This is a genomic window from Novosphingobium sp. BL-S-19, assembly GCF_055521675.1.
The window spans coordinates 1762517-1993202 of the sequence record NZ_CM145498.1 but is presented as its reverse complement, the minus strand read 5'-3'; the positions used below and the strand labels follow the sequence as shown (position 1 = coordinate 1993202).

The window sequence follows — 230686 nt, the reverse complement described above, 5'->3', positions numbered from 1 at the left end:
CGCGCCAAGGGATCGAAGCGCGGCACCGCCCGCTTTCCCTCGGGACAGGAAGCGCTGGTGGATGGCCTTCCGGCCGACGCCAGCGAAGGCGCGCCGATCCGCCTGATCGTCACCCGTGCCGCCGTGGCCGAAACCGGCCGCCTGAAACGCGCACAGGCAAAACCCAGCACCAAGCCCGTGCGCCCTGCCCCCTCACTTGCCGAATCGCTTCAGGCCACCGGAATGCCGACACGCCGGATTCGCGCTTTTCCGGACGATCCCTGGCCCGACATTTTTGCCGAAGCCTTTTCCGGCGAGATTGCGTTCGAGAGCGGTGCGATTCTCGTCATCCCCACCCCGGCGATGACGTTGATCGATATCGACGGCACGCTGCCACCCGCCGCGCTGGCCCGCGCCGCCGTACCCGCCATTGCCCGCGCCATCGAACAGTTCGACCTTGGCGGCTCGATCGGCATCGATTTCCCGACGCTGGAGCGCAAGGAGGATCGCCGCGCCGTTGACGAGGCGCTTGCCGCCGCGCTCGATCACTGGCCGCACCAGTCCACGGCGATGAACGGATTCGGCTTCGTGCAGATCGTCGCCCGACTGGAACGCCCGTCGATTCTCCACCGCCTGCACCACGATCCTGCCGGCGCCTGCGCACGCCTGCTGCTGCGCCGGGCCGAACGCGTGGCGGAACCCGGCACCCTACTCCTCACCGCCCATCCCCGCGTGCGTGCGAAGATACTGCCCGAGTGGGAGGCAGACCTTGCCCGTCGCACCGGCCGCATCCTGCGCTGGCACGAAGACGCGACGCTTGCACTGACCGGAGGATTCGCGCAGGCGATCACATCATGACCACCAAAACCCGCAAGTGCCCGATCTGCGGCAAGCCGCGCAGCGAAGAACACACTCCGTTCTGCTCCAAGGGCTGCCGCGATCGCGATCTCCTGAAGTGGCTGGACGATGGCTATGCCCTGCCCGGCCAGCCCGCCGACCCCGATCTCCCGGAATTATCGCGACCGAATATTTTTCCACAGGACGATTGAAGCGGACATGTCATTTTAGGGTTGCCAAGGTTCGCTGCCTTCGCCATAGGCCCGCCACCGACACGGTACGGAAGCTTCGGCACCGCACCGAACCAGGGATGCCCGGGTAGCTCAGTTGGTAGAGCACATGACTGAAAATCATGGTGTCGGCGGTTCGATTCCGTCCCCGGGCACCACTTCCTTAAGCGGAAGTGGTGCCTTTTCCTTTTCTCCCGATCAGAACGATACGCGCCGGCTGACGCAGCGGAAAGTCGGTCAGGCCGATCTCCGCTTTCGCGTGACGATCCACGCCACGGCAAACGTTCCCGCCAGCGGCCCGATCCAGTCCACCCATTGATCGAGCGTGGTCCAGACGCGCAAATCGAACGGCCCCCACCACGGCATGTTCGCACGCAAGCCGGAGCCGAAGTGTTCGATCCAGCGATACTCGGCCTGGGCGATCTCCCGCCCGACGAAATAGGCGGACGGTATCGCCGCACCCGCCCACCAATTCGAAAATGCGCGGCCGATGCAGAACTGGACCAGCAGAGCGGCGACAAGGTGCTGTAGATAGATCATAGCCCGGCACGCTACGCCGACCGCCGCGCTGCTGCAAAGCACCCGAAGGCCCAGGCGTCCGCACAGAGCTTGGCGCGCTCCGGCCCAGGATCGGAATTGCGCCTTCCCGCGCCATAAAATTGCAAAAAACTGCAATTGGTCACAAATTGTCGCATCCGCGAAATGGCAGCTTGCGCAGTTTCACGAATGCATCGATAGCTCGCGCACCCTTCGTCACGCGGTGCGCACCTTGAAATCGATCATGCTTTCGACGCTACCGGCCCTTCCGATGCGCCGGACCATCCTTACGCTGACTCTCGCCTCGATCCTCGCCGGCTGTTCGGGCCATGGCGCCAAGGATCAGTCGAAGCCGCCCGCGCAAGTCGGCTATATCGTGGCCGAACAGTCGACCGTGCCGGTGGCGGTAACGCTCAGCGGCCGTACCGTGGCCTACGAGACTTCCGAAGTGCGCCCGCAGGTTACCGGCGTGATCGCCAAGCGGCTGTTCACCGAGGGTAGCTACGTCAAGGCGGGGCAGCCGCTCTACCAGATCGATCCCAGCCTCTACCGCGCCGCTGTCAATCAGGCGCAGGCAGACCTCACCAGCGCGCGGGCCACGGCCGAAGCTGCCGGTGCCAAGGCTGAACGCTACAAGCCGCTCGCCGACATGGAAGCGGTCGCCAAGCAGGACTATGCCGATGCGCTGGCCACGGCCCGTTCGGCCCGCGCCTCGATCGCGCAGAACGCCGCCTCGCTGGATACGGCCAAGACCAACTTGCGCTTCACCACCGTGCCCGCACCGATCAGCGGACGCATCGGCCGTTCGCTGATCACCGTCGGCGCGCTGGCTAGCGCCAGCCAGACCGATCCGCTGGCCGTGATCCAGCGGATGGACCCGATCTATGTCGACATGCAGCAGTCGGCCGCCGAAATCACCGCGCTGCGCCGCCGACTGGCGGCAGGCGGCGTGATTCAGGGCAGCACCACGGTGCACCTGAATTTCGATGACGGCTCCCGCTATGCCTATGCCGGCACCGTGCAGTTTTCCGAAGTCACCGTGGACGAAGGCACTGGTACGGTGACCCTGCGCGCCAAGTTCCCGAACCCCGATGGCCTGCTGTTGCCGGGCCTGTTCGTTTCGGCGGTGTTCGATCAGGCCAACGATCCCAACGCTTTCCTGGTGCCGCAGAACGCCGTGCAGCGCGATTTCGACGGTTCCGCCTATGTCATGATCGTGGGGCAAGACGGCAAGGCGGCTCGCCGCAAGGTCGTGGCAGACCGCACCAGCGGCGCCAGCGCGGTCGTCACTTCCGGACTGCAGCATGGGGACAAGGTCATCGTCCAGGGCCTGAACGGCCTGAAGCAGGGCACCGAGATCAAGGCCGTGCCCTCCACGACGCCGCAAGAAGTGAAGCCGAAGTCGGGCAAGCCCGGCGAAGCCGGCGGTGCCGGCGCGAAGGGCCACTGATCCTCCTATGTCGCGCATCTTCATCGACAGGCCGATCTTCGCCTGGGTTCTCGCCATCATCGTCATGCTGGCCGGCGCCGGTGCGCTGGCCTTCCTGCCCAACGAGCAGTACCCGGACATCGCGCCCGCGCAGGTCAACATTCGTGCGACCTACAACGGCGCCTCGGCCGAAACGATCGAGAACAGCGTCACGCAGATTCTGGAGCAGCAGCTGACCGGCATCGACGGGTTGCTCTACTTCTCGTCGCAGTCGTCGAACCGCGGCCAGGCCACGATCAGCGCGGTCTTCGCCAAGGGCACCGATCCAGACATCGCGCAGGTCCAGGTCCAGAACAAGGTCCAGTCCGCGCTCTCCCGCCTGCCGCAGGCGGTGCAGAACCAGGGCGTTACCGTCACCAAGTCCAACCCCGACCAGCTGCTGCTGGTGGCGGTCTACGACGCGACGGACGGCCGTTCGAACCAGGACGTTTCGGACTATCTCGCCTCGAACATCCAGGATCCGCTCTCGCGCCTGGAAGGCGTGGGCGACGTGAACGTGTTCGGCGCGCCGCACGCGATGCGCATCTGGCTGGATCCCAACAAGCTTGCCGCCGTCGCGTTGATGCCCAGCGACGTAACTTCGGCGATCACCGCGCAGAACACCGAAGTCGCGGCCGGCGAGATCGGCGGCTTGCCCGCGCCGCAGGATCAGGCGATCGATGCCATTGTCACTGCCGGATCGCGCCTGCAGACGGCCGACCAGTTCCGCAATATCGTCCTGAAGACCAATCCGGACGGTTCATCCGTCACCATCGGCGATGTCGCCCGCGTCGAAATCGGTGCGGACAATTACAGCACGGTCAGCCGCATCAACGGCCACCCCGGCGCCGGCATCTCGATCTCGCTCTCCCCCGGCGCCGACGCGCTGGCCACGGCGGAGCGGGTGAAGGCCTCGATGGAGCAGCTGTCGAAGGGCATGCCCGACGGGCTTGAGTATACTTACGGCAACGATTCCACCTCGTTCATCAAGCTCTCGGTTTCCGAAGTCGAAAAGGCGCTGTTCGAGGCGATCGTGCTGGTCGTCATCGTCATGTTCGTGTTCCTGCAGAGCTGGCGCGCCACGCTGATCCCGGCCATCGCCGTGCCGGTGGTGCTCCTGGGCACTTTCGCGGTATTCTACATCGCCGGGTTCACGATCAACACGCTGACGCTGTTCGGCCTCGTCCTCGCGATCGGCCTGCTGGTCGACGACGCCATCGTCGTGGTCGAGAACGTAGAGCGATTGCTCGAAGAAAATCCGGGCATGTCGGCCCGGCAGGCCACCATCAAGTCGATGGAGGAAATCCAGGTCGCGCTGGTGGCCATCGCGCTGGTGCTGTCGGCCGTGTTCCTGCCGATGGCCTTCTTCGGCGGATCGACCGGCGTAATCTATCGCCAGTTCTCGCTGACGATCGTCGTTGCCATGGTGCTATCGGTGCTGGTCGCGCTGATCCTCAGCCCGGCGCTTACGGCCACGCTGCTGAAGGCGAAAGTCCACGGTGAGGAGCAACCCACCTGGCTCGATCGCCACGTCCCGTGGCTGGCCCGCCTGTGGCATCGCTTCCACACATGGTTCAACCGCAGCTTCGAACGCATGACCGATGCCTACGGCCGCCGCGTGGAGCGCGTGGTGCAGCACAAGTGGCGCTGGCTGGTGCTGTTCCTGATCGCCTGCGCCGGCACGTTCATGCTGTTCAAGCGCCTGCCCACCGGCTTCCTGCCGAACGAGGATCAGGGTTCGATCATGGTCCAGTGGCGCCTGCCCGCCGGATCGCCGCGCACGCGCACCGAAGCGGTGCAGCGCCAGATCGAACAGTACTTCGCGAAGTACGAGAAGGACAACGTCGCCAGCATGTTCACCGTTTCCGGCGGTGGCCAGGGCGCGGCCGGCCAGAACACCGGCCAGGCCTTCGTCACGCTGGTGGACTGGGATGACCGTCCCGGTTCGAAAAATACCGCAGACGCCATCGTCCAGCGCGCCAACGGAGCTTTCCGCGGCCTGCGCGACGCGCAGGTCTTTACGCTCGTCCCCGGCGCGATCCGCGGTCTTGGCTCCTCGGCCGGTTTCACCATGGAACTGCAGAACCGTTCGGGCATGACCCGCGCCCAGTTCCAGCAGGCGCGCGACCAGTTGCTGGCCAAGGCCGCTGCCGACAGCCGCCTGACCAACGTGCGCCTGAGCGACCTTCCCGAAGTCTCCACGCTGAAGATCGCGACGAACACCCGCGCGCTGACGGCCTATGGCCTGACTGCCGCCAATGTTAACTCCACGCTGCAGACCGCGTGGGGCGGCACTTACGTCAACGACTTCCTCGACAAGGGCCGCGTAAAGAAGGTCTATGTCCAGGGCGATGCGCAGTTCCGTTCGCGCCCGGAAGACCTCTCCCGCTGGTTCGTGCGCGGCACGAGCGGCCAGATGGCGCCCTTCTCCGCGTTCTCTACGCTGAGCTGGTCGTCCGCGCCCAGTTCCACCTCGCGCTTCAACGGTCTGCAGGCCTACGAATTCTCGGGCACCCCTTCCTCCGGCGTCAGCTCGGGCACGGCAATGCAAATCATGGAAGATCTGGCCAGCCAGATTCCGGGCACCGCCGTCGCATGGTCGGGCTCATCCTATCAGGAGCGGCTCTCCTCGGGCCAGGCGCCGATCCTCTATGCGCTGTCGCTGCTGGTGGTGTTCCTGTGCCTTGCCGCACTCTACGAAAGCTGGTCGATCCCGATTGCGGTGATCCTGATCATTCCGCTCGGCCTGCTGGGCGCAATCCTGGCGGTGACGCTGCGCGGGCTTGAGAACGACGTCTATCTGCAGATCGGCCTGCTTACGACGATGGGCCTTGCCGCCAAGAACGCGATCCTGATGATCGAATTCGCCGAACAGGCGGAAAAGCAGGGCAAGCGCGTGATCGAGGCTGCCCTCGAAGCCGCCCGCATCCGCCTGCGCCCGATCCTGATGACCAGCTTCGCCTTCATCTTCGGCGTGCTGCCGCTGGCCGTCGCCAGCGGTGCCGGCGCCAACAGCCGCATCGCCATCGGCACCGCCGTGGTCGGCGGCATGTTGACCGCAACGCTGCTGGCGATCTTCTTCATCCCGCTGTTCTTCGTGCTCGTACGCCGCGGGGTCCGCGATGGTCTTGCCGCCGTCCGCGCCCGGATCCAGAACCGCCGCGCAGCGAAGGGAGACGCCGCATGATCCGCTCCCGCATTCTCAAGCAGGCGGCGCTCACCCTGCCCGCCATGGCGCTCGCCGCCTGTTCGATGGCGCCGAAATATGTCCAGCCCGCGCTGCCGGCTCCGGCATCGTGGCCGGTGGGCGATGCCTATCTGGCGCAGAGCGAGGCCAACCTACCGCTGGTTTCCTACACGGAAATCTTCCGCGATCCGCGCCTGCAAAAGCTGATCGAACAGGCCTTAGTCAACAACCGCGACTTGCGCACGGCTGCCGCCAACGTGGCCGCCGCCCGCGCGCAAGTGCGCGTCACCCGCGCGGACCAGATTCCGGCTTTGGGCGTCACCGCATCTGGCACGCGTACCGTGGTGAACGGGCCGGGCGACAGCACCGCACTGTCTCTGCGGGGCGGCATTTCCAGCTTTGAAATCGACTTCTTCGGCAAATACGCCAGCGCCACGCAGGCACAGCGCGATACCGCCGTCGCCACCGAGGCGGACGCGCGCACCGTGCGTCTTGGCCTTGTTGCCGATCTGGCGCAGGCTTGGGCCAACTACGCGGCCGACAATGACCTGCTGAAGATCGCAGAGGCCACCGCAGCCAATGCCGAGCGCTCGGTCACGCTGACCGGCGCCCGCCTCAAGGGCGGCGTTTCGCCACGCACCGATCTGCGGCAGGCCGAACAGGTTCTGGAAACCGCCAAGGGCGATCTCGCCGCGCAGAAGACCGCGCTGGCGCAAGACGTCAACGCAATCCGCCTGCTGGTCGGCGCCGATTTCGACGAAAGCCTGCTCCCCAGCGGCGTGGACGAGGTCAATGCCCAGCTGGCGGTGCTGCCCGCCGGCACCAGTTCGCAAGTGCTGCTGCGCCGCCCCGATGTGGTGGAGGCCGAGTACCAGCTGCGTGCCGCCAATGCCGATATCGGCGTGGCGCGGGCCGAACTGTTCCCGTCGATCTCGCTCACCACCCTGCTGGGATTTGCCAGCGGCTCACTCTCTTCGCTATTCGACAAGGGCGCCTTTTCGGCCAGCGCCGGCGGCGACGCCAGTTGGTCGATCTTCAACGCCGGCGGCAAGGTGGCCAATGTCGATGTCTCCAAGGCCAAGCGCGATGCCGCGCTGGCGACTTACGAGAAATCGATCCAGACCGCCTTCAGCGAAGTGGCCGATGCGCTTGCCGATCAGGGCACGCTGGACGAGCGCCTGCGCGCAGCCAGCGCCTATACCAATGCCGCGGCCGATACCGCCAAGCTGACCGAAGCCAGCTACAAGCAGGGCATCAGCAGTTCGCTGGACAACCTGGACGCGCAGCGCAGCCTCTACACCGCGCGCAAGCAGGAAATCGCCGTGCGTCTGGCCGTCGCCAGCAACCGCGTCACGCTCTACCGCGTGCTCGGGGGCGATCAGGCGACCGCCCCCGAGCAGCCGTAATTACGAGAAGATCGGGATGATCTGGGGCAAATCCACAGTCGTCCTGATCCCCGGCGCTGCCGCGCACACGGCGGGGATCGCGTTGACGGGGCGATGGGCGGTAAGGCCCGGCGTAAAGGCGGCATAGTCCTCGGGCGCGACCGGGAACATGATGTCCATCCGCACCGGTGCATCGCCGCTGGTGGTTACCCGCCAGCCCGATTCGCGCAGATCCCAGTCGTGCTCGATATCGGTCGTCACGTACCAGTTGGCCCGGAACCGCATGACCGGCTCGCCCTTGTGCAGGCAGGTGATCGTCGTGCGCATCGCGCCCACCGTGCCTGCCGGCACCGTGCCGGCTGCGATGGTCAGGTCCTGTTTCGTCGCCGAAAGCTCCCCGAAAGCCTCGATCGCATCGATCTCCAGCCCCATCGCATCCGCCACTTGCGAGAGCGAGCTACCGAAATCGCCCTTGAGATGTTCTGCCCGGCGCTGGTCGAACGGGGCCATTTCCGCGCCGAAACCCATGATGTGAAACAGAATGTCCGGCGAATCGCGGCTGGAAACGTCGGCGAATTCGTCGATCGTCAGCACACCGTGTCGCCGCTCCAGCGATAGCAGCGGGATCGCCAGCGCCTCGGTCACGAAGCCGGGGCTCGATCCGGTGGAGTAGATCGAAACGCCGCCCTTGGCGCAGGCCGCCTCGATCCGCGCGCGCAAATCCTTGTCCATCAGGCGCGGGTTGTGGAAGTCGCCGCGCGTGGTGACGACGTTCTTGCCCGATTCCAGCAGGGCGCAAAGCTCGTCCCAGTCGGTGCCCTGTCGCATGTAAAGCACGCAGTCGGCATCCAGCTTGACGATGTCCTCCAGCGAATTGGTCGCCTTCACCCCGGTTGCGGGCAGCCCGCAAAGCTCGCCCGCATCCTTGCCCACTTTCTCGGGCGAGGAGACCCAGAGGCCGACCAGTTCCATGCGCGGATGCTCGATCACGGTGCGCAGCGCGCGGCTGCCAATATTGCCCGTGGCCCATTGCACCACGCGCCAGGTCTTGTCCTGCATTCACTCTCTCCCGGAAGTCTTTGCACCACCACGCCAGCGCGCATCGGCCCCGGCAATTCCCGTATGGGGACAAGTCGCAGACTCACGCCCTAGGGCGCTATCCAGCCCATCGTATCCTGCTTCGGATCGTAGGATTCCGCCTTCCAGCGCACCGAACCGAACGGCCGCTCCAACTGCCGCCGCACACGCGTGCCCGCACCGCGGCGATGGAAGGCATCGGCGGCCCGCTGAATGTCCAGATCGGCCTCCGTGAAGCGATCGCGCAGGCGCAGGTAATCACCCCAGGTCGGGCAATGATAGCGCTCGGTCCAGAGCGAGGGATTGGCGATGTCGCGCGCGATGGACCAGGCGAAGCCGCCGTTGCGCTTGCGCATGGACTGCATCTTCATCATCGCCGCGTAGAACTCGCGCGCCTGTTCGGGATCGACGTCGTAATCGACCTCGATCACCACCGGGCCAGATCGCAAGGTCAGCGCCATGCCGACTTCGGGCTCATGCCCCAGCGGCATTTCGGACGTGCCGCTCGTCCCGTCGCGAGCGATCGGCAGAATGAAGCCAAGCAGCGCCGTCGCCGCCACCGCAATGCCTGACGCCAACAAGGCGTGCGCCACCCCGGTCTGCTGCGCCACCTGCCCCCATACCCACGCACCGATGCCGATCCCCGCCGTGATCGCGGAAGAAAACAGCGAAAGCGCCCGCGCCGTCACCCAGCGCGGGGCCGAAAGCTGCACGGTGACGTTGAGCATGGCAATGGTCAGGATGTTGCAGGCGCCGACCACCAGGAAGGCCGCGCAAGTCAGCACCAGTTCGTTGCTGAAGCCGATCACCGCCAGCGCCACGCCGGTGCCGATCGCGAAGATCCGCACGGCCAGTTCGGTGGAAATCGCCTCGCGAATGCGGCTGACGAACAATGCGCCGGCCACCGCGCCCACGCCCTGCGCGCCCAGCAACAGGCCATACGTCGCCGCATTGCCGTGCAGCAGGTCACGCGCGATCAGCGGAGCAAGCGCCGAAGCGGTCGCCGTGGAAAGCCCGAAGGTCAGCACCCGCAGCAAAGCGGTGCGGATCGCCGGAGCATGGAGCGCATAGCGTGCCCCGCCCAGCATGGCCCGGTCCATCCGCTCCGGCGGCAGGCGCGAAGGCACATGACGCCGCTGCCACAGGAAAAAGGCGAACAGCAGCGGCAGATAGAGCAGCGCCGTCATCCCGAAGACCACGCGCACTCCATAAAGCACGACGATCAGGCCGCCCAATGCCGGCCCGAAACTGCGCGCGACGTTATAGCTGATCGTGCCCAGCGCCACGGCGGCAGGCAAATGCTCGCGCGATACCTGCTCGGGGATCGAAGCCTGCCATGACGGCGAATAGAGCGCCACACCCGCACCGATCAGCGCGCAGAACAGCAACAGCAGCCACGGCGTGATCAGGCCGAGGAAAGCGATCGTCGCCAGCGTCGCCGCGCAGACCGCGCTGAAGGCAAGCCCGGTCATGGCGATGCGGCGGCGGTCGAACATGTCGGCAATGGCACCGGCGGGCAGCGTCACCACCATCAGCGGCAGCATCATCGCGCTCTGCACCAGCGCGACCATTTCGGCCGAATTGGTCAGCCGCGTCATTTCCCATGCGGCGCCAACGCCCAGGAAAAGCTGGCCGAAGTTGGAAAACAGGCTTGCCGTCCAGATCCGGCGGAATGTTCCTTCCCGCAAAGGCGCGAAGGCGCCGCCCCCGGTTGTCGCCTGTTGCGACGCTTCTTCGTGGCCGCTGGCCGGCACGCATTTCCCCTTCGTCCTGTCCCTCTCCCTTGATGTGTCTCCCGCGCTGCCAGCGTCAAGCACGGGCTGCGCCGCCGTCACGATCTATTGTTTCACCTGCAAAGATTGACGGGGTGAACATAAGCCACCATATACTTTCAAATGAAAGCAATCGCCGCTGCGATAGGACACCCCCCTCCAATTGCAATTCCCCCGACCTGCCAGCATGACCTCGGCAAACGGCGCCACATATCGCGCGCCCGTCTGGGAAATTGAGGAGATCCGATCGTGACCGAAGCCTGGATCATCGACACTGTCCGCACGCCGCGCAGCATCGGCAAGATGGGCAAGGGCGCGCTCTCGCAGATGCACCCCGAGCATTTGTCCGCCACCGTGCTGGCCGCGATCAAGGAGCGCAATGCACTTGATACCGCGGATGTAGACGATGTGATCTGGGGTGTTTCGGCGGCACTGGGCCTGCAAGGCGGCGACATCGGCCGCATGGCCGCGCTGGATGCCGGTTACGATGCGAAGGCGGGCGGCGTCACGCTCAACCGTTTCTGCGGGTCGAGCATCACCGCCACCAATCTTGCCGCCGCCATGATCATGTCCGGCATGTCCGACCTGATGGTCGCGGGCGGCATGGACATGCTCTCCTACGCCAATGCCTATGGCATGAAGATGCGTGAGGCCGGGCTCGGCAGCGCCGGCATGGGCGCGGGCAACCCCCGCCTTCAGGCAAAGCACCCGCAGACCAACCAGGGCGTTGCCGCCGACGCGATTGCCGCGATGGAAGGCATCACGCGCGAGGAACTGGAAGCCTTCGGCGTCGAAAGCCAGCGCCGCGCCGCCGTCGCCATGGCGGAAGGCCGTTTCGACAAGTCCACCATCGTCGTGAAGGACGATGCGGGCAACGTGATCCTCGATCACGAGGAATACCCCCGTCCGGACACCACCGCCGAAGGCCTTGCGCAACTGAAGCCCGCTTTCGAGATGTTCTACAACATGCCCTCCGCCCCCGGCGGCAAGACTTACGTGGAACTGATCAATCAGGTCTATCCGGATCTGGACGTGAAGCCGATCCACCACGTGGGCATTTCCTCGGGCGTGGTCGACGGCGCTTCGGCGATCCTGCTCGCGTCCAAGGACTATGCCGAAAAGCACGGTCTGAAGCCGCGCGCGCGCATCGTCGCCATGGCCGAAACCGGCGACTGCCCGACACTGATGCTGAACGGCCCCGTCCCGGCGGCGAAGAAAGTGCTCGCCAAGGCTGGCCTCACCAAGGACCAGATCGACGTCTGGGAAGTGAACGAGGCTTTCGCCGTCGTCGTCGAAAAGCTGATCCGCGATCTCGATCTTGACCGCGCGAAGGTGAACCCCAATGGAGGCTCGATCGCGCTGGGCCATCCGATCGGCGCGACCGGCGCGATCCTGATCGGCACCGCGCTGGACGAACTGGAACGCACCGGCGGGCGCTATGGCCTGATCACCATGTGCGCGGCGGGCGGCATGGCCCCTGCCGTGATCATCGAACGAATTTGAAGCATTAGAAGGAGATATGTGTTGGCCACCGAGGCGGAAGAGAAACTGAGCGGGAAATTCGGCGACGTCCTCAATGACAAGGACGAAAGCCCCCGCCGCCAGGTGAGCCTGCGCATGACGGTGATCGCGCGCCTTCAGCGCAACAATTTCGATCGCCTCGTCTCCGAACTCAACGTCACGCGCTCGCAATGGGCGATGATCGCGGTGGTGGCGCGCTATCCGGGTTCGACCCAGCGCACCATCGCCGAATACCTCGAAATGTCGGAAGCCTCGGCAGGCCGACTGATCGACCGGCTCTGCGCCGACAATCTGCTCGAACGCCGCGATCGGCGCGACGACCGGCGTGCACGGTCGGTCTTCCTCACCGACGCCGCGCGCCCCCTGCTCGACAAGCTGGGCCACATCGCCGGCGAAGCGGAAGCCCGCATGTTCCACGGCTTCTCGGACGCAGAAGTGGAGCAGATGCGCGACTATCTCAGCCGCATCTACGACAACGTCAGTCGGGGGTAATAAGGGCGGGGCTGAAAAGGGCGGGCTTCGGCCCCGCACTTTTGCCTCCCCTACCCTTTCGTCACTGGAACGGTCAGCGCGGCACAAACGAAGAAGGGCGGCACCGAAGTGCCGCCCTTTTCTTGTTTCCAGAACTGGCCGGAAGCTTACTTCGCCGAAGCGAGGTCCTTCTTGGTCAGCGAAGTGGTCAGCTTGCCCTGCGCGTCGGTCAGGCTGGTGGCCGGAACGGTGATCAGGCGGCCGTTAAGGATCACCTGCGGGTTGCCGTCGGCAGCAACGCGGTAGATCGGGGCAATGCGGGTGCCGTTGGCGGCATAGAGCATCTTGCCGGCGGTCAGGTCGACGGGAGCGGCAGCTTCCTCGGTGACGGCGCGAACCGACTGGTTGGTTTCGGCGAAGGCAGCCGGAACGACGGCGAAAGAGGCGATCGAAGCGACGGCGGCAAGGGCAACAAACTTCTTCATGGGTAACTCTCCGAGTGCTTGAGGCGGGTCCATCCCCGCTATTTACTCACCTAGGTTAGTAATTACCTGCCTAGGTGTCAATTGCGATTGCCGCAACTGCACAAACTTTTTTCGCAACCATCGCTCCCGCGCGGTTTCACGGCCCGCCATGCCTATCGCAGCGCAGCATGCAAAGATCGCACCAGCGAATCCGGCTGATGATCGTCGCCACGATGGCGGTGGTGTTGCTCCCAAACACCTTTGCGCGCACATCGAAGGCAACCGGTGCGATCGGCGAAAACCCGCCTCTCGTGCCCCGAACCGATACGATAAAACGCAAGAATAATTGGGGACTGTCAGATGCCGACAAAGGTCATGCAGGGCGTGCGCGTCCTCGAAGTGGCACAGTTCACGTTCACGCCCGCAGCCGGTGCAATTCTGGCCGACTGGGGCGCGGACGTTATCAAGATCGAACACCCCGTGCGCGGCGATACGCAGCGCGGCTTCCTCAACATGGGCGGCGTGAAGCTGGATCCGCTGCGCCAGACCCTGTTCGAACACCCCAACCGCGGCAAGCGCAGCGTGGGCATCGACCTTTCGACCACCGAAGGGCAGGAACTGCTCTACGAACTGGCCAAGCAGTGCGACGTGTTCCTCACCAACTACCTGCCGCAAGTGCGCCAGAAGAACCGTTTCGACGTGGAGCACATCCGCGCCGCCAATCCGAACATCATCTATGCACGCGGCAGCGCTTGGGGCAACAAGGGCCCCGAACGTGAAAAGGGCGGTTTCGACGGCACCGCGTTCTGGTCACGCAGCGGCATCGCCGATTGCATGACCCCGCCCGAACTGCCCGGCCCGCTCTCGCAGGGCATGCCCGCCTTCGGCGATTCGATCGGCGGCATGTTCATCGCCGGCGGCATTTCCGCCGCCCTCTTCCACCGTGAGAAGACCGGCGAAGCGGCCGAACTCGACGTCTCGCTGATGAGCACGGCCGCCTGGGCCTCCGGCGCCAACATCGCGCAGGCCGTGGAAACCGGGGTGATCACCAAGAACTCGATGCCCAGCTCCGGCGGCGGCGCCAAGAACCCGTTCATGGGCAATTTCTGGACCTCTGACGGGCGAACCATCAATCTCTGCATGGTCAGCCCCACCGGCCTGATTCGCGACACTTTCGAACATGTCGGCCGCCCCGAAGCCGCGGACGATCCGCGTTTCCAGGATGTGCTGAGCCTTATCGAGCATTCGCAGGCCGCCAGCGAGATCCTGGTCGAAGCCTTCGCCGAAAAGCCCTTCGCCTACTGGCGGGAGCACTTGAAGACTCTGAAGGGCCAGTGGGCGCCGATCCTCAACCTGCTGGAACTGGCCGAAGACGAACAGGCGCTGGCGAACGACATGCTGATCGAAGTGGAAGCGGCCGATGGTGGCGCTCCGCTCAAGCTGGTGCGCGGCCCGGTGCAGTTCAACGGCGAACCGCTGGAAACCACCCGCTCGCCGCAAGCGTCCGAGCATACCGAGATCGTCCTGATGGAACTCGGCGTGGAGTGGGACAAGATCGAAGAACTCAAGGCCAAGGGCGCAATCGCCTGAACAGCTTGCCGAAATCAGAATACGAGGAATTGGGAAAATGAAGCCTGGAACCCGTCTCAAGAGCGCCGCCTGCGACACCGAAGTCATGGTGATCCGCTGCGCCGACGGCACGATCGAATGCGGCGGCGCCCCGATGGGCGAGGCCAAGCCTGCCGAAGCCGCCCCGCTCGCCGCCGACTTCTCGGCCGGTACGCTGATGGGCAAGCGCTATGTCGACAGCGACGGCAAGTACGAACTGCTTTGCGTGAAGCCCGGCAAGGGTTCGCTTTCGGTCGATGGCGTCGCGCTCGTCATCAAGGACGCCAAGCCCCTGCCCGCTTCGGACTGAACGCACATGAACATCGCGCTTCTTCTCGAAATGGCGGCCGAGGCCGCGCCCGATCGCGTGGCGCTGGTCTGCGACGGGCGCCGCTGGACGTATGGTGACCTGCTCGACGCCGCGCGCGGCGCATTCGGATTGATCCGCCAGAGCGAGGTCGACTACGTCGCGCTGCTCGACGAGAGCAGCGAGGCAGCGGTGATCGCAGTATTCGGCGCAGCGCTGGCGGGCGTGCCCTATTGCCCGCTCAACTACCGCCTGCCCGATGCCGATCTGGCCGCCCTGCTCGGCCGCGTCGCACCGGCGCTGGTGATCGGCGACGAGGAGCGCATCGTCAGGCTCGCGGCCGACCAGGGCCACACGGTGTTCTCGCGCGAGGAATTTGTGCTGAAGGCGCAGGAAACCGTGCCCGAAGATGATGCGCGGGAATACGATCCGGGTGAAGGCGTCGCCATCCAGCTCTTCACCAGCGGCACCACCGCCGCGCCGAAGGCGGCGATCCTGCGCCATTCCAACCTGCTGGGCTACATTCTCGGCACCGTGGAGTTCGGTTCGGCCGATGAGGCGGACGCCGCGCTGGTCGTGGTGCCGCCCTATCATATCGCCGGCATCTCGGCCCTGCTCTCCTCGATCTATTCGCTGCGCAAGATCGTCATGCTGCCCAGCTTCTCGCCCGAGGGCTGGTTGACGCTGGTGCAGAGCGAAACGGTCACCAATGCTTTCGTGGTGCCGACCATGCTGGCGCGCATCATCGATGCCATGGAAAAAGGCGCAAGCGGAGACGTTTCCTCGCTGCGCGCCGTGGCCTATGGCGGCGGCAAGATGCCGATCGAGGTGATTCAGAAAGCGCTTGAACGCTTCCCCCTCGCGGGCTTCACCAATGCCTACGGGCTTACCGAAACCAGTTCGACCGTGGCCCTGCTCGGCCCCGAGGATCACCGCGAGGCACTGGCCTCGTCCGATCCGAAGGTCCGCGCCCGCCTCACCTCGCTCGGCAAGCCGATCCCGACGGTGGAGATCGAGATTCGCGGCGAAAATGGCGAAGTTCTGCCGCTTGGCGAACCCGGCGAGATCTACGTGCGCGGCGAGCAGGTCTCGGGCGAGTACAAGGAAAAGAGCGCGCTCGACGCCGAGGGCTGGTTCCCGACCCGCGATGCCGGTTTCATGGACGAAGACGGCTATCTGTTCCTTTCCGGCCGTGCGGACGATGTGATCGTGCGCGGGGGTGAGAACATGTCGCCCGGTGAGATCGAGGACGTGCTGCTCACCCACCCAGCCATCGCCGATGCCTGCGCTTGCGCGATCCCCTCGATCGAATGGGGCGAGACGGTCGGCGTCGCCATCGTCACCCGCGAAGGGCACGATCATCCGTGCGAAACCGAGTTGAAGGACCTTGTCCGCACCCGCCTGCGCTCCTCGCGCGTGCCGGAGAAAGTCGTGTTCGTCGCCGAACTGCCCTACAACGAAATGGGCAAGCTGCTGCGGCGCAAGGTCAAGGAAGTCCTTGCGGACTAATGCCGAATCCCACGGCCCGGCGATCCCTCTGGCGCGCTGGGCCGACCGGCAACTGGAAGCGCTTGCCCGCGATTTCGGGTTGCCGCGCCTTTCCGGCGCCACCCTGCTGGGCGAGCGCGCCGCGCATGGCGCATACCGGATTGCCGGGCGCGTCTCGGCCGGTCTGGGCGGCAGTCGCCTTATGCCGACGCGCGATGGCAACTGGTTCGCCCTTACGCTGATCCGTGAGATCGACCGGGAATTGCTGCCGGCGCTGTTCGGTGATGCCGATCTCGACATCCATAGCACAGACGCCATCGCCGCAGCCGTGCTGCGCAGCGACGGCGCCTCCTTGCTGGCAACGGGCCGCCTGCTGGGCCTTCCCGTCGCCGTGCTGGACGAAGTGCCGGCCTCTCCGCCGATCGAGGTAATCGCGCGCGGGCCGCACCGTGAACGGGCCTCAACGCACCGTTCCCTGGTGGTGGACATGTCCGCCATCTGGGCCGGACCACTGGCCGGACACCTTCTCTGGCAGGCCGGGATTGAAGTGGTGAAAGTCGAAAGTCGCACACGGCCCGACCTGATCCGGCGCGACGATCCGGCGACCTTCGACCTGATCAACGAGGGCAAGGCCAACGTGCTGGTGGACTTCGCCAGCGACAGCGAAAAGGCTCGTCTGCTGGACCTGATCCGCCGCGCCGATGTCGTCATCGAAAGCTCACGCCCGCGCGCGCTGCGCCATCTGGGCATCGATGCGCAGGCGCTGGTGCGGGAGGTTCCCGGCCTAGTCTGGCTTTCCGTCACCGGGCACGGTGCGCGGGGCGACGCGGCGAACTGGGTGGGCATCGGCAACGATTGCGGCGTGGCGGGCGGCCTTTCCCGCGCGCTGGCGGACGTGACCGGGGAGCCGGGCTATGTCGGCGATGCCATTGCCGATCCGCTCACCGGGATAACCGGCGCGCGCGAAGTCCTGAAAGCCTTGCGCAGCGGCGAAGCCCAGCGCATCGGTCTATCCATGAGCGCAATCACCGCCATGGCCCTGCACGAAGAACGCACTTTCGACGCGGCCTTGCTCGAAGCCGAACTGCGCGACTGGGGCGCCGCAATCGGCCGCCGCTTTCCGGCACTGGAACGCCGCCGGATGACCGCGCCCGTCAGCCCCATCGGCGCGGATACCGCGCGCTATCTGCCGGAACTTGCCCGGTGCTGATCCGCGCGGCGGAGATTTACGGCCATGGTCTGGCTGACCTGCGCATCGCCGGCCCGCGCATTGCCGCCATCGGCCAGCTCACCTCGCTTCCTGACGAGACCGTTATCGATGCCGGAGGCGGTGCATTGCTGCCCGGCCTGCACGATCATCACATCCATCTCGCCGCGCTGGCGGTGCGCGCGGCCTCGATCGATTGCGGGCCGCCTGCCATCAGCAGTGGCCACGATCTGGCGCTCGCCCTCTCCCGTCCGGGTCAGGGCTGGTTGCGCGGTTTCGGCCTCTGCGAAAGCGTGCTCGACGGGGACTTGCCCAGCCTCGCCACGCTTGACCGGATGGCGCCGCATCGCCCCATCCGGTTGCAACATCGCACCGGCCGCATGTGGCTGTTCAACAGCGCGGCGCTGGACGAACTGCTGGCCGAAAATACGCCTCCGCCCGGGCTCGAACGCGTCAGCGGGCGGCTCACCGGCCGCCTTTTCGATGAAGACGCGTGGTTGCAGGCCGCGCTTGCCAGCACGCCGCCCGACTTTGCGGCGGTGAGCGACGCACTCGCCCGCCACGGCATCACCGGCGTAACGGACGTGTCGCCGCGCAACGATGCCGTCATCGCGCGGCATTTCGCCTCGCAATCCGATCGCGGGCATCTTCGCCAGAATGCGATTCTGGCGGGACAGCTTTCGCTGGCCGATGCCGCGCAACAGGGTTGGCGACTGGGCCCGGCGAAACTGCATCTGCATGAAGCCGCCCTGCCCGATTTCGACACGACCTGCGAATGGATCGCCAAGGCCCATGCGCAGGGCCGCGGGGTCGCGGTCCATTGCGTGACCGAGGTCGAACTGGTGTTTACGCTCGCGCTCTTCGAATCGGCCGGAGCGCTCACGGGCGACCGCATCGAACATGCATCGATAGTGCCGCGGGAACTCGCCGCGCGCATGGCATCGCTGGGCCTGTGGGCATGCGTTCAACCGCATTTCGTCCAGGAAAGCGGCGATCGCTATCTTCGCGATGTCGATCCGCATCACCACCGCGACCTCTACCGGCTGCGTACCCTGCAGGATGCCGGCATCCCCCTCGCCGGCGGCAGCGACGCGCCGTATGGCGGGACCGATCCGTGGCGAGCGATGAAGGCCGCCGTGCTGCGCAGCACCGGCAGTGGGGTGTCGTTCAACCCCGGGGAAGCGCTTTCGCCCGAACAGGCGCTTGCCCTGTTCCTTGCCGATCCGCTCGATCTGTCCCACCAGCGTCGGATCGCAGTGGGCGATGCCGCCGATCTCTGCCTGCTCGATCGGCCATGGGCAGAAGCGCGTACCCGGCTGAACTCCGCCGACGTGCGCGCCACGCTCGTCTCAGGGCAATGCGTCCACCAGCGCATCGACGAGGCCCCAATCGAGCGCCTCCCGCGCGCCAAGGCGACGGCCTGACAGCACCATCAGCAGGGTTCGCTGGCGCCCGATCCGGCGACTCAGTGAGATGCAACCGCCTGCGCCCGGCAGTATTCCCATGGCCAGTTCGGGCAGCTGAAACCACGTGCGCGGTGTGGCGATCGTTCGCGCGGCGAAGGCCGCCAGTTCCAACCCCGCGCCGATGCAGGCGCCGTCTATCCACGCTTCCAGACGATCACGGCACAATGCCGCCTCGCGCGCGGGCAGCGTAAGACAGCGGATGCGATGGGCTTCGGCCGGATCGACAGTGGTGCCGAATTCCGACAGTTCCGCCCCCAGACTGAACGCCTTGCCCTCTGCCCGCAGCACCACGCGCCGGATGCTCGTATCGATATTGGCGAGTGCGAATGCCTCGTGCAGCGCGTCCCGCATGGGCCGGTCTATCGCATTACCGGCGGAGGGCCTGTCCAATGTGACCGTCAGACACGCCTCGTCACGAAACAATCTGACATGGCCGGGCGACTCACCAGGTCCGGTTTTGCGCGCGGCAATCCAACGGCGGTGCGACTCGCTGCCCTGCAGCGCCGCATAGGCCAGCGACTCGACCGTCAGCGCATGGTCGATCGGCAGGGTCGGGACCGTGCGCAGCACATGCGTCACCACGGCAGCGGCGTGCGGTTGCGCAATCGCTGCCTGTGCCACCTGCGCAGCATCGAAGCGTGGCTCCAGAACGGCATCGAGTAGCGTTGCCAGCGGGTGATCGCGAGGGCCAATCCCGATCACCGGACAGACCGGCAGCCGCAAATGCGGCGGATCGTCCGACTCGCGCGCAAGGTCCACGAAGGCGATCGGCGCGAGTCTCGCAGCTTCGGCCAGATCGGCTGCGGGAAAGGTCAGGTCTTCCGGCCGCATCTTCCTGTAATTCTCTCCAGATCAGCCACTTGGCCCCTTTCCCGAAGCATGGCCGGGCGACGCCGGATTGACCAGCCCGACCCGCGAAAATCACATTTTATCGCTGAACACCTGGTCAAAAATCGCGGAATTTCGCGATATTTCCGCCTGCGGCAAAACAACGCAACTTATCGTCAGTGCGAAGCCTATTGCAGGCCACCAAAAGCAATGATAACCAAGCTTAGCAAAAAACGAGTCAGGCTCAGTTTTTAAGAGACCCGACTCGGGAGAGAAGTGAGTTCATCACACCACACTTGAGGGAGGAGAGACCTCATGCCTGGAAAGACCACGTCATCGAACAAGGCCAAGATCGCACGCCGCGTGATCGAAGTGCTCGAATATTTCGACGATGCGCACCGCGAAGCGACGGTCATGGACATCGTTCGCCGCTATAACCGCCCGCAGTCGAGCACATCCGAACTGCTGTCGAGCCTCGTCGAACTCGGCCTGCTCCACAAGGATCCCTATTCGCGTGCTTACAGCCTCACCCCGCGGGCCGCACTGATCGGCACCTCAGGCCAGCCCGAGCTGGTGCGCGACGGCCGCGTCGTGCGCCTGATGGACCGCCTTGTCGCCCAGACCGGGCTTTCGGTTGCGCTTCATGCGATGGTCGGGCTGGACGTCCAGATCGTCAACTGGCGCCATGGCCCCCGCGCCCTTGCCGCCACGCGTGAGCTTTCGGGCGGCATCAAGGAGCCCCTGGCACAAAGCGCCGCCGGCTGGCTGATGCTCTCGACCGTTGCCCGCCAGCGCTGCGAAGGCATGGTGCGCCGCCTCAATGCCGAAGCCGATGAACTGAACAAGTTCACCTTCGGCGACATGATGGCCCGCGTCGATGCCTGCCGCGATCCGCGCTATGTATTCGGCCCCGCCGGTTTCGGCAGCGGCGCCGAGGCGCTCTGCGGTCTCGTCCCCCGTCAGCCCGAAGGCCACCCGCTCGTCATCAGCCTGATCTACGGCAAGGACGACAAGGTGAACCCCGAAGCGCTGCTCCAGTCGCTCAGCGACGCGATGCGCAAGTGCCTGCCCGATCCGGCCCAGTTCGCCGAACCGGAACAGCTGCCGCACGCCGCCTGATCCGCTGGAGCGGTTGATCCGATTGCATCGGATCAACCGCTCCAGATCTTTAATTTTACGCGTTTTCCTAGTCATCAAGTGATCCCACCTGATTTGAAAACGCTCGGTATCCTGAACGGGTCGCACACCGTTACGGTAAGGGCCCCGCGAGAACACTCGCGGGGCCCTTTTCGTTTGGAGCGAAAACCGGTCAGGCTTCCTGCTTCCGCATCCGCGCCGTGCGATCGGTATCTTCGTGGCGCATGAACATCTTCATGATGTCCCCCGAAGTGACGGGGCGGGTTTCGTGCTCTTCCACCGGGCGTTCGCCGGCCGAGGACTTGGGGCTGGTATCGACACCTTCCGCCTTCGCCCGCTCCCGCAGCGCGCCAACGGTAAGCTGCTCGCGCGTGTAGTGCTGGAACGGATCGAAGCGGAACCAACGCATCGCATTCCGATGCGTGATCTTGTCGATCTGCTCCTCGGTCAGGTGGTTGATCGAGGGCCAGAGATGCTCAGGCACTTCCGGCCAGAGCGTGTCGGAATGCGGATAATCGCATTCATAGGCGATATTGTCCTCACCGATGAACTGGATGTTCTGAAGGCCGAAGGCATCGTCGATGAAGCAGTTGAGGAAGTGCCGCTTGAACATCTCGCTGGGCTTCATCTTCTGGAAGCGCGAGTTGGTCCAGGCCTTGTGCCGCCAGTTCGAGAAGTCCGCCCGCTCCGTGAAGTAGGGCACCCAACCGATCGAACCTTCCGAAAGCGCGATGCGCATGTCCGGATACTGGTGCAGCGCCTCAAGCTGAAGCCAGTCCGACGCGGCATAGGCGATCGACATCGGCATCGTCGAAATCCACGCCTCGATCGGCGTTTCCATCGATGCATGGGGCGCCGGATTGCCGCCACCAATGTGGATGCAGATCGTCATGTCGAGATCGTTGATCGCCTTGTAGAACGGATCCCAGTAGGCGTTGTGGATGCTCGGCAGGCCCTGGCAGGTGGGGTTCTCGCTGATCGAGACGGTGTGGCAGCCTTTGGCCGAGACTCGCTTCAGCTCAGCAATCGTCGCGTCCATGTCCCACGTCGGCAGGATCGCGCAGGGGATGAAACGGCCCGGATAGGCGCCGCACCACTCATCGATATGCCAATCGTTATAGGCGCTTACGTGCACTTTCGCGAGTTCGCGATCGGGCACGCGGTGAAGGCGGCCACCGGCGAAATCGAACACCGAACCGAAGTTCAGCGACGACGCGATGCCATTGACGTCCATGTCCTTGATACGCTCATGCACATCGTAGCAACCGGCGCGCAGCTGATCGAGCGAGGTCGGCTCCATGCCGTATTCCTCGAAAGGCCGGCCGACCACGGCGTTGAGCCCTACCGAGGGGAACTTCTGCCCCTGATAGACCCACAGATCCTTGCCATTCTCATCCTGAATCAGCTTCGGCGCGGATTCCAGAGCCGCGCCGGAAAGGTGGTTCTTGAACAGATCGGGCGGCTCGCTGATGTGATCGTCCACGCTGATCAGCACCATGTCGTTCATCTGCATAACGGCACTCCCAAAGTTGCCGGGCCGGATCGGTCCCCGGCGGGCGCATCTTTCCGGCGCCTTGGGAGGGGAAGCTACGCCCACCCTCCCCCACCGGCCAGCGCGAACGATCCGGGCATGGAGCTATCGCGCCCGCGATTGCGTGCCCGCACCGATTGAATGGGGCGGCGAGGTATGATGAGGACAGGGAAACGTCACAAGAAAAAGCCCCGGGGATAGCCTGAAACATGAACTTCGACCTCACCGATGAGCAGTCCATGATGCGCGACACTTTCGCGCGCTTCCTCGATGAAAATTCGAGCATGGCCCGCGTGCGCAAGGCGCAGGAAACCGGCGGTTTCGACCCCGCCCTGTGGACCGGCCTTGCCGAACTGGGCGCCTTTTCGATGCGCGTGCCAGAGGACGCAGACGGCATGGGCCTTGGCCTGTTCGATGCCGGCCTGCTGATGGAAGAAGCCGGCCGCACGCTCGCCTCCGGCCCGCTGGCCGAAGCACTAGTGGCAACGCGCCTGCTCGGCCTGCTGGGCGGTCAGGATGACCTGCTGGCAAATGCCATTGGTGGCGAGGCAGTCGTCACGATCGCCATGCAGGACATTGCCGAATTCCCCAGGCAGTGGGTCGCCGGCGGTCTGTTTGCCGAAGCCGTGGTCGCGCGCAAGGGCGGCGATGTCGTGCTGATCACTGTTCCCGCCGAAGCGCGGATTGCGGAACCGACCCTTGCCACCACGGCTATCGCGGAACTCGATCTCTCCGCCCTGCCGACGACCGTTCTGGGCAGCGGCGAAGACGCGCTTGCTGCTTTTGCCGCCGGACTTGAGGAATGGAAGATCCTGATGGCGCTGGCGCTGTCCGGCCTCAGCCGCGCGGCGCTGACGATGGCAGCGGAATATGCGGGTGAGCGCAAGGCGTTCGGCGTGTTCATCGGCACGTTCCAGGCACTTTCGCACCCCATGGCAGACCTGATCTGCGAGATCGATTCCGCTAAGTTCCTGGCATGGCAGGCCATGCGCTCGATCGCCGATGGCGAAGCGGCGGCCGGTGCGCAGGTTTCGCTTTCGGCATGGTACGCCGCCGGCGCTGCGGGCCGCACCGTGCGCCACGCCGTGCAGACCTTCGGCGGCATCGGCCTCACCACCGAGCATGACGTTCACCTCTATAACCTGCGCGCCAAGGCTTGGCCGCTGGTCGCGGGCGATCCCGAGGATTGGCTGGCCGAGGCAGGCCGTCGCCTTTACGCGGGCGAGAAGGCCAGCCTTCCCGATGTGGGCGAAGTTCCGGTCGAGTTCGATCTGGGCGAGGATGCGCGCGCCATCCAGCAGGAAATCCGCAAATTCTTCGCCAAGAACGTCACCGACGAACAGCGCGAGAAGTTCCATTTCTCGTGGGAAGGCCACAACCCTGTCATTCACAAGCAGCTGGTCGAGGCGAACCTTGCCTATCTCCAGCTTCCCAAGGATGTCGGCGGGCGCGGCCTCAGCCCCTACGCCGTCACCGGCGCACGCTATGCTTTCGAGGAAGAAGGCTGGAGCAATCCGGTCGCCGGTGTTTCGCAGATGGTCGCCCTGATCATGCACCGCTTCGGCACCGAGGAACTGAAGCGCGACGTGCTCTCCAAGGTAATGGCGGGTGAGGCGATCTGCTCACTCGGCTATTCGGAACCCGGATGCGGATCGGATGTCTTCGCCGCGCAGTGCAAGGCCACCCAGCTTGAGGACGGGTCCTGGCGGATCGACGGCACCAAGATGTGGACCAGCGGCGCCAACCTTACCGACTATGTGCTGATGCTCTGCCGTACCGATCCGGATGCGCCCAAGCACAAGGGCCTGACGATGTTCATCGTGCCGCTGAAGGCCGAAGGCGTCACCGTGCAGGGCGTCCACACGTTCATGGACGAGCGCACCAACATCACCTTCTACGACAATGTGCGCATCCCCGACACCTGGCGCCTGGGTGAGATCAACGCCGGCGGCCGGACCATGGCGGCCAGCCTCGAACTGGAACACGGCGGCGGCTTTGCGAAAGTGCAGCGCGCGATGCTGGAGAACGCGGTCGAACTCTGCGAGGAAATCCCCGTGGCCGGCGGCGGCAAGCTGATCGAAACGGCCAAGGCTCAGGCGCGGCTGGCGCGTACTTACGCCAATGTGCTCGCCTCCGAACTGATTGCCTATCGCGCCAACTGGACACAGGTCCACGGCAAGGGCAACGGCGCTTATGGCCCGATGGCGAAGATGTTCTCCTCCGAACTGTTCATCACCGATTCCCGCGATCTTCTGGACCTGACGGCGCCCTACTCGCTGGCCAAGCGCAAGGGGGCGGCCGACGCCATCAACCTCGCCTATCGCCATGCGCACGGGACGACCATTTACGGCGGCACCAGCCAGGTGCACCGTTCGATGATCGCCGAAAAGGGCCTCGGCCTGCCGCGTTCACGCAATTGATTCTGGGGGATACAATGACCGAAGAAGCACCCCACCTGCTCACCGAAGACGTGGACGGCATCCTGATCGCCACGCTCAACCGGCCCGACAAGCTCAACGCGATCAGCCGGCAGATGATGGATCTGCTGACGCAGGCCGTGCTACGCTTTCGCGAGACGCCCGAACTGAAGGTCATGCTGATCCGATCGGCCGGGCGTTACTTCAGCTCCGGCGCGGACCTGCGCGGCGGGAACCAGAACATCATCTCGCCCACCGCCACCAGCGGCAGCGCACGCGGCATTCGCGAGAACCACCGCCTCAATCTCAACAACATGCAGCAGCTGTGGGACGAGATCGAACATATCGAGAAGCCGTTCGTCGTCGCCCACCATGCCATGTGCGTGGGCGGCGGACTGGAGATGAGCCTCTCCTGCGATTTCCGCCTGGCCGCCAAGAGCGCGTCCTACGCCTTCCCCGAAGGTCTGTTCGGCGTGCTGCCGGCATCGGGCGGCGTCTCGCGCCTGACGCGCATCTGCGGGCCGCACTGGGCGCGCTGGCTGATCATGGCGAACAAGCCTGCCCCGGCCGACATGGCATTCACCATGGGTCTGGTCCATCAGGTCTATGAGGACGAGACGTTCGAGGCGGATGTCATGGAATTCTGCCGCCATCTGACCAGGCAGAACCCGGAGCAGATGGGCGCGGCCAAAGTCGCCATCGAACTCAGCGCCGAAGTGGGCCGCGACAGCGCCCGCCACATCGAGCGCATGGCCAACAGCGCGCTGATGCTCAACCCGGACTACATCCGCGGCATGGAAGAGTATCTGAAGGGCGTGGGCGGCAAGAAGAAGTAGGGGCGGGCCGGGGGGTCCCTCCGCTCAGTTCAGCCGCCACAACAATCAACACTCGTCGCCCCCGCGAAGGCGGGGGCCCCGCTTCCTTCGCGCCACGCCAGAAGAACAAGCGGGATCCCCGCCTTCGCGGGGATGACGGGGTGTTTTGATTTGATGAGAGATGTGAACGCGAACTAGCGCCCCCGTTACACGCACCGCCTCACCCCGCCGCGCGCTCCCGCGTATCGCGGATCGCCAGTTCCATCAGCCGCGCATTGATCTCCAGCAGGCTCTCCTCGCGGCGCCCCGGCAGCGTGCCGAGTATCCGCCGCAAACGCCTGTCGGTCGCCAGCGTGATCGAGCGTTCGATACCCGTCATCAACGTCGTCGCCATCAGCACCGCCGTATCGCCCAGCACCCCGCGCGGATCCATTTGCGCGACGAACAGGCCGATCAGCGGCCGGGTGGAATTCACGCGCTGGTGCATGATCCGCACGTCGAACTGATCCGCCAGTGAGTTGCGCAAGTGCAGCAGGCCGGTGTGGCTGGCCCAGAACGCGTGATAGGCGCGCACGAACGCCATGGCCCGGGCATTGAGTTCCTCATCCGGCCAATATTCGCGGGCCAGCACGAAATACTCGTCTTGCGCCGATCCCATCACCGGCTCCAGCACCGCCAGCAGCAGTTCGGTGAAATCGGTGAAGTAGTTGTAGATCGACGTCATGCCGAGCCCGACCGTGCGGGCAACGGCACCCAGCGTCACCGGCTCGTCAGTCTTTTCGACAAGCTCGATCGCTGCCGCAAGGATCCGTTCACGCGTGACGCGGCCCTTGCGACCCAGTCTCTGGCCATGAAGGTTGTGGCTGATCGCCGCCGATGCGTCGGTGACGGCGGCAGCGAGGTGCGGCGGGACAGCCGGGATTCCGGTGTCCTCGCCGCCGTTCTCTTCTCCGGTGTCGCTTCCCAGAAAAGCCTCGGTCGTACCGTTTACGTCAGGCCGCGGCCTGGCCGACCGGCCAGGCGAGGATCTTGACGTCGGTGAACTCTTCGATGCCTTCGACACCCCATTCGCGTCCCATGCCGCTCGCCTTGTAGCCGCCGAAGGGAATGTCGCCGGCAATGCACATGCCGTTGTTGACGCTCATCGATCCGGTGCGCACGCGCTTGGCGATATTGATGGCCCGGTTCAGATCGCCCGAGCTGACGCCGCCCGATAGGCCATAGGAGCTCTGGTTGGCAATGCGCACGGCATCCTCGTCGTCCTCATAGGGGATGACGACCAGCACGGGGCCGAAGATTTCTTCCTGGGCGATGCGCATGTCGTTGGTAACGTCCACGAAGCAGGTCGGCTCCACGAAGTAGCCGCCGCCCTTGTCCGGACGGATATTGCCGCCGGCGATCAGTGTGGCGCCCTCTTCCTGGCCCAGATCGATGTAGCTCTTCACGCGCTCCATCTGACGCTTGGAGATCACCGGGCCCATGATGTGCGCCGGGTTCTGGATATCGCCCCAGTTGTCGCCGAAGTTGCCATAGGCGCCCTTGAGGATGGCCTTAGCTTCTTCATAACGGCTCTTGGGCACCAGCAGGCGCGACTGCACGGCGCAGCCCTGACCGGCGTGGAACACCAACATCGCCATGCCCACTTCCATCGCGAAGTTCGGCGCATCGTCGAGCACGATCTTCGCCGACTTGCCGCCGAGTTCGAGGAACACGCGCTTCAGCGTGGGGGCGCCCTGCTCCATGATGCGCTTGCCGACGCCGGTGGAGCCGGTGAACGAGATCAGGTCCACGCGCGGATCGGTGACGAGCATTTCGCCCGCCAGCGCCGGATCGGCGCCGAACACCACGTTGATCACGCCATCGGGGAAGCCGGCTTCCTTGGCCAGTTCACCGAAGATCGCGCCCATGCCCGGGGTATCCGGCGCGGGCTTCAGGATCACCGTGCAACCGGCCAGCAGCGCGGCGACGATCTTGCCGATGTTGACGTAGAGCGGCACGTTCCAAGGCGTGATCGCGCCGACCACGCCGATTGCCTCACGCACGCCCACGCGCTTGTGGATCATGCCGAAGGCCGGCTTTTCGCCGTAGTCCTTTTCCCACTCCAGCTTGTCGAAGACGGCCATGTAGTCGTCCCAACCGTCCAGAGCCATGTCGACATGCGCGCGGTTGACCGCACCCTGCGCCGCGCCGGCTTCGTGCATGGCGAGTTCGCCAAGACGCGGACGGGCCGCTTCGAACAGTTCGCGGTACTTCTTCACCAGCGCCACGCGCTTTTCGGTGTTGGTGGACCAGTCGGTATCGTCGAAAGCGCGGCGGGCGGCAGCGATGGCGGCGTTCACGTCATCGGCGGTGGCATCGGCGGCCTTGCCGATCGCCTCGCCGGTCCAGGGGCTGATCACGTCGAACGTGCCGCCATTGCTGGCGCCGCGCAACTGGCCGTCGATATAGAGCTTGGCTTCGGGAAGAGTGGTCATCGTCTGATCCTTGGCGGGAATAGGGTCTTGCAGGATTTGGGCGTCGCTCATGGGTGGCGCGCTCCCACTGAAACGTGGAGCACGCGCACATCAGGCGGCAGATCGATGACCGAGCGGAACACGCCGGTCACATTCTCGGTGTTCGAGATCGGCCGAGAGCGCAGGTCGATACCGTTGGCGGCACAGCCCTGGTGGAAGCGCATGGCGGCATCGGGGTTCCAGCCCGGAGCGGTCTTGCCCGCTTCGTACATTGGCCCGGCGCGCACGGTGGTGACGCGGATGCCTGCAGGCTCCAGTTCCTCCACCAGCGCTTCGGTGAAGCGTTCGAGCCCGGCCTTGGTGCACTGGTAGAGCGAGAGCATGACGAAAGGCACAGCGATGGATTCGCTGCCCACGTTGATGATCTGGCCGCCCTTTTCCATCATCGGGATGGCCGCACGGCAGCAATAGATCGGGCCGTTGAGATTGGTGGCGATGATGCCGTCGATCTGCGCGTCGGTCGCCTCGGCCACCGTGAACGGTTCGTAAATCGCGGCATTGTTGATCAGCACGTCAATCTTCGGGTGCTTTTCGGCAATCGCCTGGAAAGCCTTGCGCACGGAATCGGCGGAGGCCACGTCGCACTCCACCGCCATGGCCGTGCCACCGATCTCGTCGGCCAGTTCCTGCACCTTGGACAGCGTGCGGCCCAGCAGGATCACGGTTTCCCCTTCACTGGCGAAACGCCTTGCAAGCGCGCGGCCGAGGCCCGCACCGGCGCCAGTGATCACGATCGTCTTACCCACGCATCCTCCCGCTATTACGGCTTTCGAGTGCCGATCCTTGGCCGGCACGATTTCCCAAACTCTAGCTTCTCTGCAAGGCGCTGCCTATCGCGGCCACGATGGTTCGACAGGACCGTCCCCGCGATACATTACGGCACACGATCACCCCTGGGCCGTGGCATCCGAAGCCCGATGGCGCGTCAAGTTGAGGCGCATCGTGTCCAGCACGTCCAACAGGCGTTCCTTGTCCGCATCGGGCACGCCTTCCAGCGCCAGATCGGCTGTTTCCTCGGCCAGAGGCTGCAACTGTTCCAGCAATTCGCGGCCGCGCGGCGTCAGATAGAGCCGCCAGGCGCGCCGGTCTGCCGGATCGGCGCGGCGTTCGACCAGCCCGCCATCCTGCATCCGGTCGATCATGCGACCGGCCGTAATCGGCTCCACCTCCAGAATTTCGGCAAGACCACCCTGGTTGATCCCCTCCATGCGGTGAAGCACGCTGAGGACCTGCCATTGCGGCCGGGTTACGCCGATCGCCCGTGCCCGCTCGTCGAAAGACCGGCGCATCAAGCGCGCCACTTGCGACAGAACGGTGCCGATCTTGCGTTCCATTGCCCGTTAAATACTAGGCTTGCTTAGTATTTGCGAATGAAATCGCAATCGCTTCGCAGGGAACGCCCCGGCGGTGGCACCTCAGGGTTTGGCCATGTCCACGATCAGGCGAGAAAGCGTCTGTTTCGCGATCTTCCAGCCGTCGGCGGAGCGCACGTACGTCTCGTGATAATGGCCGTAACCGGTCAGCGCGAACGAGTCCTTGATCACACGATCCTGCATGGCCCAGATCACTTCGGCGCTGTCGCCGCGGAACGTTACTTCCGGCGAGTGGATCTGGTGCGCGGTCTTCGCATCGGCCAGCGAGTGCCGGACCATCGCAACGAAAGTGTCGCGCCCCTTTTCCAGCGTACCGCCTGCCGGGCGGGTATCGATCTCGCAATCCTCGGTGAACAGCGCAGCCCAGCCATCCCAGTCCTTGGTATCGAGTAGGCGGCAATAGCGGGCCTTGAGATTGCAGATCTCCAGCCAGTCTTCGAAACTCGGCGTCTGTGCCATGCTGTCCTCCCCTTAACCGGGCGTAGATTCCGTCTCCAGCCGCTCGGCGGCCAGCTTGCGGAGATCCGCCGTCTTGATCTTGGCGCTGCCGGTGGTCTTCAGATCGCTCTCCGCCACGAACAGCACCTTGCGCGGCACCTTGTAGCTGGCGAGCTTTTCCTTGGCGAAATCGCGGATCGATCCGGCATCGGGACGTGCGCCTTCGACCGGGACCACGCAGGAAACCACCAGTTCGCCCAGCAGATCGTCGGGCACGCCCACGGTCTGCACCATCTTCACTTCGGGATGGGCACGGATCACTTCGTCGATCTCCAGAGGAGAGACGTTGGCACCGCCGGTCTTGATGATGTCGTTCAGGCGGCCTTCCCAGAACAGGCGGCCCTGATCGTCGATGTAGCCTCCGTCCGCGGTGCGCAGAAAGCCTTCGCCATCCAGCGATTCGTCCAGCGGCACGCCGAGGTAGCCCAGCATCAGCGTCGGCCCCTTCACCGCGATCTCGCCGCGTTCGCCCAGCGGCATGGTCGCCCCGCTCATCGGATCGACGATCTTGATCGTGGAGCCGGCGGTCGGAATGCCGTGCGACTTGCCGGCAACTTCCTCAGACGTGCCCGAAGCGAAGACCGAGATCAGCGTGAATGTCTCGGTATTGCCGAAGGCTTGCGCCGGTTCGCGCCAGTCTGTCTCGATCGTCGGATGCTGCGCGCAGGGCGTCAGCGCATCGATGTAGTGCATCGGCGAGAGGTCGACGCTCTCGTAATTGGGCGCGGCCATGAGCTGCGCCCACTGGTGCGGCCAGGCGAGCATCATCGTCGCCTTTTCCGCTTCCATCAGCGACAGCGCTTCTTCGGCATCGAACCAGCGCTGCAAGACCAGCGATCCGCCCGAACCGAGCGTGCCGCCCAGCGCCATCGAGAAATTGCCCGACCAGAAGAACCCATTCGCCGACCACGTGCGCGGCGGCTCTTTCACGTCGTACCACTGCGGCCAGCGCCAGAGTTGCAGGCAGACGCCGCGATGGGCGGAAAGGATGCCCTTGGCCTTGCCGGTGGAGCCGGAGGAGAAGAACAGCACGCCGGGATCGCTCGGCTGCACTGAGGCGGCAGCGGCATCTACCAGCGCGGGATCGACGCTGTTTCCGCGCGCGAGGAACGCATTCCAGCCCTCGATCGCGCCGAGGCCTTCATCGCTGTCGATCACAGCGAGGTGGCGCAGGAATGGGAACTTGGTGGAAGCGACTTCGCCGGGCTTGGCCGAGCCGATCTGCGGCTCCAGATCGACGAGGATTTCGGCGAAATTCTTCTTGAGCACCTGCCGTTCGAGCAACAGCACCGAACATCCGCCCATCTGCAGCACGATTTCGAGTTCGGCGGGGGTGAAGAACGTGCTCACCGTCATGGCGACGCCGCCCGCAAGCGCGGTGCCGAAGACGCTGGAGAGGAATTCGAGGCGGTTGGTCGCGAGCACGCCGACGCGGGTGCCCTTGCCAACCCCGCAGGCGACGAGCGCGCGGGCGACTTCCATCGAGCGGGCCCAGAGGTCGTCGTAAGTCCAGCGTTCGACCCGGTCGCCAAGGTGGATGACCGCCGCCTCGGAAGGACCATGGCGGCGCGATACCTCGTGAACGAATCCACCCAGCGTCAGCGGACCGATGCCCTGCTCTTCCGCCAGCGGAATGCCCCGCGCGATGGACAGGCCCTGCGTGACTTCTACCATGCGTTCCTCATCGTTTTTGCGGGGCCTCTGGTGGCCCCTTCTCCCATCGAAGCTCTGGCGCGGCAGGCGGCTCCCTCAAACCGCCCGCCGCGCCGGCTGCATCAGGCGTTCACGTCAACGATGTAACGGCCAGTGACCTCACCGGACATGAACTTGCGAGCAGCCTCGATGGCGTCGCCAAGGCCGATGGTCTGGCCGATGGTTTCCAGCGCTGCCGGGTCGAGATCCTTGGCCAGACGGTCCCAGGCCTTCAGGCGCTTGGCCTTGGGGGCCATGACGCTGTCGATGCCCAGCAGCGAAACGCCGCGCAGGATGAAGGGCATGACGGTCGAGGGCAGGTCGAAGCCCTGCGCCAGACCGCAAGCGGCAACCGCGCCGCCGTACTTGGTCTGCGCAATGGCATTGGCCAGCGTGTGGCTGCCGGCGGTGTCGACCACGCCCGCCCAGCGCTCCTTCTGGAGCGGCTTGCCCTTTTCGGCGAGTTCGGCGCGATCGATGATCGTTTCCGCGCCCAGCGACTTCAGATAGTCCGCCTCACCCGGCTTGCCGGTGAGCGCGGCGACCGAGTAGCCCAGCTTCTTGAGAATGGCGATGGCGACCGAGCCGACGCCGCCGGTGGCGCCGGTGACCAGGATTTCGCCCTGATCCGGGGTCACGCCCCAGTCCACCAGCGCATCGACGCAAAGCGCAGCGGTATAGCCGGCCGTGCCGATCGCCATGGCCTGCTTCGGCGTGAAGGCCGACGGCAGCGGCACCAGCCAGTCACCCTTCAGCTTGGCCTTTTGCGACAGGCCGCCCCAGTGGCCCTCACCCACGCCCCAGCCGTTGAGCACGACGGTATCGCCGGCTTTCCAGTCGGCATGGCTGCTTTCGGTAACGGTGCCGACCAGGTCGATCCCCGGAACCATCGGGAACTTGCGCACGACGGGCGACGCGCCGGTAACGGCAAGGCCGTCCTTGAAATTGAGCGTGGAGAACGCGACGTCGATAGCGACATCGCCTTCGGGCAGCGCGCTTTCGTCAAGCTGCTGGAGAGTGACCGTCTGGCCCTCATCGGTCTTGTCGATCACGATAGCGGAAAACATGGCATACTCCCTCAAGGGCTGCTTTGGAGCCCGACGATGCAGACCCTAGCTGAAAGGGAATATGCACGGCTCCGTCAATGCCGCCGCCCCACGCCATCGCGGAGGCGAAGCGGCATCACCGATGGGGTATCGGTTAAGGCCGCAATGGCCCCTGCTTGGCCTCATTCCCCCCCTTCTCGTCATTGCGAGCGTAGCGAAGCAATCCAGAGCGGAGTGGGCCCGGCTCTGGATTGCTTCGCTACGCTCGCAATGACGAAGGGTGGTGGGTATCGCATGCGGCCTAACCCGGCGACCCCGACAGCCTCAGCCGCCGGGCGAAACCCCGTGCGCCGCCAGCAGATCCGCCACCCTCGGGAAGGCCTTGGCCCGCATCGTGCCGTACATGGAAAGCCGCAGAATCTCGCGCGAATAGCGGCGCGACAGTTCGCGCCGCTCGCCTTCGTCGGCAGCGTGAGCACGGGCGAGGATCGGCCAGAAGAACACCCCTGCCAGGTTCATCACCGAATAGACCTCGAAATCGATGCCCGGTTCGGCCAGATCGGTGCCCGCAAAGCGGCCCAGCGAACCGCAATATTCCCGCCAGAACGGGTCCTGCGACGGGTCCGGAGAGGCCAGCACCTGCTGCAGCCAGACGCGGCAGATGTCCGGATTTTCCATCGCGAAATCAGCCAGCCGGTCGGTAAGCGACACGACATCCACTTCCTCGACCCGCCGCTCCCCGACAGTCTCCGGATCACCAAAAACGGCATGAAACAGCTTGTCCGAAACCCACTGGATCGTCGCCTCGATCAGCTTTTCGCGCGTTTCGAAATGCTGATAGGCCGTGCCGCGATTGACGGCGGCGAGATGGGCGACGGCAGAGAGGCTGACGCCCTCTGGCCCGTCCTTGGCCAAAAGGTTGGCCGCCGCATCCAGAATGACGGCGCGCGTCGCGACCGGATCGCGCGTCCTGCGCCGTGTTTTCGCCTCCATGCCCGCCCCTTTTCCTGTATCAAAGGGCGAGCATAGCGGCGTGCTTACTAATCGACAATGTTGATCAGCTTGTCCTCAGAGGAAGGCTTTGACCTTTTCAAGGACCAGTTCGGCGTGTTCCTTCCGGCAGATCAGCAGGTCCGGCATATAGACGTCCTCCCGATTGTAGACCAGCGGGCTGCCGTCGATACGCGAGACGTGGAGGCCCCAGCCCTGCGCGACGGCGGCAGGAGCGCAGCTATCCCACTCGTACTGGCCGCCGGAGTGGAGATAGATGTCCGCCTCTCCGCGCAGGATCGCCATGGCCTTGGCCCCAGCCGATCCCATCGGCACCAGTTCGGCCCCGATGGCTTCGGCCACGCCGGTCGCTTCCTTGGCGGGACGCGTGCGGCTGACGACCATGCGCAGCTTTTCAGGCGCGGGGGGAACCTCGCCCGGCTGGTCGGAGCGCAGGACAATGCCTGCGCCCGGCAGCGCCACGGCGCCCAGCACCGGAGCCCCATCCACTGCCATGCCGATGTGAACGGCCCAGTCGGCCCGTTCCTCGCCATATTCACGGGTGCCGTCGACCGGATCGACGATCCACACGCGATCCTTGGCCAGACGCTCGGCATTGTCCTTTTCCTCTTCGGAGAGCAGCCCGTCCTCGGGCCGCTGCTCGCGAAGGGCGTGGCAGAGGAACTGGTTGGCGGTCTGGTCCCCCGCCTTGCCCAGCGACTTGCCCGAGAACAGGCCGGAAGCCCGCACGTCGAGCAGGATCTTGCCTGCCACTTCGGCCAGATGCGCGGCGAGATCGCCGTCGTTTAGGCTCATCAGGCGTCTCCCAGCAGCGTGTCGACGATGAGGTTCGCAGCCTCTTCCGGCGAGATCGCCGTGGTGTCGATGCGGATTTCCGGGTTGCGCGGCGCTTCGTAGGGGCTGTCGATGCCCGTGAAGTTCTTCAGCTCGCCCGAACGCGCCTTCTTGTAGAGGCCCTTGACGTCGCGCGCCTCGGCCACCTTCAGCGGCGTGTCGATGAACACTTCGAAGAACTCGCCTTCCGGCAGCATCGTGCGCACCATCTCGCGATCTGCCTGGAACGGCGAGATGAAGGCGGTGATCACGATCAGGCCGGCATCGGTCATCAGCTTCGAGACTTCGCCCACGCGGCGGATATTCTCGATGCGGTCCGCCTCGGTGAAGCCCAGATCCTTGTTGAGACCGTGGCGCACGTTGTCGCCATCGAGCAGGAAGGTGTGCCGGTTCATCCGGTGCAGCTTCTTCTCGACAAGGTTGGCGATGGTCGACTTGCCGGAACCCGAAAGGCCGGTGAACCACAGCACCGCCGGGCGCTGGTTCTTCAGGCCCGCGTGCTGCTTGCGATCGATGTCCACGGCCTGCCAGTGCACGTTCTGCGAACGGCGCAGCGAGAAGTGGATCATGCCCGCCGCCACCGTGGCATTGGTCATCTTGTCGATCAGGATGAAGCCGCCCAGCGTACGGTTGTCGGCATAGGCCTCGAACACGATCTGCTTGTCGGTGGTCAGTTCCGCCACGCCGATCGAGTTCAGCTCCAGCGTCTTGGCCGCCAGATGCTCCATCGTGTTGACGTTGACTTCGTACTTCGGCTCCTGAACCGTCGCCGACACCACCTGCGTGCCGATCTTCAGCCAGTAGGCACGGCCGGGCACCATGGCCTCGTCCGCCATCCACACGAAAGTCGCCTCGAACTGGTCGGCGGTCTGCGGCGGGCTGTCGGCGACCGAGATCACCGAACCGCGCGAGCAATCGATCTCGTCCGCGAAGCATACGGTGACCGACTGACCGGCAACCGCTTCTTCCAGATCGCCATCATAAGTGACGACGCGGGTGATCGTGCTGGTCTTGCCCGAGGGCAGGACGCGGATCTTGTCGCCCGCCTTCACCGAACCGGTGGCGATCAGGCCCGAGAAACCGCGGAAGTCCAGGTTCGGACGGTTCACCCACTGCACCGGCATGCGGAACGGCTTGTCGGCATCGACCGAGGAGAGAACCTCCACCGTTTCCAGATGCTCGACCAGCGGAATACCGGCGTATTGCGGCGCCTTGTACCACGGGGTCTTGTCCGAGAGCGTGGTGATGTTGTCGCCCTTGAAGCCCGAGATCGGCAGCGCGGTGAAGCTTTCGATCCCGATCGAAGTGGCGAACTCGGTATAGTCCGCGAGGATCTTGTCGAAGACCTCCTGGCTGTAGTCCACGAGGTCCATCTTGTTGACCGCAAGGACGATGTTCTTGATGCCGATCAGGTGGCACAGGTACGAGTGGCGGCGCGTCTGCACCAGCACGCCCTTGCGCGCATCGATCAGGATCACCGCAAGGTCGGCGGTGGAGGCACCGGTGACCATGTTGCGGGTGTACTGTTCGTGGCCCGGGCAGTCGGCAACGATGAACTTGCGCTTCTCGGTGTTGAAGAAGCGGTAGGCCACGTCGATGGTGATGCCCTGCTCGCGCTCTGCGGCAAGACCGTCGACCAGCAGCGCGAAGTCGATCTCCTGCCCCTGCGTGCCGACCTTCTTGGAGTCCGACTGGAGCGCATCCAGCTGATCTTCGAAGATCATCTTCGAATCGTAGAGCAGGCGCCCGATCAGGGTGGACTTGCCATCGTCGACGCTGCCGCAGGTGATGAAGCGCAGCATCGTCTTGTGCTCGTGCTGGACGAGGTATGCGTCGATATCGTCCGCGATCAGCTGGTCGGTGACGTAGACTGCTTCTTTGGTTTCGGTGTCGGTCTGGGCCATTTTACGTCATCCCAGCGAAAGCTGGGATCTCCCTCGATAAGTTCCGATTGGCGGCACGAGACCCCAGCATTCGCTGGGGTGACGAACAAAGTTCGTCAGAAGTACCCCTGCTGCTTCTTGACTTCCATGCCGGCACCGCCGGCGTCCTTGTCGATGGCGCGGCCCTGCCGCTCGGATGTGGTGGTGAGGAGCGTTTCCTGGATCACTTCGGGAAGCGTCTTCGCCTCGCTCTCCACCGCGCCGGTCAGCGGGTAGCAGCCGAGCGTGCGGAAACGGATCGAGCGTTCGACGGGAACTTCGCCTTCCTTCAGCGGGAAGCGTTCGTCGTCCACCATCAGCAGCATGCCGTCACGCTCCACGGTCGGGCGCTTTTCGGCGAAGTAGAGCGGCACGATGGGGATGTCGTTCAGGTGGATGTACTGCCAGATGTCTAGCTCGGTCCAGTTGGAGATCGGGAAGACGCGGATCGATTCACCGCGCGCCTTCTTGGCGTTGTAGAGATTCCACAGTTCCGGGCGCTGGTTCTTCGGGTCCCAGCCGTGCGAGGACGTGCGGAAGGAGAAGATGCGCTCCTTGGCGCGGCTCTTTTCCTCGTCGCGGCGGGCGCCGCCGAAGGCCGCATCGAAACCGTACTTGTCCAGCGCCTGCTTCAGGCCCTCGGTCTTCCACATGTCGGTGTGGAGCGCGCCGTGATCGAAGGGGTTGATGCCCTTCTCGATGGCTTCGGGGTTCTGGTAGACCAGCAGCTCCATGCCGCTCTCACGCGCCATCTTGTCGCGCAGCTCGTACATCGCCTTGAACTTCCACGTCGTATCGACATGGAGCAGCGGGAACGGCGGCGGCGAGGGATAGAACGCCTTGCGGGCAAGGTGCAGCATCACGGCGCTGTCCTTGCCGACCGAATAGAGCATCACGGGCTTTTCAGCCTCGGCGACGACTTCGCGGATGATGTGGATGCTCTCGGCTTCGAGACGCTCCAGATGCGTGAGTGTTTTCATCAGGTCTTCCTCTGCCCAGGGCTCATGCCCGTTGGCTGGGTTTCAAACTGTCCCGATTCCGAATCGCAGGGATGACATTCGCGCGAACCTCCCATATGGGAGGATATGGCTCTTACCAGCAACGACGAGACCGATCTCCTGATCCCACTCTTTCAGGGAAATGCCGAAAATCCGCGATTTTCGACATTTCTGGAAAGGTTGCGTCGTCGCACCCAAGCCGATTACGTCAGCCTGATCCTTCGCATGGGCGATGGCCCGCACGCCGCAATCGTCGAAAGCTACGCCGGAATCGACTTGCGGACGCGGGCCCGCGAGTCGGAACAGCAGGGACCGTTCGACCTCGATCGCTACCTCTACGACGGGTTGCGGCCGGGGCGGGTCTATTCGATCGGGGAGATGATCGATCACGACCCGGTGGCGCGCGCGGATCGCAACCGGCGGATGGCGAAACTCGGCATCGGTGACGAGCGTGTGGTGCGGATCGCCGGCGGAGAACGCTACAGCGCATGGCTGCTGATGGCCCGCGCACGTGAGTGCACCGCCGCCGACAGCGCCCTGCTCTCCAGCCTGGCGCCTTACGTCGCCATCGCGGTCGAAAACCTCGTGGCGATGGACCGCGACCGGCTTGCGGCGCGGATCAATGCCATGGGGCTGGAACGTACCGGCAAGGGCTGGATGCTGCTCGACGCCGAAGCGCGCGTGGTGGCGGCCGATCCGGCGCTGGCGGAATTCTGGCAGACGCATTGCGGCGCGGCCCTGCGCCCGGGCGAGCGCGTGCTGGGCCTGGATCTCGCCGCCGAGCGCAAGTTGGCAGCCATCGCGGCGGAAATGACGCAGGATCGCACCCTGTCAGCGCGGCCGCTACTGCTGCGGGACAATCCGCATATCGACGCGCTGCTGATGCCCGCCGAAAATGCGGAGGCTCTCGCGGCACCGGCAATCCTGGCGCTCTGCACCCTGCCCCGGCCGCATTCGGACCACAGCGCCGAGCGACTGGCGGAAGTCTTCGACCTCCCCCGGCGCGAGGCGGAACTGGCGATGGCGCTAGCGGACGGCCACTCCATCGCCGAAGCGGCGGAGCGCATGGGTCTGACGCTGGAAACGGCGCGCAACTATTCCAAGCGGCTCTACGCCAAGCTGGGTGTGCGCGGGCAGGCGGAACTGGTGCGACTGGTTTACGAGAGCAGTGCGGTGATGGCGTAAAGCGCGCGCCTGCCCGAGGCCGCGACCCCAAACCAAGCCTAACCTCAAAAACTTCGTCGCCCCCGCGCAGGCGGGGGCCCCGCTTCCTTTTTGCGTCCCAGCGCGAGACCAGAAGAACAAGCGGGGTCCCCGCCTTCGCGGGGACGACGAAGTTTTATCAGATCAATCCCCGAGCTTGGCCTCCATCGCCCCGATTTCCGAACGCAGCCACATCGTCTCGGACAGGTTCTTGCCGCCCGAAGCCGCCAGCAAAGCCTCATGCGCCGCCTTGCGCACGGTCAGCACCGCCGCATTGTCCGGCTCAGCGCTGAGAGCGATGTCGGTCAGGTGCACGGCCTCCAGCGAAGCGCCTGCATCCAGCTTCGCCTGCGCCCGTTCCGCCAGCTTGGCCGCACCGCCAGCCAGCTCGACCAGATCAACATCCACGCTAGAACGCGGCACGCCGTAGAGCGCAGTGGTGCCATCCTCATAGTGCAGCCAGCCCGAATACTCGCGCCAGATCGACTTGACCGCCCAGGCGGCCTTGCCATGGAATTCGCCGATCTCCAGCCCCTCGGGCCAGGCGAATTCGCGCATCAGCCTGTGCACGTCCTTGCCCGCCTTCATGCCTTCCAGCGTATAGTCGCGCACGTAGCTGACCGCCGCGTGCATCCTGTCGAGATCGGCGCGGATGCGTTCCGCGCCGCGAATGGCCTCGCCGTGCCCGGTGACGATGATCTCGGCCCCAAGCTCGCGGATCGCCTCGAGCGACTTCAGGTAATTGCGCACCAGACGCGGCTTGTCCCCGCGCAGGGTGTTGAGGAACGGCATCGACAGCCAGACCGGCCCGAAGACATTGCCGGTGAAGGCGATCTTCTCCTTGGGCATCCAGACCGTGAGCGAGTCGATGGTCTCACCCTCGGGCGTGGAGATCAGTTCGAACGTCCGCCCGCCAAGGTCGATAGTCAGACGGCGGTCGACGAGGATGTCCGGAACCACGTTCGGCGCCGGCGTGGGCGAACCGCCGCGCTTCAGCGTCGATCCCCAGAGCTTGCCGCTCCTCGGCCCGAAGAAGGGCTGAAGGGCCATCATGTCCGAAAGCGCTTCGTTGAAGCCCGGCCCGCCGACGACTTGCGTGCCCTCTTCCAGAAATTCCGGCACGCCGCCGAAGTGATCGGCATGGCTCTGCGTAAGGATGATGAAGGCAAGCGGGCCGGTGCGCGGCGGGGTCAGCAGGCGCTTGGTGCGCTCTGCATTGTCCATGAAGCCGGTGTTGATCATGACGTCGCCCTCGGCGGTCGTCACGAGGTAGGCGTTCGAGATATCGTTCGCCTGAAACACGAAATCGGTGATCGCGATAGCCTCGGCCTGCTCGTCGCCCGAGCGGACCAGACCTGCCAGCTTCGGCCCGGCGTCCTTCACACTGTCAGCACTTGGCATTTCAAGCCTCCTCGATACCGATCATGACTTTGGCGGATTGCGGCGTGGCCGCGATTTCCAGGCCCTTCATGATCTCGCTGAATGGCAGCTTGTGGCTGATCATCGGCGCGATCTTGTCCTTCAGACGGGGCATGGCGGCCACCACTTCGGGCATTTCGGTCGGGTAACCGACCGCCGTGGTGATCGTCATCTCGCTGGTCAGCATGCGGCCAACCGGAAACTCGATGGGCCGCATATAGGCGGCGGTGATGACCAGCTTGGCATGCAGCTTGGCCATCATGATTACATCGGTCAGGATGTTGGGGGCGCCCGCCGCGTCGATGAAGGCATCGGTGCCCACGCCCACGCGGCCATAGCTCGGCACTTCGCCGTGCAGCTTCGCCAGTTCGGCGCGCAGATCGATCTTGGTGGGATCGAGCGCGGCCCGAACACCCAGCGCCCGCGCGCGCTCCAGACGCTCTTCGGACAGATCAAGCGCCACCACATCGGTCACGCCGCGATCGACCAGCCAGAGCAGCATGCCAAGGCCGATCGGTCCGCAGCCGAACACGACAACCTTGTCGCCCGGCTTCACATCGGCGCGATTGACGCCGTGCATGGCGACGGCCAGCGGCTCGCACATGGCGGCAACGTCGTAGGAGATGCCTTCGGGAATCGGCAGGATGGAATCGCCCAGCCGGGCCTCGCGCACCAGCAATTCCTGCGTGAATGCGCCTTCCGGCCCGCCCGAACCGATGTTGCTGGGCGTCATCATCGGATTGACGATGACGGCATCGCCCACGGAAATCCCGGCGACTTCGGCGCCGACTTCCATCACCTCGCCCGCGCCTTCATGGCCCAGCGCGGTCTCCACACCCGGCGGAATGCCGCCCATCTTGATGTAGGACAGGTCCGATCCGCAGATGCCGACCGACTTCATCTTGACGACGACGTCCTTCGGCCCCGCCGCCGGACGTTCGTAAGCATCGACGCGGACATCGCCTTGCCCATGGATCTTGAGCAGTTCCATCGCTTCTCTCCCTCCGTCGCTTACGGACGAACCATGTAGCCGCCGTCGATCGTGACCGTCTCACCGGTCATGAACGAACTGGCATCCGAGCAAAGATAGGCACCGATGCCCTCGAAGTCCGCCGGATAACCGGTGCGCTTTATCGGAATCGTCGGGGCGAAATGCGCGGCCACGGCATCGGCGCGTGCGCCCTCACCCATCATCGGCGTGATGACCAGACCCGGCGCCACGACGTTGGCGCGAATGCCCAGCGGGGCCAGTTCGATGGCAAGGCAGCGGATCGCCGCCGCCACCGCCGCCTTCGACGCGGCATATTCCATCTTGCCCGGCAGGCCCTGAAACAGCGAGAGCGAACCGCAGGCCACAAGGCTGCCGCCGCTCTGGTCACCCGCCTCGACGCGCTCCTTCATCAGCCGCGCGCCTTCGCGCAGGGTGAAGAAGGCACCGTCCAGCGCAGTCTTCTGGAATTCGTACCAATGCTCGGTCGGCATCTCGAAAGCCGAGTTGTAACGCGGCGACGCGCCCGAGTTGGCGAACACGCAGTCCACCCGGCCGAAATCGGCAATCACCTGCTCGTAACCGGCCTTGATGTTCGCCTCTTCCGAAACGTCCACCTGATAGGCGATCACCTTGCCCGCGCCGGCCGCTTCCAATTCAGCCTTGGCCTTCGCGCTCTTTTCCGCGTTGCGCGCCCAGATCGCCAGATCGCCGCCCATCTTGGCCACGCCCATGGCAAAGCCGAAACCGATGCCGCCGTTACCACCGGTCACCACCGTCACCTTGCCCGTGCAGTCAAAAAGGCCCTTGGCCATCATTCTCTCCTCGATCCCGTTACCGGCCTTCTTGCCGGCACTTTCGTTGGCGCGATGTTTCCCGTGGGCGGCTTGTCCCGCAAGCTTGGCAATCATAGAATTCAGGCCCTATCCAAGCGTCAGGGACACGAATTCGGGCCATGGACCCGACAAGTCCGGGAGAGCCTGCAATGCCCGATAACCGCTCCGCCCATACGCCGACGATGATCGTCGATGCGGAGCTTTGCGCCGCCGGAATCACCGCACAGATCGTGCGTTTCGACATTCCCGAACCCACCGACACGCGCCACGCCGTCGGCGCCGGCTATCACGTCAACATGTGCCTGACCCCTCGCCCGCTGGAATCGCGCGGCGGCTATCGCGAACGCTGGGGCCCACATCGATTCGAGCGACTGGGAGACGTTTTCGCGATCCCGCCCGGCGAATCGCTCTTCATTCGCGGCGGCAGCGGCCGACAGGCCTCGCTGGTCTGCACCATCGACGCCGCGCTCGTGCATGACCTGCTGGGCCGCGACCTGCCGTGGGACGATGCGCATCTGGCCGCCGCGCTCGACATCGGCAGCGCGCAAGTGCGCGCCCTGCTGTTCCGCATCACCGCCGAAGTGCGCCACCCCGGCCTCGCCTCGCAACGGATGCTGGAACTGCTGGGCAGCGAACTCGCCATCGAGCTTGGCCGCTATGGCCTGGAAGTCTCGGAAAGACCGATGACCGGGGGGCTCTCCGGCTGGCGGCTAAGACTGATCGAGGAGCGGCTGGCAAACGACCTCACCGCCCCCCCGCTGAAGGAACTGGCCGATTCTTGCGGACTTTCGGTGCGCCAACTCACGCGCGGCTTTCGTGTCAGCCGCGCCTGCTCGATCGGCGACTACATCGAACAGCGCCGGATGGAAGCCGCCAAGCGCCTGCTGATGGAGGGTGAAAGCGTGAAGACCATCGCCTTCTCCATGGGCTTCTCCTCGCCTTCCAGCTTCACTTTCGCGTTCCGCCGCGCGGTCGGCGCCAGCCCCAGCACCTTCCGCCAGCGGCAGGGCCGCGCGTTGGCGTCGATGCCCTCCGTCGCCGCCTAGCGCGGGTCTTGGCCCGGATTCGATATATCGACCCGATCTGACGCGCCAGCCGCATTGCCAATCGGCCCCGCGCACAGGCTAACTCATGCTCATGAGGTCGCCGCAGCGGCCCGGACCGAGACACGGGAAAGAGGATTACGAAATGGCCGAGCAACTCACGGCGAACAAGCTCGTCGGCGACGCTCTCGTCGAACAGGCGATGAAGGACACCGGCATCCGGGACTTCGACAATGACACATGGCGCGAAGGATTCGACGTCTTCGTGGACGATTTCAACGCCGGCATCGCGCGCGGTCAGTACACCGAAGGCGGCATCGCCCGCGCCGCCGCCGACACGCTGCACTATCTGCGCGGCCGCCTGAAGATTTCGGACTATCTGCGCCAGAACCCCGAACTGCTCAGCCGCCCGGTCGAAAAGCCGGTCTTCGTGATGGGCGTGCCGCGCACCGGCACCACCCTGCTGTCAAACCTGCTGGCCGCCGATCCGGCGCGCCGCTCGCCGCTGACATGGGAAATCGACGATCCGGTGCCGCCGGTCGCCTCCCGCGACCTGCTGACCACCGATCCGCGCGCGCAGGCCCGTCTGGCGCAGGAAAAGGCCATGCTCGAAGCCAATCCGGCCATGGGCAAATACTATCGCGGCTCGGCCGTCTATCCGAACGAGTGCGTGTTCTTTATGGCGCACGACTTCAAGACGCTGATGATCGATTCCAAGGGCACGCTGCCGGGCTACAAGGAGTTCATCTTCTCCTGCGACATGACCAGCGCCTACGAATACCACAAGAAGTTCCTGCAGGTTCTCCAGCAGAATGCCGGCGGCGTGTGGAACGTGAAGAAGCCCAGCCACGCGCTGTGGCTGGAAACGATCTTCAAGGTCTATCCCGACGCCCGCGTGCTCTGGGCGCACCGCGATCCGTTCACCGCCACCGGTTCGCTCTGCTCGATCATCTCGCTCAGCCACATGGCGCACATGGGCAAGCCGGATACGGCCTGGCTCAAGGAAAACTACACCTGGCAGGCGGCCGAGCACGCCAACCGGATCATGGATTTCCGCGACAAACACGGCGAGGACAAGATTATCGACGTCCACTATGCCGACATGACCGCCGATCCGATCGGCACCATGAAGAAGGTCTACCAGCAACTGGGCGACGAATGGACCGCCGAGGCAGAGGCCGGCATCCAGCAGTGGGTGAAGGACAACCCGCAGGACAAGTTCGGCAAGCACGAATACAAGCTGGCGCAGTACGGCATCGAAAAGGCGGAGCTTGAGCCGCTCTTCGAACGCTATCTCTCGCGCTACGACGTCGCACGCGAAGGCTGATCGCGGGACGCCCCCAATGTTTCTCGTCGCCCCCGCGAAGGCGGGGGCCCCGCTTGCCTTTGGCCGAGACGCAAGGAAGCGGGATCCCCGCCTTCGCGGGGATGACGCGGGTGGTTGGCAAGGATTTTAGGAGAGACTGATGCTCGAAGGCCGCCATTACCAGAACGCCTACGTTTGCGACAATCTGGAAGCCGGGATCGACCTATTCCGCGGGCGTGGGCTTACCCGCGAACCGATGATCATCCCGGTGGACCAGCAGGTGCTCACGCCGCAGGGCCTGAAGCGCCAGAAGGGCCGGATCTGCTTCATCTGGATCGGCGAACTCCAGATCGAACTGATCGAGAACGAGATCGACGAAGTGGGCATCTATGCCAATTGCCTGTCGAATGGAGGCCCGCTGCGCTTTCACCACATCTGCTTCGGGGTGGACGACTGGGCAGACTTCCGCAAACGGGTCGACAGCCAGGAGTTCCCGATCGCCATGGAGCGTCCGGAAGGCGACGATCCGAACGCGCTAAAGTTCCTCTACCTCGATGCCCGCAAGGTCTTCGGGCACTACATCGAATATACCTGGATGCCCGAAGCCATGTGGCAGCAGATCAAGAAAATGTGATCGGCATCGTGCCGTCGGCTCGTACGGCGGCACGGCCCACAGCCTCCCGCGCGATGCGGTAGGCGGTGGGTTCGGCAATGTTCAGCCGGGCACGCGCCGTATCGAGCGGCTCGGCGAGGATGCGTTCGTAGTCCTCACCGGGTAGCCAAGCGGCGTTCTTGCCCCGGCGATAGCCTTCGCGGATCGCCCGCAGCACCAGCTTGCCGCCGCGCGCGCGCAGCGCCTTCAGCGCTCCGCCCAGCGCGATGAACGCCCAGCCCAGCCCGCGCGTCTGCGCATAGGAGAAGGCCACGAGGCAAAGCTCACCCAGCGGCTCATCGGCGCGGTAGCCGGTAAGGATGTGCCAAATGTCATGGGTATCGCGCATCCGGCGGCCGAACCACGCATAGGGATGGCGGATATTGCGGTTGATGCCGTCGACCTCACTCGCTTCGGCAAGGCCCTTGGCCGAATAGCCGGTCGCCCGCAGGAATTCCGCATAGGCGGCACCAACGGTGCCCTCGCCAAATTGCGCGACGAAGGCCGGGTCCGAAAAGCGTTCGGCCAGTTCGACCCTCTCATAGGCAAGCCGGCCGCCCTCCGCCGTGCGCATCAGCCGCAGATAACCCGCCTTCGCCGTGCCGGCATTGAGTGCGCGCATGATGCGGAAGACCTGGCCCGTGTCATTGGCGTCGGCCAACAGGCGGCGCAGCGCCTTTAAGGCCGTGCCCCAGTCGCGGCGGTCCGGAATGGCGGCGGAAAGTTCTGATCTCATCATCCGTTCCCTGGAAAGATGCCGATGACGTCATTAATATGAGCAATGCTCATGTTCTGAAACTCGCGTTACCGGGCCCCTTCGATGACCGAAAAACCGCACGAAAATCCGCCAGTTAAGACGCGAAAGCCGCGCCAGGGCCGCGCCGTGCACAAAGTGGAACTCATGTTGGAGGCGGCCATGCGGCTGCTCGACGCGAAGGGCTATGACGGCTTCACCACCAATGCCGTCGCCGAAACGGCGGGCGTCAGCATCGGCACGCTTTACCAGTACTTCCCCAACAAGGAATCGATCCTCGACAGTCTGGCCGATCGCGAGATGGCCGCGCTGTCGGAGCGGATTCTCACCGTTCTGGCCGATCAGGCGACGGTGTCGGTGCGCGAGCGTGTAGGGCTGATCGTGCGCGCCGTCGCGGCGGCCTATGGCGACCGGCGCCGCGTGCACCGGCTGCTAATGGAGCGATCACTGGCAAGAGGCACGCACCGGATGGCTCCGCTGCTGGAACATCTGACCACCCTGCTCTCCTCGCCCACTGGCCCGAATCCGCCGGGCAGCGATCGCCGGCTGACGCGGGGAGAGGCTTTCGTGCTGACCAATGCCTTCGTCGGCGTGCTGCGCGCGATGATCATGCGCCCGGAAACCGCGCCGGGCGATACCGAAATCGAGGACGGCTTGGTCCGACTGGTGATGGGCTATGCCGATCTCGCCAGACCAGTTCAGGAGGGGCCGGTTCAGGCCGGTTCGGACACCACTTCGCCGTAAAGCGTGGTGCGCTGCTTCAGCGTGCGGCCAACGCTTTCCGCCGCGTCCCGCAGTTCCGCGATAGTCACGCCCTGCCCGTGCGCAGCCCCTGCGGCACGGCTGATGCTCTCGTCCATCAGCACGCCGCCAAGGTCGTTGGCGCCCGCCGCCAGCACGGCCGCCGCGCCGTCCATGCCCAGTTTCACCCATGAGCATTGGATCGAGTTGATCGCCCCGTTCAGCGCCAGACGCGCCACTGCATGCATCATCACCGCCTCACGCCAGGTCGGCCCCTTGCGGCATTGCCCGCGCCGGTAGAACGGCGCCTCCATATGGACGAGCGGCAGCGGCACGAACTCGGTGATCCCGCCGGTATCGAGTTGGAGATTGCGCAGCGCCAACAAGTGCCGCGCCCAGTGCTCAATGCCTTCGAGGTGCCCGAACATCACCGTCGAAGTCGTCGGCAGGCCGACACGGTGCGCCGTGCCGACGACATCCAGCCATTCCTGCGTGGTCAGCTTGCCCGGGCAGATCTGCTCGCGAATGTCGTCGCAGAGGATCTCGGCCGCCGTGCCGGGGAGCGAGCCCAGCCCCGCATCCTTCAGCATCGCCAGATAGTCCCGCACCGGCATGCCTAGCGTGCGCGCGCCTTGGCTCACTTCCAGCGGGGAGAAGGCGTGGACATGAAGGTCCGGACACGCTGCTTTCACTTCGCGCAGGATCGAAAGGTAGGTTTCGCCGGTGTAGCTCGGGTGGATGCCGCCTTGCAGGCAAACCTCGGTCGCGCCCCGTTCCACCGCCTCACGCGCGCGACCGGCAACTTCGGACAAGTCGAGATTGTAGGGCTTGTCGCGGAAACCCGCCTTGCTGCTGGTCTTCGAAAAGGCGCAGAATGAGCAAGTGTGGGTGCAGATATTGGTGTAGTTGATGTTGCGATTGACGACGTAAGTCACGGTATCGCCGCTGACTTCGGCGCGCAGGCCATCGGCCGCCTCCACCACCGCCTGCGCCGCCGCGCCGCGCGTGGCGAAAAGCGCGACGATCTCGTCCTCGCTCAGCGTCGTCCCGCTCGCCGCGCGGTCGAGGATACGATGGAGCGATGCTGCCACCGGCCCGGCATGGTGCTGCCCCAGCGGAGCGCGAACACTGCCTGGTGCATGCTGATCGGCCAGACCCGGGCTCCAGACGCTGTCTCGCGCCAGCCCCTCGGCATCGGCATGGCGCAGCACTGCCGGGCGGATCGCCGGATCGAGCCATGAGCGGTCCTCGCTCATCACGAAGCGCGGATAGATCGTCAGGCGCTCGACCAGCGGCAGGCCCTTGCCCGCACAGATCGCGCGCAGCCGCTCCACTTCGGGCCAGGGCGCTTCCGGGTTCACATGATCGAGCGTGACTGGAGAGATGCCGCCCCAATCGTCGATCCCGGCGTCGATCAGTTCGACAAGCCGCTCGTCATTCAGATTGGGCGGCGCCTGTACCGAGACTTCGTCCGGCAGCAGAATGCGCGCGGCGGCGACCACGCGCAGAAAATCCGCCTCGCTCGCTTCCGGCGCGCGGGCCATCTTCGTGCCCGGCTTGGGGCAGAAGTTCTGGACGATGACTTCCTGCAAGTGGCCATGGTCGCAGTGCAGATCACGCAGAGCGATCAGCGCGTCGATCCGTTCGTCCGCCGTCTCGCCGATGCCGATCAGCACGCCGCTGGTCATCGGCACCCGCGCACGACCGGCCGCCGCCAGCGAGGCAAGGCGCAGCGCCGGCACCTTGTCGGGCGAGCCATGGTGGCACATGCCCTTTTCCAGCAGCCGTTCCGACGTGCTTTCCAGCATGAGCCCCGCCGAAGCCGCGACCGGGCGGAGCATCCGGTAGTCCTCTTCCTCCAGCACGCCGGCGTTGACGTGCGGCAGCAGGCCGGTTTCCTTCAACACCAGTTCGGCGCAGTGGCGCACGTAATCCACGGTGCGCGCAAAGCCCCGCTCCGCCAGCCAGTCGCGCGCGGCGGCATAACGGCGCTCCGGGGCATCGCCCAGCGTGAACAGCGCCTCCCGGCAACCCGCAGCGGCCCCGGCGCGGGCGATGTCCAGCACTTCCTCAGGCGTTAGGTAAGGCGCTTCGAGCCGGGAGGGCGTCGTCGCGAAGGTGCAATAGTGGCAGACGTCAGTGCAAAGGCGCGTCAGCGGGATGAAGACCTTGGGCGAATAGGTCATCCGCGCCGGCCCGTTCGCGTCGCGTCTGGTACGCGCGCGGGCGGTTACCTCCTTCAACGGCGCGGCCAGCAACCATGCCTTCAACTGGCGGGTCTCATCCTGCATCTGCTCACCCTTCAGATGCCTGCGAGGGCAAGCACCTCCTTCGCGAGCCTTTCCCTGTCGGCGGCTTCGCGCATCATTGTCGTCGTCACGGTGACCGTGAGGCCCCGTGCCTGCAAGCCAGAGACATCGGCCTCATCGGCATGATCGATCAAGAGGTGGTCGAGAAGATCGCTGTAGTGATGAGCGATGGCCGCATTGCTCACCGCTTGCCCGCGCTCGGCCAGCATCTTGGCTAGCGGGCCTTTGACCGAGGTTCCGCCGACAATCGGCGAGACTGCGATCAGCGGCACCCGCCGCGCCGCCAAGGCCGCCCGCACGCCATCGACGGACAGGATCGGATCGACACTGAGGAAAGGATTGGAAGGGCAGACGACGATGGCGGCGAGGTCTTCCCGTGCCAGCGCGTCAGCAAATCCGGACGAGGGTTTGGCCCCCGCCACACCCTCGAAACGCACCTCGGAAACCGCCGGAACGCATTGATCCCCCACGAACCAGCGCTGAAAATCGCTCCAGCCTGCCTCGGTAAGGACCTGCGTGCGCACCAGATCGTCGGTCATCGGCACGACCGCGTGGGCGATCCCAAGTTCGCGCGTCAACCGTGCCGTCACTTCAGAAAGCGTCTCACCTGCGCGCAGCCGCCATGACCGCGCGATGTGCATCGCCATGTCGCGGTCGCCGAGGTTGAACCACCCCTCCTCGCCCAGCCCGCGAAGCATGGCCATGGTCTGCCACGTCTCGCCCTTCACGCCCCAACCGCGCTGCGTGTCATTGAGACCGGCCAGCGCATAAGTCACAGAATCTATGTCAGGACAGATGGTTAGGCCGAGATGCTCGAAATCATCGCCGGTATTGACGACGATCGTGAGGTCGTCCGGCGCCATGACCGCAGCGAGTCCGGCCGCCAGCTTCGCCCCGCCGACGCCGCCTGAAAGCGCGAGGATATGTTCGCGTCTCATCGGAACATGTCCTGCTCGATAGGCCGAAGCCCGCTCACTGCGCCCGGCCCGTCTTGCTCGGTCACCCAGCGCTCGCAACCGCGCACCAGCGCGACCGGCGTGCCTTCCGCGCCCTCGCCCATTGCCAGTGCCGCCATGGCGGCAACCGAGTCCGCAATGCCGATAACGGTGGCCTGAAGCGTGCGGCCGTAAAGATCCTGCGCACGGCCACGGCGATCCTCCAGCACGGTCAGCCCCGCGCAGCCGATGGCGTTGCCCATAGTGCCGATCCGCCAGGCCCGGCCCATCGAATCCGCGATCACCACGCCGATCCGAACTTCACACTCTTTCTGAAGTTCACCCCGGAGCGCCCGTGCCGAGGCATCGGGATCGAGCGGCCAGAGCAGCACACGGCCAGCCTCTCCGCCTTCCACGTTCGATGCGTCGATCCCGGCATTGGCCAGCACGTGCCCGGTGCGATGCACCGCAATCACGGCCGCCGGGGTGCGGCGCAGGATCTGAGAACTTTCCTCAAGTATCGCCTGCATCATCTCCGGATCGCGGCCGGTTGCGCCGGCTAGTTCATGCGCTTCCTCAGAAGGCACGAACGCCGCAAGATCGCGCGTGCGGCCCTCCACCTTGGAGACGATCTTCTGCGCCACCACCAAGATATCGCCATCGCGTAACCGGTCGTCTTCACCCTCAAGGCTCGCGCATATCGCTTGCGCAATCGACATTCCGGTAGCGAACATAGGCAACCCGGTCAGCGGTCGCACGGTCAGTTCTGGATTTCGCTTCATCGGCCCTCCCGAACCACCGTATCTAAAGCCGCCGCACCGGGAACGACAATGACAACGACCAAGAATTCGCGGGAGAGATAATCTGATGGCAGCGATCGCGGTGATCGGCGGAACCGGTGCGCTAGGCAAGGGGATCGCCCGAAGGCTCGTCAAGGCGGGGCATCAGGTGACTATCGGTTCCCGCACGGCGGACAAGGCCCGTGCGACGGCCGAGGAACTGGGCGCGGCCGGCTATGCCGAAAATGGCGAGGCCGCACAGGGCAAGGACGTGGTGATCGTCACCGTGCCCCACGCCTCTCAGGGCGATACGCTGCGCCAGATCGCGGGCGTGGTCGGCTCTGCGGTGGTCGTGGACACCACCGTGCCGCTGGTGCCGCCCAAGGTCATGCGCGTGCAGCTTCCCGCAGAGGGCAGCGCCGCCATGCAGGCCCGCGAACATCTGGGGCCGGACGCCCGCCTCGTCACCGCGTTCCACAACGTCTCTGCCCACCACCTCGACAGCGATCACGCCATCGACTGCGACGTGCTGGTCTTCTCGGACGATGTCGAGGCACGCCAGACCGTGGTGGACTTGTGCCCCGGCATGGGCCTGCGCGGGCTTTCTGGCGGCGCTCTGGCCAATTCGGCGGCGGCCGAGGCGCTGACCTCGATCCTCATCTACATGAACAAGACCTACAAGGCCGACGGGGCAGGAATACGCTTCACCAAGCTCACCGCAGCGCCCGAGGTGCCGTGAGCTGCTGGGCGCTCATCCCGGTCAAGGCGCCGGGCATGGGAAAGACCCGGCTGGCCTCCGCGCTCGATCCCGATGAGAGGGAGGCGCTGGTTTCAGGCATGCTGCGCCATGTGCTCGATACGGTGAGCGGCTGTCGGGCCATCCAGCGCGTCTGCGTGCTGGGCCCGGCGCGGCCCAATCTTGGCAGCAAAGTGCTGCGCTTCGACGATCCCGGGCCGGACCTGAACGGGGCGCTGGAAAGCACGATGTCTGCCATCACTGCGGCCGGGCCGGAACGCATCGTGGTGCTGCCGGCGGACCTGCCGTGCCTCAGCCTGGATGATGTCGAGCGCCTCGCCAATCTGGGGCCCGAGACGGTGGGCATCGCGCCGGATCGCCATCGCACCGGTACCAATGCGCTGTCGCTGCCATTGCCGGAAGGGGTCTGGTTTCCTTTCTCCTTCGGTCAAGACAGCTTCTCAACCCATTGCGAAAACGCGAAAAATCGCGGCCTTACCGTGGAGACGATCCTCTCCTGTGGGCTGGAGAAAGATATAGACGATCCTCTCGATCTCGCTGATGCTGTTCGCGTTTTAAGGCGCGTCTACAACCCGGCAATCGACGGTTGGCCACGCTCCGGAAGCCGAAAACGGCCCACTTGAAGGGAGAACGGGTGTGGATGGCTCGGTCATCGACCTGACGGGAAAAGTCGTGTTCGTCACCGGCGGCGGCGGCGGGATCGGGCGATCGATCGCGCTCTGCATGGCCGACATGGGCGCGGACGTCGCGATCCTGGAAGTGATCCCCGAACGCTGCGATCAAGTCGCCGAACTGATCGAGGCGCGCGGACGCAAGGCGCTGTGCATCGCCGGAAATGCAATGGACGTCGATATCGTGCAGAATGCCGTTGCCGACGCGGCACGCCATTTCGGACGGCTCGATGTGCTGGCGAACAACGCCGGCGGCGTAACCCGGCGACCCTTCGCGGATCTGGCCGAGAAGAACTGGCGCCGCCATATCGACCTCAACCTCGTCTCCAACCTCGCCGCCACACAGGCCGCGCTGCCGATCATGATCGAGAGCGGAAACGGCGGATCGATCATCAATGTCACCAGCATCGAAGCCTCCCGCGCGGCGCCGGGCTATGCGGTCTATGCCGCGTGCAAGGCCGGGATCAACAACCTCACCCGCACGCTGGCGGTGGAGCTTGCCCACCACGGCATTCGCGTGAACGCCATCGCACCGGACTATACGGTGACGCCGGGCACGCGCGGCCAGTTCGGCGGGCCGGTCGATCCGGAGCTTTGGTATCGGCCCACGCCCGCTCAGGAGGAATCTATCCGCCGCCGCATTCCGCTGGGCCGAGCCGGAATCGACGAAGAATGCGGGCGTGTCGCCGTGTTCCTCGCCTCAGAGCTTGCCAGCTACGTCACCGGCACGATCATCCCCGTCGACGGCGGCACCTGGGCCTCCGGTGGATGGGTCCGCAACGATCACGACGACTGGGTGCTGCCACCCGAAGCGTCCGCCTGAAAGAACGAGAGAGCCAAGCATGACCTTCACGCTCAGCACCAGCCTGCCCTTCGACCGGATCGACAAGCCGGAGGAATACGGCACCATGGAAGCCGTGCACGAGATTGCGCGCACCGTGGAAAAGGCGGGCTTCTACGCCGGCACCGTCACCGACCATCCGGCGCCTTCGGCCCGCTGGCTGGATGCGGGCGGGCACTACGCGCAGGATCCCTTCGTGATGCTGTCGATGCTGGGCGCGGTGACCACCAAGCTGCGGCTGCAGACCAACATTCTGGTACTGCCCTATCGCAATCCGTTCGTGGTGGCGCGCGGGGTTTCGACGCTGGACCACTTTACCAATGGCCGCGTGATCCTGGGCCTAGGCGCCGGGTACATGAAGGCGGAATACAAGGCGCTGGGCGTCGATTTCGACAGCCGCAACGACCTGATGGACGAATACATCACCGCCATGAAGCTGGCCTGGACGGGCGAGGATTTCACTTTCGAGGGCACCGGATACACCGCGCTGGGCAACCGGATGCTGCCGACGCCGGCTCAGAAGCCGAACCCGCCGCTGCTGGTCGGCGGCAATTCCAAGCGCGCCCTGCGCCGGGCGGCCGAAATGGGCGACGCATGGCATCCGTTCTTCGTGCCCAAGTCCGTGACCGACACCGCCCGCACCGCCAATCTGGAGGGCGACGAGGACATCAGCGAGGCCATCGCTTACATGCACGCCCATGCCGAAAAGATCGGCCGTGCGGAGCCGCCGAAGGTCATCGCCTCGTCCACTTACTCGATCAAGCAGGGCTGGAGCGCGCAGGAAGCGCTGGATCACTTCGCGCATCTGAAGTCGCTGGGCATTCATGGTGCCGGCGCGACGGTCTATGCCGATACGCGCGCGGAATACTGCGATCTGGCGCTGAAGTTCGGCGAGGACGTGATCGCGAAGATCGATTTTTGACGCTGAGGCTGGGGCCAACCAACTAGCCCACCAACCAACTACATCCCTGCAACACATCGTCGCCCCCGCGAAGGCGGGGGCCCCGCTTCCTTCGCGCTACTTGGCAAGAACAAGCGGGATCCCCGCCTTCGCGGGGATGACGGAATTGTGTTGGGTTCGCCCGGTTTAGTTGCACCAGAGCGATTTAGTCGAGTTGGCCGGACGGCCGCCTTGGCCTCAGGCCATCGCGCCGGTCACGGCCTCGTGAAATGCCTTCACCGCAGCCTCTTCATCGCCGTTCCATACCGCGCCGGACACCGCGAGGAAATCGGCACCGGCCTTCACCAGCGGCGCGCAGTTTTCGGGCGTGATACCACCAATCGCAACGCAGGGAATTTCGAAGATCGACTGCCACCATTCCAGCAGATCGAGCCCTGCCATGTGCTTCACGTCCTTGGTGGTCGTGGGGAAGTACGCGCCGAACGCCACGTAATCCGCCCCCTCTTCGCCCGCGTCCATCGCCAGATGGCGGCTGTTGTTGCAGGTCACGCCGATCTGCGCATCGCGGCCAAGCGCCTTGCGCGCTTCCTCTACCGAGCCGTCTTCCTGCCCCAGATGCACGCCGTCCGCGCCAAGGCGCTTGGCGAGGCTGGTGGAATCGTTGACGATGAAGGCGACGTCGCGATCGCCGCAGATCTTCTGCAGCGGCTCGGCAAGGCGCGCCGCCTCGTGCTGGTCCACGTCCTTGACGCGAAACTGGAACGCCGCCACCGGCGCGGCATCGAGCGCGCGGGCAAGGCGGTCGGGGAAAGCGCCGGTCACATCGAGCGGCGAAATCAGGTAAAGCTGCGTCGGTTCGCGTTCAATCTCTTCCATGTGCGCGCACCTAGCCTTTCGTGAGGCTCAGGAAAAGAGTTCGTCTTCGAAGCAAGCGTCTTCGCGCTCGCGATTGACGGTGCGCAGCGCTGCCACGGCGAAAAGCAGAATGGTGAGCCGCATCACCGCATGAAGCGCCTCCGCCCCTGTGTTGAGATCCCAACCCGGCGCGGCAAATGCAAGGTAGATCGCCGCTGCGGCGGCCAGCGCCACACCACCGATCAGCGCGCGTAAGAGAACGCGCGAGGGCCGCCAGACCAGCAGCGCCGCCAAGGCAAACCCTACGAGAATGTCCACCGTCATGCCCATCGGAATCGCACCCGCACGCAGGGCATCGGCCATCAGCCAGACCGTTTCCCCAACCAGCAGCGCAATCGCGCGCCGCAGAAACGGATCGAGCGAGGGACGCAGCAAGGCGATCAGCTTCGTCGCCACCAGCGAGCCAAGAAACGGCGGCAGCACCAGACCGACCACCGTTTCCGAAAGGAAAAACGGCGCCACCTTCACCGATGCGACGACCGCCATCGAAAGGAAGAGCGACGATCCGAACTCGCCAGTCCTTGCTGTATACTTCATGGTTTCCCCATAGGTAAGGATAGACCCTAACCATCCGAAAGGCCGACGCAAAGCGACTTTCGTTCTGGAGCGGTTCAGCCCCCGCCGATACCCTGCCCGCAGCACTCGGAACCATAAGTCCGCTCAAACACTGTGGGAGGAACATGAAACGACGCGCACCGACGCCCGCCCTTTCGCCCATTCCTGCGCTGGCCCTGCTGGCGTTCGCCTTGGCCGGATGCCGCATCATTCCCGAAGGGGGTGGCCCGCCGCCCTCTGCTTCGGCGCAAGTGCCGGCTCCGCCTTATCAGGCCCCTCCTCCGCCACCCGAAGCGCCCCTTCCGCCCGAGCCTGAATATACGCGTCCGGTCGAGATGCCCGCCGCCACTCCAACGCCGCCCCACAAGGGGCCACCACTGGCCTATACGCGGATCGGTGAGACGGTTTACGTCGATGGCCCCAAGGTCACGCCGCTCTCGCTGATCGAGGACAGCCGCTGCCCGCAGGGCGTGCAATGCATCCAGGCCGGACGCGTCAGGCTGCGCGTGCGGGTCGATCTCGGGTCGGGCCCGCAGAAGATCGACCTGACCTTGGGGCAACCGGTGCAGGTGGCCGACGGCACGCTAACCTTGCTGGATGCGAGCCCAACTCCGGTAGCCGGGGTCAAGCCCGCCCCGCTCGCCTATCAGTTCGGCTTCCGCTTCTTGGGCGGTATCTGAAACGCAAAAGGGCGGCGCCTTGCGGCACCGCCCTTTCCTGTTGCGTGATCCGAAAGATCAGGCAGCCGCCGCAGCGTCCACCTTCTGGGTCGAGCCCTTGTAGATCTCGTCGATCGCTTCGCCGAGGGCGGCATCGAATTCGGCATCGCTCATCTGCGAACGCAGGTCCTGCAGCAGCGCGCGGCTGAAGCTGGCGATGATGCCCTTGTTCTTGGCCAGCTCAACGCAAGCCTCGGGACGCTCGTAACCGCCCGAAAGCGCCACGACGCGCAGCACCTTGGGGTGCGAAACGAGCGGATCGAAGGTGCCCGGCACGATCGGCAGCGAAAGCTTGAGCATGACCTGCTGGCCTTCCGGCAGCGCGTCCAGGTTCTTGAGCAGCTCGGCCAGCAGGATCTGGTCGCACTCGGCGCGGGTGGCGCTCTTGATGTTCACCTCGGGTTCTACGATCGGCATCATGCCGTGCGAGAGCACCTGCTTGCCGATTTCGAACTGCTGCTTAACGACGGCGGCGATGCCCTCGGCATTGGCCGAATTGATCACCGAACGCTCCTTGGTGCCGAACACACCCAGCGCTTTCGAGCGTTCCAGCAGCGCGTCCAGCGTCGGCATCGGCTTCATCAGCTGTACGCCGTTCGCTTCGTCCTCAAGGCCCTTGTCTACCTTGATGAACGGCACCACGCCCTTGGCGATCAGCGCCTGCGGGGTGGGAACGCCGTTCACCTGGCCGTCCATCGTGCGTTCGAACAGGATCGCGCCGAGAACCTTGTCACCCGTGAACACCGGCGACGAGATGATGCGCGCGCGCATCTGGTGGATCAGGCCGAACATCTCTTCTTCGGTCGACCAGGCGCCTTCTTCGATGCCGTAGCCCTTCAGCGCCTTCGGCGTCGAACCGCCGCTCTGGTCAAGCGCGGCGATAAAGCCGTTTCCGCCGGCTATCTTGGCCGTCATCTCAGAAAATTCCATGGGTTTCTCCTCCTAGATTTGCCCCGGCGAACCGGGACGAAACGGTTTGTCCGCGCCATCAAGGCAGCGGATGGGCGGCCGCGTGGCGCATCACGCGCGCCATCGCGCGGCGGCGCAGCAGGCCGTTCAACAAAGTGCGGGCCGGAACGTCGATCCAGCGCACGCAAAGCCATGCGATCGCAAGGCACAGGCCAAGAAACACGAAGGCCATCAGCACGGCATCGTAATGCAGATCGTCCTTGAAGTAACGCATCGGCTCGATCACCGCCCAATGCACGGCATAGAGCGCGAAGGAAACTTCCCCCACGAACCAGGCCATGCGGGCAAACCGGCGCGAAGGCTCCACGCGCGAACCGCACCAGACCAGCAGCGGCGAAAGCACCAGCGCGCAGGCAAGATCGTATTCGGTCGTGGACAGGAACTGCGGATCGGCCATCAACATTGCCGCTATGGCGACAAGGCAGGCGACGCCAGCCCATGTCGCCGGGCGGTGTTCGGGCTGCGGCAGCTTCGCGATCAACATGCCGATACCGAACGAATAAAGCGTGCGGGCCAGCGCCACCGGCCATTCGTGCCAGACCGCGCCGATATTGCCCGATCCGTTCTCCAGCACCGCCGGCACGAACCATGCCGCAGACAAGGCGCAGACCGCCGCAACGCCAAGGCGCGGCAGGCGGAACAGCAGCGCGATCATCGCGAAATTGGCGACCAGTTCGTAGAACAGCGACCATGCCGGCACGTTCAGCGGAAACAACGTGTTGGTCAGCGGAGACGGCAGCATCACGGCATTGATGCCGGTGCTGATCAGGATGGTCTTGAGGCTCAGCGAGGTATCGCCGCCACTGTGCAGCCGGGCCAGCCCCACCGCCGTCGTCAGCGCCACGCCGACGAGGAACAGCGGGTAGAGCCGCACCAGACGCTTCAGCATGAACTCGCCGGTGCCCATGCCCGCCTGCCAGCGCGGCAGGTAGCTGGTCGCGAGCACGAAGCCCGAAAGCGCAAAGAAGAAGTCCACCGCCACGTAGCCGTGCGGGGCCTGCGAGATATTGAAGTGGAACAGCGCGACGGCAAGCGCGGCGATCCCGCGCATGCCGTCGAGCGTTACATAGCGGCCGTGCCAAGGCTGGCGCGGGGCTTTCCAGCCCTGAGCATCAACGGGGTTCGATGTGCCCATGTGCGCCGCCCCAGCCCCCGCGCGATCAGGCTTCGAGAGCCGCCACGCCGGGCAGTTCCTTGCCTTCCATCCATTCCAGGAAAGCACCGCCTGCGGTCGAGATATACGAGAAGTCATTCGCCACGCCCGCATGGTTGAGCGCGGCCACGGTATCGCCGCCACCGGCGACCGAGGTCAGCGAACCTTCGCGGGTCAGCGCGGCAGCGGTCTTGGCCAGCGCCACGGTCGCCGCGTCGAAAGGCACCGTCTCGAACGCGCCGAGCGGACCGTTCCACACCAGCGTGCGGCAGGTCTTGAGCACATCGCCCAGCGCCTCCACCGCCAGCGGGCCGACATCGAGGATCATCTCGTCCGCGGCCACTTCATGCACGTTGCAGGTGCGCAGCGAAGGCGGATTGGCGGCGAATTCCTTCGACACCACCACTTCGTAGGGCAAGTGCACGGTGCAGCCCGAAGCATCGGCGGTTTCGAGGATCTCGTTCGCGGTGCCGGTCAGGTCATGCTCGCAGAGCGACTTGCCCACGTCCACGCCCTTGGCGGCGAGGAAAGTGTTGGCCATGCCGCCACCGATGATCAGGTGATCGACCTGGGTGACGAGGTGCTTGAGCACGTCCAGCTTCGAGGAAACCTTGGCGCCGCCGACAACGGCCGCGACCGGCTTTTCCGGAGCGCCCAGCGCCTTTTCCAGCGCTTCCAGCTCTGCCTGCATCGAACGGCCGGCGTAAGCGGGCAGCACGCGGGCAAGGCCTTCGGTGCTGGCATGGGCGCGGTGCGCGGCGGAGAACGCATCGTTGACGTAGAGATCGCCGTTGGCGGCAATCGCCTGCACGAGTTCGGCGTCGTTCTTTTCCTCACCCTTCCAGAAGCGGGTGTTTTCGAGGATCGCGATGTCACCGGCGCGCAGGATGCCGACGGCCTGCTTGACCACGTCGCCCGCCACTTCCGGCACGAACATCACTTCCTTGCCGAGCACCTTCTCGACCGCGCCGACCACCATCGACAGCGACATGCTGGGCACGCGCTCGCCCTTGGGGCGGCCGAAGTGGGCGAGCAGCAGGACCTTGGCGCCCTTTTCGGAGAGTTCCAGGATCGTCGGCGCGGCGGCGCGGATGCGGGTATCGTCGGTGACGACGCCATCGTTCATCGGCACGTTGAAATCGACGCGAACCAGCGCGACCTTTCCGGCCACGTCACCAAGGTCATCAAGGGTCTTGAAAGCGCTCATCGTTCGATCCTTATCTCGTCACCCACGGCGGCGCGCGCCGTTACAGGCACGCCGTCAGAAAATCTTTTTCGCAGTTTATACGGCCCGGACCGCCAAGACGATGCCCCGAGGGCAATGCCGCCACGAACCGGCCCGATGCACTGCGCCGCGAAAGCCCCTTAAGGACTTCCGCGGCGACAGTGGTGGGGCAGACCGCCCGCCATCGGCATCCACACGGCTCCTCCTCCGCGTGGCGCCGACGGGGCGATCCGCCGCCATCAAGACCTCAGAGCAGAAGCATCAGAGGAACTTGGCCATCACGCCGGCCGTGTCGACCATGCGGTTGGAGAAGCCCCACTCGTTGTCGTACCACGACAGAACGCGGACCAGCTTGCCCTCGAGCACGTGCGTCTCAAGGCTGTCGATGGTCGACGAGTGCGCATCATGGTTGAAGTCGATCGAAACCAGCGGCTCGGTGGTGTAGCCCAGCACGCCCTTGAGTTCGCCCTCGGCCGCTTCCTTCAGCAGCGCGTTGACTTCTTCCTTGGTGGTTTCGCGCTTCGGCACGAAGGTCAGGTCGACGACCGAGACGTTCGGGGTCGGCACGCGGATCGACGAACCATCCAGCTTGCCCTTCAGGTCCGGAAGAACGAGGCCCACGGCAACGGCGGCGCCGGTGCTGGTGGGGATCATGTTCATCGCGGCGGCGCGGGCGCGGCGCGGATCGCTGTGGATCTGGTCGAGGATCTTCTGGTCGTTGGTGTACGAGTGGATCGTGGTCATCAGACCGCGCTCGATACCGATCTTCTCGTGCAGAACCTTGGCGAAAGGCGCCAGGCAGTTGGTGGTGCACGACGCGTTCGACACGATCACGTGCTCTGCCGTCAGTTCCTTGTCGTTCACGCCGTAAACGACCGTCAGGTCCACGCCCTTGGCCGGAGCCGAGACGAGAACGCGCTTGGCGCCCGCGTCGATGTGCTTGGAGGCCGATTCCTTGTTGGTGAAGAAACCGGTGCATTCGAGCACGATGTCGATGCCCTGGGCGGCGTGCGGCAGGTTCGCCGGGTCACGCTCGGCCGTCACATGAATGCGCTTGCCGTTGATGACCAGGTCGGTGCCGTCCACTTCCACGGTGCCTTCGAAGGTGCCGTGGACGCTGTCACGCTTGAACAGGAGAGCATTGGCCTTGGCATCGGCCAGGTCGTTGATCGACACCAGTTCGAGGTCATGGTCCGTGCGTTCGAGAATGGCGCGAGCGACATTGCGCCCGATACGTCCGAAACCGTTGATCGCAACCTTGGTCGCCATTGGTAAATTCTCCTGTTTACACGCTAAGCTTGTTGAGGATCTTCGGAACGATCGCTTCGACGGTGAAGCCGAAACGAGCGAACAGGTCCTTGGCCGGAGCCGAGGCACCGAAGCGGTCGAGACCGATGTTCAGGCCGCCATTGCGGCTCTGTGCGGTATAGCGTTCCCAGCCCATGGTGACGCCGGCTTCGATCGAAACCTTCAGGATCGACGCATCATTGGGCAGGATTTCGTGCTGGTAGGCTTCGTCCTGGGCGGCGAAGAGTTCCATGCACGGCATGGATACGACATCGGTACCGATGCCCTGCGATTCAAGCTCCGCACGGACCTTGACCGCCAGTTCGACTTCCGAGCCGGTAGCCACGATGATGACCTTGCGGTCTGCTTCGGCGTGGCGGAGCGTGTAGGCGCCGCGAGCCGAGAGCATGTCGCCGGTCTTGCGCAGCTGCGGCAGGTTCTGGCGGGTAAGTGCCAGCACCGAAGGCGTGTCCTGCGATTCCAGGGCCACGTTCCAGCATTCCGCCGTCTCGATGACGTCGGCCGGGCGGAACACGTAGAGGTTCGGGATCATGCGCATGGACATGACATGTTCGACCGGCTGGTGGGTCGGGCCGTCTTCGCCAAGGCCGATCGAATCGTGGGTCAGCACGTAGATCGCGCGGGTCTGCTGCAGCGCCGAGAGGCGGATCGCATTGCGGCAGTAGTCCGAGAAGATCAGGAAGGTGCCGCCGTAGGGGATCACGCCGCCGTGCAGCGCCATGCCGTTGAGCGCGGCAGCCATGCCGAATTCACGGATGCCGTAATAGACGTAACGGCCGCCATAGTTGTCCGGGGTGAACGGATCCTGGCACTTGGCCTTGGTGTTGTTCGAACCGGTAAGGTCCGCCGAACCGCCGATCATCTCGGGGATCGCGGGGGCCAGCACGTTCAGCCAGTTTTCCGAGGCCTTGCGGGTGGCGACGGTGGATTCGCCTTCCAGCCATTCGGCCAGCTTGGCGCGGATCGCATCGGTTTCCGGCAGTTCGCCGGCCATGCGGCGGGTGAACTCGTCAGCCTTGTCCGAAGCGGCAAGACGGCCGAACCAATCGGCATGGGCCTTGGCACCGGCTTCGCCCAGCGAACGCCAGTCGGCCAGGATTTCCGCCGGCACTTCGAAGGGTGCCGAGGTCCAGCCCAGATATTCGCGGGCGGCGGCCACTTCGGCCTCGCCCAGCGCGGCGCCGTGAACGTCGTGGCCGCCCTGCTTGTTGGGGGCGCCCTTGCCGATCACGGTCTTGCAGGCGACCAGCGTCGGCTTGTCCGAAGCGGCAGCCTGACCCAGCGCGCGTTCGATGTCGGCGAAGTCATGGCCATCGCACTCGAACACGTCCCAGCCCGAAGCGCGGTAGCGCGCCGGGATGTCTTCGCTGGTCGAAAGCGAGGTGTCGCCATCGATGGTGATCTTGTTGTCGTCCCACAGAACCTTCAGGCGGCCCAGCTTGAGCGTGCCGGCAAGGCCGATGGCTTCGTGGTTGATGCCTTCCATCAGGCAGCCGTCACCGGCAATGACCCAGGTCTTGTGGTCGACCAGATCGTCGCCGAACGTGGCGTTCAGCTGACGCTCCGCCATCGCCATGCCGACCGCCATGGCCAGGCCCTGGCCCAGCGGGCCGGTGGTGCATTCCACGCCTTCGATCAGGAAGTTTTCCGGGTGACCGGCGCAGACCGAGCCCAGCTGACGGAAATTGCGGATGTCGTCCATCGTCGGGCTGGCATAGCCGGTCAGGTGGAGCAGCGAATAGATCAGCATCGAACCGTGACCGGCGGACAGCACGAAGCGGTCGCGATCGGCCCACTTGGGGGCGGCGGGATCGAACTTCAGGAACTTCGAGAACAGGACGGTGGCAACGTCGGCCATGCCCATCGGCATACCGGGGTGGCCGCTGTTGGCGGCCTGAACCGCGTCCATGGAAAGCGCGCGAATGGCGTTGGCCATCGGCGCGAGACGGTCGGCTGCAAGGGTCATCGGGTGGCTCCGGTAAACGGAAAAAGGAATGATTCGGCTTGCCGACCCCCTTTAGGGAGAGGCCAGCGGGCGTCAAGTTCACCCGGGCCGCAATCAAGCGCGGCCCTTGCGCAATCGCGTGGTGGCACAAACTCTTCGTTTCGTCGAAGCCAATGTCGGCAACCGTGCCGATTTCTTGCCTTTTTGCGGTTTCGCAGTAACCGGTGGGTTATGAATGAAGTATCGATCGGCCAGGTCGTCGAACGGATCGAGGCGGCATTGGCCCGGCTCGACAAGGCGATCCCCGAAACAGTGGAGCAGCGGGCGCGCGATGCACGCCTGAGGATTTCTGTCGAACACGCCCTCGGCGAGCTCGACGAACTGCTGGCGCGGCCCGAGGCCGGGAACCAGCCAGAAAAGCCGGGCCGGCCATGAGCAACGTCAATCTCACCATCGGTGGACGCGGCTTCACGCTGGCCTGCGCGGACGGGCAGGAAAGCCATGTCGAGTATCTCGGCCGCCTGATCGACGAGAAGGTGGCCGCGGCCGGCGCCGTGGGCCAGACCGAGACTCGCATGCTGCTGTTCGCCGCAATCATGCTGGCGGATGAAGTGCATAACTTGCGCAACCAGCCCGCCGAACCGGCCGCGGCAGCCGCTCCCCCGCCTGCTCCCGCCCCCGCATTTCCGCCCGAATTGGCCGAACGCCTTGTGGCGATCGCGCAGCGCGTCGAAAATCTTGCCGACCTCCTTGAGGGATCGGTCGATAATCCCTAACTAGGGCAGCGACGGGATCTGCCCGGCACGAGCCGTTCGAACATCCCTGAGGCTATAAGCAAATCCAAGGGGGCTGTCCCTGCCCGGACCCTGGTCCGGAGTACATGGTCCCCACCTGACGTTGAGGCGTCAGAGGATTTCTAGGCAAACGACCCTATGGTGGGCCCGTCACCCCCTTTCAGAAATCAAACCCTCGCCCTTCCAACATATCACATGTTGGAAATCCAACATGCCGATCGAGGCCGCAGGTGTTAGTGTGCGGCTCCGAATGCCAGGAATGGGATCACCGGTGGATTCGTCACGCCCCCTCTCCCCCGCCACCGAAAAGGCGGCGCTCCGCAAGGCGCATCGCGTCGCCCGTGCAGAGCATGTCGCATCGCTTCCGCAAGGATTGCGGGCGCTGGTGCTCAATCGCCCCCCCGCCCCCGTCGCCGAAATGATGCCGGAGGGGCTGACCATCGGCCTCTACGCACCAGTGGGGGATGAAGCCCCGGCCTTCGGCTGGGCGCGCTGGCTTTCCGAAAACGGGCGGCGCGTCGCCCTGCCGTGGTTCGAATCGCGCGAATCGCCGATGCAGTTCCGCCGCTGGGACAATCCTTTCGATGAGGAACAGCTGACCATCGGCCCCTGGGGCGCGCTGCAACCGCTTCCCGAAAGCGATCCGGTGATTCCCGCCATTGTGATTGTGCCGCTGCTGGCTTTCACCGCCGAAGGGCATCGCCTGGGCCAGGGCGGCGGCCATTACGATCGCTGGCTCGATGCCAATCCCGACGTGCCTGCAATCGGCCTTGCATGGGACTGCCAACTCGCCGACACCCTGCCGATAGAAGCGCACGACCGCATCCTGGATGCCGTGGTGACGCCGACACGGATCTACGAGGGGGAAATCTGAACTTGCGCGAGACACCGACTCTGCGAATCCCGCTGGGCGTATTGGGGCTGTTCGCCGTCCTGATCGCCTATGGCCTGCTGATCGCGCATTATCTGGCCCCGCTGATCGGCGGATGGCACCCGCTGCTCCAGACGCCAATCTATGTCGTCCTGGGCGTCGTCTGGATATTGCCGCTGAAGCGATTCCTGATCTGGATGGAGACCGGGCGCTGGGGGTGATTCCCCGGCGCTTTTATTTTCCGGGAAGCGTCTTCGCTGTGACATGAGTCGCGCGGACAAAAGAAAAGGCCGGGGGTGAACCCGGCCTTTTTCATTTCATTGCCTTACCACTTCCCGTGAAGGAAATGGCGCGAGTGACGGGGCTCGAACCCGCGACCTCCGGCGTGACAGGCCGGCACTCTAACCAACTGAGCTACACCCGCGCAGCAATGTATGTGAGGTTTTTAGACTACCTCAAGTCGCTGGATTACCAGCATTTTTCCCAAGTGGCGCGAGTGACGGGGCTCGAACCCGCGACCTCCGGCGTGACAGGCCGGCACTCTAACCAACTGAGCTACACCCGCGTTCTTGCGGTTGCGTCCGCTTGGGAGCCGCGCCTCTATGGCAGGGCACCCACCCTGTCAACGGGAATGACCCGAACAATGAAAAGTTTTTATCCACACCCCCGAAAATTCCTAGCCCATACCGCCCCTGCCCCACCGATCGGGAACGTGGTCAATCAGCGTTAACTATATGTTGGTGACTGGTATCGCAGAAAATCCCCATCCGCGCGGAAACGGCGCGGACGACATGCAGGGGGTATTCGGGTGAAAGCATTCCATCTCGCCATGACGCTCGCGCTCGCGGCCGGTACGCTGGCCGCCACGGAAGCACAGGCAGAACTGCGCACAGGGCCCGCCGTGGCCACCGACAGCGCCGTCTATGTGGAACGCACCGGATCGACCGCCTCACGCCGGCTGGAGCCTGCCAGCCGCCTTGTTCGCGGCGACAGGGTGGTAACGATCGTCACCTGGGTACGCGCGGCCGGAACCGGCGGCTTCGTCATCACCAATCCGGTGCCCACCGCCCTCACCTATCAGCAGAGCGCGGAAGACATGCAGGAGGTCTCTGTAGACGGGGGCCGCTCGTGGGGCCGCATCGGCACGCTAAGAATCGGTAGCCGGCTGGCCACCCCCGAAGACGTCACGCATGTCCGCTGGCGCATCCCGCCGCAGAGCGCGGCGCGCGGACGCGGGCAGATCACCTACAGCGGCATCGTGCGCTGATTCAGCAGCGCTCGTACTTCCAGTTGCGGCGCTTGCCCTCTGAAATCCACTCGACCGCCTGAGCCATGCGCTTGGCACGCGTGGCCTCTGTCTTGGCCTCGGTGATCCATTCCAGATATTCGCGCCGCTGTGATGGCGAGAAGGCATCGTAATGCCCCTGCGCGACCGGAGCAGCCGCCAACGCGGCCGCGAAGTCCTCCGGCATCGGAATCTCAGCCTTGGGCGCACGCGGCGCGGCAGACTTCAGCGCCGTGCCCTTTTCGAGCACCCGAGCCTCAGCCGCCTGCAATTTTTCGATGAGTTCGCCTTCAGGCGGCAGATCGCCGATGGCGGTGATGCGCCCGAACTGGCCCATGGCATCGCCTTGCCGCCCGTCTCCATGAATGACGAACGTGCAGTGTGCCTTGAACGCCGCCATCCCGGCGACGTTCTTACCCTTCACCAGAAAGTGCGGCATGCCCCATTTGATGGCCTCTTCAGCCTCGGGCAGCGCGCGATGGGCGAGATCGCGCAAATGGGTGAGGATCGGGCGGGCAAAGTCCGCGGCCTTTTCGATATAGTCGTCGACGCGCGGATCTTTGCCCATGGATGCCCTCTCTATCTTATCCCGCGAGAATCAGCGCCGGAGCCTCGATCAGTTTCTTGAGGTCCTGCGCGAAGCTCGCCGCGTCCCAACCGTCTACCACACGGTGATCGCACGACATCGAGATATTCATGATCTTGCGCTTCTCGATGCGCTCCACGCCATCGGCGCCCTTCACGAACATCGGCCGTTCGACGATGCGATTCGGGCCGATGATGGCGACTTCGGGACGATTGATGACCGGCGTGGTCGCCACGCCGCCCATCGGCCCGAGCGAAGTGACCGTGATCGTCGAGCCCGAAAGCTCCGACGACTTCGCCGAACCGTCGCGCGCCGCATTGGCAAGACGGCCGATCTCGGTGGCGAGCTGCCACAGGTTACGGTCCTGCGCATCGCGAATCACCGGCACCATCAGGCCCGCCGGGGTCTGCGCAGCCATGCCCAGATGGACAGAGCCGTAACGCGTCACCACGCCCGCCTCGTCATCGTAATGCGCGTTGAGCATCGGATACTTCGGCAGCAGCTTGCAGATCGCCGCGATCAGGAACGGCAGCATCGTCAGCTTCGGACGGTCACCGCGCCCTGCATTCAGTTGCGCACGGGTTTCCTCCAGCGCCGTCACGTCGAATTCCTCGACATAGGCGAAGTGGGGAATCTGGCGTTTGGACGCCGCCATGTTCTCGGCAATGCGGCGGCGCAGGCCGATCACGCGGACCTGTTCGTCCTTGCCCTTGTTGCCGGCGGGCTGGAAACCGCCCGCAGCGTTGTAGGACAGGAAGGCGTCGAGATCGCCGTGGCGCACGCGGCCATCCTCGGCCGGACGGACTTCGGCAAGATTGATGCCGAGGTCCGACGCGCGCTTGCGGACGGCCGGGCTGGCCATGACCTTGGCGTGCGTGGCAGGCGTCGGCGCGCGGGCTTCGACAGGCTCAGCCTGAGCGGGCTTGGAGGCCGGTGCGGGAGCCGGTGCAGGTTCGGCCGCAGCAACGGGCGCGGGCGCTGCGGCCAATTCCGCAACCTCCGCTCGTGCCGAGCTTGTCGAAGCACTGGCCACCTCGGGCTCGACCTTGGGCGCACTGGCACCGTCGACCTCGTTGCCCGCGCCTTCGACCTCAATCACCACCAGCGGCGATCCGATGGCGATGACATCGCCCGCCTCACCGGCGACTGCGACCACCACGCCCGAAACCGGGCTTTCCATCTCGACCGTCGCCTTGTCGGTCATCATGTCCGCAACGCGGTCGTCTTCCTCGATCCGATCGCCGATCTTGACGTGCCAGGCGACGATCTCTGCCTCGGCAATGCCCTCACCGATGTCGGGCAGCCTGAAAGTATAGCGTCCCATCAAATCAATCCTTCAACAGACGATCGACCGCCTCGCCAATGCGGACGGGACCGGGGAAATAGGCCCACTCAAGGCTGTGCGGGTACGGCGTATCAAAGCCGGTCACGCGCTCGACGGGCGCTTCGAGGTGGTAGAAGCAGCGTTCCTGAACCAGCGTCACCAGTTCCGCGCCAAAGCCGGAGGTGCGGGTCGCCTCATGTATCACCAGGCAACGCCCAGTCTTTTCCACGGACTTTTCCACAGTCTCCAGGTCGAGCGGAACCAGGCTGCGCAAGTCGATGATCTCGGCATCGACGCCCTTTTCGGCCAGCACCGCCTCGGCCACGTGGACCATGGTGCCGTACGTCACCACGGTCAGTGCCGAACCTTCCTGCACGATCCGCGCCTTGCCGAGCGGGATCGAATAGTACCCCTCCGGCACCATGCCGAGCGGGTGGCCCTTCCACGTCTTCGACGGGCGATCGTAATAGCCGTCGAACGGGCCGTTATAGATGCGCTTGGGCTCGAAGAAGATCACCGGATCGTTGTCTTCGATGGCGGAAATCAGCAGGCCCTTGGCGTCATAGGGGCTGGCCGGGATCACCGTCTTCAGGCCGGAAACGTGCGTGAACAGCGCTTCCGGGCTCTGGCTGTGGGTCTGGCCGCCGAAAATGCCGCCGCCGAAAGGCGAACGCACCGTGATCGGCGCGATGAACTCCGCCGCCGAACGATAGCGCAGACGCGCCGCTTCGGAGACGAGCTGGTCCATGCCCGGATAGATATAGTCCGCGAACTGGATCTCCGGCACCGGGCGCAGGCCATATGCGGCCATGCCCACGGCAGCACCGATGATACCGCATTCGTTGATCGGCGTATCGAACACCCGGTTGCGGCCGTACTTCTTCTGAAGGTTGGCCGTCGCGCGGAACACGCCGCCGAAATAGCCGACGTCCTCGCCGAAGGTCACCACATCGGGATCGCGCGCCATCATGATGTCGAGCGCATCGTTGATCGCCTCGATCATGTTCATCTGGCGGGTCGGCGCGTCGTGGAGGCTGACCGAATCTTCTTCAATCATCATGATCAGTCCTTCCAATCCGGGAACTTGCTCTGCCGCTCACGGATCGCCTGATCCGCCTGCTCTTCAAGGTGCCAGGGCAGTTCCTCGAAGACGTCCTCGAACATGGTGTGGAACGGATGATGCAGGCCGTGGCCCAGGATGCCATTCTTTTCGGCTTCCTTGGTGGCGGTCTTCACTTGCTCGGCAGCGTCGCGGTCCATCTCGGCGTGCTGTTCCTCGGACCATTCGCCAAGCGCGATCAGATGCTTCTTCAGGCGCATGATCGGATCGCCCAGCGGCCATTCCTCACGCTCATGCGCAGAGCGGTAGGCCGTGGGATCGTCCGAGGTGGAGTGACCCTCGGCGCGATAGGTGAAGTGCTCGATCAGCGTCGGCCCCTGGTTGGAGCGGGCGCGGTTGGCGGCCCATTCCATCGCGGCATAGACGGCCAGGATATCGTTGCCATCCACGCGCAGGCCGGCGATGCCGTAGCCCGTGGCACGCGCGGCAAAGGTGGTGCGCTCCGCCCCGGCAAAGCCCGAGAAGCTGGAAATCGCCCACTGATTGTTGACGACATTGAGCACGACCGGCGCGTTGTAGACCGCCGCGAACGTCATCGCCGCGTGGAAATCGCCTTCCGCGCTGGAGCCTTCGCCCACGAAGCTGGTGGCGATGCGGGTATCGCCCTTGATCGCGCTGGCCATCGCCCAGCCCACCGCCTGCGGGAACTGCGTGGCCAGATTGCCGGAAATCGAGAAGAAGCCGTAGTCCTTGGCCGAATACATGATCGGCAGCTGGCGCCCCTTCAGCGGGTCAGCACGGTTGGAGTAGATCTGGTTGACCATCTCCTCCAGCGGATAGCCGCGCGCGATCAGGATGCCCTGCTGGCGGTAGCTGGGGAACACCATGTCGTCGAAGGCAAGCGCATGGGCGCAGGCGATCGAGACCGCCTCCTCACCCGTGGACTTCATGTAGAAGCTGGTCTTGCCCTGGCGCTGGCCGCGGTACATGCGATCGTCGAAAGCGCGGGTGAGCGCCATCGATGCCAGCATGCGGCGCATCGTCTCGGGATCGAGATTGGGGTTCCACGCGCCCACCGCCGCATCGTTCTCGTCCAGAACGCGGATCAGGTCGAGCGTCAGCGGCCATGTTTCGCTGGCGGCACAGCCCTCATCGGGGCGCGCCAGCTTGCCGGCCGCGGGGATTTCCAGATGCGAATAATCGACCGGATCACCGGGCCGGAACTTCGGCTCGGGGACATAGAGATCGAGTGGCGGCAGATTGCCGCGCGACTTTCCTGTACGTGTCGGGCCTAGGGCCATCTTGCTTCCTCTCCCGCCTTGAATCGGGCCGCGAAGAGAGAAACTACGCCGAAACCAAAGGTTAACGGCACGTTTCAAAATTCCACGGTCAGGTCACAATATTTCAACCAAGGGTAATGTCAATACAGACTCGATTGGCCGCCCCGATGGGCCGTCACACCGCGACGGGCGCGGCGATATGGGCCTGCGGCGCGTAGCCGGAAACCGCGAAATCCTCGATCCGGTAGTCGAAGATCGAATCGGGCTTGCGCACGATATCCAGCCGCGCCTCGCCGGAGGGCTGACGCGAAAGCTGCTCTTCGACGAGGCTGGCGTGGTTGAGATAGAGATGGACATCACCACCCATCCAAACGGCCTCACCCGGCTCAAGGTTGCACTGCTGCGCGAACATGCGCGTCAGCAGCGCCAGTGACCACATGTTGAACGCGAAGCCGAGGCCAAGATCGCAGCTGCGTTGATAGAGGATGCAGGACAGCCGGCCGTCAGCGACGTGGAACTGATAGGTCTTGTGGCACGGCGGCAGCGCCATCGCGTCCAGCTCGGCGACATTCCACCCCTCGATGATATGGCGGCGGCTGCCGGGATTGCTCTTCAGGCTCTCGATCACTTGCACGACCTGATTCACGCCCTGCTCACGCTTCTTATAGAGTCCGTCGCCGGTGGGCTCATAGACCGGCCAGTCGACCCACTGCTTGCCGTAGACCGGGCCGAGATCGCCCCACTTCGCCGCGAAGGCCTCATCCTCGACGATACGGCGGGAGAAATCGGCGCGGACGATCTCCTCGCCGGTCGCCTTGCGGTAGCGGTCGAGCGGCCAGTCGGTCCAGATTTCGACGCCTTGGGCACAGAGCGGGCGGATATTGGTCTCGCCCGTCAGGAACCACAGCATCTCGCGGCTCGCGGTCTTCCAGTAGACGCGCTTGGTGGTGAGCAGCGGCATCAGCCCGCCCGAAAGATCGAAGCGGATGGTCGCGCCGAAGACGGATCGGGTGCCGACGCCGGTGCGGTCCACCCGCTCGTCGCCATGCTCCCAGATGCGCCGCATCAGGTCGAGGTATTGCCATTCCCAATGGCGCTCCCAATGACCCTCCTGGCCGGAGGATGCGGGAACGGCGGCTTCGAGCAGGCTTTCGGTCATGCACCAGACCTAACCCTGCAAGCCGCGAAGGGGAAGAGCACGAGCGCATACCTCCCCGATCGATGCCTTCCCGACCACCCCGCGGACCGGGCAACCTTACGTAATGGTCATCGCCGCCGCCCGCCCACGCGGCAATCTATAATAGGGGCATGGATCCTGCCCCCGAACGCAAGACAGGCTTACGCGGCGCACTGGCCCTTCACGGCCTGATCGCGCTTGCCGTAATGGCCTTTGCGCTCACCCCGGCACGCGGCGGAGCGGCACTTTATATGCCGCTCCACGGTGATACCGGCGAAACGCTCGCCTGGGTGCATGCGGAACATGCGGGATTTCTGGCCACCGGCCCTTACGCGGGTGCGGCTTTCGTGCGCGTGCCCTCGCCCGCCGCGACGCTGTCCGCCCTGCGCCAGGGCGCCCTTCTGTTCGCCGTACCGGAATCGCTGTGCGGCGCTCCCCCCACTCACAACCCGGCAACGCAATCATGAACCAACTCGAAGACTTGCGAAGCAAGGGAGCCCGCGGGCTCCTGATCGTCTGCTGGCTCAGCGTGCTCGTCACGCTGGGCGGCCTGCCTTTCGCCCAGACCGGAATGCCCCCCGTCATCGCCGCCGTGCTGATCACGATCGTTCCCAGCCTGCTGGTCCTGAGCGGCAGCAACGGCGCGCAAGCTCGCATGGTGCTGGGCATCACGCTACCGCTCTATCCGGCCATCCTGCTCTGGCAGTGGTCGGGCCGCGAATGGATGCTCGACCTGCACATGATCTTCTTCGCCGCGATCGCCATGCTGGCGATTCTGGCGGACTGGCGCCCCATCCTTGCCGCCGCCACGATCACCGCCGTCCACCACCTTCTGACCAACTTCGTCGCGCCGACGCTGGTGTTCCCCAACGGCGGCGAACTGGGCCGCGTGATTCTCCACGCCGTGGTCGTCGTGCTTGAGACGGCGGTACTGGTCATGATCGCCGCCCGGCTCGAAAAACTGATTCTCGAACAGGCCGCCGCCCATGCCGAGCGAGAGCGCGTACAGGAAGCCGCCGCACGCGAACGCGCCCGCGCCGCCGACGAACAGCGCGTGGTGATCGAACAGATCGGCGACGGCCTGCGCTCGCTGGCCAGCGGAGACCTCTCGCTGCGGCTCGCGCGCGAATTTCCTGAAAGCTACGAAGACCTGCGCCGGTTCTTCAACGCCGCCGCGAACGATCTGGACGGCATCGTCCAAAGCGTCAGCGAAGCGGCCCGCCAGATCGAGACCGGGTCCCGAGAGATCAGCATCGCCACCGACGATCTGGCCCAGCGCACCGAGCAGCAGGCCTCCACGCTGGAAGACATCGCCAGCACCCTGCGCCAGCTCAACCTTACCGTTCAGGAAAACGCCACCAGTGCCCGCACCCTGCAAGATAACGCGGCCCGTGCGCGCGACGACGCGCAGGCGGGCAGCACCGTGGTGGACAGCGCCATTTCCGCCATGGGCGAGATCGAACAGTCCGCACACGAAATCGCGCAGATCGTCGCCCTGATCGACGGGATCGCCTTCCAGACCAACCTGCTGGCCCTCAATGCCGCGATCGAGGCCGGGCGCGCCGGGGAAGCCGGCAAGGGATTCGCCGTCGTCGCATCGCAAGTGCGCGCACTGGCCCAACGCTCCGGCGACGCCGCCAACCGCATCAAGGCGCTGATCGACACATCATCGCGTCAGGTCTCTCAAGGCGTGACGCTGGTGGGACGTTCGGGCGAAACGCTGGACACGATCGTGACCGACATTTCCGAAATCGACGGCGCCGTCGCCCGCATCGTGCAGGTCTGCGAGGAGCAGGCCAGCGAGATCGGACGAATCAGCGAAAGGGTCGGAAACCTCGATTCCGCGACCCAACACAACGCCGCAATGGTGGAAGAAGGCACCGCCGCAGCCCGTCATCTTTCCGAAGAAGCGCAGACGATGGCCCGAATAGTGGCGCATTTCCGCGTTTCCGGAGGGATGCCCGAAAAAAGCGGCGACTTGTCCACAGGACGAAATCGCCGCGTCGCATGAAAAGCGATTTTGGCCCCTTGCCACCCCGAGAGTCGCCCTATATAGGCGCGCTCCTGCCCCGGGCGCTCTTCGGAACGCCCACCGGTCGGGGAATAGCTCAGCCTGGTAGAGCACTGTCTTCGGGAGGCAGGGGCCGGAGGTTCGAATCCTCTTTCCCCGACCATTTTCACCTTCGGGTGAGCAGAACAACCCGGCGGAAACGCCGGGTTTTTTGTTGCCTATCGCACGCGCAAGAAAAAAGGCGAAGGTTCCACCCGAACCTCCGCCTGCCGATAGAGCTGCCTGAGCGGATCAGCCCGGCTTGTGGTTTTCCGGGCGGCCGTCAGGCAGCGTAAGCCCTTCCAACTGCTTCTCGGTCATGTTCTCGACAAAGGCGGGCGACAGCTTGCGCTCAAGCCGGCGGCACATGTCGGCCTGCTTGATCAGCCCTTGCGAGGCGGAGCGCAGCGCATTGCGATCCAGCGGAACATCGCCGGCCAGAAAATCGCGCACTTCCTTCTCGGAAACGCCCATGTAGCGCGCCATCACGCGCTGTCCGCCGACCGCGTCGACTGCCTGGGCAAAAATGGCGAGCTGGATATCCGGTTTCTGGGGCATGCCTCAGGCCATCACAGGGCGGCGCGGCCAAGTCAATTGCAGCGTCCCCCGCTTTCTGGGGCCCGGCTTTCTGGTCCCCGCCTATCCGCCGCGCAGAAGCTGCACGCCCCAATCCCGCTCGAACAGATAGAGCAGCAACCGCGCCGCCTCTCCGCGCGGGCCGGTAAGGCCACCGTCGCGCTCGATCAGCAACCGCGCATCATCATGGGCGAGCGGCAACAGCTTGGTGATCTGCTCAAGGCTGGCAATGCGGAACGGCGTATCGCCGGACTGCCGCGTACCCAGCAGTTCGCCGCCGCCGCGCAGTTGCAGATCCTCTTCCGCCAGCCGGAAACCGTCCTGCGTCTCGCGCATCAGGGCAAGGCGCTGGCGGGCGGTTTCGCTGAGTTGCTGGCCGCGCAGCAGCAGGCAGGTCGATTTCTCGCTGCCGCGCCCCACGCGCCCGCGCAATTGGTGAAGCTGGGCAAGGCCGAAACGCTCGGCCTGTTCGATAACCATCAGCGTTGCGTTCGGCACGTCCACGCCGACCTCGATCACCGTGGTCGCCACCAGCACCGAAGCCTCGCCGCTGGCGAAGCGCTCCATGCCCGCGTCCTTGGCCTCCGGCTTCAACTGCCCGTGAACGAGCACCACGGTATCGCCGAACCGCTCCTTCAACGTCGCATAGCGCGCTTCTGCCGCGGCCAGATCGTCGTTCTCGCTCTCGCTGACCATCGGGCAGACCCAATAGGCCTGCTGTCCGGTCTCGATATGCCGGGCGATCGCGCCGACGACATCGCCCATCCGCTCTACCGAAACGACGCGCGTATCGATCGCCTGGCGACCCGGCGGCAGTTCGTCGAGCTTGGAAACTTCCATCTCGCCATATTGCGCCAAAGTCAGCGTGCGCGGGATCGGCGTGGCGGTCATCGCCAAGGTATGCGGCGTCCGCCGCCCCTTGCGCGCCAGCATCAGCCGCTGGCCAACGCCGAAGCGGTGCTGCTCGTCGATCACCACCAGCGCCAGATTGCGGTAAGACACGGTATCCTGAAAGATCGCATGCGTGCCGACGACGATATTGATGGAGCCATCGATCAGCCCCATCAGAATCGCCTCCCGCGCCTTGCCCTTGTCGCGCCCGGTCAGCAGCGCAATTTGCACGCCCGTGCCCTGAAGCATTCGCGCCAGCGTCTCGTAGTGCTGGCGGGCAAGAATTTCGGTCGGCGCCAGCAAGGCCGCCTGCGAGCCCGCCTCCACCGCGATCAGCATGGCATTGAGCGCCACCACCGTCTTGCCCGCGCCCACATCGCCCTGAAGCAGCCGCAGCATCGGCGCCTGCTGCGCCACATCGCCCTCGATCTCGTCGATGGAGCGCTTCTGCGCGCCGGTCAGCGCGAAGGGCAGCTTCAGCTTAGCTCGCAGCGAGCCGTCGCCCTTCAGCGGCGTGCCCGACTGGCGGCGATTGCTCTCACGCACCAGCATCAGCGCCAGCGCGTTGGCCAGCAGTTCGTCATAGGCCAATCGGTCGCGCGCCGGGGCATTGGCGCCACGATGCGCCTCGATCACCGCCTCGCGCCACACGGGCCACTTCATCTTTGCGTAGAGGCCGGGCTCGACCCACTCCTCCAGTTCGGGCAGCACCTTCAGCGCCTGCTGGACCAGCCCCGCCACGCGCCCCTGCGTCAGCCCTTCGGACAGCGGATAGACCGCCTCACAAAGCCGCCCTACCGGCGCGGCACTGTCTTCGGAGACATGTTCCGGATGCACCATCTGGAGCATCTGGCCATACTGGTCGAGCCGACCTGCCACCCAACGCGTCTCGCCCACCGGCAATTGCTTCTTCGCGGTATAGGATGCGCGGCCGAAATAAGTGATCGTGCAAATATTGCCGATCGAGTCCTCGGCCACAACCCGGAACGGGCCCCGGCCGGACGGCGAGCGATGCTCACGCACGGTGAGCTGGACGATCACGTTCTCGCCCACGCTCGCCTCATCCAGATTGGTCACCGCGCGCCGTTCCACGAAACGGTCGGGCAGATGATAGGCAAGATCGCGGATGCGGGTGAGGCCAAGCTTTTCCAACGGACGCTTGAGCTTGGGGCCCACGCCGTCGAGGGAATCGGTTTCTACAAACAGGCAATTCAACGCTTCGGGCCGCATGGTCAGCCTCTTAGCGTGACTATGGCGCGTTTCGCCAGACCATTGGGGAACGGATTTGCGGACAGCCTCGTTGGCGAAAGTGAACCCACCAGCAAAGGAGAGACTTCCATGCTTCTACCGCACGGAACCGTTTTCGCGATCGTCGATGGCGAGAATTTCGAACTCTACCGCAATTCGGGCGCGGAAGCCGTCCCCAAGCTCACCGCGATCGATCCTCCCGCGCTGGAGGCCACCAATTTCAGCGCCGGCGCCCGCCGCAACGATGCGCCGAAGCGTCATCAGGCGCGTACCGGCGATGGCAGCAACGATTCGCTGGATGAAAGCGCCCATGCCGCCGCCGTGGCCGGATGGCTCAACCAGCAGGTGCTGGAAGGCGAAATCGCGGAACTGGTCATCGTCGCCGACCCGCGTTCGCTGGGGGAGATGCGGCGGCATTATCATAAGGAACTGAAAGCCACGCTGCGCGCCGAAGTGCCCAAGACGCTGACCGGCAGGCCCGCCAGCGAGATCATCAAGGTGATCCAGCGCTAATACCCAAAACTTGCTCATGACCGCGCCGTATCGTAACGGCGCGGTCATGACCGAACTCACCCCCGAGAGGCAGGGCCGGCTCGCCCGCCTCAAGTTCCGCGCCTGGCATCGCGGCACGCGCGAGGCCGACTACATGATCGGCTGCTACTTCGACAAATTCCACGCCGAATGGACCGAAGCCGAGATCACCCTCTTCGAAACGATGATCGAGGAAGAGGATGTCGACATCATGGCCTGGGCGCTGGGCACCCAAAGCATTCCCGAGGAATATCGCGGCCCCTTGATGGACCGCATGATGAAGCTCGATTACGTCGATATCCCGCGCTGATGCTTCGCCGCATCGACAAGCCGGGAACTCAGCAGGAGCGGCGGATGAGCCCATCTTTCAAACCCGCTCAGCCTGAGCTTGTCGAAGGCCTCGCAACAGCCAGATGACCGACTTCAATCGCATTCTCTCGGCGACCTCGCCCCTTACCCTCGCTTCGGTAACGCGCGGTGCCCAGCCGCTGGTCATGGCGGACCTTGCCCGCGCCGCGAAAGGCCGGGCGGTGTTCATCGCCGACAACGAAAGCGCCATGCGCGCCGTTGCCGAGGCCGCGCAGTTCTTTGCGCCGGAACTGGACGTCATCGAATTCCCCGCGTGGGATTGCCTTCCCTACGACCGCGCCAGCCCTGCCCTTTCGGTCAGCGCGCGTCGTCTGGCCGCCCTGCACCGGCTCCAGCTGAAGCGCACCGGTCCGCAGCTTCTCGTCACCACCGCCAATGCCGTGCTCCAGCGCGTGCTGACGCCGTTCCGCATTCGCGAATCGGTGCGCCTGCTCAAGCCCGGCGCGGAAATCGGCCATGAAAGCCTGATCGCGCTGCTGCGCCGTCAGGGCTACCAGCGCAGCGACACCGCGATCGACGCGGGCGAGTTCGCGGTGCGCGGCTCCATCTTCGACATCGTGCCCTCTGGCGTTGAGGGCGGCCTGCGGCTCGATTTCTTTGGCGACGAGCTGGAAACGCTGCGCCTGTTCGATACCGGCACCCAGCGCTCCACCGGCACCGTCCCCGATCACCTGCTGCTGCCCGCCAGCGAAGCGCTGGTGGACGAGGACAGCGTCAAGCGCTTCCGCAGCAGATACCGGGAGATGTTCGGCGCCAATGCCACGGCGGACCCGCTCTATCAGGCGGTCAGCGACGGCCGCCGGCTTGCCGGCATGGAACACTGGCTGCCGCTGTTCGAAGACCGTCTGGTCACGCTGTTCGATCATCTTTCAGACGACGATCTGCTGGTGATCGACAGCCCCGCGCTGGGCGCCGCGGACGAGCGCTTCACCGACATTGCGGACTATCACAAGGCCCGCCTTGAAACCTCCGGCCAGAAGGCGGGATCGTACCGCCCCCTGGCGACCGATGCGCTCTATCTGGGGCGCGAGGAGTTCGAACAGGCCGTTGCCGCCTTCCCGGTCCACCGCGCCGATCCTTTCGCGCAGCCCGAATCGAAGACGGTGATCGATTTCGGCTTCGGCAATGCCCGCGACTTCACGCCCGAGCGCGCGCGCGGCGACAATGCCTATGAGGCTGCGGCCAAACACCTTCACGCCGTCGCGAAATCAGGCAGCAAGGCGATCCTTGCTGCCTACTCCACCGGCAGCCGCGCCCGCCTTGTCTCGATCCTCGGTGAAGCACAAGGCCCGGAACCCAAGCTGGCCGACACCTGGCAGGAAGCGCTGGGCCTGGCCGTTCAGGGTCGCTCCGCCGCGCTGGTGCTGCCGCTGGAAACCGGCTTCACCAACGAATCCGTCGAAGTCGTCACCGAGCAGGACATTCTGGGCGACCGCCTTGTCCGCCGGAAGAAAAAGAAGAAGGATTCGGACGCCTTCCTCGCCGAACTGGCGGCACTGACGCCCGGCGACCTGATCGTCCACATGGACCACGGCATCGGTCGCTACGAAGGCCTGCAGTCGATCCCGGTCGGCAAGAGCCCGCACGACTGCGTGATGCTGACTTATGCGGGCGGCGACAAGCTCTACATCCCGGTCGAAAATCTCGACGTGCTCTCGCGCTACGGTAGCGAGGCGGAAGGCGTTCCGCTGGACAAGCTCGGCGGCGAGGCATGGCAGAAGCGCCGCGCCAAGCTGAAGGAACGCATCCGCGAGATCGCGGGCGAACTGATGAAGACCGCCGCCGCGCGCGCCCTGCGCGTCGCGCCGGCGCTGCTGCCCGAAAAGTCTTCCTACGATCAGTTCGTCGACAGGTTCCCCTGGCAGGAAACCGAGGATCAGGAACACGCGATAGACGACGTGCTCGGCGATCTGGCCGAAGGCAAGCCGATGGACCGCCTCGTCTGCGGCGACGTAGGCTTCGGCAAGACCGAAGTCGCCCTGCGCGCCGCCTTCGTCGCCGCCATGGCGGGCCAGCAGGTCGCCGTCGTCGCGCCGACCACCCTGCTCGCGCGCCAGCACTATTCGAGCTTTGCCGAACGCTTCAACGGCTTCCCGCTGGAAGTGGGCCGCCTCTCGCGCCTTGTGCCCGAAAAGGAAGCCAAGGCCACGCGCGAAGGCCTGACCGCCGGCACCATGGACGTGGTCTGCGGCACCCACGCGATCCTCTCGAAAACGGTCAATTTCAAGCGCCTCGGCCTCGTCATCGTCGACGAGGAACAGCGTTTCGGCGTCAATCACAAGGAGCGCCTGAAGCAGCTGCGCACCGACGTACACGTGCTGACGCTCACTGCCACGCCGATCCCACGCACGCTGCAGATGGCGATGTCGGGCCTGCGCGAACTCTCCACCATCCAGACCCCGCCGGTCGACCGCCTCGCCGTGCGTACTTACGTGATGGAGTGGGACGAGATGGTGATGCGTGAGGCTCTGCTGCGCGAACATCATCGCGGCGGCCAGAGCTTCATCGTCGTGCCGCGCATTACCGACATGGCCGAAGTCGAGGAATGGCTCGCCAAGAGTGTACCCGAAGTGAAGGTCATCTCCGCCCACGGCCAGATGAGCGCCGGCGAAGTGGAAGAGCGCATGAGCGCCTTCTATGAGGGCAAGTACGAGGTGCTGCTGTCGACCACGATCGTCGAGAGCGGCATCGACATTCCGCGCGCCAACACGATCATCATCCACCGCGCCGACCGTTTCGGCCTTGCCCAGCTCTATCAGCTGCGCGGGCGCGTGGGCCGATCCAAGCTGCGCGCCTATGCCTATCTGACCACGCCTGCGGGCCGGGCTCTGTCTGAGGTGGCCGAAAAGCGCCTCAAGGTCTTGAGCGACCTCGATTCGCTGGGTGCGGGCTTCCAGCTTGCCAGCCACGACCTCGACATTCGCGGCGCGGGCAACCTGCTGGGTGATGAGCAGTCCGGTCATATCCGCGAAGTCGGCTTCGAACTCTACCAGTCGATGCTGGAGGACGCGATCCTCGAAGCCCGCGCGGGCGGCGTCGGGCTGGAGAAGGACACTTCGGGCCTGTCTCCGCAGATCACGGTGGAAGCGCCGATCATGATCCCGGAGGACTACGTTCCCGATCTGGCCGTGCGCATGGCGCTCTATCGCCGCCTCAACGATGCCGACAGCAAGGACGAGATCGAATCGCTCTCGGCCGAAATGATCGACCGCTTCGGGCCCTTGCCGCAGGCCACGGCGAACCTGGTCCAGCTTATCCAGATCAAGCGCCAGGCGATCGAGGCGCATATCGCCAAGATCGACGTGGGACCGCGCGGCACGCTGGTCAGCTTCCACAACGACAGCTTCCCGAACCCGGTGGGCCTTATCGCTTATGCCGAGCGGCTTCAGGGCGCGGTCAAGCTGCGGCCGGACAACAAGCTGGTGCTGCAACGCGCCTGGGGCGATCCCAAGAGCCGCCTCAACGGCTTGCTGCAACTGACCAAGGGCCTCGCAGCGGTGGCGCGGAAGGGCTGACTTTATCCCGAGGAGCGCGCCAGCTTGGCGAACATTGCCACGCTCATCGGCTGCGCGCGCAGGAAGCCCTGATAATACGTGCAGCCCTCTCGCGCGGCGACCTTGCGCTGGGCTTCTTCCTCGATGCCTTCCGCAATCACCTCAAGGTCCAGCGCTTTGGCCATGGCGACGATGGCGCGCAGCACGGCCACGTCGCGCTTGTCGCTCGTGATGCCGTCGATCATCGAACGATCGAGCTTGAGGTAGTGAATCGGCAGGACCTTGAGGTAGCGGAAGTTGCAGAACCCCGCGCCGAAATCGTCCAGCGCGATGCGGATACCCTGCGCGGAGAACTCCGCCATGATCTGCGCGGCCTGGGTAATATCGCCGATCAGGGCCTGCTCGGTCACTTCAAGCGTAAGCCGGCGCGGTGCGAAGCCGCTGGCCCGCACCAGATCGAGCATCTGGCGCGTATAGTTGCCGAAGGCGAGGTCCGCCGGGGTGACGTTGATCGAAAGGCGCAGGTTCTTCGGCCAGCTTCCCGCCGCCGAAAGCGCCTTGGTGGCGATATGGCGGGAAAGCGGGGCCATATGGTCCGCCCTCTCGGCAATCGCGAAAAGCGCGCCGGCGCCGATTCGGCCCAGTTGCGGATGCTTCCAGCGCGCCAGCGCCTCGGCCCCGGTCAATCGGTCGTCGGCAAGGCTGAACTGGGGCTGGAACAGAATCTCAATCTCGTCGCGATCGATCGCGCCCAGCAGGTCCGCTTCCAGTTGCGCGGCGGAATGGCCGGGCGGGCTGGCCTCTCCATCGGCCCAGGCCAGCATCGTTCCCTGCTGGTCGCGCAGCGAATCCAGCGCGTGACTTAGGCGATCCAACATAGAATCCACGCTTTCATCAGCCAGAGTTCGCACCAGCGCGATGCGCGGCGACAGGCGAAGGACGCCCGAAGGCACGGTGACCGGGCGCGAGACCGCCTCGGCAAGCTGATCGGCGATCAGTTGCCAGCGTTCGCGGCTGCACGCCTCGTTGGCGACCAACATGAAGGAGCCGCCGCCGGCACGCGCCAGCAGCCAGTACCCGTCCAGTTCCTCACCGGCAAAATGCGCGATGCGGCTGGCGACTTCGGCAAGCGCGCCGTCACCCGCGTCGGCACCATAGGCCATGTTGATCGCGTCGAGCCGACGCAGGCCCAGCAGCATCGCGTGGATGTGTGCCGAGCCCGATTCGTCGCCCAGACGCCATCCCGCAACGCGCTCTCGCACGGCATCCAGTCCGGGAATCCCGGTCAACCTGTCTTCAAGCGCCCGGGCCTTGCCCTGTGGCGCCCCATCCCTTCTTGAGCCCATGGCCGCCTCCTTAGCGCAACGCCCTTGCCAAAGCCTTCAAAATTCGAAAGGTCCGCCGGAAGGATGACGGAGGCGCAATCGCCGCGCCTTTGAGGAATATGAAAATGACTGAAGAACCCCGGCTGGCCCTAATCGTCTCTGACAGCGCGAAGGCGCAGGAAGGCGCAGAGGCCCTGCGCGATGCCCACAAGTGGGTCAGCCCAGAAGAAGCGGACGTGCTGGTCGTCATGGGCGGCGACGGCTTTCTGCTGCACGTCCTGCACGAAATGCTGGATCGCGACAGTATCAAGCCGGTTTACGGCATGAACCTAGGCACCGTGGGCTTCCTGATGAACGGCCCGCACGATCACATCCCGATCATCCACCGGGTGATGGAGGCCCACCGCGTGCCGGTGACGCCGCTGCGCATGTACGCAGTCAGCAACGACGGGCGCGAGTACAAATACTACGCGATCAACGAAGTCTCCCTGCTTCGCGAAACGCGCCAGACCGCCAAGCTGGAAGTGCGCATCAACGGCCGCGTTCGGATGGAGGAACTGGTGGGCGACGGCGTGCTGGTGGCAACGCCGGTGGGCTCCACCGCCTATAACCTTTCCGCCGACGGCCCGATCCTGCCGCTGGGCGCGCCGATGCTGGCGCTAACGCCGCTCAGCCCCTTCCGTCCCCGCCGCTGGAAAGGCGCTATCCTGCCCGAAAGCGCCGAAGTGGAATTCCACGTCCGCGAATCCGAAAAGCGCCCCGTCGCCGCCGTGGCCGACCAGAAGGAAGTCCGCGATGTGAAGTCGGTGCGAATCCGTGCCACTTATGAAAAGGAACTGACCCTTCTGTTCGACCCCGGTTTCACGCTGGAGGAACGCATTTTCGCCGAACAGTTCCAGGTCTGAAACCCCACGCAAAACGGCGAATTCCCGGGCGCTTGCGTATAAAATCGCAGGCTGTGGAAAAATTTTCGCAGCATTTTGGTCGTGATCAGGGTTGCCAATCCCGATGGCACTGTTATAGGCGCACCCCTGCCCGCCGGTGGAGACACTGATAGGCCGGTCCCCGATAGCTCAGCGGTAGAGCATTCGACTGTTAATCGAATGGCCGTAGGTTCGAATCCTACTCGGGGAGCCACTTCTTTCTGAAGGGTTCGAAGCGGTGCCTAGGCACCGGAAGCAACTCTTCCGCCCAGCGGTGGAAACACCGACAGGCCGGTCCCCGATAGCTCAGTGGTAGAGCATTCGACTGTTAATCGAATGGCCGTAGGTTCGAATCCTACTCGGGGAGCCATACCTCCTGCCCGGCGCCTTCCTGCGCGCCTCCTCCACATTAACCGACGGCCTTCCACCATCTGTGGCGGGGAAACCACGCCTGCGCGTTGAAAGCCCCTTGGCGTTGACATGCAGCAATGTGCCTCTATGCACACTGCTATTGCAAGTCACTCGCATTATCGAAGGAGGATTTAAGTGCCCATCAAGCAGGGGGTCGCACAGGGGGCCTGGTCGGCAAGCCGTCATCATCGCAAGGTTTTTCGCGCCGCAACATCGCGGATTGCAATGGCGGCGCCCCTGATGGCAGCCGCTGCCATCGCCTTTGCGCCGGCCGCATGGGCGGCTGAAGCAGACGAAAACGCCCGTGACCGTGAGATTCTGGTGACCGGCACGGCAACGGACTACGGCGTCGACACGCAGAACAGCACGACGCGCCTCAACATCTCGCTGCGCGAAACCCCGCAGGCGGTGAGTGTGATCACTCGTGCCCAGATCGATGATTTCGGCCTCAACACCGTGGACAGCCTGCTCCGCCGCGCCACCGGCGTGAACGTGGACAGCGCCGAGACCGACCGCACCTATTACAATGCGCGCGGGTTCGACATCGTCAACTTCCAGTTCGACGGGATCGGCCAGCCGCTCAGCTACGGCCTCCAGAACGGCCAGATCGATACCTCGATCTTCGAGCGCGTGGATATCGTGCGCGGCGCCACCGGCCTGCTCTCACAGACCGGCAACCCCTCCGCCGCGATCAACTTCGTGCGCAAGCGCCCGACCAAGGATCTGGGCGGCACTGCCAGCCTCAGCTACGGTTCGTACAACGAGATCCGGGGCGACGTGGACGTCAACACCCCGCTGAACGAGGATGGGTCCATCCGCACGCGCTTCGTCGCTTCCTATCAGGACGGCGATTCCTATCTCGATTACTACCACACCTCGCGCCTGACGCTTTACGGCGTCGCCGCCGCCGATCTCGGCCCGAACACCGTCGCCACGGTCGGCTACTCCTGGCAGGAAAGCGATCCGCGCGGCGTCAGCTGGGGCGCCCTGCCCTTCACCAATCTGGACGGAACGCCCGCGAACTATCCGCGCTCGACCAACTCCGCGCAGCCCTGGTCGACCTGGTACTCGCTGGACCGCAACCTGTTCGGCGACGTGACCCACGATTTCGGCAATGGCTGGGTCGGCAAGGTTTCCGTGCTGCGCCGCGCGCGCAATCAGGATTCCAAGCTGTTCTACGTCTATTACGGTGCGGATTCGCTGGTCGCCTATCCCGGCGCCTATCTCGACAAGCTGCGCGAGACGACGGTCGATGCCAACATCACCGGCAAGATCAATGTCGCCGGGCGTGAGCATGACGTGGTTCTGGGCGTGAACTACGGCCAGTCGCGACTGGTGGAGCAGGAATCGGTCGACGCCGATGCCATCGGCACCCCGCTGCCCGGCAACACCGCCTTCGAAGGCAGCTTCCCCTATCCGAACTGGGGCGACTACAGCGTCACGGCCGATTACACCACCAAGATCGCCAGCGCTTACGGCCTTGTCCGCCTGTCACTCGCCGATCCGCTGAAGCTGATGGTGGGCGCCAACGTCACCAATGCGAAGCGCAGCGGCACCAGCTACGACGCGCCGTTCGATTTCGACAAGACGAAGTTCCTGCCCTTCGCCGGCCTGACTTTCGACCTCACCCACAACCTCACCGCCTATGCCAGCTATGCGACGATCTTCAGCCCGCAGGTCTACCTGACGGCCGATCATTCGAACATCGCGCCGCTGGAGGGCAAGACGTACGAGGCCGGCATCAAGGGCGAATGGAACGGCGGCAAGCTGACCGCCGCCGTCGCCGTGTTCAAGACGCAGCAGGACAATGTCGCCCAATCGATCGGCTTCGATCCCGACATTCTCCAGACGATCTACGAAGCCGTCGATGCCAAATCGCACGGCGTCGAGGTGGACGTCTCCGGCGAAGTCTTCGCCGGCATGCAAGTCTCAGGCGGCTATGCCTGGACCGATATCGAGGATGACGCAGGCAACAACGCACGCGCCTTCATCCCGCGCCATACGGTGCGCCTGAACGCCAGCTACACCCCGCAGTTCTTCAACGACCTGCGCCTGGGTGCCTCGGCCCGGTATCAGAGCAAGATCCACAACGACTACATTTCGCAGTCCGAATACGTGATCGTCGACCTGATGGCGCGCTATCAGGTGACGAAGAACGTCTCGCTCGCAGTCAACCTCGATAACCTGACCAACGTGAAGTACTGGACCAGCCTCCAGTGGGATCAGGCCTATTACGGCGCGCCGCGTACCGTGCGCGGCACGCTGGGCGTCAGCTTCTGACATAGAGAAAGGGGCCGCGACATCATGCCGCAGCCCCTTGAAGATCTCTCCAGGGAACGGCGGTCGCTGCAGATGCAACGGCCGCCGTTTTCCGTTTCGCCTTACGCCAGAGCGCCGTGGCAGTGCTTGTACTTCTGGCCCGAACCGCACGGGCACAGGGCGTTGCGGCTGATCGGCAGGTCCGCATAGGGATTCTCACCCGCGGCGCCCGCACCGACGCCGGCCTGCGGGCTGCCCGCCAGCGAACCGAACAGTTCAGGCATCAGCGCCGAACCGTCGCCGTCGTTCGAGTTGTCGATGCCGGTCAGCGGATCGATGTGGCCGGTCAGGAAGTCCGGCAGTTCCGGAAGCTGCACCGGCTCCGGAATCTGCAGCTGGCTGACCGAGAGAATGCGCGTCACGTCCTCACGGATCGTTTCCAGCATACGTTCGAACAGGCCGAAGGCTTCGGTCTTGTACTCGTTGATCGGCGTCTTCTGGGCATAGGCGCGCAGGAACACCACCTGACGCAGTGCATCCAGCGTGGCGAGGTGCTCCTTCCAGTAGTGGTCGATACGGTCGAGCAGGATCGACTTTTCGACCTGACGCCAGATCGCCGGATCGTCGTTCGCCATCTTCTCGGCCATGTGCGCTTCGGCCATGGCGGCAATGCGCTCCTCGACGAGTTCGGGATCGATGCCGTCCTCGTCGATCCACGCTTCAAGCGGCACCTCCAGGGAGAGCAGTTCGGCCGCCTTGGCCTTGAGGCCCTCGACATTCCAGTGCTCCGGGTACGAACCCTGCGGGCAGGCATCTGCAACAATGGTGTTGACGGTGTCAGTGCGCATGTCGACCACGACATCGTCCACGGTCTCGGCATCCATGATGTCCGAACGCTGCTCGTAGATCACCTTGCGCTGGTCGTTCATCACGTCGTCGTATTCGACGACCTGCTTGCGCACTTCATAGTTGCGCGCCTCAACCTTCTTCTGCGCGGTCTCGATCGCCTTCGACAGCCACTTGGACCCGATCGCCTCGCCATCGGCCAGGTTGCTGTTCATCATCTTGGCGAACAGCGTGTCCGGACCGAAGATGCGCAGCAGATCGTCCTCAAGGCAGAGGTAGAACTTCGAAAGGCCCGGATCGCCCTGACGGCCCGAACGGCCGCGCAGCTGGTTGTCGATGCGGCGGCTTTCGTGACGCTCGGTACCGATCACGCAGAGACCGCCGGCGGCCAGCACCAGACGCTTCTGCTCGCCGACTTCCGCCTTGATCTTGGCAATGGCTTCGTCGCGCTCAGGCCCTTCGGGCATGTCGCGCAGCTCGTCCTCGACGCGGAACTCGACGTTGCCGCCGAGCTGGATGTCGGTACCGCGACCGGCCATGTTGGTGGCGATCGTCACGGCGCCAAGGCTGCCTGCCTGCGCGACGATATGCGCTTCCATCTCGTGGAAACGGGCATTCAGCACCGAGTGCTTGACGCCTTCCTTGGTCAGGAAGTCCGACAGCAGTTCCGACTTCTCGATCGACACCGTGCCGACGAGGACGGGCTGGCCGATCTCGTGCTTTTCGCGGATCAGCTTGGCGATGGCGCCGAACTTGTCGAGCGTGTTCTTGTAGAACTCGTCCTCCTCATCGATGCGCTGGATCGGCACATTGGTCGGGATGGTGACGACGTTCATCTTGTAGATGTCGTAGAACTCGGCCGCCTCGGTGGCGGCCGTGCCGGTCATGCCCGAAAGCTTCGGGTACATGCGGAAATAGTTCTGGAACGTGATCGAGGCGAGCGTCTGGTTCTCCGGCTCGATCCGCACGCCTTCCTTGGCCTCCACCGCCTGATGCAGGCCGTTCGACCAGCGGCGGCCGTCCATCATGCGTCCGGTGAACTCGTCGATGATGACGACCTTGTCGTCCTTCACGATATAGTCCGTATCGCGCTTGAACATGACCACGGCCTTCAGGCTCTGGTCGAGGTGGTGAACCACCTGCGTGTTCTCGACGTCGTAGAGGTTCGAACCGACCAGCAGGCCGGCGGCTTCGAGCATACGCTCCGCCTTTTCCACGCCGTCTTCGGTCAGGCTGATGTTCTTGGTCTTCTCGTCGGTCTCGTAGTCCTCCGGAAGGAACTGCTTAACGACGGCATCGACCTGGATGTAGAGTTCCGATTTGTCGTCGGTGGGGCCGGAGATGATCAGCGGCGTGCGCGCTTCGTCGATCAGGATTGAGTCGACTTCGTCGACGATCGCGAAGTTGAAGGGGCGCTGCACCATCTGGCTGCGCTCATGCTTCATGTTGTCGCGCAGGTAGTCGAAACCGAATTCGTTGTTGGTGCCGTAAGTGATGTCGGCGCCATAGGCTTCGCGGCGTTCGTACTCGTTGAGGTTGGGCACGATCACGCCGACGGTGAGGCCCAGGAAACCGTGCAGCTTGCCCATCTGCTCCGCGTCGCGGCGGGCGAGGTAGTCGTTGACGGTGACGACGTGAACGCCCTTGCCTTCCAGCGCGTTCAGGTAGGTCGCGGTGGTGGCGACCAGCGTCTTGCCTTCACCCGTGCGCATTTCCGCGATTTCGCCGCGGTGGAGCACGATGCCGCCGATCAGCTGCACGTCGAAGTGACGCATGCCGAACACGCGCTTCGAAGCTTCGCGCACCGTGGCGAACGCTTCCGGCATGATCTGGTCAAGCGTGCTGCCTTCGGACAGCTGGTGACGGAACTTGGCGGTCTGCGCGGCCAGTTCGTCGTCGCTCATCGCCTCAAGGACGGATTCGAAAGCGTTGATCTGGGCGACGATCTTGTCGAGCGACTTGACGTAGCGGTCGTTGGACGAGCCGAAAATGGACTTGGCGAGTGCGCCGAACATGGCGGGAATCCCTGTTTTTCGTTTTAAGTCATGAAAGTCGGATATGCGCGCAGCCGCCCTTGGCGGAGCGCGTGAATAGGTTTCGCGAAGGTGCGAATGAAGCCGGCGCGCTTATTCGCGCGCGCGGTCTATCCCGGTCAGAACCGAAGGCACCGCCGGCGAATCCGGCACCGCGACAAGCGGCGGCGCGTGGCGGCGGGTGTTGCGCAGGCCCGGTTCGGGCAATTGCGCCAGGGCAACCGGCGCGCGCGGCGCCTTGGCGGCCACGGCAGCTTCGGTAAGTACCACCTGCAGGCTGGCCACCTGTGACGCACGCGCCTCTGCAGGGCCGATCTGCGCGGCAAGGCCCGTCAGCAGGGCCAGCAGGGTGAGTAGCAGGCGGTTTGCCATGGCGGATCAGATAGGGGCCGCTTTCCGCCCTGTCCACACAAGAGAGCGCCGTAGCCCGATTTACGCACGGAAGATCGCCGCGATACTTGCGAGGCGCTCGGTAATTACAGCGTCTCTTGACCTGTCATGGCCATGCGCTACGCACCCGCCATGGCCTATCCCACCTCCCCGCTCGCCTCGCCCTTCCCCGCCATGCCGCCGATCGCCGGCGTTACCCCGCACGTCGTGCGTGCCGGGTACAAGGACTGGGGGCGATGCGACCTGACTTACGTGGAACTGGACGAAGGCACCGCCGTCGCCGGCGTGTTCACCAAGAACCTGTGCTGCTCCAGCGAAGTCGAACTGGGCCGTGACAATGTGAAGCAAGGCCATGCCCGCGCGCTGGTCGTCAACGCGGGCAATTCCAACGCCTTCACCGGCTATCGCGGGCGCGAGGCAGTGGAGCAGATCATGGATCAGGTCGCCGCCCATGTCGCCTGCCCGCGCGAGCAGGTCTTCGTCTCCTCCACCGGCGTGATCGGCGTGCCGCTGCCCAAGGACAAGGCCCGCGAAGGCGTGGAGAAGGCGCTCACCGCAGAGCCCTGCTCGTGGGAGGACGTGGCGAACACCATCTCCACCACCGACACTTTCGCCAAGGGCGCCACGGCCACCGCGATGATCGGCGACACTAAGGTCACTCTCGCCGCCGTCATCAAGGGATCGGGCATGATCGCGCCGGACATGGCGACGATGCTCGGCTACATTTTCACCGATGCCGCCGTGGAGCCTGCCTTCCTGCAGGAATGCCTCTCCGCCGCGAACTTCCGCACGTTCTCATGCATCACCGTCGATTCGGACACCTCGACCAGCGACACCGTGCTCGCCTTCGCCACCGGCAAGGCCGGCAACGCGCCGCTCTCCTCGATCGCCTCGCCCGGCGCCCATGCCTTTGCCGCCGCGATCCATGACGTTTGCCGCCAGCTCGCCCACCTCGTCGTACGCGATGGTGAAGGTGCGCAGAAGTTCATCGAAGTGGCCGTTTCCGGCGCGGTTTCCGACGAGAGCGCCCGCAAGGTCGGCATGGCCATCGCCAACTCGCCGCTGGTGAAGACCGCCATCGCAGGGGAAGATGCCAACTGGGGCCGCGTCGTCATGGCCGTGGGCAAGGCGGGCGAACCCGCCGACCGCGACAAGCTCTCCATCGGCTTCGGCGGCACCTGGGCCGCGCGTGAGGGCCTGCCGCTCGCCGACTATGACGAAGCCCCCGTCGCCGCCCACCTCAAGGGGCAGGACGTGACCATCGAGGTCGACCTTGGCCTTGGCGAAGGCGCCGCCACCGTGTGGACCTGCGATCTGACGCACGGCTACATCTCGATCAACGCCGACTATCGGAGCTGAGCGTGCCCGCACCCGTGTTCACGATCTGGGGTCGCCTGAACTCCCACAACGTCAAGAAAGTCGCCTGGTTCGCCGAGGAACTGGGCCTGAACTACGTCCGCCACGATATCGGCGGCCAGTTCGGCTACACCGAGGAGTACCTCGCCAAGAACCCGAACCGGCTGGTGCCGATGATCGAGGACGGCAAGCTCTCGCTTTGGGAATCGAATGCAATCCTGCGCTACATGGCGGCCGAGTACGGCGGTGAGCGCTGGTTCCAGGGCGATCCCATCGACCGGGCGCTGGCCGACCGCTGGATGGACTGGCAGATCACTTACGCCGACGCCCAGCGCCTGCCCTTCCTCTCGATGGCCCGCATCCCGCAAAGCGAGTGGGACATGCCCGCCATCGAACGCGACGTGAAGGCCTGCGCCGTCCAACTCACTGTTCTGGAGCGCTACCTCTCCGAAAAGCAGTGGCTCTCCGGCGGGCAATTCGGCATCGGCGACATTCCCATGGGCGTCTATGCCTACACGTGGTTCTCGCTTCCGTTCGAGAAGCCCGAGTTCCCGGCCTTGGCCGAATGGTACGCCCGCATCCGTGAGCGCAAGGGTTATGCCCAGCAGGTCATGATCCCGCTGACCTGATTCCGTTCGCCTGATCCTCCCGCTTCAAAGGCCTCCCGCATGATCACCCCTTCGCTCAACGCCGCAGTCGAAACCATCATGCGCGAGGTCACTCGGGATGTGATCCTGCCGCACTACCAGTCGCTGTCGAGCGAGCAGATCATCAGCAAGGCGGTGAACGACGTCGTTACCGTGGCCGACCGCGAGAGCGAGGCGATCCTGGCCGAGCGCCTCACCGCCCTGCTCCCCGAAGCCGCTGTCGTGGGCGAGGAAGCCACCTTCGCGGACGAGGACGAACTGCTGAAGCTCAAGGACCGGCTCTGCTGGATCGTCGATCCGCTGGACGGCACCAACAACTTCGCATCCGGCAAGGCCCCGTTCGGCATGCTAATCGCGCTGGCAGACAAGGGCGAGACGCTGAGCGGCTGGATTCTCGACTGCCTGACCGGCCGCTTCTGCCGCGCCTCCGTCAATGGCGGCGCCTGGGTGAACGAGGAACGCCTGACTGCCCGCGCCACCGGAGAGCAGCCGCCCGTCGCCGCGATCTCGCTGATCTTCACGCAGGAATCGCGCCGCGAGCAAATGCGCAGCGAAATCGCCCCGCATTACCGCATGGTCGACATCCCCCGCTGCGCCGCAGAGCAATACCCGCGCCTCGCGCTCGGCCAGAACGACGTGGCGATCTTCGAACGCACCCTGCCGTGGGACCACGCCGCTGGTGCGCTGTTCCTGAACGAAGCCGGCGGCAAGTGCGCCCGCCCGGACGGCAGCCCCTATCGCGTGGACGAGATCGGCCGCAAAGGCCTGATCGGCGCCGCCAGCACAGCACTGTTCGAAGACCTTGCCACCCGGCTCGCCGCACTGGATGAGTGAGTCTCACAAAGTGACACTTCGGTTGACACAGTTGACACGGTCCAGAGGAGAAAGTGTCACCTTCTGCCGAAGTGTCACCTTGCAGTGCCTAAATCACTGAATTACGACGATTTCAAAGAGATCGCTCGCCGTAGGATATGGCAAATTCGGCCCCTGTAGGAAAATCGTTTCTCCTTCAGCGCACACTCTCGTCCAAAGCTACCGGGCCTTCTCCAGCGAGCAAGCCCCGGTTCTCTCGCCTCTTACCGACCAGCGCATGATGTCTGGCGGCGTCCTTTGCTGGCCTATTCCCGGTGCATCCAGCAGGTTCATCAGCGGCTCCCTGCGGTTCTCGAAATCGAGCTTCAGCGCCGAACCGCCGTAATTTCCCGAAACGTACATCATCAACAGCGTCTGGAAGCGAGTCACGCTGCCCGTGCTCTCATCCTTCGAACTGGCGTATCCGCCCTGGCAGGTCTGCGTCGCCCGCAATTGCCCTTCGCCCAGACGCATCTTCAACGGACGGCACTCGGTCGTTCCGGCAGCCTGCGAACGCCCCTCGCCCACCAGCAGGCGTACGAAATCCTCCACTTGCGTATCGGCAAGGCAGAAGTGCCACTCGCGGTCCTTGCCAACGGCCATGGCCGTGTCGCCCCCGTCGAGACTTTTACCGATGCGATAGGACCGCGAAATCGTGACGAGCCAATCGCCGCCCTGCATCGTCCTTTGCTCACGGCTGCCTTCCACGACGATATCCTGCGGATCGGAACCACCCTGCGCCTGCGTGGACCAGACCGAGGCCGCCATCAGGAAAACCGGAACCGCACGGAACCAATGCATGGCAAGTCCTCTGCTCGTTATCATCCGCAATGGCATGTCCCTGCGGGTGAAGAGCTTAGAATTATGGAAGAAATACCAACAAACGCAATGTCCTGGCTTTTCCTGTAATAACCGCGAAGGGCAAAGAAAAACCCCCTCCACCTCGCGGCGGAAGGGGTTTTTGATCCAGTGGAGACGATAGTGTCCCCGGCGAACTCTTAGAGTTCGCCTTCGAGCCAGCCCTTGAGCGCGCTCTTGGGTGCGGCGCCCAGCTTCTGAGCGACGGGCTTGCCGTCCTTGAACAGCACCATCAACGGGATCGACTTCACGCCGATTTCGGCGGGAATGCCGGTGTTGGCCATGATGTCCATCTTGGCGATGGTCACCTTCTCGCCCAGTTCGTCGCTGATCTCTTCGAGAGCGGGGCCGATCATCTTGCAGGGACCGCACCAGTCGGCCCAGAAATCGACGAGAACGGGCTTGTCCGACTTCAGAACGTCGGTTTCGAAGCTGGCATCGGTAACGGCAATGGTCGCCATGAACTTGAACTCCTCGGGGGTATCTCGGGTTGAACGCAATCTAGGGACGAATTGTTTCGTGGCAACGGCCCGACGCACATAGCTTTACTCAGCCTGTGCAAAGTCGGGCTTGTTCGCCTCCAGTGCCGCATGCGGCACTTCGATCAGGCGCGGGACGGAAGTGTAGAGCAACGCAACCTCCACCGTTCGGCCGGGAAAGGCCACTTCCAGCGCGGCAGCATAGGCCGCCATCTGGCGCAGCACGCCCTTGGGCACCTGTTCCAGACGTTCGGGCGGGCGGCGCGCGGTCTTGTAGTCTACCAGACGCACGCGGCCGGGCTCGACGATCAGGCGATCGATCGTGCCCGCCACCACTTGCCCGCCGACAACGGCGGCCACCGGCACTTCGGCAAGGCTCTGCGGGCCGAACAGATCGGCCCACGCGGGATTGCCCAGCACCGCCAGCGCGCTGTCCAGCATGGCCTGACGCGCCGCCTCGTCAAGATCGGCGGCGTTGCGGGCGAGCCATTGCCAGCCCGCTTCCTCACGCATGTCGGCGGAAACTTGCGGCAGGCGTTCGAGCAGCTTGTGCACCAGCGTACCACGCCGCAGGGCATCGCGGCCGGCGCCCGGCGGGAACGGCGGATCGGGCGCGTCCTCCTCGCCCAGTGCGGAGGGCGCAAGCGGGCGCGGCGGGCGCGGTTCGGCGGGGGCGACACGCTCCAGCCAGCGCGGCAGCGGCTCGCGAAGCGGCAACTGCACCGAGCGGACTTCCGGCGGCAGCGGTGCGGGCGGCGTGCCGTAATCGCAGCGCGTGCCCCAGATCGCGTCCTCCACGTCGGCCCCATCCTCGAACAGAGTGCGCAGGCGGGCGAACCAGCTCTTTTCGGCCGGGCCGTCCTTGTCGCGCTTGCCCAGCGCACCGCCGACGAACAGCGCTTCCTCGGCGCGGGTCATGGCGACGTAGAGCAGGCGCCAGTGTTCCTGCTCGTCCCCTTCGCGGTTTTCGGCGATCTGCGCGGCGATGCGGCCGGCCTTCTCGTCCTTCGACAGCGGCGGCAGCGGCACCTTGCGGCGCGCCTCGCGCGGGTCGGCGAGTTCGAAACCGCGCTCCCGCGCCGCTTCGGGATTGCCGGTGGCGTCGGCAAGGATGACGATCGGCGCCTGCAGGCCCTTCGATCCATGCGCGGTCATCACGCGGACAAGCCCCTGCGCGGCATCGGCCTCTCGCTTCAGCTCACCGTCGCCCGCGTCGAACCACGCGAGGAAGCCGGCAAGGCTGGGCGTGTCGGTCATGACGTAGGCTTGCGCGGCGTTGACCAGTTCGTCGATCGGGTCGTTGGCCTCGCTGCCCAGTCGCGCGATCAGCTTGCGCCGCGCCTGCCACGGGCCGACCAGCAGCCAGTGCAGCATGGCCTGCGGCGGCGCATAATCGGCCCGTGCCAGCAGTTCGCCCAGTTGCTCCATGGCCACGCCGATTTCAGGGCCGGATTGCGTGCGCAAATGATCCCACAGGCGCACGCCCTTCGCACGGTGCCCGAAGCGCAGCAATTGCTCCTGACTCCAGCCCACCAGCGGCGAGACGAGCAGGCTGGCGAGCGTCAGGTCGTCGAGCGGCTGCACCGCAAAGCGCAGCGCGGCGATCAGGTCCTTCACCGCCAGCGGCGCGCCCAGACGCAGGCGGTCGACGCCCGCCACCGGAACGCCCGCCGCATGGAGGCGCGCGACGATCAGCCCGGCCAGTTCCTTGCGCTGGCGCACCAGCACCATGATGTCGCCCGCTCCGGCGCGGCGCGGTTTGCCCTTGTGGAGCGCGAAGCCGGGGCCGCTTTCGTCCAGCCATTCGCGCACCTGACGGGCGATGCGCTCCGCCATCTGGCGGTCCGGGCGGGAGAGCCAGTTGGGCTGCGCTCCATCGGCGTCGTCGGTGTCGAGGGGCTCTTCCTCCTCCACTTCCTCGGCCACCGGTTGCCACAGCGCAACGTAGCCGGGGCGTTCCTGCCCAACGTGGCGCTCGGCCGGACGGTCGAGACCGAAGTTGCCATGGCCGATGCCGCCAATGGCCTCGTCCACGAAATCGAGCACTTTCTGTGCGGTGCGGAAGCTGCGATCGAGCCCGAGTTCGACGAGGCGGCGCGGCATGATCGCGCTCCGCAGCATGTCGGCATTGTCCGCCGCATCGTCCATCATGCCGCGCACGCGTTCCGCCGCGCGGCGGAAGTTTTCCGGGCTGGTACCCTGAAAGCGGAAGATCGCCTGCTTGTAATCGCCCACCACGAAGAGCGTGCGCATCAGATCAGAGCGCTGCCCTTCTCCGGCCCAGAACTCCTCCGCCATGGCGAAGACGATGTCCCACTGCGCAGCATTGGTATCCTGCGCTTCGTCGACCAAGATATGATCGAAACGACGGTCCAGCTTGTAACGGATCCAGTCGGCCGAAGCCTGCCCGCGCAGCAGATCGGCGGCGCGGCGGATCTGGTCGTCGAAGTCGATCAGGCCTTCGCGCTGCTTCGCCTCGTCCCAGGCGATGGCGAAGGCGCGGCCAAGACGCAGCGCGGGCACCAGCCGGTCGGCCAGCCCCAGCATCGCCTTCACTTCACGGATGCGGACCAGACACTCGCCCACGCGCGATGCATAGCCTTCGTAATCGGGCTCGAATTTTGCAAGGTTCTTGGCGTTGCGGACCGCATCGTCCTTGGTGAACAGCGCGGCGTAAAGGTCCTCCACCTGCTCCGCGCGCTTGGCGGGCGAATGCATGAGCCAGGGCACCAGCACGTCGGTCGCCTTGTGCGCGGTGGCGGTGTTCCACTCGGCCAGCACCTCGCAGCAGCGGCGCAGCGAACGGACGTCGAACTGATCGTCCGCGCACATGGCCGCCAGCATGTCCTCACCGGCATCGGCGGGCAGCCCCAGCAAGCGCAGCACATGATCGCGCATGTCGCCCGCCTGCCATGATCCCGGCCCGAACCACGCCTCCCGCGCCGAAGCGCAGCGTAGCAGGAAGTCCATCACCGAGTCCGGGCCATGCCGCAGCGAAAGCTGGGCGATGGCGCGCAGCAAGTGCGTGTCGCCCAGCGCGGCGTGTTCCGCCTCCACCAGCAGATCGGCCAGCACCTGCCGCGCCAGCAAAGTGCGCTCGCGGTCCTCCATCGGGCGGGTGCCGGGAACCAGTCCGGCCTCCAGCGGGAACGTCGCCAGCAGCCACTGCGAGAACGCGTGGATGGTATCGATCCGCAGCCCCCCGCCGGGGCAATCGAGCACGGCGGCAAACAACGTGCGCGCCCGCGCCATCGTTTCGGGATCGGTGGGCGCACCGATGGCATCAAGGCGCAGGAACAGCTGCGTCTCTTCCAGACGCACCCATTCGGCCAGCGTCCCGTTGATACGCGCGGCCATTTCGGTGGCGCCGGCCTTGGTGAAGGTGAGGCACAGGACCTGCGAAGGCGAAACGCCCTCCTGCAGCAAAAGCCGCAGCACGCGCGAGGACAGAACCTGCGTCTTGCCGGTGCCCGCCGATGCGGAAAGCCACACGCTGTCACGCGGATCGACTGCGCGCATCTGGTTGCCGTGCAGCGGATGGACGGTTGCCGGGCCGCTCATGCGCCCTCTCCCGTCTTGAGTTCAGATCTGCCTCCCAGCGAGGTGATCCACTCATCCAGCCGCATCAGCTGATCGTAGTCGGCATAGGAACCCAGTTCCGGATTGAGCCTTGCCGTGAACGGCTCGGTGCCGAGGATCCAGCGGTCCAGCGCGTCGTTCAAATAGTCCTCGGTATGCGGCATGAACTCATCGGGCAGCACGCCGGTGCGCTTGCTGCCTTCCTTGATCGGCGTGGTGGTGTAGCCGATGGTGTCCTTGTTCTTGGCCATCGACCAATATTCGAACGCCTCCGCCTCGCCGTGGATCACCTTGTCATCCAGATCCTTGAACCCGCCCGCCTCGGCAATCATCGCGACAAGGCCAAGCTGCAGCGCAAAGCCCTCTTCCACGCGGCGCGTCGTCGGCGGGGAGCCGGTCTTGTAGTCCACCACCCCCAGCTTTGCGTCCGCCAGACGGTCGATGCGGTCGGCCCGGCCGTGAACCTTGATGCCGCGATACTCCATGCCGCCCTTCGCCTCCGTGGCGATGACGCGGCGGCCATGGGTCTTGTGCGCCAGCACGAGATCGCGGAACGTATCGAGCGCCGCGGACAGACGCGGCCACCAGAGCGCGCGCATCAGCGGATGGGCGTTCTTCTCCACCAAGACTTGCTGCGCGATTGTGTGCAGCCCGTCGACAGGCTCACCCGCGCGGTGCCAGCGCTCCATGACGAGGTGCGCAACTTCGCCCTTCCACGCCGCGCTCGGCTCCGCATCCAGTGCATCGAGGCGCGAGAGGCCGAGAATGGCATTGGCATAGAATTCGTAAGGATCGCCGCGCAAACGGTCGAGCCCGGTGACCGAAAGATCTACCCGGCGCTGTTCCGCGCTGGGCATCGGCTGCGGGCGCGGATGCGCGGGAACCGGGGTGGCATCGTCGATCATGCGCGCAAGGTGCAGCGCCTCGGTCTCAACATGGCGCTCCGCCTGTTCGCCCAACAGCGCCTTGACACGCAGCACGAAGCGCGAGGGGATGACCGGGCCCCCCGCATCGCGCAAAGCCCAGCTGAGCACCACTTCGGGCGCGCCCAATGCTGCGGCAAGGTCATGTGCAGCAAGGCCGATGCGGAAGTCCGCCCCCGGCACACCCAGCGCGCGCAGCACGGCGGGCGGCAGCAGCGCGTCCTGCGAGGGAGAGGCAGGCCAGGTGCCCTCCACCAGCCCGCCGCAGATGACCAGATCGGCGCGGCTCATGCGCGCTTCCAGCAAGCCGTAGATCGATACGCGCGGGTGGCCGCCCCACGGCGGACGCACCGCCGCACGGTCCATCACATCGCGCAGCGTGGCGTGAAGTTCACGCGGATCGAACAGCGTGCCGGCCGAGGCGGCGGCGGCGCGCAGTTCCTCCACCATGGCACTGAGCGAGCGCCCGTCCGCGCCGGACCAGATCGCCTCTCCGCAAAGCAATTCGGCGGCATCGGCCAGCTTGCCCAGCATCAACTCAAGCGGATCGCCCTCTTCCAAAGCGAAGAGCGGCGCCAGCACGGCCTCGACCTCGGCCCACCATTCGCCGAGTTTGCGCGCTTCCGCGATCTCCGCCAGCGCGGCGAGGCCGCCACCGGGGCGCGGCCCGCGCAAGTCCCGGTCCAGCTTGCGGGCCGATTCCAGCCAGCGCGCGCGGCCTTCGCCCGCGCCGGCAAGCGGATGAACCAGCAGCGCGATCAGCGGCACCGGCGCTGCCTGATCGGCCATGACTTCGGCCAGCAGCAGCATCAGACGACCTGCAGCAGTCTGAGACAGCGGCAAACCGGCAGTGTCGTCGGCGGCAATGCCCCAGCGCGTGAGGTGCGCGACGACGCGCGCGGCAAGGCCGCGATCCGGGGTGATGACCGCCACCCGCCGCTCGGGCACTTCCAGCGCCTGACGCACGAGAATGGCGATGGCCTGCGCTTCCTGTTCGGGATGCGCGCTTTCCATCAGCCGCACGCCGGGCAGGCGGCGCTGCTCCGCCTCCAGCGCCACCCACGTCGTGGAGGCCTGCGGCGGCAGGAACAGGTTGGAGATCACCGTGCTGCGCGAAGGCGGCGAAGCGCCGGGGCCGGAGCGGTGCCACGCCGCCACTTCATCGCGACCGATTCCCATGCGGTTCAGCAGCAGCTTCAGGTGATATTGCGGGTGCGTCACCGCGTCATGCGCGCCGAACGGCGGGTCCTCGGGCTCTGCCGGATTGCCGGCCGTGCCAAGTTCCTCCCACACATCCTGCGGCAGCGAGAGGTCGAAGTCCGGCAGCACTACGCTGCCTTCGGGCAGTTCGCTCACCACGCGCAGCAATTTCGCCAGCGCGGGGGACGCACTGGTAACGCCGGCCGCAACGATCGGGAAGGCGGGCGGGGCGGCGCGCCATTCGCGGGCGGCGTGCTCGAACAGCTGGTTGCGGCGTTCGGGCGCGTCGATCTCTCCGCGCGTCGCGAGTTCCGCCAGCCAGTATTGCTGCACTTTCAGGAAGGTACGGGTGTTGTCGGTCCAGTGGCTGGCCAGTTCGCCGACCACGCCGATCACGCGTTCGCTCATCAGGTCGAGCGGGGCAATGCCCTCGACCAGCAGGCGGTCCATCGTCCGGCCCAGTTCCCAGGCGCGGCGCAACAAGGCGGCACCCTTCCCTGCAGCATCGCCATCGACTTCGCGCAAGTAATGGGCGAGCCGCAGCCAGCGGCGGGTGGGATCGGCAGCAGGCGCGATGTCGGCCGCACCCAGCGGATCGAGCAGCGGGCCCAGCGTCTCGTCGAGATCCAGATCGCCCACTACGACCATGCGCGGCAGCAGCAGGCCAGGCGTTTCGACAGTGCCGGCATGGCGCACGAACGCCTCCGTCACCGTGCGAACGGCACGGCGGCTGGGCAGCAGCAGTGTCAGCCGGGCAAGGCCAAGCTCCCCCTGCCCGTAACGCGGGGCAAGCCCGGCCACGAGGGCATCGGCGAACCCGCGATGAGCAGCAATCGAGTAGACTTTCGGCCCGCCCCTATCAGGCACGGGTCAGCCATTCCTCAGTGGGTTTGATCATGTCCGGCGAGCCGACTTCGAACCACAACCCGGTATGGACGATGCCGAACAGTCGGCCCTCCTCGATCGCGCGGGTCCACAGGAGGTTCGTGGAGAACGGGCCTTCCGGCGCGTCGCGGAGCAGACGCTTGGATACGAGCTGGATGCCCGAATAGATGAACGGGGCGACATAGCCGCGTTTGCGGCGGATGACGCGGCCCATGGTATCGACGTGGAAGTCGCCCTCCCCCCGGTAATTCATCGCGCGCGGATGCGGCACCAGCAGCAGCAGCGCGTCCATCGCGTCCTCATCCCACGCCAGCGAGAGTTCGTGGAACACGTCCTCCGGCCCGTCGAGCCAGATGTTGTCGCTGTTGAGGCAGAAGAAGGTGTCCGGCAGCAGCGGCGCGGCCTTGACCATGCCGCCCCCGGTTTCGAGCAGCTGCTCGCGCTCGTCGGAAACGGTGATTTCCGGCCCCTTGCGGCGAACCTTCAGGTGGCCCTCCAGCGCATCGGCAAGGTAGTGGACGTTGACCACGGCCTTGGTGACACCGGTCGTTTCCAGCTTGTCCAGCGTATGGTCGATCAGCGACTTGCCCGCCACGCGCACCAGCGGCTTGGGCTGGGTGGCCGTCAGCGGGCGCATCCGCTTGCCGATGCCGGCGGAAAGCACCATCGCCGTATCGCTGGCGAGCGGGTTCTGGTTCATGCCGTGAAGCTCCCGCCATTGGCCGCGCGCAGTTCGTCGGGCACGTTGGCATCGAACCAGCGCGCCACCGGCTCCAGCGCCGGGTGGGCGAGATCGCGCTCCAGCTGGGCCCAGACGCGCGGGATCAGGTCGAGGTAGCGCGGCTTACCGTCACGCTTGAACAGGCGCACGAAAATGCCGACGATCTTGGTGTTCCGCTGCGCGCCAAGGCGGGCGTAATCGGCCAGGAAGGTTTCCGCATCGACGCCGGTCGCGCGCAGATAGTGGTCGAACATCTCCGCCTCAAGCTCGGGCGAAACGTCGCGGCGGGCGTCCTGCAGCAGCGAGACGAGGTCATAGGCGGGGTGGCCGACCAGCGCGTCCTGAAAGTCCAGCAGGCCCTGCTTTTCCAGCGCGCCGAGCAGCATGATATTTTCGGCATGATAGTCGCGCAGCACGGTGACGCCGGGGCGCTGGCGGGGCAGCATCTCACCCAGCACGCTTTCCCATGCGGCCGTGAAACCGGCGGCGTCGACGTAGAGGTTCTGCGCGGGCGCATACCATTCGAGGAACAGGCGCACCTCGCGCTGATACTCGCTCATCGAATAGTCGAGGAACGGCCCGGGCGGCAGCTTGTGAAGCTGCACCAGCGCATCGACGGCGCCGCGATAGATCGCGCGCTCGTCGTCCGGCCACTGGTCGATATAGTCGCGCATGCGCGCATCGCCGAAATCTTCCATCAGCACCAGCCCGCGATCGGCGCGTTCGGCCAGAATGCGCGGCGGGCGCATGCCGTTCGCGTCGAGCCAGCGCGCGGCGCGCAGGAAGGGCTGCGGATCCTCGGTCGGCGGCGGCGCGTCCATCAGCATCGCGCATTCGCCGTGCGATCCGCGCACCCGAAAATAGCGACGGAAGGATGCGTCACCGACCAGCGGTTCGACAGTGGCGCCGTGCCAGCCGGCATCGGCAAGGAAAGGCTCAAGGCCCTCGGGGAGGTTAGCGGGAATCGTGCTCATTTCGGGATTCGCCCTACCCAATCCGTCCCCGCTTCGACAATGGCGATCCGCCCCTCTTCCGCAACTTCCAACGTAATCGAGAGGCAGCCCGGCTCATGCGTGAAACCGCCGGCGTGATCGGGCCACTCCGCGATCAGCGCGGCGCCCTGCCGATAGTCGTCCAGCCCGATCTCGTCCGCCTCCGACGGATGGGCAAGGCGATAGAAATCGGCATGGACCAGCGGCAAGCGCACAGCAGGCGGGTCGTAGACTTCGACGATGGCGAAACTGGGCGACGGCACTTCGCCCTCATGCCCCAGCCCGGCGATGATCGCGCGGGCCAGCGTGGTCTTTCCCGCGCCCAGCCCCCCTTCCAGCGCCACCACGTCATCGGCACGCAAAACATCGGCAATGGCGCGGCCGAAACGGTCCATCGCCGCCAGGTCCGGAAGCGCGATCTTCATTCGGGCAACTCCACCACGGCACTGGTCCCCTTGCCGCGCTCCGAAACGAGGCGCAGCGCGCCGCCGTGCGCCTCCACCAATTGGCGCGCGAGCGGCAGACCAAGGCCTTGGCTGCGCTCCACGCTCTTGCCGTCAGCGCTTTGCTTCATGCCGTCCAGCGCCAGCGCGAGGCTGCGGCTGTCCATGCCCTGCCCGCGATCCTGCACGAGTATCTGCACCACATCCTCACCTTCGGACGACTTGCGCCGCGCCATCTGCACGAGGACGCGCTGCCCCCGCGGCGAGGCGGCGATGGCATTGTCGACAAGGTGGCCGACCGCGCGGGCAAGGCGGCGACGGTCCCCCTGGAACGGCCGCAACAATCCGTCCGCACGCAGATCGAGCACCAGCCCGGCGCGTTCGAGGCGGGCTGAGCGCTCCTCCACCACGGCCCGGATGAAGGGCATCGGGTCAATCTCTTCCTTCTTGAGCGGCAGCAGGCCGGCCTCGCTCTGCGAAAGGTCGAGCAGGCTGTCGATATGCTCACCAAGCTGGTCGACCGAGGCGAGGATGGCGGCGACATATTCGTGCCCGCCGGGGTTGAGATCACCGCCCACGCCCGCTTCCAGCAGTTCGGCGAAACCGCCGATGGAGGTGAGCGGGGTGCGCAGTTCGTAGCTGATCTTGGCCAGGAAGCGCGTCTTGATCGCGTCCGCCTCGATCAGCGCCTCGTTGCTTTCGCGCAGCGCGGCTTCGGCCTTCTGCGAATCCGTGATGTCCAGCACCGCCAGCAGGCCATTGCCGTCCGGCAGCGGTACGCCCGCATATTCCAGCATCCGCCCGTCCGCCAAGGCGATGCGACCGCCCTTGTGCGAACGGTCGAGCGCGGCAGCGCGCACGGCGCCGCCGACCACCTCGGCCTCCGCCGGGCGCTTGAGGCGCGGGGCGATCTTCTTGAGCAGCGCCTCGACATGCGGGTGGGTGTCCAGGAAGTCGCTCTCCAGGCCCCAGTCGGCGGCGAACCGGCGATTCCAGAGCTGCACGCGGCCATCGGGCGCGAAGACGGCCACCGATTCGTAAAGACTGTCGAACATCGCCGTCCGCGTGCGCAGCAGCGTGTCGCGCACGGCCGAGAGACGCAATTGCTCGGTGCGATCCTCGGCAATCAGCAGCAAGCCGGCATCGGGCAGCGGCTGGGCGACGATGCGCAAGTGGGTACCATCGGACAGCGTCCAGGCTTCCTCATGGCTTTCGCTGGAGGCGAACCAGGCGCCCTTCTCGCGCCGCCATGCGGGGAAGTCGCGCACTTCGGGAACCCGCTGGGCGTCACGCGCGGCATCGAGCAGGCGTTCGAACACCGGCGGATCCTGCAGTGCCTTCTGGTCCAGCTTGAACAGGCGCTGGAACGGCTGGTTGGCGAAGCTGAGCCGCTTGCGACCATCGAACTGCGCAACCCCGGCCGAAAGCTGATCGAGCAAGGCGCGCTGCGCATCGCGAAACGCGCGGAACGAGCGCGACATTTCCTCAAGGTCTTCGATGTCCACCGCGTAACCGGCAACGCCATCCTCGCCCAGCGGCAGATCGCTGACGCGCATGGCGCGGCGCTGGCCGTCGATCGTGGTGGAGACGATGCGCTGGATCGGCGCGCCCTTCTGCGCGGCAATGCGCGCCACTTGCGAGGGGCTGACGCCGTCGACGATCTCCACCAGTTCGGTGCCGGCCGCCACAACGCCCTGCGCGCTTTCGCCCCCGACAGCCGTGACATAGGCGGAATTCACCAGCTGAAGTTCGCCGTCCGGGCGGCGGAACCACATCGGCATCGGCGCGGCCTCGATCAGCGAGACCAGCGCGGTGAAATCGCCCCGAGCGCGGGCGGCTTCGTCACGCAGGCGAACGAGTTCGCCTTCGCTGTCCGAAAAGTCGAAGAGCCAGACCAGCGCCGCCCCGCCGGGCGAGACCTGCGGATCGGCCAGATGTCCGCGCAGCGCCAGCGAACGGGCGGAATTGCGCGGAGTGACCACCATGCGGAACGGCGCGGCGCTCTTCTGCACGCGGCGCACTGCCTCGGTCAGTTCGGCCAGCTTGTCGGCAGGCAAACCGCGATCGCCGCCGTCCAGTTCGGAAAGAAACTGCGGCACCGTCTCGAAACCCAGCCACTGCGCGACGCGCGGCGGGCCTTCGATGCGGCCGTCGGAGCGGACCAGCAGCGGAATCGCCGGCGATTCCTCCACCATGCGGGCAAGGCGCCGGGCGGAGCGAAGCTGCGCTTCCGCGCGCTTCTGGCGGCCTCTTGCGGATAGCACCGCCCAGGCTGCCGCCAGCATCCATGCGGCGAGGAGCAGCCCGATGATAAGGGGTACGAAGCGTTCGTGATCCATTAGCCTCTGGCTATGCTGTCCCGGGGCCACAAAGACAATGGGGAGAGTACCGCAGTGCCGGTACTCTCCCCATGTTGTTCGCGGGTTAGATGCAGTCTTCCGCGTTTCTTTTCTTCGTCATCCCCGCGAAGGCGGGGATCCCGCTTGTTGTGCGGGCCGAGAGAAGAAAAGCGGGGTCCCCGCTTTCGCGGGGACGACGGGGTTCGAGGATGAGACTCCAGAGCCGCACCCCAAACCCCAGACCAAATCAGTAGCGGTAGTGGTCCGGCTTGAACGGACCGGCTTCTGGCACACCGATGTAGTCGGCCTGCTTCTTCGAAAGCTTGGTGAGCTTCACGCCCAGCTTTTCGAGGTGCAGCGCGGCGACCTTTTCGTCGAGGTGCTTGGGCAGCACGTAGACCTTGTTCTCGTACTCGTCGTTCTTGGTGAAGAGTTCGATCTGCGCGAGCGTCTGGTTGGTGAAGCTGGACGACATGACGAAGCTGGGGTGGCCGGTGGCGCAGCCCAGGTTCACCAGACGACCCTTGGCCAGCACGATGATCTGCTTTCCGTCCGGGAAGGTGACGAGGTCCGTACCGGCCTTCACTTCCTTCCAGTCGTAGTTGTCGAGCGCCGAGATCTGGATCTCGCTGTCGAAGTGGCCGATATTGCAGACGATCGCCTTGTCGCGCATGGCTTCCATGTGCTCGCCGGTGATCACGGCTTCGTTGCCGGTGGCGGTGACGAAGATGTCGCAACGCTTCACGGCGTCTTCCATGGTGACGACTTCATAGCCTTCCATGGCGGCCTGCAGGGCGCAGATCGGGTCGATTTCGGTGACCATCACGCGGGCGCCGCCGTTGCGGAGCGAAGCGGCCGAACCCTTGCCGACGTCGCCGAAGCCGGCAACGCAGGCAACCTTGCCGGCCAGCATCACGTCGGTGGCGCGACGGATCGCGTCGACCAGCGATTCCTTGCAGCCATAGAGGTTGTCGAACTTCGACTTGGTGACCGAATCGTTCACGTTGATCGCGGGGAACGGCAGCTTGCCATCCTTGGCGAGGTGATAGAGACGGTGCACGCCAGTGGTGGTCTCTTCCGAGACACCCTTGATGGCATTGACGGTGCGCGAGAGGTAGCCCGGCTTCGCCTTGAGGAAGGCATTGAGCGCGCGGACGAATTCGATTTCCTCGGCGTTCGAGGGTTCGAACAGCGGCTCGCCGGCTTCGACGCGGGCGCCCCAGAGCGCGAACATGGTGGCGTCGCCACCGTCGTCCAGGATCATGTTGCAGGTGAGGTCGGGGTTACCCTCGCTCGACCAGTCGAAGATGCGGCCCACATAGTCCCAGTACTCGGCCAGGCTCTCGCCCTTGATGGCGTAGACGGGGATGTCGCGCGCGGCGATGGCGGCGGCGGCGTGGTCCTGCGTGGAGAAGATGTTGCAGGTGGCCCAGCGCACTTCGGCGCCGAGAGCGACCAGCGTCTCGATCAGCACGGCGGTCTGGATCGTCATGTGCAGCGAACCGGTGATGCGCGCGCCCTTGAGCGGCTGCGATGCGCCGAATTCCTCGCGCAGCGCCATCAGGCCGGGCATTTCGGTTTCAGCGATGGCGATCTCGGTACGGCCGAAATCGGCGAGCGAGATGTCTGCAATGGCGTAGTCGGGGGCGGTGGTCGTGGCCACGGGCGCGAACTCCTGGAAGTGTTGCCTCTGCGGCCCCCGCGCCGGAATGGCGAAGGGTGCCGCAATGGTGCGTTCCCTACCCGCTCGATCCGCCCGACGCAAATATAAAGATATCTTTATATCCGATTTTCAGAAGCGGTCGGCGCACCAATAGCGGGCACGAGAAAGGGGCGGGAGATCGCATTCCCCCGCCCCTTCCCTGCTTCAACCCAAAGCTATTTACGCGAGATCGAAGCGATCGGCGTTCATCACCTTCACCCAGGCTGCCACGAAGTCGCGCACGAACTTCTGGCCTGCATCGGCGGCGGCATAGACTTCGCTGAGTGCGCGAAGCTGCGAGTTGGAACCGAACACAAGGTCCGTCCGCGTCGCCGTCCACTTCTGCTGGTTGCTGGCACGGTCGGTGCCGACGAAGGTTTCGTCCGCTTCCTCATCCACCTGCTTCCACGCCGTCTTCATGTCGAGCAGGTTGACGAAGAAGTCGTTGGTCAACTGCCCCTCGCGGGTCGTGAATACGCCGTCCTTCGAACCGCCGAAGTTGGCGCCCAGCACGCGCAGGCCGCCCACCAGCACGGTCATCTGCGGGGCGCTGAGGCCCATCAGTTGCGCGCGGTCCACCAGCAGTTCCTCGGTGGGAACATTGTAGGGCACCTGGATGTAGTTGCGGAAGCCATCCACGCGCGGTTCGAGAACGGCGAAACCGTGCACGTCGGTCTGTTCCTGCGTGGCGTCGACGCGGCCCGGCGTGAACGGCACTTCGATGGACGTACCGGCATCGGCGGCCGCCTTCTCGATCCCGACACTGCCGCCCAGCACGATCAGGTCGGCGATGGAGACTGACTTGCCGAACCCGGCCTTGATGCCTTCATAAACGCCAAGAACCTTGGCCAGCTTGGCCGGTTCGTTGACTTCCCAGTCCTTCTGCGGGGCCAGACGGATGCGCGCACCATTGGCGCCGCCGCGATGGTCCGACTGGCGGTAGGTCACGGCGGAGGCCCAGGCGGTAGACACCAGTTCGGCCACCGAAAGACCCGAAGCGGCGATCTTCTCCTTCAGCGCGGAGACATCCGCGGCGCCGATTGCGGGACCGTCCGCCTTGGGCAGCGGGTCCTGCCAGATGAAGTCCTCCGCCGGCACATCGGCGCCGAGGTAGCGGGCCTTCGGGCCCATGTCGCGGTGGCAGAGCTTGAACCAGGCCTTCGCGAACTGATCCTCCAGCCACGCCGGTTCGGCGCGAAAGCGTTCCAGGATCTTGCGGTATTCGGGGTCCGCCTTGAACGCCATGTCGGCCGTGGTCATCAGGGTAGGCAGGCGCCGTTCGGGACTGTGCGCGCCGGGCGCCATGTCTTCCGGCTTCTGGTTCACCGGCTGCCATTGCTGCGCGCCGGCGGGGCTGTGCACGAGTTCGTACTCGTAATCGAGCAGCATGTGCAGAAAGCTCATGTCCCACTGGGTGGGCGTGGGCGTCCAGGCGCCTTCAAGGCCGGAGGTGATCGTGTGATCGCCGAATCCGCTTTCGTGCCCGCTCAGCCAGCCAAGCCCTTGCTGCGCAATATCGGCGCCCTCCGGCTCAAGGCCGACCTTGGCGGCATCGCCCGCACCGTGGCACTTGCCGAAGGTGTGGCCACCGACAGTGAGCGCCGCCGTCTCGACATCGTCCATGCCCATGCGGGCGAACGTCTCGCGCACATCGCGCGCCGAGCCGAGCGGATCGGCATTGCCGCCGGGACCTTCGGGATTGACGTAGATCAGGCCCATCTGGATCGCCGCCAGCGGGTTTTCCAGGACCATTTCCTTGTCCGGCTGGATGCGCGTTTCGGCGCCCTGGCCCACCCATTGCTCTTCGGTGCCCCAATAGACGGCGATCTCCGGCTCGTAGACGTCCTCGCGTCCGCCGCCGAAGCCCAGCACCGGCGCGCCCATCGATTCGAAGGCGACATTGCCGGCCAGGATCATCAGGTCCGCCCAGGAAAGCTTGGCGCCGTACTTCTGCTTCACCGGCCAGAGCAGGCGGCGCGCCTTGTCCAGATTAGCATTGTCCGGCCAGGAATTGAGCGGAGCGAAGCGCTGATCGCCCTGCCCGGCGCCCCCGCGCCCGTCACCGATGCGATAAGTGCCGGCGCTGTGCCAGGCCATGCGGATCAGGAACGGGCCATAGTGCCCGTAATCCGCCGGCCACCACGGCTGGCTGTCGGTCATCAGCGCAGTAAGATCTGCCTTTACCGCAGCAAGATCGAGCGACTTGAAGGCGGTGGCATAATCGAAATCCGGATCCATCGGGCTGGGATTGGTGCCGCCCTGCTGCAGGATGTCGAGGCTTAGCTGGTTGGGCCACCAGTCACGATTGGTACGTCCGAGGAGCGATCGCACGGGTTCGCCGTGCATCGGGCAGCCACTGGTCTTCGCGTCCATGGATTTTCTCCTTGTTGGTTCCTCTTCCCGGCTGCCTTTTTTGATCCTCTTTCGGGCTTCTGGGGGGCTCACGTCATGGAATAGCCGGAGGCACGCAGACGTTTACGGATGCCGTGGAGACTTGTCGGAACAATGGCCGGAGCAAGAGACCGAAGCCGCCGGAATCGCCTGTCGATTGCGGGACATTGCCAGAATCCGCGATGCGATCAAAGGCCGCATTGTACTGAGCTTCATGCAAAATTCCGATCATCAATCGAGACGGATCAGATGAAGGAAACTATTGCAGACGATCGCGACTTGCGGATGACACAATGCCCATCAACTCGACTTGCGCAAAACACATTCCATCGCCGCAACAACAACACGCAAAAGGAAAAGGCGGGGTATTTTCCGCCTCCTGTCGCACTCGGTGGTAACTTGAGACAGGAGGCGGAAAATGACGTCCTCATGATCGGATCACTTCCGGATCTGAGGACGCACTCCCTTGCGGGCAGGCGTTCAGGGGCCTGCCGCGAAACTTTCGGAAGAGACCGCCAGCGCCCTGAGCACCCTGTCGCCGCCAATTATTACGCGGATAAGACAATCATCGCCACGATCAAGTCAAGCGCATTTAAAAACTGTTGAATAAAGTGGATGCGATTTCGCAAGAACGTGGTTTACGTCACGTAAAGTAAAACAAGCCAAGTGGGCTCTGAAAATCGCTGTCGGAAAGTTCCGCGAGAAGTAAGGGGCTGTTTGAAAAATGCCCGAAAGGGCATTTTGAGGCGGCACCGGCCCTCTAAGGCAGCACGACCTGCAGCAGCAGCAACAGGGCGCCTGCAGCCGCCGCGTAAGCAAGGCAGATCGGCACCGTGCGCGAGAGCGTTTCCCCCTCCCGCCCCACCAGTCCCACCGTCGCGGTACCGGCCACGATGTTGTGCGGCGCCATGATGTTGCCGATCGCGGAACCCACGCTTTGCCCCGCCAGCGCCAGCCCATGCGGCAGGCGAACCGCATCGGCGGCGGCAACCTGGAAGTTCGCGAAGATGATGTTCGATGCCGTTCCCGACCCGGTGACGAACGATCCCAACGCGCCCACCAACGGCACCGCCAGTGGCCATAGCCGCCCGAACAGCGTGGTCGCCCCCAGCGCGAGGGCTTCGATCAGCCCCCCATGCACCATGAAGCGCGCCAACGTCAGCACCGCCAGGAGCGCGATGGCCACCTGCGGCAACCGGCGCGCCGCCGCTACCATCGATGCCCCCACCACGCGCGGCGGGCTGCGGTGTACCGCCACCGTCACCACGAAGGCGGCGAACAGCATGGTGCCGGGGTGATAGAACGGCAGCATCACGTCACCAAAGCCGGTTCCGTACGTCCATTCCAGCCGATGCGCGCGCAAGGCGGTTCGCAGCGGATCGATCAGCCGGCTGGCGAGGATCAGTAGCACCAGCACGACATAAGGCAGACCGGCAAGCAGGATCGCCTTCCCGCCGGGGCCGGGCCGGGTCGAGGCGGACGGACCCCGCCGCAGCCAGGCTGCGAACAGCGCCCCGCCCAGCAACGCTCCGCCCAGCGTCGGCAATTCCGCCCCGGTCAGCGCCGCAATCAAGGCCGCCGCGCCGAAAAAGCAAACCGCCGCCGCCAGTGCGAGACGGCGCGCCCGGGTGGGTACGGCGGCACCGCCGGCCACACCAACCGTTGCATAGCGGACGACGAACAGCGTCATCGTCCAGCCCAGGCATGCGTGCAGCAGCAGGATTTCCAGAGACAGGCGCCGCTCATCCATGATCGCCGCTTCCAGCAGCGGCACCATCGGCGCGCCCACGGCCCCGAACGATACCCCTACCACATGCCCCAGCAGCGCCATCAACACGGCGCGCGAGGCCGGAATGCCCAGCGCCACCAGCATCGGCGCCACTATCGCGATCGGCGTACCGAAGCCTGAAGCGCCCTCCAGGAACATCGTGAAGAACCACGCCAGTAGCAGCGCCGTCGCCGCCGGATCTTCGGAGATCGAGGAAAGCCACTCCCCGATCACCACGGTTGCGCCAACGCGCGTCTGGAATTCGTGGATCGAAAGTGCAGGGAAGATGATCCAGAGGATGGTCGCCGCAGTGAATGCAGCCTCCAGGATCGGCCCGGCCAGGTCTGCCGGCGTCTCTCCGAACTGGAAGATCACCACGGCTACCACGGCGGCCGTCACTGCCGAAAACGTGCCGGCCGTTGCTGCCGACCAACGCAGCCCGATCATCAGGACCACAAGCACCAGGATGGGGAGAAGCGCGAACCCCGCCACGGGTCAGCCCCGGCGTTCGACCTGAACCGGGTAGAGCGGTACGCCGTCATCCTCGAAAGCGCTGATGTTGGCGATGGTGGTGCCGGCGATGGCGGACATCGCCTCCCGTGTGAAGAAGCCCTGATGGCCGGTTATGAGCACATTGGGAAAAGTCATCAGGCGCACGAAGACGTCGTCGCGGATCACCTGTTCGGACAAGTCCTCGAAGAACAGGTCCTCCTCTTCCTCATAGACGTCCAGCCCGACGTAACCGATCCGCCCGCTCTTCAGGCCGGAGATCACCGCGCGAGCATCCATCACCGCGCCGCGGCTGGTGTTGATCAGCATCACCCCGTGCTTCATCCGGGCGATCGCGGCGCGATCGATCAGGTGCCGCGTTTCGGGGGTGAGCGGGCAGTGCAAGGTGATGATGTCGCACGAAGCCATCAGATCCTCCACTGAAACGTAGCGACCGCCGATCGCCGTCAGCTCCGGGGTTTCGAACGGATCGCTGGCCAGCACCTCGCACCCGAAGCCTTTGAGGATGCGCGCCACGTTGATCCCGATCTTGCCGGTGCCGATCACGCCCGCGACCTTGCCCTTCAGATCGAAGCCCAGCAGACCTTCCAATGCGAAATTGCCTTCGCGCACGCGGGCATAGGCCTTGTGGATCTTGCGGTTGAGGCAGAGGATCAGGGCCACCGCATGTTCGGCGATTGCATCAGGCGAATAGGCCGGCACGCGGCCGATCTGCAGCCCAAGATCACGCGCGGCTTCCAGATCGACGTTGTTGAAACCCGCGCTGCGCAGCGCGATCAGGCGCGTGCCCTGCCCGGCCAGGATTTCCAGTTCCTCCCGCCCCAGATGGTCGTTCACGAAGGCACAGACGCAATCGTGATCGCGCGCGAGATTGGCGGTGGTGGCGTTCAGGCGGGATTCGTACCACGAAAAGCGATGCCGTCCGCCGGCCTGCTCATTGGCCAGATCCAGGAATTCACGATCGTAGGGGCGCGTGCTGAAAACGGCGATCTTCAAGCAAGTTCTCCTGAAGTCATGGGGGTTTCCAAAGGAGGCAATCCGTCACCTGACAAACCGCAGCCCCCCTGTCGGCCCCCATCTGGGTTGCCGTCGACGATATGTGCTGCGGGTGGGACGATCAGAGAGTGGGCTGCACCGCGTCGATCACCGTCAAGTGTTCCAATGGACCGGAACCGACGCGCGAATCGGTGACGAGGATCGTCGCCCCGGGCTGAATGGCCGCCTTCACCTTGTCATAGAACCCGCGCGGCAGGCGCAGGCGATTGAGCACGGCTTCGTCCACCGCATGCCCATCGTCCTCCGCGTGGCCCGGCAGGCCGACATAGACCCATTCCGGCTTCCCGTTGCGGCTGACCAAAGTGATGACGTGGCTGCCATGATCCTTGTCGTCGATGTCGGCAATGCTGCGGCCGATTTCGGTGCCGCCGCGTAGCACCACCACGCGCTGGTCAAGCTTGGAAACGATGATCGACAATGGGCCCTGCGGCTGCAGTTCGGGCTGCCAGCGATATTGCTGGCCGTCCGACAGCGGCTTGTGCTCCGTAGGGCGGCCGCGATTGTCGAAAGGGGTCAGCAGGCTGTTTTCGCTGGTGCGCATGTGGGTGGCGGCATCGCCCTCCACCACCACGGTGACGCCCAGCTTGGTGATCGTGAACAGTTCGCGCGCAAAGCCATAAGGCAGGTGCACGCAGCCATGGCTTTCGGGATAGCCCGGCAGGCCGCCAGCATGAAGCGCGACGCCATCCCACGTTAACCGCTGCTGATAGGGCATGGCGGCATTGTTGTATTTGCTGGACCGGTGCTGCGCATCCTTCTGGAGGATAGTGAACACGCCGGTGGGTGTTTCATGCCCGTCCTTGCCGCTGGACACGGTGGTGGCCGCGATCCGCACGCCATTGCGATAGACCAGTGCGATCTGCTTCGAAAGATCGACGTAGACCAGCACCGGCCCGCTGGGCGAGACAGTGGGCGCCCAGACCCATTCACCGGGCTTCAGGCCATCGATCCGCCGCGCGAATTCCGCGGGCGAGGTTGCCTTTGCGCCTTGCGCGAAGCCAGTATTCGTCCAGCACGTTGCGGCCAACACCATTGACGCGCCCAGCGCCCAACCCATTCCTGACTTCATCCGGTCCTCTGCAAATTGCCCCAGGTACTGGCCGCGCGTTTAGTCAGCGTACGTTGCCGCGCTGGATCAGATTGACGATGCCCAGCAGCACGACCGCGCCGATGAAGGCGATGATCAGTCCGGTTATCGAGAACCGCTGAACCGTACCGCCCATACCGAAGAAGCCGGCGATGAAATTGCCGATCACCGAACCCACGCAGCCGACGACGATGTTCCAGATGATGCCCATCGAAGCGTCACGGTTCATGACAAGGCTGGCAAGCCAGCCGGCAACGCCGCCCACGATCAACGCGATAATCCAGCCCATGCCTACCTCCTGACATCATCCGGCCGACCAAGACCACCCCGGGCGCACCGAAAGTCCTGAAATACGAAAGAACATCGAACTGAGAGAGTATATGCGGCGGGCAGACTGCGCTTTGAACTTGCAATCGTCAATCGATACTGCGCATTTTTACCTGCCCACCCTCCAACTTGTCTGGGGCGCTACAACCGATTGATCGCATTTCAATTCCGCGGACGGCGCTGGGTCCGTCCCCGCCGCTCTGCCTTGCGGGCGAACGCGGCCTTATCTTGCCTTCCTCGCAGTCCGATGCCAGAAAATTCATGCGATTAGGCCTGACTGACAGGCGTTCGGCTACCGCTTCCGCCCCCGGGGAGGTTCGATGCAGACTGACACGCTTCGCGACTGGCATTCCCTCGATACCGGCGACGTGCTCGCCGCGCTGGACACCGGCACGGATGGCCTGAGCGAGGCGGAGGCCGCCAGCCGCCTTGCCACCTTCGGCGCCAATTCGCTGCCCCCTTCGCGCGGGCGAAATCCGGTGCTGCGCTTCCTTTCGCAGTTCAACAATGCGCTGATCTATTTTCTGCTGGCCGCCGCGATAGCAGCCTTGCTGTTGCAGCACGCGGTAGATGCGCTGGTGATCGTGGCCGTGGTGGTGGTCAACGCGGCCGTCGGCTTCGTTCAGGAGGGCCGCGCCGAAAAGGCGCTCAGCGGCATGGAAAGCCTGATCTCCGACAATGCCCATGTGGTGCGCGAAGGCATCCGCGAAAACGTGGACGCGGCAACGCTGGTGCCCGGCGATCTGGTCATGCTCGATGCGGGGGACCGCGTGCCGGCGGACCTCCGCCTGATCCGCGTGCGCGGGCTGGCTGTGGAGGAAGCGGCGCTGACCGGCGAATCCGTGGCTGCCGAAAAAAGCGAAGCCCCCGTCGAGGCCGCAGCCCCGCTCGCCGATCGTACGGCGATGGCCTATTCAGGCACTCTGGTCGCGCGGGGGCAGGCAACAGGGGCGGTGGTCGCCACTGGATCGCGCACGGAAATCGGGCGTATCAGCAGCCTGCTGCGGGCGGTGCCCGAACTGGTCACGCCGCTGCTGCACCAGATCGACCGGTTCGGCAACCGGCTGACACTGGCGATCCTTCTGGCCAGCATCGCCCTGTTCGCCTTCGCCGTGCAGATCCGCGAATTCGATTGGGTGGATGCGCTGATCGCGGTCGTCGCACTGGCTGTCGGCGCGATTCCGGAAGGCTTGCCGGCGGTCATCACCATCACGCTGGCCATCGGCGTGCAGCGCATGGCGGCCCGCAAGGCGGTGATCCGCAAGCTGCCCGCCGTGGAGACGCTGGGCGCCACTTCGGTGATCTGTACCGACAAGACCGGCACGCTGACCCGCAACGAGATGATGGTGACGCGTATCTTCGCGGGACGGCACGAACTGAGGGTGGAGGGCAGCGGCTATCTTCCCGAAGGCGCTATCTCCTCACCCGATGGAAATGCCGATGTCGCCGCCGACATCGTGCAATGCGGCGCGCTTTGCAACGATGCGCACTTGCGGCTCGTCGATGGCAGCTGGACTGTCACCGGCGATCCCATGGAAGGCGCGCTGATCGCGCTCGCCCGCAAGGCGGGGATCGACGATGACGGACTGCGCCGCGAATGGCGCCGGATCGACGAGATTCCCTTTGATGCCAGCTATCGGCTAATGGCCACGCTGTGCCGGGACGGCGCCGGGCGCACTTGCGCCTTCGTGAAAGGCGCGCCGGAAGCGGTGCTGGCATTGGGCGGCAGCGCGCAGGAAGCCGAGGCGTGGGACATTGCCATCACCCGCGCGGCCAATGAGGGGGAGCGGGTTCTGGGCTTCGCCATGCGCGAATTGCCCGAAGGCACCGAGCGGCTGGACTTCCCGCTGCTGCAGGAGGCGAGGATGCTGGGCCTGATGGGCTTCATCGATCCCCCGCGTGAGGAAGCGCGGCTGGCCATCGCGGAATGCCGCAGCGCCGGCATCGCGGTGAAGATGATCACCGGCGACCATGTGGGAACCGCGCTGGCCATCGCGCGCCAACTCGAACTGGCGGACGATCCGCAGGCCCTGACCGGCGCGCAAGTGGAGAGCATGAGCGACGAGGACCTGGCGGACGCCGTACCCCACATCGCCGTCTTCGCCCGCGCCAGCCCCGAACACAAGCTGCGCATCGTCCGCGCCCAGCAATCGCGCGGCGCTATCGTCGCCATGACCGGAGACGGCGTGAACGATGCGCCTTCGCTGAAGCAGGCCGACGTGGGCACCGCCATGGGCCTCACCGGCACGCAGGCCGCGCGGGAAGCGGCGGAGATGGTGCTGCTGGACGACAACTTCGCCTCCATCGTCGCCGCCGTGCGCGAAGGGCGCACCGTCTATGACAACATTCGCAAGGTGATCGCCTGGACCCTGCCCACCAACGGCGGCGTCGCCATCGCGGTGGTGCTGGGCATTCTGGCCGGCTTCACCCTGCCGATGACGGCCACGCAGATCCTGTGGATCAATCTGGTCACCACCGTGACGCTGGGGCTGGTGCTAGCTTTCGAACCGGCCGAGCCGGGGATCATGGAGCGCCCGCCCCGCAGCCGCGACGCATCGCTGCTTTCCAGCTTCCTGCTCTGGCGCGTGCTGGTGGTATCGACCGTCTTCGCCGCTGCCGTGCTTTGCGTGTTCTTCGGCGCACAGCGGCTGGGCGATTCCGTCCAGACCGCCCGGACCACGGTGGTGAACATGCTGGTGATCGCCCAGATCGCCTACCTGTTCAACGTGCGCTACATGCACATGCGCTCGCTCTCGCTGGAAGGCATCCACGGAACGCGCGTGGTGCTGATCGCCATCGCTTGCGCCGTGCTTGCACAACTGGCCTTCACGTACGCACCGCCGATGCAGGAGATATTCGATACCACGCCGGTCTCGATCCGCGACGGCGCGGCCCTGATTGCCATGGGCGTCGCGCTGTTCTTCCTGCTGGAGGGCGAGAAGGCGCTGATGCGCAAGCTCGGCTGGTTCGAGGAATTGAATTAGGCGATTAGATTCATAAATCGACGTGTGCCGGGAATTGGGCGGTTCATCGATTGTCCGCTCGACGCTGGACGAAACCGATTGCACCGCGTCCTTCCACATAGTGAACCATGCCGGCTTCGACTGTTTCGATCATAACACCTGACGATAAAGTGCCGCCACCAAGCAGTTCGGTGGCCGGCATGTCCCAAGTTTCGTAGCCTTCAAAAAATGCGCGATTATCAAAATCGCAGACAACCACGCCATTCATCCCGTCGACGACGACTTTATCACCAACCTCGATCTGCTCGCCCGTCGCGTATCGCATCTGTTGCCCTTCGACGCATTTATCCAGATATCGGGTAATGCAGCTATGGTTGCATGTTTATGAGACTACAGCCGAGCCTCAATCCGGCAGGCGCACCATCAGCGTGTCCGGCCCGATCCACGAGAGCAGCGAGGATGCCCGGCTGCCTCCGGTGACCCGGCGCAAGCCGCCGCCGCCCTGCGTGCCCAGTACGACAAGATCGGCATCCCAATCGTCTATCGCCTGCCCCACCGCGCTTTCCGGCTCGCCGCTGGCGAGTGTGCTTTCGATGCGGCCCGGCGCCACTTCGGCGAATTCGGAAGCGGCCAGAAATTCCGCCATGGCGCCCTCGGCCCGTGCCAGCGTTTCCTCGCGCACATGATCGGCCACGCCCCAGCCTTCGAAACCGACATGGAAGACGTGCACCACGCGGATCGCGGCCTCGGGAAACAGCCGCGCCGCCGCCACGATCGCGGCTTTCGAGGCGGGCGAGAAGTCGGTCGGCACCAGAATGCGGCGATAGAGCTGGCGCGGACGCTGCTTGACCACCAGTACCGGCACTTCGGCATGGCGGATCAGGTAATCGACGGCGGTGCCCAGAAAATAGTCCGAAATCTGGTTGAACCGCGCCACTCCGGCAACGATCAGCGCCGCGCCGCGATCTTTGGCGACAGCGGCGATCGTGCCCGGCGGCGAGCCTTCGGGGATCAGCACTTCGGCCCCTTCGCTGCCTTCCGGCAATGTCTCGCGCACGCGGTTCTTGAGTGCCAGTTCGGGCATGCCATCGTGCCCTTCGGCCTTGCGGACGTGGATGACCTCCACCGCCATGCCCAGATCGCGGCCCAGTTCGAAAGCGCGATCCACAGCACGGTCGCTGCGGGCGCTCAGATCTGTGGCGACCAGTATCGAGGATTTCATCGCACCAATTCTCCCGCCGAAACAGCCTACCCGCCGACTGCGTTATAACCGCTGTCCACGTAGATGGTCTGCCCGGTGACGAACCGGGCCTTGGGGCCGAGCAGGAAGGCCGCCATGTGGCCGATCTGCTCAATCGTCACCAACTGGTGCAGCGGCGCCTTGTCCGAGGCAAGTCGGATCAGTTCGTCCAGATGCGACAGGCCGGAGGCGGCGCGGGTGCGCACCGGACCCGTAGAAACCGCATTCACACGGATGTCCTGAGCCCCCAATTCCTCCGCCAGATAGCGCACGCTTGATTCCAGCGCAGCCTTGACCGGCCCCATCAGCCCGTAACCCGGCACGACTTTTTCGGAGCCGTAGAAGCTCATCGTCAGGATCGAGCCGCCCTCCCGCATCAGCGGCTCCGCATGGCGCGCAAGGCGGATCAGCGAGTGGCAGGACACGTCCATGGCCATGCAGAAGCCTTCCACCGAACTGTCCACCACGCGGCCGTGCAGGTCCTCCTTGGGCGCGAAAGCGATAGAGTGGAGCAGGAAGTCCAGCCCGCCCCAGCGCTGCGCGATGTCCGCGAAGAGCGCGGCGGTCTGCTCCGGGTCGGTAACGTCGAGCGGGAGGAAGATCGGTGCCTCCAGTTCCTGCGCCAGCGGCTCTACGAAGCGGCGCGCCTTCTCGTTCTGGTAGGTGATCGCCAGTTCGGCCCCGGCCGCGCGCAACGCCTCTGCGCAGCCCCATGCCAGCGACTGGTCGTTCGCCATGCCCACGATCAGTCCGCGCATATACCGCCTCCTTCGCTAGGCCTATTCGTGACGAAGCGCATCGATGGGGTTGAGGCTCGCCGCGCGGCGGGCCGGGAAATAGCCGAAGATCACGCCGATCGCCGCCGAAACCAGGAAAGCGCCGATGTTGACGCCGGGATCGAATATCCACGGCACGCTCATCAATGGCACCGCCACCGCCACCACCAGTTGCGCCAGCACCAGCCCGATCAGCCCGCCAAGGCAGGACAGTACGATGGCTTCTACAAGGAATTGCAGCAACACCTCGCTCGCCACCGCGCCGATGGCGAGGCGGATGCCGATCTCGCGCGTGCGCTCCGTCACTGAGACGAGCATGATGTTCATGATGCCGATCCCGCCCACCACCAGGCTGATCGCCGCCACCGCCGCAACGATGCTGGTCAGCATCGAGGTGGTTTGCGTCAGCGTGTCGGAAATCTGCTTGGTATCGAAGATGTTGAAATCGTCTTCCTTGCCGGCCGTGATCCGGCGGCGTTCGCGCAGCAGGTTGGTCAGCGTGGACTGCACCTGCTCGCTGGAATAATCGTCGTCCACGCCGACCAGGATGGTGCGGATCGTGGTCGTGCCCAGAAAACGCCGCTGCACCGTCTTCAGCGGCATGATCACGGTATCGTCCTGATCGCCGCCGAAACCGGCCTGACCCTTGGTGCTGAGCAGCGCGATGACATCGCAGCTGACGTCGCCCATGCGGAACCGCTTGCCCACCGGATCGGCATTGCCGAACAGGTTCTTCGACACGGTGGAACCGATGATGCAGACGGCCTTGCCGGCGGTTTCCTCATCCTCCGAGAACAGGCGTCCTTCCTTGAGCGGCCAGGGCTGGATCTTGAAGTAGTCCGACGTAGTGCCGTTGATCGTGGTGGACCAGTTCGCGCCCTCGTAAATGGCCGTTGCGCTGGAGGATACCGATGGCGCCACCGCGGTCACCCCGCCCACCTGCTGGCGGATGGCGATAATGTCGGAAAGTTCGAAATCGCGCGGCGTGGCCCCGCCGCCGCCGCGGCCGAAGCCCTGCCCGGGGCGTACCTGCAGGATATTGGTGCCCAGCGCCGCGATCTGCTGTGTCACGGCAGCCGTCGTCGCCTTGCCCAGCGTCACCATCGAGACCACGGCCGCCACGCCGATGACGATGCCCAGCATCGTCAGCAACGAACGCAGCACGTGACGGCGGATTGAACGCAGGGCGAGAAGGAAGATCGTGCCCAGCATCAGCCCGTCACTCCGCTCTCGGCCCCGTTTGCCGCGGCATTGCCCTGATCGATCCGGTCGATCAGCCCGTCCTTGAAGTGGACGATCCGCCGCGCATACTCGGCCATGTCCGGCTCGTGCGTCACCATCAGGACGGTGATCGCGGAATCGCGGTTGAGCTTGGTGAGGAACTCCATGATCTCCACCGAGCGCTGGCTGTCCAGGTTGCCGGTCGGCTCGTCCGCCAGCAGCACCTCGGGATTGGTGACGATGGCACGCGCAATCGCCACGCGCTGCTGCTGTCCGCCCGAAAGCTCGCCCGGCGTGTGGCCTGCCCAATCGGCAAGGCCAACTCGGTCCAGCGCTTCCAGCGCCATGCGGCGGCGGTCGTGCTTGGCATCGCCGCGATAGAGCAGCGGCAGTTCCACGTTCTCCAGCGCGGACGTGCGCGCCAGCAGGTTGAAGCCCTGAAACACGAAGCCCAGATGCTTGCGCCGCAGCAATGCGCGCTGATCGCGATCCAGCGTTTCCACATGGTGGCCGTGGAACAGATATTGCCCGCCGCTGGCGACATCCAGACAGCCGAGGATGTTCATCATCGTCGACTTGCCGGAGCCGGAAGGCCCCATGATGGCCACGAAATCGCCGCCCGCAATGTCCAGATCCACGCCCTTCAGCGCGCGGAACGCGGTCTCTCCGGTGCCGAACACCTTGGTGATCCCGCGCAGGGAGATGATCGGCCCGATTTCGGCCATCGTTCCGGCCTCAGCTTCCGGCCGAGGCGAGCTGGCCGGTGATGACCTGCATTCCCGGCTTCAGGTCGCCGCCGGTCACTTCGGTCTGCTGGCCATTGGTCGATCCGGTCACGATCTCGATCGCCTGCGGCTTGCCATCCGCGCCCAGCACGTAGATCGTGCGGCGCGATCCGCGTTCCAGCGTCGCGCTCTTGGTCGTCGCCTGACCGCCGCGCCGGGGCGGACGGAACCCGATCGCGGACGTAACGCCGCCTCCGGACTTCTTGGCCGTGCCGCCGGAATCAGGCGCATAGGACAGCGCCGCGTTGGGGATCAGCAACACATCACTCTTGTCCGAAGTCACGATCTCCGCCGTCGCGGTCATGCCGGGACGCAGACGCAAGTCCTCGTTGGCGACCGAAAGGTCGGCCGCGTAGGACACCACTTGTCCGCTGGTGCTGGTCGTCGTCGATGAACTGGAAGACGTCGCCGAAGACACCGTCTGGTTCGAACCGATCTCCACGCGGGTGATCTTCGCCGGGAAGGTCTGGCCGGGGAAGGCATCGACCGTGAAGTTCGCGCCCTGCCCTTCCCGCACCGTGCCCACGTCCGCCTCGTCGATGGCGACTTCCAGCTTCATCTTGCTGAGATCCTCGGCAATCACGAAGAGCGTCGGCGTGTTGAACGAAGATGCGACGGTCTGGCCGGGATCGACCTCACGCGCGAGCACCACGCCGGACACGGGCGAGACGATCAGCGCGCGGGAACGCTGGGTCTGGCTCTGCGCGAGGGTGGCGCGGGCGGCCTCGACATTGGCCTCCGCCGTCTTCACCGCCGCCTGCGCACGCTGCACGTCGGCGCGGCCGGTCTGCAGTTCGGTCTTCGACGGAACCTTGCCGCCCGAAAGCCGCGCCACTTCCTCAAGCCGGGCCAATTGCGCCTGCGATTCCGCCAGCGTCGCCTTTGCCTGCGCAACTTGCGCCTGATTGGCGTTCATCTGCGCGGTGTACTGGCGGATCTGGTCCTCGATCTGCTCGGGATCGATTTCGGCCAGAACCTGCCCTTTCTCCACCCGGTCGTTCACATCGACCAGCACTTTGACCACAAGGCCCGAAAGCTGGGAGCCCACCGTCACCTGATTGGTCGGCGCCAGCTTGCCCGTGGCGGAAACCGTGGTGACAAGTTTGCCCTTTTCCGCCTTGGTGGTGGCATAGCTGGCCTTCTCACCGCCGCCGAAGCATTGCGAGATCACCAGCGTCAGCACGATCACCAGCGCCAGCGCGGCCCAGGCAACCCATTTGCGCTGCCAGATCGGGCGCTTGTCCGCGCCGAGGAATTCGTCGAGGGTCTGGTCGGCCATGCTCAGTTCGTTCCCTCTGGCTTTTTGGCAAGCGCGGTATAGTCGGCAGTCGGATCCCAGCCGCCGCCCAGCGCGTTGTAGAGCGAGATCACGGCGGTCGCCCGGTCGGCATGGGCCTGAACCAGCCCGTTGCGCGCGGAAACCAGCGCCGCTTCCTGCGTATTCAGCGTCGTAAAGTCGGTAAGGCCGGATCGGTACTGCATCCGCGCCAGCAGCGCGGAGTTGTTCGACGCGTCCAGCGCTTCGGCGAATTGCGTCTCCCGCGCTTCGGCGGACTGGAGCGCGACGACGGCGTTCTCCACATCCTCAAGAGCGGTCAGCACGGAGGATTTGTAGGCCGCGAACGCCCCGTCAGCCGCCGCGCGGCTGGACCGGACTTGTGCGTTGAGACGCCCGGCGTTGAAGATCGCCTGACTGATCCCGCCGAACAGGCCGCCGGTGATCGTTTCGAACAAGCCGCCGACGCTGGCGGCATTGGTGTCGATCGAGGCCGAGATGTTGAACTGCGGGTAGAGCTGCGCCTTGGCGACGCCGATCTGCGCGGTGGTGGCGGCAAGGTTCCGCTCTGCCGAGCGCACATCGGGCCGCTGGCGCAAGACATTGGCGGGAATGCCCGCGCTGAGATCGCGCGGGCCTTCGGGGATCGGCTGCGGTGCCTCAAGCAGCGAGCGCAGCGCGCCGGGCGCCTGCCCGGTCAAGACGCCGATCCGCGCGACGGCGGCGGCATATTGCTGCTCGTACTGCGGGATCGTCGCCGCCGTCTGCGCGCGGCTGGCGCGGGCCTGCTGCTCATCGAGCGAAGAGACGAGGCCCGCCATCACGCGCCAGCGCGCGATCTGCAGGTTCTCGTCCTGAATGGACAGGCTGGCGCGCGCATTGTCCAGCTGGGCCTGATAGCCGCGCACCAGAATGTAGTTGCGCGCCACTTCGCTCTCCACCGAGAGCAACGTGGTGGCGTAATCGAAGCCGGAACCTTCGAACTGCGCCTTGCTGGCTTCAACCTGCCGGCGATTGCCGCCGAAAATGTCGAGCTGGTAACTGGCGTCCGCCCCCATGGAGAAGCTGGTGCTGCCGCCGCTGCCCGCCACGACCACGGTGCCGTCCGGCTGCGTCAGCGTCGTACCGCCACCTTTCAGCGGCTCCGTCCGGTTGATGCTGCCCGATGCGGAGACGGAGGGGAACAGCGCCGCGCGGCTGATCACCAGCGATTCACGCGCCTGCCGCAATCGGGCCAACGCCTGCACCAGATCGAGATTGGACGCCGCCGCCTGATCGACAAGCTGGGTCAGCACCGGATCGTCGAACGTCTGCCACCAGCGCGTCAGGTCCGCCGTTGCCGGGGCAGCGGTGACCGACCATTGATCGGGCACGCCCAGTTCGGCCGCGCTCTTGGGGGCATAGTTCGGCCCCACCGTACATCCGGCGAGAAAACAGAAGGCCAGCGGAAGCGGAAGGCTTCGGACGATTGCGGCTCGCAAGTTCGCGGGACTCCATCAGTCCTTTGGGGGAGGCGCGAAGATGTCCCTGTTTTACCTTTCAGGTCAAGGCGAAAGGCCGGGAATAATTGTTGCAACGTGTATCAGTTGCCCCAACGAAAAAATGGCCGGCGCATCGCTGCGCCGGCCATTCGCGATCATCGCTAAAGAACGCTCAGAGCGTGCTCATGTCGATCACGAAGCGGTAATGCACGTCGGACTTTTCCATGCGTTCGTAGGCATGGTTGATCTCGTCCATGCGGATCATCTCCACTTCCGGCAGGATGTTCTTTTCCGCACAGAAATCGAGCATCTCCTGCGTCTCGGCAACGCCGCCGATCAGCGAACCGGCGATGCGGCGGCGACCGAAGACCAGCGGCGTGGTGATCGGCTCATCCACCGGGCCGATCTGGCCGACCAGCACCAGGCTGCCGTCCACGTCCAGCAGCGGCAGGTAGGGGTTCAGGTCGTGCTTCACCGGCACCGTATCGATGATGAAGTCGAAGCTGCTGGCAGCCGCCTTCATCGCCTCTTCATCGCTGGAGATCAGCACGCGTGCGGCGCCGAGTTCCAAAGCGTCCTTCTCCTTGCCGGGCGAGCGGCTGAACACGGTAACGTCCGCGCCCATGGCTGCGGCCAGCTTCACCGCCATGTGGCCAAGCCCGCCAAGGCCGATCACGCCGACGCGGCTGCCTTCGCCCACATTCCATTCGCGCAGCGGCGAATAGGTGGTGATGCCGGCGCAGAGCAGCGGCGCGGCCTTGGCCACGTCCAGCCCCTTGGGCATGGTCAGCACGAATTCCTCACGCACGACGATATCGCGCGAGTAACCGCCCTGGGTGATGTCGCCGGTCACCTTGTCGCGGCCGTTGTAGGTGCCCACCCAGCCGTTGCGGCAGTAGTTTTCGTGATCGCGCTCGCACTGGTCGCAGTGGCCGCAGCTGTCCACCAGGCAACCGATGGCGACGGTATCGCCTACCGCGTGGCGGCTGACTTCGGGGCCGACGGCGGTAACGCGGCCGACGATCTCATGGCCGGGAACGATCGGATAGACGCTGCCGCCCCAATCGTTGCGGGCGGTATGCAGGTCCGAATGGCAGACGCCGCAGTAGAGGATTTCGATGGCGACATCGTTCGCGCGCAGGTCGCGGCGATCGAATTCGTAGGGGGCAAGCGGAGTCTCGGGAGACTGGGCGGCATAGCCGATTGTCTTCATGGAATTTCCTTGGAGGGAGATAACGCGGGGGAGAGAAGTGCCGCAATGCAGCATTGTCTTTATAGGGTCGCGCAGGCCAAACGAAAACGGGAGGAAATCTCAATGCAATCATGATAGGGCTTCATGAATGCAACGCGAACACATGGCCGACCTGATCGCCTTCATCGCCGTGGCCGACGAAGGCAGCTTCACGCGCGCCGCCGCGAAACTGGGCACTTCGCAGTCTGCGCTGAGCCACACGATCCGCCGGCTGGAGGCGCGCCTTGGCGTGCGCCTTCTGGCCCGCACCACGCGCAGCGTCGCACCTACCGAGGCGGGCGAACGCCTGCTGGCCAGCCTGCGCCCCGCGTTCCAGGAAATCGACCAGAGCCTGACCACGATCAGCGAATTGCGTGAGCGGCCTGCCGGCACGATCCGGCTGACCACCACCGAGCATGCAGCGCACGAGCTGCTCTGGCCTTCGCTCAAACCCTTTCTGGAGCGCTATCCCGAGATTAACGTGGAAGTCAGCGTCGATTCCGGACTGGCGGATATCGTTGCCGACCGGTTCGACGCCGGCATCCGCCTTGGCGAGTCCGTCGCGCGGGACATGATCGCCGTGTGCATCGGGCCGGAGATGCGACTGGTGCCCTATGCCGCGCCCGAATATATCGCCCAGCGCGGGATGCCGGAAACCCCGCACGACCTTTCCGGTCATCAGTGCATCAACCTGCGTTTCCGCACACGCGGCAATCTCTACGCCTGGGAGTTCGAACGGGACGGCCGCGCGCTTAACGTGCGGGTGGATGGGCAACTGACCTTCAATTCGATGCCGATGATCATGAAGGCCGCGCTGGACGGTGTAGGCATCGCCTTCATGATGGAATCCTATGCCCGGCCCTATGTGGACGCCGGGCAACTGGTGCCGATGCTGGAAGACTGGTGCCAGCCCTTCCCCGGCTATCACCTCTACTATCCCAGCCGCCGCCAATCCTCCGCAGCGTTCCGCCTGCTGGTGGACGCGCTGCGCTATCGCGGCGGCTGAGAAAGCGGGGCGGATCAGCGGCCGACGGTGGCCATCAGTGCGGGCGGATAGCGATCGCCTTCGACGACGATGGCATCGGCGGCGATCTGAAGCTCTGCCAGTTCATCCGCCGAAAGCTCCACATCGGCAGCACCGACGTTCTCTTCCATCCGGTGCAGTTTGGTGGTGCCGGGGATCGGCACGATCCAGGGCCTCTGCGAAAGCAGCCATGCCAGCGCGATCTGCGCCGGCGTGGCGCCTTTGGCTTCGCCCACTTGCTTCAGCAGGTCCACCAGCGCCTGGTTCTTCGCCATCGCTTCGGGCGTGAAGCGCGGCAGGCGGGAACGGAAATCGCCTTCGGCCAGTTCGGTGGAGGCATTCATCGCCCCGGTCAGGAAGCCCTTGCCCAGCGGCGAATAAGGGACGAGGCCGATACCCAGTTCCTCGCACGTAGCGAGGATACCGTTGGTTTCCGGCCCGCGCGTCCACATCGAATATTCGTTCTGCAGCATCGCCACCGGCTGCACCGCATGGGCGCGGCGCACCGTTTCGGCGCCCGGTTCGGACATGCCGAACCAGCGTACTTTGCCAGCATCGATCAGGTCCTTCACGGTTCCCGCCACATCTTCGATCGGCACGTCGGGATCGACACGGTGCTGGTAGAACACGTCGATCACATCGATGCCCAGCCGCTTGAGCGAGGCATCGGCAACCGCGCGGATCTGCTCCGGCCGGCTGTTCAGCCCCTGCATCCCGCCGTCGACGATGTTGAAGCCGAACTTGGTGGCGATCACCACCCGGTCGCGCAGCGGGCGCAACGCCTCGCCCACCATTTCCTCGTTGGTGTAGGGGCCGTAGACTTCGGCAGTGTCGAAGAAGGTGACGCCGCGATCGACGGCGGCGCGGATCAGCGCCACGCCGTCTTCCTTGCGAACCTTGGTCCCGTATCCGAAATCCAGCCCCATACAGCCGAAGCCGATAGCCGAGACTTCCGGCCCGATGCTGCCGAGTTTGCGCGTCTTCATGCGAAATCCTTTCACGTGATGCGCCCGGGGCAAGCCCCGGGAACGCCGCAAATCTAAGCGCTATGGCTCATGGCGATAAGTCGGGACAATCGGCAAGCAGCCATGAGCGCCGCTCATCAATGATACATGCCGTCAGGACGCGGTGCGCAGAACCTCGCCCGCGAATTCGCGCAGCACGCCGGCCAGTGCCTCCAGTTGCAGCGGCTTGGTGAGGTGCGCCTGCATCCCGGCGGCCAGTGCGGCCACGGTATCCTCCGGAAAGGCATTCGCCGAAAGGCCCACGATCGGCAGCTCGTCCGCGCCGATGCCTGCCTCCCGCAAGGCGCGCGCCGCTTCGTGCCCGCCCATGCGCGGCATCTGGATGTCCATGAAGACCAGCGCATAGGGATCGTCCTCCCCACGCGCGGCCATGATCCGGGCGACCGCCTCCTCGCCGTCCTCGGCAAAATCGTGGGGGACGCCCAACCGGTCCAGCATGGCGGCCGCGACCATGCGGTTGACCTGATTGTCCTCCGCCACCAGCACGCGTCCGGCCAGTTCCAGTTCCTCGCCCTCCGCCTCTTCCGTGCCGGATTCGCCGAAGCCCATCCGCAGCGGCAGGCGCAGGGCGAAAGTAGCGCCCTCCCCCGAAACAGATTCCACCGTTACCGCGCCGCCCATCAAAGCCGCCAGCCGCGCGCAGATCGCAAGGCCCAGGCCGGTACCGCCGAAGCGCTCGTGGATAGTGGAATCGGCCTGCGTGAAACCGTCGAAGATGCGCTGCTGCCGGTCGGACGCGATGCCGATGCCGGTATCGCTGACCGCCATCAGCAGTCGCCGCGCGCCGCTTTCCCGCTCCACCCGCACCGCCAGCGTGACCGTGCCGGCTTCGGTGAATTTCAGCGCATTGCTCAGCAGATTGTCCAGAATCTGGCGCAGGCGCAGCTTGTCCCCCCGGATCCATTGCGGCACCGCCGGATCCAGCGTGAGTTGCAGCGCGATGCCCTTGTCCGCAGCCGTCTGGCGGAACAGCTCGACAGATCCGGCCAGCAGATCGCGAACATCGAAATTGCGCTCCACCAGTTCCAGACGGCCGGCATCAATCTTCGACAGGTCCAGGATGTCGTTCAGCAGGCTCATCATGTTGCGCCCGGAATCCAGGATCACTTCCACCTGCCGGTGCTGCTCCACCGGCAGTTCCGCGCGGTGAAGCAGTTCGGCGAAGCCCAGCACCGCGTTCATCGGCGTGCGGATGTCATGGCTCATATTGGCCAGAAACGCCGTCTTCGCATCGGCGGCAGCGCGCGCCTCGTCCCGGGTGCGCAGCAATTCGTTGCGCAGCACGGATTCCTCGGTCCGATCCGCCAGCACGCCGAACAGCCCGGCGGGACGGCCCATATCGTCCGGTTCGACATGCGCCACCACTTCCACATGGCGCAGCGACCCGTCGGCGCGGTGCATGCGGGCGGCGAAGCGGCACGGGGTGCCATGCTCACGCGCGGCAGCGATCGCACCGGCAACGATCGGGCGATCCTCCTCCACATAATAGCCCAGAACCTCCTGAGCCGAAGGAGTCTCGCCCGGTTCCACCCCGTGGATGCGGAACAATTCTTCCGACCACAGCAGCTTGTTCGATGCGAAATCCAGCCGCCAATGACCGACATGGAATGTCGCTTCCGCAAGCATCAGCAGGCGATTGCTTTCGTTGAGGTTTTCCACCGCCAACCGGCGCTGCTCGGAAACCCGGGCGACTTCGCCGGTGGCACGGTCCACCTCGCGCGAGATCGTCCCCTCGCGGCGGACGAAGTGGCCCAGCAGCAAGCCGAGCAGCACTGTGACCAAACCGCCGCCCAGCAGCACGCTGAGCGGCTCGTTCGAAAGTGTACGATCCTCGAACGGCGGCAGGCTGGTCCAGCGCAGAGTCCAATGCCGCCCGGCGACATCGACATTGGCCAGCCGCACGAACTGCGGATCGCCGTCTATGGCCTCCGCACCGGCTGAGTAGAGCAGGTGCGCGGGATCGGCGCGATCGCCGTCGAACACTTCCAGCGCAAAGTCCTGCCCCTGCCGCGACGTGAGCCCGGCGAAGATTTCGTTCACCCCGATCGGCGCATAGACCCAGCGGAAGCCATTCTTTTCCCCATCATGACCATGGGCGGATCGGCCGAGCGGCTGGATCAACAGGAATCCGGACGAGGGCGGACGGTTCTGCAGCAGCGACACCGGCGCCGTCATCGTCAGTTCGCCGGTACGGCGCGCCTGTTCCAGCCCCTCCCGCCGGTGTTTCTCGAAACCGAGATCGAGACCATAGATCCTGCGGTTCGGCTCCAGCGGCGCTACCAGAGTCACCATGAAATGTTCGGAACGGGCACTCCCCGGCGGAACCGTGGGCAGCGGCATAGTGTCCCGCACGGCGTTGGCGGCCAATCGCGGTAGATCTTCCGGCCATACCGCCTCTATCGTGCCGATGCCGCGCATGCCCGGCAGATGCCGCCTGATGCCGGTAGCCGCAACGTAGTTGGCCCAGCGCCGCTCATCCATCTCCGGATTGACGGTGAGCACGCCTGCCGCGCCGTCCAGTGCCTGTGCATAGATTTCGAAACGGCGATCCAGCGCCCGCTCCGTTTCGTTGGTCAGTGCGAAGAAGCTGGCGTGGGTGCGGGCGAACTGCTGTTCCGCACTGTGCTTCCACAGCGTGAAAGTCATGCCGATGGACAACGCCAGACAGATCGCCACGATCGCGGTCACCCCGCGCATGGGCCGCCCTCGCCAGCGCAGCGGCACGGGCGATCGGGCCGAGAACAGCAGCATGGGCAGCACGACGAAAATGCCCAGGACGTCACCCAGATACCACGTCCACCAGTTGCGCAGCGCCAGCGCCGTATCGATCTGCCCTTCCAGCGACACCGCGGTGACGCCCGTGCTCGCCGCGATCACGCAGGGTATGAAGACGACAAGGGCCAGAAACGCCGCCGTACGCCGGATGGCGGTCAGTTCCACACCCGCCATGAAGCAGCGCCGCAGCAGCGTGGCGCCGAGCCCGGCCTGAAAACTGGCGCCAAGCCCCACGATCGCCGCCGTGCTGATGGAGAGCGCGGGCGAGATATGCGCGAATTCGCCGCCCCCCGTGCCGCTTGCCAGCTGATGCCAGAGGTTGATGGCCATCGAACCGAGCCAGACGCCCGGCCAGCAGCGCCGGCCCCAGGCCAGCAGTCCAGCCAGCGCGATCCCCGAAGCCGGCCAGACCAGCGTCGCGTAACCGGGCGGAATCGCCAGATCGAGCCCGATGGCGCCGCCCAGCGCATAGGCCGCGGCCAGCGCCGCGATCCGCGCGAGCGTGACGCTCGGCGAGGCACCCGAGCCGGCCCTATACGAACCACCGGACGCCCTGCTGCGCGAAAGAAACCGAGCCATGCCCGTCATGACCGATCCGTACCGCGATTTCGGGTCGCGCCTTCCCGGTTGCAGAGCGGTTTTCCCCGGCTATCATCGCCGTGCCGGTCGACAGTGCCGAACTGAATGACATGGTGTCGCAAAATGGAACGATCTGGCGCGCGAATGCAGCCGCCGGACATGTCGCGCTGGAGTTCGATCATGTTGGAGACCGCCGAAGCGCCGCTTATCGACGAAGCGGAATTGGCCCAATCGCTCGATATGCTGGGCGACGAACGGCTGGTGCCGATCTTCCATGCCTTCGCGGCAACGGTGATGGACGAGGCTTGGGCGATTGCCGCAGCGGTCGCATCGCGGGAGCCGGAACGGGCGCGACGGCTGGCCCATGGCCTGAAGGGCGCGGCGTTCAACCTTTCCGCCATCCGCCTTGCCCGCGCGGCGGAGACGCTGGAAAAGATGGACATGCCGGAAAGCGGCCTGCCCGCCGATGCGCCGTCACTCGCACTGCTGGTGGCCACGGCACGCGAGACGGGCGACTGGATCGCCCGCCGCTTTCCAGAATAACCGCTGCCGCCTGAAGACGAGCCTTCAGGCCGCCTCGTCAGCCCCCTGACGCAAGGTTAGCAGCGCCTGCGAACGGTTGTGCACGCCCAGCGCGCGATAGATCGCCGAAAGGTGCGACTTGATCGTCGGTTCGGTAAGGCCAAGGCTGTAGGCGATCAGCTTGTTCGATTTGCCCTGCGCCAGTTCCGCCATCACGCGAAGCTGCGCCGGAGAGAGGCGACCCGTCAGGCTTTCCGCCTGCTCTTCGCGCGCCGGGAACCAGGTTCCGCCTTCCAGGATGACGGCGATGGCCGATTTCATCTCCGCCAGCGGTGCGGTCTTGTTCAGGAAGCCCCGCGCACCCAGCATCGCCGCCTTGGCCGGCAGGTTGGAGGCCGCGTTTCCGCTGACCACCAACACCGGCAGGCGCGGCGCGACGGCCTGCACTGCCGCAAGGTTGGCAAGGCCCTGACAGTCCTTGAGCGCCAGATCCAGCAGCAGCGCGTCGAAGCTTTCCGTCGCCAGCAAATCCTGAATTTCGCCAAGCGTTTCCGCCGTGCGAACCTGGATGGAACTGTCAACTGCGTGAACAGCCGCGGTTAACGCCGAAACGCAAATCGGGTGGTCGTCGGCAATGATCAGATGTCGAATCAAGTAGGCCCCCCTAGTATTCGCTTCTCGCGCAACTGCCCCGTAGACCGCGAGAATCTGCCCCCAAATCGTGCTTTACATCCGAAAGTATGTTCGATCCAGTAACGATTGCATACCTTGGTATGACGGCCAGCGAATGGAAAGGTTTCGCTAACCAGACCGGTTCACCTCGATAGGCATGACCTACGCGCAAACCCGTATTGTATCCAGCCTTGCCGTCCTTGCAGCGGCACTTGCCGCGCAGCAGGCGCATGCAGCAAATGTTGCGGCAGGAACGCTGATCCAGAACACCGCTTCGGCCAGCTTTACCACCGGCACCGCCACCCGCACGGTGGATTCGAACACGGTGACCGTTAAGGTTGACGAACTGCTGGACGTGACGCTGGTGTCGAAGGACAGCGCGCCGGTGTCGATCTCATCGGGCAGCGCGGTGCTGACCTATCAGCTGACCAATACCGGCAACGGGCCCGAGGCATTCAACCTTACCGCCAACCCCACGGTTTCCGGCAACCAGTTCACCGCGACGGTCAGCTCGATCGCCTACGACAGCAACAGCAATGGCGTTTACGATGCCGGGGTGGATACCGTGCTGCCGTCCGGCACCGCGACGCCTTCGGTCGATCAGGACAAGTCGCTCACGCTCTTCGTCATCGTCACCGGCCCTTCGGCCATGGCCGATGCCCAGACCAGCAAAGTGAACCTTGCCGCCAGCGCCGTTACCGGCAGCGGCACGCCGGGCACCACTTACGCCGGCAAGGGCCAGGGCGGCGGCGATGCGGTGGTCGGCGCTTCCGGTGCCGGCGCCAATGCCAATGGATCGCTGGTCGCCAGCGTCGCCACGGTCGGCCTCGTCAAGTCAGCCATCATCGCCGATCCCTTCGGCGGCACCCAACCGGTTCCGGGCTCCACAGTGACATACAAGCTGGTCGCCACCATCGGCGGCAGCGGTTCGATCACCGACCTGCGCCTGACCGACGTGATCCCCACCGGCACCACCTACACCGCCGGCACCCTGAAGCTGGACACCGCCACCCTCAGCGACGCCGCCGATGCGGACGCGGGCAAGGCCTCTGCCAGCGGCATCGACGTGCTGGTCGGCACTGCCGCCGCCGGCAGCACGCATACCGTCACTTTCAACGTCACTATCCAATAAGGGTCGCCAAAGCGATGAACCGCACCATTCTCGCATCCGTCGCCGCTCTCTCGCTCGGGTTCTCGCTGGCCGGCACTGCTTCGGCGGCCGAGCCGGTCTCGCTGAAGGGTGACGTTCAGGTCGAAAAGGCCGTAACCGAAAACGGCGCGACGAAGACCGTGCTCGCCCCGCCGACCACGGTCGTCCCCGGTGACAAGCTGTTGTTCACCACGCGCTACAGCAACGACGGCGACAAACCGGTCGACAACTTCGTCGTCACCAATCCGCTGCCCGCCCCCGTCCGCCTTGCCGCCGAAGACAGCGGTTTCGAGGTGTCGGTGGATGGCGGCAAGTCCTTCGGAAAGCTCGCACAATTGACCGTCGCCGACCCAGCGGGAACACGCCGCGCGGCGCAGCTTGAAGACGTTACGCATATCCGCTGGACGCTGGCGCACCTCGCGCCCCGCGCCGCCGGCGCGCTGGAGTATCACGCCGTGGTCCGCTGACCCGGCAGATTTCCGCCACGGGCTGCGGGCGGGGGTAGGCGCGGCCCATCATACTTGAAGGAACTTCGTTCATGACACGCACCAGCACGCTGCTGGGTGCGGTGAGCTCGCTTGCGCTCGTCGCGCTCGGCTCCAGCCCCGCCTTCGCCACGGGGACCACGGCCGGCTCCACCATCCAGAACACCGTGACGGTCGGCTATCAGGTCGGCGGCGTCGCGCAGACGTCCAAGACTGCGTCGGACACGTTCACGGTCGACCGCAAGGTCAACGTTACCGTCACCGAAGTCGGCAGTTCGGCCACGGTCGTCTCGCCGGGTCAGGTCCAGGCGGTTTCGACTTTCAAGGTCACCAACCTGTCGAACGACACACTCGATTTCGCACTGACTGCTGCGCAGCAATCGGGCGGCAGCGCGGCCTGGGGCGGCACGGACAATTTCGACGGTTCGAACCTCAAGATCTACGTCGACAATGGCGACGGCGTGTTCACTGCAGCCGATACGCAGGTCACCTATCTGGACGAACTGGCGACCGATGGCGCCAAGACGATCTTCGTGGTGATGGACATCCCCGCAACGCAAGTGACCGGCGACATCGCCACCGTCGTGCTCACCGCCACGGCGCGCGCGGGCGGCACCGCGAACTCGATGGGCGCGGCGCTCACCACCAGCACAACCAACACCAGCGGCGTCGACACCGTTCTGGCGGACGCGGCGGGCGCGACCGATGCGGCCAATGACGGTGCCTTCTCTGCCAAGGACGATTACAAGGTCAGTGCCGCCGCGCTTACCGTGCTGAAGACCAGCCGCGTGGTCAGCGATCCGGTCAGCGGCAGCACCAATCCCAAGGCCATTCCCGGCGCGACGATCGAGTATTGCATCTCCGTCGCCAATGCGAGCGGCAGCGCCACGGCCACCAATATTGCGGTGAACGATCCGCTGCCCACGAACGTGACCTACGTCACCAGCTCGATCAAGCTGAACGGCACCGTCACCGGCAGCACCTGCAATGCGGACGGCACGGCGGGCGGCACGTTCGCGAGCAATACCGTCACCGGCACGCTTTCGGATATCGCGGCGGGCGTCACCCGCACGCTGGTCTTCCAGGCCACGATCAACTGACGGCAACTGGGGCGCCGGGTGCACTTCTGGACGACCTTCAAGCGGGCAGCAGCGTCCTTCGGGGCGCTGCTGTCGCTTGCCTGCGTCCAGCCTGCCGAGGCCGCCACCGTTTCCAATATCGCCGATGCAAGCTGGGTGCATGAGGGGGCAACCGGCGCGGTCCGTTCGAACGAAGTCAGCTTCGACGTCGTGCAAACCATCGCGACGATCCAGACCTATCGCCCGGTCTCATCCTCCTCGCTGTCGACGCCGCTCTCCGCATCCACTTGCGGCGGCACCGAACTCTCCGCCACTGTGCGCACCGCGACAGCCTCCACGCTGACCGCCATTGCCAGCGCCAAGACCTTCCACATCGGGGAAGATCTGGTGATCCGGATCGAGGCGGCCAGCGCCAATCTGGACGCCTCGACCATCGATGCGATCACCGTCACCCTCACCACCTCGCAGGGCGACGCGGAAGAGATCACGATCTACGAAACCGGCGCCAATACGGGCGTCTTCGCTGGATCGATCCCCACCACCGCGATCCCGCCTTCACCCAAGGCCAATGACTGCCGCCTCAGCGTCGCCAACGACGATACGATCACCATCGCCTACAACTCCGCCACCACGCACAAGACCATCGCCAGCACCGTGGTCGCCGTACTGGCCGATCCCTACGGCATGGTGTTCGACAGCGAGAGCGGCGCGGCCGTGACCGGCGCGCGGATCACGCTGATCAATGCGGACACCGGCCTGCCCGCCACCGTCTATGCCGATGACGGTGTCACCACCTGGCCCTCCACGGTGGTTTCGGGCGAGCCGGTGACCGATGGCGCGGGCAACACTTACGCATTCGATGCGGGTGAGTACCGCTTCCCGCTGGCGCCGCTGGGCCGCTACCGATTGGAGATCGAACCGCCCGAAGGCTACACCGCGCCCTCAACCGTCGCGCGCACGGTGCTGGCTACGTTCACGCGGCCGGACGGCAACACGATGGTGATCGAGGACGCCTCCTTCGGCGGCGTGGTGACGCTGTCCTCTCCCGCGCCGGTGCGCGTCGACATCCCGGTCGACGGTGCCGAGAATGCGGTTTCGCTGACCAAGACCGCCTCGCGCGCCAGTGCCAATCCGGGCGATGTGGTGTTCTACACCGTCACCGTGCGCAATTCCGACGCCGGCCGCGCCAAATCCGGCGTGGTTCTGGTCGATACGCCCTCGGCATGGCTGCGCCTTCGCAAGTCGTCGATCCGCGTCGACGGAGCGAAGCCGGAGAACAGCGCGGTGAGCATCGCCGCCGATGGCAGCCGCCTGACGATCAACCTCGCCGCGATTCCTGCCGGCGGCACCCGCACGGTCGTCTACGCGATGAGCGTGCGCGGCGATGCGCCGGCGGGACAAGCGCTGAACCTTGCCGAAACCACCGACTTGCGCGGCGACGTCGAAAAGGCCAGCGCCGTGGTGAAGATCGAGAAGGACACGATCGGATCGCGCATGACCGTGATCGGCCGCGTCAGCGCCGGGGACTGCACCGTGACCTCAGGCCGGCAAGGCATTCCGGGCGTGCGCGTGATGCTGGAAGACGGCAGCTTCGCCGTTACCGACGCCGATGGCCGTTTCCACTTCGAGGGCCTCGTGCCCGGCACGCACGTAGTTCAGGCAGAGCCCGATACACTGCCCGCAGGCGGCCATTTCGTCGATTGCCGCAGCTCGGTGCGCAATGCGGGCAAGGCGAACTCGCTGTTTGCCATCGGTCAGGGCGGCAGCCTCGTCACTGCCGATTTCTATGCCGTGGTGCCCGCCAGCGCCCTGCCCGCGCCCGTCGATACCAAGACTGCTGTGCCGACCGAACCCACTCCAGACGGCGCACCGGTGCTCGACGATGCCAAGGCCGCAGGCGGCGGCGTCGACTGGCTGGCGATGGGTGACGGCCCGATCGACTTTCTATTCCCCGCGCCCGATCACAACCCGCGCGCGCCTGCCATCCGCGTGGTGATCCGCCACAAGCCCGGCCAGAAGGTGGACCTCACCGCCGCCGGCAAGGCAGTGCCCGCGCTCAGCTTCGATGGCGTGAAGAAGTCCGCCGATGGCCGCTATGCCGTCAGTATCTGGCGCGGCGTGCCGCTGGACGGCGAAGTGACGCATCTGGCCGCGACCGTGCGCAATGCCGATGGCTCCGTCGCCGCAGAACTCTCCCGCGACGTACATTTCGCTGCCGCGCCCGCCCATGCGCAGATCCTGCGCGAGCGGTCTCACCTTGTCGCCGATGGCCGATCGCGCCCGGTGATCGCGCTGCGCCTGACCGACCGCAAGGGCAACCCGGTGCGGGCGGGCGTTTCCGGCACGCTTTCGATCAACGCGCCCTACGAAAGCGCTGCCGCCATCGAGCGGATGCAGCAGCGGCAACTCAGCGGATCCGGCAGCACTTCGCCCACCTGGACGGTCGAGGGCGATGACGGCGTTGCCCTTGTCGAACTCGCGCCCACCATGGTCTCCGGCCCGCTGCACCTGACTTTTACCTTCGCGGACGGCGAAGTTTCCAGCACGCAGGACCTCGAAGGCTGGGTGGTTCCGGGCGACCAGAAATGGACGCTGGTGGGCCTTACCGAAGGCACAGTCGGTTCGCAGTCCATCGCCGACGCCATGCAGCAGAGCGGCACGTTCGACAGCGATCTTGGCAAGCACGCCCGCACCGCCTTCTATGCCAAGGGCCGCGTGCTCGGCAGCTTCCTTGTCACCGCCGCCTATGACAGCGCCAAGCAGCGCGACGATCAGGTGCTGCTGGGCACCATCGATCCCAAGGCCTATTACACGGTCTTCGCCGACGGCTCGACCCGCCGCTTCGATGCCGCCAGCCGCGACAAGCTCTACGTGCGTGTCGAAAGCCACACGTTCTATGCGATCTACGGCGATATCGACACGGGCTTCGACCAGACGCAGCTTGCCCGCTACGTCCGCACCGCCACCGGCGCCAAGGCGGAAGGGCGGCTGGGCGCAGTCCATGTGCAGGGCTTCGCCGCCAAGATCGAGACCAGCCACCGCCATGACGAGATTCAGGGCGCGGGCATTTCCGGGCCCTACAGCCTTTCGTCCAAGGCCATCGTCGCCAATAGCGAAACGGTGACGCTGGTCGTGCGCGACCGCTTCCGCTCCGAACTGGTGGTGGAGAGTACGCCGCTGACGCGTTACCTCGATTACGATGTGGACCTGGTCTCGGGCACGATCACGTTCAAGTCGCCGGTGCTCAGCCGCGATTCCGACCTGAACCCGCGCTTCATCGTCGTCGACTACGAAGTGGACAGCAATCTGGACCATGGCCAGTGGAATGCGGGCCTGCGCGGCGACGTGACGCTAGCGAACGGCGCGCTGCGCCTCGGCGCCTCGGCCATATCCGACCGCGATGGAGACACGCATACCGAGATCGGCGCGGTCGATGCACGCCTGCGCTTCGGCCCCCGGTCCGAACTGCGCGCCGAACTGGCCGCCAGCCGCGCGAACGAGCAGACGTCAGAGGCATGGCTGGTCGAAGTGGAGCACCACACCGGCAAGCTGGATATGCTGGCCTATGCCCGCTCGATCGATGCCGACTACGGCACCAACCAGCAGTCCATTGCCGAGCGCGGCCGCCGCAAGTTCGGCGTGGACGGGCGCTACACTTTTGCCGAGGGCCTCAGCCTCACCGCTAGCGCCTGGCACGACGAGAGCCTGACCGACGCCGCCCGGCGCGATGCCGTGAAGGCGCAGTTCAACTGGCGCAACGGCCAGACCGATCTGCGCGCCGGCATAACCGCGCTGGCCGATCATCTGGCGGACGGCACCGATGGCAATTCCGCCGTTCTGGAATTCGGCGCGACCCGCCGCCTGCTGGGCAATCGGCTGGAACTGTCCGCCGATTCCAGCATGCCGCTGGCCCGCACGGATTCGATCGACCTGCCCACCCGCCACCGCCTTGGCCTGCGCTATGCGGTGACGCAGGATATTCGCGCGACCGCCAGCTACGAAATCGCGCTGGGTGATGCCATCAACGCGCGCACGCTGAAGGGCGGGTTCGAGACCGCCGCATGGACCAATGCGCGCGTTTCGGGCGGCATGGGCTTTCAGGACATTGGCGAATACGGCAACCGCGCCTTCGCCGCCTATGGCCTTGCCCAAAGCCTGCCGGTGAGCAAGAGCCTGACGTTGGACGCCACCGTGGACGGCAACCGCACGGTGGGCGGCGTATCCGCTTCGAAGATCATCAACGAGTTCCAGCCCGTCACCAGCGGCGGCCAGATCAGTACATCCGACGCGCTGCTGTTCGAGGATTTCACCGCCCTCACCTTCGGCGTGGCATGGCGGCATGAGCGCTGGTCGATCACCGGCCGCGCCGAATGGCGCGACGGCGAAGTGACCGACCGCAAGGGCCTGACCTTCGGCGCGATCCGCCAGTTGGGCGAAGGCAGCGTGGTCGGCTCCGGCGTGACCTGGACGCACGCGAAGGCGGAAGATGGCACCATGAGCGAAGTGACCGACGCCGCCATTTCGCTCGCCCACCGCCCGGCGGAATCGCCCTTCGCCGCGCTTGCCAAGCTGGAATACCGCAGTGACCGAACGGTCGTGGGCACCGGCGGCAATTCCGATGCGGCTGGCAACAGCGCGCTTTCCGCCAGCGACAATGCGACCGCGCGCCGCCTGCTCGCCAGCCTATCCACCAACTGGTCGCCGCTCAGTTTGGTTAACGCAAAGTTGGTTAATGGTGGGGTAGGGAAAAGCATGGTCCACCGCATGGAGCTGGGCCTGTTCGTGGGGGGGCGCTACAGCTTTGACCGTTACGAGGATTTCGATCTGGCCGGCTTCACCGCCGTCGCAGGCCTCGATCTGGGTATCGGCATCGGAAACCGCATTTCCGTGGGCGGCACAGCCACTGTGCGCCGGGCCTTCTCCGAACATACCACCCGCTTCGCGGTCGGCCCGCAGATCAGCGTAGTGCCCACGCAGGACATGCTCTTGACCATCGGCTACAACGTCACCGGCTTCCGCGACCGCGACTATTCGGCGGCGCGCAGCACCAACAAGGGCGTGTTCGCCACCCTTCGCGCCAAGTTCGACAAGAACAGTCTGGGCTTCCTGGGGCTGGGCCGATGAACGCGCGCCTGCTCATCCTCTTCGCCGCATTGGCCGCGCTGCTGTTGGCCGGCACCGCGCAGGCACAGAGCGCAACCGCTGCATGGTCGAGCCTTGGTGTGTCCAATGGCGGATCGGTGGGCACGTCCACGTCGATGACCGCCAGCGACGGCACCACCGTCAGCACCGCTTGGAGCACCACAGTGGGCGGATCGGGCACTTTCGCCGTCGCCTCCGGCTACAGCAACTATGTGGTCTACAACACGCCTTCGATCGGTAGCGTCAGCCCGACGCTGCTGCTGAACTTCGATGCATCGCGCTTCGATGCGAACAACAAGATCACCATGGACATCACGCTGGGCCGCAGCGTGACCGGCCTTGCCTTCACGCTGGCCGATGTGGACCGCGAGACGGGCAGCGGCAGCACCTACAATCAGGACGCGGTGACGGTCTATTACGACACCGGCAACGGCACTTTCGTAAATGCGGCGGGCACATCGTACTGGACGGACGGCAGCGCGGTCACCAGCACGTCGACGGGCTGGTATGGCAATGCCGCAAGCACCAACGCACAGAACCGCGGCAATATCGCTTTCGACTTCGGCACCCAGGCCGTGAAGCGCATCCGCATCGTCTACAACAGCTATGCCGTCTCCGGCACGGCGAACCCCAATGCGCAGTACATCGTGCTGTCGGGTCTCGGATTCGATGCCAAGGGCGCGGACCTTTCGCTGGCCAACACACTGCTCACCAGCAGCCCGACCGCCGGCGGCCTTGCGACCTTCCGCCTGACGGTGACCAACGCCAGCACCTCCACCGACACTGCGACCAATGTGAAAGTCACCGACACGCTGCCGGACGGCTTCACCTATGTCTCTTCGAACGGCACCGGCTCCTTCAATGCCGCGACCGGCGTGTGGACGGTGGGATCGGTCGCCCCCGGCGCCAGCGTCACTCTGGACATAACCGGCACCGTCAACGCCAGTACAGGCGCCACGCTCACCAACACGGCGGAGATCACCGCCAGCGACCAGAGCGACCCGGACTCCACCCCCGGCAACGGCGCGACTGGCGAGGACGACTATGCCAGCGCCACGCTGACCGTCACCGGCAGCCGCGTGGCCGGCACGCCGCCCGCGCTTTCCTGTACGGCGGGATCGGTGGTGTTCGACTGGAGCAACCGCGCCTGGACGGCGGGCAGCACCAGCAATTCCTATTCCTTCGACACGCTGGGCACGATCAGCTTCGCGCTGACCAATCAGGGCACGTGGCTCAGCAGTTCGACCTACGGCGGCCAATCGCCGGTGCGGCAGAACGTCGTCAACGGCGGGCTCAACGACTATGCGCTGTTCGAAATGGTCAACATGCCCAGCGTGAGTGCGGAGGCGACGACCACGATCACCCTGCCCACCGCCTTGCCCGGAGCGCAGTTCAAGATCTTCGACGTCGACTACTATTCCGGCCAGTTTGCCGACAAGGTGACCGTGGAGGGCCGTTACAACGGCTCTACCGTTACCCCTACATTGACCAACGGCGTGTCCAACTACGTGATCGGCAATAGCGCCTATGGTGACGGCCTCAGCGACGATGCCAGCGCGGACGGCACCGTCACCGTCACCTTCTCGCAGCCGATCGACACCATCGTCATCCGCTATGGCAACCATTCCCTGGCGCCCAGCGATCCCGGCCAGCAGGCCATCGCCCTGCACGACATCACCTTCTGCCGCCCGAGCACGACATTGGCCGTTTCCAAGACCAGTTCGGTGGTCAGCGATCCGGTGAGCGGGACGAACAATCCCAAGGCGATCCCCGGCGCGACGGTGCGGTACTGCATCCTCGTCGCGAATACCGGCAGCAGCGCGGCCACCAGCGTCACTGCGTCCGATCCGATCCCTGCAACGCTCACTTACGTGGCGGGCAGCATCACGTCCGGCAGCGACTGCGCCAGCGCGACCACGGCGGAAGACGACAACGATACGGGCAGCGATGAGAGCGACCCTTATGGTGCCTCCTATGCCTCAGGCACCGTCAAGGCGAGCGCGCCCACGCTGGCGGCGGGAACCAGCTTCGCGATCCGGTTCGATACGACGGTGAATTGACCTCGCAGGCAGCGCCTTGCTTGCCAAGGCCACCGGACGAACCTTCTTCGTCATTACGAGCGTAGCGAAGCAATCCAAAGCCGCGCAAACCGCCCTGGATTGCTTCGCTACGCTCGCAATGACGAAGGTGGGTATTTGTGTGGATGCGGCCCTGCCGTATCACCAGCGGTTAGCGGGAACCTCCAGCGACAGCGGGCGGGCGTAGGACACATCCTCCCGATCCCGGCTGCCCTTGATATAGCCGCCCGCCTTGAACTGCGGCATCTCCAGGATCGAGGCGTCGCCCGCGATCAGCAGGTCCACGGTGCAGCGGCGCAGGGCGATACGCCATTCGCCGTCACGCTTCTCCAGCCGATCGACATAGCGCCCGTTGATGAAGCGCACCGTCTTCCCATCCGGGTTTAGCAGGCCGACCAGCACATAGCTTTCGGCATGGGCCACATCGCCGTCGATCTCGCAATTGTGCGTGGTGATGTTGTGCAGGCAAAGCTGACAGCCTGCGCCGTGAATGGCGTTCGCCCACTCGGCATAAGCCGGCCCCTCGTTCACGGCCGAGGCGCCGTGTTCGTCCACGCCGTCAGGGTGATAGGCGGCGGTAAGCAGTTCCACGTCGAAGCGATCATGGCCCCGCGCATGGCGGTGCACGCAATCCTCTATCGCGCGGCGGTCCATCAGGTAGCGCACATCGCGCGCGAGTTGCTCGGTCTGGTCCATGGCAGGCTCTCCGGTTCAGCGGATGACGGCGGGATGGAATTGCAGCGGCTCCACGCCGTGCAGTTCGGCGGCAGTCGGCGGCACGCGGCCACTGTCGGTAAGCCCGTACTTGCGCGCCACTTCCGCGCCCACGAGCGTCTTGCCGTTCATCCCGGCGAGATAGGGATCGTTGTAAAGTTCCCAGATCACGTGGCCGGTGAATTCCGGGTTCTCGCAATGTCCTTCCAGATGGCCGTATTTGGCCGGATCGGACGCGATGATCGTCTTCAACCGGTCTGTCAGCAGCGCGCCCATCCAGATCGAGACGGCGGCGACTTCAGTGCCCGCGTGGCGGAAATCGGCGGCCATATCGAAGGCCATCTTGTCCATGCCCACCTTGTGCGCGCCATAGGCCGGGCCCAGCGAGTAGTGCGCCGCCCCCGAGGCGGAAGTGAAGACGATCAGCCCGTGATCGCGTTCCGTCATGGCCCGTGCCGCATGCCAACTGGCGACATAACCGCTGCGCACGCCCACATCGATCAAGCCGGAAAGCTTCAGCGGCTTTTCCCAGAACTCCCCGGAATCGGTCAGTTCGTCATGGATGGCGGCGGCATTGTTGACGAGGATGTCGATCCGCCCCGCGTCAGCCAGAATGCGATCGAACAGCGCGGCGACTTGTTCGTCATCCGAATGATCGCACGCCACCGCAACCCCGCGACCGCCCGCCGCCGTGACCGCTTCGGCGGTCTCGTAGATCGTGCCCGGAAGCGCATGATCGCCCGAAGACTGGCTGCGCCCGGTGACGTAGACCGTGCAGCCGTGACTGCCCAGCGCGATGGCGATGCCCCGCCCTGCGCCCCGGCTTGCGCCCGTAACCAGTGCAATGGGTGCCTGATCCGCCATGCTCTCTCCCACTCTTGTTGAACAGGTGTTTAGCAAATGCGCTCAGACGGACCAAGCTGAAGCGATAAGCATCCCTCCGGCGCTGTATCGGCTCAGCGCATTCCGGCGGAGGGCCCGAAGTGGGCGTTCAGTTCATAGCTGCCCGCCATGAAAAGCTGACGGACGTACGTGATCGGTTCCGCCCCGCGCCATGTCCGGCGTTCGATACAGAGGCACGGCGCGCCGCTGGCGACGGCCAGCGCCTTGGCCTCCGCGCCGGTTGCGGCGGCGGCGGTGATCCGCGCATCGGCCTCGGTCCACGGCACATGTTCCAGCAGCCAGCCGCCGGGGGAGGAAAACTCGGCCTCCACGATTTCCGGCACCGCCGCCGCGTTCACGAAGCGATGCTCCCACGCCATCGGCGCGTCGTCCGCAAAGTGGATGCCCGACAGTTCGAGCAGCGGCACTTCGCCGTCAACATCCCACTTCACCGCGGCTTCGGCGGCCCGCACCAGCTTGCGGCGCGAGAGCAAGAAGCGATAGGCCTGCCCACGCGCAGCGACTTCGGCGCCAAGGTCGGGAATGTCCATCGCCATCGAATGCACGCGCGGCCGGGCGACGAACGTGCCCGCCTTGCGCCGCCGCTCGACCAGCCCGGCAGCGGACAACGCGGAAAGCGCCTTGTTCACCGTCATCCGCGCGCAGCCGTAGAGTTCCATCAGGTCCTGCTCGGTCGGCAGGCGCTCGCCGGGCGCGAGCGTGCCAGAGAGGATGCGGCTCTCGAAATCGTGGCGGATACGTTCGGAAAGGGTCATGCGCAGAGTCGGTCCAGGGTCATCCGATAGCGTCGGACGATCCCGTCGCGTGCGTGGTGGCGGCCAGAGCTAACCACCTGCTTGCCGAAGCGCCAGACGCAATCGATGCCGGCACGCCCGGAGGCGAAGACCAGCCCATCGAGCACGCGATCCGCGCCCCGCGCGCAGAGCGAGGGATGATCGAGATCGAGCGACACCGCATCGAAAGCACAGCCCGTTTTGAGCCCTGCCTCCACGCCCAGCGCTTGCGCACCGCCCTTCAGCGCGGCTTGCCAGATCGCCTCCCCGGTCGAAGCCGTATTGGCATCGGCCAGCAGGTTACGCTTTCGCGTGAACAGTCGCTGCCCGTATTCCAGCAGGCGCATTTCCTCGGTCGCGTCGATCAGCACGTTGGAATCGCTGCCGATCCCGTAAACGCCCCCGGCGGCGAGCCAGTCCGCCATCGGGAACAGGCCGTCACCCAGATTGGCCTCGGTAATCGGGCAAAGCCCCGCCACCGCGCCGCTGAGGGCAAGGCGGGACGTTTCCTCCGCCGTCATGTGCGTGGCGTGGACCATGCACCAGCGGCGGTCCACTTCCGCATGATCCAGCAGCCATTCGACCGGGCGCTGGCCGCTCCAGGCCAGGCAGTCTTCCACTTCCTTCATCTGCTCGGCGATGTGGATATGGATCGGGGCCTGCCCCGCCATCGCCTCCAGACGCAGCAGTTCGTCCGGGCAGACCGCGCGCAGGCTATGCGGCGCAAGGCCGACCACCGCCTCATGCAGTCCGGCAACCGCCACGCGGGCACCGTCCAGCAGGCGCGCAAAGCCGTCCAGATCGTGAATGAACCGGCGCTGCCCATGGTTCGGCGCCAGAGCGCCGAAACCGGAATGGGCATAGAACACCGGCAGCAGCGTCAGCCCGATGCCGGTTTCCGCCGCCGCCTCGGCAACCGCCGCGCACATGCGCGCGGGATCGGCATAGGCATGCCCGTCAGCATCGTGGTGAAGGTAGTGAAACTCGCCAAGGCGCGTGAAGCCGCTCTCCAGCATCTCCACCGCCGCCAGCGCCGCGATGGCGTGGAGGTCCTCCGGCGTCATGCGGTCGAGGAAACGGTACATGACCTCCCGCCATGTCCAGAAGCTGTCGTCGCTATTGCCGCGCTGCTCGGCAAGGCCTGCCATGCCGCGCTGGAAGGCGTGGCTGTGGAGGTTTGGAATGCCCGGAACGACACAGGCGTGGCGTTCGTCGCCAGCTTCCGGCCGGGCATCCGACTCGATCTGCGCGATCCGGCCATCCGTGACCGTAAACCGCACATCCCGCGCCCAACCGGACTCGCACAATGCGCTTTCCGCATGGATCGTAAAGGACTGACGCGGCTGGGCTTGAGACATCGGGCACTCCCTTGGACTTCTTTTTGTCTATACATTATCGCAGGCCGATGCAATAAGACGCGGCAGAGAGTGAACTGCCCGGAGAGACTGGCCCGCCATGCGTTGCGATACGATCTGGACCAACGCCCGCCTGGCCACGATGGCCCCGGAAGCGGATGGCATCGGCGTGATCGAGCGCGGCATGATCGCCGCCACGGACGGCAAGATCGTCTACGCCGGGCCCGAAGCCGATGCGCCTGCGCTGCAAGGCCGCATCGTCACCGATTGCGAGGGCCGCTGGATCACCCCCGGCCTTGTCGATTGCCACACGCATCTGATCCATGCCGGCAACCGCGCGCGCGAATTCGAACTGCGGCTGGCGGGCGCCAGCTATGAGGAAATTGCCCGCGCCGGCGGCGGCATCGTCTCCACCATGACGGCCACGCGCGCCGCCAGCGAGGATGATCTTGTCGCCAGCGCCCTGCCCCGCCTCGACGCGCTGATCGGCGAAGGCGCGACGACCGTCGAGGTAAAGTCCGGCTATGGCCTCGACCTTGCCAGCGAACTCAGGATGCTGCGCGCCGCGCGGCGGCTGGGCAGCGAGCGGCCGGTTTCCATCACCACCACATTCCTGGGCGCCCATGCGCTGCCACCCGAATTCGCCGGAGATGCCGATGGCTACATCGAGCATATCTGCCAAATCATGCTGCCCGAAGTCGCCCGCGAGGGCCTTGCCGACGCGGTGGACGCCTTCTGCGAAGGCATCGGCTTTTCCGCGCAGCAAACCGAGCGCCTGTTCACCGCCGCCCGCGCGCACGGCCTGCCGGTAAAGCTTCACGCGGAGCAGCTTTCGAACCTTCACGGCGCGGCGCTCGCTGCCCGGTTCGGCGCGCTTTCCGCCGATCATCTCGAACATCTCGATCTCGCCGGGATCGATGCCATGGCTGCATCCGGCACCGTGGCCACGCTGCTGCCCGGCGCCTATTACTTCACGCGCGAGACCGTGCTGCCACCGATTGCTGCCTTGCGTGCAGCCAGTGTGCCCATCGCGCTGGCGACCGACTGCAACCCCGGCACCTCACCGCTCACCTCGCTGCTGCTGACGATGAATATGGGCGCGACGCTGTTCCGCCTCACCGTCGATGAATGCCTGGCTGGCGTCACCCGCAATGCCGCCCGCGCGCTCGGTCTTGCGGACCGTGGCACGCTGGAAGCCGGCAAGCGCTGCGATCTGGCGATCTGGGATGTCCAGCATCCGTCCGAACTTGTCTATCGCATGGGGCTCAATCCGCTCCATGCCCGTATCTGGAGTGGTCAATGAACGAAGTGCTGCTAACCCCCGGCACGGTGAGCCTCAGGGATTGGCGCGCGATCTATCGCGGCGCCGGCGTGAAGCTCGATCCCGCGTGCATGCCGGTGATCGCCGAAAGCGCCGCCGCCGTCGCCCGCATCCTTGCCAAGGGCCAGCCGGTCTATGGCATCAACACCGGCTTCGGAAAGCTGGCCAGCGTGCGCATCGGTGACGAGGATCTCGCCACGCTGCAGCGCAACATCGTGCTCAGCCACGCCGCCGGCACGGGCGAGCCTTCGCCCGTTTCCGTAATCCGCCTGATGATGGCGCTGAAGCTTGCCAGCCTTGCCCAAGGCGCCTCGGGCGTGCGCGTAGAGACGGTGGAACTGCTGGAAGCGATGCTGGCCAATGGCCTGACGCCCGTTGTGCCCTCACAAGGGTCGGTCGGCGCCAGCGGCGACCTTGCCCCGCTTTCGCACATGGCCGCGACGATGATCGGTGTGGGCGAGATTTTCGTGGGCGATGCGCGCCTCCCCGCCGCCGAAGCGCTGGCGCAGGCCGGGCTTGCCCCGGTCGAACTCGGCGCCAAGGAAGGCCTCGCCCTCCTCAACGGCACCCAGTTCTCGACCGCCAATGCCCTTGCCGGGCTGTTCGAGGCGGAGCGCCTGTTCCAGTCCGCGCTCGTCACCGGCGCGCTCTCAACAGAGGCGGCCAAGGGTTCCGACACGCCGTTCGACCGCCGCATCCACGCACTCCGCCGCCATCCCGGCCAGATCGAGGTGGCGGACGCCCTGCGCGCGCTGATGGACGGTTCCGCAATCCGCGCCAGCCATCTTGAGAATGACGCCCGCGTGCAGGACCCATACTGCCTTCGCTGCCAGCCGCAGGTCATGGGCGCCGCGCTCGACGTGCTGCGCCAGGCGGCCACGACGTTGGAGATCGAAGCCAACGGCGTTTCCGACAACCCGCTGATTTTCCCGGAAGCCGATGAAGCCCTCTCCGGCGGCAACTTCCATGCCGAACCGGTCGCGTTCGCCGCCGACATGATCGCGCTGGCCGTCTGCGAGATCGGCTCGATCTCCGAACGCCGCGTGGCAATGCTGGTGGACCCGGCGCTGTCCGGCCTGCCCGCGTTCCTTACGCCGCGCCCCGGCCTGAATTCCGGCTTCATGATCCCGCAGGTCACTGCCGCCGCGCTGGTCTCCGAAAACAAGCAGAAGGCCTATCCTGCATCGGTCGATTCGATCCCGACTTCGGCCAATCAGGAAGACCACGTCTCGATGGCCGCCCACGGCGCCCGCCGCCTGATCGGCATGGTGGAGAACGCCAGCGCGGTGCTGGGCATCGAACTGCTCGCCGCCGTGCAGGGCATCGATTTCCACGCCCCGCTGGCATCGAGCAAGGTGCTGGAACAGGCGCGCGAAACCCTGCGCGCGCAGGTGCCGACGCTGGAGGAAGACCGCCACTTCCACCCCGACATGGAAGCTGCCAACGCGCTGATCCGATCCGGCGCAATGGTAGACATCGGCGGTGACCTGCTGCCCGGAATCGCCTGATGAGCTTCGTCCTTCATCGCGGGGAGGCGCCGCTACTCGTCGCCTTTCCACATGTCGGCACCGACCTCGCCGACGTCGGCCCGGCCTTCCGCTCGGAATGGCTGGCGCGGCGCGATGCCGACTGGTGGGTGGACGATCTCTACGCCTTCGCCCGCGAGCTTGGCGCGACGACGATTGCTGCACGCGTTTCGCGCAGCGTGATCGACCTCAACCGCGATCCTTCGGGCGCTTCGCTCTATCCCGGGCAGGCGACGACGGAACTCTGCCCGACGACCACGTTCGACGGAGAGCCGCTGTACAAGACCGAAGGCCCTGAAGAAGCCGAGATCGCCCGCCGCCGCGCGCTCTGGTTCGATCCGTACCACGCCGCGCTCCGCTCCGAGATCGAACGGCTGCGGAAGCTTCACGGCAAAGTCGTGGTCTATGACGCGCACTCGATCCGCAGCCATGTGCCGCGCCTGTTCGATGGTGAATTGCCGCAGTTCAACATTGGCACCAACCTTGGCCAGACCTGCGATCCGGCGCTTTCCGCCGCCGTGGTCGAAGTCTGCAAGGCAAGCGGCCTCACCCACGTTCTGGACGGCCGCTTCCGTGGCGGCTGGACAACGCGGCATTACGGAGAGCCTGTCAGCGGCGTCCACGCGATCCAGATGGAACTCGCCATTCGCGGTTACATGGATGAGCCCGAAGTGCCCAGCGAAGCCAACTGGCCCCTGCCCTATTCGGCAGCGCGTGCCGCAACCCTCACCCCGATCCTGCAAGACGTGCTGAAGGCCGCAATCGCCTTCGCGCAATCCTGACCTGAGGAAACACAATGACCCGCCTCGACAACAGCCGCGTCATCAAGCCTGCGACCGGCACCGAACTCAGCGCGAAAAGCTGGCTCACCGAAGCGCCGCTGCGTATGCTGATGAACAACCTTCACCCCGACGTGGCCGAACGGCCTGAGGAACTGGTGGTCTACGGCGGCATCGGCCGTGCCGCGCGCGACTGGGAAAGCTACGACAAGATCGTCGAGACCCTGCGCCGCCTGAACGAGGACGAGACGCTGCTGGTCCAGTCCGGCAAGCCGGTCGGCGTGTTCCGCACCCACGCCGATGCGCCGCGCGTGCTGATCGCCAATTCCAACCTCGTGCCGGAATGGGCGAACTGGGAACACTTCAACGAACTCGATAAGCGCGGCCTTGCCATGTACGGCCAAATGACCGCCGGTTCGTGGATCTACATCGGCACGCAGGGCATCGTTCAGGGCACCTACGAGACTTTCGTCGAGATGGGCCGCCAACACTACAACGGCGACCTTTCGGGCAAGTGGCTGCTGACCGCCGGCCTTGGCGGCATGGGCGGCGCGCAGCCGCTGGCCGCTGTGATGGCCGGCGCTTCGTGCCTTGCCATCGAATGCCAGCCCAGCCGCATCGAAATGCGCCTGCGCACCGGCTATCTAGACGTTGCTGCCGAGACCATCGAAGAGGCCATGGGAATCATCGAGATGGCCAATGCCGACAAGAAGCCGGTCTCCGTCGGCCTGCTCGGCAACGCGGCGGAACTGCTGCCCGAAATGTTCGCACGCGGCATTCGCCCCGACCTGCTGACCGACCAGACCTCCGCCCACGATCCCGTCAACGGCTATCTCCCCGCGGGCTGGACCGTCGCCGAATGGATCGAAAAGCGCGAGCGTGAGCCCGAAGCCGTCGCCAAGGCGGCCAAGGCCTCCATGGCGATCCACGTGCAGGCCATGCTGGACTTCCAGGCGGCAGGCGTGCCCACCACCGATTACGGCAACAACATCCGCCAGATGGCCAAGAACGAAGGCGTCGAAAACGCGTTCGACTTCCCCGGCTTCGTGCCCGCCTATATCCGCCCGCTGTTCTGCCGGGGTATCGGGCCGTTCCGCTGGGCCGCGCTCTCCGGCGATCCCGAGGATATCTACAAGACCGACGCCAAGGTGAAGGAACTGCTGCCCGACCACGCGCACTTGCACAACTGGCTCGACATGGCGCGGGAGAAGATCCAGTTCCAGGGCTTGCCCGCGCGCATCTGCTGGGTCGGTCTGGGTGACCGCCACCGGCTGGGCCTTGCCTTCAACGAGATGGTGGCCAAGGGCGAACTCAAGGCCCCGGTCGTCATCGGCCGCGATCACCTTGACAGCGGCTCGGTCGCCTCGCCCAACCGCGAGACCGAGACCATGCGCGACGGTTCGGACGCGGTTTCGGACTGGCCGCTGCTGAACGCCCTGCTCAACACTGCCTCCGGTGCGACCTGGGTTTCGCTGCACCATGGCGGCGGCGTCGGCATGGGCTATTCGCAGCATTCGGGCATGGTGATCGTCGCCGACGGCACCGAAGCCGCTGCCAAGCGTCTGGAGCGTGTGCTGTGGAACGACCCGGCAACGGGCGTGATGCGTCACGCCGATGCCGGGTACGAGATCGCGCTGGATTGTGCGCGGGAGAAGGGCCTGGATCTGCCGGGAATCCTCTGATCCTAGCCTGATCCTATCACCTCGTCGTCCCCGCGCAGGCGGGGACCCCGCTTATTTTTCCGGCCTCTCGTTGTGGCTCAAGGAAAAGCGGGGCCCCCGCCTGCGCGGGGGCGACGAGTTTAGGTGTTCGAAGGTTATCCTGACACGTATTCGGGACGTAAGCCGTTACCGGCTTTCAGCCCAGGCACGCCGCTCTGCCTCGGTCAGCGGCAGTTCCACCGAGCGCCCTTCCGCAGCCGATTGCTGCGCCGCCTCGATCACTGCCATCACGGCCAGAGACTGTATCGGCGGCACCGGGTTCGCCGCCCTGCCCTGTGCCGCTTCGCCCACGAGCCGATAGAACTCGCGCTGGTCGCCGCGCTCGGCGGGAATGCTGCGGGGTGCGCCGTCAGCAGTGTGCAGCACAAGCGGATCGGAGTCTTCGCCCCAACCCTCGGCGCCGGGCGTCATGCCGGCGACAAGCTGGCTCTCCTGCACATCCATGCCCTGCTTCACAGCGCTGCCGCCGGTGCCATGAACGATGAAACGCGGCGAGCCGCCGGATACCAGCATCGAGGCGTGAAGGATCGCACGCTTGCCGCCGAAGTCGAGCACGACATGCGCCCAGTCGTCGCTACGGGCACCTTCGCGCTGGAGAGCGAGCGAGGCCGTCACCCGATCCGGCAGGCCCATCAGCAGCAGCGCATGATCGGTGAGGTGCGGCCCCAGATCGAACCACACGCCCGCCCCCGGCCCGGCGTTCTCCCGCCAGCGATCGCGGACGTGCGGACGGAAGCGGTCGAAGTGGGTTTCGAGGTGGACAGGATCGCCCACCAGACCGTCATCGATGGCCCGTCGCACGGTGGCGAAGTCGCTGTCCCAACGACGGTTGTGAAACACCGTGAGGTTGCGCCCGGTCTCCTGCGACAGCGCGATCAGGGCGCGCGCTTCGGCAAGGTCCAGCGTGAAGGGTTTGTCCACGACGACATGCTTGCCCGCGCGCATCGCCGCTTCGGCCAGCGGGAAATGCGTGTGGTTGGGCGTGGCGATGACGACCAGATCGATGGCCGGATCGCGCAGCAGCGCATCGGCCTCTGCGTGGACCGTGGCCTGCGGGTAGCGGTCGGCAATCGGCGCCGGGTTGCTCGACACGAAAGCATCGAGCGAAAGCCCCGGCACTGCCGATATCAGCGGCGCGTGGAAGGTCGCCCCGGCATAGCCGTAGCCGATCAGGCCGACCCGCACCACGTTCGCCGCTTCGGCCATGTCAGGCGTACTCCGCCTTCCACATGCTCGCCGCGATGCTTTCGCGGGTGAGCGCTTCCGACTCGGCAGTGGCGAGGCCTTCCGCCACCGCCTGCTCGACGACGGCGACGGCGATTTCCAGCGCCACTTCGCGCAGCGCGGTCACGGGCGGCAGCAGGCCTTCGTCGCCGTCATGCAGTTCACCCAGACGGCGCGCGGCCGCCATGAACATGCCGTCGCTCACGGTGGTCGCGCCGCTCGCCAGCGCGCCAAGGCCGATGCCGGGGAAGACGTAGACGTTGTTCACCTGCGTAACGCCGGCAATGCCGAAGGGGCTGCCGGTGCCGACGATGGCCTTGTTGTCGGTCCATTCCAGCACGTCCGCCGGATGGGCTTCCGCGCGCGAGATCGGGTTTGAGAGCGGGAACACCACCGGCCGCTCGACATGTTCGGCCATGGTGCGAATCGCGCGCTCGTCGAAAGCCGCCTTCTGACCCGAAGTGCCGATCAGCACGGTCGGCTTCACGTTGGCGATCGTGTCATGCAGGGTGATGAGGTTCGCGCCGGAGAGGTTCCAGCCGGCGATATCGGCGGGATCGTGCGCCAATTTCACCTGCTGCGGCGGCATGCGCGGAACGTCGGAGAGGATCAGGCCGTCGCGATCGACCGCCCAGATCTTGGCGCGCGCATCGGCCTCGCTCAACCCCTCGATCTGCATGGCCTGCACCAGCATCTCGGCCACGCCGCTACCCGCCGCGCCCGCGCCGAACAGCACCACGCGCTGCTCGGTAATCGGAACGCCGGTCTTGCGGATGGCCGAAAGCAGCGTGCCCACGGCGGTGGCGGCGGTGCCCTGAATGTCGTCGTTGAAGCTCAGCAGCCGGTCGCGGTAGCGCACGAGCAGGTCGTAGGCGTTCTTGCCGGCGAAATCCTCCCACTGCAGCAGCACGCCGGGGAAGCGGTCGTTCACGGCGGAAACGAAAGCCTCGACGAAATCGTCGTAGTCCTTGCCGCGCACGCGGGGCGCGCGGTAGCCGATGTAGAGCGGATCTTCGCGGCGGGCGTGGTTGTCGGTGCCGAGGTCGAGCAGGATCGGCAACACTTCGGCCGGATGGATGCCCGCGCAGGCGGTGTAGAGCGCCAGCTTGCCGATCGGGATGCCCATGCCGCCCGCGCCCTGATCGCCAAGGCCGAGGATACGCTCGCCATCGCTGACGACGATCACCTTCACCCGGTCATAGGCGGGATCGGCCAGGATATCGGCAATGCGGTTGCGGTTGGGATAGCTGAGGAACAGGCCGCGCGGGCGGCGGTAGATTTCGCTGAAACGCTCGCAGCCCTCGCCCACGGTCGGCGTGTAGACCAGCGGCAGCATGCGCGGCAGGTCGCTCTGCACCAGCGCGTGGAACAGCACTTCGTTCGAATCCTGAAGCTCACGCAGGAAGGCGTAGCGCTGGAAATCGCTTTCCTTGTCTTCCAGCGCATTGCGGCGGCGCTCGATCTGGCTGTCCAGCGTGCCCACGTGCGGCGGCAGCAGCCCGTGCAGGCCGAAGCGATCGCGCTCTTCCTCCGTGAAGGCCGTGCCCTTATTGGTCAGCGGATCGGAGAGCAGCGCGCGGGCAGCGGCGTGACGGGTGGGAGACATCGACGACCTTTCTTCAGACTTCGAGATGCCCGGCCGACATGGGCTGCCCTGCCCAGGAAGGCAGTGGCGAGTGGCCCACAGGGGGGGATCGGCACGAGCTCGCGAGAGGGGGATAGACCGCCCGCCATGCCCTGTCACGCCGCCGAAGCCCCCGTCACAAATGCAATTAATGCATCAAAGCCTATTCGGAAGCCGCCAGTTGCGCGGACTGCACGCCAGCACCTTGCGCGTCGGCGCGATTGCCGATCACCGCCCGGAACTGCTCCATATCGATGGCCTTTTCCCAGCGCGAGACGACCACCGTTGCCACGGCATTGCCGATGAAGTTGGTGAGGCTGCGGCATTCGGACATGAAGCGGTCCACGCCCAGGATCAGCGCCATGCCCGCCACCGGCACCGAAGGCACGATGGAGAGCGTGGCCGCCAGCGTGATGAAGCCAGCGCCGGTGACGCCCGCCGCGCCCTTGGACGAGAGCATGGCGACGCCCAGCAGCAGCAGTTCCTCCCCCAGTGAGAGGTGGACGTTGCAGGCCTGCGCGATGAACAGCGCGGCCAGCGTCATGTAGATATTGGTGCCGTCCAGATTGAAGCTGTAGCCGGTGGGCACGACCAGCCCGACCACGGGCCGCGGGCAGCCGGCACGCTCCAGCTTTTCCATCAGCAGCGGCAGCGCGCTTTCGGAGGACGAAGTGCCCAGCACCAGCAGCAGTTCGGTCTTCAGGTAGGCGACCAGCGAAAAGATCGAGAACCCGCAAAACCGCGCGACGGTGCCCAGCACCACGAAGACGAACAAGGCGGAGGTCAGGTAGAACGTCGCCACCAGCCCGGCGAGGTTGGCGAGGCTTTCGACGCCGTACTTGCCGATGGTGAAGGCCATCGCCCCGAACGCGCCGATCGGCGCGGCTTTCATCACGATCGACACCAGCTTGAAGAAGACCAGCGAAATCGTTTCCAGCAGCGAGAGCGCGGGCGCGCCGCGGTCCCCCAGCATGGCCAGCGATACGCCGAACAGGATGGCGACGACGAGGACCTGCAGGATGTTCCCCTCGGTCATCGAAGACAGGAACGTCTCGGGGATCATCGCCATCAGGAAACCGGTGATCGAGGTTTCGTGCGCTTTCTCCGAATAGAGCGCGACCTTGGAGGCGTCGAGCGTCGAGGGATCGATGTTCAGCCCGTGCCCGGGCCGCACCACATTCGCGACGATCAAACCAACGACAAGCGCCAGACTGGAGAAGAACAGGAAGTAGGCAAAGGCCTTTGCGGCCACGCGCCCCACCGACTTCAGATCGCGCATCGCGGCGATACCGGTGGTGATGGTCAGGAAGATGACCGGCGCGATCACCATCTTCACCAGCTTGATGAAGGCATCGCCCAGCGGCTTCAGCGCCTCTCCCGCATCGGGACGGAAATGGCCGATCAATACGCCCAGCGCGATGGCGACGAGGACCTGGAAATAGAGATGGCCGTACCAGCGCTGCGGCTTGGCACTCTCACCCGGCTGGGATGAAGCGATATGCATGGGACCCGTCTTGTGCTCCTTGGCGCCGCGCATCCCCCGAACAGGCGCGGCTTTTGGCGGACCCTGTGCGAATTGCCGTCCGGTTCCAAGCGGTTTTTATGCGGGGACGGCGGCTGAGAGCGCGCGGTTGTTCATCACACCCCGCTCATCCTGAGCCTGTCGAAGGATGGGAACCTTGCACCCAGCCTCAGGGGCCTTCGACAAGCTCAGGCTGAGCGGGATCGGGGTATATCCCGCCACGGACTACCGCCCCAACCTTGCCGTCGCCCCCGCGCAGGCGGGGGCCCCGCTTTCCTTTGCCACCTCGCGGGAAGGCGCGAGGTAGCAGGAAGGAAGCGGATCCCCGCCTGCCCTACGGGCAGTTCACCCTGAGCGGCCTGCCTGCCGGCCAGCCGAAGGGCGGGGATGACGAGTGGTTAGATGCGAACGGCTGGTTTGCCGGTCAGGCCCGCCCGCTCACGCCAACCGCGTCTCGATCGGCAGGCCGTTCTTCAACGTCAGCGTCACCGGCGTCCGCTCGGCGATGTCGGCAAGACGGCTCTTCTGCTCGTCGTCCAGCCCGGTGATGGTCAGCGTACGGGCAATGTGCAGATCGCCCTTCCCGCCCTTGAGCGCGAGGTCGACGGTCAGGTCGCCGAATTCCCAGCCCTTGCGCGCGGCATACATCTTGAGCGTGATCGCGGTGCAGGCACCAAGGCTGGCAAGCAGCAGATCGTAAGGCGCCGGCCCCACACCCTGCCCGCCAAGTGCGGCAGGTTCGTCGGCAGTGATGGCGTGGCCGTTGACCACGATTTCGGTGCGCCAGGGGGTCTGGCCGATGGTGGCGGTAGCTTGCGTCATGACCGGAACTCTCAGGCAGGAAGCGGAATGAAATCGGGCTCGTTCGGCACGGCAGGGAAACGCTGGGCCTTCCAGTCGTCCTTCGCCTGTTCGAGGCGATCCTTCGACGAGGAGACGAAGTTCCAGAAGATGTGGCGTTCCTCCGGCAGCGGTTCACCGCCCAGCAGCATCAGGCGCGTCGGCGCCTTGGCGCGCAGCACCAGTTCGGCGCCGGGCTGGAAGACCACCAGTTCGGCCTCGCCGAACGTGCCGCTCTGCCCCACGACTTCCACCGCGCCGCTGACGACGTAGATCGCCCGTTCGACATGCTCAGCCTTGAGCTGATAGCGAGCGCCGTCCAGCATCACGATGTCGGCATAGATCATGTCCGAATAAGTCTTCAGCGGCGAGGTCATGCCGTCCGACGAACCGGCGATCAGCGTGAAGCGGGTGCCGGCATCTTCGCTGACGGGCATCTCATCCGCCTTGTGATGCGCGAAGGAGGCGTCGATTTCCTCGGACTCCTTCGGCAGGGCAACCCAGGTCTGCAGGCCGAACAGCTTGCCGCCCTTGGCGCGGTTTTCAGGCGAAGTGCGTTCGGAATGGACGATGCCGCTGCCGGCGGTCATCCAGTTGACCTCTCCCGGCAGGATCGGCTGGACCGAACCCAGCGAATCCCGGTGCAGGATCTCGCCCTCGATCAGATAGGTCAGCGTGGAAAGACCGATGTGCGGGTGCGGACGAACGTCGAGGCCTTCGCCCGACTTGAACACTGCCTCGCCCATCTGGTCGAAGAAGATGAAGGGGCCGACCATGCGGCGCTGCGCGACGGGCAGCGCGCGGCGTACCTTGAAGCCATCGCCAAGATCGCGGACCGAAGGGAGGATGACGAGGTCAACGCCTTCGACATCGGAAGATTGCACAGTCATGGATGGCTCTCCAAAAAGAAGACGGGGCCGAGGAAAATAAGGGCGGGCGCCGGTGGGCACCCGCCCCTTTGTTATCAGGCTTTTATATAATCAGGCGGCGTCGACGAGGACGATTTCGCTGTCCTCGATCGCGGTCACCCGCAGCACGTCCAGATCGCTGATCGCGGCGCCGTCACGGGCGTTGACGCGAACGTCGTCGATCTGCACCGCGCCGGTTGCCGGAACGAGGTAGGCCTTGCGATCCTTGCCGAGCGGGTACTCGGCAGTCTCGCCAGCCTTCAGCGTGGCCGCCACGACCTTGGCGTCGGTGCGGATCGGCAGGGCGTCATTGTCGTTCTCGTAACCCGAAGCCAGCGTCACGAACTGGCCCGAACGCTCACCCTTAGGGAAGGGACGCGAGCCCCAACTCGGCTGCTCGCCATTGCGGGTGGGGATGATCCAGATCTGGAAGATGCGCGTTTCCACGTCTTCCATGTTGTATTCCGAATGCTGGATCCCGGTGCCTGCGCTCATCACCTGAACGTCGCCGGCCTCGGTACGGCCCTTGTTGCCCAGGTTGTCCTGGTGGGTGATCGCACCTTCACGGACATAAGTGATGATTTCCATGTCGCGGTGCGGGTGCGGCGGGAAGCCGGTCTTCGGGGCGATCACGTCATCGTTCCAGACGCGCAGGTTGCCCCAGTGGACGCGGGCCGGATCGTGATAGCCAGCGAACGAGAAGTGATGCTTGGCGTCCAGCCAGCCGTGGTTGGCACCGCCGAGGCTGTCGAAGGGGCGAAGTTCGATCATGGTCCTAAATCTCCTGTCTTGGCGGTGGTGTCGGTGAAGTCCGGTGTCCGCCTCGTCGAAGACCCATATAGCCCTTGCCATCTTTCCTGATCAGATGGATAAAATCGACCCAATTGTTCGATGGAGTTGATAAGTGAGCAATCCGGGTACGCCTACCTTCGACCAGCTTCGCATTTTCCTTGCCGTGGTCGACACCGGCAGTTTTGCGGGCGCGGCGCGCAAGCTGAACCGCGCGGTCTCCGTGATCAGTTATGGGATTTCCAACCTTGAGGCGCAACTGGGGTTGATGCTGTTCGACCGCGAAGGCACGCGCAAGCCGCAGCTGACCGTCGCCGGCCGCGCCGTGCTGGCCGAGGCGCGCGGCGTGGCGGAGGGAATCGACGGACTGCGGGCCAAAGTAAAAGGCCTGTTGGACGGCCTGGAGGCGGAAGTCGATCTGGCGGTGGACGTCATGTTCCCGGCCGACCGGCTGGGCGTGGTGCTGCGCGCCTTCCAGACGGAATTTCCCACCGTGCAGCTTCGTCTTCATGTCGAAGCGCTGGGTGCGATCACCGCGATGGTGCTGGATGGGCGTGCCGTGATCGGCATCTCCGGCCCACTGTTCGCCGGTGTCGATGGACTGGACAGCGTCGCCACCGGCACCGTGGCACTCATACCGGTGGCAGCCCCGGATCATGCGCTGGGCCGCATGACCACGATCCCGCCCGGCTCCGGACGCAATTACACGCAGCTGGTATTGTCCGACCGTTCGCGCTTCACGGAAGGCCGCGATTTCTCCGTCGTCAGCGCACGTACCTGGCGCCTTGCCGACCTTGGCGCCAAGCACGCCCTGCTGCGGCAGGGCATCGGCTGGGGCAACATGCCGCTGCCGATGGTGGAGGCGGACCTTGTCTCCGGCACGCTGGTGCACTTGCAGATGCCCGACCACACGGGCGGCACTTATCGCTTTGCCGGCATCTGGCGCCGCGATGCGCCCCCCGGCCCCGCCGCCGCCTGGCTGATCGACCGGTTCGTGGCGCAATGTGAGTTGGACACCCCGGGACTGGACCTTCCGGACGTGTGAAGCCGGTGCAGCACCCGCGCAAAATGAAACCGGACCCAGTGAAATCGAACGGCATGACTCGTACAGTAAACGTGCCGTCCATCACAAATCGCCTCACGACTGCAACGTGACTGCGGGATCAAGAAACCAGTAGCGAATCAGATGGAAAGCGCTGGCGGTTGGATCGCCGGCGCAGGACCGCGCCGAAGGACCACACATGTTTGCCCCTGCCGCACCGCAATGCCTTTGCCGGCCGCCCGGATATGTCCTTTCCGTACAAGACCGGGGCGGGGCCGCAAGCTAGGGCCGGCATCTGGGCCCCATTGCTCAATCTCCTGCGCATCATCCTGCCAGTCCAGCAATCTTTTCAACTTCATGGAACGTTCGAAACTGATTTATCAGGATTTTTGAAAACAGCGAATCCGCCTAGCTTCCAGTCACCGCAGCAAGCGCTGCCTAACAAAATGGAGCTTCCCGATGACGATCACCGCCACCGCCAAGCCTGGCAACTCGCTGCTTTCGCCTGATAATCACGCTCTCGTCCTGATCGACTTCCAATCGCAGATGGCCTTCGCCACCAAGTCGATCGCACCTGAGTTGCTGCGCAACAATGCTGCACTCGTCAGCCGCGCCGCCGCTTCGTTCAAGGTGCCCACGATCCTGACCACGGTGGCAGAAAAGAGCTTCTCCGGCCCGATGTTCAGCGAAGTGACCGCGCCCTTCCCCGGCCAGAAGCTGCTGGACCGCACCAGCATGAACACCTGGGAAGACGAAGCCGTCATCGAAGAGGTCAACCGCATCGGCAAGCCGCGCATCGTTTTCGCCGGCCTGTGGACCTCGGTCTGCATCGTTGGCCCGGTCGCCTCGGCCATCGATCAGGGCTTCGAAGCCTATGTCATCTCCGATGCCTGCGGCGACATCTCGACCGAAGCGCATGAGCGTGCCGTGGAACGCATGATCCAGCTTGGCGCCGTGCCGATGACCTCGCTCCAGTACCTGCTCGAACTGCAGCGCGACTGGGCGCGGACCGAAACCTACGACAGCACCACCGGCATCGCGGCCGAAGTGGGCGGCGCATATGGTCTTGGCATCAAGTACGCCAAGACGATGTTCGGAGCCTCCGAAGGCGGGCACTGAACACCTCGGGACCGGCAGCCCCCCTATCCCCCCGCCGGGCTGCCGGTCCCCCTTCTCCCATCGTTGAAATCCGCATTTCGCGAAACGCCTCCGCGGCGTTATCGTGCCGCGTTTTCCTATAAGGATCAGTAGCATGGCTTACGTCACCACCACCGATGGCACCCGGATCTTCTATCGTGATTTCGGCCAGGGCCGCCCGATCGTGTTCTCTCACGGCTGGCCGCTCAATTCGGATGCGTGGGACGGCACGATGCAGTTCCTTGCGAACAACGGCTTCCGCGTCATTGCGCATGACCGTCGCGGCCACGGCCGGTCCGACGCCAGCGCCGCCGGCAACCATATGGACACGTATGCCGACGATCTGGCCGCGGTGATCGAACACCTGAACCTCAAGGACGCGATCCTGGTTGGCCATTCCACCGGTGGCGGAGAGATCACCCGCTACGTCACCCGCCACGGCGCGGCAGACGGCACCGGCCGCGTCGCCAAGATGGTGCTGCTGGGCGCGGTGACCCCGCTGATGGGCGCGGTGAACGGCAATGCCGACGGCGTTCCGGCCGATGTGGCGGACCGCGTGCGCAAGGCGCTGATCGACAACCGATCGCAGTTCTTCCTCGATTTCCCCGATGTCTTCTTCGGCATGCACCGTGGAGGCGGCGCGCCGAAGAGCGAAGGCTGGCGCATGGCGTTCTGGCAGCAGGGCATGGCCGCCGACATCAATGCCCTCTATGCCTGTGTCGAACAGTTCTGGGCCTCCGACTTCCGCGAGGAGATGACCAAGATCACCATCCCCGCGCTGGTCATCCACGGCACCGGAGACGAAGTGGTTCCCTACGAAACCACCGGCAAGCGCGCCGCGCAGATCCTGCCGAACGCCACGCTGATCACCTATCAGGACGCCCCGCACGGCTTCCCCAAGACGCACCAGGACCGGCTGAACGCCGACCTGCTATCCTTCGCCCGCGACTGAAATCCCCCAAAGGAGCAAGGAGCCCGGCCATGAAGATCTACCTCCTCTCACTCGGCGCCGGCCTGCTTGTCGGCGTGATCTATGGATTGCTGGGGGTTCGTTCGCCCGCGCCCCCGGTGATCGCCCTCATCGGCCTGCTCGGCATCCTGCTGGGCGAACAGGTCGTCCCCCTCGCCAAGCGGCTGATCGCTGGTGAGGAAGTCGCCCAGTTCGCTCAGACGGACTGCCGCAAGCACATCCTCGGCCGCCTTCCAGGAGACAAATCTCCCGGTGACGCGGGCCCTGAGGCCAAGGCGTGATCACGCGCCGCCATACGTTCCTGGGAGCGGCGGCCTCGTCGCTCCTGCCATCCCTAGTTACCAGCCAGACTGCCCGATCCAAGGAAGCCCCCATGACCGACACGATCATCATCAACGCCAAGGTCACCACGCTCGACCGCGAGAATCCGCAGGCCGAAGCCGTGGTCATCCGGGACGGCAAGTTCCTGACCGTGGGCAGCGAGCAGGAAGCGCGCGAAGCCGCCGCACCCGGCGCTGCCGTGATCGACGCCAAGGGCCGCCGCCTGATCCCCGGCCTGATCGACAGCCACATGCACATCATCCGCGGCGGACTGAACTTCAACATGGAGCTGCGCTGGGACGGTGTGACCAGCCTGTCGGAAGCGATGGCGATGCTGAAGAAGCAGGTCGACAACACCCCCGCCCCGCAATGGGTCCGCGTCGTCGGCGGCTTTACCGAGCACCAGTTCGCGGAAAAGCGCCTGCCGACGATCCAGGAACTGAACGCGGTTGCGCCCGATACGCCGGTCTTCATCCTTCACCTCTATGACCGCGCGCTGCTGAACGCCGCCGCGCTGCGTGTCGTCGGCTATACCAAGGACACGCCGAACCCGCCGGGCGGCGAGATCGTGCGCGATACCGCCGGCAACCCCACCGGCCTGCTGCTCGCCCAGCCCAACGCAACGATCCTCTATTCGACGCTCGCCAAGGGCCCCAAGCTGCCGCCGGAATACCAGCTCAATTCCACCCGCCACTTCATGCGCGAAGTGAACGCGCTGGGCGTCACCGGCGTGATCGACGCGGGCGGCGGCTTCCAGAACTATCCCGACGATTACGACATCATCGAGAAGCTCCATGCCGAAGACCAGCTGACCGTGCGCATCAGCTACAACCTCTTCACGCAGAAACCGAAGGAGGAGTTGGCGGACTTCTCGGGCTGGGTGAAGCAAGTCAGCCCCGGACAGGGCGACGACACCTACCGCCACAACGGCGCGGGCGAGATGCTGGTCTACTCCGCTGCCGACTTCGAAGATTTTCGGGTCGAGCGCCCCGATATGCCGCCCAGCATGGAAGGCGATCTGGAACCGGTCATCCGCCTGCTTGCCGAGCACCGCTGGCCCTGGCGCCTTCACGCCACTTATGACGAGACGATCGGCCGCGCGCTCGACGTCTACGAGAAGGTGAACCGCGACATCCCGCTCGAAGGCATCAACTGGTTCTTCGACCATGCCGAAACCATTTCGGACCGCAATATCGACCGTATCGCCGCGCTTGGCGGCGGCATCGCGGTGCAGCACCGCATGGCCTATCAGGGCGAATACTTCGTCGAGCGTTACGGCGCCAAGGCCGCCGAACGCACGCCGCCGATCGCCCGGATGCTGGCCGCCGGCATCCCCGTGGGCGGCGGCACCGACGCCACCCGCGTTGCCAGCTACAACCCGTGGGTCTCGCTCTCGTGGCTGGTCACCGGGCGCACCGTGGGCGGCCTCTCGCTCTATCGCGGCGACAACCGCGTCAGCCGCGAGAAGGCGCTGCGCATGTGGACGCACGAGAACACCTGGTTCTCGAACGAAGTGGGCAAGAAGGGCCAGATCAAGGCCGGCCAGCTGGCCGACCTCGCGCTGCTGTCCGACGACTACTTCAGCGTGCCCGACAATGAGATCGTCCACATCCGCTCGATCCTGACGCTGCTGGGCGGCAAGGTGGTCCACGGTGAGGGCGACTATCGCCCGCTCGCGCCGGAACTGCCGCGCCCGATGCCGGACTGGTCGCCGGTCGCCACCTTCGGCGGCTACTACCAGACGCCCGAAGCCAAGCAGAAGCTCGCCTCTGCCTGCGGCTGCGCCAGCAGCTGCGGCGTCCACGGCCACGATCATGCCGCCGCGCTGGGCGCCAATGTTCCCGCCGCCGATGTCCAGACCTTCTGGGGCTCGCTCGGCTGCGGCTGCTGGGCCGTCTGATCCAGCACGGCCCCTCCGGGCGAGGAGGGGCCGTGCCGCACCTATTCCATAATTTCGAACGTATTAGTCGATATTATTCGGATCGATAGATCCTCGGTCACCGCCTAGACGGGTTTTGCACCAACGACCGAGCGGCACTGCCCTCTCTCCATCGGAGCCACTGACATGAAACGCTTCACCCTGATCATCGCGACCGCCATGCTGGTCGCGAGCCCTGCCTTCACGCCTGCTTTCGCCGCCGAGAAGGCCGCGACGGACTATTCGGTCGGTGCCCAGTACGACACCACCCACGTCTACGTGCCGCAAGACCAGTTCGACACTTTCGTTTCCAGCTTCGTCGCCACCTTCGGCGGCACCACCAGCAAGCAGGGCGAATTCCAGGTGACGCCGACCAAGAGCCTCACCAAGTCGCAGCTCGTGCTGACGCCTGCCGGCACCGTCTCGGTTTTCGGTTTCAAGACGCCGATCCCCTACCCCTTCGGCGATGAGCGCACCGGCTATCTGGTCAGCGACCTCGACGCCGCCGTGAAGTCTGCGGTGGGCCATGGCGCAGTGCGCCGGCTGGAGACTTTCCCCGATCCGATCGGCCGGGATTCCGTGATCCAGTGGCCGGGCGGCGTGAACATGCAGCTCTACTGGCACACCGCCAAGCCCAGCTACACCCCGCTCGAAACCGTGCCGGAAAACCGCATCTACCTGACCGTCGATGCCGCCGACACCTTCATCAAGAGCTGGACCGGCTTCGCCCACGCCAAGATCACCGCCGACGACAAGGCCGCCAACGGCGCCGAGATCGGCGAGCCCGGCAAGACCATCCGCCGCGTCGCGATCACCAGCGGCTACGGCAAGATGGTGGTCTACGTCTCGGACGGCCAGCTGCCCTGGCCTTATGGCCGCGACATGACCGGCTATACGGTCGGCGACCTTTCAGCGACGCTCACCAAGGCTTCGGCCGCAGGCGTGGAAACGCTGGTCGCGCCGTACATCACCGGCAAGCGTCAAGCCGCCATCGTGCGCTTCCCCGGCGGCTACATCGCCGAAATCCACTCCGACGCAACCAACGCGAACGGGGCGAACTGAGCCATGTCCGGCACCGGCACTCCCAAGTTCGTCGCATCGGTGCTGGACTTCGCGCCGACGGGGTTCCTCGCCCGCCTCCTTTTGGTGGGCGCCTACCTCGCCGGCGGGCTCACCAAGCTGACCGACTGGCCCAGCGCGATGGCCGAGCAAGCCCACTTCGGCCTGACCCCGCCCGCGCTCTGGGCGGCGCTCACCATCGCGGTGGAACTGATCGGCCCGCTGCTCATCCTGACGGGTCGCCTCGTCTGGCTGGGCGCGGGAATGCTGGGCGTATTCACGTTCTTCGCCGCGCTGGTCGCCAATGCCTTCTGGACCATGCCCGCCGGCCCCGAGCGTTTTGGCGCCACCAATGCCTTCTTCGAGCACATGGGGCTGGTCGGCGGCTTCGTTCTGGTGGCCATCCTTGCCCACCGGGCCAAGAGCCGTGCCTGAAGCGAGGGCCTTGCTCTCACTCAATCCCCCAAGACTCCCCCTCCCTCCGCTCGTCCTGAGCCTGTCGAAGGACCACAGCACAGCGCCAGCGTCCTTCGACAGGCTCAGGACGAGCGGACGGGGACTCCATCCGATCAATTCAGGAGCCGTTCGATGAAGCGCCTCGCGCCGATTTATGCGGCAACCGTCATGACCATGACCTGCGCGCCCGGCGTAGCCCACGCCGAACCCACCGAGGCCTGGCAGGCTCCCACTCTCTCCATCACCCGCTACGACGAAGACTGGTCCGATCTTGCCGACGCCGAAAAGCGCGGCCACCACTGGACCGGGCAGTTCAAGTACGTGCCCCTCAGCGATGACGTCTGGCTCTCCACCGGCATCGAACTGCGCGCGCGTAACGAGAACCTGGAGAACAACCTCTGGGGCAGTGCCGAGGCTCCCAACGACAGCTATGTCTGGCTGCGCGCCCTGCCTTATGCAGACCTCCACGTCGGCAAGCTGCGCGCCTTCGTGCAGCCCATCGCCTCCACCTCGATCGGCGTCGCTCCTTCGCCCGGCCCAGTGGACGGAAGCGGTGTCGATCTGCTGCAGGGCTTTGCCGAGGCCGACCTTGGCCCCGTGACCCTGCGCGGCGGGCGGCAGATGCTCTCGCTCGGCACCGAGCGGCTGATCGGCACGCGCTACGGCCCCAACGTGCCGCTCGCCTTCGATGGCGTGCGCGCGGACGTAAAGCTGGGCACGGCCAAAGTCAGCCTGCTGGCCGTGCGCCCGGTGCAGGCGCGCAAGGGGGACTTCAACGACCGCACTTCGCCCGACAAGTCGCTGTGGGGCGCCTATGCCACGCTGCCCGATCTCGACCTCTACTACCTCGGCTATCGCAACGATGCGGCGCATTGGGCCACCCGCGAGGGCACCGAAACCCGCCACAGCCTCGGCGCGCGTTGGCACGGCACGCGGGACGATTGGCACTGGAATGTCGAGGGCGTCTACCAGTTCGGCCGCTTCGCAAATGGCCCGATCTCGGCCTGGACGCTGGGCACCGAACTGGGCCGCGCCTTCCCGGCCGCCCCGCTGGCGCCGGACCTGACCATGCGCGTCAACGTCGTCAGCGGCGATGGCAACCGCGCCGACAACCGCCTCGGCACGTTCAATGCGATGTTCCCCAAGGGCAAGTACTTCGGAGAACTCTCCCCGGTCGGCCCCTACAACATCGTCAACGCCTATTCCTCGCTCGGCCTGCAACTGGCGCCGGACGTCTCGGCCAGCCTCGCGGCCATGGCCTACTGGCGCTATTCGCGGGAGGACGGGATCTACGACATCCCCGGCAACCTCATCCGCGGTGCCGGAGACAGCCGCGCGAAGTTCGTCGGCAAGGAAGCCGAAGCCACCATCGCCTGGCAGGCGACGGCGGAACTGGAACTGTCCGCCTCGCTATCCGCCTTCGCGCCCGGCGCCTTCATTCGCGAGACCGGATCTGCGAAAACGATCCACATGCTCGGCCTCGAAACCAACTTCCGGTTCTAGGAGACTTCCCGTGGAAACCCCCGTTTCCAAACTTCCTGCCAGTCCGCTGCCGGGCCTGCTCCTGCTGCTTTCTTCCACCACCGGTCTGGTCGATGCGGTCAGTGTGCTGGGCCTGGGCAAGGTCTTCACCGCCAACATGACCGGCAACATCGTCTTCCTGGGCTTCGCCGCTGCGGGCACCCCGGGCTTCATGATCGCGCCCTATCTGGTGGCGCTGGGCGCCTTCATTGGCGGAGCCCTCATCGCCGGGCGCACCGGCAAGGCCCTGTCCCCGCGCCCGCTGCGCCACTGGCTGACCTGGGCAGCACTGATCGAGGCGAGTCTGCTGTGGATCGCGGCATGGGTGGCGCTGGGCTACGAACCGACGACGCTATCCCCCAAGCCCGCGCTCTATGCGATCATCGCGCTGACCGCCGTGGCCATGGGCTTTCGCAATGCCACGATCCGCCAGTTGAAAGTGCCCGACCTCACCACGACGGTGCTGACGCTGACCATCACCGGCATTGCCGCCGATTCGCGCATGGCCGGCGGCACCGGGCCGAACCTGCTTCGCCGTCTGGGCGCGATCCTGGCGATCTTTGCAGGCGCCGCGGTGGGTGCGGTGATGGTGCTGCACCACGGCCTTTCCGCGCCGCTGGCGCTGGCCGGAGTCGTGGTGCTGGTCGCAACGCTGGCCTGCGTGCGCCACCCCGCCGCCGCCGCGCCGCATGCCGGCTAATGGGCTATTCTAAATTTCAGAACAAACCGATCAATCTTATCCGGATTTTCTGAAGCCGAAATTCACGGCATTCCTTGCTCATCGAAGGACGCCGGCAAGAGGAAACAGCGGCGCCCCGCAACCGAAAAAGTAGGGAATACCGCCATGAACACCATCGCAAACACTGCCGTCAACGACACCGAAGCCCGCCTGGTCCGCACCCTGCCGCTGATCGGCCGCGTGCTTATCGCCGCGATCTTCATCCTCTCCGGCCTGTCCAAGCTGGCCGCGCCTGCCGCGACGATGGCCTATATCGGCTCGGTCGGCCTGCCCTTCCCCATCGTCGCCCTCGCTGGTGCAGTCCTGATCGAAGTGGTTGGCGGCCTCGTCCTGATCTCCGGCTATCGCCTGCGCACCGTCGCCGCCGTGCTGGCCGTGTTCAGCCTGGTTACCGCGCTGTTCTTCCACAACAACTTCGCGGACCAGAACCAGTTCATCCACTTCTTCAAGAATGTGGCGATGGCCGGCGGCCTGCTGCAGATCGTCGCCTTCGGCAAGGGCCGCGAGTAACGCGTCTGATCCGAAAATCGCTGAAAGGCGATTTTCGGGTTCGGCACCGGCCCGCAGTTTCGGATCAGACACCAAAAGGGCGGTTCCGCAAGGAGCCGCCCTTTTGGCGTGTCGCGCCTTCTTCCCCTAATCCTCGCGAACGTCTATCTGAGGCGCGCGACTACAAGAACCGACCAGATCCCCGTGACTTCGCCCTCTCCCGGTGCCGGCCTTGAAGCGGCATTCCTCGCGCACCGCGATGTGCTGCTGCGTTTCCTGCGCTCACGCGGCGCGGGCGACGCGGCGGAGGATCTGCTGCACGAAGTCTGGCTGCGCATCGCTGCCAGCAAGTCCGGCCCGGTCGCCGCCCCGCTATCCTATCTGATGCGCACGGCGGACAGCCTGATGATCGACCGCTACCGGTCGCAGCGTCAGGCCGACAAGCGCGACCGCGACTGGAGCGACAGCCATACCGACGCCTCCACCGGCGTCGCCCCCGAACCCTCGCCCGAACGCCGCCTTGCTGCCGCGCAGGAAGCGGCCGAGGTCATGGGCGTGCTGGACCGGCTAGGCCCGCGCGCATCGAAAGCCTTTCGCCGCCACCGGATCGACGGTGTGGCACAGCGCGACGTGGCCGCCGAACTGGGCGTCAGCCTCAGCACGGTGGAAAGCGATCTTCGCCTCGCCTATCGGGCGCTGGGCGAATGGAAGGAACGACGCGGATGAGGCTGGTGCCCAACGTCTCCGTCATCCACGCAGAAGGAGCGCGTGATGAGTGACGAGATGATCCGCGAGGAAGCGGCCCGCTGGGCCGTGCGGACCGGCGAACCCGGTTTCGACGACTGGGACGGCTTCATGCTCTGGCTGGAGGCCGACCCCGCCCATGCCCGCGCCTATGACGCCGTGAGCGCCGCCGTGCTGGACGCGGTGGAACTGGCCGCTGCGGCCCCCGCGAACGATGTGATCGACGACGTGCACGTTGCCGCCCCCACCCGCCGCGTCTGGCTGGGCAGCGCCATCGCCGCCTCCATCGCGCTGATCGGCTGTGTGTGGCTCTGGCAGACGCACGCGCGGGATATCTATGCCGTGGAAACCGCGCCGGGGCAGATGCGCACGGTGGATCTGGAAACCGGCACCCGCATCGATCTGGCCGGCGGCACCGTGGTGCGGCTGGACCGCAAGGACCCGCGCTACGCCGTGCTGGACAAGGGGCAGGCGCTGTTCACGGTGCGCCACGACGCTGCGCGCCCGTTCCATGTCGAGGCGGGCGATGCCACGCTGGTCGATCTGGGCACCGTGTTCGACGTTTCGCGCGATGGCACGCACCTCAGCGTCGGCGTGGCCGAGGGCGCGGTGGGCTATAACCCCAAGGGCGAGAACCTGCGCCTTGCGCCCGGTGACCGGCTGGTCGCGGATGCCGGCAACGTCACGCTGGGCCATGTGCCCACCCGCGAAGTGGGCGAATGGCGCGAAGGGCGGCTGACGTTCGACGCCACGCCGCTCTCCGAAGTGGCCGCAAGGCTGACCCGCGCCACCGGCATTGCCTTTGCCGCGCAGCCCGGATCCGAAACGCCGGTTTCCGGCTCCATTCTCGTCACCCCCATTCACGACGATCCGCAGATGATCGGCGCGCTGCTGGGCCTTCAGGTTCGGCATGAGGGGCAAGTCTGGGTGATCGGCCGCCCCTGACCCCATGCGCCGCGCATTGCTTCTCCTTGCGACGGCCTGCGCCGTGCCGCTTCCCGCTGCGGCGCAGACGCCTGCGCAACTGGCAGCCGTGGCGACACGCGAGGGATCGGCCGGCGATGCCGCCATCGAACTGGCGCGGCAGACCGGCAGCAGCATCGTCATTGCCGACCCCGCGCTCGCGCGCCGCCGCATTCCCGCGTTGAAAGGCCGGATGGCGGCGCACGAGGCCGTCGCCCGGCTGGCGCGCGCTGCCGGGGCCCGTGCCGTGCCGGTCGGACCCATGGCGTGGCGTCTGGAATCCGCGCCACCGCCGCGTCTTTCCGTGCCCGTTCCGCCGCCACGCCCGGCTCCTGCGCCCAAACCGGAACCGGCCCCGCAAGCCATCGTCGTCACCGCCACCAAGCGCGACTTGCGGCTGGAGCAAGTGCCCGCGCAAGTCACCATCCTCAGCGGAGACAGCCTGACCACCGGCGGCGTCGGCGGCAGCGAGAAGATCATCCGCCGCCTTGCCACCGTCGCCTCCACGCATCTGGGCAGCGGGCGCAACAAGCTGTTCATTCGCGGCATTGCCGATTCCAGCTTCACCGGGCCGACGCAGGCAACCGTGGGCCAGTACCTCGGCGATATGCGGCTGACCTACAACGCGCCGGATCCCGACTTGCGCCTATCGGACCTTGCCCGCGTGGAAGTGCTGGAAGGCCCGCAAGGCACGCTCTATGGCGCGGGATCGCTGGGCGGGATCATCCGGCTGGTGCCCAATCCGCCCGAGTTCGATCGTACCGGCGGCTCGATCATTCTGGGCGGCGCGCTCACCCAGCACGGCGGCCCTTCCAGCGACCTCAGCGCCACCGTCAACCTGCCGATCGCGGCGGATACGGCCGCCTTCCGCGCCACGCTCGATACCGCCAGCTATGGCGGCTACATCGACAAGCCGCTGCTTGGCCGCAAGAACGTCAATCGCACCAACGTGCTGGGCGGCCGCGCCGCACTGCGCGTGAAGCTGGCGCCGGACTGGACGGTGGACGTGATCGGCCTGGCGCAGTCCATCGGCGCGGACGACAGCCAATATGCCGATCGCGACGGCAAGCCGCTGGAAAACTCCGCCCGCGTGCGCGAAGGGTCGGATGCCGACTATGCGCTGGGGCAACTGGTGATTTCCGGCCGGATCGGGGGGCTGGAACTGCGATCCACTACCGGTGCAGTGCGCCAGAACCTGCACGAACGCTATGACGCCAGCGAGCCTGATGGCCCGCCGCGCTTGTTCGAACAGGCCAATGCCACGCGCATGATCGCGCACGAAACGCGGCTGTGGCAGCCGGAGCGGCATGGCTTTGGCTGGCTGATCGGTGCCAGCTACACCCACAACCGCACGACGCTGACGCGCGATTTCGAGGAACTGGCGCTGCGCAGCACGGCAACCGGCGTGCGCAACACAGTCGACGAATTCACGCTCTACGGCGAGGCGAGCCTGCATCTACGCGGGCCGTTCACCGCCACCGCCGGCGGCCGCTTCACGCAGGCGCGGCTGGGCGGCGATGGCGAGGACGTGTTGCCGCAGGTGGCCTATGCCATGGCGATGAAAGGTGTGACGGCGAAGCGCGATTTCACCGCTTTCCTGCCCTCTGTGGCGCTGCATGCAGAGTTCTCGCCGCAGGACCAGCTCTACTTGCGCTATCAGCAGGGCTTCCGCCCCGGCGGCTTCGCGATCGAGAGCGACTATGTCCGCCGCTTCCGCAACGATCGCACCGGCACCGTGGAGATCGGCGCGCGCCATGGCCGCGCCGGGGTGAGCCCGTTCGATCTGGCGGTCAGCCTGTCCTACACCCGCTGGCGCGACATTCAGGCGGACTTCACCGACAGCGCCGGCCTGCCCAGCACCGCCAATATCGGTGACGGCCGCGTCTGGTCGGCCAGCGTTTCAGGCGGCATGCAGGTTGCGCATGGCCTGCGGCTGGAGGCCGGCGCCGCGTTCAACCACAGCCGGATCGACAAGCCGGAGCCCGGAAGCACCCTCAAGTACCAGTTCGCTGCCGGCGCGCTGGATGCCTTGCAGATGCAGGTGCCGAACATCGCCCGCTTCGCCGGCCGCGCGGCGCTGGCGTGGAACCGGGACCTCACCGACGATCTTGCCCTCTCCGCCAATGCCTGGGCCAGTTACCTCGGCAAGTCGCGGCTGGGTATCGGGCCGGATCTGGGAATGCTGCAGGGCGACTATTTCGACAGCGGCTTCGACATGCGCGTTGGCACGCCGGGCTACGGCGTGACGCTGGGCGTGACCAACCTTGCCGACGAGCGCGGCAACCGCTTTGCGCTGGGCACGCCGCTCGCGACAGGCCGTGAGCAGGTGACGCCGCTGCGTCCGCGTACCGTGCGACTGGGCTTCGACGCGAAGTTCTGAGCGGGAGACGGGGTGCGTGGCCGCTGTTGGGGGCAGGTCCCGCGCGCAGCAGCCCCCGCGTGCGCCTTCAGTTGTCCCCTCGCCCTCCCCACCCGCCTTCGTCATTGCGAGCGTAGCGAAGCAATCCAGGGCGGCGCTGAACTGCCCTGGATTGCTTCGCTACGCTCGCAATGACGAGCAAGGGGCGGGCATGATGTATGAGGCCGAGGCCGAGGCTGAGGCTGAGTTAGAGGCATGACGCATGGGACGTAGCCGGTAGGGCAGCCCTCAGCCCGCCACTACCCAAACCCGTCGCCCCCGCGAAGGCGGGGGCCCCGCTTCCTTCGCGCCACGCCCGCCAGGAAAAGCGGGATCCCCGCCTACGCGGGGATGACGAGGTGTTTGGTTGATGAGGCAGCCAAATCAACGCCACCCAAATTATTTTCAAGGCCACTCCCTAAAGCCTCCGTCTTCCCCTTCGAAATCGATCTGAAGGGACGACGATGCCTCGCTACCTGCCCGGTTACCTGCTTGCCTCCACCGCGCTGCTCGCCATGGCGACTGCGGCACAGGCCGAGGATGTAACCACCAAGAAGACCACCCCGCTCCTCACCTCCACCATCAAGAACGGTGCGGCCGACGCCATCAACGTGACCAAGGACGGCTCCGTGGTGCTGACGTCCGGCACGGCGATCACGATGGACAGCAACAACGCAGTGTCCAATGCCGGCGCGATCACGATCACCAATGCCGACGGCGCCACCGGCATCCGCGTGCTGGCGGGAACCAGTGGCGATATCGTCAACACCGGCACGATCACCATCGACGAGACCTACACCGCCACCGATACCGACAAGGACGGCGACCTCGACGGCCCCTTCGCGATCGGTTCCAACCGCACCGGCATCAAGATCGAAGGCGATCACACCGGCAAGCTGACCCAGAGCGGCACGCTGGCGGTAGAGGGCAACAATTCGACCGGCATCTCGATCGGCGGCACGCTGAACGGCGCCTTCACGCATGACGGCACCACCACCGTGGGCGGCGACAATGTCGTGGGCATCAAGGCGGGCGCGATCAACGGCAACGTGCGCCTGGCCGGATCGGTCGGCGCACAGGGCCTGAATGCCGTGGCCGCGCAGTTCGGCGGCGATATCAACGGCGCCATGGTGGTGCAGGGCAACATCGCCTCCACCGGCTATCGCTACAACACCTCGCCCGCGGACCCGTCGAAGCTGGATGCCGACGATCTGCTGCAGGGCGGTTCCGCACTGGTGATCGGCGGCAATGTCAGCGGCGGCATCGTGCTGGCCGTGGCGCCCAAGGATACCGATCCCAACAAGGCCGATGAAGACGGTGACGGGATCGACGATGCCAAGGAAGGCAACGCCAAGGTCGCTTCGTACGGCAAGGCACCGGCGATGGTGATCGGCGCGACAAACCGCGATGTCGCCATCGGCGCAGTGGCCGGCACCGCCAGCGGCTTCGGCCTGCAGATCGACGGCGGCGTGGAAGGCAACGGCGTCTACACCGGGGTAGACGGCAACGGCCTCGTCATCGGCGGACTGGGCGGCAAGGTGACCATTGCCAATGGCGTGGGCGTGACCGGCTCGGTCGCCGCCACCTCGAAGGACGCCGCAGCCACGGCAATGCGCTTCGGCGCGGGCGCCAGCACGCCGCTGGTGCAGAACGGCGGCACGATCTCCGCCACCAGCGGCAACACCGCCGCATCGATCGCCACTGCCGTGAAGATCGACACCGGCGCCAGCCTGCCGACGCTGCGGAATTCCGGCACGATCAAGGCGGTAACGGGCGAGAACGGCACCGCCGTCGCCATCCGCGATTCCAGCGGCACGCTGAACCTGATCGAGAACAGCGGAACGATCTCCGCCACCGGCGCCAAGGCCGATAGCGGCCGCAACATCGCCATCGACCTGTCAGCGACCACCGGCGGCGTCACCATCCGCCAGACGCAGGTGGCGTCGGGCTTTGCCGCCCCCGCCATAACCGGCGACGTGAAGCTGGGAAGCGGCAACGACACGTTCTCCATCGCCGACGGCACGGTGACCGGCAATGTCACGTTCGGTGGCGGCAATGACACGCTTACGCTCTCCGGCGATGCAGTGCAGACGGGCAACGTCACCTTCGGTTCGGGCACCGACGCGATGAGCCTTGCGGGGACCTCGCGCTATGTCGGCACGGTCGATTTCGGTGGCGCGGCGGACACGCTGACACTGTCCGACAGCGCCGTGTTCTCCGGCGCGCTGGCCAATGCCGGCAACCTTGCCTTGAAGGTCAGCGGCGGCACGCTGGACCTCAACAAGCCCGCCTCGATCGGATCGCTGGATGTCGGCGCCAACGGCGTGCTGGCCGTTACGTTGAACAAGGCCGCCGGCCTCGGTTCGGCCTATACCGTGGCCGGCAACGCCAACTTCGCGGACGGCGCCAAGCTCTCCATCAGGCTGGCCGACATCTCCACGGCAGAGGGCAGCTACCAGGTCCTCACCGCCGGATCGCTGACCGGGCGGGACAAGCTGAAGGCCTCCGCCGATCTTGTGCCCTACATGTTCAAGGCCACGCTGGACGAGGATGCGCCCGCCAACGTCATCGTCGTCGATGTGGCCCGCCGCACCGTGCAGGAACTGGGCCTCAACCGCTCTCAGGCGGCCGGCTACAACGCGATCTTCGCCGCGCTGGGCAAGGATGCTGACATCGAAAAGGTGTTCCTGGCCGATACCGACGGGGACACCTTCCGCGAACACGTCAGCCAGATGCTGCCCGATCACGCCGGCGGCGCGTTCGAGGGCATCAGCCTGGGCGCACGCACGCTGATCCGTCAGCTTCAGGATCCGCAAGGCCCGGTCTTCGGGGATTCGCGCTTCCTCACCCACCTGAACCTCTCGTTCTGGGGCAGCGACAAGAACGCCGGTGCCAGCGCGGCCTACAACCTGCAGGGCTATGCCATGTCGCTGGGCGGCGAATATGCCACCGGCGTCGGCTATTTCGGCGGCACGTTCTCGTACCTGTGGAACCGCTATACGCGCGGCGCGGCCAGCGAGATCAAGTCGAATTCGTGGGAATTCGCCGGCCACTGGCGCGGTGAAAGCGGGCCGCTGGCCGGCTATGCCCGTGCCTCGGTCGGTTTCGGCAACTATGACAGCGAACGCACGTTCGCCGGCACGGCTGGAACCGACACGGTCAAGCGCACGATCGATGGCAGCTGGAACGGCAACTTCGTCACCGGCGCCGCCGGCGTCTCCTACGAAGGCGGCGGCAAGTACCTGTTCTTCCGCCCGGCCGTTTCGGTCGACTACGTGCGCCTGAAGGAAGACGGCTACACCGAAACCGGCGGCGGCAAGGCGCTGGACCTCACCGTGGCATCGCGCACCAGCGACGAACTGGGCGTGAACGGCGGCATGACCGTGGGCGTCGATTTCATGACCGCGGCCGGCCGTGACGACAACTGGTTCCGCATGGAAACCGAAGGCGGCTGGCGCGAAGTGGTCAGCGGCGGCATCGGCGCCACCACCGCGCACTTCGAAGGCGGCCAGGATTTCCGCCTTGAGGGCGATGACGGCACCAGCGGCTGGTTCGCGCGCCTGCGCGCCATCGGCGGTTCGGTGGGCCTGACGATGATGGGCGAATTGGCGGCAGAGGATCGCCACGGCCACACCAACCTTTCCCTGCGCGGCTCGGTGGCGATCGGCTTCTAAAGCCCGTCTCCATCAGGCCGTCCGCGGCGCGCCGACGCACACCCCCGCCCCCTAGCCGGCGCGCCGCACCCTGCAAACCGCTCCTGCCGCCGGAATCCGGCCGGCCGGGGCGGTTTGCTTTATTCGGAACGGTTTACAGGCCCCCGCAAAAGGCCGATGCTGCCCCTCCCCCCTTCAAGGAAATGAGGCAGTACGATGGGCAAGCTGGTCGATGGCGTCTGGCAGGACGTCTGGTACGATACGAAATCGACCGGCGGCCGGTTCGTCCGCAAGGACTCCTCGTTCCGTGACTGGATCACGGCCGACGGCACGCCCGTCACCGAAGGCGGGCGAAGCTTTCCTGCCGAGGTGGGGCGCTATCACCTCTACGTCAGCCTCGCCTGCCCCTGGGCGCACCGCACGCTGATCGTGCGCGCGCTGAAGGCGCTGGATACGATGATCGATGTTTCGGTGGTGAACTGGCTGATGCTGGAACGCGGCTGGACTTTCGATCCGGCACCGGGCGTTGTGCCCGATACGGTCAACCACGCGCATTACCTCTACGAAGTCTATGCCAAGGCGGACCCGCACTATACCGGCCGGGTGACCGTGCCGATCCTGTGGGACAAGCAGACCGGATCCATCGTCAACAACGAATCCTCCGAAATCATCCGCATGTTCAATTCCGCGTTCGACGGCATTGGCGCCTGCCCCGGCGACTATTACCCGGCAGCCCTGCGCGCGGAAATCGACGAGGTGAACGCGCGCGTCTACGACACCGTCAACAACGGCGTCTACAAGGCCGGCTTCGCCACGTCGCAGGAGGCGTACGAAGACGCTTTCGAGCAGCTTTTTGCCAGCCTCGACTGGCTGGAGGAGCGGCTATCGACGCAGCGCTGGCTGGTGGGGGACAGCATGACGGAGGCGGATATCCGCCTGTTCACCACGCTGATCCGGTTCGATCCGGTCTACGTCGGCCACTTCAAGTGCAACTTGCGCCGGATCGCGGACTATCCCGCGCTGCAGGGCTTCCTGCGCGATGTCTACCAGACGCCGGGCGTCGCCGGCACGGTGAATTTCCAGCACATCAAGGGGCACTATTACCAGAGCCACCGCACCATCAATCCCACCGGGATCGTGCCGGTGGGGCCGCTGCTGGACCTCGATGCCCCGCACGGGCGGGGGTGACGACAGGCGAGCGGATTGACCGCAAACCTCACCTCGTCGTTGCGAGCGTAGCGAAGCAATCCAGAGTCGCGCAAACCGCCCTGGATTGCTTCGCTACGCTCGCAATGACGAGAGGTGCTTAGCGGCCCGAGACATCCTTCCCCTAACCCGCCGCGTCGGTCAGGTAAGCACGCGGCTTGATGTCGCGCATGGCCAGCGTGGTGGTGAAATGGCGCACGCCCGGCAGCCGGCGCAGGCGGTTGCGCAGCAGGTCGTCCAGTTCGGGAACCCCGGCGGTGGCGACTTGCAGCAGGTAGTCGAAATCCCCCACCGTCGCGTGGCAGGCCAGCACGGCGGGCTCATCCTGCACGGCACTTTCGAAGGCCTCGTGCCGGTCGAACTCGATGGAGACCTGCACGAAGGCGCTGGTGGAAAGGCCGATGCCGGCAGGGTCGATCACCGCGCGATAGCCGGCGATCACGCCTGCCTTTTCCATCGCCTGCACCCGCTTCCAGCTAGGCGTCTTGGAAACACCCGCCAGTTCGCCAAGGCTGGCGAAAGACAGCCGCGCGTCATGCTCCAGCGCGCGCAAAAGACGCATGTCGACGGGATCGAGATCGGACATGGAACAAATGGTCTCCAGATTTGTCGAAATCGTTTATTCCGTTCTCCAGATTCCTGCAATCGCCGTCCAATCAAGTCCAATGTTTCAGCCCGGCGCTGCTATCGTGCTCGCTCCATAAGCACAGGAAAGGGAGAGGCCATGGACCGCGCGAAAGTCTACGAACAGCTGGGGGCGCCCGCCGCGCTGGACTATGAGGTCTATCTGAAGACCGACAGCCTGCTGGCCTGCCAGAAACCGTGGGACGCGCTGTGCAACGCCGACGAATTGCAGTTCCAGATCGTCCATCAGGTGGAGGAACTGTGGATGAAGCTGATCGCCTCCACCGTGCTCGACATCGATGAGTGCATCGCCGCCAAGCAGGCCCTGCGCGCCAATACGTTGCTGGGCCGCTGCCACCGGCTGATGCGACTGATGACGGCCCAGCTGGACCTGCTGGAAACGATGTCACCGCGCGAATATCAGGAAATCCGCCTGCAACTCGGCAACGGCAGCGGGCAGGAATCGCCGGGTTTCCGTGTGCTGCTCCGCTTCATTCCGGAGCTTTGGCATACGTTCGACAAGGCCTATGTCTCCGGCGCCGGCCGCACCGTGCGCGAGATCTACGACCAGGGCTTTGCCCATGATGAGGCCTATATTCTGGCCGAAGCGCTGATCGAACTGGACGAACTGTTCGGCAAGTTCCGCTGGCACCACATCTTCCTGATCCACCGCTCGATCGGCATGGGTTCAGCCTCGCTCAAGGGTCGTTCTGTCGATCTCTTGCAGGCCGGCGCAAAGCACCGCTTCTTCCCGGCGCTGTGGGACGTGCGCGTGGAAATGACCGACGACTGGGGCCACGATTACGGCCGCGTGCGCGACAGCATTGCGCCAAAGAATCCTGAGGTTAAGGCTGACGCTGCATGAACGAAGCGCACGACCTGTTCCATCTGCCGGAAGGCGGCCCCTACCTCCTTGCCCACTCGGTCGGCTGCCTGCCGCGCTCTGCCATGGGCGCGCTGGAGGCGGGCGTGCTCGAACCCTGGCGGACGAAGGGCGGCCACGCGTGGTCGAACTGGCTGGATACTATCGAGGAATTCCGCTCTGCCGTCGCGACGCTGCTCGGCGTCGATGCGGTAACCGTTGCCCCGCAGACCAGCGTTTCCGCCGCGCTGTTCACCCTGCTTTCCGGCCTGAAACCGCTGGCTGACAAGAATGTGGTGCTGCTCAGCGAACAGGCGTTCCCGACCATCGGCTTCGTACTGGCGCCCCTCGCCCGCCTGGGCCTGATCGCGCGCTTCATCCCTGCAAGCGAAGATCCTTCCGATCCGGCTACTTGGGAACGGCACGTCGATGGGTCGGTGGCAGCGGTGATCGCCATGCACGTCCATTCCAACTCCGGCCTTGTCTCTCCGGTGCTATCGATCACCGCGCTAGCCCGGCAGCATGGCGCGATTTCGATCATCGATCTTGCCCAGTCTGCCGGAATTCTGCCCGTCCCGTCGCAAGAATGGGATGCCGACGCGCTGATCGGCTCCTGCGTAAAGTGGCTCTGCGGCGGCCCCGGCGCGGCCTACTTACAGGTGCGCAGCGGCCTGATCCCCACGCTGGAGCCGCTGGATGTCGGCTGGTTCGCGCATGAAGAACCCTTCGCCTTCGACATTCGCGACTTCCGCTATGCAGGCGACGCGCGCCGCTTTCAGGGCGGCACGCCGTCCATCGCGCCCTTCGCGCTCGCGGCCGAGGGTATCCGCACGGTGCTGGCAATCGGGCAAGCGCAGGTTCTCGCCAACAACCGCGCCTGCATCGCCGCTTTCGAGGTCGAGGCCGGCCAATCGCTCGGCTGGTCGGCGCGCAGCGGCACGCTCTGCCTGATTTGCGACGACCCGCAAGCGGCCACGGTGGCCCTGTCCGCCGCCGGTTTCGCACACGATTTTCGCGGCAATATCCTGCGCGCCTCGTTCCACATCTGGAATCGGCCCGAGGAAGCTGGCGATCTGGCGCGCGTGTTGCGGCGTTCAGGCGTGATGTTCACCCCCGCACGCTGATTTCAGATCCTTCCGTCATCGCGCCGCGCAGATCGCTCGGCGCGATGAAGGCTATTTTACTGCGGGAACCCGGCTGGCGACCAATTCGGCGTTCTTGCGTTCGATCGACCAGAGCACGCGGGCCTGCCCCTTTTCCCAACCGATCGCCTGCCCGTCGGTGGGCAATGCGATCGTGGTGACATGGTCCAGCACAGTTCCCTTGGCCGGGATGCGGAGCACGTACATTTCGGGCAGGTCATGCCCGGTCACGTAAAGCAGACCGTCGTCGCCCCAGCTTCCGCCCGAAGCGCTGCGCGGGGCGAAGCGATCCAGCACGCTATCGGGGAACGTCCATAGTCCGGTCTCGCGCATCCGGTCATCCAGCCGTACCAGTGTCGTCTGGCGATGGTCGCGGCCCGGCTCCCCGCCCTTGCCGTCGTAATTGGCGTAGCAGGCATACCAGGCCCCATTGCGGCGGCTCAGCCAGGTCAGCGATCCGTGTCCATGACCCAGCGAATGAATGCGGCGCAGCTTCAGCGTGGCCGCATCGAACCGCAGCACCTCACTGGACATCGGCACTTGCGGATAGTTGGAAGCCGCACAGATCAAGTCGCGGCCGTCCATCTCGCAGGAATTGAGATGGGGAAAGCGCGCCGGATCGCCATCCCAGCGGGCGACACGCTGCCCGGTCCTGACATCGTAACGACCGATTTCGTGATTGCCGATGGCATAGACCGATCCGTGTCCGGCAGTCGCGCCCTGCCGCGCCTCTTCAGCGGTTATGCGGCGCAGTTCCTCGGCAGCAAGCGGCGGCGCGGAAGCGGCGGCCGGTACCGGCTGGAGCGCGGCGGCAAGAACAAGCAATGCACTCATCAGCAGCCTGCATAGCCGGCATGGGCCACATGGCCATAGCGGTCGTTGGAAAGGTTCCTTTGCGCATGGAAGATTACCGTTTGGTGATAGTTCCGCGACAGTGGGGCAATCCTTGCCCGCAATCGCACCGGGAACCCCCGACCACCCTGACGGCTTATCCCCTCGAAAGGACCGGGCGATGGCCGAACGCGCGTATTGGCAAGGACAGATCAGACTGGCGCTGGTCTCGATCCCGGTGGAAATCTATCCGGCCACCCGGTCGGGCGCGGCGATCCAGTTTCACCAGATTCACGAGCCCAGCGCCAAACGCATCCGCTATGAAAAGGTCGCCCCCGGCGTCGGCCCGGTCGACCGGGAAGAGATCCTCAAAGGCTACGAGATTTCCAAGGGCAACTACGTCCTGTTGGATGAGGAGGAGATCGAGGCGGTGCGGATCGAAAGCCGCCGCACGCTGGAGCTGGTGCAGTTCGTCGAAGCCGACGAGATCGACGTGCTCTATTACGAAAAGCCCTATTTCGTCGTCCCCGCCGACGATCTGGCCGAGGAAGCCTATGTGGTCCTGCGTGAGGCTCTGCGCGCCAGTCGCAAGGTCGGTGTCGGACAGTTGGCGGTGCGGGGGCGCGAGCAGCTGGTCTCGTTGAAACCTTGCGGCCATGGCATGGTGCTGGAAGTGCTGCGCTATGCCGATGAGGTGAAGAAGGCGCAGGGCTATTTCCGCGACATCGGCGATGCGAAGCCCGACAAGGACTTGCTGGATCTGGCCACCACGCTGATCGAGAAAAAGACCGCGCGGTTCGACCCGGCCGAGTTTCACGACCGATATATCGACGCGCTCCACCGGCTGATCGACAGGAAGGCCAAGGCGAAGTCCAACCGGCGCGTGCTGGAGGATGTCGAGGAGCCGGCCGCCGCCGGCAAGGGCAATGTGATCGACCTGATGGCCGCGCTGCGCAAATCGGTCGGCGAAGGCGGTTCGGCCGGAAAGGCGGCTGCCAAGAAAGCGCCTTCAAAAAAGACGCCCGCGAAGATGCCGAGCACGCCCAAGTCGCCCGCGCCGGCAAGGCGCAAGCGGGCCTGATCCGTGGCGACGCGCAAGTCTGCCACCGATCCGCTGGCCACCTACAACGCCAAGCGCGATTTCGCGAAGACGGCGGAGCCCGCCGGCAAGGCCGAACGCAGCGCCGCCGGCAATCTCTTCATCGTGCAGAAGCATGCGGCGCGGCGGTTACACTGGGATTTCCGCCTGGAAGTGGACGGCGTACTCAAGTCCTGGGCGGTAACGCGCGGCCCCAGTGCCGATCCCGAAGACAAACGACTGGCCGTGCGCACCGAAGACCACCCGCTCTCCTACGCCGGTTTCGAAGGGCGCATCCCGCAAGGCGAGTACGGCGGCGGCACCGTGATGCTGTGGGACAAGGGCACGTGGGAGCCGATAGCGGGCAAGTCCGCAGCCGATATTGAAGACGGACACCTCCATTTCCGCCTTCATGGCCAGCGGATGAAAGGCGAATGGCTGCTGGTCCGCATGAAGGGCCGCCCCGGCGAAAAGCGAGAGAACTGGCTGCTGCGCAAGGTTGCCGACGGTCAAGAGGTCACTGGCGACAGGCTGGTGGACGAAGGGCTGACCAGCGTGCTGACGGGCCGCTCCATGGCCGAGATAGAGGCCGACAAGGCGGGAACCCAGTCGCTTGCCGGCAAGAAGGGCAAGGCCTTCGCCGAGACCATGGCCAAGGCGGCCGAACATGCCGAAGCCAAGGTCAAATCGCCAAAGCGCCGGCCCGCACCGGCAGCAAGGCCGCCGAAATTCCGCAAGCCGCAACTGGCCACGCTGGTGGACGATGTGCCCACGGGCAACCAGTGGATGCACGAAATCAAGTTCGACGGCTATCGCGCCCTTATCGCCGCGGCGGGCGACAGCGTGGCCGTCTATACGCGCAGCGGATTGGACTGGACCGACAAGTTCGCCCCGATTGCAAGGGCCCTTGCCGCGCTGGACTTGCCGCCGGCGCTGATCGACGGCGAAATCATCGCGCGCGGGAAGGACGGCAATCCCGATTTCTCATCGCTGCAATCCGTGCTCAAGCGCGGGCACGGGGCGCAGGGGCCGAACGACGCGCTGGAATTCCATGCCTTCGACCTGTTCGAAATCGATGGTGAGGATCTGGCCACCCGCTCGCAGATAGAACGCAAGGAAAGGTTGGAAGCCCTGCTTGCCGAAGCGTCACCGCCGATCTTCGTGGCGGACCATGTGATCGGTGCCGGCGAAAGGCTGTACCGCGCGATGTGCGCGGCCGGTCAGGAAGGCGTGATCGCCAAGCGCGTAGACGCCGCCTATCTCGGCCGCCGCACCCGTAATTGGGTGAAAGTGAAGTGCTCGCGCCGTCAGGAATTCGTGGTGGTAGGCTGGTCCGGATCGAGCGCGAAAGGACGGCCGTTTTCCTCGCTGCTGCTGGGGCAGTACGAAGGCAAGACGCTGATTTATCGCGGCAAGGTGGGCACAGGATTCGACGGTGCGCTGTTCGAAGATCTTGCCGCCCGCATGGCGAAGCTAGGGCGCAAAACTCCGGCGCTGGAAGTGGACAAGGCAGAGGCGCGCGGCGTCACCTGGCTCACGCCCAAGCTGGTGGCGGAGATCGCCTTTGCGGAGTTTACCGGCGAAGGCCGCGTGCGCCACGCCAGCTTTCTGGGCCTGCGCGGAGACAAGGCGGCCGGTCACGTCACGCAGGAGAAGGCCCAGCCCATGCCCGATGCGAAACCGACCATCGCCATCTCGCACCCCGAGCGCGTGCTCTTTCCCGAAAGCGGCCAGACCAAGGGGCAATTGGCCGACTACTACGCCGACGTATCCGCGCTGATGCTGCCTTTTGCGGCGGACCGCCCGGTCAGCCTCGTCCGCTGCCCGCAGGGACGCGCCAAGAAGTGCTTCTTCCAGAAGCATGACAGCGGTGCTTTCGGCTCCCACGTCCACCACGTTGCCATCCGCGAAAAGGGCGGCGAAACGGAAGACTACCTTTATCTCTCCGATGTGGAGGGTCTGCTCACTTGCGTGCAGATGGGCACGATCGAATTCCACGGCTGGGCATCACGCGCCGATGCGGTGGAAAAGCCCGATCGCATGATCTTCGATCTGGACCCGGACGAGGGGCTGGACTTCGCCGATTGCCGCAAGGCCGCGCAGGAAATCCGCGGCCAGCTTGCCGATCTGGGCCTTGTCAGCTTTGCCATGCTGTCCGGCGGAAAAGGCGTCCATGTGGTCGTGCCGCTAAAACCGGACCATGACTGGGACGCGCACAAGGACTTCGCGCATCGCTTTGCCGAAGCCATGAGCCAGGCACAGCCCCACCGCTATGTCGCGACGATGAGCAAGGCCAAGCGGAAGGGCCGGATCTTCATCGACTGGCTGCGCAATCAGCGCGGCAGTACTGCCGTCCTGCCCTATTCCGCCCGCGCGCGGGCCGGCGCACCGGTGGCGGTGCCGATCGATTGGGACGAGCTGGATGGTATGAAGAACGCCCATCCGTTCTCGATCGACGATGCGGCCAAACTGCTGGATCGCGCGGCGTCGCTTCGCGGTTGGGGCTTTGCGGAACAATCCCTGCCCGCGCTGTGAACCCGGCGCCCGGGATCTGGCAGTGGTCCCTCAAGAAAGCGAGCGTGGCCTTGCAGGCATCCTGCCTTCCCTTCGCGGGAAGGTGCGTATCGCTCGCAGAACTCCCTGTATTCCTTTCAGGCGCCGTCGTTCGGTGCGACGCCCCGATGCTCTGCAGGCTTACTCTGCGATCAACGCGCTGATGCGGTGCGAGAAAGGATGACCCGGCGTTGCGCCACGCGTGATTTGAGTAAATCGGCCCTGTTCCAGCAATGAAAGACGGGCTTCCAGAAGTGGAACGTCTTCACCCTTGCGAACATCGATGTGCACATGAAGCTTGCCGTTGAAATCGAGGCTGATCGCGGCTGCTTCCGGAAACTCGGCATGCAGCAGCTTCAGAATTTCATCGAGTTGATCCGTCAAGCTTTTTGCGTCGGATTGTGCAGGAAGTACGCCACCATCTATCGAATAAATACGTGCATCTTTTGACATATGCCAAACGGCCCCTGTTGATCTGCACAAACGATCTTAACTGAATTCCCTTAGGGAAGAACGCTATATTTTGCGTTCAATCAAAGATTTTTTCCCCGGCCAGCAAGCGGCTGGCGCGGTTGGAGACTTTGACTTTTTGCGCGCCGTCTGACCGCGACTCGGAGCGGGTTTTGCCCCGAATCGGGATTTTTCATCCCCGATGCGCCATGACCACGGCCCGGTTCTGGCGATTGGCCTCGAACCGCGCGAGGTCCGGATCGCCGGCAAGAATGGCGGCGATGATCCGTTGCCGCCCCTGCCGCCAGCTCTCGACGCCGATCCCCGCCAGTTCCACCACAGTGGCCCCTTCACCGGATGCGTGATGAAGCGTCACGCGGGTCAACATCTCGAACAGCGGACGACGGACCATCTGGAACAACAGTTCCTGAAACGCTTCCTCGAACTGACCGAACTCCGCCATGCTGCGGCAATGGGCCGTCTCCTCGCCCAATGCCTTCAATCGCGCCAGCAAGGACGGATCGGTGCATCGCGCGGCCGCCGTAGCCAGTTCGGTGAACAACAGCGAGGTCATGTCCAGCGCCTCCTGATACCCTGCCGGATGCATGCGCATGTAAGAGGATAGCGACCGCTCCAGCGCGGCATCGTCCGGCCGTGCCCCGTAGTAGCCGCCGCCGGGGCCGCGCCGCACTTCCAGCAGGCCTTCGTGTTCCAGCACGCGCGCCGCCTGCTGCAGCGTGACAATGCCCACCTCCAGTTCGCGCGCCAGCTGGTGCAGCGCCCCCAGCAACGTGCCGGGCGGGCAGGCGAAGATACGGTCCCGCAAGGTCTCCGTCGTGCGCGCCACCAGATTGGTTCCCTTGCGCCGTCCGCGCGACCGTTCCATCCACCCCTCCAATACTATGCATAGTATTTCGATTTCAGCGACATTTTCGGCGCATTTTCGGCAAATTCAAGTCAATTGACCACGCATATTTGCCCTCATACCGTTCACCCACAACCGAGCGACCCCAAGCGTCGCCACTGGAGAGGAATGGAACGAGGATGGGCTTCCAACATCCCGACATCTCGGCGTTTCCCGAGATTTCGCTGGTCATTGGCGAGGAACGCGCACGATCCGGCAGTGGCACCGACTGGGGCCATGTCTACCCCGGCACCGGCCGCGTAACCCGCGAGATCCGCCTGGCCAGCCCGGCGGACGTAGACCGCGCTGTTGCCGCCGCCAGAGCCGCGCAGCCCGCATGGCGCGCCTTGCCGGGCGACAAGCGGCGCGATCTGATGTTCCGCCTTGCCGCCGTGATCGAGGCCAAGGCAGCGGAAATGAGCCCGCTGCTCACCGCCGAAAACGGGTCGATCCTGATCGCGGGCGGGCACATGAGCCTCGATGCCGCTCAGAAGTTCCGCTATTTCGGCGGCTGGGCGGACAAGATCGACGGCCGCACCGTCTCCACCTGGGGCGGCCCGGCGCACGATTACGTGATGTACGAGCCCTACGGCACTGTCGGCATCATCGTGCCGTGGAATGGCCCCCTGTTCGCCGCCACGATGGTCATGGCTCCTGCCCTCGCCGCCGGCAATTGCGTGGTGCTGAAAGCGCCCGAACTGGCGCCGTGGTCGCTGATGAGGCTGATGGAGGCGATCCACGAGGCGGGCTTCCCTGCAGGCGTAGTCAACCTCGTCACCGGCGGACCGGACGTGGGCGCGGCGATGGTCAGCCATCCCGGCATCGACAAGATCGAATTCATCGGCAGCGGCGCCACCGCTAAGAAGATTCTCGCCAGCGCGTCCGAGACGCTCAAGCCCGTGGGCCTCGAACTCGGGGGTAAGTCGGCAGTCGTGGTTTTCGCCGATGCGGACCTTCAGGCCGCCGCCAAGCGTGGGCTTTCCGGGGCCGTCAGCGCCAATGGTCAGGGCTGCGTCAACGGTACGCGCCTGCTGGTCGAGCGCGCGGTCTACGAACCCTACCTCCAGATGTTGAAGGCCATGGCTGCTCATGTGAAGGTGGGCGATCCTTTCGCGATGGACACTTTCATGGGCCCGGTCATCTCGCAGACCGCGCTGGACCGGATCGACGGCATGGTCCGTCGCGGTGCCGAGCAAGGCGGCGAAGTGCTCTGCGGCGGCGCCCGGATGGAGGGCGATCATGGCGAAGGTTACTTCTATCCGATCACCGTGCTCGCCGGGGTTGATCCGACCAGCGAGATCGCCCGCAACGAAGTGTTCGGCCCCGTCCTCGTCGTCACCCCGTTCGATAGCGAGGAAGAGGCGATCGCCCTCGCCAATGACAGCGACTACGGCCTTGGCGCCTATGTCCACACCACCAATCTCACCCGCGCGCACCGCGTCGCCGGGCGGATGATGGCCGGGCAGGTGCAGGTCAACGGATCGGGCGAGGCGATGACGCCCTGCGTGCCTTTCGGCGGCATGAAGCATTCCGGACACGGCCGCCTTGGCGGGATCGAGGGCCTGCGCGAATTCCAGCAGGTCCGCAACGTCTGGGTCAATCTTCAGGACTGAGGAGGCCGCAATGGCACTGCACGACCCCGCCGACCGCGCCATGCGCGGCCTTGCGACCGAAGCCGAAGTCACCGCGCGCGCCTCCAGCGAGCCGGCGACGCTGTTCGAACAATCGTGGCGCGATTTCGTCTTCGCCGAAGTCTGGACCCGCCCCGGCCTGCCACGACGCCCGCGCTTTCTGGTGGCCATCGCCAGCGCGGTGACCTGCGGATTGCAGGACAGTCAAATCGACGATTTCGTGCGCGGTGCGCTGAAGACCGAGGCGATCAGCCTTGCCGAACTGCGCGAGGCGGCATTGCATCTGGCCGTCTACGCCGGCTGGGGCAATGGCGGAAAGCTGGACCGCGCGGTAACGCGCGTGGCCGATGAACTCGGCCTGCCGCCGGCCGATGTACCGCCGATCTGCCCGGAACCGTGGGATCCGGATGCACGCAGCCAGCGCGGGCATGACGAATTTGCGAAAGTCATGACTTTCGCGCCCGGCCCGCCGGCCACACCCTATTTGGAAGGCATCAACAACTTCGTCTTTGGAGAGATGTGGTGCCGCCGGGGCCTCGACGAGCCTTCGCGCCGCTGGATCACGCTAGTGGGCGTCTGCGAATCCGGCGCCGAAATCCCGATCCGCAGCCACATCCACGCCGCCATGGCGAGCGGCAACTGCCAGCCCGCAGAGATGCTGGAATTCTGCCTGCAATACGGCACCCACGCCGGTTGGCCGAAAGCCTCACGCATTCAGGGCGTGGTGCTGGAAATGATCGACAAAGTCGCGAAAGGGCTCCCCTGGCATGGTTAGGACAGGCTTTATCGGCCTTGGCTCGCAGGGCGCACCGATGGCGGAGCGGATGCTGGCGGCGGGCAACGAACTGACCGTCTGGGCCCGGCGACCGGAAGCGGCGAACGATCTCGTCGCCAAGGGGGCACTTCGCGCGGCATCAGTCGCCGAACTGGGCGAACGCTGCGATCACGTGGGCGTCTGCGTGGTCGACGACGCCGGCGTTACGGAGATTTGCGCGCAGCTGATCCCGGCGATGAAGCCCGGCAGCGTTCTCATCGTCCATTCCACGATCCTGCCTGAAACTTGCGAGCGACTGGCGGCGCAGGCGGAAACGCGCGGTATCGCCTTGCTCGACGCCCCCGTCAGTGGCGGTGGCGCAGGCGCGGCGGCGGGCACGCTCACCGTCATGTGCGGCGGCAGCGAGGCGGCCTTTGCGCAGGCGCTCCCGGTGATGGAAAGCTTTGCGGGCAAGGCCGTGCTGCTGGGGCCAGTCGGTTCCGGACAGCGTGCCAAGATCGTCAACAATGCGCTGATGGCGGCACATATGGGCCTTGCCCATGCCGCGCTTTCGCTGGGCGATGCGCTGGACATCGATCGCGCGGCGCTGGCCGATCTCGTCCGCCATTCCAGCGGGCGCAGCTTCGGCTTCGAAGTCTATGCCCGCCTGCCAAGCCCTTCGGCCTTTGCTCATGGCGGCAAGCTGCTGCGCAAGGATGTCGACCTGCTGGGTACGATCACCAGCCCCGACAACGCGCTGGCGCAAGCCGCCGATCCCTTCCTCGACGCCGCATTGAACCAAACGGAACCGACGAAATGAGCGTGATCTTCAAAACCCTCGACATGACGGGCAAGGCCGCCGTCGTCACCGGCGCAGCCTCTGGCCTTGGCCGCATGACCGCGCTCAAGCTGGCCGAAGCAGGCTGCGACCTCTGGCTGGTGGACGTGAACGAGGCCGGCCTTGCCGAAACCACGCAGCTGCTTGCCCCGCATGGCTGCAAGGTGGGCAGCGAAGTGGCGGATCTGTCCGATCCTGCCGCCTGCCATGCCGTCGTGGCCCATGCAGTGGAGAAATTCGGCCGCCTTGACGCGCTCTGCAATGTCGCCGGGCTGATCTACCTCGCCAACACCCCGCAGATGCCGCAGGCGCAGTACGAACGCACCATCGACGTCAATCTCAACGCCCCGTTCTTCCTGTCGCAAGCAGCGATCCCGCATCTGCTGGAAGTGAACGGCGCGGTGGTCAATGTCGCCTCCTGCGCGTCCTACATCGGCGAGGCCTATGCTGCGGCCTATTGCGCCAGCAAGTGGGGCCTTGTCGGGATGACCAAGGCCATGGCGATGGAATTCCAGAAGAAACCCATCCGCATCAACGCCGTCGCGCCCGGCGGCATGATCACCAATATCGCGACCAACTTCACCCCACCCGAAAACTGCGACTTCGAACTGCTCAAGCGCTTTTCCGGCCTGCGCGGACAGGTCGAGGTGGAGGACGTGGCCGACCTTGTCGTGCTCCTCGCCTCGCCCGCCGGTCGCGGCTTTCACGGCGCCTGCCTCTCGCTCGACGCGGGCATCACGGCAGGCTGACAGGAGACATATCAATGGCATTTTCTCTCGATCAGTTCCGTCTGGACGGCAAAGTGGCCGTCGTCACCGGCGCGGGCGGACGCGGCAACTCCATTGGCCGCGCCTACGCGCTGGGCCTTGCCAATGCGGGCGCTTCCATCGTCGTGGCAGATCTCAATGGTGATGGCGCCAAGGCCGTCGCGGACGAGATCGTTGCGGCGGGCGGCAAGGCCGTGGGCGTGCTGGTGGACGTTTCCGACGAAGCCTCCACGCTCGCCATGGCCGCCGCCGCAAAGGAAGCGTTCGGCGGTGTCGACATCCTCATCAACAATGCCGCGCTGATGGTCGATGTCAGCTACGACAATTGCGAAACGGTCAGCCTCGATGCCTGGAACAAGGCCTTCGCGGTGAACCTGGGCGGCGCCCTGCTCTGCGCCCGTGCGGTCATCCCCTCGATGCGTGAGCGCGGCGGTGGGCGGATCGTCAACCAGACCTCGGGCGGCGCGTTCCCGGCAACGGGGCTCTATGGCATCACCAAGCTGGCACTGGTGGGCCTGACGACGACGCTGGCCAAGCAGTTCGGCAAGGAAGGCATCACCTGCAACGCCATTGCCCCCGGTAACGTCACCTCGGACGCGGGCAAGATGCTGGTGCCCGACGATTCGCCGTTCATCCAGTTCCTCAACATGACCTGCGCCCTCAGGGCGCGCGGCGGACCGGACGAACTGGTCGGCACCGCACTGCTGCTCTGTTCGGAAGCGGGCGCATGGATCACCGGGCAGACGATCCATGTAGACGGCGGCTGGGTGCTCCGCCCCTAAGTCGCGAAAACCGCGCAATAAAGAACAACTACCGCGTAACAAATTGCGCGAGGGGCGCAATCATACCTTGCGTTCCTCGCCAAATCCTGCTGCCTGCCCGCGATCAAAAAATCATGGTAGAGAGGCAGCGATGAACTTCATGACCCGGCGAAAGCCGCTCGTCCCGGCGGGACAGACCGGCAGCGGCCTGAAGAAATCGCTCGGCTGGCCGCATCTGATGGCGCTGGGCGTCGGCGCGATCATAGGCACCGGCATCTACACGCTTACCGGCGTGGCCGCCGGCCTGGCCGGCCCCGCCGTGGTACTCTCCTTCGCGATTGCCGGCGCGGTCTGCGCCTGCGCAGCGCTGTGCTATGCCGAAATGGCCAGCCTGACGCCGCAGGCCGGTAGCGCCTATACCTATTCCTACGTCGCGGTTGGCGAAGCCCTCGCCTGGGTGATCGGCTGGAGCCTGATCCTCGAATACACGCTGGTCTGCTCGGCCGTTTCGGTCGGCTGGTCCGGCTATGCCTCTGGCTTGATCCGGCAGGCCGGCTGGGGCGTGCCGGATTCGCTGCTGGCAGGCGGCGTGATCGACGTTCCCGCGATCTTCATTGCGCTGGCCGTCACCGGCGTACTGCTGGCCGGCACGCGCGAGAGTGCGACGCTGAACTTCATTCTGGTCATCATCAAGATGATCGCACTGGCCGCGTTCGTGGCGCTGGCCCTGCCCTCCTTCGACCTTGCGCACTTCCAGCCTTTCGCGCCCTTCGGCTTCGGTGCCACCGATATCGACGGCAAGAAGTTCGGCGTGATGGGCGCTGCCGCGATCATCTTCTTCGCCTTCTATGGGTTCGACGCGATCTCCACCGCGGCTGAGGAAGCGAAGAACCCGAAGCGGGACCTGACCATCGGCATCATCGGCTCCATGGTGATCTGCACGCTGGTCTACGTCGGTGTAGCCGCCGCCGCGCTGGGCGCCGTCCATTTCACGCTCTTCGCGCCGAGCCCCGAACCGCTGGCCTATGTGCTGGAAAGCCTGAACCACCCCGCCGCCGCCGCGCTGATCGGCATGGCCGCCGTCATCGCCATGCCCACCGTCATCATGGTGTTCATGTTCGGGCAAAGCCGCGTGTTCTTCGCCATGGCACGCGACGGGCTGCTTCCGAAGCGTCTCTCCACCGTCAACCGGCGCGGCGTGCCGGTGGCGGTTACGGTGCTGACCGGGCTGGTTGCCGCCGTGATCTCCGGCCTGATGCCGCTGGATGAGATCGCCTCGCTCGCGAATGCCGGCACGCTGGCGGCCTTCATCGCCACCGCCATTGCGGTGATGGTGCTACGCCGCCGCTCGCCGGAACTGGAGCGCCCGTTCGTCACGCCGCTGGTGTGGGTCATCGCCCCGGCTACCGTGCTTGGCTGTGCCTACCTGTTCACCAGCCTGCAATTGCGCACGATCGAATTCTTCGCGGTGTGGAACGTGATCGGCTTTGCGATCTACGCAATCAGCGGATGGATGCGCAAACAGGCCGCGCAAGCCTGACCGTTCCGGTCGGCGGCGATCCTATCGTCGTCGCCGACCCTGTGATTTCCGCTTCGCCAGACCGAGTGGCGGCACTGTCAGGTCTGGAGCACGAAGGGTATTTCGACCAGCCCGCGCACCATGACCGGCGCCCCATCGCGCGTTGTGGGAGACCAGCGCCAGCGGCGAACCGCCGAAAGCGCCGCCCGGTCGAGCCGGTCCGATCCACTGCTTTTCGAAATGGAAATGTCGGCCACGCGGCCGTCGAGGCCCAGCAGCAGGGCCAGCACAACCGTGCCCTGCTCATGCTTGCGGCGCGAATCGAGCGGATAGCGCGGCGGTTCAGCGGCGATCATCTTGGATGACAGGTCCCCCGCATTCTCCACGCGCGGCGCAGGTGCTGCAGGTGCCGGCGCGGAAACAGGCGCGCTGATCGGTGCAGATGCCACTGTCGCCATGACCGGTGCGGGCACAGGCACGGGCGACGTAAAAATCGGCGGCGGATTGGTTGCGATCACGATCGGCGGCGGCGGGGCGACCACCGGCGAAGGCGGCGGCGGCAGCACCGGTTTGGGCTGAGCCTTCGGAGGCGGAGGCGGCACAGGCGTGCTAAGGTCCGCAACGACGATCCGCTGGCGCAGGGGCTTTTTGAAGTCCACCACGTTCATCGCCAGGATCGTCGCCAGCACTCCCGCCACGACTGCCATCGAAGCGACAACGGCCGGCAGATTCGCACGGCGCCCTTCACCATAGCGCCCCGCCGCCTGCCAGGTTGCGGCAACGGCGTGCGGCATGGCAACCACTTCCCCGACACCGCGAAAAATGGCGGTCTCCGCGTGCGGGAACGGGGCCGATTGCGGAATCGAAGCCAGTCCAGTCAAAATCTGATTTCCCCTGCGAGATGGTCGACCCACCTCAGCTATTGCGAGGCATTCTCATAGCTGCAACAAGGTCGGCCGTCGAGATCATTTCCGCATCGTGTCTGACTCGCGCGCCGCAGCGATGAAATTTCTCCATTTTGCTGCTGCTCGTGATGCACGGTGGGGGATGGCTCAGAGGTTATCGCTCGCGACGCAAGAAGGCTCTGGCGCATTCGCGGCAATGTGATAAGGGCCTTCTTGCTAATGCCTCTCAACAACGAGAACTCGCACCCATTCCTGACCGGGCATTCTTCCTGTGAACCCTGACGAAACGAAGACCCTTCCCCGCAAGAAGTCGCGCAAGTGGCGGAACTGGTGGGTCAAGCAATTGCACACATGGCATTGGATCAGTGCCGCGATCTCGCTTGCCGCCATGCTGTTTTTCGCGGTGACCGGGATTACGCTGAACCATGCCGCGTCGATTCCCGCCAATCCCCAGGTGCACGACACCAATGGGCAGCTTTCGCCCGCACTGCTTGCCGCGCTGACAGCCAAGACCGACGATGCCCCCCTGCCCGCGCCCGTTGCGGCTGCGGTGCGCGATGCCGTCGGCCTGGATGCCAGCGGCAAGCCGGGCGAATGGTCGGACAGCGAAGTCTACGTCGCCTTGCCGCGGCCGGGCGGCGACGCCTGGGTCAGCATCGATCGGGCCAGCGGCAAGATCACGTCCGAAGTGACTGATCGCGGCTGGATTTCCTATCTCAACGACCTGCACAAGGGCCGCAATTCCGGCTCTGCCTGGTTCTGGTTCATCGACGTTTTCGCGGTCGCCTGCATCCTGTTCACGGTGACCGGCCTCTTCCTCCTCCAGGTTCACGCGCGCCACCGCCCGTCCACCTGGCCGATCGTTCTTGCGGGTGTGGCCCTTCCGGTCGTGCTCGCGCTCGTATTCATCCATTGAAGGATCCACCGATGCGTCTGACTTCCATGATCCTGCTTGGCGGTGCAGTTGCCGTTCCCGCCTCTGCAGCGACCGTCACCGTGACCATTCCGCAGTTGAAGGTTGCCGAATACCACAAGCCTTACGTCGCGGTCTGGCTGGAGCCGGTCGGCGGCGGAGCGCCGCGCACGATTGCGGTGTGGTACGACCTCAAAAAGAAGGGCAACGAGCCCGGCACCAAGTGGCTGGCGGACTTGCGCGCCTGGTGGCGCAAGGGCGGCCGCAGCATGGCGCTGCCCGCCGACGGCGTCAGCGGCGCCACGCGCGGCCCGGGCGCGCAAACGATTCCGCTTCCGCGCGACCTGAAGCCCGGCGCCTACGTGCTGAACGTGGAAGCCGCGCGTGAGACGGGGGGGCGCGAACTCGTCACCCTGCCGATCTCGGTTCCTGCCGCCAATGCCCGCGCCACCGGCAAGACCGAACTCGGCGCCGTCACGCTTTCTCGATAAACGGGGGTTTTACACACATGAAGGCTTATGCAACCGGGCTGCTCGCTGCGGCCGCGCTTCTCGCCATTCCCACCACTGCGTCCGCGCACCGCCAGTGGCTGCTGCCATCGGTAACGACGCTGGCCGGCACCGACGGCTGGGTCACGGTCGACGCGGCGGTTTCCAACGACCTGTTCGATCCCGACCACTTCCCGATGCAGACCGACCAGATCCAGGTTACCCAGCCGGACGGCAGCAAGGGGCAGATCCAGAACCCCGCAACCGGGCGCTATCGCGCGATGTTCGACGTGCAGATCGACAAGGCCGGCACGTGGAAGATCGGCACCGCTTCCAGCAATCTGGGCGGCACGTTCACCCTGAATGGAGAGACCTGGCGCGTCGGCGGCCGTCGCGGACCGCCGGCAGGTGCCCCGGGCATGGCGCCGCGTGGTCCGGGTGCGCCGGCCGAAGGCCCGCGCCCTGGCGGCCCCGAAGGCGGCCAACGTCCTGCGGGTGCCCCCGGCGGCTTCGCACCGGGCAAATCGGTGGCCAGTGCGGCTGAAATCCCGGCCGGAGCCACCGACATCAAGCTGACCGAAACGAGCAGCCGCAACGAATTCTTCGTGACGGCCGGCGAACCCACCACCACCGTGCTCAAGCCCACCGGCAAGGGCCTGGAATTCGATCCGGTAACCCATCCCGACGATCTGGTGGCCAACGAACCGGCCCGCTTCCGCTTTCTGGTCGACGGTAAGCCTGCCAGCGGCCTGACCGTCACCGTGGTGGCCGGCGGCAAGCGCTTCCGCGATGGCGAGCATGCACTCACCCTCACCACCGCTGCCGACGGCACTGTCGAAGTCAAGTGGCCCTTCGCCGGCGTCTACTGGCTGAACGTCACCGCGACCGACGATCACGCTTCGGATCCGCGGGCGACGCAGCGCCGGATGAGCTACACCACGACGCTGGAAGTTCCGGCGCCCTGATCATGCGTATCGCGCTTCCCGCGCATATCGACGAAACTGCCTTCGCCGACTGCGATCCCTCGATCGCGGTCGGCGAAATGCATGGCGAGACGATGGGCACGACATGGAGCCTGCGCCTTGCCCTGCCCCGCAGCCGCCCCGTGGCGGATGTACGCGCAGCCGTTCAGGCCCGGCTGGATGGCATCATCGGCCAGATGAGCCACTGGGAACTGCAATCCCTGCTCTGCCGGTTCAATCGGGCGGCGGCGGGAAGCTGGGCAACCTTGCCCGACGATTTCGCCCGCGTGATCCACGCCGGTCTTGCCGTTGCCGAGGCGAGCGAGGGCGCCTTCGACCCGGCCATCGGCCACCTTGTGAACCTCTGGGGCTTTGGCCCGCCCGGCCCGCAGCCTTTGCCTGACGATCGGGCCATCGACGCCGCGCGGGCCGACTCCGGCTTCGCACGACTGGCCTGGGAACCGGAAACACGGCGCCTCCGTCAGCCGGGGGGGCTGGCGCTGGACTTCTCCGGCATCGCCAAGGGATATGCCGTCGATGCCGTGGCTGACCTGCTGGCCGGAATGGGCATTGGCCATGCCCTGGTGGAAATCGGCGGCGAGCTGGTCGGGCGCGGTGTCCGTCCCGATGGGGAGCCCTGGTGGGTCGATCTCGAAACGCCGCCGGGCCTGCCCCAAATGCCGCTGCGCATCGCGCTGCATGGCCTTGCCGTGGCGACTTCCGGCAACTACCGCCGCGGCGAACACACGATCGATCCGCGCACCGGGCGGCCCACTGCCAACGGCATCGCTGCCGTCAGCGTGATCGCCCCCAGCGCCATGATGGCCGATGCCCTGGCCTCAGCCTTGACCGTGCTCGGTCCCGTGGCAGGGCCACGCCTTGCCGCCCGCCGCGGCATCGCCGCACGCTTCGTCACTCTGCAAGACGGCGTGCCCGGCGAACTGCTCAGCCCGGCAATGGAGTCCATGCTGGCCGACTAAACACCCGCGCATCCCTTCGAATGATACCAATGGAGATCGCGGTTCCGGCGCCCGGCTATTCGGGATTATAAGGTCTTTTAGATACTGTCCTCGCCATGATCCGTATAAGATTTCCGTCTCTTACCGGCAAAGGGAGTTGCGGCGGGTGACGGCTTATTCGAAGATCGAGACGCCCCGGCGGGACCGGGAATTGAATCGCCGCCTGCTGACGCTCGACGACGCTCTGGCGCTCGACAACGAACGGGCAATGGAACTCTATTCCGCCCATCTCAATCGCTACATGTTGCAGGTTTACGCGATACTCGGTCTGCGCGACATGGACATCGCCAGCGCCCAGGGCTGCGAGATCGTGCTGTGCGATGGCCGCCGAATACTCGACTTTTCGGGCGGCTTCGGCGTGCTCGGCCTGGGTCACAACCACCCGCGCATCATCGCCGCCGAACGCCGCTGCCATGACGAACTGGTTCCCGACAGCCTCAGGATCGCCCCGCACAAACTGCAAGGCGCGCTGGGTTACAACATCGCGCGCTTCCTGCCCGAACCGCTCGACGTCTCGTTTCTCGCCGTGTCCGGCGCGGAGGCCAATGAGGCGGCGATGAAGCTGTGCCAGCGCGTGCAGGGCCCGAAAGGGAAGACCAAGTTCCTCTGCATGCAGGGCGCCTTCCACGGCAAGACGCATGGCCCGCTGTCGGTGACCTCGGCCACAGATGTGCAGGGCGGCTTCCTGACCGGTGTGCCGCAAGAAAACGTCATCTATTGCCGCTATGGCGACATCGCTTCCGTGCGGGAAGCGATCGAGCGCGAAGGCGGCCGGGATAATTCGATCGTTGCCGTGATGATCGAGACTTTGCGCGGTACATCATGCGAGTCTCCGCCGCCGGACTTTTTCAACCAGCTGGTCGCCACCTGCCGCGCCGCCGATATCCTGACGATCTTCGACGAAGTGAAAGTCGGCATGGGGCGCACCGGCCGGTTTTGCGCGTTCCAGCACGAGGACGCGGTGCCGGACGTCGTCACGCTGGCCAAGACCCTGGGCGGCGGCAAACGCGAGATGGGCGCGATGGTCACGTCGCAGGCGCTGTTCGACAAGGCTTATGGCGACACTCGAAACCCGGGTCTGCACAGCGCCAGCTTCGCCGCGCTGGGCGAAAGTTGCGCGGTCGCGATCGAGGCGCTGAACGTGCTGGCGGAAGAGCGCCTGATCGAGCGCGCGGAGGCAATGGGCGCGCACTTGCGTGCCGGGCTAGAAAGGCTGCGCGACAAATATCCGCGCTGCATCGTCTCGCTGCGCGGCAAGGGCTGCTTCCAGGCCGTGGAACTGAATTTCGGACAAATGATGGCCGCCAAGCTGGTGGACATTCGCAAGAACAGCCTGTTCGTCACCTGGGAAACCGTGCTTGTCGGCGCACTGACGCGTGAGTTGTTCGAACGCCACGGGATCCTTGCCCATTTCCAGCCCGGCGCGCGCGACCTTATTCACTTCATGCCCCCCTACGTCGTGACCGAGGAGCAGATCGACCGCTTGATCGTCGCGCTTGACGATGTGCTGGGACGCGGCATCGCCGATGCCACAGTGCGGTTCGTCTACAAGAACGTCAGGCGCGTGCTGCGCCGGTGACAGTGGCCATCGCCTGGGAGGGCGTGCGACTGGTCGTGTTCGACCTTGACGGCACACTCTACGACCAGCCACCGCTGCGGCTGGCCATGGCGCGCGAACTGGGGCTGCACTGCCTGCGCGGCCGCAGCACGCGGACCCTGCGAACGTTGCGCCACTTCAGGCAGGTGCGCGAAAAGCTGGGCGAAGGCAGCGGCAGCGCGGACTTCGCGACCGAACAATACCGCCTTACCGCAGAACTCTGCGACCGGCCCGAACGCGAAGTGCGCGCGCTGGTGGAAGAATGGATGGAACGGCGCCCGCTACCCCACCTGCCCCGTTACAAGGCACGCGGGATAGACCGGCTGTTCGCCGCAATCCGCGCCAGCGGGCGCACGATTGCCGTGTGGTCCGACTTTCCTGTCACGGCCAAGCTGGCGGCGCTCAACCTGGCTGCCGATCATGCAATCTGGGCGGGCGACGACGGCATTGGCCGGCTCAAGCCCGATCCTTCCGGTCTGCGCGCGCTGATGGGCCGCGCGGGAGCGACCCCGCGTGAAACTCTGGTGATCGGCGACCGGATGGACCGCGATGTGCGCGCAGCCACGGCGGCCGGCACGCGCGCCTTGCTCCGCTCTCGCCGGCCCCATGCGCGGGCAGCCAGCTTTCGCCATTACGAAGACCCGGTCTTCGCCCCGATCCTACGCAGCGTGGGCTGACGAAGCGGCTGCCTGCTGCGGCAGCAGGCGCCCGCGCATCAGCAGCAGCCAGCCGATCCCGAACAGCGCTGTCGGCAGCCATAGCACCAGATGGGCGACAAGGATCGTGGCCGTCGCCGGTTCGGCCGGGATGCCCAGCGCCACGAAGACCAGCACGCCGAACACCTCGAATGATCCGAAGTGCCCGGGCAGAGCGGGAACCAGCGTACCCAGCGTCGCCACTGCGAATGCCGTCAGCGGCTTCAGCCAGGCGTCCGGTGATCCGCCAAGGCTGAGCCAGGCGCCGATCATCACCAGGCTTTCCAACAGCCAAAGCCCAATGGAAAGCAGCAACATCCGCGCCATGCGCCGCGCTTCGCCGATCGCCCGCACCGCGTCCGCCACCGAGCGCGCCGCCTCGGCAAGGCGCGACACCAACCGATGCGGATAGCGCCGCGCCACACTGCCGGCGAGCCGGGCGGCAAGGGCGGGCACGGCAAGCACGCCCACGCTCAGCAGCACGACGATGCCTGCCGCGAAACGCAGCCGCATCATCGCCTCATGCGGGAGCGGCGCGTCGACCAGCCATAGCGCCACGCCGCCGATCGCCAGAATGGCGACAAGGTCCAGCACCCGCTCCACGATCATCGCCGCCACTACCAGCCCGGCCGGCAATCCGAAGCGGCGATGGAACCACCAGACGCGAAACACGTCACCCAGACGCAGCGGCAAGACGTCGCTGATGCCGAAGCTGGCGACAAAGGGCGCGACGGTGGCCTTCAGGGTCAGGCCATGGTCCCGCTCAGGGTCGAGCAGAAAGCGAAACCGTGCCGCGCGCAGCACGAAATCGAGGGCATAGGCCAGCAAGGCAAGCACCAGCGGCGGCCATGCCGCGTGGGCCATCAGCGCGGCCACGCGGCCCATGTCGACCGTGTTCCACAGCAGCGCCAGAAACACCCCGCCCAGCACCACGCCCGGCAAGATGCGCAGCCACTGCCGCCGCCACCCGGCCGGCTCCGCGGTCGTCACGCTCACGAACGCTCCTCCACATGGCGGACGAACAGCGTGGCCAGTGTGGTGCGGCTGGAAATGCCCAGCTTGCGGTAGATGTTGTGCAAGTGGATGCTGACCGTACCCTCTGTGGAGCCCACTGAAGCCGCAATCGCCTTGTTCGAAAAACCCCGGCAGACCAGTTCGCTGATTTCCCGTTCACGCGGTGTCAGGCTGGCGATGGCTTTCGGAATGTCGATGCCGCTGTCTTCGCGGGCCCGGGCGACCAGATCTTCGGGCAACCACTTGCGCCCGGCCCCCACCTCGCCAAGGCAATCGACCAGCGAATGGGCAGCATAGTCCTTCAGCAACAAACCCCAAACCCCCAGCGACAGAGCTTCCGCGATCTGGCTGCCGCTCATCGTTGCCGACAGGAAGATGACCCGCACCGGCCAGTCCTGCTCGTGAATCACTTTCAGGATCGCCATGCCGCCGACATCGGGCATCGTCACATCGAGAATGGCGATATCCGGCCGCTGGTCACGGATCACACTGAGCGCGCGGATTCCGCTGCCGGCAGCTTCGACCAGTTCGATACCCTCCGTGGCGCGCAGCAAGTCGGCAAGGCCGCGCAGCAGCAGCGGGTGATCGTCCGCCACGACAACGCGCCTGTTCATGCCGCCATCTCCCTGACCGGGATCACCATCGTCACCTCCAGCCCCGGCGTACCGTTATTCAGGAACATCGATCCTCCCAATTGCAGCACCCGCGCGCGCAGCGAGACGGAACCCTGCCCGCCCGATGCGCAAAGCCCGGTACCGTTGTCCACCAGCGTAAGGTGCATCGCCCCGCCTTCATGCCCGGCCCGCAACCGCACGCTGGATGCCGATCCGTGCCGCACCGCGTTCGAGGTCGCCTCCGAAACGAGCTGAACGATATCCTCCACGGTACGGCGGCGCAGGTGAAGCGGCGCGCCGTGCCAGTCGAACGGAACCGCCACGCCCCACTTGCGCTGGAGCAATTCCGCCTGCCGGCGCAGTTCGTCCGCCACGTCTACCGCGCGTTCGGCACGCGCTTCGCGGTGGTCTTCCACGAAGCGGCGGATGCGGCGCTGCTGTTCGGTCACCAGATCCTCGATCTCCCGCACCTGCCGTTCGGCATCGTCCGGCAGCAAAGTCCCGGCCCGCGCTGCCAGGGCGCGCAGTTTCAGGCTTGTTGCCGTCAGGTCCTGCAATACGCTGTCATGCAGGTCTTGCCCCAGGCGGTTGCGCTCTTCCGCCCGGACATTGTCGGCATGGCGGGCGACAAGGTCGATCCGCTCCAGTTCGGACCCCGCCCGCGTGGCGATGATGTCGCACAGCAGCGCGGCATCTTCCGGGCGGCAATCGGGATCGGCAATCAGGATCGATCCGCGAAAGCGCAGACCGGAAAAGCCGGCCATCACCGCAAAGTCGCGTACCGGCACCGACGGCAGCTCAAGATGATCGAGCAGCGCAGCAAAGATATCCGCCTCCCCCCGCGTGAGCACACGCCCCTCACCCCGATCGAAAACCCCGGTCCGATCCACCTCAACCCGGTCCCAGAGCACCGAATTCTCCAGATCGGCCAGCGCCACACCGTCGCCATTCCATGCGGCGACGACGCCATCGGGCCGGTCATGTTCGCGCCAGACGACCATCATGTGGTGGCTTCCGGTTACGCCCCCTGCGTGGCTGCACAACTCGCCCAGCCAGGCGCGGCGGCTGCCAAGGGCACGTTCCATCGGCCATTTGGCGAGCCGCGTCAGCCGTTCACGGCTGCTCTCGCGATAAGCGCCGAAATAGCCGAGCATGACGGCCGAAAGCAGGAAGTAGGTCGATCGCGCGATCAAAACGTTGATTTCGGATTCGCCGTCCAGCGTATCGGGAATACCCACCGCGAACAGCGCGATCTCCAACATCAATGCGCCCATGACCGCGCCGACGAAGCCCCAGCGCACCGTCATCGCCATCAATGTGAAGGGCAGGAACGAAAAGAACGGGCTGGTCAGTTCGTCCGTAAGGAAAGCCAGCCAGCCCAGGATCGCAGTGTCGGCAACGTGGAACAGAAAGTGGATCGGGCTGTCCACCGGTCGGCGAACCGGCGTCACCAGCAATATCATCGAGAAGGCGAGATAGAAGGCCAACACATGCCGCGCTTCGGGCAGTGACCGGCCGGGGCGCGTCGGATCCAGGTAAATCGCCAGGATGGCGAAACACGCGGTTATCAGTCGGCCAAGGGCGATCAGCCGATTGGGATCGGTAACCAGCAATGTGTTGCGGGCCAGCGTCAGCCCTGGAAAATTCCAGTGCGATGCCTCACGCATCCTCCCGGTCCCTATCCGCCTGTTTTCCGCATGACTACTCATGCCTCCGGCCTCCGCCAGCACAGCCCGCCCCCCGAGCCTTGCACGTATCGAAATCAGGATAACACGGTGCAACGAAATGTTCGGCCTTCATTCGAAGACATTAAATCGCCTTTGGAGGGATCGGACCGTCTATTTCGAGATAGCGGAGCCCGGTTAGGCGGCCGCCAAGCGGGCCTCAGGCGTTTTCAAACCGTCTCCAAACGCATTAACAAATGCGTAAATGTTCAAAGTCCGCAACAGGCAGCGTGCTGCGCTTTGACCGCACGCGTCTGAATTTCTTGGCCAATGCTGTCGTAAATTTGCACAGGCAGCAAATGTTAACGCGCGTAACGCCTACAAAAACGATGCAGGGTGTTTCAAAAACGTACGCGATGCAGAAAAGATGCCGGAAAGCAGGTTGTGCGACTTGCTTAATCCTGCCCGGAATGATTGTTCTATGAAATCGCATCAACAAAAAATTCGGGCAACAGGTTAAATCATGGCAGACGTCGCTCTTCTTGAACTCGCCGCCGACATCGTCACCGCGCATGTCGCCAACAACCCCGTCACTCCGGACGAATTGCCGCGGCTGATCCAGTCGGTCTACGGCTCGCTGGCGAAGCTGGGCCAGCCGGATGAAGAAGTGGAAGAGAAACGGACACCTGCCGTTTCCGTTCGTTCTTCGGTCAAGGCGGACAGCATTGCCTGCCTCGAATGCGGCGCGCGACTGAAGACGCTGAAGCGCCACCTCGGTTCGGAGCATGGTCTTACCGCTGCGGAATATCGCGCACGCTGGAACCTTCCCGCCGACTATCCGATGATCGCGCCAGACTACGCCGAAAAGCGCAAGGCGATCGCGCTTGAAATCGGGCTGGGCAACAAGGGTGGACGCAAAAAGGCTGCCGGCAAGGCCGCGCCTGCTGCTGAACCGAAGCGCCGCGCCCCCCGCGCCAAGGCGGAAAAGGCCGAGTAAATTCCGGCCGTTAAAGATTAGGAAAAGGAGCGGACGCCGGTCCGCTCCCTTCTTGTTTCAGAGCGCTATTGCCACTTACCCTCGCAGGCGCGTTTCCGACAGATCGAGTTCGCGCGTAAGCTTGCGGATGGTTTCGCTTCCGACGCGGCGATTGCGGATCAGTTCCGCCAGTTCCGAACGTTCCGCTTTCAGGCCGACGAGGCGGAAATCACGGAACAGGCGTTCCTGCGCGCGAACGGCATCCCGCTCGTCCTCGCTCAGCCCTTCGATCCGTTCGCGATAGAGGTCCATGACCCGTCCGCCGGCCGCAGCATAGCGATCCGCCTCACCGTGGACCTCCGCCAGATGGTGCTGGTGGCGCTCGATCGCCCTGATGGCCGCTTCCGCCGTGGACACGCGCGCGGCATCCTCCTCCGCCTGTTTCGACGGTTCGGACGGCATCGTCAGGTCCTTGAGCAGGACCGGAAGCGCAATACTCGCCAGCACCAGCGAAACGATGATTACCCCGGCCGCAAGGAAAATCGCCAGGTCGCGCGCCGGGAAAGGCGCTCCATCACTCATGACCAGCGGCAGCGTCAGCACACCAGCCAGAGTGATCGCGCCGCGCACGCCTGCGAAGGACATCGCAGCGACCAGCCGCCAGTTCGGGCTGCGCAAATCCGTCTGCGCCTGCCGCTTGCGCAGGATGGTCAGCTTGAACGATACCCACACCCAGATGAAGCGCAGGGCGGCAAGGCCCAGCACGATCGCCACGACATAAAGCGCCAGCCAGCCCGGTTCGGTATGCCCGGTAACGGCAACGGTACGCTTTGCCCCCGCCAGAATGCCGGGAAGCTGTTCGCCCAGAAGCACGAAGATGATGCCGTTCAGCGTGAACTGGATCGTGTCCCACACCGAGTTGCGGCGCATGCGGGTAACCGCCATCGCCTGGCGCGAGATTTCGGCGAAAGTCATCGTCACCCCCGCGCCTACAGCGGCGAGAATCCCGGACGCGTGGAATTCCTCCGCCAGCATGTAGGAGCCGAAAGGGATCAGCAGGCTGACCAAGATCTGGGAACCGGTGTCCTCTCCCCAGCGCCGGGTTACCCATGCCTTCGCCCGCGAAACAACCACTGTGACCGCAACGCCGATGACAAGGCCCATGCCCGCCACCCACAGGAAGTTGAGCGCGGCATCGCCGGCAGAGAACGTGCCGGTCAACGCCGCCGCCACGGCGAACCGCAGGCAGACGAGGCCGGAGGCATCGTTCAGCAGCGATTCCCCTTCCAGGATGTGCATCATGCGCTTGGGGATAGGAACGCGCGCGGCAATGGCCGAAACGGCGATCGGATCGGTAGGCGAAACTACCGCGGCAAGTGCGAAGGCCACTGCAAGCGGCATCGCCGGGATCATCCAGTTAATGAACAGGCCCATGCCGATCACCGTCGTCAATACCAGCCCCAGCGCCAGTTCCACGACGGTGGAAACGTCCTTGAACAGTTCGTCCTTGGGAATGCGCCAGCCGTCCAGAAACAGCAGCGGCGGCAGGAACAGCAGCAGGAACAGTTCGGGATTGAGAGACACGCGATAGGACGTCGAAAGCCCGATCACGCCGCCCAGCAGGATCTGCACCAGCGGTGTCGGCACCGACCATGGCAGCATCCGTGAAATCGCACCGCTGACGACCACCGCCAGCAGCAGAAACAAAACAACCGAAACTGACTCCAAACCCAAACTCCTTCGCTATCGCGGAAGGACCATGGGGGCATGAAGCAACGATTGCAAACCCGCGTGCCGGCTGGTGTAGCAAATTGACTGGGTCGCAACACTTTGAAACGATGCCAGACTCCGCTCTTCATCCACCAGTAGCAAGTTCAGGTGCAGAGGGATTGGCTGCCGGTCCCGGTTATGCCGCTTGTAATGTCGCGGTCGTCACGGATCAGGAATGCGGCTTCCTGATAGAAGACCGCGTTCTTGACAAACATGTTTCCGAACAGCGGCTGATAGGCATAATAGATTTCGACGTACATCACCGCTGAATTGGCAACGGCCTTAATGGTATGGCCGGTTTTACCCATGCCGGTCAGCGTCGTGTTCGCCGGGCCGTAGGCCGAGCTTCGTGCCAGGCTGCCGCGGCAGCGCTGCCAGTGGATATATTGGCTGGTTGACGATTTCCTCTCCAAGCTGGAAAGGATAATCCGTCCATTCGCCCCGAAGTTGAACGAGCTGCCCTGCGTAAGGGCGCCGGACATGATGGAGTTCACGTCAGATTCCTTGACGGAAGGCGCAACCGCAGAGTTGTCGGTCTGACCGAGACGGGAGGCATTATCCGCCACGGAAGTTGCAAGTTGGGAAACTCCCATCCGAACCATAGCCATGTAGGCAAGCTCGGTACCGTAGAGTCCCAAAGTGATCAGGATCGGCAGGACCAGCGCGAATTCCATTAGCGAGACGCCGCTGTTGTCGCGGCAAAGTCGCCGCGCGAACCACCGGATGCGAAGGCGCACCGCGCGCAGATACGAAACCCGCGCGCTCACTTGCAGACCCCCGCGGCCGAACCGTAGTCCGTTTGCTGCCCGTAAGGCTGGTTCTTGCGGACGGTAGTCGCCGTCAGCGTGCGCGTCTGGTTCGGGTTGGTCAGACCGGGAATCGGGAACAGCGGCTTGTAGGTGGCCTTCACCGTGTAGAGCACGACGTCGTTTGGACCGCCGTTACCGGATTGGCCGATATCGGCATCCCACCGGCCGTTCTTGTTCTCGTCAACATAAGCTTCGTTATTGTCGCACGTGCCGTTGTTGTTCTTGTCGTTCCAGGCCTCTGGGCGGGCAATGTCGGTAAAGTCGTAATAGCTGGAACGCGTCGTAGCTATGGTGGCGCCGGGCGCCACGCGGCCCACGACCGCCAGTATGTTCTGGTCCAGCGTCGTGGTGTTTGCCGTCTCCAGCGTACCGTTACGAGCCGCATCCTCCACCGCGCCATGCAGCACGGCGTTGACGTAGGCCATGTGGCCGATGTCGAAGATGCCCACCAGCAGCAGGATCAGCACGGGCGCAGCCATTGCGAACTCCACCGCCGCCAATCCTTGACGATCCTTCGACAGTCGAAGAGCCAGATTGCGAAGGGCCGCACGGCGGCGCGAAGCGATGAAAGGCGCCGCGCTCACTGCGTGATCCTCAGTTCGCCGATTTGCTTGGCGATTTCCAGAAAGGCGTCGTTGAGTTCGTCGGAGTCACTCGCGGTGTAGGAACTGTTTTCCGACGCGCAATAGGTAAGGTCGCTGGAAAGGCTGGAGGTAAAGGCGATCGCCCAAATGCGCACGCCCTTGGCCTTGATGGCATCGCAGACAGCCCGGAAGCGCTGCGTATGCACCGCGTTAGCCGTGGTCTCCGAACCATTTTGGGTCACGCGTCGATCCCACCAGTCGATCCCCCATGCCGAAGTAGAAGAGTTAGCCGTTTCCATCTTGCCGTCGGTCATGAAGATGATGTGGCGCGCCACTTCACCCCTGTTCGATGGCGCGATGTTGACGTTGCTGCTGAAGATGCCGTCCTGCGAAATCAGGCGCCCCCCCCAGATCATTCCGATGTCCAGATATGTGCCGCCCACCGCCACCAGTGAATCCGCATAGGAATTGAAGGCAGTCTGGGTCATTTCCGTCAGAAGCTGCGCCTTCACCGGGCAATATTCGGTTACCGATGAGCCTTGGGTGGTGGTGCCGGTGGTCCAGTTCGATGAATCGCTGCTTGCGTTGCTGCCGCGAATATAGCTGATCTGGTACCACTGGGGCGACCATTTCGTATCGATATCCGTGGTCGGCGCAGAATCGATATCGATGTCCCGCGCGCCCGCAGGCGAATAGCCGGTGGTCGACGAATAGCTGAAGCTCGAATCCCTGGTGGTCGCCCGTTCCTCGATGCATCCGTCCCAGGTGGACGACCGCATGGCGCCGTTCCTGCCGGTAGGCGTGTTAACGGAGGCGAAGGTCTTGAAAACGCTGGTGTCGTAGGAAACGGGTTGATAATAAAAGGTTGACGCGGTCGAAGACCACTGCCTGGACTGATAGGTATGGCTATCCGCCAGATAACTGGGATTCAAGTCATAAAGCAGTCTCCCGACGTTCACCGTGGAGCTGTACGGTACGAAGCCATAACGCACGCGGGCGGTGCTGGCCGACGTCGCGGAATAGAGCGTCGTATAGAAGTTCTTCATAGCCGCACGCAGGGCCTGGATGCGGGTCTGGCTGCCGGAAAGAGTGTCGTTCATCGATCCGGTCGTATCCAGCACCATCATCACGTCGGCGTTGCCCACGCTCATCGACGAGGCACAGCTAACGCTGATGTTGAACGTGTTGAAGCCAAACAGCCGCATCACCAACGTGTTCAACGTGGTGGACGCCACGCCACGCACGGTCTGCCCGTTGTCGGTCGAACTGGGCGTGAATACCGTGCCGGTAGTTTCCTGCCCGTTGTCGTCGAAGTTGGTGGCAAAGTAGTCCTGCGCCGCCTTTATTGAGGTGGCGTCCAACCCGTTGGTCGTCACCGTTCGGCGCCCGGCCAGCACACCGGCGTCGCAGGCCGCCTGAAGCTGGTTGCGCGCCTTGTAGTTACGACTGATGTCGATTCCGGAGCCGACGACCATAGCTGCAACCACCATGCCTACCGCAGCAAGCGGCAGGATGTTGCCGGCGGTGTCGCGGATCAGGCGTTGAATCTGGTTTCTGAGATGACGCATCGCTTGGCCAGTCGTACTGGAGGAAACTCGGCAGGATTCAGCGACTTCCTTAGATGACATTACTTAAGGAAACCCTGCGTGGGTCTACGGCGTCCTTCCTCCACGAAGTCTTCCCAATCGCGGGAAACGCCAAATTAACCACGGGCCTGGCGATTCCGGCGGGAACCTATTACGCCATCGGCGGTTTAGGACCTGATCCGGGGGCCGTACGTGATGGGGGAAAGCACGGCCCGCTCTATCCATTCGCCCCTGAGATCGAAGATGGCGTCGCCCAAGATTTTCAACCTGCAGGCTCAGCTCGCACTCATCATTCTGGCCGTTCTGGGGCTCTGCCTCGTTCTCGACATCACCATTCCTCTGGGAACGGGCGTAAGCGTCCTCTATCTGCTGCCGACGGTGATCGCCTATGTCGCGCGCCGGCCGGTGACGCCGCTGCTGGCCGCCATCGCGGGTGTGGGCTGCGCCTTTCTGGCCTATTTCATCGCTCCTCAGGGCCTCGGCCCCGAAGTGGCCATGACCAATCGATCGCTGTCGGGGCTGACCAACCTACTGATCGCGGGCATTGGCTTCATGCTGATCCGCTACCGCAACGCCAACCAGCACCAGCAATGGATGCGGGAGAGTGAGAACGATCTGGCCCGGGCGACGGCCGGCAGCATTCCACTGGACGAACTGAGCGGCCGGGCCCTCGCCTTTCTGGGCGAACGCTTTGGCGCCATCGCCGGCGCGATCTACGTCCATGATGAGGGCGGCTTTCACAAGGCCGGAACCTGGGGCGTACCGTCGGGCGCGGACTTGCCCGAACGGGTCGTTCCGGGCGAAGGCCTGTTGGGAGAAGTGGCCCGCACCGGGCGCACCGCCGCCATTGACCATGTGCCCCACGGCTACCTTGCCTTCGGCTCCTCGCTGGGCCGCGCCACGCCTGCACGGCTGGTGATGGGGGCGACGCAGGCCGACGGGCAGGTCAATGGCGTGATCGAACTGGGTTTTCTGGACGCACCGACATCCCGCCCGCAGGATCTGGCGGCATTCCTGGACCTCGTTTCCGGATCGCTGGGTATTACGCTGCGCGCCGCGAAGTACCGTGCCCGGCTGGAACAACTCCTGGTCGAAACGCAGCAGCAGGCGGAAGAACTGCAGAACCAGAGCGAGGAACTGCGCGCCACCAACGACGAGCTTGAGGCGCAGAGCAAGCTGCTGATGCACTCGCAATCGCAGCTTGAGGAGCAGCAGGCCGAACTCGAAAGGTTCAATTCGCAGCTGGAAGAACACAGCCAGTCGCTGGAAGCGCAGCGCGACGAGCTTGCCCGCTCGCAAACGCAGCTGCGCAGCCAGGCGGAGGAACTGGAGCAGGCCAGCCGCTACAAGAGCGAATTCCTGGCCAACATGAGCCACGAGCTGCGCACCCCGCTCAATTCGCTGCTTATCATGGCCCGGCTGCTGGCCGACAATCGCGGCGGCAACCTGACCGAGGAGCAAGTGCGGTTTTCCGAAACCATCGAATCCTCCGGAAACGATCTGCTGACGCTGATCAACGATGTGCTGGACATTTCGAAGATCGAGGCCGGACACCTCGAACTGGAACCGCAGCAGGTCGGCGTGAACACGCTTCTCGCCAAGCTGGAGGGTGCCTTTGCGCCTTCCGCTTCCGAAAAGAACCTGTCTCTCGCCCTATCCGTCTCGGCAGATGTTCCCGAAGCCGTTCACACCGATCCGCTGCGGCTGGAACAGGTGCTGAAGAACTTCCTGTCCAACGCGATCAAGTTCACCGACAGCGGCGAAGTGGCGCTGGCCGTCACGCGCACGCCGGCCGGGCGCATTGCCTTTGCCGTTCGCGATACCGGGCCCGGCATTGCGCCGGAACAGCAGGACGTGATCTTCGAAGCCTTCCGCCAGGCCGATGGCGGCATCGCCCGCAAGTATGGCGGCACCGGCCTCGGCCTCTCGATCTCGCGCGAGCTGGCGCATCTGCTGGGCGGCACCATCTCACTGGAAAGCACACCCGGCGAGGGCAGCACTTTCACGCTGGAACTGCCGGAAACGCTTTCGCAGGACGAAAAATCCTTCCCCGCCCGCCCAGCCGCCCCTGCCCCGGCGCCGATGGCCGCCCCGGCCGCCGCGCGTCGCGGACCGGTGCCGCAGGACGATCGCGAGACGCTGTCCGGCACGTCTCGCGTGATCCTGATCGTGGAGGATGATCCGGCCTTCGCACGAATCCTCGCCGACCTTGCGCATGAGGTGGGCTTCCAGTGCCTAATTGCCGGCACGGCGGACGAAGGTGCCCTGCTGGCGCGGCAGTATCTGCCGCAGGCCGTGATCCTGGACATGCACCTGCCCGACCACACCGGCCTTTCGGTGCTGGACCGGATCAAGCGCGACACGCGCACGCGCCATATCCCGGTGCACATCGTCTCCGCCGATCACGACGATCATGCCGCGCTGGCAAGCGGTGCCGTGGGCTATCTGTTCAAGCCGGTCAGCCGCGATACGCTGGTGGACATGCTGGAAGGGCTGGAGGCACGGATGGCACAGCGCCTGCGGCGCGTGCTGGTGGTGGAGGACGATGCCCGCCAGGCCGAAGCGATCCATCATCTTCTCGCATCGCGCGACGTGGAAACGGTGGACGTGCAGAGCGCCGCCGATTGCCTGGAAAGGCTGGCCGCCGACACCTTCGACTGCATGGTGCTGGACCTGAACCTGCCGGACATGTCCGGGCTGGACCTGCTGGAGCGCCTCTCCCACGATGAGAGCGTCGGCTTCCCGCCGGTGATCGTCTACACCGGCCGCGAGCTTTCCGAGGAAGAGGAGATGCGGCTGCGTCGCTACTCCAAGTCGATCATCGTCAAGGGCGCCAAGAGCCCCGAGCGCCTGCTGGACGAAGTGACACTGTTCCTCCACCAGGTCGTGTCCGAACTGCCCCAGGAAAAGCAGCAGTTGCTGGCCCGCGCGCTGGGCCGCGACGCGGCGCTGGAAGGCCGCCAGATCCTGGTGGTGGAAGATGACATCCGCAACATCTACGCGCTCACCTCGGTGCTGGAACCGCACGGCGTATCGGTCCGCATCGCCCGCAACGGGATCGAGGCGCTGAACGAACTGGCCCGCGCGGCGGACAGTGACGGTCCGCCGGTCGATCTGGTGCTGATGGATGTGATGATGCCGGAGATGGACGGCCTCGCCTGCATGCGCGAAATCCGCAAGCACGCGCAGTGGAAGGGCCTGCCGGTGATCGCGCTGACCGCCAAGGCCATGGAGCGCGACCACCTGGAATGCCTTGAGGCCGGCGCCAACGACTACCTTTCGAAACCGCTGGACATCGACAAGCTGCTCAGCCTCGTACGCGTCTGGATGCCGCGATGAAAGCGAGCGGCAGGCCGGTGGCAGGGCCGGTAGGGGAAGCGCTGGAAGAGCTTGAGGTAGACCTTCTGGTGGAGGCGATCTGGCGGCGCTATCAATACGATTTCCGCGACTATTCGCGCGCCTCCCTGCTGCGCCGCCTGCAGCGGGCGCAGTCGCATTTCGGCTATCCCCACTTATCCAGCCTGCTTGACCGGATTCTCCACGATCCCGACAGTCTGAACGTATTGATCGGCTTCCTGACAATTCAGGTGAGCGAGATGTTCCGCGATCCGGAATATTTCCGGGCCGTCCGCGAACAGGTGATCCCGCATTTGCGCACCTGGCCCTCCATCAAGGTCTGGGTCGCGGGCTGCGCCAATGGCGAGGAGTTCTATTCGCTGGCCATCCTGTTCCGCGAGGAAGGCCTTGGCGAACGCACGCTGTTCTATTGTACCGACATCAATCCCGCCGCCCTCGCCCGCGCGGAGGCCGGGGTCTACGAGATCGACCGGCTCGCCGGCTTCTCGCGCAACTATCGCGAAGCGGGTGGACAAGGATCTCTGTCGGACTACTACACCGCCAGCTACGGCGTCGCCCGTTTCGACCCGACCTTGCGCAAACGGGCGGTCTTTGCCGATCACAACCTTGCCAGCGATGCGGTGTTCTCCGAAGTGCAGTTTGTTTCCAGCCGCAACGTGCTGATCTATTTCGACCGGGCCCTGCAGGACCGCGCGCTGGGGCTTTTCGCCAGTTCGCTGCCCCCCGGCGGGTTCCTGGGGTTGGGATCCAAGGAGACGGTGCAGTTTTCGGCCGAAGGCGAAAGCTTTGCGGATTTCGCGCCGCTGGAAAAGATCTGGCGGCGTACCAGCCTTCAGGCAGAGGAGATGGCTTTTGCTGAATGAGCCCCTCAAGATCCTCGCCGTCGATGACGTGCCGGAGAACCTCGTCGCGCTGGAAGCCGCGCTGGACCAGCCGGGCATCGAACTGGTTACGGTGCCTTCGGGTTTCGATGCGCTGGAAGTGCTGCTGCGCGAGGAGTTCGCGCTGGCCCTGCTCGACGTGCAGATGCCGGGCATGGACGGTTTCGAACTGGCCGAACTGATGCGCGGGACGGAACGCACGCGCGGGGTTCCGATCATCTTCCTTACCGCCGTCGCCACGGACGAGCGGCGCAAGTTCCGCGGTTACGAGACCGGCGCGGTCGATTACCTGCTGAAGCCGCTGGACATCACCGAGCTGAATTCGAAAGTCGCGGTTTTCGTCGAACTCGCCCGACAGCGGCGCGAGATCGCCCGTCAGCGCGACGAACTCGGCCTCGCGCTCGGCCGGTTGCGCGCCCATGGCGACAATTCGCCGCTCGCCGTGCTGGAGATCGACGCCAACCTGCGGGTGGTCAGCTGGTATCGCAGCGCGGAACGCGAGATCGGCTTTGCCGCCGAAGACATGCTGGGCATCCGGGTCGAGGACGCACCCTTCCTTGTGGAGGGCGAGCGCGGACATTTCCTGGAGAACATGCGCGCCCTGCTGGGCGGGGGTGACCGGCGCGAGATGCAGCAGCATCGTTATCTGCGCGCCGACGGCGCACTGCGCGAGGGCGAATGGTACTGCTCCTCACTCGCCGGAACCGGACTGCGCCCCGCCACGGTGATGATCGAACTGCTCGACGTTACCGCCCGCCACCGCGCGGAGGAAACGCAGCGCCTGCTGATCGGCGAGTTGAACCACCGCGTGAAGAACACGCTGGCCACAGTGCAGGCCATTGCCTCTCAGGGGTTGCGCCACGCCCCTTCGCCGCAAGTTTTCCAGGAGGCGTTCACCGGCCGTCTTCAGGCCCTGGCCCGCGCGCACTCCTTGCTCAGCGCCACCACGTGGGAAGCAGCCGGGCTGCGACGCCTGATCGCCGATCAGGTGGCGATCGGCACGGTCAGCGAGGATCGCCTGCGGCTTTCCGGCCCCGATCTCGACCTGCCGCCGGAACTGGCGCTGCGCTTCTCGCTGATCCTTCACGAACTGACGACGAATGCGCACAAGTACGGCGCGCTTTCGAACGAAAGCGGCATCGTTGCCCTTGCCTGGGACTATGTCGGCGGCGTGCTGGACTTCACCTGGCGCGAAAGCGGCGGCCCGCCCGTGATCGCGCCCGAACGGCGCGGTTTCGGATCGACCCTGATCCAAAGCAGCATGACGGCCGACGGCGCGCAGATCTCCGCCAGTTTCGCCCCGGACGGCGTGCATTGGCAGCTCGTGCTGCCCTTGGCGCTGCCGCCCGAAGACCACAGCCCTTCGGCTCCTGCCAGCAATCCGGATCCCGCAGCCCCCCCCAATCCCGGCACGCTGCGTATTCTCGTCGTCGAGGACGAACCCTTGGTGGCGATGGAACTGATGATGGAGATCGAGGATTCGGGCGCAGTCCCCCTTGGGCCGGCCAACACTTGCGACCAGGCGGTGGCCCTGATCCGCGAAGGTGCGCCCGATCTGGCGCTGCTGGACGGCAACCTCAATGGCGAAAAGATCGACTGCGTTGCCGACGAACTGGCTGCCCGGTCGATCCCCTTCGCCTTCGTGAGCGGGTACGACCGCAGCCACTTGCCCACTGCGCATGCACGGCGGCCGATGCTGGGCAAGCCGTTCCTGTCCAACGATGTGCGCTCAACGGTCCAGCTACTGGTGGCGGAGATAGCGAGCACGGTGTGAGCGGGCATTCACCGTTGAGCCGCCCGCGTCCCGGAGGTAGGCGAGAGCGATGAGCGCTTATCCGTCCTTCCTGTTCGTCTGCCTTGGCAACATCTGTCGCTCTCCGCTGGCTGAAGCGGCCATGCGCCGGCAGGCGACGGCGGCGGGGATGGAACTGATCATCGATTCGGCAGGCACCGGATCATGGCACATCGGCAACGGACCGGACCCGCGCGCCCAGGCCGAAGCCTTACGCCACGGCATCGACATTTCCGCCTATCGGGCACGCCAAGTGACGCGGGCCGACTTCGAGCGGTTCGACCACGTCATCGCGATGGACGGCAGCAATTTCGCCAATCTCGAACGGCTGGCGCCCCCGTCGCACCGCGCCCGGCTCTCGCTGATGCTCGATCATGTGCCGGGTCTTGAAGGACGGGACGTGGACGATCCCTACTTCGGCGGGCCCGAAGGTTTCGTCACCACCTGGGATCAGGTCGATGCGGCTGCGCGCAATCTGGTAGCCGCCATCACGGATTAAAAACGCCGCATCCAGTACTGCAAAGCCTTCGTCGTCTCCTCCGTATCGCGATGGTCCTTCCACGCCAGCGCGCAAGTCAGCCCCGATATCGGCGCGTAACCACGCTTGCGCCAGAAGGCATCCAGCGGGCGATAATCCTGCGGTCGGTCCTGATGGTCCGCCGGGCGGATGACGGCGGCAAAAGCGGCATCCTTGGCGCCGCAGCTTCGCGCCTGCGCTTCGCGGTGATCGAAGAAGGCATGGCCGATGCCCTGCCCGCGCCATGCCGGCAGCAGTACCGATTCGCCAAAGTAGAACACCCCGGGAACGTCGTACCCCGCACGTTCCAGCGGCGCGCGCAGAGGGGCCTCCTGCGCGGCCAGCGGCGACGCCGTGGCCATGCCGACGATCCTGCCGCCATCCCGTGCCGCCACGAGAATCGCCTGCGGTGCGGCGGCGAAGGCGGCAAGATAGTCCCGCTCATATCCCGCATCGCCGTCATAGAGATAGGGCCACTCGGCAAAGACCGCGATCCGCAACCGTGCCAGATCGTCCAGCGCGGCCAGAATTTCATCGCCGGTAAGTGCGTGGATCGTGACGGGCATTGTCGCCATGGCCTTTCAAGTCCCTGAAAACCGGGGATCAAGCGATCGGTAATCCGCCGCTTCGCCCGCAGCAATCCCTTGGCGATCGCTTCCTTGCACCGCTGCCGCATTGCCTCCTGCGGCATTCCAACCGCCATTCCGGCCAAGCCGGTTTGCTTTTGCCCCCCATTGAACTATATGCGCGCTCGAACGCCCCGGCCGCGCAATCGCATAGCGATGCCCCCGCGCCGGGGCTTGCTCTTTTACCCATCTAAGGACGAACACGCATGTCCCGTCGCCGCCAGATCTACGAGGGCAAGGCCAAGATCCTCTATGAAGGCCCCGAACCCGGCACCCTGATCCAGTACTTCAAGGATGATGCCACTGCGTTCAACGCGCAGAAGAAGGGCACGATCCAGGGCAAGGGCGTGATCAACAACCGCATCAGCGAATACGTGTTCACGCGCCTGAACCACATCGGCGTGCCGAACCACTTCATTCGCCGCCTGAACATGCGCGAACAGCTGGTCCGCCAGGTGGAAATCATCCCGATCGAGGTCGTGGTGCGCAACGTGGCCGCCGGTTCGATCTCCAAGCGCCTTGGCATCCCTGAGGGTGAGCCGCTGCCGCACACGCTGATCGAATACTACTTCAAGGACGACGCTCTGGGCGATCCGATGATCGCCGAAGAGCACATCGCCTGCTTCGGCTGGGCCACCAACGAAGAGATGCAGGACATCTCGGCGATGGCGATCCGCGTGAACGACTTCATGTGCGGCATGTTCGCGGCGATCAACATCCGCCTCGTCGACTTCAAGCTGGAATTCGGCCGCATCTGGGACGGCGATTACAGCCGCGTGATCCTGGCGGACGAAATCAGCCCCGACGGCTGCCGCCTGTGGGACATGCACACCGGCGAAAAGCTGGACAAGGACCGCTTCCGCCGCGATCTGGGCGGTGAGGAAGAGGCCTATCAGGAAGTGGCCCGCCGCCTTGGCCTGCTGCAGGACGACAACGAACCCAGCGAGGTTCTGGACCTGTCCAAGCACCGCAAGCTGCGCGGCAAGTAAGGCCGGATAATCGATGCACGGGAAAGCCCGGCCACCGCAAGGTGCGCCGGGCTTTCTTGCGTTTTAGAGCATTTTCTAATCAGGTGGAATCACCTGATGACTCGGAAAATGCGACAAACCAAAAACTTAGAGCAGTCGATCCGACGCAGTCGGGTCGAAAACTGCTCTAACTTCACAAAAGCGGCGGTCCTCAACACACCGCGCCCTTGTTATCAGAAGCTTGCTCGGACATTGGTGCTCCATGCGAACGATCCTCATCACCGCGCTTCTCCTGACGGTATCGGCCCCGGCCATCGCGAAGGAGGCACCTGCCCCGCCTGCCGACGATACCAGCTGGGCCTTCGAAAAGAGCGACGTCCCGGTCGATCCGGACTTTCGCTTCGGTCGGCTGGCCAATGGCATGCGTTATGTGATCCGCCACAATGCGACGCCGGCCGGAACTGTGGTGGTGCGCATGGAAGTCTCTGCCGGATCGCTGGACGAAACCGATGCGGAGCAGGGCTTCGCTCATTTCCTGGAGCACATGGCCTTCAACGGATCCACCCATGTGCCCGAGGGGCAGATGGTGCCGCTGCTGGAACGTGAGGGGCTGGCCTTCGGCGCCGACACCAACGCCTCCACCACGTTCGAGCGCACCGTCTACAAGCTGGACCTGCCCCGCGCGGACACACACCTGCTGGATACCGCGCTGATGCTCATGCGCGAAACCGCCAGCGAACTCACACTTTCGCAAGCGGCGGTAGACCGGGAGCGCGGCGTGATCTTTTCCGAAATGCGCGATCGCAACACGTTCGCTTACCGCAACAGCGTCGCCTCCTCCGGCTTCTTCTATCCCGCCTCGCGCTATGTCCGCCGTTTCCCGATCGGCACCACCGAGACGTTGAACGCTGCCAGCGCGGAAACGATTCGCGCCTTCTACGAGCGCGAATACGTCCCGGCCCATACGACGCTGGTGGTGATCGGCGATTTCGATGCCGATGCCGTGGAAGCCGCCATCCGCACCCGATTCGACAACTGGCAGCCGCGCACCGCAGAGCCGCAGCCCGGCGCCGGCCCCGTTGACGCGAAGGACAAGGGCCGCAGCGCGATCTGGATCGATCCCGCGCTTTCCGAACGCCTGGTGATCCAGCGCAACGGCAAGTGGCTGGATGAGCCGGACAGCGTGGCCCAGCGGCAGGAAAATCTGCTCCGCTCGATCGGCTACGATATTGTGAACCGGCGGCTCCAGCGCCTGTCGCGTTCGGCGGAGCCGCCGTTCCGGGGCGCCGGCTTCGGCACCGGCGATGTGTTCAAGGCCGCCCGCTCCACGCGCCTGATCATCGACAGTGTGGACGGTCAATGGGCTGCCGGCCTATCCGCAACCGCGCGCGAATATCGCCGCGCCCTGGCCAATGGCTTCAGCGAGGCGGAAATTGCCGAACAGGTCGCGCAGCTCCGCACCGCGCTTACCGATGCGGCAGGATCGGCCAACACCCGCAGCAATGCCGCGCTGGCCGCCGCCGCGCTGGCGCTGGTGGACGACCGGCAAGTGCCCGGCACCCCGCAGTCCGTGCTGGACCGTTTCACCGCCTTCGCCCCGCAGATCACCCCCGACGCCTTGCTGGGCGCGATGAAGCGCGAGGCACTGGCGCTGGACAAGCCGCTGATCCGCTTCGAAGGGCGCACCCCGCCGCAAGGTGGCGAAAAGGCGATCCGGGACGCCTGGCAGCAAGCGATGCGCGCGCCGATTCCGGCCGACCAGGCCGGCGCCGTCGCCGCATTCGCCTATACCGATTTCGGCAAGCCCGGCACGGTCGTCTCGGATACGCGCGATGCGGTGCTGGGCATCCGCGAAGTACGCTTTGCCAACGGGGTGATGCTGAACCTCAAGCATACGGACATCGTGAAGGACCGCGTGGATGTGAGCATCGCCATCGACGGCGGTGACATGCTGGACACGCGTGAGAACCCGCGCGCCACCGACATGGTGCCCTATATGGACGAAGGCGGTCTTGGAAAGCACAGCCGCGATGAACTGGACACGATCATGGCCGGCCACACGCTGGGCTTTGGGCTTTCCACGGGCGAGGCAAGCTTTATCGCGCAGGCCGGCACCACGCCGCGCGATCTTGAGCTGCAGCTTCAGTTGCTGACGGCGATGATCACCGATCCCGGCTTCCGGCCGGAGGGCGAAGTGCAGTACCGCCAGCAGATCAACAACTACTTCGCACGCCTGCGCGCCACGCCGGTGTCGGCCATGCAGGCCGATCTGGGCGCGATCGTTTCCGACGACGATCCGCGTTTCAGCCTTAGCAAAGTGGAAGACTACCGCGCCCTGACTTATGCCAAACTGCACCGGGATATCGGCGATCGGCTGGAGCACGGCGCGATCGAGATCGGCGTGGTCGGCGATGTGGATGAGGACAAGGCCATTGCCATGGTGGCCGGCACTCTGGGTGCCCTGCCCGCGCGTGAGCCCGCTTTCCGTCCCTACGACGATCAGCCGCCCAGAACGTTCACCGCCGACCGCAAGCCGCGCGTGGTGCGCCACACCGGTCCTGCCGATCAGGCACTGCTGCGCGTGACATGGCCGACCCGCGACGACTCCGATCCCGTCGAGACGCTGAAGCTGCAACTGCTGGAACGCGTGGTGCGGATCGAACTGACCGACAGCCTGCGCGAAGCGCTGGGCAAAGCCTATTCGCCCTCGGCCGGGGTCTCGCTGTCGCGTCACTGGAAGGGATACGGCACTTTCGCCGTCGTCGCCTCCGTCGACGTGGCCGATGTGCCCGCCACGCGCAAGGCGATCGACGAGGTCATGTCTTCGCTACGCAAGGCGCCAATCAGCGAAGACGTACTGCAGCGTGCGCGCCAACCCCTGCTGGAAAGCTATCAGAACGCGCTCAAGAGCAATGGCGGCTGGCTCTCGCTCGTCGACCGCGCCCAGACCGAGGCGGACCGTATCGACCGCTTCAATCGCGCGCGTGAAAGGCTGTCGGCCCTGACGGCTGCCGATGTTCAGGCCGAAGCCCGCCGCTATCTCGATCCGGCGCAGGGTCTGGAAGTGCTGGCCTTGCCTGAGAATGTGTCCGAGCCCGCGAAATAGCGGGACCAAACGCTTAGAGCATTTTCTAATCAGGTGGAATCACCTGATGACTCGGAAAATGCGCCAAACGAAAAACTTAGAGCAGTCGATCCGACGCAGTCGGGTCGAAAACTGCTCTAGGTTGCGATGGATCGTACCTGAAAAGTGCAGCCAAACAAAAAAGGTCCGCGAAGCCTGCGCCTCGCGGACCTTTTTGCTTGAGTTCAGGCCGAAGCCCGCCGCATCAGCCCTTCTTGAGGTGACGACGGCCCAGCAGTTCGGCGATCTGCACCGCGTTCAGGGCAGCGCCCTTGCGCAGGTTGTCCGAAACGCACCACAGCGCCAGACCATTCTCTACGGTCGGGTCTTCGCGCACGCGGCTGACGTAAGTCGCGCTGTCGCCCACGGCTTCGACCGGGGTGACGTAGCCACCGTCTTCACGCTTGTCGACGAGCATGATGCCCGGCGATTCACGCAGGATGTCCTGCGCTTCCTCGGCCGAAATCTCGTTCTCGAACTCGATGTTCAGCGATTCCGAGTGGCCGACGAAGACCGGCACGCGAACGCAAGTCGCCTGGATCTTGATCTTGGGATCGAGGATCTTCTTGGTCTCGACCACCATCTTCCACTCTTCCTTGGTGGAACCGTCGTCGAGGAAGACGTCGATGTGCGGGATCACGTTGAAAGCGATCTGCTTGGTGAACTTGCGCGCTTCCACCTGATCGCCGACGAAGATCGCGCGGCTCTGTTCGAACAGTTCGTCCAGGCCGGCCTTGCCCGCGCCCGAAACCGACTGGTAGGTCGAAACGACGACGCGCTTGATCTTCGCCTTGTCGTGCAGCGGCTTCAGCGCCACGACCATCTGCGCGGTGGAGCAGTTGGGATTGGCGATGATGTTGCGCGCCTTGTAGCCGTCGATGGCGTCCGGATTCACTTCCGGCACGATCAGCGGCACGTCCGGGTCCATGCGGTAGAGCGATGAGTTGTCGATCACCACGCAGCCGGCAGCAGCGGCCTTGGGCGCGTAAATCTTCGTCGGTTCGGAGCCTGCGGCGAAGAGCGCAATATCCCAACCGGTGAAATCGAAGTGCTCGATGTTCTTTACTTTGAGCATTTTGCCGGTTTCGCCGAATTCAATCTCGGTCCCGGTCGAACGCGATGAAGCCACCGCTGCGATCTCGTCGCAGGGGAACTCACGCTCGGCGAGGATGTTGAGCATTTCGCGGCCGACATTTCCGGTCGCGCCGACGACGGCAACCCGGTAACCCATTTCAAGATCCTTCATGCAAAACCCGCGATGCAAGGACGCGCCGCGGGAAGCGGCCCGTTACAGGTACAGCGCGGGCATGGCAAGAGACTGCGCAAACCGCTTGCGCAAAGAGATTGTATAACGACCGAAAATTACCGTTTCAGCATGACGCGAGAAACGGAATAACCGTCACGCCGGCAAGACGGCATCTGTCTCTCCACCGGGTGCGGGCGGGGCCAACGCCTGCCCCTTGCGCCGCAGAAACGGCTGACGCTTCCAGTAGGATAGCGAACGCCATACCCACTCCAGCGGGCCGCTGACGAAGACGCGCAGCCAGACGTTGGCCAGTGCCAGCATCAGCAGGTTGAACGCGGTTGCCAGCACCATCAGGTGGAACCAGCCGAACCGCTCCCACCATCCCAGCCCCCATGGTGCGAAGACGAACCAGATCATCACGACGCTGGTAGTCATGTAAACGGTGAAGGCCATACGGCCCACCGCCTTGAACGGTGCCAGAAGGAATCGGCCCGGCCGCGTGAGCAACAGCAGGTTGAACAGGCCGACGTGCCCCAGCGTCACACAAAGCCGGGCAAACTCCTCGGTAATCCAGCCGATCTTGGGCTCCAGCGTAAAGCGGAAGATTTCGTGCACGCCCCAGACCCGCAGCCCGCATCCCACCGCATAGCCGCAGATCGCCAGAACCAGATAGAACGGTGCCGATCGCGCTCCCTGCAGCACGCCCCATTTGAACAGAGCCATGCCGATGAACATAGCGCAGACCGCTTCCAACACCCCGAAAAACGTGCCGCCCCCGGCGCCGAACACCTTGTTCCAGGTGCTCCAGTTGAACTGCGCCATATCGAGGGGCGTGCCGTTGAACGCCTTGCGCTCGGCTTCGATCTTCTCCTGCCGCTCGTTCGGAATCGGCTTGGAAAGGTCGATCGCGGCCTGCTTCTTGCGAAACTCCTTGATCGCCTCGCTCTCCTTCTCGGTCACCTTCGCGCCCGTCTGCTCCTTCGCCTCGATGCGCGAGGCTTCCCGCAGCAGGTCCACCCGTTCGCCATAGCCGACCAGACCGCCGCCTCCGGGCCAGCCGATGGCACTCACCAGCGCAAACAGCAGCCCCATCGCCAATAGCGTGCGCGGCGGCAGCTTGCGGAACGGGAACAGGAACAATGCGGAAAGCCCGTAGACCAGCAGGATATCGCCGATCCACAGGACCACGAAGATATCGATCAGGCCGAACAGGATCAGCCAGAGATTGCGGCGATAGAACAAGTCCGCAACGGCCACCGGATCGTCCGGCTTCATCGCCTTTGCGGTGAAGACCAGCACCCCCGCGCCGAACAGGAATTCGAACAGGCCGCGCTGGGTGCCGTCCCAGAAGATGCGGATCGCCGCCCATGTCGCCTGATCGGCCGGTTCCCATGACAGGCGCCGGGGATCCGGCATCCACGAAGACAGGTTCGTGCCCATGAAAGGAATGTTCATGTAGAAGATGCCCAGGATCGCGATGCCGCGCAGCACATCGAGGCTCTCGATCCGCTGCCGCCCGCGCACGGGTGCTAGCTCTACCGGAACATGTGCGTCCGCCGTCGTCGCCATGGGGCCCTCACGCCGCTTTCGGCCGAAGATGCGCCTTTGGGTTGCGGAACGTCAATTCATCAGAATTGCGTAGACCGCCGGGGTCGGGATACTAGGCTGGCTCTACGCGATTGCGTCCGCTGACTTTCGCCCGATAAAGTGCGGCATCGGCGGCCGACAGAAGATCCGCAAGATCATCCCCGTCGCATCCCAGTTCGGCGATGCCGATGCTGACCGTCGATTTGATGTCCACCCCTTCGACATCGATCTCCGCAAAGCCGCTGACCACGCGTTGCGCCAGGGATGCCGCCTCTTCGCCGGACTCGCTGGCCAGCAATGCGGCAAATTCCTCTCCGCCGATTCGCGCAAGAATCGCATCCCCTCCTACGACGCGTCTGGCGAAGCTCGCGAACAGCTTGAGCACTTCATCGCCGGCCGCATGGCCGAACCGATCGTTGATGGTCTTGAAATGATCGAGATCGAAAGCGAGCAAAAAGGTGCGCGCATCCGCTGGCGTATCGCGGATATGTTGTTCTGCTTCTTCAAAGAACCAGCGCCGATTGCCCAGACCGGTCAGATAGTCCGTGCGCGACGCTTTCAGCAATTGATCGTGAGCTTCCTCTCGCAGCAGAGCCATCAGCGCCATCGGCAGACCAACCGAATAAAGTACGCCCTCGTACATCGTGAACACGCTTGAAATCGCAAGCATCTGCGGCCCAAACACCGGCACCATGAAAGGCAGAACGAACGCCCTGCCCATATAGAAAAGGGCATGCATGACCATAAAGGCAAGCGCGATACCATGCGATCGCAAGAGGCGAAGGCGCCCGTTTGTCCATAGGTCTCGCGCCATCAGCACGTTGACCAGGGCAATGGGAAATGCGCTGACGTAGTTCCAGACGACGCCCTGCCAACGCATGCCTATCAACACCCAGACCAGCGCCTGAAAAATCAGAATGGCCAGCGAGATCGCGCCGCGCTTCCGGCCTGCCAGCCCCGCTACACCTCGGAATATCAGGAGATAGCCGCCCAGCATGACCATATTGGCCAAACCCGCGCCAAGGGCACCGGGCAACATCGTTCGGGCCATTGCCAATAGGCACCCGGCAGCCAGCATCGCATAACCGGCTGCGAGGACGCCGAGGTCCTTCCTGCGCATAGGCCGCGCATGGCGCTCCCACAGCGTCATGGCCGCGCTGAGAGCCAATGTGCCGATGGCAAGGAAGTAGAGAGTGGGGAGATCAATCCGCATTGCAGGCCCGAAGTTACGCGGCCCTTTACCTGCAATCTGCAAATTTCCCATCAATTATTGTCCGCAAACTCCCCGCTTCGAATAGGGCCGGACCAGCCATGGCAGCAAAACCGCCACGTTTCAGAAGTTTGAGCGGCCACGAAAAAAGGGCGCCGGATCGACGGCGCCCTTTTCTTATCCCTTATTCAGATTGGCCCAGTTCGCCGTGGCGGACGTTAATGCGCCGTGGCGGAGGGGGCCGGAGTCTGCGGAGGAGCGGCAGCCAGTTCGTCCGCCTCGGTCCACTCGATCGCGGTGAGCGGATCGACCAGTGCCTTGGCCAGCACTTCGTCCACGTGGCTGACCGGAATGATATCCAGCCCCTGCTTCACGTTCTCCGGGATCTCAGCCAGATCCTTGCGGTTCTCTTCCGGGATCAGCACGGTGGTGATGCCGCCACGCAGCGCCGCCAGCAGCTTCTCCTTCAGGCCGCCGATCGGCAGCACGCGGCCACGCAGGGTGACTTCGCCGGTCATGGCGATATCCTTGCGCACCGGCACGCCGGTCAGGGTCGAAACGATCGATGTGACCATGCCGATACCGGCCGAGGGCCCATCCTTGGGCACCGCGCCTTCGGGCAGGTGAATGTGGATGTCCTTCTTGTTGAAGACCGAAGGCTTGATGCCATAGGCGGGCGAACGGGCGCGCACGAAGCTGAACGCGGTCTGGATCGACTCGTTCATCACTTCGCCCAGCTTGCCGGTCGCCTTGATCGCGCCCTTGCCGGGCACGGTCACGCTTTCGATCGTCAGCAGTTCGCCGCCAACTTCCGTCCAGGCAAGGCCGGTGACGGCGCCCACCTGATGCTCTTCCTCGCCCACGCCATGGCGGAACTTCCGCACGCCGGCGAAATCGGCCAGGTTTTCGGGCGTGATCACCACTTCCTTGGTCTTGCCCTCAAGGATCTGGCGCAGCGACTTGCGCGCCAGCTTGGCAATCTCGCGCTCCAGCGTGCGAACGCCGGCTTCGCGGGTGTAGTAGCGGATCAGGTCGCGCAGGCCGTCCTGCGTCAGCGTGAATTCGCCCTTCTTCAGCCCGTGCGCTTCCACCTGCTTGCGGACCAGATGACGCTCCGCAATCTCGACCTTCTCATCCTCGGTATATCCTTCGAGGCGGATGATCTCCATGCGATCGAGCAACGGCTGCGGCAGGTTCAGGCTGTTCGCGGTGCAGACGAACATCACGTCCGACAGATCGATGTCGAGTTCCAGATAGTGGTCCTGGAACTTGGCGTTCTGTTCGGGATCGAGCACTTCGAGCAACGCCGAAGCCGGATCGCCGCGGAAATCCTGGCCCAGCTTGTCGATCTCGTCGAGCAGGAACAGCGGGTTGGACTTGCCCGACTTGCGCAAGTTCGTGACGATCTTGCCCGGCAGCGAGCCGATGTAGGTCCGACGGTGGCCGCGAATTTCGGCCTCGTCACGCACGCCGCCCAGCGACTGGCGGATGAACTCGCGCCCGGTCGCCTTGGCGATCGACTTGCCGAGCGAGGTCTTGCCGACGCCCGGAGGGCCGACGAGGCACAGGATCGGCCCCTTCAGCTTGTTGGTGCGCGCCTGCACGGCCAGATACTCGACGATGCGGTCCTTGACCTTGTCGAGCGCATAGTGATCGGCGTCGAGGATCGTCTGCGCCTCGGAAATGTCGCGCTTCAGCTTGCTCTTCTTGCCCCAGGGCAGGCCCAGCAGCACGTCGAGATAGTTGCGCACGACGGTCGCCTCGGCGCTCATCGGCTGCATCGACTTCAGCTTCTTCAGTTCGGCAGTCGCCTTTTCGCGCGCCTCCTTGGAGAGCTTGGTCTTTTCGATCTTTTCCTGAAGTTCGGCCAGCTCGTTGGCTTCTTCGCCATCGCCGCCGCCCAGCTCCGACTGGATCGCCTTGAGCTGTTCGTTCAGGTAATATTCGCGCTGGGTCTTTTCCATCTGGCGCTTCACGCGGCCACGGATCTTGCGCTCTACCTGCAGGACTCCGAGTTCGCCTTCCATGAAGGAATAGACCATTTCGAGCCGCTTGAGCGGATCGGGTTCGGACAGGACAGCCTGCTTGTCGGCCACCTTGGCCGAAAGCTGCGCGGCCACCGTATCGGCCAGGCGCGCGGCATCGTCGATATCGCCCAGCTGTTCACCAGCATCCTGCGACAGCTTCTTGTTGAGCTTCGCATATTCGCCGAACTGTTCGACGACAGAGCGCATCATCGCGGCGACTTCGGTGCCTTCGGCGGTATCGGCTTCGATCCGTTCGACTTCGGCGACCAGCATCTCGCCCTCGGCGCTCTGCTCGGCCTGAAGGCCGTTCAGGCGGGCGCGCTCCTGCCCTTCCACCAGCACGCGGACGGTGCCATCGGGCAACTTGAGCAGTTGCAGGACGCTGGCGATCACGCCGGTGTCGTAGAGGTCATCCCGTTCGGGATCGTCGCAGCCAGGGTCGAGCTGGGCGAGCAGGAAGATATCCTTTTCCCCCGCCATCGCCGCTTCCAGCGCGGCCACCGATTTCTCGCGACCAACGAAAAGCGGGACGACCATGCCGGGAAACACGACGATATCGCGCAGGGGCAGCAACGGAAGCAGGTTCAAGAGCATATCCAATTCTATACGAGCCGAAGCCCATTCGGACTCCCAGCCATTTGCGATAGATATGGGGTCAATCGCGAAACACGCAATGGAATAGCCGCGAAAGACTGTGGAAGCGCTTGCCTTTCGCCTCCACGGTAATCCCTATTGTCCGGTTAGAAAATCCGCAACCAAGCGAATGTTTCCGGGATGGAAGCTGTTCCGAAAATGAGACGCCGGGGGCGCACCACATCGCTCGGGCATTGAACCGTCATCGCGGCAAAAACATCACGAGCAGAAAAAACACCGCCCCGGGAACGGCCACGAAGCAATCGCGGCACCTTCCCGAGGCGGCGTCAATATCGTTCGGGCCATCCGATCCGCAGCGCAGAATTCCTGCGGATCGACCGGCTCCGGATCAGAACGGCAGCTTGAAGCCCGGCGGCAGGCCCATGCCCTGCTGGGCCTTGGCCAGTTCCTCGTTCGCGACCGAGTCCGCCTTGACGCGCGCGTCGTTGTAGGCAGCGGCGACGAGGTCTTCCAACATCTGCTTTTCGCCGGGAACCATCAGGCTGTCGTCGATCGCAACGCCGATGACGCGGCCCTTGGCCGAGCAGCGGATCTTCACGAGACCGCCGCCCGAAAGCCCTTCGACTTCCAGCGAGTCCAGCTTGTTCTGGGTCTCGTTCATCTGCTTCTGGATGGTCTCGGCGGCCTGCTGCGCCGCCTGGATCATCTCTTCCATGGACTTCATCTCAACGTCTCCAATTGCGCGCACCGCCGCCAACGGCAAGCGGGCGTTCATCCTCAATCACTTCGGCCTGCGGGAACGCGGCCTTGGTAGCCACCACCAGCGGATGCTGGCTAACCGCATCGCTTTCGGCCGTTTTCTTCGCTTCCGCCAGTTCGACAAGCGTCGGCGCGCCGTCTTCGCTGACCTTGAACACTTCCCAGCGCTCGCCAGTCGCCTTGGAAAGGCTGGCGCGCAGCACCGATGCGATATCCTCGCTGAAACCCGGCGGCTGCGTGTAGCGCAACAGGCTGGAGCCCAGTTCGACGACGCGAACCTGCATGCGCATGGTGTTCGCGGTCGATAGTTCGCCGGCATGCTCGACGTCTTCGACCAGTTCTTCCCAGCGCCGGGCCGAAACTGCCGGCGCAGCTGCAGCAGCAGGCGCGGCGCCCGCCGGAGAAGAAGCGGCATCGACGACCGGCGGCGCAACCGGCGCGCGCGCGGCAAGGTCTTCCAGCTTCTTCACCAGAGAGCCCGGATCGGGCATATCCGCCGCGTGCAGGATCCGCAGCAGCGCCATTTGCGTAGCGACCAGCGGATCGGGCGCGGACTTCACCTCATCATGGCCCTTGAGCAGCAGCTGCCAGATACGGTGGACCTGCCCGGCCTTCAGCGCCTTGGCCCAGTTCTCGATCGCCTCCCGCTCCTCCGCGGAGTGCGCATCGTGCGCGGAGCCGGCGACTTGCGCCACGGCAACGCGGTGGATCAGGTCCATCAACCCGCGCAGGATGGCGATCGGCTCCACGCCCAGTGCGAACTGGTGCGACACAAGCTCCAGCAGATCCGGGCCCTTGCCGTCGAGAATCGCCGCGATCAGCTTGCGCTGTACGCTCTTGTCCGAAAGGCCCAGCATGTCACGCACCTTGTCGGCACGGACCTGCCCTTCGCCGTCGAGATCGGCATGGGCGATGGCCTGATCCAGGATCGAAAGACCGTCACGCACGGAGCCATCGGCGGCAGCGGCAACCATCGCCAGTGCCTCGCCCTCGGCCTGCACGCCTTCAAGCCCGCAGACTTTGGCGAAGTGCTCGGCCAGCATCGGCGCAGGAATACGGCGCAAGTCGAAACGCTGGCAGCGCGACAGCACCGTGACCGGCAGCTTGTCCACTTCGGTCGTCGCGAAGAGGAATTTCACATGCGCAGGCGGTTCCTCAAGAGTCTTCAGCAAGGCATTGAATGCATTGCGAGAAAGCATGTGAACTTCGTCGATGATGTAGATCTTGTAGCGCGCCGAAACGGCCGCGTAGCGCACCGCCTCGATAATCTCGCGCACGTCGTCCACGCCGGTGTGCGATGCGGCGTCCATCTCGATCACATCGATATGGCGACCTTCGGCAATCGCGCGGCAAGGCTCGCACTGGCCGCAGGGATCAATGGTCGGGCCGCCCTGCCCGTCCGGACCGATGCAGTTCAGGGCCTTGGCGATCAGGCGCGCGGTCGAGGTCTTGCCGACACCGCGCACGCCGGTCATCAGGAAGGCATGGGCCAGCCGGTCGCGCTTAATGGCGTTGGCCAAGGTCTGGACCATCGCCTCCTGGCCGATCAGTTCGCCGAAGCTCTGCGGACGGTACTTGCGCGCCAGCACGCGATAGGGCTGCGCGGTAGTGCCTGTCGGCGCCTTGGGCGTGGCCGGAGCAACGGGCGCGGCCGCAGGTGCAGGCGCCGCAGGCTCGGCGGCTTTGGGCTCAGGTTCAGGCTCGACTGCGGCCGGCGCTGGTTCCGGCTCGGCCACTGACTCAGGCGCGGGTTCGGGATCACCGAACATCGACACCTGCCCGGCAGCTTCCATTTCCGCCGAAGTCGGTGCGGCCTCTTCCTCGTCCCCGTCGTTCCAGGGCGGGCTGTCGCCGAACATGTCGCGTGAATCGTCCATCGCGTGACAAACTAGGGGCTGGGGCCGGAATTGTCAGGAGGAAAGCGATTTGCTCCACAGCCGCGCACAAAAAATGCCGCGTTTCGGCGGCATGGAACCCCGCAAGAGGGGGGTGTTTCGCGATGTGTGAAGAAGGAGCCGGGCGACCCGCCGCAATCCGTTGTGGCTGCTTCCTTCCGGACCTGACCAAGTTGGCGAACGCAAACGTCCACCCGACTCCCGGGCGGGCATATGGCGGCGCATTGTCGGTTTGTCCAGCCCCGGATCGCAGGAAAATCGCATGGCCTGTAACGGCATCGGCCCGCGTTTCCATTGGCGGAAACGCGGGCCGATTGCTGCAAAAACGAGCGCCCTAAGGCGCGTGCGATCAACGGAAGTTGTCGGCGTATGCCTGGATCTTCAGACGGCGCGGCGGCGTGGCGTGCACTTCGGCTTCGATGCCGTAGCGCGCGGCATAGGCCTTCGCCTCATCCACGGTGGGGAACTTCAGCGTAACCTGCTGCTGCGTATCGCCGGAACCGGCCCAGCCCATCAGCGGGTCGGGCTTCTTGGCCTCCGCAGGGACGAATTCGAGGATCCACTGATCCAGCAGTGCCTTGCCGGACTGCATGGCGTTCTTCGGGCGCTGATAGATGCGTGCACTCATGGGAATGCGCTTTGCCGTCGAATCGGGGAGAGAATCAAGCGCAAATCATTTGCCGCGGGATGCTTCGAATGCATTTCTGGTCTTCAGGCTGGGATCTTCGGTCCACGGCTCGTCCGGCCAACGGTGGCGAGGATAGCGCCCCTTCATGTCGCGCTGCACATCGCGCCACGATCCACGCCAGAAACCGGGCAGGTCGCGCGTGGTCTGGATCGGGCGGCCGGCGGGCGACGTCAGCTTCAGCAAAAGCGGCTGCGGCGGCTGGCCGAAACTGGGATGGCGGTCCAGCCCGAACAGCGCCTGCACGCGTACTTCCACGCTGGGCCCGCCCTCATCCTCGTAATCGATGGCATGGCTGGTACCGGCGGGGCTCCGAAACTCCGGCGGTGCGAGCTTTTCCAGCGTCTGCTGATCGTCCCAGGTCATGCGATTTCGCAGCGCATCGCCCAGCGCCGCCTTGTCGATCGCGTCGAGCCGGCGGCCCAGCAGCGGCCCCAGCCAGTCATCGAGGTCGGCCAGCAGCGATTCTTCGGACAGCGCCTCGATCCCGGCATAACGCGCGCGGCGCAGCAGGGCATGGGCGCCCTTGCCGAACGGCACCAGATCCAGCCCCTTCTCCCGCACACGTTCGAGCAGGAATGCCGCAATCGCCGCTGGATCGGGCGACGGATCGGGGCCGGATGCCAGCGTAATCGCACCGATACGCCGCTCCAGCCGTGCTTCCACGCGGCCTTCCGATTCGTTCCAGCGCAGCACGGAGCGACGCTCGATCCGATCGGACAGCCATTGCTCCACCTCGATCGATTCGATTGTCGCGCCCGACAGGATCCGCGCGCCGCGCGCCTGCCCTTGCGCATCGCCGATCACCATCCATTCGCGCGTGGCGAGCGGCGACGCCGGATCGAGCACATAGCCCCTGCCCCCGGCCGAGAGCCAGTTCTCGCCATTCGCATCGCGTCGCCGCGCCAGCATGTCCGGCCGGCCGAGCGCCAGCAGCACGCCGGCCGGAACGTCCTCGCCATGTTCAGGAGCCCTGACCAGAGCACGCGCACGCTTTGCCCAGCCAGCCGCCAGCTTGCGCGAGGCTTCGGCACGCGGCGAACGGTCTCCATCCCAGCGTGACAGGCGCTGCGACAGATCCTCGCTTCGGCCGCCCAGCCCGCGTTCCTGCAAGAGCAACGCCAGTTTCGCCGCGGGCCCGGCCGCTCCCAGTTCGGCGGCATGCAGGATCATCGCCGCCTGCGCCGGATCCATCGGCAGACTGGCAACCTTCCGGCCGAAATCGGTGATCCGCCCTTCGCCGTCCAGCGCGCCCAATGCTTCCAGCTGGCGCCGGGCGGCATCCAGCGCAGGCACCGGCGGCGAATCGAGCCATGCCATGGCCGCCGGATCGCCCGCGCCCCACTGCGCCAACGACAGCGTCAACGGTGCCAGATCGCTGGTCAGCATCTCGGGCGGATCGAATTCCGGCCGCCCCGGATGCGCAGCCTCTTCCCACAGGCGATAGGCCACTCCGGGGCCTTGGCGGGCGGCGCGCCCGGCCCGCTGCGCGGCGGAGGCGCGACTGGCGCGATGTGTAACCAGCCGAGTGACGCCCGCCGCTTTGTCGAACTCCGCCCGCCGCGACAGCCCGGCGTCGACGACCACCGAAACGCCGTCCAGCGTCAGCGAGGTTTCGGCAATCGCCGTGGCCAGCACGATTCGCCGCCGCCCTTCCGCATCGCGGCGAATCGCGGCGCGCTGGGCGGCCGGCTCACACTGGCCGTGCAGCGGGAGCACCAAGGCTTGCGGAAGCCGCTCCGCCAATCTTTCCGCCACCCGATCGATCTCGCGAACGCCGGGAAGGAAGGCGAGGATGTCGCCCTCCTGCTCCCGCCATGCGGTGAGAATCGCCGATGCCGTCGCATCCTCTGTCCGCAAGTCCGGCGCAGCGCCCAGCCAGCGCAAGCCAAGTGGCCAGGCCTTGCCCTCGCTCTCGATCACCGGCGTTGCGGCGCCTAGCAGGCGCGCGAAACGGGCACCGTCGATCGTTGCCGACATGACGACGATCCGCAGGTCCTCGCGCAGGACTTCCGCGGCCTCCACCGCAAGGGCAAGCCCAAGGTCGCTGTCCAGATGGCGTTCGTGTGCCTCGTCGAACAGCACCGCGGAAATGCCCGAAAGCTCCGGATCGGCGAGGATTGTCGCGACGAAGATCGCCTCCGTCATCACCACCACACGCGTGCGCGCAGTGCGTTTGACATCAAGGCGGGTGACATAGCCGATCGTCTCGCCCGCCTGCTCGCCCAGTTGCGCGGCCATGCGTTCGGCAGCGGCGCGCGCGGCCACGCGGCGGGGCGAAAGCAGGATGACGGTGCCGGTGCACCAGGGCTCCGCCAAAAGCGCCGGGGCCAACGCGGTTGTTTTGCCGGCGCCGGGCGGCGCGATCAGCACGGCGCGTGGCCCTGCGCGCAGGGCAGCCAGCATTTCGGGAAGCACGGAATGGATCGGAAGCTCGCTCACCCATGCTTCCTTAGGAGTCATCCGCCGGCTTCGCCACCCTCACCCGGCCTTATGTAGATATCGCCAAGTCGGAGGAAATTTTTGCCGCCATCCACTCTTCCTCAACGATTGATAACTAACCGTGGCTGTCGGAGTTCATGACGTTGCAAGAAGCAGAAAACAGCCCCGCCAAGTCCTACCGTGCCGGCCAATTTCCTTTGCCGGTCGCGCAATACCTGCGCCTGCGAGAGCGGATTCCACCGCTTTACGGCCTGTTGTCGGTAAATGCCGGCATCCTGGCCTACACGCATCGCGCTCTTGCCCCGGGCTATCTCACGCTCACGATTCCCGCGATTCTGATCGCGCTTTGCATCGTGCGCATGATTGCTTGGATGCGCCCTACCACCGCAGCCGACTTCGATTGCGAGATCGCGCAGCACCGGATGCGGCGCACGACCTGGCTGGCGGTGATGATCTCGCTCGCATTCGTGGGATGGGCGTTGACGCTGGACCAGTACGGCGGCGCCTACGAACACGGGCATGTCGCCACCTTCGTCGCGGTAACCGTGCTGGGCTGCGTGTTCTGCCTGACGTTCCTGCCCACCGCCGCGCTGCTGATCTGCGTGACGGTGCTGAGCATCTTCCTGGTCTACAGCGTTTTGATGGGGCCTCTGGTGCGCGTGGCCATCGCGGTGAACATCGCATTGGTCACCCTGGTGATCCTCAAGATCCTTCGCGACACCTACGATTCGTTCATCGCGCTGGAAACCACACAGCGCGCGCTGGCCAGCGAACGCCGGCAGGCGCAGGCGCTGGGGGCAGAAAATGCCCGGCTGGCGGAAACCGATGCGTTAACGGGCCTGCCCAACCGCCGCCATTTCTTCGGCTGCCTCGAATCGATGCTGGTCAACGCCGCCGCTGACGAAGTGTTCTACGTGGGCCTGATCGATCTGGACCGCTTCAAGCCGGTGAACGACACTTACGGCCATGCGCAGGGCGATCGCCTGCTGCAGGTGCTCGGCGAACGCATGCTGGCGCAGTGCCCCGACAATGCCGTGATCGCGCGGCTTGGCGGCGACGAATTCGGCCTGATCGTCAAAGGCGGCTGGACCGAAGCCGAAGCGGTGGCGCAAGCACTCTGCGCGGAAGTGCGTCGGCCCGCACGGATCGGCGACATCGTCGTGGCTGTCGGCTGCTCAGCCGGCCTTGCCGATTTCCCCGCCAGCGGCCGCAGTGCGCACGAACTGTTCGACCGCGCCGACTTTGCGCTTTATCACGCCAAGAACGAGAAGCGCGGCCAATGCGTTCGCTTCTCCAGCGAGTTGGAGCGCATGATCCGCACCGAGCAGGCGCTGGATGCCGCGCTGCAAACGGCCGACCTGTCGCGTGAACTTTCCATGGTCTACCAGCCGATCGTCGCGACCGAAAATCGCGCTCCCATGGGCGTCGAATGCCTTGCCCGCTGGACTTCGCCGACGTTGGGCGCGGTCGCCCCGGAAATGCTGATCGCATCGGCCGAACGCATCGGCCGCGCCCGCGAAGTGACGCTCGCGCTGTTTCAGCAGGCCCTTGCCGCGCTCGTCAGGCTGCCGGATTCGATGCATGTGTGCTTCAACCTTTCCGGGCAGGACATCGCCGATGCCGAAACCGTGGCTGCGCTGATCGCACTGACCGAACGGTCCGGCGGCACGCCCACGCGGTTGATCTTCGAGATCACCGAAACCTCGCTCATCGCCAAGTTCGACAGCGCGCGGGACGCACTGGAAGGCCTGCGCGAGATCGGGGCACGCGTCGCTTTGGACGATTTCGGCACCGGCTATTCCAGCCTTTCCTCACTGCACCAGCTTCCGCTCGACATGGTCAAGATCGATCGCAGCTTCGCACCCCGTCTCGACGAGTCGCGCGGCCGCCGGCTGATTGCCGCGATCCGCAACCTTGCCCGTTCGCTCTCGCTCGATTGCGTGATCGAAGGGATCGAAACCGAGGAACAGATGCTCAGCGCGCGCATCGCAGGCTTCACGCTGGCGCAGGGTTATCACCTGGGCATGCCGATGCCGCTGGCCGATCTGCTGGAACGCTATGGCGCCGATCAGCGCAGCGCGTTCAGCGCCGCCTGAATTGCTTCAGAGCGAGATACCGCGCACGCCGTAGGTAATGCGGATACGCACCCAAGTGCCGATCTGCGGC

192 protein-coding genes, 6 tRNA genes and 1 other RNA gene (2 of these 199 cut by a window edge) are annotated in these 230686 nt (G+C 65.0%); 98 read left to right on the top strand and 101 right to left on the bottom strand.

Translation table 11 applies throughout. From position 1 onward, the window contains the following. From ACZ1JV_RS17515 to ACZ1JV_RS17505, 3 genes are all read left to right on the top strand, one after another. Positions 1–837 carry the 3' portion of a ribonuclease E/G gene (locus tag ACZ1JV_RS17515; RefSeq protein WP_465149833.1) on the top strand. 138 nt of this gene lie to the left of the window's left edge, so the window shows 837 of its 975 coding nt (coding positions 139–975); its start codon lies off the left edge, out of view; the stop codon is at positions 835–837. After that, entirely contained in the window at positions 834–1028 is a 195-nt protein-coding gene (locus ACZ1JV_RS17510; protein ID WP_395332755.1) for a DNA gyrase inhibitor YacG, read from the top strand. Before ACZ1JV_RS17515 ends, ACZ1JV_RS17510 begins: the two co-directional genes overlap by 4 nt. A gap of 100 nt (positions 1029–1128) precedes the next feature. Continuing rightward, positions 1129–1204: transfer RNA gene (locus ACZ1JV_RS17505), tRNA-Phe, on the top strand. Between the two features lie 79 nt (positions 1205–1283). On the opposite strand, the gene ACZ1JV_RS17500 is transcribed toward ACZ1JV_RS17505, so the two are convergent. Next, positions 1284–1586, bottom strand: a complete 303-nt coding sequence (locus ACZ1JV_RS17500) for a hypothetical protein (RefSeq protein WP_465149832.1) — start codon at positions 1584–1586, stop codon at positions 1284–1286. A gap of 241 nt (positions 1587–1827) precedes the next feature. Here ACZ1JV_RS17500 and ACZ1JV_RS17495 point away from each other — a divergent pair, with 241 nt between their 5' ends. Genes ACZ1JV_RS17495 through ACZ1JV_RS17485 form a run of 3 tightly spaced genes read left to right on the top strand, consistent with a single transcriptional unit; the run spans position 1828 to position 7644 of the window. Continuing rightward, positions 1828–3033, top strand: coding sequence for an efflux RND transporter periplasmic adaptor subunit (locus ACZ1JV_RS17495; RefSeq protein ID WP_465149831.1), 1206 nt, complete (start codon positions 1828–1830; stop codon positions 3031–3033). A gap of 7 nt (positions 3034–3040) precedes the next feature. After that, on the top strand, positions 3041–6238 hold the full coding sequence (locus ACZ1JV_RS17490) for a multidrug efflux RND transporter permease subunit (protein ID WP_465149830.1): 3198 nt from the start codon (positions 3041–3043) through the stop codon (positions 6236–6238). Next, on the top strand, positions 6235–7644 hold the full coding sequence (locus ACZ1JV_RS17485; protein WP_465149829.1) for an efflux transporter outer membrane subunit: 1410 nt from the start codon (positions 6235–6237) through the stop codon (positions 7642–7644). Before ACZ1JV_RS17490 ends, ACZ1JV_RS17485 begins: the two co-directional genes overlap by 4 nt. Here the strand turns inward: ACZ1JV_RS17485 and ACZ1JV_RS17480 are convergent, their stop codons facing one another. Both ACZ1JV_RS17480 and ACZ1JV_RS17475 read right to left on the bottom strand, forming a co-directional pair. Continuing rightward, the gene (locus ACZ1JV_RS17480; protein ID WP_465149828.1) at positions 7645–8682 is read right to left on the bottom strand and encodes an NAD(P)H-dependent amine dehydrogenase family protein; all 1038 of its coding nucleotides are present in this window, start codon (positions 8680–8682) and stop codon (positions 7645–7647) included. It lies immediately after the preceding gene. An 89-nt stretch (positions 8683–8771) separates the two neighbouring features. Next, the gene (locus ACZ1JV_RS17475; RefSeq protein ID WP_465149827.1) at positions 8772–10454 is read right to left on the bottom strand and encodes an MFS transporter; all 1683 of its coding nucleotides are present in this window, start codon (positions 10452–10454) and stop codon (positions 8772–8774) included. A gap of 267 nt (positions 10455–10721) precedes the next feature. On the opposite strand from ACZ1JV_RS17475, the gene ACZ1JV_RS17470 reads away from it, so the two are divergent. Together ACZ1JV_RS17470 and ACZ1JV_RS17465 are read left to right on the top strand one after the other, a co-directional pair. After that, positions 10722–11975 (top strand): acetyl-CoA C-acetyltransferase, encoded by a 1254-nt coding sequence (locus tag ACZ1JV_RS17470; RefSeq protein ID WP_465149826.1) that lies wholly within the window; start codon positions 10722–10724, stop codon positions 11973–11975. Between the two features lie 21 nt (positions 11976–11996). Beyond that, positions 11997–12485 (top strand): MarR family winged helix-turn-helix transcriptional regulator, encoded by a 489-nt coding sequence (locus ACZ1JV_RS17465; protein WP_465138366.1) that lies wholly within the window; start codon positions 11997–11999, stop codon positions 12483–12485. 146 nt (positions 12486–12631) lie between these two features. On the opposite strand, the gene ACZ1JV_RS17460 is transcribed toward ACZ1JV_RS17465, so the two are convergent. After that, entirely contained in the window at positions 12632–12949 is a 318-nt protein-coding gene (locus ACZ1JV_RS17460) for a hypothetical protein (protein ID WP_465138365.1), read from the bottom strand. A gap of 339 nt (positions 12950–13288) precedes the next feature. On the opposite strand from ACZ1JV_RS17460, the gene ACZ1JV_RS17455 reads away from it, so the two are divergent. Genes ACZ1JV_RS17455 through ACZ1JV_RS17435 form a run of 5 tightly spaced genes read left to right on the top strand, consistent with a single transcriptional unit; the run spans position 13289 to position 18962 of the window. Next, positions 13289–14518: a CaiB/BaiF CoA transferase family protein gene (locus tag ACZ1JV_RS17455; protein ID WP_465149825.1), complete on the top strand. Its 1230-nt coding sequence runs from the start codon at positions 13289–13291 to the stop codon at positions 14516–14518. A gap of 37 nt (positions 14519–14555) precedes the next feature. Beyond that, positions 14556–14846, top strand: a complete 291-nt coding sequence (locus ACZ1JV_RS17450; protein WP_465149824.1) for a hypothetical protein — start codon at positions 14556–14558, stop codon at positions 14844–14846. A 6-nt stretch (positions 14847–14852) separates the two neighbouring features. Beyond that, on the top strand, positions 14853–16352 hold the full coding sequence (locus ACZ1JV_RS17445) for a class I adenylate-forming enzyme family protein (RefSeq protein ID WP_465149823.1): 1500 nt from the start codon (positions 14853–14855) through the stop codon (positions 16350–16352). Then, complete coding sequence (locus tag ACZ1JV_RS17440) at positions 16342–17541, top strand: CoA transferase (RefSeq protein WP_465149822.1); 1200 nt, start codon at positions 16342–16344, stop codon at positions 17539–17541. The genes ACZ1JV_RS17445 and ACZ1JV_RS17440 overlap by 11 nt, the downstream gene beginning before the upstream one ends. After that, positions 17535–18962, top strand: a complete 1428-nt coding sequence (locus tag ACZ1JV_RS17435) for an amidohydrolase family protein (protein WP_465149821.1) — start codon at positions 17535–17537, stop codon at positions 18960–18962. Before ACZ1JV_RS17440 ends, ACZ1JV_RS17435 begins: the two co-directional genes overlap by 7 nt. Here ACZ1JV_RS17435 and ACZ1JV_RS17430 read toward each other — a convergent pair. After that, positions 18888–19835, bottom strand: coding sequence for an enoyl-CoA hydratase/isomerase family protein (locus ACZ1JV_RS17430; protein WP_465149820.1), 948 nt, complete (start codon positions 19833–19835; stop codon positions 18888–18890). The two genes, ACZ1JV_RS17435 and ACZ1JV_RS17430, sit on opposite strands and share 75 nt — an antisense overlap. A 67-nt stretch (positions 19836–19902) precedes the next feature. Here ACZ1JV_RS17430 and ACZ1JV_RS17425 point away from each other — a divergent pair, with 67 nt between their 5' ends. Then, entirely contained in the window at positions 19903–20046 is a 144-nt protein-coding gene (locus ACZ1JV_RS17425; RefSeq protein ID WP_465149819.1) for a hypothetical protein, read from the top strand. Positions 20047–20147: 101 nt separating this feature from the next. After that, positions 20148–20951: a helix-turn-helix domain-containing protein gene (locus ACZ1JV_RS17420; protein ID WP_465149818.1), complete on the top strand. Its 804-nt coding sequence runs from the start codon at positions 20148–20150 to the stop codon at positions 20949–20951. Between the two features lie 190 nt (positions 20952–21141). Here ACZ1JV_RS17420 and ACZ1JV_RS17415 read toward each other — a convergent pair whose 3' ends face one another. Beyond that, positions 21142–22482 carry an amidohydrolase family protein gene (locus ACZ1JV_RS17415; protein WP_465149817.1) on the bottom strand — a complete coding sequence of 447 codons (1341 nt, stop codon included), beginning with the start codon at positions 22480–22482 and terminating at the stop codon, positions 21142–21144. A 227-nt stretch (positions 22483–22709) separates the two neighbouring features. Between ACZ1JV_RS17415 and ACZ1JV_RS17410 the strand changes: the two genes are divergently transcribed. Both ACZ1JV_RS17410 and ACZ1JV_RS17405 read left to right on the top strand, forming a co-directional pair. Beyond that, positions 22710–24920, top strand: a complete 2211-nt coding sequence (locus tag ACZ1JV_RS17410; RefSeq protein WP_465149816.1) for an acyl-CoA dehydrogenase family protein — start codon at positions 22710–22712, stop codon at positions 24918–24920. 14 nt (positions 24921–24934) lie between these two features. Next, positions 24935–25753, top strand: a complete 819-nt coding sequence (locus tag ACZ1JV_RS17405; protein WP_465149815.1) for an enoyl-CoA hydratase/isomerase family protein — start codon at positions 24935–24937, stop codon at positions 25751–25753. 199 nt (positions 25754–25952) lie between these two features. Here the strand turns inward: ACZ1JV_RS17405 and ACZ1JV_RS17400 are convergent, their stop codons facing one another. The 11 genes from ACZ1JV_RS17400 to cysD all read right to left on the bottom strand — a co-directional run bounded on the left by ACZ1JV_RS17400 (position 25953) and on the right by cysD (position 37601). Beyond that, positions 25953–26795 carry a TetR/AcrR family transcriptional regulator gene (locus ACZ1JV_RS17400; protein ID WP_465138353.1) on the bottom strand — a complete coding sequence of 281 codons (843 nt, stop codon included), beginning with the start codon at positions 26793–26795 and terminating at the stop codon, positions 25953–25955. Next, a complete protein-coding gene (locus ACZ1JV_RS17395) occupies positions 26725–28206 on the bottom strand; it encodes an aldehyde dehydrogenase family protein (protein WP_465152598.1) in 1482 nt (493 codons plus the stop codon). Before ACZ1JV_RS17395 ends, ACZ1JV_RS17400 begins: the two co-directional genes overlap by 71 nt. A 47-nt stretch (positions 28207–28253) precedes the next feature. Next, on the bottom strand, positions 28254–28991 hold the full coding sequence (locus ACZ1JV_RS17390; RefSeq protein ID WP_465149814.1) for an SDR family oxidoreductase: 738 nt from the start codon (positions 28989–28991) through the stop codon (positions 28254–28256). A gap of 141 nt (positions 28992–29132) precedes the next feature. Further along, complete coding sequence (locus ACZ1JV_RS17385) at positions 29133–29579, bottom strand: MarR family winged helix-turn-helix transcriptional regulator (RefSeq protein ID WP_465138351.1); 447 nt, start codon at positions 29577–29579, stop codon at positions 29133–29135. Positions 29580–29660: 81 nt separating this feature from the next. Further along, a complete protein-coding gene (locus ACZ1JV_RS17380; RefSeq protein ID WP_465149813.1) occupies positions 29661–30077 on the bottom strand; it encodes a nuclear transport factor 2 family protein in 417 nt (138 codons plus the stop codon). A gap of 12 nt (positions 30078–30089) precedes the next feature. After that, a complete protein-coding gene (locus ACZ1JV_RS17375; protein ID WP_465149812.1) occupies positions 30090–31790 on the bottom strand; it encodes a class I adenylate-forming enzyme family protein in 1701 nt (566 codons plus the stop codon). A 101-nt stretch (positions 31791–31891) separates the two neighbouring features. Then, complete coding sequence (gene acuI / locus ACZ1JV_RS17370; RefSeq protein WP_465149811.1) at positions 31892–32875, bottom strand: acrylyl-CoA reductase (NADPH); 984 nt, start codon at positions 32873–32875, stop codon at positions 31892–31894. 303 nt (positions 32876–33178) lie between these two features. Beyond that, positions 33179–33847, bottom strand: coding sequence for a TetR/AcrR family transcriptional regulator (locus tag ACZ1JV_RS17365; RefSeq protein WP_465149810.1), 669 nt, complete (start codon positions 33845–33847; stop codon positions 33179–33181). 75 nt (positions 33848–33922) lie between these two features. Then, on the bottom strand, positions 33923–34660 hold the full coding sequence (locus ACZ1JV_RS17360; RefSeq protein WP_465149809.1) for a 3'(2'),5'-bisphosphate nucleotidase CysQ: 738 nt from the start codon (positions 34658–34660) through the stop codon (positions 33923–33925). Beyond that, positions 34660–36603, bottom strand: coding sequence for a sulfate adenylyltransferase subunit CysN (gene cysN / locus ACZ1JV_RS17355; RefSeq protein WP_465149808.1), 1944 nt, complete (start codon positions 36601–36603; stop codon positions 34660–34662). The genes ACZ1JV_RS17360 and cysN overlap by 1 nt, the downstream gene beginning before the upstream one ends. Positions 36604–36698: 95 nt before the next feature. Beyond that, entirely contained in the window at positions 36699–37601 is a 903-nt protein-coding gene (gene cysD, locus ACZ1JV_RS17350) for a sulfate adenylyltransferase subunit CysD (RefSeq protein ID WP_465149807.1), read from the bottom strand. A 198-nt stretch (positions 37602–37799) separates the two neighbouring features. On the opposite strand from cysD, the gene ACZ1JV_RS17345 reads away from it, so the two are divergent. Next, positions 37800–38804: a helix-turn-helix transcriptional regulator gene (locus tag ACZ1JV_RS17345; protein WP_465149806.1), complete on the top strand. Its 1005-nt coding sequence runs from the start codon at positions 37800–37802 to the stop codon at positions 38802–38804. A gap of 162 nt (positions 38805–38966) precedes the next feature. Here ACZ1JV_RS17345 and ACZ1JV_RS17340 read toward each other — a convergent pair whose 3' ends face one another. The 3 genes from ACZ1JV_RS17340 to ACZ1JV_RS17330 are packed head-to-tail and all read right to left on the bottom strand — an operon-like array spanning position 38967 to position 42044. Beyond that, entirely contained in the window at positions 38967–40223 is a 1257-nt protein-coding gene (locus ACZ1JV_RS17340; protein WP_465149805.1) for an MBL fold metallo-hydrolase, read from the bottom strand. Position 40224: 1 nt separating this feature from the next. Further along, on the bottom strand, positions 40225–41232 hold the full coding sequence (locus tag ACZ1JV_RS17335; RefSeq protein WP_465149804.1) for a zinc-dependent alcohol dehydrogenase: 1008 nt from the start codon (positions 41230–41232) through the stop codon (positions 40225–40227). A gap of 20 nt (positions 41233–41252) precedes the next feature. Next, positions 41253–42044: an SDR family NAD(P)-dependent oxidoreductase gene (locus ACZ1JV_RS17330; RefSeq protein ID WP_465149803.1), complete on the bottom strand. Its 792-nt coding sequence runs from the start codon at positions 42042–42044 to the stop codon at positions 41253–41255. A 170-nt stretch (positions 42045–42214) separates the two neighbouring features. On the opposite strand from ACZ1JV_RS17330, the gene ACZ1JV_RS17325 reads away from it, so the two are divergent. From ACZ1JV_RS17325 to ACZ1JV_RS17315, 3 genes are all read left to right on the top strand, one after another. Beyond that, a complete protein-coding gene (locus ACZ1JV_RS17325) occupies positions 42215–43111 on the top strand; it encodes a helix-turn-helix transcriptional regulator (protein WP_465149802.1) in 897 nt (298 codons plus the stop codon). 142 nt (positions 43112–43253) lie between these two features. Beyond that, entirely contained in the window at positions 43254–44435 is a 1182-nt protein-coding gene (locus tag ACZ1JV_RS17320) for a sulfotransferase family protein (protein ID WP_465149801.1), read from the top strand. A 139-nt stretch (positions 44436–44574) separates the two neighbouring features. Further along, entirely contained in the window at positions 44575–45048 is a 474-nt protein-coding gene (locus ACZ1JV_RS17315; protein ID WP_465149800.1) for a VOC family protein, read from the top strand. Here ACZ1JV_RS17315 and ACZ1JV_RS17310 read toward each other — a convergent pair. Beyond that, positions 45035–45805 (bottom strand): Coq4 family protein, encoded by a 771-nt coding sequence (locus ACZ1JV_RS17310; RefSeq protein WP_465149799.1) that lies wholly within the window; start codon positions 45803–45805, stop codon positions 45035–45037. The two genes, ACZ1JV_RS17315 and ACZ1JV_RS17310, sit on opposite strands and share 14 nt — an antisense overlap. Positions 45806–45886: 81 nt before the next feature. Here ACZ1JV_RS17310 and ACZ1JV_RS17305 point away from each other — a divergent pair, with 81 nt between their 5' ends. Further along, positions 45887–46564 (top strand): TetR/AcrR family transcriptional regulator, encoded by a 678-nt coding sequence (locus tag ACZ1JV_RS17305; RefSeq protein WP_465149798.1) that lies wholly within the window; start codon positions 45887–45889, stop codon positions 46562–46564. Here the strand turns inward: ACZ1JV_RS17305 and cofH are convergent. The 3 genes from cofH to cofE are packed head-to-tail and all read right to left on the bottom strand — an operon-like array spanning position 46534 to position 50587. Further along, positions 46534–48852 carry a 5-amino-6-(D-ribitylamino)uracil--L-tyrosine 4-hydroxyphenyl transferase CofH gene (gene cofH, locus ACZ1JV_RS17300; protein WP_465149797.1) on the bottom strand — a complete coding sequence of 773 codons (2319 nt, stop codon included), beginning with the start codon at positions 48850–48852 and terminating at the stop codon, positions 46534–46536. The two genes, ACZ1JV_RS17305 and cofH, sit on opposite strands and share 31 nt — an antisense overlap. Positions 48853–48863: 11 nt before the next feature. Next, on the bottom strand, positions 48864–49808 hold the full coding sequence (gene cofD, locus ACZ1JV_RS17295; protein ID WP_465149796.1) for a 2-phospho-L-lactate transferase: 945 nt from the start codon (positions 49806–49808) through the stop codon (positions 48864–48866). Beyond that, positions 49805–50587 (bottom strand): coenzyme F420-0:L-glutamate ligase, encoded by a 783-nt coding sequence (gene cofE / locus ACZ1JV_RS17290; RefSeq protein WP_465149795.1) that lies wholly within the window; start codon positions 50585–50587, stop codon positions 49805–49807. The genes cofD and cofE overlap by 4 nt, the downstream gene beginning before the upstream one ends. Positions 50588–50672: 85 nt before the next feature. Between cofE and npdG the strand changes: the two genes are divergently transcribed. The 4 genes from npdG to ACZ1JV_RS17270 are packed head-to-tail and all read left to right on the top strand — an operon-like array spanning position 50673 to position 53775. Then, complete coding sequence (gene npdG, locus ACZ1JV_RS17285; RefSeq protein ID WP_465149794.1) at positions 50673–51323, top strand: NADPH-dependent F420 reductase; 651 nt, start codon at positions 50673–50675, stop codon at positions 51321–51323. Beyond that, positions 51320–51964 (top strand): 2-phospho-L-lactate guanylyltransferase, encoded by a 645-nt coding sequence (gene cofC, locus ACZ1JV_RS17280; RefSeq protein WP_465152526.1) that lies wholly within the window; start codon positions 51320–51322, stop codon positions 51962–51964. The genes npdG and cofC overlap by 4 nt, the downstream gene beginning before the upstream one ends. A 13-nt stretch (positions 51965–51977) precedes the next feature. Further along, on the top strand, positions 51978–52835 hold the full coding sequence (locus ACZ1JV_RS17275; RefSeq protein ID WP_465152525.1) for an SDR family NAD(P)-dependent oxidoreductase: 858 nt from the start codon (positions 51978–51980) through the stop codon (positions 52833–52835). 19 nt (positions 52836–52854) lie between these two features. After that, complete coding sequence (locus tag ACZ1JV_RS17270; RefSeq protein ID WP_465152524.1) at positions 52855–53775, top strand: TIGR03619 family F420-dependent LLM class oxidoreductase; 921 nt, start codon at positions 52855–52857, stop codon at positions 53773–53775. Between the two features lie 216 nt (positions 53776–53991). On the opposite strand, the gene thiE is transcribed toward ACZ1JV_RS17270, so the two are convergent. Together thiE and ACZ1JV_RS17260 are read right to left on the bottom strand one after the other, a co-directional pair. After that, positions 53992–54630, bottom strand: a complete 639-nt coding sequence (gene thiE / locus ACZ1JV_RS17265; protein ID WP_465152523.1) for a thiamine phosphate synthase — start codon at positions 54628–54630, stop codon at positions 53992–53994. A gap of 27 nt (positions 54631–54657) precedes the next feature. Beyond that, positions 54658–55206 (bottom strand): hypothetical protein, encoded by a 549-nt coding sequence (locus ACZ1JV_RS17260; protein WP_465152522.1) that lies wholly within the window; start codon positions 55204–55206, stop codon positions 54658–54660. 143 nt (positions 55207–55349) lie between these two features. Here ACZ1JV_RS17260 and ACZ1JV_RS17255 point away from each other — a divergent pair, with 143 nt between their 5' ends. After that, positions 55350–55904, top strand: coding sequence for a hypothetical protein (locus ACZ1JV_RS17255; RefSeq protein WP_465152521.1), 555 nt, complete (start codon positions 55350–55352; stop codon positions 55902–55904). A gap of 57 nt (positions 55905–55961) precedes the next feature. On the opposite strand, the gene ACZ1JV_RS17250 is transcribed toward ACZ1JV_RS17255, so the two are convergent. The 5 genes from ACZ1JV_RS17250 to tkt all read right to left on the bottom strand — a co-directional run bounded on the left by ACZ1JV_RS17250 (position 55962) and on the right by tkt (position 62564). Beyond that, complete coding sequence (locus tag ACZ1JV_RS17250; RefSeq protein ID WP_465152520.1) at positions 55962–56873, bottom strand: fructose bisphosphate aldolase; 912 nt, start codon at positions 56871–56873, stop codon at positions 55962–55964. Positions 56874–56931: 58 nt separating this feature from the next. After that, the gene (locus tag ACZ1JV_RS17245) at positions 56932–58047 is read right to left on the bottom strand and encodes an acyltransferase family protein (RefSeq protein WP_465152519.1); all 1116 of its coding nucleotides are present in this window, start codon (positions 58045–58047) and stop codon (positions 56932–56934) included. Between the two features lie 25 nt (positions 58048–58072). Further along, positions 58073–59272, bottom strand: coding sequence for a phosphoglycerate kinase (locus ACZ1JV_RS17240; protein WP_465138322.1), 1200 nt, complete (start codon positions 59270–59272; stop codon positions 58073–58075). Between the two features lie 279 nt (positions 59273–59551). Continuing rightward, positions 59552–60559, bottom strand: a complete 1008-nt coding sequence (gene gap / locus ACZ1JV_RS17235; RefSeq protein WP_465138321.1) for a type I glyceraldehyde-3-phosphate dehydrogenase — start codon at positions 60557–60559, stop codon at positions 59552–59554. Between the two features lie 16 nt (positions 60560–60575). Then, positions 60576–62564, bottom strand: coding sequence for a transketolase (tkt, locus tag ACZ1JV_RS17230; protein ID WP_465152518.1), 1989 nt, complete (start codon positions 62562–62564; stop codon positions 60576–60578). A gap of 210 nt (positions 62565–62774) precedes the next feature. On the opposite strand from tkt, the gene ACZ1JV_RS17225 reads away from it, so the two are divergent. The 4 genes from ACZ1JV_RS17225 (at position 62775) to ACZ1JV_RS17210 (ending at position 64429) form a co-directional block, all read left to right on the top strand. Beyond that, on the top strand, positions 62775–62978 hold the full coding sequence (locus tag ACZ1JV_RS17225; RefSeq protein ID WP_465152517.1) for a hypothetical protein: 204 nt from the start codon (positions 62775–62777) through the stop codon (positions 62976–62978). Then, entirely contained in the window at positions 62975–63319 is a 345-nt protein-coding gene (locus tag ACZ1JV_RS17220) for a cell division protein ZapA (protein WP_465152516.1), read from the top strand. The genes ACZ1JV_RS17225 and ACZ1JV_RS17220 overlap by 4 nt, the downstream gene beginning before the upstream one ends. A 289-nt stretch (positions 63320–63608) precedes the next feature. After that, complete coding sequence (locus ACZ1JV_RS17215; protein WP_465152515.1) at positions 63609–64211, top strand: 5-formyltetrahydrofolate cyclo-ligase; 603 nt, start codon at positions 63609–63611, stop codon at positions 64209–64211. Between the two features lie 2 nt (positions 64212–64213). Next, on the top strand, positions 64214–64429 hold the full coding sequence (locus ACZ1JV_RS17210) for a DUF2842 domain-containing protein (RefSeq protein ID WP_465152514.1): 216 nt from the start codon (positions 64214–64216) through the stop codon (positions 64427–64429). A gap of 126 nt (positions 64430–64555) precedes the next feature. Here ACZ1JV_RS17210 and ACZ1JV_RS17205 read toward each other — a convergent pair. Both ACZ1JV_RS17205 and ACZ1JV_RS17200 read right to left on the bottom strand, forming a co-directional pair. Then, a tRNA-Asp gene (locus ACZ1JV_RS17205) sits at positions 64556–64632 on the bottom strand. A 64-nt stretch (positions 64633–64696) separates the two neighbouring features. After that, positions 64697–64773 (bottom strand) — tRNA-Asp (locus ACZ1JV_RS17200). 243 nt (positions 64774–65016) lie between these two features. Between ACZ1JV_RS17200 and ACZ1JV_RS17195 the strand changes: the two genes are divergently transcribed. After that, a complete protein-coding gene (locus ACZ1JV_RS17195; protein ID WP_465152513.1) occupies positions 65017–65475 on the top strand; it encodes a hypothetical protein in 459 nt (152 codons plus the stop codon). 1 nt (position 65476) lies between these two features. On the opposite strand, the gene ACZ1JV_RS17190 is transcribed toward ACZ1JV_RS17195, so the two are convergent. The 5 genes from ACZ1JV_RS17190 to thyA form a co-directional block, all read right to left on the bottom strand. Next, entirely contained in the window at positions 65477–66061 is a 585-nt protein-coding gene (locus ACZ1JV_RS17190) for a YdeI/OmpD-associated family protein (protein WP_465152512.1), read from the bottom strand. A gap of 16 nt (positions 66062–66077) precedes the next feature. Then, the gene (locus tag ACZ1JV_RS17185) at positions 66078–67403 is read right to left on the bottom strand and encodes a dihydrolipoamide acetyltransferase family protein (protein WP_465152511.1); all 1326 of its coding nucleotides are present in this window, start codon (positions 67401–67403) and stop codon (positions 66078–66080) included. A gap of 4 nt (positions 67404–67407) precedes the next feature. Beyond that, on the bottom strand, positions 67408–68460 hold the full coding sequence (locus tag ACZ1JV_RS17180) for an alpha-ketoacid dehydrogenase subunit beta (protein WP_465152597.1): 1053 nt from the start codon (positions 68458–68460) through the stop codon (positions 67408–67410). 5 nt (positions 68461–68465) lie between these two features. Further along, positions 68466–69764, bottom strand: coding sequence for a thiamine pyrophosphate-dependent enzyme (locus tag ACZ1JV_RS17175; RefSeq protein ID WP_465152510.1), 1299 nt, complete (start codon positions 69762–69764; stop codon positions 68466–68468). Between the two features lie 154 nt (positions 69765–69918). After that, a complete protein-coding gene (gene thyA / locus ACZ1JV_RS17170; RefSeq protein ID WP_465152509.1) occupies positions 69919–70902 on the bottom strand; it encodes a thymidylate synthase in 984 nt (327 codons plus the stop codon). Between the two features lie 149 nt (positions 70903–71051). On the opposite strand from thyA, the gene ACZ1JV_RS17165 reads away from it, so the two are divergent. The 3 genes from ACZ1JV_RS17165 (at position 71052) to ACZ1JV_RS17155 (ending at position 73094) form a co-directional block, all read left to right on the top strand. Continuing rightward, the gene (locus ACZ1JV_RS17165; protein WP_465152508.1) at positions 71052–71387 is read left to right on the top strand and encodes a hypothetical protein; all 336 of its coding nucleotides are present in this window, start codon (positions 71052–71054) and stop codon (positions 71385–71387) included. Next, on the top strand, positions 71384–72931 hold the full coding sequence (locus ACZ1JV_RS17160) for a methyl-accepting chemotaxis protein (protein WP_465152507.1): 1548 nt from the start codon (positions 71384–71386) through the stop codon (positions 72929–72931). The genes ACZ1JV_RS17165 and ACZ1JV_RS17160 overlap by 4 nt, the downstream gene beginning before the upstream one ends. Before the next feature lie 86 nt (positions 72932–73017). After that, positions 73018–73094: transfer RNA gene (locus ACZ1JV_RS17155), tRNA-Pro, on the top strand. Positions 73095–73222: 128 nt separating this feature from the next. Here the strand turns inward: ACZ1JV_RS17155 and ACZ1JV_RS17150 are convergent. Together ACZ1JV_RS17150 and recG are read right to left on the bottom strand one after the other, a co-directional pair. Continuing rightward, on the bottom strand, positions 73223–73528 hold the full coding sequence (locus tag ACZ1JV_RS17150) for a helix-turn-helix domain-containing protein (RefSeq protein WP_465138308.1): 306 nt from the start codon (positions 73526–73528) through the stop codon (positions 73223–73225). Positions 73529–73609: 81 nt separating this feature from the next. Next, positions 73610–75667 carry an ATP-dependent DNA helicase RecG gene (gene recG / locus ACZ1JV_RS17145; RefSeq protein ID WP_465152506.1) on the bottom strand — a complete coding sequence of 686 codons (2058 nt, stop codon included), beginning with the start codon at positions 75665–75667 and terminating at the stop codon, positions 73610–73612. A gap of 108 nt (positions 75668–75775) precedes the next feature. On the opposite strand from recG, the gene ACZ1JV_RS17140 reads away from it, so the two are divergent. The 3 genes from ACZ1JV_RS17140 (at position 75776) to mfd (ending at position 80100) form a co-directional block, all read left to right on the top strand. Beyond that, positions 75776–76198, top strand: a complete 423-nt coding sequence (locus ACZ1JV_RS17140; protein WP_465152505.1) for a baeRF12 domain-containing protein — start codon at positions 75776–75778, stop codon at positions 76196–76198. 16 nt (positions 76199–76214) lie between these two features. After that, entirely contained in the window at positions 76215–76526 is a 312-nt protein-coding gene (locus ACZ1JV_RS17135; protein WP_465152504.1) for an FAD assembly factor SdhE, read from the top strand. Positions 76527–76629: 103 nt separating this feature from the next. Next, positions 76630–80100 (top strand): transcription-repair coupling factor, encoded by a 3471-nt coding sequence (gene mfd, locus ACZ1JV_RS17130; RefSeq protein ID WP_465152503.1) that lies wholly within the window; start codon positions 76630–76632, stop codon positions 80098–80100. A 2-nt stretch (positions 80101–80102) separates the two neighbouring features. Here the strand turns inward: mfd and ACZ1JV_RS17125 are convergent, their stop codons facing one another. Beyond that, entirely contained in the window at positions 80103–81425 is a 1323-nt protein-coding gene (locus ACZ1JV_RS17125; protein ID WP_465138303.1) for an EAL domain-containing protein, read from the bottom strand. Positions 81426–81529: 104 nt separating this feature from the next. On the opposite strand from ACZ1JV_RS17125, the gene ACZ1JV_RS17120 reads away from it, so the two are divergent. From ACZ1JV_RS17120 to ACZ1JV_RS17105, 4 genes are all read left to right on the top strand, one after another. Beyond that, complete coding sequence (locus ACZ1JV_RS17120) at positions 81530–82309, top strand: NAD kinase (protein WP_465138302.1); 780 nt, start codon at positions 81530–81532, stop codon at positions 82307–82309. A 157-nt stretch (positions 82310–82466) separates the two neighbouring features. Further along, positions 82467–82541 (top strand) — tRNA-Asn (locus tag ACZ1JV_RS17115). Between the two features lie 81 nt (positions 82542–82622). Next, positions 82623–82697 (top strand) — tRNA-Asn (locus tag ACZ1JV_RS17110). 281 nt (positions 82698–82978) lie between these two features. Beyond that, complete coding sequence (locus tag ACZ1JV_RS17105; protein WP_465152502.1) at positions 82979–85018, top strand: TonB-dependent siderophore receptor; 2040 nt, start codon at positions 82979–82981, stop codon at positions 85016–85018. 101 nt (positions 85019–85119) lie between these two features. On the opposite strand, the gene secA is transcribed toward ACZ1JV_RS17105, so the two are convergent. After that, positions 85120–87858, bottom strand: a complete 2739-nt coding sequence (gene secA, locus ACZ1JV_RS17100; RefSeq protein WP_465152501.1) for a preprotein translocase subunit SecA — start codon at positions 87856–87858, stop codon at positions 85120–85122. Between the two features lie 111 nt (positions 87859–87969). Next, complete coding sequence (locus ACZ1JV_RS17095; protein WP_465138299.1) at positions 87970–88248, bottom strand: hypothetical protein; 279 nt, start codon at positions 88246–88248, stop codon at positions 87970–87972. A 150-nt stretch (positions 88249–88398) separates the two neighbouring features. Here ACZ1JV_RS17095 and argJ point away from each other — a divergent pair, with 150 nt between their 5' ends. The 3 genes from argJ to ACZ1JV_RS17080 are packed head-to-tail and all read left to right on the top strand — an operon-like array spanning position 88399 to position 91103. After that, a complete protein-coding gene (gene argJ / locus ACZ1JV_RS17090) occupies positions 88399–89625 on the top strand; it encodes a bifunctional glutamate N-acetyltransferase/amino-acid acetyltransferase ArgJ (protein WP_465152596.1) in 1227 nt (408 codons plus the stop codon). 2 nt (positions 89626–89627) lie between these two features. Then, positions 89628–90251 (top strand): glutathione S-transferase family protein, encoded by a 624-nt coding sequence (locus tag ACZ1JV_RS17085; RefSeq protein ID WP_465152500.1) that lies wholly within the window; start codon positions 89628–89630, stop codon positions 90249–90251. Between the two features lie 39 nt (positions 90252–90290). After that, positions 90291–91103: an inositol monophosphatase family protein gene (locus ACZ1JV_RS17080; RefSeq protein WP_465152499.1), complete on the top strand. Its 813-nt coding sequence runs from the start codon at positions 90291–90293 to the stop codon at positions 91101–91103. Positions 91104–91301: 198 nt separating this feature from the next. On the opposite strand, the gene ACZ1JV_RS17075 is transcribed toward ACZ1JV_RS17080, so the two are convergent. From ACZ1JV_RS17075 to katG, 10 genes are all read right to left on the bottom strand, one after another. Beyond that, entirely contained in the window at positions 91302–91922 is a 621-nt protein-coding gene (locus tag ACZ1JV_RS17075) for a hypothetical protein (protein WP_465152498.1), read from the bottom strand. Positions 91923–92119: 197 nt separating this feature from the next. After that, positions 92120–92440, bottom strand: a complete 321-nt coding sequence (gene trxA, locus ACZ1JV_RS17070; protein ID WP_465138295.1) for a thioredoxin — start codon at positions 92438–92440, stop codon at positions 92120–92122. Positions 92441–92524: 84 nt separating this feature from the next. Further along, positions 92525–96019 carry a double-strand break repair helicase AddA gene (gene addA, locus ACZ1JV_RS17065; RefSeq protein ID WP_465152497.1) on the bottom strand — a complete coding sequence of 1165 codons (3495 nt, stop codon included), beginning with the start codon at positions 96017–96019 and terminating at the stop codon, positions 92525–92527. Further along, positions 96016–99027: a PD-(D/E)XK nuclease family protein gene (locus tag ACZ1JV_RS17060; protein ID WP_465152496.1), complete on the bottom strand. Its 3012-nt coding sequence runs from the start codon at positions 99025–99027 to the stop codon at positions 96016–96018. The genes addA and ACZ1JV_RS17060 overlap by 4 nt, the downstream gene beginning before the upstream one ends. After that, on the bottom strand, positions 99020–99745 hold the full coding sequence (locus ACZ1JV_RS17055; RefSeq protein WP_465152495.1) for a nucleotidyltransferase family protein: 726 nt from the start codon (positions 99743–99745) through the stop codon (positions 99020–99022). Before ACZ1JV_RS17055 ends, ACZ1JV_RS17060 begins: the two co-directional genes overlap by 8 nt. Further along, complete coding sequence (locus ACZ1JV_RS17050; protein WP_465138291.1) at positions 99742–100740, bottom strand: aminoglycoside phosphotransferase family protein; 999 nt, start codon at positions 100738–100740, stop codon at positions 99742–99744. The genes ACZ1JV_RS17055 and ACZ1JV_RS17050 overlap by 4 nt, the downstream gene beginning before the upstream one ends. Beyond that, positions 100737–101183: a tRNA (adenosine(37)-N6)-threonylcarbamoyltransferase complex ATPase subunit type 1 TsaE gene (gene tsaE, locus ACZ1JV_RS17045; protein ID WP_465138290.1), complete on the bottom strand. Its 447-nt coding sequence runs from the start codon at positions 101181–101183 to the stop codon at positions 100737–100739. Before tsaE ends, ACZ1JV_RS17050 begins: the two co-directional genes overlap by 4 nt. Beyond that, a complete protein-coding gene (locus tag ACZ1JV_RS17040) occupies positions 101180–103540 on the bottom strand; it encodes a sensor histidine kinase (RefSeq protein ID WP_465152494.1) in 2361 nt (786 codons plus the stop codon). Before ACZ1JV_RS17040 ends, tsaE begins: the two co-directional genes overlap by 4 nt. Positions 103541–103787: 247 nt before the next feature. Beyond that, on the bottom strand, positions 103788–105203 hold the full coding sequence (gene ahcY / locus ACZ1JV_RS17035; RefSeq protein ID WP_465152493.1) for an adenosylhomocysteinase: 1416 nt from the start codon (positions 105201–105203) through the stop codon (positions 103788–103790). A gap of 219 nt (positions 105204–105422) precedes the next feature. Next, positions 105423–107615, bottom strand: coding sequence for a catalase/peroxidase HPI (gene katG / locus ACZ1JV_RS17030; protein ID WP_465152492.1), 2193 nt, complete (start codon positions 107613–107615; stop codon positions 105423–105425). A gap of 267 nt (positions 107616–107882) precedes the next feature. On the opposite strand from katG, the gene ACZ1JV_RS17025 reads away from it, so the two are divergent. After that, positions 107883–108239: a hypothetical protein gene (locus ACZ1JV_RS17025; protein ID WP_465152491.1), complete on the top strand. Its 357-nt coding sequence runs from the start codon at positions 107883–107885 to the stop codon at positions 108237–108239. 154 nt (positions 108240–108393) lie between these two features. Here the strand turns inward: ACZ1JV_RS17025 and ACZ1JV_RS17020 are convergent, their stop codons facing one another. The 4 genes from ACZ1JV_RS17020 to ACZ1JV_RS17005 form a co-directional block, all read right to left on the bottom strand. Then, positions 108394–109893: an L-lactate permease gene (locus tag ACZ1JV_RS17020; RefSeq protein ID WP_465152490.1), complete on the bottom strand. Its 1500-nt coding sequence runs from the start codon at positions 109891–109893 to the stop codon at positions 108394–108396. 3 nt (positions 109894–109896) lie between these two features. After that, positions 109897–110907: a 2-hydroxyacid dehydrogenase gene (locus tag ACZ1JV_RS17015; RefSeq protein WP_465152489.1), complete on the bottom strand. Its 1011-nt coding sequence runs from the start codon at positions 110905–110907 to the stop codon at positions 109897–109899. A gap of 121 nt (positions 110908–111028) precedes the next feature. Further along, positions 111029–112000: a L,D-transpeptidase family protein gene (locus tag ACZ1JV_RS17010; RefSeq protein ID WP_465152595.1), complete on the bottom strand. Its 972-nt coding sequence runs from the start codon at positions 111998–112000 to the stop codon at positions 111029–111031. A 79-nt stretch (positions 112001–112079) separates the two neighbouring features. Continuing rightward, a complete protein-coding gene (locus ACZ1JV_RS17005; protein ID WP_465138284.1) occupies positions 112080–112343 on the bottom strand; it encodes a GlsB/YeaQ/YmgE family stress response membrane protein in 264 nt (87 codons plus the stop codon). Positions 112344–112701: 358 nt separating this feature from the next. Here ACZ1JV_RS17005 and ACZ1JV_RS17000 point away from each other — a divergent pair, with 358 nt between their 5' ends. After that, the gene (locus tag ACZ1JV_RS17000; RefSeq protein ID WP_465152488.1) at positions 112702–115365 is read left to right on the top strand and encodes an HAD-IC family P-type ATPase; all 2664 of its coding nucleotides are present in this window, start codon (positions 112702–112704) and stop codon (positions 115363–115365) included. Between the two features lie 43 nt (positions 115366–115408). Here the strand turns inward: ACZ1JV_RS17000 and ACZ1JV_RS16995 are convergent, their stop codons facing one another. The 8 genes from ACZ1JV_RS16995 to ACZ1JV_RS16960 all read right to left on the bottom strand — a co-directional run bounded on the left by ACZ1JV_RS16995 (position 115409) and on the right by ACZ1JV_RS16960 (position 123336). Continuing rightward, on the bottom strand, positions 115409–115669 hold the full coding sequence (locus ACZ1JV_RS16995) for a hypothetical protein (protein ID WP_465152487.1): 261 nt from the start codon (positions 115667–115669) through the stop codon (positions 115409–115411). A gap of 78 nt (positions 115670–115747) precedes the next feature. Further along, a complete protein-coding gene (locus ACZ1JV_RS16990) occupies positions 115748–116566 on the bottom strand; it encodes a universal stress protein (RefSeq protein ID WP_465152486.1) in 819 nt (272 codons plus the stop codon). Positions 116567–116592: 26 nt separating this feature from the next. Next, positions 116593–117342, bottom strand: a complete 750-nt coding sequence (fabI, locus tag ACZ1JV_RS16985) for an enoyl-ACP reductase FabI (protein ID WP_465152485.1) — start codon at positions 117340–117342, stop codon at positions 116593–116595. 21 nt (positions 117343–117363) lie between these two features. Further along, the gene (locus ACZ1JV_RS16980) at positions 117364–118572 is read right to left on the bottom strand and encodes an ABC transporter permease (RefSeq protein ID WP_465138280.1); all 1209 of its coding nucleotides are present in this window, start codon (positions 118570–118572) and stop codon (positions 117364–117366) included. Beyond that, the gene (locus tag ACZ1JV_RS16975; protein WP_465152484.1) at positions 118572–119306 is read right to left on the bottom strand and encodes an ABC transporter ATP-binding protein; all 735 of its coding nucleotides are present in this window, start codon (positions 119304–119306) and stop codon (positions 118572–118574) included. Before ACZ1JV_RS16975 ends, ACZ1JV_RS16980 begins: the two co-directional genes overlap by 1 nt. Positions 119307–119316: 10 nt before the next feature. Further along, positions 119317–120645: an efflux RND transporter periplasmic adaptor subunit gene (locus ACZ1JV_RS16970; protein WP_465152483.1), complete on the bottom strand. Its 1329-nt coding sequence runs from the start codon at positions 120643–120645 to the stop codon at positions 119317–119319. A gap of 2 nt (positions 120646–120647) precedes the next feature. Next, positions 120648–122123: an efflux transporter outer membrane subunit gene (locus ACZ1JV_RS16965; protein WP_465152482.1), complete on the bottom strand. Its 1476-nt coding sequence runs from the start codon at positions 122121–122123 to the stop codon at positions 120648–120650. Between the two features lie 172 nt (positions 122124–122295). Next, positions 122296–123336 (bottom strand): NAD(P)-dependent alcohol dehydrogenase, encoded by a 1041-nt coding sequence (locus tag ACZ1JV_RS16960; RefSeq protein WP_465152481.1) that lies wholly within the window; start codon positions 123334–123336, stop codon positions 122296–122298. 127 nt (positions 123337–123463) lie between these two features. Between ACZ1JV_RS16960 and ACZ1JV_RS16955 the strand changes: the two genes are divergently transcribed. Beyond that, entirely contained in the window at positions 123464–124360 is an 897-nt protein-coding gene (locus ACZ1JV_RS16955; RefSeq protein WP_465152480.1) for a LysR family transcriptional regulator, read from the top strand. Between the two features lie 14 nt (positions 124361–124374). On the opposite strand, the gene ACZ1JV_RS16950 is transcribed toward ACZ1JV_RS16955, so the two are convergent. Next, complete coding sequence (locus tag ACZ1JV_RS16950) at positions 124375–125364, bottom strand: aldo/keto reductase (RefSeq protein ID WP_465152479.1); 990 nt, start codon at positions 125362–125364, stop codon at positions 124375–124377. A gap of 132 nt (positions 125365–125496) precedes the next feature. Further along, positions 125497–128766 carry a CHASE domain-containing protein gene (locus ACZ1JV_RS16945; RefSeq protein WP_465152478.1) on the bottom strand — a complete coding sequence of 1090 codons (3270 nt, stop codon included), beginning with the start codon at positions 128764–128766 and terminating at the stop codon, positions 125497–125499. A 171-nt stretch (positions 128767–128937) separates the two neighbouring features. Here ACZ1JV_RS16945 and ACZ1JV_RS16940 point away from each other — a divergent pair, with 171 nt between their 5' ends. Continuing rightward, on the top strand, positions 128938–129300 hold the full coding sequence (locus ACZ1JV_RS16940; RefSeq protein WP_465152477.1) for an Hpt domain-containing protein: 363 nt from the start codon (positions 128938–128940) through the stop codon (positions 129298–129300). 24 nt (positions 129301–129324) lie between these two features. On the opposite strand, the gene ACZ1JV_RS16935 is transcribed toward ACZ1JV_RS16940, so the two are convergent. Further along, entirely contained in the window at positions 129325–129933 is a 609-nt protein-coding gene (locus ACZ1JV_RS16935; RefSeq protein ID WP_465138271.1) for a helix-turn-helix transcriptional regulator, read from the bottom strand. 175 nt (positions 129934–130108) lie between these two features. On the opposite strand from ACZ1JV_RS16935, the gene ACZ1JV_RS16930 reads away from it, so the two are divergent. From ACZ1JV_RS16930 to ACZ1JV_RS16910, 5 genes are all read left to right on the top strand, one after another. Further along, positions 130109–131083, top strand: a complete 975-nt coding sequence (locus ACZ1JV_RS16930) for a hypothetical protein (RefSeq protein WP_465152476.1) — start codon at positions 130109–130111, stop codon at positions 131081–131083. A 14-nt stretch (positions 131084–131097) separates the two neighbouring features. Next, complete coding sequence (locus ACZ1JV_RS16925; RefSeq protein ID WP_465152475.1) at positions 131098–131568, top strand: hypothetical protein; 471 nt, start codon at positions 131098–131100, stop codon at positions 131566–131568. A 71-nt stretch (positions 131569–131639) separates the two neighbouring features. After that, entirely contained in the window at positions 131640–132686 is a 1047-nt protein-coding gene (locus ACZ1JV_RS16920) for a hypothetical protein (RefSeq protein ID WP_465152474.1), read from the top strand. A gap of 18 nt (positions 132687–132704) precedes the next feature. Further along, a complete protein-coding gene (locus tag ACZ1JV_RS16915; RefSeq protein ID WP_465152473.1) occupies positions 132705–137789 on the top strand; it encodes a hypothetical protein in 5085 nt (1694 codons plus the stop codon). Then, positions 137786–139867: a proprotein convertase P-domain-containing protein gene (locus ACZ1JV_RS16910; RefSeq protein ID WP_465152472.1), complete on the top strand. Its 2082-nt coding sequence runs from the start codon at positions 137786–137788 to the stop codon at positions 139865–139867. Before ACZ1JV_RS16915 ends, ACZ1JV_RS16910 begins: the two co-directional genes overlap by 4 nt. Before the next feature lie 159 nt (positions 139868–140026). On the opposite strand, the gene ACZ1JV_RS16905 is transcribed toward ACZ1JV_RS16910, so the two are convergent. The 4 genes from ACZ1JV_RS16905 to ACZ1JV_RS16890 all read right to left on the bottom strand — a co-directional run bounded on the left by ACZ1JV_RS16905 (position 140027) and on the right by ACZ1JV_RS16890 (position 143633). Next, positions 140027–140581: a nuclear transport factor 2 family protein gene (locus ACZ1JV_RS16905; RefSeq protein ID WP_465152471.1), complete on the bottom strand. Its 555-nt coding sequence runs from the start codon at positions 140579–140581 to the stop codon at positions 140027–140029. Between the two features lie 15 nt (positions 140582–140596). Continuing rightward, entirely contained in the window at positions 140597–141463 is an 867-nt protein-coding gene (locus ACZ1JV_RS16900; RefSeq protein WP_465152470.1) for an SDR family NAD(P)-dependent oxidoreductase, read from the bottom strand. A 92-nt stretch (positions 141464–141555) separates the two neighbouring features. Further along, positions 141556–142263, bottom strand: coding sequence for a UTRA domain-containing protein (locus ACZ1JV_RS16895; protein ID WP_465152594.1), 708 nt, complete (start codon positions 142261–142263; stop codon positions 141556–141558). Further along, positions 142254–143633: a formimidoylglutamate deiminase gene (locus ACZ1JV_RS16890; RefSeq protein WP_465152469.1), complete on the bottom strand. Its 1380-nt coding sequence runs from the start codon at positions 143631–143633 to the stop codon at positions 142254–142256. Before ACZ1JV_RS16890 ends, ACZ1JV_RS16895 begins: the two co-directional genes overlap by 10 nt. A gap of 97 nt (positions 143634–143730) precedes the next feature. On the opposite strand from ACZ1JV_RS16890, the gene hutI reads away from it, so the two are divergent. From hutI to hutU, 4 genes are read left to right on the top strand one after another with little or no spacing between them, the layout of a single operon-like run. Continuing rightward, entirely contained in the window at positions 143731–144933 is a 1203-nt protein-coding gene (hutI, locus tag ACZ1JV_RS16885) for an imidazolonepropionase (RefSeq protein ID WP_465152468.1), read from the top strand. Continuing rightward, positions 144930–146459, top strand: coding sequence for a histidine ammonia-lyase (hutH, locus tag ACZ1JV_RS16880; RefSeq protein WP_465152467.1), 1530 nt, complete (start codon positions 144930–144932; stop codon positions 146457–146459). The genes hutI and hutH overlap by 4 nt, the downstream gene beginning before the upstream one ends. Beyond that, positions 146459–147259, top strand: coding sequence for an N-formylglutamate deformylase (gene hutG, locus ACZ1JV_RS16875; protein WP_465152466.1), 801 nt, complete (start codon positions 146459–146461; stop codon positions 147257–147259). Before hutH ends, hutG begins: the two co-directional genes overlap by 1 nt. Positions 147260–147273: 14 nt before the next feature. After that, the gene (hutU, locus tag ACZ1JV_RS16870; protein WP_465152465.1) at positions 147274–148938 is read left to right on the top strand and encodes a urocanate hydratase; all 1665 of its coding nucleotides are present in this window, start codon (positions 147274–147276) and stop codon (positions 148936–148938) included. Between the two features lie 165 nt (positions 148939–149103). Here the strand turns inward: hutU and ACZ1JV_RS16865 are convergent, their stop codons facing one another. The 6 genes from ACZ1JV_RS16865 to ACZ1JV_RS16840 form a co-directional block, all read right to left on the bottom strand. Then, entirely contained in the window at positions 149104–150183 is a 1080-nt protein-coding gene (locus tag ACZ1JV_RS16865) for an oxidoreductase (RefSeq protein ID WP_465152464.1), read from the bottom strand. Position 150184: 1 nt separating this feature from the next. After that, a complete protein-coding gene (locus ACZ1JV_RS16860) occupies positions 150185–151807 on the bottom strand; it encodes an NAD-dependent malic enzyme (protein WP_465152463.1) in 1623 nt (540 codons plus the stop codon). Between the two features lie 181 nt (positions 151808–151988). Continuing rightward, complete coding sequence (locus tag ACZ1JV_RS16855) at positions 151989–153329, bottom strand: dicarboxylate/amino acid:cation symporter (protein ID WP_465152462.1); 1341 nt, start codon at positions 153327–153329, stop codon at positions 151989–151991. A gap of 456 nt (positions 153330–153785) precedes the next feature. Further along, on the bottom strand, positions 153786–154169 hold the full coding sequence (locus ACZ1JV_RS16850; RefSeq protein WP_465152461.1) for an OsmC family protein: 384 nt from the start codon (positions 154167–154169) through the stop codon (positions 153786–153788). A gap of 11 nt (positions 154170–154180) precedes the next feature. Continuing rightward, entirely contained in the window at positions 154181–155077 is an 897-nt protein-coding gene (locus tag ACZ1JV_RS16845; RefSeq protein WP_465138254.1) for a pirin family protein, read from the bottom strand. Positions 155078–155167: 90 nt separating this feature from the next. Further along, the gene (locus tag ACZ1JV_RS16840) at positions 155168–155866 is read right to left on the bottom strand and encodes a pirin family protein (RefSeq protein ID WP_207078787.1); all 699 of its coding nucleotides are present in this window, start codon (positions 155864–155866) and stop codon (positions 155168–155170) included. Positions 155867–155999: 133 nt separating this feature from the next. On the opposite strand from ACZ1JV_RS16840, the gene ACZ1JV_RS16835 reads away from it, so the two are divergent. The 16 genes from ACZ1JV_RS16835 (at position 156000) to ACZ1JV_RS16760 (ending at position 174482) form a co-directional block, all read left to right on the top strand. Next, positions 156000–156929, top strand: coding sequence for a LysR family transcriptional regulator (locus ACZ1JV_RS16835; RefSeq protein WP_465138252.1), 930 nt, complete (start codon positions 156000–156002; stop codon positions 156927–156929). Between the two features lie 200 nt (positions 156930–157129). Continuing rightward, the gene (locus ACZ1JV_RS16830) at positions 157130–157435 is read left to right on the top strand and encodes a hypothetical protein (RefSeq protein ID WP_465152460.1); all 306 of its coding nucleotides are present in this window, start codon (positions 157130–157132) and stop codon (positions 157433–157435) included. Beyond that, the gene (locus ACZ1JV_RS16825) at positions 157386–158045 is read left to right on the top strand and encodes a hydrolase (protein ID WP_465152459.1); all 660 of its coding nucleotides are present in this window, start codon (positions 157386–157388) and stop codon (positions 158043–158045) included. The genes ACZ1JV_RS16830 and ACZ1JV_RS16825 overlap by 50 nt, the downstream gene beginning before the upstream one ends. Positions 158046–158178: 133 nt before the next feature. Next, positions 158179–159015: an alpha/beta fold hydrolase gene (locus tag ACZ1JV_RS16820; protein WP_465152458.1), complete on the top strand. Its 837-nt coding sequence runs from the start codon at positions 158179–158181 to the stop codon at positions 159013–159015. Between the two features lie 29 nt (positions 159016–159044). After that, positions 159045–159314 (top strand): DUF1427 family protein, encoded by a 270-nt coding sequence (locus ACZ1JV_RS16815; protein ID WP_465152457.1) that lies wholly within the window; start codon positions 159045–159047, stop codon positions 159312–159314. 92 nt (positions 159315–159406) lie between these two features. Then, a complete protein-coding gene (locus tag ACZ1JV_RS16810) occupies positions 159407–161254 on the top strand; it encodes an amidohydrolase (protein ID WP_465152456.1) in 1848 nt (615 codons plus the stop codon). Between the two features lie 165 nt (positions 161255–161419). Further along, on the top strand, positions 161420–162334 hold the full coding sequence (locus ACZ1JV_RS16805; protein WP_465152455.1) for a glyoxalase: 915 nt from the start codon (positions 161420–161422) through the stop codon (positions 162332–162334). A 3-nt stretch (positions 162335–162337) separates the two neighbouring features. Continuing rightward, the gene (locus ACZ1JV_RS16800; protein ID WP_465152454.1) at positions 162338–162766 is read left to right on the top strand and encodes a DoxX family protein; all 429 of its coding nucleotides are present in this window, start codon (positions 162338–162340) and stop codon (positions 162764–162766) included. Between the two features lie 153 nt (positions 162767–162919). Beyond that, the gene (locus ACZ1JV_RS16795; protein WP_465152453.1) at positions 162920–164290 is read left to right on the top strand and encodes an alginate export family protein; all 1371 of its coding nucleotides are present in this window, start codon (positions 162920–162922) and stop codon (positions 164288–164290) included. Positions 164291–164300: 10 nt separating this feature from the next. Then, complete coding sequence (locus ACZ1JV_RS16790) at positions 164301–165008, top strand: YoaK family protein (RefSeq protein ID WP_465152452.1); 708 nt, start codon at positions 164301–164303, stop codon at positions 165006–165008. Between the two features lie 144 nt (positions 165009–165152). Then, on the top strand, positions 165153–165557 hold the full coding sequence (locus ACZ1JV_RS16785; protein ID WP_465152451.1) for a DoxX family protein: 405 nt from the start codon (positions 165153–165155) through the stop codon (positions 165555–165557). 183 nt (positions 165558–165740) lie between these two features. Next, positions 165741–166262, top strand: coding sequence for an RNA polymerase sigma factor (locus ACZ1JV_RS16780; protein WP_465152450.1), 522 nt, complete (start codon positions 165741–165743; stop codon positions 166260–166262). Between the two features lie 45 nt (positions 166263–166307). Continuing rightward, positions 166308–167225, top strand: a complete 918-nt coding sequence (locus ACZ1JV_RS16775) for a FecR family protein (RefSeq protein WP_465152449.1) — start codon at positions 166308–166310, stop codon at positions 167223–167225. Between the two features lie 16 nt (positions 167226–167241). Next, a complete protein-coding gene (locus ACZ1JV_RS16770; RefSeq protein ID WP_465152448.1) occupies positions 167242–169623 on the top strand; it encodes a TonB-dependent receptor in 2382 nt (793 codons plus the stop codon). Between the two features lie 482 nt (positions 169624–170105). Next, positions 170106–173315: an autotransporter outer membrane beta-barrel domain-containing protein gene (locus ACZ1JV_RS16765; protein ID WP_465152447.1), complete on the top strand. Its 3210-nt coding sequence runs from the start codon at positions 170106–170108 to the stop codon at positions 173313–173315. Positions 173316–173510: 195 nt separating this feature from the next. Continuing rightward, on the top strand, positions 173511–174482 hold the full coding sequence (locus tag ACZ1JV_RS16760) for a glutathione S-transferase family protein (RefSeq protein WP_465152446.1): 972 nt from the start codon (positions 173511–173513) through the stop codon (positions 174480–174482). Positions 174483–174624: 142 nt separating this feature from the next. Here ACZ1JV_RS16760 and ACZ1JV_RS16755 read toward each other — a convergent pair whose 3' ends face one another. After that, positions 174625–175086, bottom strand: coding sequence for an Lrp/AsnC family transcriptional regulator (locus ACZ1JV_RS16755; protein ID WP_465152445.1), 462 nt, complete (start codon positions 175084–175086; stop codon positions 174625–174627). 138 nt (positions 175087–175224) lie between these two features. Here ACZ1JV_RS16755 and ACZ1JV_RS16750 point away from each other — a divergent pair, with 138 nt between their 5' ends. Next, positions 175225–175989: a tryptophan 2,3-dioxygenase family protein gene (locus ACZ1JV_RS16750; protein ID WP_465138237.1), complete on the top strand. Its 765-nt coding sequence runs from the start codon at positions 175225–175227 to the stop codon at positions 175987–175989. After that, complete coding sequence (locus ACZ1JV_RS16745) at positions 175986–177110, top strand: aminotransferase class V-fold PLP-dependent enzyme (RefSeq protein ID WP_465152444.1); 1125 nt, start codon at positions 175986–175988, stop codon at positions 177108–177110. The genes ACZ1JV_RS16750 and ACZ1JV_RS16745 overlap by 4 nt, the downstream gene beginning before the upstream one ends. Before the next feature lie 51 nt (positions 177111–177161). Here ACZ1JV_RS16745 and ACZ1JV_RS16740 read toward each other — a convergent pair whose 3' ends face one another. Then, on the bottom strand, positions 177162–177962 hold the full coding sequence (locus tag ACZ1JV_RS16740) for a hypothetical protein (RefSeq protein ID WP_465152443.1): 801 nt from the start codon (positions 177960–177962) through the stop codon (positions 177162–177164). A 178-nt stretch (positions 177963–178140) separates the two neighbouring features. On the opposite strand from ACZ1JV_RS16740, the gene ku reads away from it, so the two are divergent. Both ku and ligD read left to right on the top strand, forming a co-directional pair. After that, the gene (gene ku, locus ACZ1JV_RS16735) at positions 178141–179040 is read left to right on the top strand and encodes a non-homologous end joining protein Ku (protein ID WP_465152442.1); all 900 of its coding nucleotides are present in this window, start codon (positions 178141–178143) and stop codon (positions 179038–179040) included. A gap of 3 nt (positions 179041–179043) precedes the next feature. Continuing rightward, a complete protein-coding gene (gene ligD / locus ACZ1JV_RS16730) occupies positions 179044–181572 on the top strand; it encodes a DNA ligase D (protein WP_465152441.1) in 2529 nt (842 codons plus the stop codon). Between the two features lie 159 nt (positions 181573–181731). Here the strand turns inward: ligD and ACZ1JV_RS16725 are convergent, their stop codons facing one another. Further along, positions 181732–182043: a hypothetical protein gene (locus ACZ1JV_RS16725; RefSeq protein WP_465152440.1), complete on the bottom strand. Its 312-nt coding sequence runs from the start codon at positions 182041–182043 to the stop codon at positions 181732–181734. Positions 182044–182233: 190 nt separating this feature from the next. Continuing rightward, a complete protein-coding gene (locus tag ACZ1JV_RS16720; RefSeq protein WP_465152439.1) occupies positions 182234–182926 on the bottom strand; it encodes a FadR/GntR family transcriptional regulator in 693 nt (230 codons plus the stop codon). Positions 182927–183084: 158 nt separating this feature from the next. Here ACZ1JV_RS16720 and ACZ1JV_RS16715 point away from each other — a divergent pair, with 158 nt between their 5' ends. The 6 genes from ACZ1JV_RS16715 (at position 183085) to ACZ1JV_RS16690 (ending at position 189235) form a co-directional block, all read left to right on the top strand. Further along, on the top strand, positions 183085–184557 hold the full coding sequence (locus ACZ1JV_RS16715; RefSeq protein WP_465152438.1) for an aldehyde dehydrogenase family protein: 1473 nt from the start codon (positions 183085–183087) through the stop codon (positions 184555–184557). Positions 184558–184567: 10 nt separating this feature from the next. Next, positions 184568–185350 carry a carboxymuconolactone decarboxylase family protein gene (locus ACZ1JV_RS16710; RefSeq protein WP_465152437.1) on the top strand — a complete coding sequence of 261 codons (783 nt, stop codon included), beginning with the start codon at positions 184568–184570 and terminating at the stop codon, positions 185348–185350. After that, positions 185343–186149 carry an NAD(P)-dependent oxidoreductase gene (locus ACZ1JV_RS16705; protein WP_465152436.1) on the top strand — a complete coding sequence of 269 codons (807 nt, stop codon included), beginning with the start codon at positions 185343–185345 and terminating at the stop codon, positions 186147–186149. The genes ACZ1JV_RS16710 and ACZ1JV_RS16705 overlap by 8 nt, the downstream gene beginning before the upstream one ends. Beyond that, on the top strand, positions 186146–186916 hold the full coding sequence (locus tag ACZ1JV_RS16700; RefSeq protein WP_465152435.1) for an SDR family NAD(P)-dependent oxidoreductase: 771 nt from the start codon (positions 186146–186148) through the stop codon (positions 186914–186916). The genes ACZ1JV_RS16705 and ACZ1JV_RS16700 overlap by 4 nt, the downstream gene beginning before the upstream one ends. 14 nt (positions 186917–186930) lie before the next feature. Then, a complete protein-coding gene (locus tag ACZ1JV_RS16695) occupies positions 186931–187716 on the top strand; it encodes an SDR family oxidoreductase (protein WP_465152434.1) in 786 nt (261 codons plus the stop codon). Positions 187717–187846: 130 nt separating this feature from the next. Further along, complete coding sequence (locus tag ACZ1JV_RS16690; RefSeq protein ID WP_465152433.1) at positions 187847–189235, top strand: amino acid permease; 1389 nt, start codon at positions 187847–187849, stop codon at positions 189233–189235. Between the two features lie 77 nt (positions 189236–189312). Here the strand turns inward: ACZ1JV_RS16690 and ACZ1JV_RS16685 are convergent, their stop codons facing one another. Next, entirely contained in the window at positions 189313–190008 is a 696-nt protein-coding gene (locus ACZ1JV_RS16685) for an energy transducer TonB (RefSeq protein ID WP_465152432.1), read from the bottom strand. Positions 190009–190390: 382 nt separating this feature from the next. On the opposite strand from ACZ1JV_RS16685, the gene ACZ1JV_RS16680 reads away from it, so the two are divergent. From ACZ1JV_RS16680 to ACZ1JV_RS16655, 6 genes are all read left to right on the top strand, one after another. After that, entirely contained in the window at positions 190391–191035 is a 645-nt protein-coding gene (locus ACZ1JV_RS16680) for a PepSY-associated TM helix domain-containing protein (protein ID WP_465152431.1), read from the top strand. 11 nt (positions 191036–191046) lie between these two features. Further along, entirely contained in the window at positions 191047–191523 is a 477-nt protein-coding gene (locus ACZ1JV_RS16675) for a DUF2271 domain-containing protein (RefSeq protein WP_465152430.1), read from the top strand. Between the two features lie 17 nt (positions 191524–191540). Further along, positions 191541–192485: a DUF4198 domain-containing protein gene (locus ACZ1JV_RS16670; RefSeq protein WP_465152429.1), complete on the top strand. Its 945-nt coding sequence runs from the start codon at positions 191541–191543 to the stop codon at positions 192483–192485. A 2-nt stretch (positions 192486–192487) separates the two neighbouring features. Next, positions 192488–193462 carry an FAD:protein FMN transferase gene (locus tag ACZ1JV_RS16665; protein WP_465152428.1) on the top strand — a complete coding sequence of 325 codons (975 nt, stop codon included), beginning with the start codon at positions 192488–192490 and terminating at the stop codon, positions 193460–193462. Positions 193463–193607: 145 nt separating this feature from the next. Further along, on the top strand, positions 193608–195080 hold the full coding sequence (locus tag ACZ1JV_RS16660) for an aspartate aminotransferase family protein (RefSeq protein WP_465152427.1): 1473 nt from the start codon (positions 193608–193610) through the stop codon (positions 195078–195080). After that, on the top strand, positions 195077–195775 hold the full coding sequence (locus tag ACZ1JV_RS16655) for an HAD family hydrolase (protein ID WP_465152426.1): 699 nt from the start codon (positions 195077–195079) through the stop codon (positions 195773–195775). The genes ACZ1JV_RS16660 and ACZ1JV_RS16655 overlap by 4 nt, the downstream gene beginning before the upstream one ends. On the opposite strand, the gene ACZ1JV_RS16650 is transcribed toward ACZ1JV_RS16655, so the two are convergent. The 3 genes from ACZ1JV_RS16650 to ACZ1JV_RS16640 are packed head-to-tail and all read right to left on the bottom strand — an operon-like array spanning position 195758 to position 199088. Then, positions 195758–196789, bottom strand: a complete 1032-nt coding sequence (locus ACZ1JV_RS16650; RefSeq protein ID WP_465152425.1) for a lysylphosphatidylglycerol synthase transmembrane domain-containing protein — start codon at positions 196787–196789, stop codon at positions 195758–195760. The two genes, ACZ1JV_RS16655 and ACZ1JV_RS16650, sit on opposite strands and share 18 nt — an antisense overlap. Continuing rightward, complete coding sequence (locus ACZ1JV_RS16645; RefSeq protein WP_465138216.1) at positions 196786–197421, bottom strand: response regulator; 636 nt, start codon at positions 197419–197421, stop codon at positions 196786–196788. The genes ACZ1JV_RS16650 and ACZ1JV_RS16645 overlap by 4 nt, the downstream gene beginning before the upstream one ends. Beyond that, positions 197418–199088 carry a sensor histidine kinase gene (locus ACZ1JV_RS16640; protein ID WP_465152424.1) on the bottom strand — a complete coding sequence of 557 codons (1671 nt, stop codon included), beginning with the start codon at positions 199086–199088 and terminating at the stop codon, positions 197418–197420. Before ACZ1JV_RS16640 ends, ACZ1JV_RS16645 begins: the two co-directional genes overlap by 4 nt. 520 nt (positions 199089–199608) lie before the next feature. On the opposite strand from ACZ1JV_RS16640, the gene ACZ1JV_RS16635 reads away from it, so the two are divergent. Further along, the gene (locus tag ACZ1JV_RS16635) at positions 199609–200082 is read left to right on the top strand and encodes a Ros/MucR family transcriptional regulator (protein WP_465152423.1); all 474 of its coding nucleotides are present in this window, start codon (positions 199609–199611) and stop codon (positions 200080–200082) included. A gap of 75 nt (positions 200083–200157) precedes the next feature. Here ACZ1JV_RS16635 and ACZ1JV_RS16630 read toward each other — a convergent pair whose 3' ends face one another. From ACZ1JV_RS16630 to ACZ1JV_RS16615, 4 genes are all read right to left on the bottom strand, one after another. Further along, entirely contained in the window at positions 200158–201789 is a 1632-nt protein-coding gene (locus tag ACZ1JV_RS16630) for a Na+/H+ antiporter (RefSeq protein WP_465138213.1), read from the bottom strand. 146 nt (positions 201790–201935) lie between these two features. Beyond that, on the bottom strand, positions 201936–202598 hold the full coding sequence (locus ACZ1JV_RS16625) for a TadE/TadG family type IV pilus assembly protein (protein ID WP_465152422.1): 663 nt from the start codon (positions 202596–202598) through the stop codon (positions 201936–201938). Next, a complete protein-coding gene (locus ACZ1JV_RS16620) occupies positions 202595–203131 on the bottom strand; it encodes a TadE family protein (RefSeq protein WP_465152593.1) in 537 nt (178 codons plus the stop codon). The genes ACZ1JV_RS16625 and ACZ1JV_RS16620 overlap by 4 nt, the downstream gene beginning before the upstream one ends. Before the next feature lie 89 nt (positions 203132–203220). Next, a complete protein-coding gene (locus ACZ1JV_RS16615; protein WP_465152421.1) occupies positions 203221–204792 on the bottom strand; it encodes a pilus assembly protein TadG-related protein in 1572 nt (523 codons plus the stop codon). 261 nt (positions 204793–205053) lie between these two features. Between ACZ1JV_RS16615 and ACZ1JV_RS16610 the strand changes: the two genes are divergently transcribed. The 4 genes from ACZ1JV_RS16610 to ACZ1JV_RS16595 are packed head-to-tail and all read left to right on the top strand — an operon-like array spanning position 205054 to position 211339. Beyond that, positions 205054–208149 (top strand): response regulator, encoded by a 3096-nt coding sequence (locus ACZ1JV_RS16610; RefSeq protein ID WP_465152420.1) that lies wholly within the window; start codon positions 205054–205056, stop codon positions 208147–208149. Then, positions 208146–209030 (top strand): CheR family methyltransferase, encoded by an 885-nt coding sequence (locus ACZ1JV_RS16605; protein WP_465152419.1) that lies wholly within the window; start codon positions 208146–208148, stop codon positions 209028–209030. Before ACZ1JV_RS16610 ends, ACZ1JV_RS16605 begins: the two co-directional genes overlap by 4 nt. Beyond that, positions 209020–210822: a response regulator gene (locus tag ACZ1JV_RS16600; RefSeq protein WP_465152418.1), complete on the top strand. Its 1803-nt coding sequence runs from the start codon at positions 209020–209022 to the stop codon at positions 210820–210822. The genes ACZ1JV_RS16605 and ACZ1JV_RS16600 overlap by 11 nt, the downstream gene beginning before the upstream one ends. Positions 210823–210871: 49 nt before the next feature. Continuing rightward, on the top strand, positions 210872–211339 hold the full coding sequence (locus tag ACZ1JV_RS16595; protein ID WP_465152417.1) for a low molecular weight protein-tyrosine-phosphatase: 468 nt from the start codon (positions 210872–210874) through the stop codon (positions 211337–211339). Here ACZ1JV_RS16595 and ACZ1JV_RS16590 read toward each other — a convergent pair. After that, positions 211336–211923 carry a GNAT family N-acetyltransferase gene (locus ACZ1JV_RS16590; protein ID WP_465152592.1) on the bottom strand — a complete coding sequence of 196 codons (588 nt, stop codon included), beginning with the start codon at positions 211921–211923 and terminating at the stop codon, positions 211336–211338. The two genes, ACZ1JV_RS16595 and ACZ1JV_RS16590, sit on opposite strands and share 4 nt — an antisense overlap. Before the next feature lie 266 nt (positions 211924–212189). Here ACZ1JV_RS16590 and purC point away from each other — a divergent pair, with 266 nt between their 5' ends. Beyond that, positions 212190–212972, top strand: a complete 783-nt coding sequence (gene purC / locus ACZ1JV_RS16585; RefSeq protein WP_465138204.1) for a phosphoribosylaminoimidazolesuccinocarboxamide synthase — start codon at positions 212190–212192, stop codon at positions 212970–212972. A gap of 241 nt (positions 212973–213213) precedes the next feature. After that, the gene (locus ACZ1JV_RS16580; protein ID WP_465152416.1) at positions 213214–216057 is read left to right on the top strand and encodes a M16 family metallopeptidase; all 2844 of its coding nucleotides are present in this window, start codon (positions 213214–213216) and stop codon (positions 216055–216057) included. 223 nt (positions 216058–216280) lie between these two features. Here ACZ1JV_RS16580 and ACZ1JV_RS16575 read toward each other — a convergent pair whose 3' ends face one another. The 9 genes from ACZ1JV_RS16575 to hrpB all read right to left on the bottom strand — a co-directional run bounded on the left by ACZ1JV_RS16575 (position 216281) and on the right by hrpB (position 228520). Continuing rightward, positions 216281–217306, bottom strand: coding sequence for an aspartate-semialdehyde dehydrogenase (locus ACZ1JV_RS16575; RefSeq protein WP_465138521.1), 1026 nt, complete (start codon positions 217304–217306; stop codon positions 216281–216283). Between the two features lie 168 nt (positions 217307–217474). Then, the gene (locus ACZ1JV_RS16570) at positions 217475–218890 is read right to left on the bottom strand and encodes a DUF418 domain-containing protein (protein ID WP_465152415.1); all 1416 of its coding nucleotides are present in this window, start codon (positions 218888–218890) and stop codon (positions 217475–217477) included. A gap of 91 nt (positions 218891–218981) precedes the next feature. Then, positions 218982–220172 (bottom strand): GGDEF domain-containing protein, encoded by a 1191-nt coding sequence (locus ACZ1JV_RS16565; RefSeq protein ID WP_465152414.1) that lies wholly within the window; start codon positions 220170–220172, stop codon positions 218982–218984. A gap of 164 nt (positions 220173–220336) precedes the next feature. After that, a complete protein-coding gene (lon, locus tag ACZ1JV_RS16560) occupies positions 220337–222739 on the bottom strand; it encodes an endopeptidase La (RefSeq protein WP_465138200.1) in 2403 nt (800 codons plus the stop codon). A 388-nt stretch (positions 222740–223127) separates the two neighbouring features. Next, entirely contained in the window at positions 223128–223463 is a 336-nt protein-coding gene (locus ACZ1JV_RS16555) for a YbaB/EbfC family nucleoid-associated protein (protein WP_395395359.1), read from the bottom strand. A 1-nt stretch (position 223464) separates the two neighbouring features. Continuing rightward, complete coding sequence (locus ACZ1JV_RS16550; RefSeq protein WP_465152413.1) at positions 223465–225375, bottom strand: DNA polymerase III subunit gamma/tau; 1911 nt, start codon at positions 225373–225375, stop codon at positions 223465–223467. 128 nt (positions 225376–225503) lie between these two features. Beyond that, positions 225504–225598, bottom strand: an RNA gene (gene ffs, locus ACZ1JV_RS16545) — signal recognition particle sRNA small type. 144 nt (positions 225599–225742) lie between these two features. After that, positions 225743–226021, bottom strand: a complete 279-nt coding sequence (locus ACZ1JV_RS16540) for an ETC complex I subunit (protein WP_465138198.1) — start codon at positions 226019–226021, stop codon at positions 225743–225745. Positions 226022–226066: 45 nt separating this feature from the next. Next, entirely contained in the window at positions 226067–228520 is a 2454-nt protein-coding gene (gene hrpB, locus ACZ1JV_RS16535; protein WP_465152412.1) for an ATP-dependent helicase HrpB, read from the bottom strand. Positions 228521–228663: 143 nt separating this feature from the next. Between hrpB and ACZ1JV_RS16530 the strand changes: the two genes are divergently transcribed. Continuing rightward, positions 228664–230616, top strand: a complete 1953-nt coding sequence (locus ACZ1JV_RS16530) for a putative bifunctional diguanylate cyclase/phosphodiesterase (protein WP_465152411.1) — start codon at positions 228664–228666, stop codon at positions 230614–230616. A 6-nt stretch (positions 230617–230622) separates the two neighbouring features. On the opposite strand, the gene ACZ1JV_RS16525 is transcribed toward ACZ1JV_RS16530, so the two are convergent. Beyond that, positions 230623–230686, bottom strand: partial view of a hypothetical protein gene (locus ACZ1JV_RS16525; RefSeq protein ID WP_465152410.1) — the 3' end only. Its footprint extends 698 nt past the window's final position; 64 of the gene's 762 nt are visible here — the last part of the coding sequence; its start codon lies off the right edge, out of view — the gene reads right to left on this strand; it ends in the stop codon at positions 230623–230625.

Bases quoted from the DNA above. Each gene is read 5' to 3' on its own strand.
- ACZ1JV_RS17510 (WP_395332755.1), top strand. From the start codon at position 834: ATGACCACCAAAACCCGCAAGTGCCCGATCTGCGGCAAGCCGCGCAGC.
- ACZ1JV_RS17500 (WP_465149832.1), bottom strand. From the start codon at position 1,586: ATGATCTATCTACAGCACCTTGTCGCCGCTCTGCTGGTCCAGTTCTGC.
- ACZ1JV_RS17495 (WP_465149831.1), top strand. From the start codon at position 1,828: ATGCTTTCGACGCTACCGGCCCTTCCGATGCGCCGGACCATCCTTACG.
- ACZ1JV_RS17490 (WP_465149830.1), top strand. From the start codon at position 3,041: ATGTCGCGCATCTTCATCGACAGGCCGATCTTCGCCTGGGTTCTCGCC.
- ACZ1JV_RS17485 (WP_465149829.1), top strand. From the start codon at position 6,235: ATGATCCGCTCCCGCATTCTCAAGCAGGCGGCGCTCACCCTGCCCGCC.
- ACZ1JV_RS17480 (WP_465149828.1), bottom strand. From the start codon at position 8,682: ATGCAGGACAAGACCTGGCGCGTGGTGCAATGGGCCACGGGCAATATT.
- ACZ1JV_RS17460 (WP_465138365.1), bottom strand. From the start codon at position 12,949: ATGAAGAAGTTTGTTGCCCTTGCCGCCGTCGCTTCGATCGCCTCTTTC.
- ACZ1JV_RS17455 (WP_465149825.1), top strand. From the start codon at position 13,289: ATGCCGACAAAGGTCATGCAGGGCGTGCGCGTCCTCGAAGTGGCACAG.
- ACZ1JV_RS17450 (WP_465149824.1), top strand. From the start codon at position 14,556: ATGAAGCCTGGAACCCGTCTCAAGAGCGCCGCCTGCGACACCGAAGTC.
- ACZ1JV_RS17445 (WP_465149823.1), top strand. From the start codon at position 14,853: ATGAACATCGCGCTTCTTCTCGAAATGGCGGCCGAGGCCGCGCCCGAT.
- ACZ1JV_RS17430 (WP_465149820.1), bottom strand. From the start codon at position 19,835: ATGCGGCCGGAAGACCTGACCTTTCCCGCAGCCGATCTGGCCGAAGCT.
- ACZ1JV_RS17420 (WP_465149818.1), top strand. From the start codon at position 20,148: ATGCCTGGAAAGACCACGTCATCGAACAAGGCCAAGATCGCACGCCGC.
- ACZ1JV_RS17415 (WP_465149817.1), bottom strand. From the start codon at position 22,482: ATGCAGATGAACGACATGGTGCTGATCAGCGTGGACGATCACATCAGC.
- ACZ1JV_RS17410 (WP_465149816.1), top strand. From the start codon at position 22,710: ATGAACTTCGACCTCACCGATGAGCAGTCCATGATGCGCGACACTTTC.
- ACZ1JV_RS17405 (WP_465149815.1), top strand. From the start codon at position 24,935: ATGACCGAAGAAGCACCCCACCTGCTCACCGAAGACGTGGACGGCATC.
- ACZ1JV_RS17395 (WP_465152598.1), bottom strand. From the start codon at position 28,206: ATGACCACTCTTCCCGAAGCCAAGCTCTATATCGACGGCCAGTTGCGC.
- ACZ1JV_RS17385 (WP_465138351.1), bottom strand. From the start codon at position 29,579: ATGGAACGCAAGATCGGCACCGTTCTGTCGCAAGTGGCGCGCTTGATG.
- ACZ1JV_RS17380 (WP_465149813.1), bottom strand. From the start codon at position 30,077: ATGGCACAGACGCCGAGTTTCGAAGACTGGCTGGAGATCTGCAATCTC.
- ACZ1JV_RS17375 (WP_465149812.1), bottom strand. From the start codon at position 31,790: ATGGTAGAAGTCACGCAGGGCCTGTCCATCGCGCGGGGCATTCCGCTG.
- acuI (WP_465149811.1), bottom strand. From the start codon at position 32,875: ATGTTTTCCGCTATCGTGATCGACAAGACCGATGAGGGCCAGACGGTC.
- ACZ1JV_RS17365 (WP_465149810.1), bottom strand. From the start codon at position 33,847: ATGGAGGCGAAAACACGGCGCAGGACGCGCGATCCGGTCGCGACGCGC.
- ACZ1JV_RS17360 (WP_465149809.1), bottom strand. From the start codon at position 34,660: ATGAGCCTAAACGACGGCGATCTCGCCGCGCATCTGGCCGAAGTGGCA.
- cysN (WP_465149808.1), bottom strand. From the start codon at position 36,603: ATGGCCCAGACCGACACCGAAACCAAAGAAGCAGTCTACGTCACCGAC.
- cysD (WP_465149807.1), bottom strand. From the start codon at position 37,601: ATGAAAACACTCACGCATCTGGAGCGTCTCGAAGCCGAGAGCATCCAC.
- ACZ1JV_RS17340 (WP_465149805.1), bottom strand. From the start codon at position 40,223: ATGCCAAGTGCTGACAGTGTGAAGGACGCCGGGCCGAAGCTGGCAGGT.
- ACZ1JV_RS17335 (WP_465149804.1), bottom strand. From the start codon at position 41,232: ATGGAACTGCTCAAGATCCATGGGCAAGGCGATGTCCGCGTCGATGCT.
- ACZ1JV_RS17330 (WP_465149803.1), bottom strand. From the start codon at position 42,044: ATGGCCAAGGGCCTTTTTGACTGCACGGGCAAGGTGACGGTGGTGACC.
- ACZ1JV_RS17325 (WP_465149802.1), top strand. From the start codon at position 42,215: ATGCCCGATAACCGCTCCGCCCATACGCCGACGATGATCGTCGATGCG.
- ACZ1JV_RS17320 (WP_465149801.1), top strand. From the start codon at position 43,254: ATGGCCGAGCAACTCACGGCGAACAAGCTCGTCGGCGACGCTCTCGTC.
- ACZ1JV_RS17315 (WP_465149800.1), top strand. From the start codon at position 44,575: ATGCTCGAAGGCCGCCATTACCAGAACGCCTACGTTTGCGACAATCTG.
- ACZ1JV_RS17310 (WP_465149799.1), bottom strand. From the start codon at position 45,805: ATGATGAGATCAGAACTTTCCGCCGCCATTCCGGACCGCCGCGACTGG.
- ACZ1JV_RS17305 (WP_465149798.1), top strand. From the start codon at position 45,887: ATGACCGAAAAACCGCACGAAAATCCGCCAGTTAAGACGCGAAAGCCG.
- cofH (WP_465149797.1), bottom strand. From the start codon at position 48,852: ATGCAGGATGAGACCCGCCAGTTGAAGGCATGGTTGCTGGCCGCGCCG.
- cofD (WP_465149796.1), bottom strand. From the start codon at position 49,808: ATGAGACGCGAACATATCCTCGCGCTTTCAGGCGGCGTCGGCGGGGCG.
- cofE (WP_465149795.1), bottom strand. From the start codon at position 50,587: ATGAAGCGAAATCCAGAACTGACCGTGCGACCGCTGACCGGGTTGCCT.
- npdG (WP_465149794.1), top strand. From the start codon at position 50,673: ATGGCAGCGATCGCGGTGATCGGCGGAACCGGTGCGCTAGGCAAGGGG.
- ACZ1JV_RS17270 (WP_465152524.1), top strand. From the start codon at position 52,855: ATGACCTTCACGCTCAGCACCAGCCTGCCCTTCGACCGGATCGACAAG.
- thiE (WP_465152523.1), bottom strand. From the start codon at position 54,630: ATGGAAGAGATTGAACGCGAACCGACGCAGCTTTACCTGATTTCGCCG.
- ACZ1JV_RS17260 (WP_465152522.1), bottom strand. From the start codon at position 55,206: ATGAAGTATACAGCAAGGACTGGCGAGTTCGGATCGTCGCTCTTCCTT.
- ACZ1JV_RS17255 (WP_465152521.1), top strand. From the start codon at position 55,350: ATGAAACGACGCGCACCGACGCCCGCCCTTTCGCCCATTCCTGCGCTG.
- ACZ1JV_RS17250 (WP_465152520.1), bottom strand. From the start codon at position 56,873: ATGGAATTTTCTGAGATGACGGCCAAGATAGCCGGCGGAAACGGCTTT.
- ACZ1JV_RS17245 (WP_465152519.1), bottom strand. From the start codon at position 58,047: ATGGGCACATCGAACCCCGTTGATGCTCAGGGCTGGAAAGCCCCGCGC.
- ACZ1JV_RS17240 (WP_465138322.1), bottom strand. From the start codon at position 59,272: ATGAGCGCTTTCAAGACCCTTGATGACCTTGGTGACGTGGCCGGAAAG.
- gap (WP_465138321.1), bottom strand. From the start codon at position 60,559: ATGGCGACCAAGGTTGCGATCAACGGTTTCGGACGTATCGGGCGCAAT.
- tkt (WP_465152518.1), bottom strand. From the start codon at position 62,564: ATGACCCTTGCAGCCGACCGTCTCGCGCCGATGGCCAACGCCATTCGC.
- ACZ1JV_RS17225 (WP_465152517.1), top strand. From the start codon at position 62,775: ATGAATGAAGTATCGATCGGCCAGGTCGTCGAACGGATCGAGGCGGCA.
- ACZ1JV_RS17220 (WP_465152516.1), top strand. From the start codon at position 62,975: ATGAGCAACGTCAATCTCACCATCGGTGGACGCGGCTTCACGCTGGCC.
- ACZ1JV_RS17190 (WP_465152512.1), bottom strand. From the start codon at position 66,061: ATGGGCAAAGATCCGCGCGTCGACGACTATATCGAAAAGGCCGCGGAC.
- ACZ1JV_RS17185 (WP_465152511.1), bottom strand. From the start codon at position 67,403: ATGGGACGCTATACTTTCAGGCTGCCCGACATCGGTGAGGGCATTGCC.
- ACZ1JV_RS17180 (WP_465152597.1), bottom strand. From the start codon at position 68,460: ATGATTGAAGAAGATTCGGTCAGCCTCCACGACGCGCCGACCCGCCAG.
- ACZ1JV_RS17175 (WP_465152510.1), bottom strand. From the start codon at position 69,764: ATGGCCCTAGGCCCGACACGTACAGGAAAGTCGCGCGGCAATCTGCCG.
- thyA (WP_465152509.1), bottom strand. From the start codon at position 70,902: ATGACCGAAAGCCTGCTCGAAGCCGCCGTTCCCGCATCCTCCGGCCAG.
- ACZ1JV_RS17165 (WP_465152508.1), top strand. From the start codon at position 71,052: ATGGATCCTGCCCCCGAACGCAAGACAGGCTTACGCGGCGCACTGGCC.
- ACZ1JV_RS17160 (WP_465152507.1), top strand. From the start codon at position 71,384: ATGAACCAACTCGAAGACTTGCGAAGCAAGGGAGCCCGCGGGCTCCTG.
- ACZ1JV_RS17150 (WP_465138308.1), bottom strand. From the start codon at position 73,528: ATGCCCCAGAAACCGGATATCCAGCTCGCCATTTTTGCCCAGGCAGTC.
- recG (WP_465152506.1), bottom strand. From the start codon at position 75,667: ATGCGGCCCGAAGCGTTGAATTGCCTGTTTGTAGAAACCGATTCCCTC.
- ACZ1JV_RS17140 (WP_465152505.1), top strand. From the start codon at position 75,776: ATGCTTCTACCGCACGGAACCGTTTTCGCGATCGTCGATGGCGAGAAT.
- ACZ1JV_RS17135 (WP_465152504.1), top strand. From the start codon at position 76,215: ATGACCGCGCCGTATCGTAACGGCGCGGTCATGACCGAACTCACCCCC.
- mfd (WP_465152503.1), top strand. From the start codon at position 76,630: ATGACCGACTTCAATCGCATTCTCTCGGCGACCTCGCCCCTTACCCTC.
- ACZ1JV_RS17125 (WP_465138303.1), bottom strand. From the start codon at position 81,425: ATGGGCTCAAGAAGGGATGGGGCGCCACAGGGCAAGGCCCGGGCGCTT.
- ACZ1JV_RS17120 (WP_465138302.1), top strand. From the start codon at position 81,530: ATGACTGAAGAACCCCGGCTGGCCCTAATCGTCTCTGACAGCGCGAAG.
- ACZ1JV_RS17105 (WP_465152502.1), top strand. From the start codon at position 82,979: ATGGCAGCCGCTGCCATCGCCTTTGCGCCGGCCGCATGGGCGGCTGAA.
- secA (WP_465152501.1), bottom strand. From the start codon at position 87,858: ATGTTCGGCGCACTCGCCAAGTCCATTTTCGGCTCGTCCAACGACCGC.
- ACZ1JV_RS17095 (WP_465138299.1), bottom strand. From the start codon at position 88,248: ATGGCAAACCGCCTGCTACTCACCCTGCTGGCCCTGCTGACGGGCCTT.
- argJ (WP_465152596.1), top strand. From the start codon at position 88,399: ATGGCCTATCCCACCTCCCCGCTCGCCTCGCCCTTCCCCGCCATGCCG.
- ACZ1JV_RS17080 (WP_465152499.1), top strand. From the start codon at position 90,291: ATGATCACCCCTTCGCTCAACGCCGCAGTCGAAACCATCATGCGCGAG.
- ACZ1JV_RS17075 (WP_465152498.1), bottom strand. From the start codon at position 91,922: ATGCATTGGTTCCGTGCGGTTCCGGTTTTCCTGATGGCGGCCTCGGTC.
- trxA (WP_465138295.1), bottom strand. From the start codon at position 92,440: ATGGCGACCATTGCCGTTACCGATGCCAGCTTCGAAACCGACGTTCTG.
- addA (WP_465152497.1), bottom strand. From the start codon at position 96,019: ATGAGCGGCCCGGCAACCGTCCATCCGCTGCACGGCAACCAGATGCGC.
- ACZ1JV_RS17055 (WP_465152495.1), bottom strand. From the start codon at position 99,745: ATGAACCAGAACCCGCTCGCCAGCGATACGGCGATGGTGCTTTCCGCC.
- ACZ1JV_RS17050 (WP_465138291.1), bottom strand. From the start codon at position 100,740: ATGAGCACGATTCCCGCTAACCTCCCCGAGGGCCTTGAGCCTTTCCTT.
- tsaE (WP_465138290.1), bottom strand. From the start codon at position 101,183: ATGAAGATCGCGCTTCCGGACCTGGCGGCGATGGACCGTTTCGGCCGC.
- ACZ1JV_RS17040 (WP_465152494.1), bottom strand. From the start codon at position 103,540: ATGGATCACGAACGCTTCGTACCCCTTATCATCGGGCTGCTCCTCGCC.
- katG (WP_465152492.1), bottom strand. From the start codon at position 107,615: ATGGACGCGAAGACCAGTGGCTGCCCGATGCACGGCGAACCCGTGCGA.
- ACZ1JV_RS17025 (WP_465152491.1), top strand. From the start codon at position 107,883: ATGAAGGAAACTATTGCAGACGATCGCGACTTGCGGATGACACAATGC.
- ACZ1JV_RS17010 (WP_465152595.1), bottom strand. From the start codon at position 112,000: ATGGTGTTGGCCGCAACGTGCTGGACGAATACTGGCTTCGCGCAAGGC.
- ACZ1JV_RS17005 (WP_465138284.1), bottom strand. From the start codon at position 112,343: ATGGGCTGGATTATCGCGTTGATCGTGGGCGGCGTTGCCGGCTGGCTT.
- ACZ1JV_RS17000 (WP_465152488.1), top strand. From the start codon at position 112,702: ATGCAGACTGACACGCTTCGCGACTGGCATTCCCTCGATACCGGCGAC.
- ACZ1JV_RS16995 (WP_465152487.1), bottom strand. From the start codon at position 115,669: ATGCGATACGCGACGGGCGAGCAGATCGAGGTTGGTGATAAAGTCGTC.
- ACZ1JV_RS16990 (WP_465152486.1), bottom strand. From the start codon at position 116,566: ATGAAATCCTCGATACTGGTCGCCACAGATCTGAGCGCCCGCAGCGAC.
- fabI (WP_465152485.1), bottom strand. From the start codon at position 117,342: ATGCGCGGACTGATCGTGGGCATGGCGAACGACCAGTCGCTGGCATGG.
- ACZ1JV_RS16980 (WP_465138280.1), bottom strand. From the start codon at position 118,572: ATGCTGGGCACGATCTTCCTTCTCGCCCTGCGTTCAATCCGCCGTCAC.
- ACZ1JV_RS16975 (WP_465152484.1), bottom strand. From the start codon at position 119,306: ATGGCCGAAATCGGGCCGATCATCTCCCTGCGCGGGATCACCAAGGTG.
- ACZ1JV_RS16970 (WP_465152483.1), bottom strand. From the start codon at position 120,645: ATGGCCGACCAGACCCTCGACGAATTCCTCGGCGCGGACAAGCGCCCG.
- ACZ1JV_RS16960 (WP_465152481.1), bottom strand. From the start codon at position 123,336: ATGAAGACAATCGGCTATGCCGCCCAGTCTCCCGAGACTCCGCTTGCC.
- ACZ1JV_RS16955 (WP_465152480.1), top strand. From the start codon at position 123,464: ATGCAACGCGAACACATGGCCGACCTGATCGCCTTCATCGCCGTGGCC.
- ACZ1JV_RS16950 (WP_465152479.1), bottom strand. From the start codon at position 125,364: ATGAAGACGCGCAAACTCGGCAGCATCGGGCCGGAAGTCTCGGCTATC.
- ACZ1JV_RS16945 (WP_465152478.1), bottom strand. From the start codon at position 128,766: ATGACGGGCATGGCTCGGTTTCTTTCGCGCAGCAGGGCGTCCGGTGGT.
- ACZ1JV_RS16940 (WP_465152477.1), top strand. From the start codon at position 128,938: ATGTTGGAGACCGCCGAAGCGCCGCTTATCGACGAAGCGGAATTGGCC.
- ACZ1JV_RS16930 (WP_465152476.1), top strand. From the start codon at position 130,109: ATGACCTACGCGCAAACCCGTATTGTATCCAGCCTTGCCGTCCTTGCA.
- ACZ1JV_RS16925 (WP_465152475.1), top strand. From the start codon at position 131,098: ATGAACCGCACCATTCTCGCATCCGTCGCCGCTCTCTCGCTCGGGTTC.
- ACZ1JV_RS16920 (WP_465152474.1), top strand. From the start codon at position 131,640: ATGACACGCACCAGCACGCTGCTGGGTGCGGTGAGCTCGCTTGCGCTC.
- ACZ1JV_RS16910 (WP_465152472.1), top strand. From the start codon at position 137,786: ATGAACGCGCGCCTGCTCATCCTCTTCGCCGCATTGGCCGCGCTGCTG.
- ACZ1JV_RS16905 (WP_465152471.1), bottom strand. From the start codon at position 140,581: ATGGACCAGACCGAGCAACTCGCGCGCGATGTGCGCTACCTGATGGAC.
- ACZ1JV_RS16900 (WP_465152470.1), bottom strand. From the start codon at position 141,463: ATGGCGGATCAGGCACCCATTGCACTGGTTACGGGCGCAAGCCGGGGC.
- ACZ1JV_RS16890 (WP_465152469.1), bottom strand. From the start codon at position 143,633: ATGTCTCAAGCCCAGCCGCGTCAGTCCTTTACGATCCATGCGGAAAGC.
- hutI (WP_465152468.1), top strand. From the start codon at position 143,731: ATGCGTTGCGATACGATCTGGACCAACGCCCGCCTGGCCACGATGGCC.
- hutH (WP_465152467.1), top strand. From the start codon at position 144,930: ATGAACGAAGTGCTGCTAACCCCCGGCACGGTGAGCCTCAGGGATTGG.
- hutG (WP_465152466.1), top strand. From the start codon at position 146,459: ATGAGCTTCGTCCTTCATCGCGGGGAGGCGCCGCTACTCGTCGCCTTT.
- hutU (WP_465152465.1), top strand. From the start codon at position 147,274: ATGACCCGCCTCGACAACAGCCGCGTCATCAAGCCTGCGACCGGCACC.
- ACZ1JV_RS16865 (WP_465152464.1), bottom strand. From the start codon at position 150,183: ATGGCCGAAGCGGCGAACGTGGTGCGGGTCGGCCTGATCGGCTACGGC.
- ACZ1JV_RS16860 (WP_465152463.1), bottom strand. From the start codon at position 151,807: ATGTCTCCCACCCGTCACGCCGCTGCCCGCGCGCTGCTCTCCGATCCG.
- ACZ1JV_RS16855 (WP_465152462.1), bottom strand. From the start codon at position 153,329: ATGCATATCGCTTCATCCCAGCCGGGTGAGAGTGCCAAGCCGCAGCGC.
- ACZ1JV_RS16850 (WP_465152461.1), bottom strand. From the start codon at position 154,169: ATGACGCAAGCTACCGCCACCATCGGCCAGACCCCCTGGCGCACCGAA.
- ACZ1JV_RS16845 (WP_465138254.1), bottom strand. From the start codon at position 155,077: ATGACTGTGCAATCTTCCGATGTCGAAGGCGTTGACCTCGTCATCCTC.
- ACZ1JV_RS16840 (WP_207078787.1), bottom strand. From the start codon at position 155,866: ATGATCGAACTTCGCCCCTTCGACAGCCTCGGCGGTGCCAACCACGGC.
- ACZ1JV_RS16825 (WP_465152459.1), top strand. From the start codon at position 157,386: ATGACGATCACCGCCACCGCCAAGCCTGGCAACTCGCTGCTTTCGCCT.
- ACZ1JV_RS16820 (WP_465152458.1), top strand. From the start codon at position 158,179: ATGGCTTACGTCACCACCACCGATGGCACCCGGATCTTCTATCGTGAT.
- ACZ1JV_RS16815 (WP_465152457.1), top strand. From the start codon at position 159,045: ATGAAGATCTACCTCCTCTCACTCGGCGCCGGCCTGCTTGTCGGCGTG.
- ACZ1JV_RS16810 (WP_465152456.1), top strand. From the start codon at position 159,407: ATGACCGACACGATCATCATCAACGCCAAGGTCACCACGCTCGACCGC.
- ACZ1JV_RS16805 (WP_465152455.1), top strand. From the start codon at position 161,420: ATGAAACGCTTCACCCTGATCATCGCGACCGCCATGCTGGTCGCGAGC.
- ACZ1JV_RS16800 (WP_465152454.1), top strand. From the start codon at position 162,338: ATGTCCGGCACCGGCACTCCCAAGTTCGTCGCATCGGTGCTGGACTTC.
- ACZ1JV_RS16795 (WP_465152453.1), top strand. From the start codon at position 162,920: ATGAAGCGCCTCGCGCCGATTTATGCGGCAACCGTCATGACCATGACC.
- ACZ1JV_RS16785 (WP_465152451.1), top strand. From the start codon at position 165,153: ATGAACACCATCGCAAACACTGCCGTCAACGACACCGAAGCCCGCCTG.
- ACZ1JV_RS16775 (WP_465152449.1), top strand. From the start codon at position 166,308: ATGAGTGACGAGATGATCCGCGAGGAAGCGGCCCGCTGGGCCGTGCGG.
- ACZ1JV_RS16765 (WP_465152447.1), top strand. From the start codon at position 170,106: ATGCCTCGCTACCTGCCCGGTTACCTGCTTGCCTCCACCGCGCTGCTC.
- ACZ1JV_RS16760 (WP_465152446.1), top strand. From the start codon at position 173,511: ATGGGCAAGCTGGTCGATGGCGTCTGGCAGGACGTCTGGTACGATACG.
- ACZ1JV_RS16755 (WP_465152445.1), bottom strand. From the start codon at position 175,086: ATGTCCGATCTCGATCCCGTCGACATGCGTCTTTTGCGCGCGCTGGAG.
- ACZ1JV_RS16750 (WP_465138237.1), top strand. From the start codon at position 175,225: ATGGACCGCGCGAAAGTCTACGAACAGCTGGGGGCGCCCGCCGCGCTG.
- ACZ1JV_RS16745 (WP_465152444.1), top strand. From the start codon at position 175,986: ATGAACGAAGCGCACGACCTGTTCCATCTGCCGGAAGGCGGCCCCTAC.
- ACZ1JV_RS16740 (WP_465152443.1), bottom strand. From the start codon at position 177,962: ATGAGTGCATTGCTTGTTCTTGCCGCCGCGCTCCAGCCGGTACCGGCC.
- ku (WP_465152442.1), top strand. From the start codon at position 178,141: ATGGCCGAACGCGCGTATTGGCAAGGACAGATCAGACTGGCGCTGGTC.
- ACZ1JV_RS16725 (WP_465152440.1), bottom strand. From the start codon at position 182,043: ATGTCAAAAGATGCACGTATTTATTCGATAGATGGTGGCGTACTTCCT.
- ACZ1JV_RS16720 (WP_465152439.1), bottom strand. From the start codon at position 182,926: ATGGAACGGTCGCGCGGACGGCGCAAGGGAACCAATCTGGTGGCGCGC.
- ACZ1JV_RS16715 (WP_465152438.1), top strand. From the start codon at position 183,085: ATGGGCTTCCAACATCCCGACATCTCGGCGTTTCCCGAGATTTCGCTG.
- ACZ1JV_RS16710 (WP_465152437.1), top strand. From the start codon at position 184,568: ATGGCACTGCACGACCCCGCCGACCGCGCCATGCGCGGCCTTGCGACC.
- ACZ1JV_RS16705 (WP_465152436.1), top strand. From the start codon at position 185,343: ATGGTTAGGACAGGCTTTATCGGCCTTGGCTCGCAGGGCGCACCGATG.
- ACZ1JV_RS16700 (WP_465152435.1), top strand. From the start codon at position 186,146: ATGAGCGTGATCTTCAAAACCCTCGACATGACGGGCAAGGCCGCCGTC.
- ACZ1JV_RS16695 (WP_465152434.1), top strand. From the start codon at position 186,931: ATGGCATTTTCTCTCGATCAGTTCCGTCTGGACGGCAAAGTGGCCGTC.
- ACZ1JV_RS16690 (WP_465152433.1), top strand. From the start codon at position 187,847: ATGAACTTCATGACCCGGCGAAAGCCGCTCGTCCCGGCGGGACAGACC.
- ACZ1JV_RS16685 (WP_465152432.1), bottom strand. From the start codon at position 190,008: ATGCCGCACGCCGTTGCCGCAACCTGGCAGGCGGCGGGGCGCTATGGT.
- ACZ1JV_RS16675 (WP_465152430.1), top strand. From the start codon at position 191,047: ATGCGTCTGACTTCCATGATCCTGCTTGGCGGTGCAGTTGCCGTTCCC.
- ACZ1JV_RS16670 (WP_465152429.1), top strand. From the start codon at position 191,541: ATGAAGGCTTATGCAACCGGGCTGCTCGCTGCGGCCGCGCTTCTCGCC.
- ACZ1JV_RS16665 (WP_465152428.1), top strand. From the start codon at position 192,488: ATGCGTATCGCGCTTCCCGCGCATATCGACGAAACTGCCTTCGCCGAC.
- ACZ1JV_RS16645 (WP_465138216.1), bottom strand. From the start codon at position 197,421: ATGAACAGGCGCGTTGTCGTGGCGGACGATCACCCGCTGCTGCTGCGC.
- ACZ1JV_RS16640 (WP_465152424.1), bottom strand. From the start codon at position 199,088: ATGCGTGAGGCATCGCACTGGAATTTTCCAGGGCTGACGCTGGCCCGC.
- ACZ1JV_RS16635 (WP_465152423.1), top strand. From the start codon at position 199,609: ATGGCAGACGTCGCTCTTCTTGAACTCGCCGCCGACATCGTCACCGCG.
- ACZ1JV_RS16615 (WP_465152421.1), bottom strand. From the start codon at position 204,792: ATGCGTCATCTCAGAAACCAGATTCAACGCCTGATCCGCGACACCGCC.
- ACZ1JV_RS16610 (WP_465152420.1), top strand. From the start codon at position 205,054: ATGGCGTCGCCCAAGATTTTCAACCTGCAGGCTCAGCTCGCACTCATC.
- ACZ1JV_RS16605 (WP_465152419.1), top strand. From the start codon at position 208,146: ATGAAAGCGAGCGGCAGGCCGGTGGCAGGGCCGGTAGGGGAAGCGCTG.
- ACZ1JV_RS16595 (WP_465152417.1), top strand. From the start codon at position 210,872: ATGAGCGCTTATCCGTCCTTCCTGTTCGTCTGCCTTGGCAACATCTGT.
- ACZ1JV_RS16590 (WP_465152592.1), bottom strand. From the start codon at position 211,923: ATGCCCGTCACGATCCACGCACTTACCGGCGATGAAATTCTGGCCGCG.
- purC (WP_465138204.1), top strand. From the start codon at position 212,190: ATGTCCCGTCGCCGCCAGATCTACGAGGGCAAGGCCAAGATCCTCTAT.
- ACZ1JV_RS16580 (WP_465152416.1), top strand. From the start codon at position 213,214: ATGCGAACGATCCTCATCACCGCGCTTCTCCTGACGGTATCGGCCCCG.
- ACZ1JV_RS16575 (WP_465138521.1), bottom strand. From the start codon at position 217,306: ATGGGTTACCGGGTTGCCGTCGTCGGCGCGACCGGAAATGTCGGCCGC.
- ACZ1JV_RS16570 (WP_465152415.1), bottom strand. From the start codon at position 218,890: ATGGCGACGACGGCGGACGCACATGTTCCGGTAGAGCTAGCACCCGTG.
- ACZ1JV_RS16565 (WP_465152414.1), bottom strand. From the start codon at position 220,172: ATGGGAAATTTGCAGATTGCAGGTAAAGGGCCGCGTAACTTCGGGCCT.
- lon (WP_465138200.1), bottom strand. From the start codon at position 222,739: ATGCTCTTGAACCTGCTTCCGTTGCTGCCCCTGCGCGATATCGTCGTG.
- ACZ1JV_RS16555 (WP_395395359.1), bottom strand. From the start codon at position 223,463: ATGAAGTCCATGGAAGAGATGATCCAGGCGGCGCAGCAGGCCGCCGAG.
- ACZ1JV_RS16550 (WP_465152413.1), bottom strand. From the start codon at position 225,375: ATGGACGATTCACGCGACATGTTCGGCGACAGCCCGCCCTGGAACGAC.
- ACZ1JV_RS16540 (WP_465138198.1), bottom strand. From the start codon at position 226,021: ATGAGTGCACGCATCTATCAGCGCCCGAAGAACGCCATGCAGTCCGGC.